This is a genomic window from Nocardia sp. SSK8, from assembly GCF_037034205.1.
GTDB lineage: Bacteria > Actinomycetota > Actinomycetes > Mycobacteriales > Mycobacteriaceae > Nocardia.
Window position 1 is genome coordinate 399,411 of sequence record NZ_JBAGKD010000002.1, and the last position, 226,227, is coordinate 625,637.

At 70.3% G+C, this 226,227-nt stretch carries 215 protein-coding genes, 1 pseudogene and 1 riboswitch (2 of these 217 running past the window's edge); of the genes and pseudogenes, 102 read left to right on the top strand and 114 right to left on the bottom strand.

The window, feature by feature from the left end:
* The 5 genes in view from WA675_RS05290 to cysD are tightly spaced (at most 11 nt apart) and all read right to left on the bottom strand, a layout consistent with a single transcriptional unit that may run on beyond the window.
* A protein-coding gene (locus WA675_RS05290) for a sulfotransferase family protein (protein WP_336082399.1) crosses the window boundary here: on the bottom strand, positions 1–519 show its 5' end (the start). 612 nt of this gene lie to the left of the window's left edge; 519 of the gene's 1,131 nt are visible here — the first part of the coding sequence; it begins with the start codon at positions 517–519; its stop codon lies beyond the left edge, outside the window.
* Between the two features lie 11 nt (positions 520–530).
* Positions 531–1,316, bottom strand: a complete 786-nt coding sequence (locus WA675_RS05295; protein ID WP_336082400.1) for an SDR family oxidoreductase — start codon at positions 1,314–1,316, stop codon at positions 531–533.
* Positions 1,313–2,530, bottom strand: a complete 1,218-nt coding sequence (locus WA675_RS05300; RefSeq protein ID WP_336082402.1) for a hypothetical protein — start codon at positions 2,528–2,530, stop codon at positions 1,313–1,315. Before WA675_RS05300 ends, WA675_RS05295 begins: the two co-directional genes overlap by 4 nt.
* Positions 2,527–4,380 (bottom strand): adenylyl-sulfate kinase, encoded by a 1,854-nt coding sequence (gene cysC, locus WA675_RS05305; RefSeq protein WP_336082403.1) that lies wholly within the window; start codon positions 4,378–4,380, stop codon positions 2,527–2,529. Before cysC ends, WA675_RS05300 begins: the two co-directional genes overlap by 4 nt.
* Positions 4,380–5,285, bottom strand: coding sequence for a sulfate adenylyltransferase subunit CysD (cysD, locus tag WA675_RS05310; RefSeq protein ID WP_336082404.1), 906 nt, complete (start codon positions 5,283–5,285; stop codon positions 4,380–4,382). The genes cysC and cysD overlap by 1 nt, the downstream gene beginning before the upstream one ends.
* A 96-nt stretch (positions 5,286–5,381) precedes the next feature.
* Here cysD and WA675_RS05315 point away from each other — a divergent pair, with 96 nt between their 5' ends.
* Both WA675_RS05315 and WA675_RS05320 read left to right on the top strand, forming a co-directional pair.
* Entirely contained in the window at positions 5,382–6,269 is an 888-nt protein-coding gene (locus WA675_RS05315) for an IclR family transcriptional regulator (RefSeq protein WP_336082405.1), read from the top strand.
* A 102-nt stretch (positions 6,270–6,371) separates the two neighbouring features.
* A complete protein-coding gene (locus WA675_RS05320) occupies positions 6,372–7,622 on the top strand; it encodes a hypothetical protein (protein WP_336082406.1) in 1,251 nt (416 codons plus the stop codon).
* Here WA675_RS05320 and WA675_RS05325 read toward each other — a convergent pair whose 3' ends face one another.
* Entirely contained in the window at positions 7,623–8,126 is a 504-nt protein-coding gene (locus tag WA675_RS05325) for a MarR family winged helix-turn-helix transcriptional regulator (protein ID WP_336082407.1), read from the bottom strand. It abuts the gene before it with no gap.
* Positions 8,127–8,204: 78 nt separating this feature from the next.
* Between WA675_RS05325 and WA675_RS05330 the strand changes: the two genes are divergently transcribed.
* Positions 8,205–10,274: an MMPL family transporter gene (locus WA675_RS05330; protein WP_336082834.1), complete on the top strand. Its 2,070-nt coding sequence runs from the start codon at positions 8,205–8,207 to the stop codon at positions 10,272–10,274.
* Positions 10,275–10,340: 66 nt separating this feature from the next.
* Here the strand turns inward: WA675_RS05330 and WA675_RS05335 are convergent, their stop codons facing one another.
* Complete coding sequence (locus tag WA675_RS05335) at positions 10,341–12,068, bottom strand: GMC family oxidoreductase (RefSeq protein ID WP_336082408.1); 1,728 nt, start codon at positions 12,066–12,068, stop codon at positions 10,341–10,343.
* A 98-nt stretch (positions 12,069–12,166) separates the two neighbouring features.
* Here WA675_RS05335 and WA675_RS05340 point away from each other — a divergent pair, with 98 nt between their 5' ends.
* The 4 genes from WA675_RS05340 (at position 12,167) to WA675_RS05355 (ending at position 15,438) form a co-directional block, all read left to right on the top strand.
* Complete coding sequence (locus WA675_RS05340; protein ID WP_336082409.1) at positions 12,167–12,889, top strand: MerR family transcriptional regulator; 723 nt, start codon at positions 12,167–12,169, stop codon at positions 12,887–12,889.
* A gap of 10 nt (positions 12,890–12,899) precedes the next feature.
* Entirely contained in the window at positions 12,900–13,658 is a 759-nt protein-coding gene (locus WA675_RS05345; protein ID WP_336082410.1) for a TetR/AcrR family transcriptional regulator, read from the top strand.
* Between the two features lie 53 nt (positions 13,659–13,711).
* Positions 13,712–14,305, top strand: a complete 594-nt coding sequence (locus tag WA675_RS05350) for a hypothetical protein (RefSeq protein ID WP_336082411.1) — start codon at positions 13,712–13,714, stop codon at positions 14,303–14,305.
* A 134-nt stretch (positions 14,306–14,439) separates the two neighbouring features.
* Complete coding sequence (locus WA675_RS05355) at positions 14,440–15,438, top strand: AurF N-oxygenase family protein (RefSeq protein WP_336082412.1); 999 nt, start codon at positions 14,440–14,442, stop codon at positions 15,436–15,438.
* A 7-nt stretch (positions 15,439–15,445) separates the two neighbouring features.
* Here the strand turns inward: WA675_RS05355 and WA675_RS05360 are convergent, their stop codons facing one another.
* Positions 15,446–16,168, bottom strand: a complete 723-nt coding sequence (locus WA675_RS05360; RefSeq protein WP_336082413.1) for a TetR/AcrR family transcriptional regulator — start codon at positions 16,166–16,168, stop codon at positions 15,446–15,448.
* 72 nt (positions 16,169–16,240) lie between these two features.
* Positions 16,241–17,563 carry a family 1 glycosylhydrolase gene (locus tag WA675_RS05365; RefSeq protein ID WP_336082414.1) on the bottom strand — a complete coding sequence of 441 codons (1,323 nt, stop codon included), beginning with the start codon at positions 17,561–17,563 and terminating at the stop codon, positions 16,241–16,243.
* A 294-nt stretch (positions 17,564–17,857) separates the two neighbouring features.
* On the opposite strand from WA675_RS05365, the gene WA675_RS05370 reads away from it, so the two are divergent.
* On the top strand, positions 17,858–18,340 hold the full coding sequence (locus tag WA675_RS05370; RefSeq protein ID WP_336082415.1) for a nitroreductase family deazaflavin-dependent oxidoreductase: 483 nt from the start codon (positions 17,858–17,860) through the stop codon (positions 18,338–18,340).
* Positions 18,341–18,349: 9 nt separating this feature from the next.
* Here the strand turns inward: WA675_RS05370 and WA675_RS05375 are convergent, their stop codons facing one another.
* The 5 genes from WA675_RS05375 to WA675_RS05395 form a co-directional block, all read right to left on the bottom strand.
* Complete coding sequence (locus tag WA675_RS05375) at positions 18,350–19,798, bottom strand: amidase (protein WP_336082417.1); 1,449 nt, start codon at positions 19,796–19,798, stop codon at positions 18,350–18,352.
* 317 nt (positions 19,799–20,115) lie between these two features.
* Positions 20,116–20,304, bottom strand: coding sequence for a dienelactone hydrolase family protein (locus WA675_RS05380; protein WP_336082419.1), 189 nt, complete (start codon positions 20,302–20,304; stop codon positions 20,116–20,118).
* On the bottom strand, positions 20,301–20,432 hold the full coding sequence (locus tag WA675_RS05385) for a hypothetical protein (protein ID WP_336082421.1): 132 nt from the start codon (positions 20,430–20,432) through the stop codon (positions 20,301–20,303). The genes WA675_RS05380 and WA675_RS05385 overlap by 4 nt, the downstream gene beginning before the upstream one ends.
* 49 nt (positions 20,433–20,481) lie before the next feature.
* Positions 20,482–21,687 (bottom strand): site-specific integrase, encoded by a 1,206-nt coding sequence (locus tag WA675_RS05390; protein WP_336082423.1) that lies wholly within the window; start codon positions 21,685–21,687, stop codon positions 20,482–20,484.
* Between the two features lie 64 nt (positions 21,688–21,751).
* The gene (locus WA675_RS05395) at positions 21,752–21,991 is read right to left on the bottom strand and encodes a hypothetical protein (protein WP_336082425.1); all 240 of its coding nucleotides are present in this window, start codon (positions 21,989–21,991) and stop codon (positions 21,752–21,754) included.
* A gap of 103 nt (positions 21,992–22,094) precedes the next feature.
* On the opposite strand from WA675_RS05395, the gene WA675_RS05400 reads away from it, so the two are divergent.
* The gene (locus tag WA675_RS05400) at positions 22,095–22,652 is read left to right on the top strand and encodes a hypothetical protein (RefSeq protein WP_336082427.1); all 558 of its coding nucleotides are present in this window, start codon (positions 22,095–22,097) and stop codon (positions 22,650–22,652) included.
* Positions 22,653–22,655: 3 nt separating this feature from the next.
* Here WA675_RS05400 and WA675_RS05405 read toward each other — a convergent pair whose 3' ends face one another.
* Positions 22,656–23,348, bottom strand: coding sequence for a winged helix-turn-helix transcriptional regulator (locus WA675_RS05405; protein WP_336082429.1), 693 nt, complete (start codon positions 23,346–23,348; stop codon positions 22,656–22,658).
* A 90-nt stretch (positions 23,349–23,438) separates the two neighbouring features.
* Between WA675_RS05405 and WA675_RS05410 the strand changes: the two genes are divergently transcribed.
* A complete protein-coding gene (locus WA675_RS05410) occupies positions 23,439–24,560 on the top strand; it encodes an acyl-CoA dehydrogenase family protein (protein WP_336082431.1) in 1,122 nt (373 codons plus the stop codon).
* Here WA675_RS05410 and WA675_RS05415 read toward each other — a convergent pair whose 3' ends face one another.
* Positions 24,561–25,511: an aminoglycoside phosphotransferase family protein gene (locus tag WA675_RS05415; RefSeq protein ID WP_336082432.1), complete on the bottom strand. Its 951-nt coding sequence runs from the start codon at positions 25,509–25,511 to the stop codon at positions 24,561–24,563.
* A gap of 177 nt (positions 25,512–25,688) precedes the next feature.
* Between WA675_RS05415 and WA675_RS05420 the strand changes: the two genes are divergently transcribed.
* Both WA675_RS05420 and WA675_RS05425 read left to right on the top strand, forming a co-directional pair.
* The gene (locus WA675_RS05420) at positions 25,689–27,668 is read left to right on the top strand and encodes a S9 family peptidase (protein WP_336082433.1); all 1,980 of its coding nucleotides are present in this window, start codon (positions 25,689–25,691) and stop codon (positions 27,666–27,668) included.
* Between the two features lie 10 nt (positions 27,669–27,678).
* Complete coding sequence (locus WA675_RS05425) at positions 27,679–28,077, top strand: squamosa promoter-binding protein 15 (RefSeq protein WP_336082434.1); 399 nt, start codon at positions 27,679–27,681, stop codon at positions 28,075–28,077.
* Here WA675_RS05425 and WA675_RS05430 read toward each other — a convergent pair.
* Positions 28,074–29,111 (bottom strand): helix-turn-helix transcriptional regulator, encoded by a 1,038-nt coding sequence (locus WA675_RS05430; RefSeq protein WP_336082436.1) that lies wholly within the window; start codon positions 29,109–29,111, stop codon positions 28,074–28,076. The two genes, WA675_RS05425 and WA675_RS05430, sit on opposite strands and share 4 nt — an antisense overlap.
* A 95-nt stretch (positions 29,112–29,206) precedes the next feature.
* Here WA675_RS05430 and WA675_RS05435 point away from each other — a divergent pair, with 95 nt between their 5' ends.
* On the top strand, positions 29,207–30,451 hold the full coding sequence (locus tag WA675_RS05435) for an FAD-dependent oxidoreductase (protein ID WP_336082438.1): 1,245 nt from the start codon (positions 29,207–29,209) through the stop codon (positions 30,449–30,451).
* 111 nt (positions 30,452–30,562) lie between these two features.
* On the opposite strand, the gene WA675_RS05440 is transcribed toward WA675_RS05435, so the two are convergent.
* From WA675_RS05440 to WA675_RS05460, 5 genes are all read right to left on the bottom strand, one after another.
* Positions 30,563–32,044: a MutS-related protein gene (locus WA675_RS05440; RefSeq protein WP_336082439.1), complete on the bottom strand. Its 1,482-nt coding sequence runs from the start codon at positions 32,042–32,044 to the stop codon at positions 30,563–30,565.
* Entirely contained in the window at positions 32,035–33,552 is a 1,518-nt protein-coding gene (locus WA675_RS05445) for a MutS-related protein (RefSeq protein ID WP_336082441.1), read from the bottom strand. The genes WA675_RS05440 and WA675_RS05445 overlap by 10 nt, the downstream gene beginning before the upstream one ends.
* 71 nt (positions 33,553–33,623) lie before the next feature.
* Positions 33,624–34,169 carry a TetR/AcrR family transcriptional regulator gene (locus WA675_RS05450; RefSeq protein WP_336082443.1) on the bottom strand — a complete coding sequence of 182 codons (546 nt, stop codon included), beginning with the start codon at positions 34,167–34,169 and terminating at the stop codon, positions 33,624–33,626.
* A 103-nt stretch (positions 34,170–34,272) separates the two neighbouring features.
* Complete coding sequence (locus tag WA675_RS05455) at positions 34,273–34,635, bottom strand: hypothetical protein (protein WP_336082444.1); 363 nt, start codon at positions 34,633–34,635, stop codon at positions 34,273–34,275.
* Positions 34,636–34,648: 13 nt separating this feature from the next.
* Positions 34,649–35,101 (bottom strand): tautomerase family protein, encoded by a 453-nt coding sequence (locus WA675_RS05460; RefSeq protein WP_336082446.1) that lies wholly within the window; start codon positions 35,099–35,101, stop codon positions 34,649–34,651.
* Positions 35,102–35,626: 525 nt separating this feature from the next.
* Here WA675_RS05460 and WA675_RS05465 point away from each other — a divergent pair.
* Both WA675_RS05465 and WA675_RS05470 read left to right on the top strand, forming a co-directional pair.
* Positions 35,627–36,559 (top strand): hypothetical protein, encoded by a 933-nt coding sequence (locus WA675_RS05465; protein WP_336082448.1) that lies wholly within the window; start codon positions 35,627–35,629, stop codon positions 36,557–36,559.
* Positions 36,560–36,608: 49 nt separating this feature from the next.
* Positions 36,609–36,794 (top strand): hypothetical protein, encoded by a 186-nt coding sequence (locus tag WA675_RS05470; protein WP_336082450.1) that lies wholly within the window; start codon positions 36,609–36,611, stop codon positions 36,792–36,794.
* Here WA675_RS05470 and WA675_RS05475 read toward each other — a convergent pair.
* Positions 36,791–38,500 (bottom strand): glycoside hydrolase domain-containing protein, encoded by a 1,710-nt coding sequence (locus WA675_RS05475; protein WP_336082452.1) that lies wholly within the window; start codon positions 38,498–38,500, stop codon positions 36,791–36,793. The genes WA675_RS05470 and WA675_RS05475 overlap by 4 nt on opposite strands.
* A 244-nt stretch (positions 38,501–38,744) precedes the next feature.
* Here WA675_RS05475 and WA675_RS05480 point away from each other — a divergent pair, with 244 nt between their 5' ends.
* The 4 genes from WA675_RS05480 (at position 38,745) to WA675_RS05495 (ending at position 44,468) form a co-directional block, all read left to right on the top strand.
* Entirely contained in the window at positions 38,745–40,205 is a 1,461-nt protein-coding gene (locus WA675_RS05480) for a S8 family peptidase (RefSeq protein WP_336082454.1), read from the top strand.
* A gap of 63 nt (positions 40,206–40,268) precedes the next feature.
* Complete coding sequence (locus WA675_RS05485) at positions 40,269–41,474, top strand: GNAT family N-acetyltransferase (RefSeq protein WP_336082456.1); 1,206 nt, start codon at positions 40,269–40,271, stop codon at positions 41,472–41,474.
* A 91-nt stretch (positions 41,475–41,565) separates the two neighbouring features.
* The gene (locus tag WA675_RS05490; RefSeq protein WP_336082458.1) at positions 41,566–43,929 is read left to right on the top strand and encodes an excinuclease ABC subunit UvrA; all 2,364 of its coding nucleotides are present in this window, start codon (positions 41,566–41,568) and stop codon (positions 43,927–43,929) included.
* Positions 43,926–44,468, top strand: a complete 543-nt coding sequence (locus WA675_RS05495) for a DUF308 domain-containing protein (RefSeq protein ID WP_336082460.1) — start codon at positions 43,926–43,928, stop codon at positions 44,466–44,468. Before WA675_RS05490 ends, WA675_RS05495 begins: the two co-directional genes overlap by 4 nt.
* Here the strand turns inward: WA675_RS05495 and WA675_RS05500 are convergent.
* Positions 44,455–46,401 (bottom strand): heavy metal translocating P-type ATPase, encoded by a 1,947-nt coding sequence (locus WA675_RS05500; RefSeq protein WP_336082461.1) that lies wholly within the window; start codon positions 46,399–46,401, stop codon positions 44,455–44,457. The two genes, WA675_RS05495 and WA675_RS05500, sit on opposite strands and share 14 nt — an antisense overlap.
* Positions 46,402–46,495: 94 nt before the next feature.
* Here WA675_RS05500 and WA675_RS05505 point away from each other — a divergent pair, with 94 nt between their 5' ends.
* The 4 genes from WA675_RS05505 (at position 46,496) to WA675_RS05520 (ending at position 49,990) form a co-directional block, all read left to right on the top strand.
* Complete coding sequence (locus tag WA675_RS05505) at positions 46,496–46,858, top strand: ArsR/SmtB family transcription factor (protein WP_336082462.1); 363 nt, start codon at positions 46,496–46,498, stop codon at positions 46,856–46,858.
* 231 nt (positions 46,859–47,089) lie between these two features.
* On the top strand, positions 47,090–48,502 hold the full coding sequence (locus WA675_RS05510; protein WP_336082464.1) for a three-helix bundle dimerization domain-containing protein: 1,413 nt from the start codon (positions 47,090–47,092) through the stop codon (positions 48,500–48,502).
* Positions 48,503–48,581: 79 nt separating this feature from the next.
* Entirely contained in the window at positions 48,582–49,409 is an 828-nt protein-coding gene (locus WA675_RS05515) for an alpha/beta fold hydrolase (RefSeq protein WP_336082466.1), read from the top strand.
* Between the two features lie 203 nt (positions 49,410–49,612).
* Positions 49,613–49,990: a hypothetical protein gene (locus WA675_RS05520; RefSeq protein WP_336082467.1), complete on the top strand. Its 378-nt coding sequence runs from the start codon at positions 49,613–49,615 to the stop codon at positions 49,988–49,990.
* Between the two features lie 84 nt (positions 49,991–50,074).
* On the opposite strand, the gene WA675_RS05525 is transcribed toward WA675_RS05520, so the two are convergent.
* Positions 50,075–53,371 carry a hypothetical protein gene (locus WA675_RS05525; protein WP_336082469.1) on the bottom strand — a complete coding sequence of 1,099 codons (3,297 nt, stop codon included), beginning with the start codon at positions 53,369–53,371 and terminating at the stop codon, positions 50,075–50,077.
* A 48-nt stretch (positions 53,372–53,419) separates the two neighbouring features.
* On the opposite strand from WA675_RS05525, the gene WA675_RS05530 reads away from it, so the two are divergent.
* Positions 53,420–53,821: a PaaI family thioesterase gene (locus WA675_RS05530; RefSeq protein ID WP_336082470.1), complete on the top strand. Its 402-nt coding sequence runs from the start codon at positions 53,420–53,422 to the stop codon at positions 53,819–53,821.
* A gap of 15 nt (positions 53,822–53,836) precedes the next feature.
* Here WA675_RS05530 and WA675_RS05535 read toward each other — a convergent pair whose 3' ends face one another.
* From WA675_RS05535 to WA675_RS05610, 16 genes are all read right to left on the bottom strand, one after another.
* Complete coding sequence (locus tag WA675_RS05535) at positions 53,837–54,463, bottom strand: class I SAM-dependent methyltransferase (protein ID WP_336082472.1); 627 nt, start codon at positions 54,461–54,463, stop codon at positions 53,837–53,839.
* The gene (gene nuoN, locus WA675_RS05540; RefSeq protein ID WP_336082836.1) at positions 54,460–56,001 is read right to left on the bottom strand and encodes an NADH-quinone oxidoreductase subunit NuoN; all 1,542 of its coding nucleotides are present in this window, start codon (positions 55,999–56,001) and stop codon (positions 54,460–54,462) included. The genes WA675_RS05535 and nuoN overlap by 4 nt, the downstream gene beginning before the upstream one ends.
* 77 nt (positions 56,002–56,078) lie before the next feature.
* Positions 56,079–57,701 carry an NADH-quinone oxidoreductase subunit M gene (locus WA675_RS05545; protein ID WP_336082474.1) on the bottom strand — a complete coding sequence of 541 codons (1,623 nt, stop codon included), beginning with the start codon at positions 57,699–57,701 and terminating at the stop codon, positions 56,079–56,081.
* On the bottom strand, positions 57,698–59,584 hold the full coding sequence (gene nuoL / locus WA675_RS05550) for an NADH-quinone oxidoreductase subunit L (RefSeq protein WP_336082475.1): 1,887 nt from the start codon (positions 59,582–59,584) through the stop codon (positions 57,698–57,700). Before nuoL ends, WA675_RS05545 begins: the two co-directional genes overlap by 4 nt.
* A 1-nt stretch (position 59,585) precedes the next feature.
* Positions 59,586–59,885 (bottom strand): NADH-quinone oxidoreductase subunit NuoK, encoded by a 300-nt coding sequence (gene nuoK / locus WA675_RS05555; RefSeq protein ID WP_336082477.1) that lies wholly within the window; start codon positions 59,883–59,885, stop codon positions 59,586–59,588.
* Positions 59,882–60,703: an NADH-quinone oxidoreductase subunit J gene (locus tag WA675_RS05560; protein WP_336082478.1), complete on the bottom strand. Its 822-nt coding sequence runs from the start codon at positions 60,701–60,703 to the stop codon at positions 59,882–59,884. The genes nuoK and WA675_RS05560 overlap by 4 nt, the downstream gene beginning before the upstream one ends.
* Positions 60,700–62,481 carry an NADH-quinone oxidoreductase subunit NuoH gene (gene nuoH / locus WA675_RS05565; protein WP_336082480.1) on the bottom strand — a complete coding sequence of 594 codons (1,782 nt, stop codon included), beginning with the start codon at positions 62,479–62,481 and terminating at the stop codon, positions 60,700–60,702. The genes WA675_RS05560 and nuoH overlap by 4 nt, the downstream gene beginning before the upstream one ends.
* A complete protein-coding gene (locus WA675_RS05570) occupies positions 62,474–64,933 on the bottom strand; it encodes an NADH-quinone oxidoreductase subunit G (protein ID WP_336082483.1) in 2,460 nt (819 codons plus the stop codon). Before WA675_RS05570 ends, nuoH begins: the two co-directional genes overlap by 8 nt.
* Complete coding sequence (gene nuoF, locus WA675_RS05575; protein WP_336082485.1) at positions 64,930–66,249, bottom strand: NADH-quinone oxidoreductase subunit NuoF; 1,320 nt, start codon at positions 66,247–66,249, stop codon at positions 64,930–64,932. The genes WA675_RS05570 and nuoF overlap by 4 nt, the downstream gene beginning before the upstream one ends.
* Before the next feature lies 1 nt (position 66,250).
* Complete coding sequence (gene nuoE, locus WA675_RS05580) at positions 66,251–66,952, bottom strand: NADH-quinone oxidoreductase subunit NuoE (protein WP_336082487.1); 702 nt, start codon at positions 66,950–66,952, stop codon at positions 66,251–66,253.
* 49 nt (positions 66,953–67,001) lie between these two features.
* Entirely contained in the window at positions 67,002–68,315 is a 1,314-nt protein-coding gene (nuoD, locus tag WA675_RS05585) for an NADH dehydrogenase (quinone) subunit D (RefSeq protein ID WP_336082489.1), read from the bottom strand.
* Positions 68,315–69,073, bottom strand: a complete 759-nt coding sequence (locus WA675_RS05590) for an NADH-quinone oxidoreductase subunit C (RefSeq protein ID WP_336082490.1) — start codon at positions 69,071–69,073, stop codon at positions 68,315–68,317. The genes nuoD and WA675_RS05590 overlap by 1 nt, the downstream gene beginning before the upstream one ends.
* Positions 69,070–69,624: a NuoB/complex I 20 kDa subunit family protein gene (locus WA675_RS05595; RefSeq protein WP_336082491.1), complete on the bottom strand. Its 555-nt coding sequence runs from the start codon at positions 69,622–69,624 to the stop codon at positions 69,070–69,072. The genes WA675_RS05590 and WA675_RS05595 overlap by 4 nt, the downstream gene beginning before the upstream one ends.
* A gap of 10 nt (positions 69,625–69,634) precedes the next feature.
* Positions 69,635–70,015, bottom strand: a complete 381-nt coding sequence (locus WA675_RS05600; RefSeq protein ID WP_336082492.1) for an NADH-quinone oxidoreductase subunit A — start codon at positions 70,013–70,015, stop codon at positions 69,635–69,637.
* Positions 70,016–70,374: 359 nt separating this feature from the next.
* Complete coding sequence (locus WA675_RS05605) at positions 70,375–70,776, bottom strand: Rv3143 family two-component system response regulator (protein ID WP_336082493.1); 402 nt, start codon at positions 70,774–70,776, stop codon at positions 70,375–70,377.
* 78 nt (positions 70,777–70,854) lie between these two features.
* Positions 70,855–71,868, bottom strand: coding sequence for a hypothetical protein (locus WA675_RS05610; protein ID WP_336082494.1), 1,014 nt, complete (start codon positions 71,866–71,868; stop codon positions 70,855–70,857).
* A 199-nt stretch (positions 71,869–72,067) separates the two neighbouring features.
* On the opposite strand from WA675_RS05610, the gene WA675_RS05615 reads away from it, so the two are divergent.
* Positions 72,068–72,493, top strand: a complete 426-nt coding sequence (locus tag WA675_RS05615) for a TIGR02452 family protein (RefSeq protein ID WP_336082495.1) — start codon at positions 72,068–72,070, stop codon at positions 72,491–72,493.
* A 10-nt stretch (positions 72,494–72,503) separates the two neighbouring features.
* Here the strand turns inward: WA675_RS05615 and WA675_RS05620 are convergent, their stop codons facing one another.
* Complete coding sequence (locus WA675_RS05620) at positions 72,504–73,358, bottom strand: LysR family transcriptional regulator (RefSeq protein ID WP_336082496.1); 855 nt, start codon at positions 73,356–73,358, stop codon at positions 72,504–72,506.
* A 147-nt stretch (positions 73,359–73,505) separates the two neighbouring features.
* Here WA675_RS05620 and WA675_RS05625 point away from each other — a divergent pair, with 147 nt between their 5' ends.
* From WA675_RS05625 to WA675_RS05645, 5 genes are read left to right on the top strand one after another with little or no spacing between them, the layout of a single operon-like run.
* Positions 73,506–74,948, top strand: a complete 1,443-nt coding sequence (locus tag WA675_RS05625; protein WP_336082497.1) for a form I ribulose bisphosphate carboxylase large subunit — start codon at positions 73,506–73,508, stop codon at positions 74,946–74,948.
* A gap of 11 nt (positions 74,949–74,959) precedes the next feature.
* Complete coding sequence (locus tag WA675_RS05630; RefSeq protein WP_336082499.1) at positions 74,960–75,382, top strand: ribulose bisphosphate carboxylase small subunit; 423 nt, start codon at positions 74,960–74,962, stop codon at positions 75,380–75,382.
* A complete protein-coding gene (locus WA675_RS05635; RefSeq protein WP_336082500.1) occupies positions 75,372–76,391 on the top strand; it encodes an AAA family ATPase in 1,020 nt (339 codons plus the stop codon). Before WA675_RS05630 ends, WA675_RS05635 begins: the two co-directional genes overlap by 11 nt.
* A complete protein-coding gene (locus tag WA675_RS05640) occupies positions 76,376–77,455 on the top strand; it encodes a class 1 fructose-bisphosphatase (protein WP_336082501.1) in 1,080 nt (359 codons plus the stop codon). Before WA675_RS05635 ends, WA675_RS05640 begins: the two co-directional genes overlap by 16 nt.
* Before the next feature lie 10 nt (positions 77,456–77,465).
* Entirely contained in the window at positions 77,466–78,344 is an 879-nt protein-coding gene (locus WA675_RS05645; protein WP_336082502.1) for a phosphoribulokinase, read from the top strand.
* Here the strand turns inward: WA675_RS05645 and WA675_RS05650 are convergent, their stop codons facing one another.
* Genes WA675_RS05650 through WA675_RS05660 form a run of 3 tightly spaced genes read right to left on the bottom strand, consistent with a single transcriptional unit; the run spans position 78,345 to position 80,798 of the window.
* Positions 78,345–78,698, bottom strand: a complete 354-nt coding sequence (locus WA675_RS05650; protein ID WP_336082504.1) for a PLD nuclease N-terminal domain-containing protein — start codon at positions 78,696–78,698, stop codon at positions 78,345–78,347.
* Between the two features lie 32 nt (positions 78,699–78,730).
* Positions 78,731–79,966 (bottom strand): DNA polymerase IV, encoded by a 1,236-nt coding sequence (gene dinB / locus WA675_RS05655; protein WP_336082506.1) that lies wholly within the window; start codon positions 79,964–79,966, stop codon positions 78,731–78,733.
* 31 nt (positions 79,967–79,997) lie between these two features.
* Positions 79,998–80,798 carry an LLM class flavin-dependent oxidoreductase gene (locus tag WA675_RS05660; RefSeq protein ID WP_336082507.1) on the bottom strand — a complete coding sequence of 267 codons (801 nt, stop codon included), beginning with the start codon at positions 80,796–80,798 and terminating at the stop codon, positions 79,998–80,000.
* A gap of 167 nt (positions 80,799–80,965) precedes the next feature.
* Here WA675_RS05660 and WA675_RS05665 point away from each other — a divergent pair, with 167 nt between their 5' ends.
* Both WA675_RS05665 and WA675_RS05670 read left to right on the top strand, forming a co-directional pair.
* Positions 80,966–82,522, top strand: a complete 1,557-nt coding sequence (locus tag WA675_RS05665) for an acyl-CoA carboxylase subunit beta (protein ID WP_336082508.1) — start codon at positions 80,966–80,968, stop codon at positions 82,520–82,522.
* 56 nt (positions 82,523–82,578) lie between these two features.
* On the top strand, positions 82,579–83,697 hold the full coding sequence (locus WA675_RS05670; RefSeq protein WP_336082510.1) for a winged helix DNA-binding domain-containing protein: 1,119 nt from the start codon (positions 82,579–82,581) through the stop codon (positions 83,695–83,697).
* 2 nt (positions 83,698–83,699) lie between these two features.
* Here the strand turns inward: WA675_RS05670 and WA675_RS05675 are convergent, their stop codons facing one another.
* Positions 83,700–85,310, bottom strand: a complete 1,611-nt coding sequence (locus tag WA675_RS05675; protein WP_336082837.1) for an FAD-binding protein — start codon at positions 85,308–85,310, stop codon at positions 83,700–83,702.
* Positions 85,311–85,708: 398 nt separating this feature from the next.
* Positions 85,709–86,086, bottom strand: a complete 378-nt coding sequence (locus tag WA675_RS05680) for a nuclear transport factor 2 family protein (RefSeq protein WP_336082512.1) — start codon at positions 86,084–86,086, stop codon at positions 85,709–85,711.
* A gap of 145 nt (positions 86,087–86,231) precedes the next feature.
* Here WA675_RS05680 and WA675_RS05685 point away from each other — a divergent pair, with 145 nt between their 5' ends.
* Together WA675_RS05685 and fdxA are read left to right on the top strand one after the other, a co-directional pair.
* Positions 86,232–87,371, top strand: coding sequence for a helix-turn-helix domain-containing protein (locus WA675_RS05685; protein ID WP_336082514.1), 1,140 nt, complete (start codon positions 86,232–86,234; stop codon positions 87,369–87,371).
* A 108-nt stretch (positions 87,372–87,479) separates the two neighbouring features.
* Positions 87,480–87,815 (top strand): ferredoxin, encoded by a 336-nt coding sequence (fdxA, locus tag WA675_RS05690; protein WP_336082515.1) that lies wholly within the window; start codon positions 87,480–87,482, stop codon positions 87,813–87,815.
* 7 nt (positions 87,816–87,822) lie between these two features.
* On the opposite strand, the gene WA675_RS05695 is transcribed toward fdxA, so the two are convergent.
* Complete coding sequence (locus WA675_RS05695; RefSeq protein ID WP_336082517.1) at positions 87,823–89,076, bottom strand: NADH:flavin oxidoreductase/NADH oxidase family protein; 1,254 nt, start codon at positions 89,074–89,076, stop codon at positions 87,823–87,825.
* Between the two features lie 61 nt (positions 89,077–89,137).
* Here WA675_RS05695 and WA675_RS05700 point away from each other — a divergent pair, with 61 nt between their 5' ends.
* The 4 genes from WA675_RS05700 to WA675_RS05715 all read left to right on the top strand — a co-directional run bounded on the left by WA675_RS05700 (position 89,138) and on the right by WA675_RS05715 (position 93,006).
* Positions 89,138–89,716, top strand: a complete 579-nt coding sequence (locus WA675_RS05700; RefSeq protein ID WP_336082519.1) for a TetR/AcrR family transcriptional regulator — start codon at positions 89,138–89,140, stop codon at positions 89,714–89,716.
* An 83-nt stretch (positions 89,717–89,799) separates the two neighbouring features.
* Positions 89,800–90,723, top strand: a complete 924-nt coding sequence (locus tag WA675_RS05705) for an acetoacetate decarboxylase family protein (RefSeq protein WP_336082521.1) — start codon at positions 89,800–89,802, stop codon at positions 90,721–90,723.
* Positions 90,720–92,291 carry a succinic semialdehyde dehydrogenase gene (locus tag WA675_RS05710; protein WP_336082523.1) on the top strand — a complete coding sequence of 524 codons (1,572 nt, stop codon included), beginning with the start codon at positions 90,720–90,722 and terminating at the stop codon, positions 92,289–92,291. The genes WA675_RS05705 and WA675_RS05710 overlap by 4 nt, the downstream gene beginning before the upstream one ends.
* A gap of 31 nt (positions 92,292–92,322) precedes the next feature.
* Positions 92,323–93,006, top strand: coding sequence for a type 1 glutamine amidotransferase domain-containing protein (locus WA675_RS05715; RefSeq protein ID WP_336082524.1), 684 nt, complete (start codon positions 92,323–92,325; stop codon positions 93,004–93,006).
* A gap of 10 nt (positions 93,007–93,016) precedes the next feature.
* Here the strand turns inward: WA675_RS05715 and WA675_RS05720 are convergent, their stop codons facing one another.
* Positions 93,017–94,810 carry an AMP-dependent synthetase/ligase gene (locus WA675_RS05720; protein ID WP_336082525.1) on the bottom strand — a complete coding sequence of 598 codons (1,794 nt, stop codon included), beginning with the start codon at positions 94,808–94,810 and terminating at the stop codon, positions 93,017–93,019.
* Positions 94,810–96,129, bottom strand: a complete 1,320-nt coding sequence (locus WA675_RS05725; RefSeq protein WP_336082526.1) for a YhgE/Pip domain-containing protein — start codon at positions 96,127–96,129, stop codon at positions 94,810–94,812. Before WA675_RS05725 ends, WA675_RS05720 begins: the two co-directional genes overlap by 1 nt.
* Before the next feature lie 77 nt (positions 96,130–96,206).
* Between WA675_RS05725 and WA675_RS05730 the strand changes: the two genes are divergently transcribed.
* On the top strand, positions 96,207–96,797 hold the full coding sequence (locus WA675_RS05730; protein WP_336082527.1) for a TetR/AcrR family transcriptional regulator: 591 nt from the start codon (positions 96,207–96,209) through the stop codon (positions 96,795–96,797).
* Positions 96,798–96,810: 13 nt separating this feature from the next.
* On the opposite strand, the gene WA675_RS05735 is transcribed toward WA675_RS05730, so the two are convergent.
* From WA675_RS05735 to WA675_RS05750, 4 genes are read right to left on the bottom strand one after another with little or no spacing between them, the layout of a single operon-like run.
* Positions 96,811–97,290 (bottom strand): universal stress protein, encoded by a 480-nt coding sequence (locus tag WA675_RS05735; protein WP_336082529.1) that lies wholly within the window; start codon positions 97,288–97,290, stop codon positions 96,811–96,813.
* Between the two features lie 9 nt (positions 97,291–97,299).
* Positions 97,300–97,665 (bottom strand): fluoride efflux transporter CrcB, encoded by a 366-nt coding sequence (gene crcB, locus WA675_RS05740; RefSeq protein WP_336082531.1) that lies wholly within the window; start codon positions 97,663–97,665, stop codon positions 97,300–97,302.
* Positions 97,662–98,090, bottom strand: coding sequence for a fluoride efflux transporter CrcB (gene crcB / locus WA675_RS05745; RefSeq protein WP_336082533.1), 429 nt, complete (start codon positions 98,088–98,090; stop codon positions 97,662–97,664). The genes crcB (WA675_RS05740) and crcB (WA675_RS05745) overlap by 4 nt, the downstream gene beginning before the upstream one ends.
* A gap of 53 nt (positions 98,091–98,143) precedes the next feature.
* Positions 98,144–99,010, bottom strand: coding sequence for a helix-turn-helix transcriptional regulator (locus WA675_RS05750; protein ID WP_442945563.1), 867 nt, complete (start codon positions 99,008–99,010; stop codon positions 98,144–98,146).
* A gap of 123 nt (positions 99,011–99,133) precedes the next feature.
* Here WA675_RS05750 and WA675_RS05755 point away from each other — a divergent pair, with 123 nt between their 5' ends.
* Entirely contained in the window at positions 99,134–99,913 is a 780-nt protein-coding gene (locus WA675_RS05755) for an NAD(P)H-dependent oxidoreductase (RefSeq protein WP_336082535.1), read from the top strand.
* 51 nt (positions 99,914–99,964) lie between these two features.
* Here the strand turns inward: WA675_RS05755 and WA675_RS05760 are convergent, their stop codons facing one another.
* From WA675_RS05760 to WA675_RS05780, 5 genes are all read right to left on the bottom strand, one after another.
* Positions 99,965–102,352: an excinuclease ABC subunit UvrA gene (locus WA675_RS05760; RefSeq protein ID WP_336082537.1), complete on the bottom strand. Its 2,388-nt coding sequence runs from the start codon at positions 102,350–102,352 to the stop codon at positions 99,965–99,967.
* Between the two features lie 54 nt (positions 102,353–102,406).
* Complete coding sequence (locus WA675_RS05765; protein WP_336082839.1) at positions 102,407–102,763, bottom strand: VOC family protein; 357 nt, start codon at positions 102,761–102,763, stop codon at positions 102,407–102,409.
* Between the two features lie 64 nt (positions 102,764–102,827).
* Positions 102,828–103,265 carry a helix-turn-helix transcriptional regulator gene (locus tag WA675_RS05770; protein WP_336082539.1) on the bottom strand — a complete coding sequence of 146 codons (438 nt, stop codon included), beginning with the start codon at positions 103,263–103,265 and terminating at the stop codon, positions 102,828–102,830.
* Entirely contained in the window at positions 103,262–104,047 is a 786-nt protein-coding gene (locus WA675_RS05775) for a DUF1460 domain-containing protein (protein WP_336082541.1), read from the bottom strand. Before WA675_RS05775 ends, WA675_RS05770 begins: the two co-directional genes overlap by 4 nt.
* 89 nt (positions 104,048–104,136) lie before the next feature.
* Complete coding sequence (locus tag WA675_RS05780) at positions 104,137–104,844, bottom strand: DsbA family oxidoreductase (RefSeq protein WP_336082542.1); 708 nt, start codon at positions 104,842–104,844, stop codon at positions 104,137–104,139.
* A 174-nt stretch (positions 104,845–105,018) separates the two neighbouring features.
* Between WA675_RS05780 and WA675_RS05785 the strand changes: the two genes are divergently transcribed.
* Both WA675_RS05785 and WA675_RS05790 read left to right on the top strand, forming a co-directional pair.
* Positions 105,019–105,741: a histidine phosphatase family protein gene (locus WA675_RS05785; RefSeq protein WP_336082544.1), complete on the top strand. Its 723-nt coding sequence runs from the start codon at positions 105,019–105,021 to the stop codon at positions 105,739–105,741.
* Between the two features lie 46 nt (positions 105,742–105,787).
* Positions 105,788–107,500 (top strand): cation:proton antiporter domain-containing protein, encoded by a 1,713-nt coding sequence (locus WA675_RS05790; protein ID WP_336082546.1) that lies wholly within the window; start codon positions 105,788–105,790, stop codon positions 107,498–107,500.
* 1 nt (position 107,501) lies between these two features.
* Here WA675_RS05790 and WA675_RS05795 read toward each other — a convergent pair whose 3' ends face one another.
* Positions 107,502–108,050, bottom strand: a complete 549-nt coding sequence (locus WA675_RS05795; RefSeq protein ID WP_336082547.1) for a TetR/AcrR family transcriptional regulator — start codon at positions 108,048–108,050, stop codon at positions 107,502–107,504.
* A gap of 215 nt (positions 108,051–108,265) precedes the next feature.
* Here WA675_RS05795 and WA675_RS05800 point away from each other — a divergent pair, with 215 nt between their 5' ends.
* Together WA675_RS05800 and WA675_RS05805 are read left to right on the top strand one after the other, a co-directional pair.
* The gene (locus WA675_RS05800) at positions 108,266–108,874 is read left to right on the top strand and encodes a TetR/AcrR family transcriptional regulator (RefSeq protein ID WP_336082548.1); all 609 of its coding nucleotides are present in this window, start codon (positions 108,266–108,268) and stop codon (positions 108,872–108,874) included.
* Positions 108,875–108,884: 10 nt separating this feature from the next.
* The gene (locus WA675_RS05805; RefSeq protein WP_336082550.1) at positions 108,885–109,541 is read left to right on the top strand and encodes an enoyl-CoA hydratase/isomerase family protein; all 657 of its coding nucleotides are present in this window, start codon (positions 108,885–108,887) and stop codon (positions 109,539–109,541) included.
* On the opposite strand, the gene WA675_RS05810 is transcribed toward WA675_RS05805, so the two are convergent.
* From WA675_RS05810 to mshC, 6 genes are all read right to left on the bottom strand, one after another.
* A complete protein-coding gene (locus WA675_RS05810) occupies positions 109,542–110,369 on the bottom strand; it encodes an Abi-alpha family protein (protein ID WP_336082552.1) in 828 nt (275 codons plus the stop codon). It abuts the gene before it with no gap.
* A 2-nt stretch (positions 110,370–110,371) separates the two neighbouring features.
* Complete coding sequence (locus tag WA675_RS05815; RefSeq protein ID WP_336082554.1) at positions 110,372–111,790, bottom strand: hypothetical protein; 1,419 nt, start codon at positions 111,788–111,790, stop codon at positions 110,372–110,374.
* Between the two features lie 104 nt (positions 111,791–111,894).
* Positions 111,895–112,692, bottom strand: coding sequence for a universal stress protein (locus tag WA675_RS05820; protein ID WP_336082556.1), 798 nt, complete (start codon positions 112,690–112,692; stop codon positions 111,895–111,897).
* Positions 112,693–112,779: 87 nt separating this feature from the next.
* On the bottom strand, positions 112,780–113,481 hold the full coding sequence (locus WA675_RS05825; RefSeq protein WP_336082557.1) for a dienelactone hydrolase family protein: 702 nt from the start codon (positions 113,479–113,481) through the stop codon (positions 112,780–112,782).
* 9 nt (positions 113,482–113,490) lie between these two features.
* Positions 113,491–116,082, bottom strand: coding sequence for a heavy metal translocating P-type ATPase (locus WA675_RS05830; RefSeq protein ID WP_336082558.1), 2,592 nt, complete (start codon positions 116,080–116,082; stop codon positions 113,491–113,493).
* A gap of 157 nt (positions 116,083–116,239) precedes the next feature.
* Entirely contained in the window at positions 116,240–117,478 is a 1,239-nt protein-coding gene (mshC, locus tag WA675_RS05835; protein ID WP_336082560.1) for a cysteine--1-D-myo-inosityl 2-amino-2-deoxy-alpha-D-glucopyranoside ligase, read from the bottom strand.
* Between the two features lie 221 nt (positions 117,479–117,699).
* On the opposite strand from mshC, the gene WA675_RS05840 reads away from it, so the two are divergent.
* Both WA675_RS05840 and WA675_RS05845 read left to right on the top strand, forming a co-directional pair.
* Positions 117,700–118,119, top strand: coding sequence for a helix-turn-helix domain-containing protein (locus tag WA675_RS05840; RefSeq protein ID WP_336082561.1), 420 nt, complete (start codon positions 117,700–117,702; stop codon positions 118,117–118,119).
* Positions 118,116–118,970 (top strand): alpha/beta fold hydrolase, encoded by an 855-nt coding sequence (locus WA675_RS05845; RefSeq protein ID WP_336082562.1) that lies wholly within the window; start codon positions 118,116–118,118, stop codon positions 118,968–118,970. Before WA675_RS05840 ends, WA675_RS05845 begins: the two co-directional genes overlap by 4 nt.
* A gap of 55 nt (positions 118,971–119,025) precedes the next feature.
* Here the strand turns inward: WA675_RS05845 and WA675_RS05850 are convergent, their stop codons facing one another.
* From WA675_RS05850 to WA675_RS05870, 5 genes are all read right to left on the bottom strand, one after another.
* Positions 119,026–119,292 (bottom strand): hypothetical protein, encoded by a 267-nt coding sequence (locus WA675_RS05850; RefSeq protein WP_336082563.1) that lies wholly within the window; start codon positions 119,290–119,292, stop codon positions 119,026–119,028.
* A 77-nt stretch (positions 119,293–119,369) separates the two neighbouring features.
* The gene (locus WA675_RS05855; protein WP_336082564.1) at positions 119,370–120,167 is read right to left on the bottom strand and encodes an SCO1664 family protein; all 798 of its coding nucleotides are present in this window, start codon (positions 120,165–120,167) and stop codon (positions 119,370–119,372) included.
* Positions 120,168–120,172: 5 nt separating this feature from the next.
* On the bottom strand, positions 120,173–120,760 hold the full coding sequence (locus WA675_RS05860; protein ID WP_336082565.1) for a DUF3090 domain-containing protein: 588 nt from the start codon (positions 120,758–120,760) through the stop codon (positions 120,173–120,175).
* A gap of 50 nt (positions 120,761–120,810) precedes the next feature.
* A complete protein-coding gene (locus WA675_RS05865; protein WP_336082566.1) occupies positions 120,811–121,527 on the bottom strand; it encodes a histidine phosphatase family protein in 717 nt (238 codons plus the stop codon).
* Between the two features lie 31 nt (positions 121,528–121,558).
* Positions 121,559–122,488 carry an undecaprenyl-diphosphate phosphatase gene (locus tag WA675_RS05870; protein ID WP_336082841.1) on the bottom strand — a complete coding sequence of 310 codons (930 nt, stop codon included), beginning with the start codon at positions 122,486–122,488 and terminating at the stop codon, positions 121,559–121,561.
* A 230-nt stretch (positions 122,489–122,718) separates the two neighbouring features.
* Here WA675_RS05870 and WA675_RS05875 point away from each other — a divergent pair, with 230 nt between their 5' ends.
* From WA675_RS05875 to WA675_RS05890, 4 genes are read left to right on the top strand one after another with little or no spacing between them, the layout of a single operon-like run.
* Entirely contained in the window at positions 122,719–123,696 is a 978-nt protein-coding gene (locus WA675_RS05875; protein WP_336082568.1) for an aldo/keto reductase, read from the top strand.
* A 17-nt stretch (positions 123,697–123,713) separates the two neighbouring features.
* On the top strand, positions 123,714–124,727 hold the full coding sequence (locus tag WA675_RS05880) for a heme/hemin ABC transporter substrate-binding protein (protein WP_336082570.1): 1,014 nt from the start codon (positions 123,714–123,716) through the stop codon (positions 124,725–124,727).
* Positions 124,724–125,842, top strand: a complete 1,119-nt coding sequence (locus WA675_RS05885; protein WP_336082572.1) for a FecCD family ABC transporter permease — start codon at positions 124,724–124,726, stop codon at positions 125,840–125,842. The genes WA675_RS05880 and WA675_RS05885 overlap by 4 nt, the downstream gene beginning before the upstream one ends.
* Complete coding sequence (locus WA675_RS05890) at positions 125,839–126,684, top strand: heme ABC transporter ATP-binding protein (protein ID WP_336082574.1); 846 nt, start codon at positions 125,839–125,841, stop codon at positions 126,682–126,684. The genes WA675_RS05885 and WA675_RS05890 overlap by 4 nt, the downstream gene beginning before the upstream one ends.
* Before the next feature lie 307 nt (positions 126,685–126,991).
* Here WA675_RS05890 and WA675_RS05895 read toward each other — a convergent pair whose 3' ends face one another.
* Genes WA675_RS05895 through WA675_RS05905 form a run of 3 tightly spaced genes read right to left on the bottom strand, consistent with a single transcriptional unit; the run spans position 126,992 to position 129,987 of the window.
* Positions 126,992–129,088 carry an MMPL family transporter gene (locus WA675_RS05895; RefSeq protein WP_336082576.1) on the bottom strand — a complete coding sequence of 699 codons (2,097 nt, stop codon included), beginning with the start codon at positions 129,086–129,088 and terminating at the stop codon, positions 126,992–126,994.
* Between the two features lie 2 nt (positions 129,089–129,090).
* Entirely contained in the window at positions 129,091–129,624 is a 534-nt protein-coding gene (locus tag WA675_RS05900) for a hypothetical protein (protein ID WP_336082577.1), read from the bottom strand.
* Between the two features lie 6 nt (positions 129,625–129,630).
* The gene (locus WA675_RS05905) at positions 129,631–129,987 is read right to left on the bottom strand and encodes a hypothetical protein (protein WP_336082579.1); all 357 of its coding nucleotides are present in this window, start codon (positions 129,985–129,987) and stop codon (positions 129,631–129,633) included.
* A 164-nt stretch (positions 129,988–130,151) separates the two neighbouring features.
* On the opposite strand from WA675_RS05905, the gene WA675_RS05910 reads away from it, so the two are divergent.
* From WA675_RS05910 to WA675_RS05920, 3 genes are read left to right on the top strand one after another with little or no spacing between them, the layout of a single operon-like run.
* Positions 130,152–131,162: a hypothetical protein gene (locus tag WA675_RS05910; protein WP_336082581.1), complete on the top strand. Its 1,011-nt coding sequence runs from the start codon at positions 130,152–130,154 to the stop codon at positions 131,160–131,162.
* Positions 131,162–131,416 carry a DUF5703 family protein gene (locus WA675_RS05915; protein ID WP_336082582.1) on the top strand — a complete coding sequence of 85 codons (255 nt, stop codon included), beginning with the start codon at positions 131,162–131,164 and terminating at the stop codon, positions 131,414–131,416. Before WA675_RS05910 ends, WA675_RS05915 begins: the two co-directional genes overlap by 1 nt.
* 8 nt (positions 131,417–131,424) lie before the next feature.
* A complete protein-coding gene (locus WA675_RS05920; protein WP_336082583.1) occupies positions 131,425–132,504 on the top strand; it encodes a quinone-dependent dihydroorotate dehydrogenase in 1,080 nt (359 codons plus the stop codon).
* A 1-nt stretch (position 132,505) separates the two neighbouring features.
* Here WA675_RS05920 and WA675_RS05925 read toward each other — a convergent pair whose 3' ends face one another.
* The gene (locus tag WA675_RS05925) at positions 132,506–132,898 is read right to left on the bottom strand and encodes a hypothetical protein (protein WP_336082584.1); all 393 of its coding nucleotides are present in this window, start codon (positions 132,896–132,898) and stop codon (positions 132,506–132,508) included.
* Between the two features lie 169 nt (positions 132,899–133,067).
* Here WA675_RS05925 and WA675_RS05930 point away from each other — a divergent pair, with 169 nt between their 5' ends.
* The 3 genes from WA675_RS05930 to WA675_RS05940 all read left to right on the top strand — a co-directional run bounded on the left by WA675_RS05930 (position 133,068) and on the right by WA675_RS05940 (position 137,360).
* Positions 133,068–134,552 carry a carbohydrate kinase family protein gene (locus WA675_RS05930; protein ID WP_336082842.1) on the top strand — a complete coding sequence of 495 codons (1,485 nt, stop codon included), beginning with the start codon at positions 133,068–133,070 and terminating at the stop codon, positions 134,550–134,552.
* Positions 134,553–134,652: 100 nt separating this feature from the next.
* On the top strand, positions 134,653–135,402 hold the full coding sequence (locus WA675_RS05935) for a GTP cyclohydrolase II (RefSeq protein ID WP_336082586.1): 750 nt from the start codon (positions 134,653–134,655) through the stop codon (positions 135,400–135,402).
* Positions 135,403–135,533: 131 nt separating this feature from the next.
* Complete coding sequence (locus WA675_RS05940; protein ID WP_336082588.1) at positions 135,534–137,360, top strand: AMP-dependent synthetase/ligase; 1,827 nt, start codon at positions 135,534–135,536, stop codon at positions 137,358–137,360.
* A 60-nt stretch (positions 137,361–137,420) separates the two neighbouring features.
* Here WA675_RS05940 and WA675_RS05945 read toward each other — a convergent pair whose 3' ends face one another.
* Positions 137,421–137,948 (bottom strand): YbhB/YbcL family Raf kinase inhibitor-like protein, encoded by a 528-nt coding sequence (locus WA675_RS05945; RefSeq protein WP_336082589.1) that lies wholly within the window; start codon positions 137,946–137,948, stop codon positions 137,421–137,423.
* A gap of 25 nt (positions 137,949–137,973) precedes the next feature.
* Positions 137,974–139,335, bottom strand: coding sequence for a M20/M25/M40 family metallo-hydrolase (locus WA675_RS05950; protein ID WP_336082590.1), 1,362 nt, complete (start codon positions 139,333–139,335; stop codon positions 137,974–137,976).
* A gap of 156 nt (positions 139,336–139,491) precedes the next feature.
* Here WA675_RS05950 and WA675_RS05955 point away from each other — a divergent pair, with 156 nt between their 5' ends.
* Positions 139,492–140,448 (top strand): endonuclease/exonuclease/phosphatase family protein, encoded by a 957-nt coding sequence (locus tag WA675_RS05955; protein WP_336082592.1) that lies wholly within the window; start codon positions 139,492–139,494, stop codon positions 140,446–140,448.
* Positions 140,449–140,477: 29 nt separating this feature from the next.
* Here WA675_RS05955 and WA675_RS05960 read toward each other — a convergent pair whose 3' ends face one another.
* The gene (locus WA675_RS05960; RefSeq protein ID WP_336082593.1) at positions 140,478–141,122 is read right to left on the bottom strand and encodes a TetR/AcrR family transcriptional regulator; all 645 of its coding nucleotides are present in this window, start codon (positions 141,120–141,122) and stop codon (positions 140,478–140,480) included.
* Positions 141,123–141,195: 73 nt separating this feature from the next.
* Between WA675_RS05960 and WA675_RS05965 the strand changes: the two genes are divergently transcribed.
* Positions 141,196–142,041, top strand: a complete 846-nt coding sequence (locus WA675_RS05965) for an alpha/beta fold hydrolase (protein ID WP_336082594.1) — start codon at positions 141,196–141,198, stop codon at positions 142,039–142,041.
* A gap of 101 nt (positions 142,042–142,142) precedes the next feature.
* Here the strand turns inward: WA675_RS05965 and WA675_RS05970 are convergent, their stop codons facing one another.
* Both WA675_RS05970 and WA675_RS05975 read right to left on the bottom strand, forming a co-directional pair.
* Complete coding sequence (locus WA675_RS05970) at positions 142,143–143,177, bottom strand: DUF6745 domain-containing protein (protein ID WP_336082595.1); 1,035 nt, start codon at positions 143,175–143,177, stop codon at positions 142,143–142,145.
* Positions 143,177–143,503: a hypothetical protein gene (locus WA675_RS05975; protein ID WP_336082596.1), complete on the bottom strand. Its 327-nt coding sequence runs from the start codon at positions 143,501–143,503 to the stop codon at positions 143,177–143,179. The genes WA675_RS05970 and WA675_RS05975 overlap by 1 nt, the downstream gene beginning before the upstream one ends.
* A 158-nt stretch (positions 143,504–143,661) precedes the next feature.
* On the opposite strand from WA675_RS05975, the gene WA675_RS05980 reads away from it, so the two are divergent.
* The 7 genes from WA675_RS05980 (at position 143,662) to WA675_RS06010 (ending at position 152,649) form a co-directional block, all read left to right on the top strand.
* On the top strand, positions 143,662–144,645 hold the full coding sequence (locus WA675_RS05980) for an STM4015 family protein (RefSeq protein WP_336082597.1): 984 nt from the start codon (positions 143,662–143,664) through the stop codon (positions 144,643–144,645).
* Between the two features lie 6 nt (positions 144,646–144,651).
* Positions 144,652–145,746 carry an STM4014 family protein gene (locus tag WA675_RS05985; RefSeq protein WP_336082598.1) on the top strand — a complete coding sequence of 365 codons (1,095 nt, stop codon included), beginning with the start codon at positions 144,652–144,654 and terminating at the stop codon, positions 145,744–145,746.
* Positions 145,743–146,579, top strand: coding sequence for an STM4013/SEN3800 family hydrolase (locus WA675_RS05990; RefSeq protein ID WP_336082599.1), 837 nt, complete (start codon positions 145,743–145,745; stop codon positions 146,577–146,579). The genes WA675_RS05985 and WA675_RS05990 overlap by 4 nt, the downstream gene beginning before the upstream one ends.
* Positions 146,576–147,913 carry an STM4012 family radical SAM protein gene (locus WA675_RS05995; protein ID WP_336082600.1) on the top strand — a complete coding sequence of 446 codons (1,338 nt, stop codon included), beginning with the start codon at positions 146,576–146,578 and terminating at the stop codon, positions 147,911–147,913. Before WA675_RS05990 ends, WA675_RS05995 begins: the two co-directional genes overlap by 4 nt.
* 2 nt (positions 147,914–147,915) lie before the next feature.
* Positions 147,916–148,767, top strand: coding sequence for an STM4011 family radical SAM protein (locus WA675_RS06000; protein WP_336082601.1), 852 nt, complete (start codon positions 147,916–147,918; stop codon positions 148,765–148,767).
* A 121-nt stretch (positions 148,768–148,888) separates the two neighbouring features.
* Positions 148,889–149,497 carry a hypothetical protein gene (locus tag WA675_RS06005; protein ID WP_336082603.1) on the top strand — a complete coding sequence of 203 codons (609 nt, stop codon included), beginning with the start codon at positions 148,889–148,891 and terminating at the stop codon, positions 149,495–149,497.
* A complete protein-coding gene (locus WA675_RS06010; RefSeq protein WP_336082604.1) occupies positions 149,494–152,649 on the top strand; it encodes an ATP-binding protein in 3,156 nt (1,051 codons plus the stop codon). Before WA675_RS06005 ends, WA675_RS06010 begins: the two co-directional genes overlap by 4 nt.
* Positions 152,650–152,655: 6 nt before the next feature.
* On the opposite strand, the gene WA675_RS06015 is transcribed toward WA675_RS06010, so the two are convergent.
* Both WA675_RS06015 and WA675_RS06020 read right to left on the bottom strand, forming a co-directional pair.
* Positions 152,656–153,732: a metallophosphoesterase gene (locus WA675_RS06015; RefSeq protein ID WP_336082844.1), complete on the bottom strand. Its 1,077-nt coding sequence runs from the start codon at positions 153,730–153,732 to the stop codon at positions 152,656–152,658.
* Between the two features lie 93 nt (positions 153,733–153,825).
* A complete protein-coding gene (locus WA675_RS06020; RefSeq protein ID WP_336082605.1) occupies positions 153,826–155,280 on the bottom strand; it encodes a sugar porter family MFS transporter in 1,455 nt (484 codons plus the stop codon).
* Between the two features lie 147 nt (positions 155,281–155,427).
* Between WA675_RS06020 and WA675_RS06025 the strand changes: the two genes are divergently transcribed.
* Positions 155,428–156,126: a hypothetical protein gene (locus WA675_RS06025; RefSeq protein WP_336082607.1), complete on the top strand. Its 699-nt coding sequence runs from the start codon at positions 155,428–155,430 to the stop codon at positions 156,124–156,126.
* A 4-nt stretch (positions 156,127–156,130) separates the two neighbouring features.
* On the opposite strand, the gene WA675_RS06030 is transcribed toward WA675_RS06025, so the two are convergent.
* The 3 genes from WA675_RS06030 to WA675_RS06040 form a co-directional block, all read right to left on the bottom strand.
* Positions 156,131–156,868 (bottom strand): SCO6745 family protein, encoded by a 738-nt coding sequence (locus WA675_RS06030; protein WP_336082609.1) that lies wholly within the window; start codon positions 156,866–156,868, stop codon positions 156,131–156,133.
* Between the two features lie 128 nt (positions 156,869–156,996).
* Positions 156,997–157,299, bottom strand: a complete 303-nt coding sequence (locus WA675_RS06035) for a hypothetical protein (RefSeq protein WP_336082611.1) — start codon at positions 157,297–157,299, stop codon at positions 156,997–156,999.
* A gap of 67 nt (positions 157,300–157,366) precedes the next feature.
* A complete protein-coding gene (locus WA675_RS06040) occupies positions 157,367–158,032 on the bottom strand; it encodes a TetR/AcrR family transcriptional regulator (RefSeq protein WP_336082613.1) in 666 nt (221 codons plus the stop codon).
* On the opposite strand from WA675_RS06040, the gene WA675_RS06045 reads away from it, so the two are divergent.
* Positions 157,924–158,943 (top strand): crotonase/enoyl-CoA hydratase family protein, encoded by a 1,020-nt coding sequence (locus WA675_RS06045; RefSeq protein ID WP_336082614.1) that lies wholly within the window; start codon positions 157,924–157,926, stop codon positions 158,941–158,943. The two genes, WA675_RS06040 and WA675_RS06045, sit on opposite strands and share 109 nt — an antisense overlap.
* A gap of 1 nt (position 158,944) precedes the next feature.
* Here the strand turns inward: WA675_RS06045 and WA675_RS06050 are convergent, their stop codons facing one another.
* From WA675_RS06050 to WA675_RS06065, 4 genes are read right to left on the bottom strand one after another with little or no spacing between them, the layout of a single operon-like run.
* Positions 158,945–159,475, bottom strand: coding sequence for a DUF4334 domain-containing protein (locus WA675_RS06050; RefSeq protein ID WP_336082616.1), 531 nt, complete (start codon positions 159,473–159,475; stop codon positions 158,945–158,947).
* A 14-nt stretch (positions 159,476–159,489) separates the two neighbouring features.
* Positions 159,490–161,154 (bottom strand): GMC family oxidoreductase, encoded by a 1,665-nt coding sequence (locus WA675_RS06055; protein WP_336082618.1) that lies wholly within the window; start codon positions 161,152–161,154, stop codon positions 159,490–159,492.
* On the bottom strand, positions 161,154–162,599 hold the full coding sequence (locus tag WA675_RS06060) for a flavin-containing monooxygenase (RefSeq protein ID WP_336082619.1): 1,446 nt from the start codon (positions 162,597–162,599) through the stop codon (positions 161,154–161,156). Before WA675_RS06060 ends, WA675_RS06055 begins: the two co-directional genes overlap by 1 nt.
* Entirely contained in the window at positions 162,596–163,390 is a 795-nt protein-coding gene (locus tag WA675_RS06065; RefSeq protein ID WP_336082621.1) for an alpha/beta fold hydrolase, read from the bottom strand. Before WA675_RS06065 ends, WA675_RS06060 begins: the two co-directional genes overlap by 4 nt.
* Before the next feature lie 139 nt (positions 163,391–163,529).
* On the opposite strand from WA675_RS06065, the gene WA675_RS06070 reads away from it, so the two are divergent.
* A complete protein-coding gene (locus tag WA675_RS06070; RefSeq protein WP_336082623.1) occupies positions 163,530–164,189 on the top strand; it encodes a TetR/AcrR family transcriptional regulator in 660 nt (219 codons plus the stop codon).
* 7 nt (positions 164,190–164,196) lie between these two features.
* On the opposite strand, the gene WA675_RS06075 is transcribed toward WA675_RS06070, so the two are convergent.
* Genes WA675_RS06075 through WA675_RS06085 form a run of 3 tightly spaced genes read right to left on the bottom strand, consistent with a single transcriptional unit; the run spans position 164,197 to position 166,410 of the window.
* The gene (locus tag WA675_RS06075) at positions 164,197–164,847 is read right to left on the bottom strand and encodes a TetR/AcrR family transcriptional regulator (protein ID WP_336082625.1); all 651 of its coding nucleotides are present in this window, start codon (positions 164,845–164,847) and stop codon (positions 164,197–164,199) included.
* A 4-nt stretch (positions 164,848–164,851) separates the two neighbouring features.
* A complete protein-coding gene (locus WA675_RS06080; protein ID WP_336082627.1) occupies positions 164,852–165,940 on the bottom strand; it encodes an NAD(P)-dependent alcohol dehydrogenase in 1,089 nt (362 codons plus the stop codon).
* The gene (locus tag WA675_RS06085; RefSeq protein WP_336082629.1) at positions 165,940–166,410 is read right to left on the bottom strand and encodes a DUF4334 domain-containing protein; all 471 of its coding nucleotides are present in this window, start codon (positions 166,408–166,410) and stop codon (positions 165,940–165,942) included. The genes WA675_RS06080 and WA675_RS06085 overlap by 1 nt, the downstream gene beginning before the upstream one ends.
* A 92-nt stretch (positions 166,411–166,502) precedes the next feature.
* Here WA675_RS06085 and WA675_RS06090 point away from each other — a divergent pair, with 92 nt between their 5' ends.
* Genes WA675_RS06090 through WA675_RS06100 form a run of 3 tightly spaced genes read left to right on the top strand, consistent with a single transcriptional unit; the run spans position 166,503 to position 168,331 of the window.
* Positions 166,503–167,066: a TetR/AcrR family transcriptional regulator gene (locus tag WA675_RS06090; RefSeq protein ID WP_336082630.1), complete on the top strand. Its 564-nt coding sequence runs from the start codon at positions 166,503–166,505 to the stop codon at positions 167,064–167,066.
* A 28-nt stretch (positions 167,067–167,094) separates the two neighbouring features.
* A complete protein-coding gene (locus tag WA675_RS06095) occupies positions 167,095–167,718 on the top strand; it encodes a VanZ family protein (protein WP_336082631.1) in 624 nt (207 codons plus the stop codon).
* A gap of 10 nt (positions 167,719–167,728) precedes the next feature.
* Positions 167,729–168,331 (top strand): GDSL-type esterase/lipase family protein, encoded by a 603-nt coding sequence (locus WA675_RS06100; protein WP_336082632.1) that lies wholly within the window; start codon positions 167,729–167,731, stop codon positions 168,329–168,331.
* 12 nt (positions 168,332–168,343) lie between these two features.
* On the opposite strand, the gene WA675_RS06105 is transcribed toward WA675_RS06100, so the two are convergent.
* Positions 168,344–168,973, bottom strand: coding sequence for a TetR family transcriptional regulator (locus WA675_RS06105; protein ID WP_336082633.1), 630 nt, complete (start codon positions 168,971–168,973; stop codon positions 168,344–168,346).
* 87 nt (positions 168,974–169,060) lie between these two features.
* Between WA675_RS06105 and WA675_RS06110 the strand changes: the two genes are divergently transcribed.
* Positions 169,061–170,005, top strand: coding sequence for an oxygenase MpaB family protein (locus WA675_RS06110; protein ID WP_336082635.1), 945 nt, complete (start codon positions 169,061–169,063; stop codon positions 170,003–170,005).
* 10 nt (positions 170,006–170,015) lie between these two features.
* Here WA675_RS06110 and WA675_RS06115 read toward each other — a convergent pair whose 3' ends face one another.
* Entirely contained in the window at positions 170,016–170,666 is a 651-nt protein-coding gene (locus WA675_RS06115; RefSeq protein WP_336082636.1) for a TetR/AcrR family transcriptional regulator, read from the bottom strand.
* Positions 170,667–170,868: 202 nt separating this feature from the next.
* Between WA675_RS06115 and WA675_RS06120 the strand changes: the two genes are divergently transcribed.
* Complete coding sequence (locus WA675_RS06120) at positions 170,869–172,287, top strand: NAD(P)/FAD-dependent oxidoreductase (RefSeq protein WP_336082637.1); 1,419 nt, start codon at positions 170,869–170,871, stop codon at positions 172,285–172,287.
* Positions 172,277–174,049, top strand: coding sequence for a hydroxysqualene dehydroxylase (locus WA675_RS06125; protein ID WP_336082639.1), 1,773 nt, complete (start codon positions 172,277–172,279; stop codon positions 174,047–174,049). The genes WA675_RS06120 and WA675_RS06125 overlap by 11 nt, the downstream gene beginning before the upstream one ends.
* 4 nt (positions 174,050–174,053) lie before the next feature.
* Here the strand turns inward: WA675_RS06125 and WA675_RS06130 are convergent, their stop codons facing one another.
* From WA675_RS06130 to WA675_RS06140, 3 genes are read right to left on the bottom strand one after another with little or no spacing between them, the layout of a single operon-like run.
* Entirely contained in the window at positions 174,054–174,518 is a 465-nt protein-coding gene (locus WA675_RS06130; RefSeq protein ID WP_336082640.1) for a nitroreductase family deazaflavin-dependent oxidoreductase, read from the bottom strand.
* 28 nt (positions 174,519–174,546) lie between these two features.
* The gene (gene car / locus WA675_RS06135) at positions 174,547–178,020 is read right to left on the bottom strand and encodes a carboxylic acid reductase (RefSeq protein WP_336082642.1); all 3,474 of its coding nucleotides are present in this window, start codon (positions 178,018–178,020) and stop codon (positions 174,547–174,549) included.
* Positions 178,017–179,534, bottom strand: a complete 1,518-nt coding sequence (locus WA675_RS06140; RefSeq protein WP_336082643.1) for a carboxylesterase/lipase family protein — start codon at positions 179,532–179,534, stop codon at positions 178,017–178,019. The genes car and WA675_RS06140 overlap by 4 nt, the downstream gene beginning before the upstream one ends.
* A 103-nt stretch (positions 179,535–179,637) precedes the next feature.
* On the opposite strand from WA675_RS06140, the gene WA675_RS06145 reads away from it, so the two are divergent.
* The 12 genes from WA675_RS06145 to WA675_RS06200 all read left to right on the top strand — a co-directional run bounded on the left by WA675_RS06145 (position 179,638) and on the right by WA675_RS06200 (position 193,185).
* Positions 179,638–180,444, top strand: a complete 807-nt coding sequence (locus WA675_RS06145) for a uracil-DNA glycosylase (protein ID WP_336082645.1) — start codon at positions 179,638–179,640, stop codon at positions 180,442–180,444.
* The gene (locus WA675_RS06150) at positions 180,441–180,821 is read left to right on the top strand and encodes a DUF488 domain-containing protein (RefSeq protein WP_336082647.1); all 381 of its coding nucleotides are present in this window, start codon (positions 180,441–180,443) and stop codon (positions 180,819–180,821) included. Before WA675_RS06145 ends, WA675_RS06150 begins: the two co-directional genes overlap by 4 nt.
* Before the next feature lie 112 nt (positions 180,822–180,933).
* A complete protein-coding gene (locus tag WA675_RS06155; protein ID WP_336082846.1) occupies positions 180,934–182,421 on the top strand; it encodes a cytochrome ubiquinol oxidase subunit I in 1,488 nt (495 codons plus the stop codon).
* A gap of 9 nt (positions 182,422–182,430) precedes the next feature.
* Positions 182,431–183,462, top strand: a complete 1,032-nt coding sequence (gene cydB, locus WA675_RS06160; RefSeq protein WP_336082649.1) for a cytochrome d ubiquinol oxidase subunit II — start codon at positions 182,431–182,433, stop codon at positions 183,460–183,462.
* A gap of 249 nt (positions 183,463–183,711) precedes the next feature.
* Entirely contained in the window at positions 183,712–184,362 is a 651-nt protein-coding gene (locus WA675_RS06165) for a hypothetical protein (RefSeq protein ID WP_336082651.1), read from the top strand.
* A 125-nt stretch (positions 184,363–184,487) separates the two neighbouring features.
* Positions 184,488–184,618: riboswitch (cobalamin riboswitch) on the top strand.
* A gap of 108 nt (positions 184,619–184,726) precedes the next feature.
* The gene (locus tag WA675_RS06170; protein ID WP_336082652.1) at positions 184,727–186,256 is read left to right on the top strand and encodes an ABC transporter substrate-binding protein; all 1,530 of its coding nucleotides are present in this window, start codon (positions 184,727–184,729) and stop codon (positions 186,254–186,256) included.
* The gene (locus WA675_RS06175; protein ID WP_336082654.1) at positions 186,253–187,014 is read left to right on the top strand and encodes a class I SAM-dependent methyltransferase; all 762 of its coding nucleotides are present in this window, start codon (positions 186,253–186,255) and stop codon (positions 187,012–187,014) included. Before WA675_RS06170 ends, WA675_RS06175 begins: the two co-directional genes overlap by 4 nt.
* 5 nt (positions 187,015–187,019) lie before the next feature.
* The gene (locus tag WA675_RS06180; RefSeq protein ID WP_336082656.1) at positions 187,020–187,991 is read left to right on the top strand and encodes an ABC transporter permease; all 972 of its coding nucleotides are present in this window, start codon (positions 187,020–187,022) and stop codon (positions 187,989–187,991) included.
* Positions 187,988–188,812 (top strand): ABC transporter permease, encoded by an 825-nt coding sequence (locus tag WA675_RS06185; RefSeq protein WP_336082657.1) that lies wholly within the window; start codon positions 187,988–187,990, stop codon positions 188,810–188,812. The genes WA675_RS06180 and WA675_RS06185 overlap by 4 nt, the downstream gene beginning before the upstream one ends.
* Positions 188,805–190,385: an ABC transporter ATP-binding protein gene (locus tag WA675_RS06190; RefSeq protein ID WP_336082658.1), complete on the top strand. Its 1,581-nt coding sequence runs from the start codon at positions 188,805–188,807 to the stop codon at positions 190,383–190,385. Before WA675_RS06185 ends, WA675_RS06190 begins: the two co-directional genes overlap by 8 nt.
* Complete coding sequence (gene pepN, locus WA675_RS06195) at positions 190,367–192,850, top strand: aminopeptidase N (protein ID WP_336082660.1); 2,484 nt, start codon at positions 190,367–190,369, stop codon at positions 192,848–192,850. The genes WA675_RS06190 and pepN overlap by 19 nt, the downstream gene beginning before the upstream one ends.
* 74 nt (positions 192,851–192,924) lie before the next feature.
* Positions 192,925–193,185, top strand: coding sequence for a hypothetical protein (locus tag WA675_RS06200; protein WP_336082661.1), 261 nt, complete (start codon positions 192,925–192,927; stop codon positions 193,183–193,185).
* 50 nt (positions 193,186–193,235) lie between these two features.
* Here WA675_RS06200 and WA675_RS06205 read toward each other — a convergent pair.
* The 5 genes and pseudogenes from WA675_RS06205 to WA675_RS06225 form a co-directional block, all read right to left on the bottom strand.
* A pseudogene (locus WA675_RS06205) lies at positions 193,236–195,029 on the bottom strand (3-hydroxyacyl-CoA dehydrogenase NAD-binding domain-containing protein).
* Between the two features lie 77 nt (positions 195,030–195,106).
* Positions 195,107–196,000, bottom strand: coding sequence for a 3-hydroxyisobutyrate dehydrogenase (gene mmsB / locus WA675_RS06210; RefSeq protein ID WP_336082662.1), 894 nt, complete (start codon positions 195,998–196,000; stop codon positions 195,107–195,109).
* Positions 195,997–197,067: an enoyl-CoA hydratase/isomerase family protein gene (locus WA675_RS06215; protein WP_336082663.1), complete on the bottom strand. Its 1,071-nt coding sequence runs from the start codon at positions 197,065–197,067 to the stop codon at positions 195,997–195,999. The genes mmsB and WA675_RS06215 overlap by 4 nt, the downstream gene beginning before the upstream one ends.
* Positions 197,064–198,203 (bottom strand): acyl-CoA dehydrogenase family protein, encoded by a 1,140-nt coding sequence (locus WA675_RS06220; RefSeq protein ID WP_336082665.1) that lies wholly within the window; start codon positions 198,201–198,203, stop codon positions 197,064–197,066. The genes WA675_RS06215 and WA675_RS06220 overlap by 4 nt, the downstream gene beginning before the upstream one ends.
* Before the next feature lie 6 nt (positions 198,204–198,209).
* The gene (locus tag WA675_RS06225; protein ID WP_336082666.1) at positions 198,210–199,709 is read right to left on the bottom strand and encodes a CoA-acylating methylmalonate-semialdehyde dehydrogenase; all 1,500 of its coding nucleotides are present in this window, start codon (positions 199,707–199,709) and stop codon (positions 198,210–198,212) included.
* A 188-nt stretch (positions 199,710–199,897) separates the two neighbouring features.
* Here WA675_RS06225 and WA675_RS06230 point away from each other — a divergent pair, with 188 nt between their 5' ends.
* Positions 199,898–201,058: an acyl-CoA dehydrogenase family protein gene (locus tag WA675_RS06230; protein ID WP_336082667.1), complete on the top strand. Its 1,161-nt coding sequence runs from the start codon at positions 199,898–199,900 to the stop codon at positions 201,056–201,058.
* A 56-nt stretch (positions 201,059–201,114) separates the two neighbouring features.
* On the opposite strand, the gene WA675_RS06235 is transcribed toward WA675_RS06230, so the two are convergent.
* The 4 genes from WA675_RS06235 to WA675_RS06250 all read right to left on the bottom strand — a co-directional run bounded on the left by WA675_RS06235 (position 201,115) and on the right by WA675_RS06250 (position 203,763).
* Entirely contained in the window at positions 201,115–201,573 is a 459-nt protein-coding gene (locus WA675_RS06235; protein ID WP_336082669.1) for a hypothetical protein, read from the bottom strand.
* 132 nt (positions 201,574–201,705) lie between these two features.
* Entirely contained in the window at positions 201,706–202,335 is a 630-nt protein-coding gene (locus WA675_RS06240) for a TetR/AcrR family transcriptional regulator (protein WP_336082671.1), read from the bottom strand.
* A gap of 44 nt (positions 202,336–202,379) precedes the next feature.
* Positions 202,380–203,003, bottom strand: coding sequence for a hypothetical protein (locus tag WA675_RS06245; protein WP_336082673.1), 624 nt, complete (start codon positions 203,001–203,003; stop codon positions 202,380–202,382).
* A gap of 148 nt (positions 203,004–203,151) precedes the next feature.
* Positions 203,152–203,763 carry a TetR/AcrR family transcriptional regulator gene (locus tag WA675_RS06250; protein WP_336082674.1) on the bottom strand — a complete coding sequence of 204 codons (612 nt, stop codon included), beginning with the start codon at positions 203,761–203,763 and terminating at the stop codon, positions 203,152–203,154.
* A 97-nt stretch (positions 203,764–203,860) separates the two neighbouring features.
* Here WA675_RS06250 and WA675_RS06255 point away from each other — a divergent pair, with 97 nt between their 5' ends.
* The 7 genes from WA675_RS06255 to fadD11 are packed head-to-tail and all read left to right on the top strand — an operon-like array spanning position 203,861 to position 210,561.
* On the top strand, positions 203,861–204,742 hold the full coding sequence (locus tag WA675_RS06255; protein ID WP_336082675.1) for a metal-dependent hydrolase: 882 nt from the start codon (positions 203,861–203,863) through the stop codon (positions 204,740–204,742).
* A gap of 11 nt (positions 204,743–204,753) precedes the next feature.
* Positions 204,754–205,770, top strand: a complete 1,017-nt coding sequence (locus WA675_RS06260; RefSeq protein WP_336082848.1) for a PDR/VanB family oxidoreductase — start codon at positions 204,754–204,756, stop codon at positions 205,768–205,770.
* Between the two features lie 22 nt (positions 205,771–205,792).
* Positions 205,793–205,945, top strand: a complete 153-nt coding sequence (locus tag WA675_RS06265; protein WP_336082677.1) for a hypothetical protein — start codon at positions 205,793–205,795, stop codon at positions 205,943–205,945.
* 3 nt (positions 205,946–205,948) lie between these two features.
* Positions 205,949–207,406, top strand: coding sequence for a flavin-containing monooxygenase (locus WA675_RS06270; RefSeq protein ID WP_336082679.1), 1,458 nt, complete (start codon positions 205,949–205,951; stop codon positions 207,404–207,406).
* Entirely contained in the window at positions 207,403–208,278 is an 876-nt protein-coding gene (locus WA675_RS06275; protein WP_336082680.1) for a short-chain dehydrogenase/reductase, read from the top strand. Before WA675_RS06270 ends, WA675_RS06275 begins: the two co-directional genes overlap by 4 nt.
* A complete protein-coding gene (locus WA675_RS06280) occupies positions 208,275–208,736 on the top strand; it encodes an alpha/beta hydrolase (protein ID WP_336082681.1) in 462 nt (153 codons plus the stop codon). Before WA675_RS06275 ends, WA675_RS06280 begins: the two co-directional genes overlap by 4 nt.
* Before the next feature lie 19 nt (positions 208,737–208,755).
* Positions 208,756–210,561 (top strand): fatty acid--CoA ligase FadD11, encoded by a 1,806-nt coding sequence (gene fadD11, locus WA675_RS06285; protein ID WP_336082682.1) that lies wholly within the window; start codon positions 208,756–208,758, stop codon positions 210,559–210,561.
* On the opposite strand, the gene WA675_RS06290 is transcribed toward fadD11, so the two are convergent.
* The gene (locus WA675_RS06290; protein ID WP_336082683.1) at positions 210,562–211,191 is read right to left on the bottom strand and encodes a LysE family translocator; all 630 of its coding nucleotides are present in this window, start codon (positions 211,189–211,191) and stop codon (positions 210,562–210,564) included.
* 60 nt (positions 211,192–211,251) lie between these two features.
* On the opposite strand from WA675_RS06290, the gene WA675_RS06295 reads away from it, so the two are divergent.
* The 4 genes from WA675_RS06295 to WA675_RS06310 all read left to right on the top strand — a co-directional run bounded on the left by WA675_RS06295 (position 211,252) and on the right by WA675_RS06310 (position 214,823).
* Positions 211,252–212,034 carry a GTP pyrophosphokinase gene (locus WA675_RS06295; RefSeq protein ID WP_336082684.1) on the top strand — a complete coding sequence of 261 codons (783 nt, stop codon included), beginning with the start codon at positions 211,252–211,254 and terminating at the stop codon, positions 212,032–212,034.
* An 83-nt stretch (positions 212,035–212,117) separates the two neighbouring features.
* Positions 212,118–213,512: a sensor histidine kinase gene (locus WA675_RS06300; RefSeq protein ID WP_336082685.1), complete on the top strand. Its 1,395-nt coding sequence runs from the start codon at positions 212,118–212,120 to the stop codon at positions 213,510–213,512.
* Between the two features lie 17 nt (positions 213,513–213,529).
* Positions 213,530–214,171 carry a response regulator transcription factor gene (locus WA675_RS06305; protein ID WP_336082850.1) on the top strand — a complete coding sequence of 214 codons (642 nt, stop codon included), beginning with the start codon at positions 213,530–213,532 and terminating at the stop codon, positions 214,169–214,171.
* A 49-nt stretch (positions 214,172–214,220) separates the two neighbouring features.
* Positions 214,221–214,823 (top strand): class I SAM-dependent methyltransferase, encoded by a 603-nt coding sequence (locus WA675_RS06310; protein ID WP_336082686.1) that lies wholly within the window; start codon positions 214,221–214,223, stop codon positions 214,821–214,823.
* A gap of 182 nt (positions 214,824–215,005) precedes the next feature.
* Here WA675_RS06310 and WA675_RS06315 read toward each other — a convergent pair whose 3' ends face one another.
* Positions 215,006–215,851 (bottom strand): class I SAM-dependent methyltransferase, encoded by an 846-nt coding sequence (locus tag WA675_RS06315; protein ID WP_336082688.1) that lies wholly within the window; start codon positions 215,849–215,851, stop codon positions 215,006–215,008.
* Between the two features lie 79 nt (positions 215,852–215,930).
* Here WA675_RS06315 and WA675_RS06320 point away from each other — a divergent pair, with 79 nt between their 5' ends.
* The gene (locus WA675_RS06320) at positions 215,931–217,079 is read left to right on the top strand and encodes an AI-2E family transporter (protein ID WP_336082689.1); all 1,149 of its coding nucleotides are present in this window, start codon (positions 215,931–215,933) and stop codon (positions 217,077–217,079) included.
* A gap of 79 nt (positions 217,080–217,158) precedes the next feature.
* Entirely contained in the window at positions 217,159–218,802 is a 1,644-nt protein-coding gene (locus WA675_RS06325; RefSeq protein ID WP_336082691.1) for an FAD-dependent monooxygenase, read from the top strand.
* Positions 218,803–218,806: 4 nt separating this feature from the next.
* Here the strand turns inward: WA675_RS06325 and WA675_RS06330 are convergent, their stop codons facing one another.
* The 6 genes from WA675_RS06330 to WA675_RS06355 form a co-directional block, all read right to left on the bottom strand.
* A complete protein-coding gene (locus WA675_RS06330; protein WP_336082693.1) occupies positions 218,807–219,778 on the bottom strand; it encodes a glycine betaine ABC transporter substrate-binding protein in 972 nt (323 codons plus the stop codon).
* Positions 219,775–220,512 (bottom strand): ABC transporter permease, encoded by a 738-nt coding sequence (locus WA675_RS06335; RefSeq protein WP_336082694.1) that lies wholly within the window; start codon positions 220,510–220,512, stop codon positions 219,775–219,777. The genes WA675_RS06330 and WA675_RS06335 overlap by 4 nt, the downstream gene beginning before the upstream one ends.
* Entirely contained in the window at positions 220,509–221,783 is a 1,275-nt protein-coding gene (locus WA675_RS06340; protein WP_336082695.1) for an ATP-binding cassette domain-containing protein, read from the bottom strand. Before WA675_RS06340 ends, WA675_RS06335 begins: the two co-directional genes overlap by 4 nt.
* Entirely contained in the window at positions 221,780–222,424 is a 645-nt protein-coding gene (locus tag WA675_RS06345) for an ABC transporter permease (protein WP_336082696.1), read from the bottom strand. The genes WA675_RS06340 and WA675_RS06345 overlap by 4 nt, the downstream gene beginning before the upstream one ends.
* A 140-nt stretch (positions 222,425–222,564) precedes the next feature.
* Positions 222,565–223,500, bottom strand: a complete 936-nt coding sequence (locus tag WA675_RS06350; RefSeq protein WP_336082697.1) for a TauD/TfdA dioxygenase family protein — start codon at positions 223,498–223,500, stop codon at positions 222,565–222,567.
* A gap of 103 nt (positions 223,501–223,603) precedes the next feature.
* The gene (locus tag WA675_RS06355) at positions 223,604–224,509 is read right to left on the bottom strand and encodes an alpha/beta fold hydrolase (RefSeq protein ID WP_336082699.1); all 906 of its coding nucleotides are present in this window, start codon (positions 224,507–224,509) and stop codon (positions 223,604–223,606) included.
* A 119-nt stretch (positions 224,510–224,628) separates the two neighbouring features.
* Here WA675_RS06355 and WA675_RS06360 point away from each other — a divergent pair, with 119 nt between their 5' ends.
* Positions 224,629–225,396: a helix-turn-helix domain-containing protein gene (locus WA675_RS06360; RefSeq protein ID WP_336082701.1), complete on the top strand. Its 768-nt coding sequence runs from the start codon at positions 224,629–224,631 to the stop codon at positions 225,394–225,396.
* A gap of 48 nt (positions 225,397–225,444) precedes the next feature.
* On the top strand, positions 225,445–226,227 hold the 5' portion of the coding sequence (locus WA675_RS06365) for an ABC transporter ATP-binding protein (protein WP_336082703.1). The gene runs 345 nt beyond the window's last position; only the first 783 of its 1,128 coding nucleotides appear in the window; the start codon lies at positions 225,445–225,447; its stop codon lies beyond the right edge, outside the window.

A 226,227-nucleotide genomic window follows, 5' to 3' on the forward strand; every position in this document is an offset into this window, starting at 1 on the left:
CAGCAGCTGCCAGCATTCCTCCACATCGGCGGCGCTCATGTAGTGCAGGCCCATGAACTCCGGGTTCTGCACCTGATGCTGCCGCAGGCCGGCATCGATCTGCTGGTAGGCGGGATTGCTGTCCCAGCTCTCGCGCGGCGGGCGGGGCTGCGGGAAATCGGTCAGCCACATCTCGAGGCCCTGGTTGGCCGGGTCGGCGGCCAGCAGGCGGTGCAGGGCGGTGGTGCCGGTGCGGGGCAGGCCGGTGACGAAGATCGGCCGGGTGACGGGGGTGTCGGCGTAGCCGGGGTTGGCCGCCCAGGCGGCTTCGCTCAACGCGCGGGCGACGAGGGCGCCGCGCAGGAAGAATCGCGACATCTTGGAGCCGAGCTCGGTGAGCCCGGCCTCCTCGCGGTACGAGTCGAGCAGCACCTGCAACGCCTCGGTGTAGTCGTCGGTCCCGAAATCGGTGAGGCCGGTGAGTTTGGTGGCGGAGGCGTGCAGGTCGGCCACGGTGCCGACATCGGTGCGCACGGTCATCGGAAGAGCTCCTAGTTGTGGTATTCGCCGCAGTTGACGTCGAGGGTCTGGCCGGTGATCGCCGAGGACCAGTCCGAGGCGAGGAACACCACGGCCCTGGCGATCTCCTCGGGCTCGGGGAGCCGCTTCAGATCCGACTTCGACGCGGTCTGCTCGTAGACCTGCTCGACGGTGATCCCGTACTTCTCGGCGACCTGCGTGAAGTACCACTTCAGCTGATCGGTCCAGATATAGCCGGGCAGCACACTGTTGACCCGCACGCCCTTGCCGCCGAGTTCGGTGGCGAGGGTCTGCGACATGGCCAGCAGCGCCGCCTTGGTGAGCTTGTAGCTGCCGTAGCGTGGCTCGGAGTGCCGCACGACCATCGAATTGATCATCACCACAGCACCTTTCGTCTCGGCCAGTGCCGGGGCGAAGGCCTGGGTCATCCGCAGCACGCCGAGCACCGTCATGTCCAGGCTCGACCGGATGTGGTCGAAATCGGTGCGATCGAGGGGTTTCATCGACGGCACCGAGAACGCGTTGTTCACCAGCGCGTCCACCCGCCCGAATGTCTCGACGGTGCGGCTCACCAGATTCGCCACGGCGGCATCCTCGGTGATGTCGGTGGGCACGCACAGCGTCGCGCCACCGGCGGCCTCGATCTCGGCCGCCACCTCGAGCAGGCGCGATTCGGTGCGCGCCGCCAGCACCACGGTGGCGCCCGCGCCCGCGGCCTCGAGGCAGATCGAGCGCCCCAGTCCCGGGCCGACACCGGAGACGACGACGACCTTCCCGTCCAGCAGAGCCCCGCTCATCCCAGCATCCTTTCGGCGAAAGCCCGCTGCCGGGCGCTGATCCGGTCGCGCCAGCCGGCGGCGTCGATCCGGTTGTGGTCGTAGTGGGGCAGGTGCGCGGCGATCTCGTCGAACGGCACGAGCGCCACCGTCGGCCCGTCGGCCTCGGTCAGAGGGCGGTCGGTGCGCTGCCAGCGGAACTGGAGGATGCCCCGGGTGCGGCCGGTGGTCTCGATCCAGTTGGCGATCCCGGGGTTCTGCCTGCTGACCACCATGCGGATGCGGCCGTCGGGATCCACCTGGGCCTGGGTGTGATTGAGGCTGGTCTGGTGGTTGACGTAGTCGAGCGAGATGTACCAGAGGCTGCCGAGCTGGAAACCCTGGTACGGCGCATCGGATTTCGGCACGGTGATCAGCAGCGCCTGATCGTCGGCGAGGTCGAAATGGCCCACCGAGGAGTACTGGGTGCTCAGCCCGCCGGGGGTGAGCCGGGGCGCGGTGAGGGTGTTCACCGGCAGGTCCAGATAGAACCACTTGGGGAAGTTGAACCAGGTGTGCACCCGGGTGAGCAGCATCTTCGCCGCGGCGCTGTAGCGCTTCCGCATCCGGGCCAGGTCGGGTTCGGCCGGGGCGGTGCCGACGGTGTCGACGCGTTCGATGCGGATCGAGCCCTTCTGCTCGGTCCAATCGCCGTAGACCTCGCGCACGGCCAGCATGGACGCGCCCTCACCGAGCGCGAAGTAGCCGGGCCCGGCATCGGCTTTGGCGGGGCCGAAGCGGATCGAGAAGCTGCCGTCCGCGGCGATCGGGATGCGCCGGTCGTCGAAGGCGTCCTCGCCACCGGGGACTTCGGTCGCGGTGTAATCGCCCTTGAGGACCTGGAAGCTGAGGTCGACGGTGCTGCCGCGCACACCGCTCACCACATACTCGGCGCCGGGTTCGATATTCGCGTGGTAGTAGAGCGTGTCCGGGTTGTCCAGGCCCATCTTGGCGTAGGGCCCGGTCGAGGACACGAAATACGGGTGGCTGGTGCCGTGCGCGCCGGACAGCCGCAGGCAGGCCGCGACACTCGCGGCCAGATAGTCGTAGCCCTCGGCGAGATCGCTCTCGCTACGGACGAATTCAGCGCTGGCGATGAGCTTTTCGGCCTCGGCCACCGCGGCGGTGAACGGCGCGGTGAGCGCTTCCGGCGGCGCGGTGCTCCCGGTGTCGGTGGCGGTACTGGAGTGGGTCAACGGTCTGCGATTCCTAGCTCTCGGAGGATAAGGGCGGCGATCTCGGCGGGGGAGCCGAGATCGGGGGTGACGACGAGATCGGCGTCGCCGGGACGTTCGTACGGCGATCCGATGCCGGTGAAGCCGGGCAGTTCGCCCGCCCTGGCCTTGGCATACAGGCCCTTGGGGTCACGCCGTTCGCATTCGGCCAGCGGAGTGTCGACGAAGACCTCGTGGAACGGCAGGTCCCGGTCGGCGTGGGTGGTGCGCGCGGCGGCCCGCTGGGCGGCGAACGGGCTGATCACCGAGACGATCGCCACCGCACCGGAATCGGCGAACAGGGCCGCCACTTCGGCGACCCGGCGCACGTTCTCGTCCCGGTCGGCCGCCGAGAACCCCAGACCGGCATTGAGGCCGTGCCGCAGATTGTCACCGTCGAGCAGATACGCGGCCCGCCCGGCCGCGACCAGCTGACGTTCCACCTCGACCGCGATCGTGGACTTGCCCGACCCCGACAGCCCGGTGAGCCAGATCGTCGCGCCCGCATGGGCCCGATCGGCCCGCCCGACCGCCGAACGATGCCAGACCACCGTCGCCGCGGCCGGATGCGCGCCGGTGTCGCGGCCGGTCACCATGCCCGCGGCGACCGTCTGATCGGTCACCGGGTCGATGAGGATGAAGCTGCCGGTGCGCCGGTTCTCCCGGTACGGGTCGAACAGCAGCGGCTGGCGGCTGCGCAACCGCACCCGGGCGATGTCGTTGAGCGAGAGCGCCTCCGGGTCTTCGCGCCGGTGCAGCGTGTTGACATCGAGCTGGTAGTCGAGGGCGGTGACCTCGGCGGGGGAGATCTGCGCCGCCGTGCGCACCAGATAGCGGGCGCCCTCGCGCAGCTGGGTGGTCTCGGAGAACCAGCACACCATCGCGTCCAGATCGGCGCCCTGCTGCGGGCGGTTGCCCGGCCGGGCCAGCAGATCGCCACGGCCGATATCGATCTCGTCGTCGAGGGTCAGCGAGATCGCCATCCCGGTGAACGCCTCGTCGACCTTGCTGCCACCGGGACCCCAGATCTCGCGGACCCGCGAGGTGTGCCCGGCAGGCAGTACCACCACCTCGTCGCCCGGCTTGAAGATGCCGCCCGCGACGGTGCCCGCGTAGCTGCGGTGGTCGAGACCCTGCTGGGCCCGGATGACGTACTGGATCGGCAGCCGCGCGTCGATGAGATTGCGGTCCGAGGCGATGTGCACGTCCTCGAGGTGGCGCAGCAGCGGCGGACCCGGATACCAGGGCATGTGCGCGGAGCCCTCGACGACATTGTCGCCCAGCAGCGCCGAGACCGGCACGAAGCTCAGATCGCCGACGGTGAGCTTGGCGGCGAAGGTAGCGAACTCGGACCGGATCTCCTCGAACCGCTCCTGCGACCAGTCGACCAGGTCCATCTTGTTCACGCACACCACCAGGTGCGGCACACCCAGCAGTGTGGCCAGGAACGCGTGCCTGCGGGTCTGCTCGGAGACCCCGGTGCGCGCGTCGACCAGGATCAGCGCCAGATCGGCGGTGGACGCGCCGGTCACCATATTGCGGGTGTACTGCACGTGCCCGGGCGTATCGGCGATGACGAACTTGCGTCGCGGCGTCGTGACGTAGCGGTAGGCCACATCGATGGTGATGCCCTGCTCGCGCTCGGCGCGCAGCCCGTCGGTGACCAGCGCGAGGTCGGCCACGTCGCCGCCGCGTTCGGTGCTGACCCGTTCGATCGCGGCGAGCTGGTCGTCGAACAGCGACTTGGAGTCGTAGAGGAGTCTGCCGATGAGGGTCGACTTGCCGTCGTCCACGCTGCCCGCGGTCGCCAGGCGTAACAGGTTGCGGCTCATCAGAAGTAGCCCTCTCGCTTACGGTCTTCCATGCCGGTCTCGGAGATCCGGTCGTCGGCGCGGGTGGCGCCGCGCTCGGTCAGCCGGGTGGCGGCGGTCTCGGCGATCACCTGTGCGGCCGTCTCGGCCGGGCTCTCGACACATCCGGTGCAGGTGGCGTCACCCACGGTCCGGAACCGCACGGTGGTCTCGAAGGGCTCTTCGCCGGGGCGCGGGGTGAGGAACCGGCCCGTCGACAGCAGCATGCCGTCGCGTTCGACCACGGTCCGCCGGTGCGCGTAGTACAGCGTGGGCAGCTCGACGGCCTCGCGATCGATGTACTCCCAGATGTCGAGTTCGGTCCAGTTCGACAGCGGGAACACCCGGATGTGCTCGCCCTGCTGGTGGCGCCCGTTGTAGAGGTTCCAGACCTCGGGCCGCTGCGCGCGCGGATCCCATTCGCCGAACCGGTTGCGGAAGCTGAATACCCGCTCCTTGGCGCGGGCCTTCTCCTCGTCGCGGCGCGCGCCGCCGAACACGGCGTCGAAGCGGTGCTCGCCGATGGCACGCAGCAGCGTGGTGGTCTGCAATGGATTGCGGGTGCCGCCGGGGCGCTCCACCACCCGGCCCGCGTCGATGTCGTCCTGGACCCGCGCCACCAGCAGTCGGGCCCCGGTCCGTTCGGCGGTGCGATCGCGGAACTCGATCACCTCGTCGAAATTGTGCCCGGTGTCCACGTGCAGCAGCGGAAACGGCAGCGGCGCGGGCCAGAAGGCGCGCCGGGCCAGATGCAGCAGCACCGCCGAGTCCTTGCCACCGGAGAACAGCAGCCCCGGTCGTTCGAAGGTGGCGGCCACCTCCCGGAAGATGTGCACCGACTCGGCCTCCAGGGCCGCCAGATGCGACAGCTCGTACCCCGTCTGCACGCGTTCACCTACTTCACTTGCAATGTCGAATATTCGACGCTATTGTTCGATATTGTGACACCGACGATAAGCCGGGCCGAGGGTGCCGGTCAAGAGGTGACGGCGGATCCGGCCGTGCCCGGCGCCGTCTCGCCGCCGACGCAGCGGGTCGTGAAGGTCATCGAGCTGCTGTCGCGGCATGCCACCGAGCGCCTGTCGCTGGCGCGGATCGTGCGCGAGGCCGGGCTGTCGCGGGCCACCGCACACGCCGTCCTCACCCAGCTGTGTGCCGACGGCTGGACGGTGCGCGACGAGGACGGCTGCTACGGCGTCGGCCTGCGCCTGCTCACCGTCGCCCGGCGGGCCGAGGCGGCGTTCCCGCTGCGCCACACCGCCGCGCCGCATCTGCGCGCGCTGGCCGAGCGGGCCGGAGTGCCGGTCTTCCTCGCCGAACGCGACGGCGCGAGCATCGTGGTCACCGAGGTCGTCGGTGACCCGTCGGCGGGCTGGATCCGGCCCGGTCGCCGGCTGCCGCTCGCGCCGCCGGTGTGCCGCGAATTCGTCGCCTGGGCACCGGAACCGGACCGGCAGTCCTGGCTGGCCCTCGCCGATCCCGCCCACCGCACCCGCCTGACCCAGGTGCTCGCCGAGATCCGCCACCGCGGCTACTCGGTGGAACGCCTCGTCGACGACTCCACCCCGATGCTGGAAGCCCTGGCGGGCCTGCGTGATTCCCCGATCACCGCGGCCCTGCGCGCCCAGCTCGGCTCGGTGATCACCGAACTCATCACCATCGACTACCTGCCCGCCGAACTCGGCGACGAGAACGCCGTGGTGACCCTGGCCGCGCCGATCCGCGACGAACGCGGCACCGTCGTCGCCTCGGTGGTCGCCTGCCCCGACACCCGCCTGTCGAGCGCGGCGCTGGCCGATCTCGGCGCCGCGACCGTCGCCGCGGCGGAGCGGATCCACACGGGCACACCGGCTGTCGCCGCGGCGAACTGAGACCGAAGCGGGTGCTCGGAGGATCCCCTCGCGTGCCGCGCCGTTAGTCTGGGAGGGACCTGGCCGGACGTGTCGTCGGCCGGGTGAGGAGGAGGACGGCTCGTGGCGGACAATGTCGATCGGTGGTGGGAAGCGCCCGGTTTCTCGGGGCAGCCGCCGGAACAGCAACCAGGAACCACCCCGCCCTCCGGCGAGCAACCCGGCGCGAACTCGACCGTCCTGTACGGTGCGGGCCAGACACCGCAACCGGCGGCACCCCCGCCCGCCGGGTCGGGCCAGTTCGCTCAGCCCGCCGTCCCACCGCCGCCCGGCGAGCAGCCGGGGGCGAATTCGACTGTGCTGTACGGGGCGGGCCAAGCACCCCAGCCGATGACGCCACCCGCGGGGCCGGGGCAGTTCGCGCAACCGGGCTTCCCGCCGCCGGATCAGTCCGGTGCCAATTCGACGATGCTGTACGGCGCGGGCCAGACGCCGCAGCCGATGGCCCCGCCGCCTGCCGGGTCGGGGCAGTTCGCCCAGCCGGTGGCTCCGCAAGGTTATCCGGGCTATCAGGGCGGGTACGGCCAGCAGCCTTTCGGTGGGCAGCCGTACGGGCAGCCCGCCTATGGTCAGCAGCCGTACGGCTATGCGCCCCAGCAGCCGCAGGGCCCGCGCAAGGGTGGCGCCGGGGTGATCGTCGCCGTGGTCGGGGTGGTCGTGGCGCTCGTCGTCGTGGTCACCATCGCTGTGGTCGTCGGTTCCAAGGACTCCGCTGAATCCACTGTCGCCGCCAGTACGACGGTCACCACCACCGCGCCCCTGACCGGAACCACCACCGCGCCGGTCACCCCGGGTTCCCAGGGCGTGCTCATCCCCAGCTACCGCGTCGCCTACGACGTGCCCGCGAGCTGGACCATCGCCTCGGCCTCGGACACGATGGACTTCTACAGCCTCAGCGGCAGCATCTCCGGGCGCGGCCGCACCTACGAGGGCGAGAACTACTGCCCGGGTTCGGCGTACCGGGGCCTGGCCGGTGTCACCACCGTCGACGAGACCGATCTGGCGGAGGCCGCGACCACGGCCGCCACCATCGCCGCCGAGGGCGGCTACTCGAGCTCCACCCACCACGGCCGGACCATCCCGACCAGCCTGACCACCGCGAGCGGCGTCACCGGGCAATTCGTCGAGGGTGGCGGACCGTGGGCGCCCTCGGCCCCCGGCTGCACCGCGAACTCCTACTCCGTCTACTCCTTCGCCTTCCGCAATGCGGCGGGCACCGTGCTGGCGCTGGCCGTACTCATCGACCGGGGGACCGACGGCGAACTCCCGCGCGAGCAGGCCAGGGCGATGCTCGACAGCCTGCGTCTGGTGTAGCTACTCGGGCGTGCTCGCGGGCAGCTCGCCGTAGAACTCGCGCAGCGCTGCGGTGACCCCGACGAAGACCCGGTGCGCGGCCGTGAGGTCGGCATCGGGCAGCTCGGCCAGCGCCGCGCGTGTGCGCGCGCTGAGCGGGCCGAAGAATCCGGCGGCCACCGTCATGCCGTGCTCGGTGTAGCCGAGGTGCACGCGCCGCCGGTCGGTGGGATCGGGGACGCGCTCGAGATGACCGGACTCGATCATCCGCTCGAGCAGATAGGTGACCGCGGGCGCGGAGACACCCATGAGCTTGCTGAGCTGACCCGCGGTGAGCGGTGTCCCTTCGGCCTGCGCGGTCGCGACGTGCGTCAGCGCGCGGAAATCGTTCGGGCGCAGCCTGTTCGAGTGCGCGAAGACGTGCCCGATCTGCTCGGAGATCGCCGAGAGCGCCCGCAGATCACGGGCGATCTCGGTTTCCAGCTCCGTCCGGTCGACGGTGGGCTCGGTATTCGCGGCGTCCACGCGCGTCTCCTCTCGGTCCGGCTGCGAGCTTAACCGGTCTTGCCGATTAGTTAAGTATCTGAAATAGTCCACCGCGTGATGCGAGTGCGCGACGGGCAAGGATGGGACCGGTTCGCCCGGCTGGTCACCGGGCGGCGATCGTGGGCGGTGCTGCTGGCGGTACTGGCCGCCGCGGTGGCGGTGATGGCGCTGGCCGGGGTCAACGACAGCGCCGGACAGGCGCCGGTCTCGCTGCCGTCCTCGGCGGAATCGGCCCGGGCCGCCACGGCCGCGGAGCGTTTCCCGGGAGCGGGGGAGTCGGCGGCGATCGTCGTCGCGACCCGCGCCGACGACGGCCCACTGACCCCGGCCGATCTCACGGCATTGGCATCCGCGCTGGAGCGGGCGGGTGCCCCCACGGGCGGACTCGTGCCCGCCCCCGACGGTCGTGCGGCCCTGGCCCAGCTCCCGGTGTCGGCCGACCTCAACGGATTCGCGCTCACCGATCGCATCGGTGAACTCCGCACCGCCGTCAGCACCGGCCTGCCGGACGACCTGCGCGTGCAGGTGACCGGCGGCCCCGCCTTCGGTGCCGACATCGCCGACTCCTTCTCCGGCGCGAACACCCTGCTCCTGCTGGTCACCGCGCTGGTGGTGATGGCGCTGCTCATCCTCACCTACCGCTCCCCGGTGCTGTGGCTGGTCCCGCTGACGGTCGTCGGCCTGGCCGACCGCGTCGCCACCAGCGTGGGTACCGCCCTGGCACAGCTCACCGGCCTGACCTTCGACGGGTCGACCGCGGGCATCACCAGCGTGCTGGTGTTCGGCGCCGGAACGAACTACGCGCTGCTGCTGGTCTCGCGCTACCGCGACGAACTGCATCGGCACACCGACCACCGGCTCGCCCTGCGGGCGGCGGTCCGGCATGCCGCGCCCGCCATCGTGGCCAGCAATGTCACCGTCGTCCTGGCCCTGCTGACCCTGCTGCTCGCCCTGCTGCCCAACACCCGCAGTCTCGGCGCCTTCGCCGCGGCCGGTCTCGTCGTGGCCCTGATCTTCGTGCTCACGGCGCTCCCGCCCGCGCTCGCCCTGTGCGGACGACGGGTCTTCTGGCCGTTCGTCCCGGTCGCGGACGGGGTGGATCCGGCCGAGCACGGCATCTGGGCGGCCGTGGCCACCCGGGTGGTCCACCGCCCGGCGGTAGTCGCTGGTGCGGCTGGCGCGGTCCTGCTGATCCTGGCGACCGGGCTGGCCGCCACCGATATCGGGCTCTCGCGCACCGAGCAGTTCCGGGTCGAGGCCGAATCCGTCGACGGTCTGCGCACCCTGGCCGCGCACTTTCCCTCCGGTGCCGCCGATCCCGCCGTGGTGATCGCGACCTCCGCCACCACCGCGGCCATCCAGACAGAACTCGATGGCGTGGACGGGATTTCCCGAGCCACCGTCACCGGCACATCCGAGGCGGGAACCACCCGCTGGTCGGTGGTGCTGGACGCCGAACCCGGTTCGGCGGCGGCGTTCGCCACCATCGAACGAATCCGCGACGCGGTGGGCACGGTGCCGGGGGCCGACGCGCTGGTGGGTGGATCGGATGCCGAGGCACTCGACATCCGCGACGCCGCGCGGCGGGACCAGGCGCTGGTCATCCCGCTCATCCTGGCTGTCGTCCTGGTGGTCCTGCTCGTGCTGTTGCGGGCGGCCCCCGCCGCGCTGCTGCTCGTCGGCGTGACGGTGCTCAGCGCGCTCGCCGCGCTCGGCGCGGGCAGCTGGGTGAGCGGCGCGGTCTTCGGCTTCCCGGCGCTGGACACCAATGTGCCGCTGTTCGGCTTCCTGTTCCTGGTCGCCCTCGGCGTGGACTACACGATCTTCCTGGTCACCAGGGCGCGCGAGGAGGCCGACACCCGCGGCACCACCCGCGGCATGGTGCGCGCGGTCGCCTCCACCGGCGCGGTGATCACCAGCGCCGGGGTGGTGCTGGCGGCGGTGTTCTGTGTGCTCGGCGTGCTGCCGCTGATCACGCTCACCCAGCTGGGCATCGTCGTGGGCATCGGCATCCTCCTGGACACCTTCGTGGTCCGCACCCTGGTGGTCCCGGCGCTGTTCGCGCTGCTCGGCGACAAGGTCTGGTGGCCGGTGAGAACAGCGGCGGCGCAACCGGTCTCCGGCTGACCCCGGAATGCCGAAAGCCCCGGAAGCCGGTATGACACCGGGTTCCGGGGCTCCCTGGACGGTGGGTCAGCCCGCCGACTTCTCCGCACTGCGGATCTCCACGATCGGCAACACCAGCGCGGCGGGCGCACCGGCGGGCACCACCGGCCGCACCGGGGCGACCGGCGCGATCCGGGAGTACCCGGCGCTCTGCTCGGGCCGGGTGTCGACCTCGCCCTTGTTGGGCCAGTAGGCGGCGGCGCGCTCGGCCTGCGCGGTGATGGTCAGCGACGGGTTCACGCCCAGGTTCGCCGACACGGCCGCACCGTCGACCACGCTCAGCGTCGGATACCCGAACACGCGGTGGTAGGCGTCGATCACGCCGTGCTCACGGTCGGCGCCGATGGCCGCGCCACCCAGGAAGTGGGCGGTGAGCGGGACATTGAACACCTCGCCCCAGGTACCACCCGCGACGCCGCCGATCTTCTCCGCCACCCGGCGGGTGACATCGTTGCCCGCGGGGATCCAGGTCGGATTCGGCTCACCATGACCCTGCTTGGAGGTCAGCTTGCGCCCGCCGAACAGGCCGCGCTTGGTGTAGGTGGTGATCGAGTTGTCCAGGTGCTGCATGACCAGCGAGATGATGGTCCGCTCGCTCCAGTTCTTCACGCTGAGGAAGCGCAGCATGAGCAGCGGGTGCAGCAGCACGATGCCCAGGAAGCGCAGCCAGCGCGGGATCTTGCCGCCACCGTCGACCATCAGGGTCTGCATCAGGCCCATCGCGTTGGAGCCCTTGCCGTAGCGCACCGGCTCCACGTGGGTGTCGGGGGTGGGGTGGATCGAGGAGGTGATCGCCACGCCCTTGGTGAAGTCCTGGCCCGGCGCCAGCGTCTTGGTGGCCGCGCCGACGATGGACTCGGAGTTGGTGCGGGTCAGCAGGCCCAGCTTGTCGGAGAGGTTCGGCAACGCGCCCTCGTCCCGCATGGCGTGCAGCAACTTCTGGGTGCCGAGCGTGCCCGCGGCCAGCACGACCTGCTTGGCCGTGTAGGTCTTGGGATCCTTGCGGACCCAGGCGCCGGTGCGCTCGGTCGCGACATCCCAGGAGCCGTCGGGCAGCGGGCGGAGCGCGGACACGGTGGTCATCGGAATCACCTGCGCGCCCGCCTGTTCGGCGAGGTACAGGTAGTTCTTCACCAGAGTGTTCTTGGCGCCGAACTTGCAGCCGACCATGCAGTCGCCGCATTCGACACAGCCGGTGCGCTGCGGGCCGACACCGCCGAAGTAGGGGTCGTCCACGGTCTTGCCGGGCTCGCCGAAGAACACGCCGACCGGGGTCTGCACGAAGGTGTCACCGACGCCCATGTCCTCGGCGACGGACTTGAAGATCTCGTCGGCGGGGGTCATGTGCGGGTTCTGGACGACACCGAGCATCTTCTTGGCGCGCTCGTAGTAGGGGGTGAGTTCCTCGCGCCAGTCGGTGATGTCGCGCCACTGGGCGTCGCGGAAGAACGGCTCCGGCGGGACGTAGAGGGTGTTGGCGTAGTTCAGCGAGCCACCGCCGACCCCGGCGCCGCCGAGAATGAGCACATCGCGCAGCGGGTGGATGCGCTGGATGCCGAAACAGCCGAGCTTGGGCGCCCAGATGAACTTGCGCAGATCCCAGCTGGTCTTGGGCAGCTCGTGGTCGGCGAAGCGGCGGCCCGCCTCGAGAATGCCGACCTTGTAGCCCTTTTCGACCAGTCGCAGCGCGGTGACACTGCCACCGAATCCTGAGCCGACGATCAGGACGTCGAAATCGGTGGTCCGCTCGGACATAGAGGAGCTCCTCGGTCGTGTCAACAGTGACGCCGGTAACGCTAACGCCGACAGTTTGGACTGTCAACGTAGGTAACCCTGCGCTCTATGCTGGTCGCGTGCCCCGATACACCCGTGCCGAACTCGCCGACGTCAGCGGCGTCGCGGCGCGCACGATCCGCTACTACCACTCGCTCGGACTGCTGCCCAAGCCCGGCCGCGCGGGCAAGGAAGTGGTGTACACCGACGACCATCTGGACCGCCTGCGCGACATCGTCGCCATGCAGGCGCGCGGGCTGCGGCTCGAGGCCATCCGCGAGGTGTTCGACGCCGACCCGCAGCCGGGTGCCACCGGCGACTGGCGCTCGCTGTTCGACCCCCGGGTCGGCCCGGCCGAGGCCCACGCGGCCGTGGTCGACGACACCGAACTGGTCACCCTGCTGGTCGACCGCGACGCCGACGTGCGCGCCGAACTGGTCGCCGCGGGCTATCTCGAGCGGCGCGGCGAGCACTGGCTCGTCCACGACCGCACCATGCTCGAGGCCGCCCTTGTGCTCTACGACGTGGGTATCGATATCGCCCTGAGCGGCGTGCTGCGCACCCTGATCCAGGACCGGATCGCCGGTCTCGCCGACGACGTGGTGCGCACGGTCCGGGAGGCCGCCGGGGCGGGCGGCTACGGCGGCGAGAGTGTGGGCGTCGACCTGGACCGCTTCCGCGACCGGCTGCTCGCCATGGCCTGGGGCGTCGCGGGCGCCACCTTCGCCGCGGAGATCCAGCGCGCCGCAGGCGAGGACGACACGGCCGAACGCCGCGATCTGTCCGGTGCCACCGGTGGGTGATGATCGGGGAATGAGCACCGACCGACCCGGGCCGCGCGCCCAGGCCCGCGCCCAGACCATCGCCGAGATCAAGCGCATCGGCCGCGAGCACCTGGCCTCGCAGGGCGCCGCGGCGCTGTCGTTACGCGCGGTGGCCCGCGACCTGGGCATGGTGTCCTCGGCGGTGTACCGGTACGTGCGCAGCCGCGACGAGCTGCTCACCTTGCTCGTGGTCGACGGCTACAACGCCCTCGGTGACGCGGTCGACGCCGCCCTGGCCCAGGCCCCGGCCGACCCGGCCACCCGCTTCCGTCTCGCCGCGCACGCCGTGCGGCGGTGGGCGCTGGCCGAACCGGCCTGGTACGGCCTGCTCTACGGTTCCCCGGTGCCCGGCTACGCCGCGCCCTCGGCCGACACCGTCGCACCCGGCATCCGGGTGATCGGGGTGCTGCTGCGCATCATCGACGACGCCCACCGCGCGGGCATGCTCACCGTCCCCACGTCCACGCCCGCGATCTCCGCGCGCACGGCCGCCGATTTCGCGAACATCCGCGAGCAGTTCGCCCTGGCCGTGCCCGACGGGCTGATGGTCTCGGTGCTGACGGTCTGGACGACGCTGTTCGGCGCGGTGAATTTCGACGTGTTCGACATGTACGGCGCCGACACGTTCGCCGACCGGACCGAGGTGTTCGACCTGCAGCTCGATCAGCTGTGTCACCTGCTCGGATTCCCGTCGGACGGCAGGAGCGGTGAGGTGATTCCGGATACAGCGGACCGATCGGTACGGTAGCGGGGAAAGGTAAGAACCGGCGATCGAGGTCGCCCCTGAACGGAAGTGCCCGAGTGAATTCTCGCGAGGAGATCTTGCGCCGCGTCCGCGACGGGCTGCTCGACCTACCCGACGACGAGCGCCGGGTGCCCATGCGGCGGTCCCGCGGCGCCGCCGCCCAGGTCGACCCCGCCGAACGCGCCGCCGTGCTGGCCCGCTTCGCCGAGCGCCTGCGCGCGCACGGCTCGCTGGTCCGCACCGTCGACCTGGCCGGTCTGCCCGCCGCCGTGGCCGACGTGCTCTACGGGATGAGCGTGACCTCGGTGCTGGCCGCGGTCGAACCGGGCCCGGCCTGGCTGGACCACTGGGCCAGCGCGCCCGGACACGAGGTCGTGCACGGCGGCGCCGCCACGGACGGCACCGGCGACGCCGTGGTCCGTGACGCGGTCGCGGGCGACGCCTCGAGCGGATCGCTCGCCCTGGACGCCGACGGCGCGCCCGCGGTGTCGGAGGTGGTGCCCCAGGTGTGCGTGGTGCGCGCCGACCACGTCTTCGGTTCCCTGCCCGACGCGCTGGACCGGCTGGATCCGCGCCGCCCCCTGGTCTGGCTCGGCGGTCCCGGTGATGCCGAAATGGCGCGTCAGCTGGTGGTTCTGCTCGTCGAATAGCGCGACATCTCGATGCGGACTCGCCGGGCGCCAGGGGTTGTCTGGGACCCGAAGTCTCAGTTATTCTCGGATCAACCGGTGTGACGGCGCTAACAGCGTGCCGCGCCCACCGGACGCGAACCGAGGAGGCACCGATGACGCTGACCGAATCGAGCCGTGGCGGACTCATCACCGAGGAGTACCGAGATGCGCTGACGACCCTGTCCCAGGGGTCGGTGGACCGGCATTTCGATCCTTACCTCGACATTGATTGGGATTCGCCCGAGCTCGCCATCGACCCGAACGACGAGCGGTGGGCACTGTCCCCCGAGGTCGATCCGCTGGGCGCCACCCAGTGGTATCGCGACCAGCCGCTCGAGCGGCAGATCGCGATCGGCAAGTGGCGCACCGCCAATGCCATCAAGGTCGGTGCCGCGTTCGAGAGCATCCTCATCCGCGGGATGATGCAGTACGCGATGAAGCTGCCCAACGGCTCGCCGGAGTTCCGGTACTGCATGCACGAGATGACCGAAGAGTGCAACCACATCCAGATGTTCCAGGAGCTGGTGAACCGGATCGGGGTGGACGTGCCGGGCATGCGCCCGCTGTTCCGGGCACTCTCGCCGTTCATCGGGGTGGCGGGCGGCTATGCCTACGCGATCCTGTTCATCGGCATCCTCGGCGGCGAGGAACCGATCGATCACTACCAGAAGGCGGTGATCCGCGAGGGCGAGCGGATGCCCCCGGTGGTGTTGCGCACCATGCAGATCCACATCGCCGAGGAGGCCCGCCACATCTCCTTCGCCGGTGAGTTCCTCGCGGTGCACGTGGCGCGGATGGGCAAGGTCAACCGTGCCGCGTGTTCGGTGGCGTTCCCGATCGCGATGCGCTGGCTGGCGGGGGAGATCATGGCACCGCCGCGGTCGTTCGGGCGGGAGTTCGATATTCCGCGCGAGGTGATCGAGCAGGCCTTCTGGAAGTCCGAGCATTCGCAGCGGATCCTGTCGGGCTACTTCGGCGACATGCGCAAGCTCGCCGACGATCTCGGCCTGATGAACCCGGTGGCCAAGCGTCTGTGGAAGGCGCTCGGCGTGGACGGTCCCATCTCGCGCTACCGCAGTGAGCCCGAACGGCACGGCCACCGCGCCGCCTGAGCGCGGGTCAGTTGTTCGACATCAGCTGGGTGAGGACGGTCGTGAGCGGCTGCTCGGCGTCGAGGGTGAGCCCGTGGCGCCGGGCGACACCGTCGACGACGTGCCACGCGTAGTCGGCGACTTCCTCGATCAGCTGCTCGCGGGTGAGCACCGGGTCCGGGTCGTTGGCCCAGCGGGTGACGGTCGCCTCGGTCATCGATACGATGGCGAAGGTCATCGTGTCGGCCGAGCCGTCGTCGGCCACGCCGACCACCCCCGCCAGGCCGGTCACCAGCGCCCGGGTCGAGGCGGCGATGGAGGCGATGAGGGCATTCATCGCGTCCACGTCGGTATCGGCCTCGGACGGGCCGGTGCGCAGGAACTCGTGCAGCCGCGGATGATCCTGGATCCAGGTGACCACGCCACCGACGGTGCGCACCAGGATCTGGTGGATCGAGCCGTCGCCGATATCGAGGGCGTCTTCGATATCGGCGGCGAAACGGTCGGCGATCTCGCTGCGGATGCGGCGGTCCAGTTCGTCGCGACCGGCGAATTGCCGGTACACCACCGATTTGGCGAGTCCGGCGTTCTCGGCGATCTGCACGATCGACACCTCGGCCCCCACGGGCGCCTGCTCGAGCAACTCGATGGCCGACAGCACGATGCGCTCACGGCGGCTGTCGTTGTGCGGCTGCCACCGGGCTTGCCTGCCACTCACGGCACCGCTCTGGCGTGACGTTGTGCTCGACATCCGCCCGAGTGTAGAGGACACCCGGGTGCCGGATTCCCGATCGACGTCGGCCGGGGTGGTTCTCGCCCTCGGCTAGCGGGGCAGCGTCACCGGGTCCGCACAGCTGCGCGGACCGTCCACCAGCGAGCACACCGCGACCGGCCGGGTGGGCCGGTAGTCCGGGGCGACGCCGTTGGCGCCGGTGATCTGCCGGTAGGCCGCGACCGCGTCGGTCGGTCTGCGGGTCAGGGTCGGGTCGGTGAGCACGTCGACGGTGTAGAGGCCGAAACGTGCCGAGTAGGAACCCCATTCGTAGTTGTCGGTGAGGCTCCAGTAGTTGTAGCCGATCACCGGGATGCCGTCGGCGACGGCCCGCTGCAGCCAGTACACCGTGTCGCGCAGCGAGTCGGCCCGGGTGTAGCCGTCGGCCCGGGGCAGGCCGTTGTCGGTGGGAATGCCGTTCTCGACGATGTAGAGCGGTTTGCCGGGGAACTTGCGCGCGTAGTGGTCGAGTGCGTAATAGATGCCTTCGGCCTGCAGCGGCATGGTCCAGAGCCGGTCGAAATCGGGGATCTGGAGGTCGGTGGGGGAGACGCCGTAGTAGTAGTCGATGCCGATGTAGTCCAGTCGCGGCGTCATCCGGTCCAGCAGCGCCCCGCTGATCGCGTCGTCGACCGCCGGGATGTAGGCGACATTGCTGGTGACCAGGGCGTCCGGCTGGACCGCGTGGATGTAGTCATAGATCTCGTTGTGCGCCTGGGCGATCCGCGCCGCCACCACCGGCAGGTCGGCCGCGCCGATGCCGCCGTGGCGCAGCTCGTTGACCAGATACATCGTGGGTTCGTTGAAACTCACCCACAGTGGGTCCGTCCCGGCGAAGCGATCCACCACGTGCCGCGCGTTGGCCAGCCAGTGCGCCACGATCTCCGGATCGCGCCAACCGCCCCGATCCGCGGCCCAGCCCGGGTAGACCCAGTGGTCGAGGGTGAGCATCGGGCGCATACCCGCGGCGGTGATCGCGCCGATCACCGCGTCGTAGAAGGCGAGGCCGTCCTCGTCCCAGACTCCGGGTTGTGGTTGGACCCGCGCCCATTCGATGCCGATGCGGTAGACGCGGACGCCGAGGTCGGCGGCGAGCGCGATATCGGAGCGGAACCGGTCGCGGAAGTCCACCGAGTTCAGATACGGGTCCTCGGTGTCGCCCGACTCGGCGTAGCGGCGCCAATTGCTGTCCGGCGCGTCGCCTTCGGCCTGGAAGCCGGAAGCGGCCACGCCCCAGAGGAATTCGGGCGGCATCGGGGCGAGGTGTGCTGGCGCGGGTGGCCGGGCGAGTGCGGGGGAGGTGCTGGTGGTGAGAAGCGCCGCGGCGGTCAGGGCGACCGTGACGAGGAGGCGGCGACCACTGGGGGAGGGCATGACACTCCTGGCAGCTCGAAGGACGGGGGAGTGCACTTCAGTGTGCGGTATCGGGCAGCGAGAGCGGGGGAAGAAACCCGGGCGCGGCGTCAGTTGGAGCAGCCATCAAAATAGCATCGCCATACGTAGATATGCGCATCTATATATGTAAGCACACCTTCCAACCCCGCAACAACAGCTTCGATCATGTCCTCACCACTACGACGCTCCCAGCAAGGAGGGGAGAGGGTGAGTTGCCTCTCAGGTATGGCTTGTGAGTGGGTGGAACGGGCTCGCTCGAGCCAGGATTCGAGGATGGTGTGGAATCCCTTGCCGGGCATTGCGCGGGTGTTCGCCGAACAGCCGTGGGTGATGCGTGGGGCCGGCGTCGTCTTGCCGACCGAGCGGTTGTTGCGCAGGCTCAGTGGCGGCAGGTGGGGCATCCTCGACCTGGCTGGCCTGCCTTCGATCGAGATCACCGTGGTCGGCCGCAAGTCGGGTCAGCCGCGCACCACCTCGCTGCTGTGTGTGCCCGACGGCGACGGCTTCTACCTGGTCGGCTCGAACTGGGGCAGGCCCGAACACCCCGCCTGGTCGGCGAACCTGCGCGCGGCCCGCACCGCCTCGGCCCGCTTCGACGGCAGCACGTCCTTCCCGGTGACGGTCACCGAGATCACCGGCGTGGAGCGCAAGCGCGTCTGGGACCTGGTCGTCGAGTTCTGGCCCGGCTACGAGATGGAGTTCCAGCGCTCCGGCGGCCGCGAATTCCGCATCTTCCGTCTCGACCGCATCCTCTGACCCGGCGCGCTACGGCGCCCGGAAGCCGCCGATCTGCTGTTCGAGGAGTTCGGCCAGTCGCAGCGGGGTGCGGTCCTCGTACCCCGGTCCGATGAGCTGGACGCCCACCGGCAGGCCCTCGGTGGACAGCCCGGTCGGGATGGCGGTGGCGGGGAGGCCGGGCATGGTGGCCATCCCGGCCCACACGAGCTGGTCGAAGTACGGGTACGCGACGCCGTCGATGTCGAGGTGCCGGTCGTCCAGTCCACCGTCGTGGTTGTGGGGGAAGGCGGGTGTCGGCGTGATGGGGCAGAGCACGACATCGAATTCGGTGAAGAGCTGCCGCCAGGAATGACGGTGGAATTCGCGGCGGTTGTTCGCCTGGACCCAGTCGCGGTGGCTGAGCACCATGCCGCGTAGGCGTGCCGCCCCGAGACTCCGGTCGCTCGGGTTCAGCGCGGCGGCGCTGGTCCGGAGTTGTTCGTAGACCTCGATGGGGAGCCCTGCGGCGGCGTTCGACAGCATGAGCTGCATGTAGAGCATCGCCGCTTCGGTCGGATCCGGGAGCAGCGGACTGTGCCGTTCGACGCGGGCGCCCTCCTCGACGAGCGCGTCGGCGACCCGATTCACCCCGGCCCGCACCGCGGCTCCGGTCGGGATGAGCGGATGATCTTCGATCACCAGCACGCGGAAGTCGGCGAGCCGGTCATGGCGTGCGGGCGGCAGGGCGAGGTCGTAGGCGATCCCGTGGGTCAGCGGGTCCGGGCCGATCATCACGTCCAGCAGCAGCGTGAGGTCGCGGGCAGTGCGCGCCATGGGACCGCCGACGGCGAGGTCGAGGTCGACCGGTAGGGCCGGGCCGGGCGGCGCGACCATGCCCCGGGTCGGTGCGAGCCCGAGTGTCGGTTTGTGGGCGTAGATCCCGCAGAAGTGCGCGGGGGTGCGCAGCGAACCGGCGAGATCGGAGCCGATCGAGAGGGCGCCGAATCCGGAGGCGAGGGCGGCCGCGGACCCACCGGACGACCCACCGGAGGTGCGCTGGTGATCCCACGGATTGCTGGTGGTGCCGTAGATGTCGTTGAAGCTCTGGATATCTCGCAGCGTCATCGGCACATTGGTCTTCCCGAGAATCACCGCCCCCGCGGCCTTCAACCGCGAAACCTGAACCGCGTCCTCGGCCGCTACGTGGTTCGCGTGCTGGGGTATGCCCCAGGTCGTGGGCAGCCCGGCGATGTCGTAGGACTCCTTGACCGTCACCGGAATCCCGAGCAGCGGCCGATCCTCTCCACGAGCCCGGGCCTGGTCGGCACGGTGCGCGGCAGCCCGCGCCCGCTCGAAATCCGGCACACAGATCGCGTTGATCACCGAGTCGTCGCGTTCGATGCGGGCGATCGCCTCGTCGGTCAGTTCCACCGAAGTCACCACGCCTGCACGCAAGGCGGCCGCGATGTCCTCGGCCGATCGAAGATTCCATTCCATGAACGCGACGCTATTTGCCCGCCGTGGTAGCCATCGAACGTCAGTTCTCACAAGTGGAGCGGCCGAAAAGAGTAATGGTCCGTGTCTGTGTGTCACCATTCCCAGGTCAACGGCTCAGCGGCTCCGAATTGACGCGCGCACGCCATGAATTGCCTTTTCGTACAACAGGAGAGTTGTCACAGACTCGTGGGGCAGCGATGTTGTGTCCGTGCGGGGGCTGGTCGCCGCCGCAACCAGCCCCCGCGCAGGAATCGCGGTCGGGGGACGACTGATTCCGGCCAGCCCGCTGTGGCTATCGCGCCGCCAGGTTTCCTGTGCTATCGGCGCAGATTGCGGTCGAACAGGGCGAGCAGTTCGCGGTGGTGCCGGGCGGCCGCTTCGGGGTCGTAGGCGGATGTGTCGGCCTGGGTGAAGCCGTGCTGGGCGCCCTCGTAGACCCCGGTGTGGTGGCGGACGTCAGCGGTTGCGAGCGCCGTGTCGAACTGCGCGATGTGCTCCGGAGTCATGTGGTCGTCGTCGCTGCGTGGGCGAAATACAGTTCGGCGGTGATGTCTCCGACGGTCAGGTGCGGACTGTCCGGGGTGTCGGTGACCAGTGGCCCGCCGTGGAATCCACCGGGCCGGACAGATGTCACTCGCTGAATCTCCCGGCTGTGCGCGAACCCGGTGATATCGGTACGTGATTCAGAGGCCGAGTTTGGTGACCGCGTTGTCGTCGAGGGGATTCGCGGTGCGGATGTAGCCGTGGACCGTGCGTGGGTTGGCCCAGCGGCCCTGGCGCATGATCTCGCGGTCGCTGGCGCCGCCGAGGGCTGCCTGGGTGGCGAACCCGGCGCGTAGGGAGTGGCCGGAGAACAGGTCGGGGTCGAGGCCGGCGCGGGCGGCGTAGCGTTTGACGAGTTCGGCGACGGCGCGGCCGGAGAGGGCGGTGGCGCCGATGGAGCCGTGCCGGTTGATGGTGGGGAGTAGCGGGCGGTCGGGGTCGGTGCTGAGTGGGGTGCCGGTGAAGCCGTGGCAGCGGTGGATCGCGGTGTCGGCGGGTGGGGTTGTGGAGGTCCAGGTGCGGGTGGCCGGGGCGCCGCCGTCGGCGTGGATCTCGAGGAGCCGGACCCAGTCGGCGTAGGCGCAGACCGGGCAGGTGCGGGGATGGGTGCCGCGGGGCAGGGCGACGCGTTGTTCGGCGGCGCCGGTGGGGTCGGTCTTGGTCGTGGGCAGGTGCACGATCAGGAGGGGTTCGCCGGTGGTGTGGTCGGTGCGTACGTGTACGTCGCTGATTCGGAGTCCGGCGAGTTCGCTGCGGCGCAGCGCGCCCGCGAAGCCGATGAGCAGGGCGAGGCGGTCGCGGCGGCGGGCGGGTTCGGTGGGCCAGCCGGGGGCGGGGAGTTCGGTGAGGAGCTGGTCGAGGGTGTGCAGCAGGACCGGTCGTTTGCGGCTCGGTGGGGTGCGGCGGGTGCGGCGGATGCCGCGCAGGGTCAGCCGGACGACGTCGGCGCGGGTCGGCGAGGGCAGGCCGTTGGCGGCGTGCACGGCGGCGACGGCGGCGGATTTGCGGTCCAGGGTGGCGGGGCTGAAGGCCCAGCTGCCGTTGTCGCGGCGCGCGTCGGCGCAGGCGGCCAGGTAGACGGCGAGGTCGAGGGGGTCGGCGGGCAGGGCCTGGCGGTGTTCGATCCGGCACCAGCCCGCCCAGGCGATCCAGTCGGTGCGGTAGGCGCGCAGGGTGTTGGCCGATTGGGAGGCTTCGAGGTAGCGGCCGAGGGCACCGGCCTGCTGGTCGTCGAAGCGTTCGCGGACGAGGCGGAGGGCGGCGGGGTCGACGAGGACGCTGCGCACTCCCCGGCGCAGTTCGGTGCGGACCTGTTCGGGTACTACGACTGCCGCGTCGCCGTCCACGCCCCTCCTGTCGTGAATCAGTGTGTCGCCGATGACGTGTCGATCCTAGTCGTCGGCGGCGTGGTCACGGCATTTCGGCGAGTTCGGCGAGCTGGGTGTGGATGTAGGCGGCGAGGCGGTGCCGGGCCGCGGTGGTGAGGAAACTGGTGTCGCCGAGTCGCGGAAATTGGTCGTCGACGGTGTCGGTGGGGGTTTCGGTGGTGTCGGTCGTGGTGCCGACGAGTTCGAGACGTGCCGGATGCTGCTGGGGGAGAGGAACATTCGGTTCGTCCGGGTCGGTGGTTGCTGCTCCGGTACGTACCATGCCTGAACCCTAACGTTTTGGTTACGGCCGTTGCCAACATGATAGCCCCCGGAGTGACGACCGCCACGTTTTCCGCGCGGCATTTCTGACCGATCATGGATCGATGCTGTTCGTCCTCGCCGATGGCGAGATCCGCTTCGCGAACTACCCTTTCGCGGGCGCTTCCGTGTATCCGGAGGGTGTGGTCACGGCGGTCGAGATCCGCGATGTGGATCCGCGCGGCTGGCCGCCGGAGATCCGCACCGTGCACGGCGAAACGCTGTTCGTTCCCCGCGTGGACGAGACCGAGCTGCGGGCCTTCTGCACCGCCAACGCGATCGCGGTGCGGACCCGCCCCGATATCTGGTCCGACCTGCTGGAACCCTTCCTGGATACGTGGTTCGATCCCGAGCACGAGCGCGCGACCGAGCAGCGTTTGCAGCGTGCGGGGTTGTCCTCGGCGCAGATCGTGGCGATCCGGCAGCGGGTCGAGCGGGCGATGATGTCCTACAACTTCGACAGCATGCTGTGGGACTGGGTGCACCTGGGTTTGTACGACCTGCTCTCGGCGGCCGCCGGGGTGCTGGCGCGGCCCGAGGCCGCCGCGACGCTGGGTGATCCGGTGCGGTTGTACGGCTGGGCGATGCGGATCGCCGAGGGGCGGGCCGACGAGCTCGGGTGAGGGTCAGGAGGCGCGGGCGGCCGGTGCCGTCGCCTCGCGAACGGCGCCCGCGATGGGGCTGAGCTGCAGGATCGTGGGCATGCGCCGGGTCAGCCCGGGCGGTCCGTGGAAGTGCACGCGGCCGGTGCGCTGGGCGTGGGTGAGCGGCATCCGGCCCAGCCAGACTTCGTAGAGCCCGGCCACGTCGGCGACGACGGTGATGTCGACGGGATAGCCGGGGTCGGTCTCGCACACCGACGGGATCCCGGCTTCGATGACGATCCAGAAGCGGCGGATGTCGTCGGTGAACCTGATGAGCAGCACCTGGCGCCTGCCCGGCAGGGCGGTGGTGTCGAGGCGCTGGTGCATCCACCAGACAAGCAGGGCGGCGTCGAGTTCGTCCTGGCGGGGCGCGCCGAAGCTCCAGCGCGCGCCCCAGGCGCCGAGGCCGAACAGGATCGGTTGGAGGTCGCGTCCGGCTTCGGTGAGCAGGTGGTCGGGGCCGATCTTGTCGAGCAACCCGGCGCGTTCGAATTGGCGCAGGCGTTTGGCCAGGAGGCTGCGGGAGAGGCCGGGCAGACCGCGGGCGAGATCGTTGAAGCGGGTGGTGCCGAGGAACAGATCGCGCAGGATGAGCAGGGACCAGCGTTCGCCGAGCACGTCGAGGGCGCGTGAGATGGGGCAGTACTGGCCATAGGCCGGGGTGGGATCTGTCATGGTCACCTCGTCGACGGGGTCTATTTCCTGGACCGGGTGGGTCCACTTTCTGGACTATCTGGTTATCGCGGCGCTTTCTACGTTCGAAACATGACTTCCACAATTTCCGGTTCCCCGTCCGTCGTCGACCGCGTGGCCCTGGCCCGCGAGATCGGTGAATCCCTGCGTCCCGAGGTCCCCGAGCGGGACCGCACCGGCGAGATCTCCGTCGCCGCGTTCGACCTGTTGCGGTCCAGTGGCTTGTCGGCGGCTCTGGTCCCCGTCGAGTTCGGGGGTGGTGGCGCGACCCATACGGAGATGGGCGCGATCCTGCGCGAGCTGGGCAGGCACGACCCGTCGACCGCGGTGGCCTTCGCTATGCATTCGCATCTGGTGGCCGCCCAGGTGTGGCGGCACAAGCACGGCGTGGACGCGTCGGCGGTGTTCGCGAAGGTGGCGGCCGGGGCGATCCTGGTCAGTACCGGCGCCTCGGATTGGGTGGATTCCACCGGTGCGGCCGAGCGGGTCGAGGGCGGCTATCGGGTGAGTGCGCGGAAGGCGCCCGCGAGTGGTTGCGAGGTCGGTGATGTGCTGGTGACCAGTGTCCGGTTCGGTGCGGAGGTGCTGCACTGCGCGATTCCGATGTCGGCGCCGGGTGTTCGGATCGAGCAGACCTGGGACGCGTTCGGCTTGCGGGCGAGTGGTTCACACACGGTGGTGCTCGAGGAGGTGTTCGTACCTGATGCGGCGGTGTCGATGATCCGTCCGGTCGGGGTGTGGCCGCCGGTGCTGAATGTGGTGATCGGCGCGGCGCTTCCGCTGGTGCTGTCGGCGTATCTGGGTGTCGCCGATGCCGCGGTGGAGGTGACGGCGCGGCTGCTCGCGGGTCGCGGCGAGGCCCACACCGCGCAGTCGGCGGGTGAGATGGTCAATGCCTACACCACGGCGGCGGATCTGATCGCGGCCATGTTCGCTGATGCGGCGGATCTGATGTTCGCGAACACCGACGAGTACGCCGCGCGCACGCTCAGCCGGAAGACGGTCGCCGCGGACGCGCTGATCACCACGGTACGGCTGGCGATCGAGACCACCGGCGGTGCGGGCTATTCCCGCGCCTGCGAACTGGAGCGGCTCTACCGTGACATCCACGGCTGCCAGTTCCATCCGCTGCCGCGCGCCAAGCAGACCCGGTTCAGCGGCCGGGTGCTGCTCGGGCACAGCCCGCTCGGGTGATCAGCCGAAGAGTCCGCCCGCGAACGGCTGGGTGCGCCACTGGTCGATCGCGGGGGCCAGGGCGTCGCCGAGCATCGGCTGTTCGGCTATGAGCGGCAGGCAGGCGATGGTGCGGGCCATCCCGATCGCTTCGACGAAGCGCAGCACCCGCTGGTCGAGGGGGCGCAGGCCGAGTCGTCCGGCGGCGGTGTCGTAGGCGGCGGCCACATCCGGGCCGAAGGCGGCGAGGTCCCATTCGACGGGGCCGAGGGTGGTCAGTTCGAAGTCGGCGTAGCGCGGGCCGGTGCGGGTGGTGACGAGGTTGTAGGCGGGGGCGTCGCCGTGGACGGGTTGCAGGTCGGTGCCGGGGAATTCGGCGTCGAAGGCGGCGCGGGAGGAAGCGAGGGGTTCGAGCAGTGCCCACTCGCGGCGGGCGCGGTCGAGGTCGGCGGGTGGCAACAGCTGCGGGGAGTCGGCGAGGACGTCGAGGGCGGCGGTGATGGTGTGGGGTTCGGCGGCCGAGAGGAACGGCAGGTCGCCCGGGTAGTCGCGCAGGGCCAGGTGCAGGTCGGCGACGAGGGCGGCATGGTGGACGTAGTCGGGTTCGGTGTCGGGGTCCACGTCGACGTACTGCCAGAAGGTCATCGAGAAGCCGTCGCGCTGAACGGGTTCGGTGGGGACGAGCGGGCTGGGCGCGATCACCGGCACCTGGTGGCCGTCGAGCCAGCTGACCACGTCGAGTTCGGTGCGCTGCCTGCGGATCAGGCCGTCGAGGTCGCTGCCCGGCGGCAAGACGGTCGGGACCCGGACCACGACCGGTGCCGGGGCGAGATGCACGACGACGGAGAAGATGTCGTGCAGGACGACGGGTTCGCGCACGGTGAGGCCGTGTTCGCGGCCCGCGGCGACGGCAGCCGCGACGGCTCGGGCGGTGCGGGCGGCGAGCTGGTCGGTGGTCATGGTGGCGGGCATGGCGGCGATCGTGTCATGCGGGCGGGTTCGGGGCCAGGGGTTTTCCGTCGAGTATGGCGGCGGCGCGGGTGTCGAACGCGCCTCGATCACCGGCCCCCGCCCGCCGACCGATTCGTCGTGTCACGCGCCCGATGACGGAGACCTGCCAAGGGCGGTGGTGACGGCTAGCCTGGCCGGGTGACGATCAGTGAGTTGCCGTTCGGGTCCTGGCCGACTTCCATCACTTCCGAGAAAGTGGTCGCCGCGGCGGTGCGCTTGGGTGAGGTGCGGGTGGACGGTGACGATGTCTACTGGGCGGAGGGGCGGCCTGCGGAAGGGGGACGGACGCAGATCGTGCGGTGTTCGGCGGCGGGGACGCGGACCGATTTGTTGCCGGTGGGGAGGGATGCGCGGACCGCGGTGCACGAGTACGGGGGTGCCGCGTGGTGGGTGCGGGACGGGGTGGTGTTCTTCGTCGACTGGGCCGATCAGCGGGTGTATCGGCTGGAGCCGGGCGGGGAGCCGGTTGCTTTGACGCCGGAGCCTGCCGCGGCGCGCGGGGATCGTTACGGGGACGGTGCGTTCGCGCCCGATGGTGCGTGGCTGGTCGCGGTCCGTGAGCAGCATCCGGTCGGTGCGGGTGGCGCGGTGGATGTGCGTAATGAGATTGTGCGGTTGTCCGCTGAGCGGCCGTCGCGGCCGGAAGTGCTGGTCAGTGGACCGGATTTCGTGGTGGCGCCGCGGGTCGATCCCACCGGGAAGTTGCTGGCCGTGGTGGCTTGGGATCATCCGTCGATGCCGTGGGACGACACCGTGCTGCGGGTGCGTGATCTCGCGAGCGGGGTCGAGACCGTCGTGGCGGGTGGGCCGGGTGAGTCGGTGCTGGAGCCGCGCTGGCAGGACGACGGTTCACTGCTGTTTCTGTCTGATCGCAACGGGTGGTGGAATCTTTACCGGTGGTCCCCGGGTGGCGAGGTCGAGCCGGTTGTCGAGATGGCGGCCGATATCGGTGTTCCCGCGTGGCAGTTGGGTTCGGCACGGTACGCGGTGCTCGGTGACGGCGGGATCGTGTTCGCCCGGTGGCGCGACGGCTACGACGGGCTCGCCCTGCGTCGCCCGGACGGGTCGGTGACCGAGCTGGATCTGCCGTTCTCGGCGATCTTCGCGGTCGTGCGCGCGGGCGAGAACGCGGTCGTCGTGACAGCGGGCACCCCCACCGCCGAACTCGGCGTCTACCGCATCACCCTCACCGACGCGGGCACCGAACTCGAAACCCTGCGCGCACCCCGTGATCTGGGCCTGCCCGCCGCCGCTGTCTCGGTCCCCGAACCGATCTCGTTCCCGTCGACCGATCGCGACGGCGCCCCGCGCACCGCCCACGCCCTGTTCTACCCGCCGACCAGCACCGGTTATCGCGCGCCCGAGGGCGAACTGCCGCCGCTGCTGGTGGTGATCCACGGCGGCCCGACCTCGCACGCGCTCCCGGTGCTCGCACCGTCGACCCAGTACTGGACGAGCCGCGGATTCGCCGTCGTCGATGTCAATTACGGCGGCTCCACCGGGTACGGCCGCGCCTACCGCGCCCTGCTCGACGAGGCCTGGGGCATCGTCGATGTCGCCGACTGCATCGCCGCGGCCCGCTGGCTGGCAGACACCGGCCGCGTCGACCCCCGCCGCCTGGCCATCCGTGGCGGCTCGGCGGGCGGCTACACCACCCTGGCCGCCCTCACCCACCCCGAAACCCCGTTCGCCGCGGGCGCCGACCACTACGGCGTGGCCGACCTCGAGGCCCTCGCCGCCGACACCCACAAATTCGAAAGCCGCTACCTCGACGGCCTGATCGGCGCCTACCCCGCCGAACGCGACCGCTACCGCGACCGTTCCCCCATCCACCACATCGACCGCTTCCGCAGCCCCCTGATCGTCCTGCAGGGCAGCGAGGACGCCGTCGTCCCGCCCAACCAGTCCGAAATGATCGTCGACGCCCTCCGCGACCGCCGAATCCCCGTCGCCTACCTCCTGTTCGAGGGCGAACAGCACGGCTTCCGCCGCGCCGAGAACATCCGCACCGCCCTGGACGCCGAACTGAGCTTCTACGCCCAGGTCTTCGGTTTCCCCCTGCCCGAGGACGAAGGAATCGACCCGGTCGAGGTCGAGAACTTCTCGAATATCATGTGAGCGAAACCGAATGAGTCACGTCGCCAACATCATGGTGTCTGTCAACCACGACGACATCCCCACCCTCGAAACCTTCAGCGAATGGCTGAGAACCGATCCGGTCATGAACACCGGTCGCCCGGTGGGCTGGCTCATGGAGATCACCGGTGAGGGCGACCGATGGGGCGGCTACAAGCGTCCGGAGTGCACCATCTGGGCGGGCGCGCTCAACCGTGCGGATCTGAACGCGATCCTCGATCGTGCCGCCATCTTGCCGTGGCAGGTCCCGCACGCGGTCCAGGTATTCCTCAAGGACCAGTACGAGGAGTACTTCCGCCTGTGGATGTTGCGTGACGGCGAACTCCGCCAGTACGCACCGATGTCCCCGCAGGAAGACGACACTGACTTCTACCCACCGGACATCGACTAGCGGTCCGATCGGGGCCGGTCGTCAAGCGGAAGCCCGGCGCGATCTGAGGTTTGGATGCTCGCGTAGCGATGCGCGAGGCGGTGGCAGGCGTGGAGGAGTTCGGGTGGGTGCAGGTCGGTGAGGTCGGTGTCGAAGGTGGCGAGGATTCCGGCGATGCCGGGCCATGACCAGGCGCCGAGGGTGAGGCGGCAGTGGTGGTCGTCGAGGTGTTCGACGACGGAGCCGCCGGGGGCCCAGCGGGCCACGATGTGAGCGGGGAGGGTGAGGCGTGCGCTGCCGGTGCACGGCCAGGTGGCGGGGGTGTCGCCGCGGTCGTGGCTGCTCATGACGAAGTGGGCGAGGTCGCCGCCGGGGAGTTCGCGCGGTGTGAAGAGTTGGGTTGTCGGCCGGGCGTGGAGCCGGTCGACGCGGTGTACTCGCCATTCGTGGTCGGCTGGGTCGTAGGCGATGAGATACCAGCGTCCCGCCCACACCACGAGGTGGTGGGGTTCGATCCGGTGCGCTGCGGCGAAGTCCGGATCGTCGGGGGCGGGGCGTGTTCCGTCGGCGCGGAGGTATTCGGCGACGAGGAGGTGGCGCAGCCGCACGGCGGTGCCGACGATGGTGAGCGCGCCGGTGTCGATCGGGGGTGCGGGGAATTCCCAATAGTTCTGCAGCCTGGTCAGGCGCAGGGATTCCATGGCGGCGCGCAGTGTGTCCGGGATGGCTTGCTGCAGGGTGGTCAGGGCTCGGGCGGTGTCGTCGTGGAGTCCGAACACGGAGCTGGGCGCGGTTTGCAGCGCGATGGCGATCGCGAGGGCTTGGTCGTGGTCGAGCAGCAGGGGCGGCAGGGTGTGTCCGGTGCCGAGGCGGTAGCCGCCGTTCGGGCCTCGCACGGTCTGGACCGGGTAGCCGAGTTCGCGCAAGGTGTCCAGGTCGCGGCGCACGGTGCGTTCGCTGACGGTGAGCCGGGTGGCGAGATCCCGGAGCTGCCAGGTCCGGCGTGAACCGAGCAGGGACAGCAGCCGCAGTGCCCGGTGTGAGGTACTGGCCATGATCCTCATCGTGCCAGCGGTAGTGGCCATCCCGTGTCCACTACCGCTGGCACTGTCTTCGTCGTGAGCATTCGACGAGCGAAGGCGGAGTGAGCATGCGTGTTGTCATTGTCGGTGGCGGAATCGGTGGACTGGCACTGGGTGCGGGATTGCGCCGCGCCGGTCACGAGGTGGCGGTGTTCGACCGTGACCGCGATGTCGCGGCGACCGGCGGCTATCACATCACCCTCGACGAGCGAGCCCAGTCGGCACTCGCGCGGCTGGTCGCGCCGGAGACCATGCGCCGCCTGCTGGCCTCGGGATCGGCCCTGCGCCTGCGCGATCGGGACATGCTCTGGGACTACCGCGGCCGCCTGCTCGGCTACGGCCCGGACCTGACGGGCAGCGCGAGCATCGACATCGACCGCATCACCCTGCGCACCCTGCTGGCGGATGCCGTCGGCGCTGACCTGCATCTCGGCAGCACCGTCTCGGAGGTCGGCATCGACGACAACGGAACGCCGCGGGTCGTGTTCGTCGAGGGGACGTCGGTGACCGCGGATCTGGTGGTCGGCGCCGACGGAACCCACTCGGTTGTCAGCCGCCACCTCGCCGCAGGCCCGACGAATCATCCGACCGGCCTCATCGGGTTCTCCGGCCGCACCCGCCGCGCCGACCTCGACCTCACCGAACAGCAACGGCTCGGCACCCGATCGACCATGGGCATCGGTCCCCGGGGCGCCGCCCTCTACGTCGGCTACCTCGACCCGATCGGCAACGCCGCCCTCGACGCCCCCGCGCTGAGCATGTCGATCACGACCGGCCCCACCTACATCTGGGGCGCGATGTTTCCCGAATCCGCTGACATCGATTCCCTGCGCGCACTCCGCGGCCGTGCCCGGCAAACCGCGCTGATCGACCGGTTCCGCCACCGCAACTGGGCCCGCCACACCCTGGAGGTGATTGCCCGCGCCGACCCCGCCAGTGTCGCCGCTTTCCGCTTCAACGCCGCCTCCACCCGCGCCACCGACCTCGCACCCTGGCCCACGGGACGCATCACCGCGCTCGGCGACGCCGTCCACGCCACACCACCGACCGCCGGAATGGGCGCGGGCGCGGCGATCCAGGACGCCGCCGACCTCGCCGCCCAGCTCGACAGCCACACCGACATCACCGCCGCGATCGGACACTACGAAACACAGCTGCGCCGACGCGGCGCGCAGGTCCTGACCGCGGCGATGAGAACCGTCCGGCTGATCCTGGCCACCGACACCACCCCCGGCGCCTTGGCCACCACCACTCTCACCCCGCTCCTGGCAGTGGCCGCCCGGCTCCGACCGAACCCGTCGGCGAGACGATGACGTCTAATCGGTATCGCCGAGGCGGTCGGCTTCCCGCACGTCGGCGACTATCCGGTCGATCTCGGCCTGCACGGGGCCAGCATACGGAATCGTCTCGGTGGAGCAGGTTTTTCACGGCTGTGGCGGGAAGACCTGGTGGTAGATCTCGTCGGCGTGGCTGGTGGGTTCGGGAGGTCCGGGGGTGAGGCGGTAGGTGCGGTGGCCGTCGGCGGTGCGGCCGGCGCGCAGGAACAGGTCGGTGGGGTGGGCGGCGGTGTGGCGGGTGTGGGCGAAGTCGTAGAGGTGGGTGACGAGGACCGGTGTGACGCCGGTGTCGACGAGGGCTTCCACGAGCGGGGTGAGGATGTGGGTGGCGTCGCGTTCGCTGGTGGAGGCGAAGGATTCGTTGGACAGCAGCAGGGCGCCGGGGGTGAGGTGGTCGACGACGGCGCGCATGCGGACGAGTTCGTCGACGAGTTTGCCGTAGGTCATGGTGCGGTCTTCGTCGGTGACGAAATGGGTGAAGATGCCGGTGCGCAGTTCGGATTCGAAGGTCTCGGCAGGCACGAACATGCCTGCCTGCAGCATGATCTGGGCGGCGCCGAGGCTGCGCAGGAAGGTGGATTTGCCGCCGTTGTTGGCGCCGGTGACGACCAGCAGGGTCCGTCCGGTCGCGTCGAGGTCGTTGCCGACGACGGCCCGGTCGGTGGCCAGGCACAGGGTGATGTCGCGCAGGCCGGTGGTGCGCAGGCGCGGCGGACCGGCGGGGTGGACGGTCGGCAGGCAGGTCGGGATCCCGGTGGCGCGCAACCGGTCGTGCAGGTTCAGGCAGCCGAGGTAGAAGGCCAGTTCGGTGCGCAGCCGCTCGAAGAAGGCGTGGATGTGGTCGGCGGCGTACGCGACCACCTCGGCGAGATCGGCCAGCGCCTTGTCGCGCAGCTGCACGACCGGGTTGAGGGTGGGGTTGGCGCGGGCCTCGGGGTCCTCGATGGGGTGGAACGCGCGGGCGGCGCGACGGTCGAACCCGAAGCGTGTCCGGCGGGCGGGCAGCGGTGCGCGCAGGACGATGTCGGCGATCTTGTTGCCGATGCCCAGCCCGGCACCGAGGTGGATGCCGTGGTCGAAATGCAAGGCGGTGAGGTGGGTGTCGACGGTGTCGAGGTAGTCCTCGTCGAAGTGTTCGGTCACGGTGTCGGCCAGTGCGCGCAGCCCTGCCGAGGTGAAGGTGTGCGCGCGGCAGTGCGCGCGCAACCGCCGCAGACAGCCGAGCAGTTCGGTGAACGGCGGCAGCGACAGCACCAGTTTGCCGCCCGCGCGCCGTCCACCCCCGGCGGGCCAACGTCGGATCCCGGTCGGTTCCACCGCGATCCGGTACAGCTCACGGACCACCTCGGGCTGGGCCAGGCAGTCGGCCAGCACCGCGTGGCGGTAGCCGATGACCTCGGGATCGGTGAGCGTGGCAGGCACCGTGGCGCGCACCACGTCGAGGATCAGCGGGTCGCCGTCGGCCATGGCCGTGAACAGCGATTCCAGACCCAGATCGGCGACGACATGCGCACCGTTGACGGCGGCACCGGGAATCCGGTCGGCGGGGTGGAGCAGGTTCACTCGCATGCGGTCATCCTGGCGGTCACGAGATCGTAGGTGAGCCCGTAGCGTTCGGCCAGGACCACCGCGTGGGCGTTGCCGTCGGCGGCACGGCGTTCGATCCGGAAGGTGCGGCGCGCGGGATCGCCGGGGGCGGTGGCCGCGACCATGCTGACCGTTTCCGGCCGGTCGGCGGCGAGTTCGTCGAAGAAGGTCACCCACACCGCGACCGAGCCCGCGGCGATGATCTTGTCGAGAATCCGGCGCCCGATCCGGACACCGTCGACCGTGCTGGTGGAACTGAAACTCTCGTTGAGGATGAGCAGGCTGTTCGCGGTGGCGTGGTCGAGGGTGTCACGGACACGGTCGAGTTCGGCCAGCAGGCGGCCGTCGGCGTCAGCGGCCTGTTCGGCACGTTCGAAATGGGTGGTCAGCCGGTCGGGCAGCGGCAGCCGGGCCGCGCGCGCCGGAACCGGGCAGCCCAGCGCGGTGAGATAGGCGAGCTGGCCGACCATGCGCGCGAAGGTGGTCTTGCCGCCCTGGTTGGGGCCGGTGACGATCAGGACGCGTTCGGGCCCGGACAGCTCGAAGTCGTTGCCCACCTCCGGTGGGCCGCCGAGTTTGGCGGCCAGCGCCAGATCGAAGGCGTCTTCGGCGCCGAGGTCGGTGGCCACCACGGTCGGCAAAGTCAGTGGCCTGCCGATCCGGGCCGCGAAGTCGAGATAGCGGAGATAGAAATGGATGTCGCGGTCGAAGGTGACGACGGCGGGATCGAGGAAGTGGGCGTGCCGGTCGGCGAAGGCGGCCAGGCGCGCGAACGGTGCGGGGAACAGGGCCGCGACCCGATCGAGGATCTGTTCCTCCATCTGGTTCATGTCCGGCCATTCCGGCTGCGGGTCCCGCGGCGGCGGGGGACCGGCGCCGAACCGGGCGAGCAATTGTGACACCGTGGCGCTGTAGTCGATCTCGCTGTCGTCGGGGCCGACCTCGATCGTGTCGGTGCCGAGCACCCGGACGCTGTAGCGCACGGTGGCCAGCGCCTGCCGGGTCGCGCGGACATCCTCGCCGAGGTGGGCTAGCCCCGGTCCCGCCACCGCCTCGGTGAGCGCGTCGCGCCAGCGAGACAGTGCTCGCGAGGTCAGGGGACGTGTGGGCAGCGCCGCGGCCATCGCGGTGAGGATATCGAGGTAGTCGGCGGCGGCGTCGAGCTGCCAGCGTTGCTGCTGGCGGGGATGCTGGAGCCGGGCCGCACCGGTCACACGGCGCCGCACCCGCCGCATGCCCGCGGCGAAATCGTCGAAGACCGCGCGGATTTCGGGATCGGCGAGGTCGGCGAAGACTTCCTGCCGGTAGCGCACGATGTCGGGATCGCGGACCGGCCTGCGCATCAGCGCGGTGAGCCCGAACTCGTCCGGCGCGCCGACGACGGCGGCGATCACCTGGTCGAGTCGCAGATCGGCGACGGTCGCGTCATCGACGATCATCGCCGCGACGGTCGAGGGATCCCCCGGCCAGATCACGCTGTCCGCGCGCATCCGCGCCCTCCTCCGCTGTGCCGACGGCGTCCGTGAGGCAGGCTAGGGAGCGGTGCCGCGCCCGTCAAGGATCAAGCGGGCAGCGCCGCGGTGAACACGACCTCGAGTTCGTCGATGACTTCGTCGAGCGCGGTCGTTGACCGGTTCACCCGGCACAGGATCACCGCGCCCTCGACCGCCGCGATCGCCATGGTGGCCAGCCGCTGCGCGCGCGGCGACGGCACCCCGTCGGTCTCGATCGCGGTGACCAGCCCCGCATGCCAGCGCCCGAGGATCGCCGCCACCGAGGGCTGCAGGTGCTCGTCCTCGGGCGAGCTGCCCACCGCCACCGACACCACCGGGCAGCCCGCCCCGAAATCGGACTGTTCGAGCAGCGCGGTCCAGAACTGCCCGAACTGCCGCAATGTCGTGACCGCGCTCTGCGCGGCGGCCTGGTCGATGATGGCGCTGATGGCATCGCCTGCCAGCGTCAGCGATTCGGTCATGATCTGCGCGCGCCCGCCGGGGAAATGGTGATAGACCGAGCCGCGTGGTGCCTCGCTGCGGGCCAGCACGGCATCGATGGTCACTCCGGCCGCACCCCGCTCGCGCAGCAGCTGGACCGCGCTGTGCAGCATTCTCTGGCGAGTGTTGGTGCGGGCTCCCACGGCGGTGACACTCCTGACAAGAGGACGGATCCGGACTTCGCTATGCTACCTCGCATAATCGGGCCGCCGGTCATCAACGCGGCCCCGGGGCGTACGGCGCGGCCTGACCGAGGACGCCCCAGACCCGGACCTCGAAGCGATACTCACCCGGCACCGGCTCGAGCAGCCCCTCGACCGCGTGCACCCCGGGCGGCGGCGCGAGCACCGGACGCAACCCGAGCGCCTGGGCCCATTGATCGACGATCCACCCCGGGTGCTGCGGAAGATGGCCACCCACCTGGCCTTCGAGGGACAGCACTGCCTCCCGCTCGTCGTCGTCGGTGACCGACGGCGCGACGAACCAGGCCAGCGGCAACAATCCTGACATCCGGCCGAGTTCGTTGAGATGGGTGGCGACCGCGTCCTCGATGGTCGCGCTCAGCTGTGTCAGGTTCATGACCGCCATCTTGCTAGGTGGTGCGCGCCTTCTCCCGCTCGGCGGCCGAGGTGGCCTTGAGTGCCTCGAACCGGACCGCGGCACCGGCGGCACCCCAGCTGCCTTCGGGGATCTCGCGGATCAGCGTCCACACGTGCAGGGCCTGGGGGCTGTGCGGGTCGAGTCCGGCGGCGGTGACGACCGCGGTGTGCACGTCGGCGATGAGTCCTTCCTTGCGGCGCGCCGAGAGCGCGCCCGCGGGCACGGTGATCTCGACGCGGAAGCGCGGACTGCCACCCGCGCGTCCACCGACGGCGAGCTGGGTGGCGTCGATCTCGTGGAAGTACACCCAGCTGATCTCGCGGAAGAACTCGGTGTCGGGGGCGCCTTCCCAGCGCAGCAGGATCGTCGCGAGCTCGTCGAGGAGCTGCGGGCGGACGGCGTCGGGGATGGATCCGCGGACGGCGGTGACATCGATCATCGGCATGGGGACTCCTCGGGGCGGTGGAACTGATTTCCTATGCAGTATTGCATAGGACCTAGGAAATGGGACAGGCCCTTCGGCAAAACGGCCGTTTCGGGACGGTCGTACTACCGTGCACAGTTTTGCCCCGGTTATGTCGCAGATACGTTGCGTCACTTCCAACCAAACGTAAACGCAAATGGTTCGAGGTACATCGAGCATGAGGGAGAAGCTGACCACCGATAATGTTCACTTATCGGAGGTTAGGCGCTGACGGTCAGGAATCGAACCGTGAAGGGGCGACACGGATTTCGTTTCGTCGGAAACGTAAGCAATTGACGAAACCAACGTTACGATTCTCCCGTGTCGAGCGTCTGCAACTATCCGGGCTGTGCCCGCCCCATCACCCGCGGCGGCGGCCCCGGCCGTCCCTCCGAATACTGCGACCACCCGGACCACACACGATGGCGGGCGTGGCGGGAAAGGCAACGGCTCCAGCAGGAGTCGGAGGCCACACCCGCTTCCGTCACTGTGACGCAACAAGGCCCGGTGACGGTGGCACGGTTGCGCGCCGACGAACTACTCGGCCAATTCCGTGGACTGGCCGAACAATTGGGCACCACCCTGAACGCCGCCGTCGCCGAACTACAGACCCTGGGTGACCCGTCGGTCGCCGAAGCGCAGGTCCAGGCGGTACAGGCCGACGCCGCCCGCCGCATCGCCGAAGCCGAAATGACCGCCGTCGCCACCGAACAGGCACGCCGCGAAGCCGATGAGGCCCGCGCACTCGCGGAATCGGTCGCCCAGGACGCGGTCACTGCCGCCGAACAGGCCGAACAGGCTGTCACCGAAGCACTCGCCGCCCGCGACGAGGTCCTCGCCTCGGTCGACCGCGTCACCAAACAGGCCGCCGAGGACGTGTTCGCCGCCCGCAGCGAGGCCGACGCCGACATCCGGGCCGCCCAGCAGAAGGCCGCCGACGATATCGCCGCCGTCGAGCGAGAGTCCGCCGAGACCATCGCTCGCGCCGAAGAACGCGCCGCCACCGAGATCGCGCACGCCCGCCGCGACGCCGAGGCCCGCATCGCCGCCGCCACCGCCGAACGCGACCTGGCCATCCAGCGCGCCGCCGACGCCGACCGCGCCACCGCCCGCGCCGAACAGGCCACCGCCGAACGGGTCGAAGCCGCCGCCGAGGCCCGCGAGGAATGGCGCAGGGCCCGCGCCGAACTCGATACCGCCCGCACCGAACTGGACCAGACCCGGCTCGAACTCGCCGAGCTGCGGCGCACCGCGAGCGCGGAGGCCGACCAGCGGCGCGCCGAAGCCGCGGCCGCGCTCGACCAGGCCAGGGCAGAGGCCGCCGAGCGAGTGGCCGCGCTCGACGAGGTCCGTCAGGAGACCCTCGCCCGGGCCGAGCGCGCCGAACGTCGTCTCGACGATCTGCTCGCCGCCACCAGAACGGCTGTGCCGCAGCCATGATCGGGGTAACGCTCGCCTGACGCGACGGGCTCGACTAGCCTGTGCGGTCATGACCGAGCAGCCCGGACCCCTGGAAACGACCCGTGAATTCGCCGCCCTCGATCTCGCGGACATGCTGAACGAGGAACCGACCTACCAGGGCCCGTCGCCGCGCACGCGGCTCATCGCGATCGTGGTGGTGGCGGCCCTGATCCTGGGTGTCGCCGCTACCACCCTCGCCCTGCTGCTCGGCTAGGCCGGGCGCGCCAGCGGCGTATCGGGGTCGCCGGAGTTGCGCAGGGCGACCACCTGCTGGGGCACCCAGTAGACCCGGCCGAACTCGAACTCCTGATACATGCCGTCGTCGTGGCCGATCTCCTCGGACATCGGCCAGCCCAGCGGGCCGTTCTCGTAACCGGAGGCGGCCCAGCGGGCGCCGATGGCCCCGTGTACCCGATAGGCCGGGCGGCCCGCGCGCCGGTAGACGATCCCGCCCTGGAAGGCCTGGGCGAGGCCGGGTCCGGTGCCGCGCGGGTCGGGCAGTTCGGTGTGCTCGGCGATCGGGTAGCCGAGCGGCCCGGCCTCCCAGCCGAGTTCGGCGTACTTGGTCATGATCGCGGTCGGGATGGCGTGGGCGTCGGTGGCCGGGTGCCAGTAGACGTAGCCGTGTTCGAACTCCGCGAAACGCCCGATTCCGTCGGGTGTGGCGATCTCGCCGTCGGTGCGGCGCTGCCCCAGCCACGGCGACACGGCGGCCCGGTCATCGATCGCGTTGGGGCTGGCACCGGCGAAATCGGCGACGTGACCGGCGAAGACATCCCAGGGGAAGTTCGGGCCGACATCGGTGTGGCTGCCGATGCCGAGGGCGCGGGTCACGTAGTTGTGGTCGGTGATGCCCTCGGCCACCCGGTAGTCGGGGGCGATCACGGCGGTGGCGTAGCCGTGGCGCAGGGCGCTGCGCACGGCGATATACGCGGCGATGCGCAGGTCGGCGTCGATGGCCAGCCACTGCTGGCGCGACCAGGCCACCCGGCTCCCCGCGAAGCACAGGTTCACCGTGAACGGGTTGGCCGACAGCACCGACCACGACGCCAGTTCCTCGGGCACCACCCGCGCCAGCACGCCGTCGCGCAGGGTGTAGTGGTAGGAGACGCCGTTGGCGGGGTTGTTGAGGTAGGCGGCCAGGGATTCGGCGGTGCCGTTGCCTTCCTGGGTGTGCAGGATGAAATTGGTGATGCGGGCGCCGTCGCGCGGCGAGTGCGAGGGGCCGAGCCGGTCGATCTCGGTGAACCGCGGGACGTTGATGGTGCGGTCCAGGGCCCACTGGCCGAAATCGGGGGCGAGGATGTCGTTGACGTCGACCGAGGTGCCGTCGATCTTCGGCCCCGGGTTGGTGGGGGTGTCGATCACCCGCTGGTACAGCACCGCGCGTGGTTCGCGTTCGGTGCCCGACCAGGCGCGGGTCTGCCACACCCAGCCGAATCCGCCGCGGCCACCGACGACCCCGTCCTCCATCGCCCACGCGCACACCCGCGAATGCCCGTAGATCCCGGTATTGGCGGTGCCGAGCACGGCGTTGACGCCGCGGAAGAACTCGACCGCGGTGCTGTTCCACTGGGTGAGCGTGATGTCCTCGTCGACGGCGAAGAAGATCGGCGCGTGCGCGGGGGCGCCCAGGCTCAGATGGGTGGCGCGGGCCTGCTCGGCCATGCGCCTGCCGCCGTCGAAGCCGGTGGTCCAGTCCGAGGGGGTGGCGTCGCCGGGTTTGCCGTACTGCCAGATGGAGACGACATCCAGGCCCGCGGCGGCCAGTGCCCGGGCATACTCCGCGGTGATGGGTTTGGCGCCGAAGTTCGCGCCCGGCCTGCTCGGCGAGACGTAGGCGAGGACCGCCGAGTGGCCTGCGGCGGCGATGGCCGCGGGATCGATGAGCCGGGCGGCGAAATCGACAGCGGTAGACATGGTTGACCCCCTGCGAGACGGCATTTTCCGATGGTCTGGTTCACGCCGGGTGACCGAGGATCTCACCCTGGGAAAAGTCTAGGTGAAAGCCGTAGGCGCGCACTATGATTCACTCACGAACAGCGACGTACCCGGCGCGACGGGCGAGCAAACCCGTCACCGGGTATCCGCGGGCGGCGTGTCGCGTCCCGCGTGTGCGGGTGAACGGTAGCGGACGCGCCCGGCGCCCGGTTCACTGATACCCATGGCCTCCACCGCTAGACCTCGCAGACACCAGCGACCGGGGGCGCCCGCCGCCGCGGTCCCGCCCGGCGAACTGGTCGTGCTCACCGCGCCGACCGGTCCCGAGATCACCGCCCGCGCGCTGCGGGAGAACCGGTCGGTGCGAGGGCACGTCGACGAGATCCTGCCCGCGACAGCGCGTCTGGAACCGATCTTCGGCCCCGGCAACCGGCTGGCCGACCGGCTCGCCGAGACACCGCAGGCACCGTCGGCCGGTGACTACCTCAGCTACTACACCGTGCGCGGCGCGGCAGGCGATCTCGATGAGCTCGCGGAGCGGCTGCGCGCGGACGACACCGTGGCCGCGGCCTACGTCAAGCCCGCGGCCGAACCGCCGCTCGCGCCGCTGGCCGCGAACACTGTCGCCGCGGAGGCCCCGGCGGTGACCCCCGATTTCCGTCCCCGCCAGGCCTATCTGGACGCGGGCCCGACCGGGATCGACGCCGTGTGGGCCCAGACCAGGCCCGGCGGGCTCGGCACCGGGGTGCGGGTGATCGACGTGGAGGGCGCGTGGCGGTTCACCCACGAGGACCTGCGCCAGAACCAGGGCGGGGTGATCGGCGGGAGCGCCGCCGACGATCTCGGCTGGCGCAACCACGGCACCGCGGTCGCCGGGGAGATCAGCGGCGACCTCAACGCCTTCGGGATCACCGGTATCGCTCCCGAGGCACACATCCGGGCTGTGTCGATCTTCGGGATCGGCTCGGCGACCGCCATCCGCTCGGCCGCCGACGCCCTGGATCCCGGTGATGTGCTGCTGATCGAACTGCACCGGCCCGGACCGCGATTCGGCTACCGCGCCACCGGGGATCAGCGCGGCTACATCGCGGTGGAGTGGTGGCCCGACGATTTCGCGGCCGTGCGGTACGCGGTCGGGCGCGGTGTCATCGTGGTCGAGGCCGCGGGCAACGGGGGTGAGAACTTCGACGACCCGGTCTATGAGACCCGTCCCGCCGATTTCCCCGCCGACTGGCGCAATCCGCTGCGGGGCAGTGCGGCCGACTCCGGTGCGATCGTGGTCGGCGCGGGCGCCCCACCGCGGGGTCTGCACGGCCGCGATCACGGTCCGGCCCGTTCCCGACTGGCGTTCTCCAACTACGGGGCACGCGTGGACACGCAGGGGTGGGGGCGGGAGGTCACCACCACCGGCTACGGCGATCTCCAGGGCGGACCCGACGAAGACCTGTGGTACACCGACGAGTTCAGCGGCACCTCCAGCGCGTCACCGATCGTGGTCGGCGCGATCGCGGCCTACCAGGGGATGCTGGCGCGGACCGGGACCCGGGCGACGCCCGAGCAGGTCCGGGCCCTGCTGCGGGCGACCGGATCCCCGCAGACCGCGGCACCCGGACGGCCGGTGACCCAGCGCATCGGCGCGCTGCCGGACCTGCGCGCGATGATGGAACACGGCGCCACGCCCTGATCACCGGGCAGGCCGCCCGGAAATTCAGGTGTGTCCAGCGGTGACGCGTGGGAGGGTACGGGGATGTCTTCGGGGAACAGCATCAGCGTGCGGGCGGCCGGTGCCAGCGATCAGGACGGCATCGCCGAACTGCTCGCCACCGCTTTCGGTCGCAGGCAGACCAGTGAGGAACTCGGTCACCGGCGCGCGTTGTTCCCGGTGGAGCGCGCCCTGGTGGCCGTGGATGCCGGACAGGTGGTGGGCCACACCGTCGACATCACGATGACGGTGACTGTCCCCGGTGACCGCACCGTCCGCGCGTGTGGTGTCTCGGCGGTAGCGGTGGCGCCGACCCACCGCCGTCGCGGCCTGCTGCGTGCCCTGTACACGGCCCAGCACGCGCGCACCGAGGCCGACGGGTTGCCGTTGACGATCTTCACCGCCAGCGAAGGCACGATCTACGGCCGCTTCGGCTACGACCCGGCCATCACGGACACCACCGTCGCCATCGATCGGCACCGGGCCGAGTTCCGGTCCACCACCCCCGATCCGGGCGGCGTCCTCATGTCCACCCTGGCCGATGCGGCCCCGCAGATCCGCGCGGTCTACGAGCGCTGGCAGCGCCGGACCGCGGGCGCGCAGCAGCGGCCGGAGGCGAAGTGGGCCTTGATGTTCGCCGACCTCGAGGGCCATCGGTCAGGGGCGTCGTCGGTGTTCGTGCTGACCCATCCCGACGGGTACGCGCTGTATCGGCGCCGTCACGAGGGGCGCGAGTCGGTGGTCACGGTGTCGGAATTGCGCGCGGTGACGCCGCACGCGCACGCGGCGCTGTGGCGGGTCCTGCTCGGCCTGGACCTGGTGGACCGGGTGGAAGCCACCCTCGCCGAGAACGATCCGCTGCCCTACCTGTTCGCCGACCCGCGCACCGTGCGGGTCACCGACCGCAGCGACGCGCTGTGGGCACGGGTCATGGACGTTCCCGCGGCATTGACCGCGCGTCGCTACAGCGGTGATCTCGATACCGTCGTCGAGGTCCACGACCCGTTCCGCACGGCGGGCGGCCGGTTCGCGCTACGGGTGCGCGACGGCGTCGCCGAGTGCGCACCCACCACCCGACCGGCCGATCTGGGCCTGGACATCAATGTCCTGGGCGCGCTCTATTTCGGCGCGCACCGGGCGGGCAGGCTGGCGGCCGCGCACCGCGTCCGCGTCGAGAACCCGGCGGCACTGACCGCGTTCGACGCCGCGTTCGCCGCCGAACGGGCACCCGAACTGGGCTGGTTCTTCTGACCCCGGCCGGAAAAGCCCAGCGTGTGCGGCATCCGGAGCGGGGTGTGACCGCGTAATCTCGGTAGCTGTGGATTCGCGCGAGGTCGATCCCATGGTTCGGGTGCGGGGCGCCCGGGTCCACAATCTGCGCGAGGTGAGCGCGGCGATGCCGCGCAACGCGCTGGTCGCGTTCACCGGTGTCTCGGGGTCGGGCAAGTCGTCGCTGGCCTTCGGCACCCTGTACGCGGAATCGCAGCGGCGGTATCTGGAATCGGTGGCGCCGTATGCCCGGCGATTGCTGCATCAGGTCGAGGCGCCCGATGTGGACGAGGTGACCGGGCTGCCGCCGACGGTGGCGCTCGCGCAACGCCGGTCGGCGCCGTCCTCGCGGTCGACCGTGGGCACGGTCACCGCGATCTCGAACACCCTGCGGATGCTGATGTCGCGCGAAGGTGACTATCCGCCCGGCCCGGCCAGAACCGGGCCCGGCCACTATCCGGAGGGCACCAACCGGCTGTACTCGGACGCGTTCTCCCCCAACACGGTCGAGGGCGCCTGTCCGCGCTGTCATGGGCAGGGCGTGGTGCACGAGGCGACCGAGGCGTCGATGGTGCCCGATCCGTCGCTGAGCATCCGCGAGGGCGCGATCGCGTCCTGGCCGGGGGCGTGGCAGGGCAAGAACCTGCGGGACGTGCTCGCCGCGCTGGGCTACGACATCGACCGTCCGTGGCGCGAACTCGCGCCCGCCGCACGCGAATGGATCCTGTTCACCGCCGACAGTCCGGTCGTCACCGTAGAACCCGAGCGGGAACCGCACCGCATCCACCGCCCCTACCAGGGCACCTACACCAGCGCCGAACGGCTGCTGCGGCGCGCGCACGCCGAGTCCAAGAGCGAGAAGACCCGCGCCAGGGCGGCGGAATTCCTGCACACCGCGGTCTGCCCGGTGTGTGCCGGGCGGCGGCTGAAACCCGAAGCGCTCGCGGTGACCTTCGCCGGTCACAACATCACCGAACTGGCCGAACTGCCGATCAGCGAGCTCGCCGAGATCCTGCGCCCGTACACCGCGGGCACCGCCGCGGTCGCCGTGCTCACCCAGGACCTCACCTCACGGCTGGATGTGCTGATCGAGCTGGGGCTCGGCTATCTCAGTGTGGATCGGGAGAGCCCGACGCTGTCGGGTGGGGAGTTGCAGCGGTTGCGGCTGGCCGGGCAGTTGCGGTCGGGATTGTTCGGTGTCGTCTACATTCTCGACGAACCCTCGGCCGGTCTGCATCCCGCCGACACCGCGGCGCTGACGACGGTGCTGGACCGGCTCAAGGACTCCGGCAACAGCGTGTTCCTGGTCGAACACGATCTCGACGTGGTGCGGCACGCGGACTGGCTGATCGATATCGGGCCCGGCGCGGGCGTGCACGGGGGACAGGTGCTCTACAGCGGGGAGGTCGCGGGCTTGCGGACGGTGACCGAATCGGTGACCCGCCCGTACCTGTTCGGCGAGATCGTTCCGCCCGCCCGCCGCGAACGCGTGCCCACGGGGACTCTGGCGGTGCGGGGGATCACCCGGCACAATCTCGTCGGTCTCGATGTCGATGTGCCGCTGGGGGTGTTCACCGCGATCACCGGAGTCTCCGGTGCGGGGAAATCGACGCTGCTGCACGCGGTGTCGAGCGCCGCCGAGGCGGATGCCGCGATCGGCCGGGTGGTCGAGGTGGATCAGGCGCCGATCGGGCGGACCCCACGCTCGAACCTGGCGACCTACACCGGCCTGTTCGACACTGTCCGCAAGCTCTTCGCCGACACCCCGCAGGCGCGGGCGCGCGGATACGGGGTGGGGCGGTTCTCGTTCAATGTCGCCGATGGCCGCTGCCCCACCTGCCAGGGCGAGGGCTACATCACGGTGGAACTGCTGTTCCTGCCCAGCACCTACAGTCCCTGCCCGGACTGTCACGGCGCCCGCTACAACCCCGAAACTCTCGAGATCACCTACCGCGACACCACCATCGCCGAAGTGCTGGATCTGACCGTGGACGCCGCGGCCGAATTCCTCGCCGACGTCCCGGCTGTGGCCCGTGCACTGCGCACTCTCGCCGAGGTCGGGCTGGGCTATCTGCGGCTGGGACAACCGGCGACCGAGCTGTCCGGCGGGGAGGCGCAACGGGTGAGACTGGCCACCGAACTACAGCGGGTACGGCGCGGCGACACCGTCTACCTGCTCGACGAACCGACCACCGGCCTGCACCCCGCCGACACCGATGTGCTGCTCGCCCAGCTCGATTCGCTCGTCGACACCGGTGCCACGGTGGTCGTGGTCGAGCACGAGATGACCGTTGTCGCGCGGGCGGACCAGGTGATCGACATGGGTCCCGGTGGCGGCGCGCAGGGTGGGCGGATCGTGGCGCACGGGACACCGCGGCAGGTCGCGGCCGATCCGGTCAGCCGGACCGCGCCGTTCCTGCGGGAGCACACCGGATGAGCGGGCGCGACGGCACCCGCCGGGCCATGCTGGTCGCGGGGAGTTGTTCGTTCCTGCTCGGGCTGGTGCTGCTGTTGTGGCCGGGCCGCAGCACCGCCACGTTGGCGTTGGTGTTCGGCACCGCGTTGCTGGTGAGCGCGGGGATGCAGGTGTATCTGGCGTTCTCGGCGCGGATGGCGATCTGGTTGCGGGGACTGGTGGTGGTCAGCGCGACCCTCACCGGCATTCTGGCCATGCTGGCCTTCAGCGGGGGCACGATCGAGCTGCTGGCGCTGTGGATCGGGATCGGGTGGGCGGTGCGCGGGACCGTGCAGGCGCTGGTCGCGGCCTGGGACGACGGGCTCGCCGGTGGCGCGCTGCACGAGGTGTGCGGGGTGGTGACCGCGGTCATCGGGATCGTGGTGATCGCCATGAAATTCGAGACCGTCACCGGATTGGCGACCCTGGCCGGGGCGGCGCTGCTGATCATCGGGGTGCTCGAGCTGCTGACCGGCGGGCTGCTGCGGTCCGCGCTGCGCGGACCGGTCACCGGCCCCTGAGCTCGACCGCATCACGCCACGCCTTCGAACGCAGCAGGCGGAGACCGTTGAGCCCGACCAGCACCGTGGACCCCTCGTGCCCGGCCACCCCCAACGGCAGCGGCAGATGCCCGACCAGATCCCACACCACCAGCACGGCGATGAACCCGCCCGCGATGACCAGATTCGCCAGCACCACCCGGTGCGCGCGGCGCGAGAGCCGCACCAGGGCGGGAATGCTGGTGAGGTCGTCGCGCACGATCACCACATCGGCGCTCTGCAAGGCCAGATCGGATCCGGCGCCACCCATCGCGATCCCGACCGGCGCGGCCGCCAGCGCGGGCGCGTCGTTGATACCGTCGCCGACCATCGCCACCCGCTCCCCGGCCGCGTGCAGGGCCCGCACCGCGCGCACCTTGTCCTCCGGCAGCAGTTCGGCCCGTACCTCGTCGATGCCGACGCGGCGGGCCAGCGAGGCGGCGGTGACCGGGTTGTCGCCGGTGAGCAGAATCGGGGCGGCACCGGTGGTTTGGGTGACCGCGGCGACGGTGGTGGCGGCATCGGGGCGGACCTGGTCGGTGATGCCGAGCACCGCGATCGGGGTGTGGTCACGGAGGACGACGACAGCGGTGTGCCCGCGGGCCTGCAGCTCGGCGACCACGGGGTGCGCGGTGGCCAGCAGGGCCGGGGAGCCCACCTGGACGACGCTGCCCTCGATCCGGGCGCGCACCCCACGTCCGGGTTGGGCGGCGAAGTCGTGCGCGAGCGGCAGGGGCAGGTCCCGTTCCCGGGCCGCGTCCACGATCGCGCTGGCCAGGGGATGTTCGCTGGAATGTTCGGCGGCCGCGGCCAGGCGCAGCGCCTCGTCCTCGCCGGTGGCCGTGTCGAGTACCGCGATCTCGCCGAGGACCGGCACGCCGCGGGTGAGGGTGCCGGTCTTGTCGAACACGACCCGGGTGGTGGTGCCGAGTTCTTCCATCACCACCGCGGACTTGACCAGCACACCGTGGCGGCCCGCGGTGGCGATGGCCGCGAGCAGCGGCGGCATGGTGGCCAGCACCACCGCGCAGGGGGAGGCGACGATCATGAACGTCATCGCGCGCAGCAGCGCGTCCTGCAGTGTCGCACCGAAACCCAGCGGCACCAGGAACACCGCGAGGGTGGCTACGACCATGCCCAGCGAATAGCGCTGCTCGATCTTCTCGATGAACAGCTGCCGCTTCGCGCTGGTCCGGCTCGCCTCCTCGACCAGTCCGGCGATGCGTGCCACCACCGAGTCCTCGGCGCGCCGCTGGACCCGCACCCGCAGCACGCCGGTGCCGTTGAGGGTGCCCGCGAACACGGTGTCGCCCGGGTGTTTGTCGACCGGCAGGGATTCGCCGGTGACGGTGGCCTGGTCGACATCGCTGGCCCCGTCGATGACGCACCCGTCCGCCGGGATCCGCGCACCCGGGCGGACCAGCACCAGCGCGCCGATCTCGAGCCCGGCGGCCGCGACCGTGTGTTCGCCGTCGTCGGTGAGCACGGTCGCGGTGTCGGGAGTGAGGTCGAGCAGGCCGCGCACGGAGTCCTCGGTGCGGGCGGTGGCCAGCGCTTCGAGCGCGCCGGAGGTGGCGAAGATGACGATGAGCAGCGCCCCGTCGAAGACCTGCCCGAGCGCGGCGGCGCCGAGCGCGGCCACCACCATCAGCAGGTCGACATCGAGGGTTTTCTCGCGCAGTGCGCGCAGGCCCGCCAGCCCGGGTTCCCAGCCGCCGGTGGCGTAGCAGGCCAGATACAGCGTCCACCACAGCCACGACGGTGTCCCGGCGAGCTGGGCGAGGCCGCCGAGGACGAACAGTCCCGTCGCCGCGGCGGCCCAGCGCATCTCGGGCAGCGCCGTCCACCGGGTGCGCCGCCCGGCGAGCACCGGGCGGGTGGCGGGGCGGACGGGCGTGGCGGTGGACGAGGCCACGGGGCACCTCCGGAAGGTCAGGGGATGGACACCGCGACAATAACAGAACAAATGAAGAGGTATTCATGTGTTGCTCGCGGGTTAGACTGCGGCCATGGGACACGGTGTCGACGGCCACGACCGGCCGATCGGACGGCTCGACGCGGACGCCGCCGCGCACGTCGCCACGACCTTGCAGGCCCTGGCCACCCCGAGCCGGCTGCTGATCCTGAGCGAACTGCGCCAGGGCCCGCGCCCGGTCACCGAGCTCGCCGACGCGGTGGGCATGGAACAGTCCGCCGTCTCCCACCAATTGCGGCTGCTGCGCAACCTCGGCCTGGTCACCGGCACCCGCGCCGGGCGCAGCATCGTCTACACCCTCTACGACAACCACGTCGCCCAGCTGCTCGACGAAGCCGTCTACCACAGCGAACACCTGCGCCTGGGCCTGGCCGAGCGCCCCGACGCCGCGAGCTGACCGCCCGTCCGGGACGCGAATCACGCACTCGCGGAGCGCTTTTCGGCCCGTGGACGAACATCCGGACAACGCCGGATGGCGGGCGGCGGAGCGGGTGTTGAACTCTGCGTGCCCGGCGGTTCACAGCTGGGGTAACTGTGCTGCCCGCCGGTAGCGTGGCCCGCGGCGTGCGCACGGGAGGGCCCGGTCGCCGCGCCGCGTCCGCAGCCGATCTGAGCCCAGGAGAATGTGGTGTCGCGCGTAACCCCCGGCATAGCAGCCGATGTCGTCCAGCGAGAAGAGCTGGCCATGCGGCGTATGACCGAGAGTCTGGTCGAAGACCTGTCCGAGAACGTGCCCGTCGACCAGGTGACCTCGGCGGTGGGTGCCGCGCATACGCGTTTCGACGGCAAACCGATCCGGGAGTACGTGCCGATCCTCGTCGAGCGGATCGTACGTCGCGAACTGGCCGACCCCGACCCGACCGTGCGGGTCCCCGCACCGGCCACGGTCCGGCTGACGAAAACCGAACCGGCGCACCGCAGCCCGGCCGGGGAACACCGGCGCGGCGTGAGCAGGCGCGCGGTGCTGCCGCTGACGATCGGCGCGGCCGGGGTGGTCGTCGCCGTCACGGCCGGGGCTGTGCTGTGGCCCGGCGGCGGGGAGGCGCCCGCGGCGGCACCGGCCGCGCTCACGGTGGTGCGCGGGGTGGTGGGCTCGGAGAAGATGGCGTTCTTCGCCGACGAGCGCGTGGTACGGGTGCTGGCCGAACACGGGGTGCGCGTGGAGGTGGAACCGGCCGGATCGCGTCAGATCGCCACCACCGTCGACCTGGACCGCTACGATTTCGCGTTCCCGTCGAGCAGCCCGGCCGCCGAGCGCATCCAGCGTCAGCGGGGGATCACCACCAAGTACACGCCGTTCTCCTCGCCGATCGCCATCGCCACCTACCGTCCGATCGCCGACCTGCTCACCGCGGCCGGGGTGATCGTGCCGGGCCCGGTCACCACCTTCGACATGAACAAATACCTGGAACTGACCGCCGGTGGCGTGCAGTGGGACGACCTGCCCGGCAACACCACCTACCCCGTGGCCAAGAACATCCTGGTCTCGACCACCGACCCGCGCAGCTCCAACTCCGCGGCCATGTACCTGTCGATCGCGAGCTACGTGGCCAACGACCACACCATCGTGCGCGGCGCCACCGCCGAAGCGCACGTGCTGCCCGCGCTGTCGAAACTGTTCCTCGCCCAGGGCTACACCGACAACAGCAGCGAGGGCCCGTTCAACCAGTACCTGGCCAACGGCATGGGCCCCACCCCGCTGGTGTGCATCTACGAGGCCCAGTTCGTCGGGGCCGCGGCCCAGGGGCGCATCACCCCGGACATGGTGCTGGCCTACCCGACCCCGACCGTGCTGTCCAACCACACCCTGGTCCCGCTGACCGGCACCGGCGACAAGATCGGCGCCCTGCTCGGCGAGAACCCGGACCTGCGCCGCCTCGCTGCCGAACACGGGTTCCGCACCGGCGACAACGCCCAGTTCAGCGCCGTCGCCGCCGAACACGCGGTGCCCGTCCCGACGGAGCTGATCGACATCGTCGACGTCCCCGCCTACGACACCCTCGAACATCTGCTCGACGGAGTCGCCGCCTCCTACAACTGATTTCCGCGCCGCCGATGAGTTCTCCCGGCACGCCCCGTCTCTATGAGTGCTACCTGTAGCCGAGATCCGGGAGAGCCTCATGACCGCCAGCTCCGCTGTCACCACCGGCACCATCGCGGTGCCCGATGCCCGCCTGTACTACGAGGTCAGGGGCTCGGGCCCGCTGATCGTGCTGGTCGGCGCGCCGATGAACGCCGCCTCGTTCGCGCCGCTGGCGCAACACCTCGCCGCCACCAACACCGTGCTGACCACCGATCCGCGCGGCCACTTCGCCAGCCCCCTCGACAACCCCGACCGGGATTCGGCGGTACTCGACCGCGCCGCGGACCTGGCCCGCCTGATCACCCACCTGGACGTGGGTCCGGCGGTGGTGTTCGGGTCCAGCGGCGGCGCGGTGAGCGCGCTGGCGCTGGCCCAGCAGCACCCCGATCTGGTCACCACCGTCGTCGCCCACGAACCGCCCCTGCGTGAACTGCTGCCCGACGCCGACGCCGAGCGTGCCCGCACCGAGGACATCATCGCCACCTACGCCACCGGCGATGTGGTCGGCGCCTGGCAGAAGTTCTTCGACCAAGCCGCTCTCGGGATCCCGCCGGAGGTGGTGGCGCAGATGTTCGGTGGCGAACGCGATGCCCAGCAGGTGGCCAGCGAACGCTACTGGTTCGCCCACGAACTGCGTCCCACCACCGCGTGGGTGCCCGATCCGCCGCTGCTGGGTTCGGTCCCGACCCGGGTGCTCATCGGCATCGGCGCCGAGTCCACCGGACAGTTCTGCGATCACACCTCCCGGCGGCTCGGCGCCGAGCTGGGGGTCGAGCCGGTCCTGTTCCCCGGCGACCACATCGGGTTCGTGGATCATCCGGCCGAGTTCGCGGCCCGGCTGCAGGAGGTGCTCGACGCATCCTGATTTCGGCAGTCGATGCAAGTTCGCAGGCACTGCGGATGTCAGCGTGTCGTCGCGGCGGAAGCCTTCCTACCTGCGAAAATGGTGACGCGCCGATACCCGTCGGCCTTCGCCTGCCAGCTGAAGGGAAGCCTGATTTGCTGCCCAGCACGGAGAGTCTCCTGCGTTTCGCACGATCGGGTCGAGGGTCCGCCGCTCTGGGTGGTGTGGCCGCGGTCTGTGCCGGGCTGGCGGTCTCGGTCGGGGTCGTGGCCTCGACCGGCCCGGCGTCGGCCGGTGAACTCCTGCGCAAGAGCCCGCACACGGTGACCAAGACCTACACCACGACCACGACGCTGAAGAGCACCCGCACGACCGTGACCCAGTCGCGGACCACCGTGCTGGTGCCGCTGCTGCGCCCGTCGGGATCGGGCGCGCCACCGACCACACTGGTCGTGGTCACGAAGACGGAGACCTCCCGCAATCAGCCCGCGACGGTGTACAAGACCGTGGTGAACGAACCGGTGTACATCGCCGAGACCGTGGCCCCACGAGTTACCGAGACGGTGACCGTGGCCAAACCGCCACCGCGTCACCCGCGCTGATCATCGCAGGGTGCCGACGGCCCCGGCCCCGACACCCTGCCTACCTGTCGCGGGTGGCCGGGCAATCGACCCGTAGAGGCGCGGCTATTCGGGCTCGGTGAACACCGTGTGCGCGGCACGGCGGACATCGAGATCGGGATGGTCGCGTAACCGGGCCAACAGGTCGATCCAGCCGTTCGACCAACCGAACTGCGGCCCGCACCTGCCGATGATCGCGACGGCGGCCAGGACCGTGGCGGGTGCCGGACTGGCGGCGAGCTCCGCACTGAGCGTGTGCAGCACCTCCGGGGCGGTGGAAGTGACGCCGTCGTGGAGGCGCTGGGAGAGGTGCTGGGCGGGCCGGGTCACCAGAGCTCCGGTGGCGTAGGGCGCGACCGCGTCGAAGAGGTCGATGACTCCGGCCGGGTCGGTCCAGCGCACGGCGGCGACTCTCAGCTGGATGAGCTCGTCGTGCCAGAGCGGGTCATCGGCCAGCAGTTCCGCCACCGGAGCGGCCAGCGGCCGGAGCTCGTCGACGGTGCGAAGCAGCGGCACGAACCCGGACAGCAGCGCCGAGAGCCGCTGGTGCGCGGGCAGATCCCGGCCGGGTGCGGTGAACCCGTCGGCGCGCAACCGGACCAGCGCGGTCGACAGCGTGGTGACATCACCGGACTCGCGCACACCCGCCAACAGCGCCTGTACGGCGTCTCGCCACACCCCGATCCGGTCGAGATCGCTGAGCTGGTCGACGATCACGCCATCGGTGCCCGGTGGCGCCCACCGCTGCCAGCCGCTCAGCGCGCCGAGGGCCGGACCGGCCAGCCGCGGATCGGACTGCGCGGCCAGATCCCGCACGAACGCCGCGAACCGCGTCCGCTGCGGCACCGGCACCAGGAACGGCCGGATATCGAGGATCGCGCTGCCCACCTCGGGATCGGTGGCGGCCCGGCCGAGCAACGTCCATGCCGCCTCCTGGTCGAGCAGGAACCGGGTGCCGAACACGGCGGCGCGGCGTACATCCCGGTGTGCGTCGGGCCGCTGGACCAGTTCGGCCATCACCGTCGTCGCGTCGGGTGCCCGCAGTGCGGCCAGCAGCCGGATGCCTTCCTTCGCCGCGGTGATCTTGCGGGAGGCGAGCAACGGGGTGACAGCGACGGACACGCGGTCCGGTGGGAGGTCCCGCGCACACGCCGCGATACTGCTGACCGCCACCCGCGCCCGGTCACCGTCGACGTGACCGGCCAGGATCTCGATGGCCCGCTCGGGTTCGTCGCTCCTGCCGAGCGCGGTGAGCGCGGCTTCGGCGGTGACCAGTTCGCCGTGCTCGGCGAACCAGTGCACCCGGGCGAGACTGCCCGGCAGCCTGCCCAGCGCACGCACCGCCGCGGCCTGCTGATACGGCTGGGTCGCGCGGCCGCGCGCGTGGTCGTCGAGCAGCCGCGCGTACCGGTCGAGGTGGTGTTCGGACCAGCGCTGGAATCCGGTGTGGAACATCGGCACGAAGATCACGTCGGCGGGCAGGAACCGGCCGGGCGTGGTCGTGTTGAGCAGGGCGTCGAGCAGATCGGTCCGGCGGGTGGCGATGTGGTGCCGCACCGATGGCAGCGTGATCAGCGAGCGATCGTGCGCCAGCAGTTCGTCCAGGTGCGCGTCGCGGGTGGCGGGAGCGGCCAGCGCCAGCGTCACCGCGTGGCGCACGGTCGCGTCGGAGGTCGACCGGGCGGCGCGCACGAGCAGCTGTTGCAGCTCGGGCAGATCGTAGGCGCGATGGGCGAGCCCTTCGGCCAGGTCCAGGCACAGGTCCCAGGCGTCGCGCTGGGCGTCGGCGGCGAGTCGATCGCGCAGCGCCGCGACCAGCTTCTGTTCGGCTCCGCGCGGCAGATTGTGGTGCAGGCCGCGCAGATTCGGCGCGCTCGTCACCTCCGCCAGCCGGGTGTGTACGCGCAGCGCGGTGTCGGTGAACGCGCGGTCGTCGCGATGACTGCCGCACAGCAGCAAGGTGCGGGCCAGGTAGGCCACGGCGGTCGTTGTCGCCCATGAGCGGTCGCGGGCCTGCAGCGCGTCGGTGGCGATCTGCTCGAGACCGGGCAGATGCTCCGCACGCCACAGCGACATCGGCACCATGCGCAAGGCCCGCAGTGCGCTGGAACGGACCGGGTCCTGTTCGTTGCGGATTCGCCCGAGCACCCCGAGCAGATCCGTGATCACCTCGGGGTCACGACTCCCCGTGGCGGCGGTGATCAGCAGCGGGTACGCCCGTGCGCGTTCCTCGGCCGTGGGTCGTCGCACCGCCTCGGTGAGCACGGGCCGCGCCTGCGCCCAGGGCAGGCGGGCGGTGAGCCGGTCGGCGACCTCGGGCACATCGGTGGCGCCCGGCCGGGCGAGCAGTTCCCGCGCCACCGCATGCCGGGCGGGACCGGGCAGCTCGTCGAGCACGGCGGTGTCGACCTCGCCGGGAGCCCGGCCGGGGCGCACGAGGTCGGCCGCGGCGATCGCGGCACGCTGGGACGGCGGGATCGTGTGCAAGAACCGGCGCCGAGTCCCCAGCGGGCAGGCCAGATACAGCTCGCGCAGGTCGTCGTCGGGCAGTGCGCGCAGCGCCCGCCACAAAGCGGGTCCACCCAGCACCCTGCCGTGCCCGCTGGGATGGCGCATGAGCTGCCGCACGGCCGCGACATCATGACGAGCGAGCACACCGGCCACCGGGTCGAGCTCGGTGAGCGGCACAGAGACCACGGCCTCGGCGGCCAGCGCCAGCAGTCCATCCGGATCGAATCCGGCGGCGGCCACCGGATTCGCCGTCAACCACGACCACAACTCCCGCCACTCCGCGCGCCCCGCACCCGCCGACCGCGACCGCACGAAGTCGAAGACCACACCGATGTGCGCCCGCCCCAGCCTGTTCCAGTTCGGGACGGCGTAGGCGAGATCGGGCAGCCACCCGGCGACCGCCGCGGCCGAGCACCCCGGCAGCACCCGCGCGGCTTCGGCATCACCGAATCGTTCCCGCAGCAGCGGAACCAGCGCGTCGGCGAGCGCGGGCCGATCGCCGCGGCCGAGCACCCGGATCACGGCATAGCGCACCCGCTGCGACATTCCCGGCAGCCGTTCCAGCACGATCCCCGGTTCGATCCCGAGCCGGATCAGGGCGGTCATGGCGGGACCGGCGACGGCCTGATCGGGTGACTCGAGTTGTGCCAGCAGGAATTCACGTGCGCCACCGACATAGGCCAGGTACCCGGCGACCCGGCTCCCCGAAGACCCCTCGGCGGCCACCTCGTCCAGCAAACGATCCAGCTCCGGCGTCCCCGCCAGTCGCCGTGCCGTCGCGGCCAGTGTCCGCATGCGTTGCGGCACCGACATTCCCGCGACCCCGCCCACCAGTTCTCTCCCCGTCTGCATGCCGCCACGGTAGTCGCCGGGTCCGACAAGAACTGGCATGCTCGGGACATGAGTGATCACGAAGGGACACAGCTGTTCCATCAGACGATGCCGTTCACCGAACGACTCGGCATCGAGGTACTCGAACACAGCCCCCAGATCGTGCGCAGCAGACTGGCCTGGGACCCGACCCTGTGCACCCTGGGCGGTGCCCTGCACGGCGGCGTCCTGATGTCACTGGCCGACGCGACCGGCGCGGTCTGCGCCTACCTGAACCTGTCGGAAGGCAAACAGGGCACCACCACCGTCGAATCGAAAACCAACTTCCTGCGCGCGATCCGCTCCGGCCACGCCACCGCCACCGCCCGCCCCCTCCACGCGGGCCGCAGCTTCATCGTCGTCGAAACCGAAATCCGCGACGACGAAGACAAACTCGCCGCCAAGATCACCCAGACCCAGGCGGTCCTGTAGCCGACTACCCCGCCACTAGCGTCGGTGGATGGTGGCCAGCCACGCCGGGCTGGCTTCGTCGAAGCGGGTGCGCAGGTGGGCGGGTTCGATGGTGGCGATCTGCCAGGCGGGGGAAGCGAAGGCTGTTGTGATGGCGGTGCGGGTGACCGGGTGAGGGCCGGGGTTCGGGCCGGTGTCGCTGAAGCACAGGAGGTAGACGGTGGCGCCGGGGGTGGTGATGGTGGTGAGGCCGGTGGCGTAGCGGGACTGTTCGGTGGAGTCGAAGGTGTGGAACAGGGCGGAGTCGAGGATCGTGTCGAAGCGGCGGTGCAGGCGGTCCAGGCGTAGAGCGTCGGCCAGGGTGAATTCGATATCTAGGCCGTGGTCGGCGGCTTTGCGGCGGGCGATGGTGAGGGCGGGTTCTGCGACGTCGATGCCCACGACCTGCAGGCCGTGGGCGGCGAGGGCGACGGTGTTGTCGCCGGTACCGCAGCCAGCGTCGAGGACCTCCCCGGTGAACGCGCCCGCCGCGATCAGCTCGGCCACCGCGGGTTGCGGCGCACCGATGTCCCAGGGTGCGGGGCCGGGGAGGTAGGAGGCCGACCACGGCCTGCCGCTGGCACGTTCGTGGCTGGTCGATGGGCGGTCCTCGGCGTCGGTCATCGGATGAACTGGGCGCAGCGTTCGGCGAGATCGAGCACCGGTTGCGGGAACACACCGAGCAGCACGGTCGCACCGGCACCGAAGGCGATGACGAGCGTGGTCGCGAACGGCGCGGTGACGGTGGGCGCGTCGGCGGGTGGGTCGGTGAAGAACATCAGCACGATCACCCGCACATAGAAGAACGCGGCGATGGCCGAGCAGATCACGCCGATGACCACCAGCGGGGTGTAGCCCGCGCCCGATGCGGCGGCGAAGACCGCGAACTTGCTGACGAAACCGCTGGTCAACGGCAGACCGGCGAACGAGAGCAGCAGCAATGCGAACGCCGAGGCCAGCCAGGGGGACCGGCGGCCGAGCCCGGCCCAATGCGACAGCGCGGTCGCTTCGTCGCCGGAGCCGTCACGCACCAGGGTGACCACCGCGAACGCGGCGACCGTGCCCAGCCCGTAGGCCAGCAGATAGAACAGCACCGCGGCCACTCCGGCGGTGTCGGCGGCGACGAGACCCACCAGCAGGAACCCGGCGTGCGCGATCGAGGAGTAGGCGAGCATGCGCTTCACATCGGTCTGGGTGATCGCCATGACCGCACCGACCACCATGGTCGCCACCGCGATGGCGGCCAGCACGGGCCGCCAATCGTCACCCAGCGTGGGAACGGCGACCATCAGCACCCGCATGGTCGCGCCGACCGCGGCGATCTTGGTGGCCGCGGCCATGAACCCGGTGATCGGTGTCGGCGCACCCTGATACACGTCGGGCACCCATGCCTGGAACGGGACGACACCGATCTTGAACAGCAACCCGACCGCGAGCATCCCGATCCCGAGCAGCGCCAGCGTCGCGTCCTCGGGCCGCTGATCCATGGCCGCGCCGATGCCTGCCAGCGACACCGTCCCGGTCTGCCCGTAGAGCAGGGCGACACCGTAGAGGAAGAACGCCGAGGAGAACGCCCCGAGCAGGAAGTACTTGAGCGCCGCCTCCTGCGACAGCAGCCTGCGGCGCCGGGCCAGCCCGCACAGCAGATACAGCGGCAGCGACAGCACTTCCAGCGCGACGAACATCGTCAGCAGATCGTTGGAGGCGGGAAACAGCAGCAGACCGCCCAGCGCCAGCATGGTCAACGGGAAGACCTCGGTGGTCGACACCCCGGCGCGTACCGCGGCCAGCTCGTCCTTACTGCCCGGCACCGCCGAGGCCTGCGGGGTGAACGCGTCCACGCCACGTTCGAGGGTGGCCGCGGCGCGGCTCCAGGTGCCCGGCCCGCTGCGTGCCCGCGGCACGGCGCCGCGTTCGGCGATCAGCAGCAGCCCGAGCAACGCGACCAGCAGGATGGTGCCCTGCAGGAACAAGGTCACCCCGTCGATGGCGACCGCGCCCACCGCCGCGGTGGCGCGCGATCCCGACAGCAGCACCACGGCCACCAGGGCGCCGATCACGCCGCCGAGGCCGAGACCGAGCTGGGTGAGATACCGCGCCGGGCGCGGCACGAAAGCCTCGACGAGCACACCGACGACACCGACCGCGAACACGATCAGCATCGGCGCGAGCAGGTGGTATTCGATGCTCGGTGCGGGCAGGGTGGCGGCGAGCTCGTTGCTGGTCACGAAGTCCGTCCTCATCGGTGTCCGCCTGCGGGCAGGGTGGCCGCGCCCGCCTCCGGGGCGGGAACCGTCGGCGCGGGATCATGCTGACCGATCGTCGAGAGCGTGTGTCCCACCGCGGGATCCACCAGGTCGAGAATCGGTTTCGGGTAGAAGCCGAGCACCAGCAGGGCCACGAGCAGCGGCACGACGACGGCCAGCTCGCGCGGCACCAGATCACGCAGGTGCTCGTTGCCCTTCTTCAGCGGGCCGGTCATCATCCGCTGGTACATCCACAGCACGTAGATCGCGGCCAGGACCAGCGCGCCCGTGGCGATCACCGCGGCCACCTTGTACTTGCTGAATGTGCCGATGAGGACCAGGAACTCGCTGACGAACGGCGCCAACCCCGGCAGGGAGAGGGTGGCGAGTCCGGCGATGAAGAACGTTCCCGCGAGTACCGGCGCGACTTTCTGCACTCCGCCGAAGTCGGCGATCATCCGGGTGCCACGCCGCGAGACGAGGAACCCGGCGATGAGGAACAGTGCCGCCGTGGACAGCCCGTGGTTGACCATGTACAGCGTGGCACCGGACTGGGCCTGGCTGGTCATCGCGAAGATGCCGAGGATGATGAACCCGAAGTGCGAGATCGAGGTGTAGGCGATCAGGCGCATCACATCGGTCTGTCCGATGGCCAGCAGCGCACCGTAGATGATGCCGATGACGGCGAGGGTGATCACCAGGGGCGCGAAGGTGGTCGAGGCGAGCGGGAACAGCAGCAGGCAGTAGCGCAGCATGCCGAAGGTGCCGACCTTGTCGACCACCGCCATCATCAGCACCGCGCTCGACGGGGTCGCCGAGACCGCCGCGTCGGGCAGCCAGGTGTGCAGCGGCCACAGCGGCGCCTTGACCGCGAAGGCGAACAGGAAACCGAGGAACAGCAGATCCAGGACCGCGGCGCTGCCGCCGAGGCTGCCGTCCTGCACCGCGGCGACGATCAGGCGCAGATCGAAGGTGCCCGCGGCGCCGGTGCCCAGTCCCGCCTGCGCGGTGAGCACGTAGAGCCCGATCACCGCGGCCAGCATGATCAGCCCGCCGAACAGGTTGTACAGCAGGAACTTCACCGCCGCGCGGGACCGCTGGGCGCGTACCGCGGCATCGTCGGTGCGCGGACCGAAGCCACCGATGAGGAAGTACATCGGGATGAGCATGGCCTCGAAGAAGATGTAGAACAGCAGCACGTCCAGCGCCAGGAACGAGATCAGCACCATCGACTCGACCAGCAGCATCAGCGCCATGTAGAGGTGGACGGTCTTGCGGCCGTCACCGGCGGCGCGGTCGTCGTGCCAGCCCGCCAGGATCAGCAAGGGCAGCAGCACCGCGGTGAGCAGCACCAGCGCGGTGGCGATGCCGTCGAGTCCCAGCGTGTAGCCGACGCCGAACGCCGGAATCCATTCGTGGGCTTCGACGAACTGGTATTGCTCGCCGCCGGGCTGGAACCGCACCGCGAGGGTGATCGCGAGCGCGAGCACACCGATCGCGACCGCGAAGGCCAGGGCGCGGGCCAGGGTCCGCCGTCCGGCGGGAACCAGCAGCACCGCGACCGCGCCGACCGCGGGGGCCAGCCAGAGCGTTGTCAGCCAGGGAAACGAGTTCACCAGAACCTCACCGCCAGCAGGGCAGCGGCCACCAGGGCCGCGCCGGTGAACATGGACAGGGCATAGGAGCGGACGAATCCGGTTTGCACCGTGCGGATCCGCGCGGACAGCCCACCGATGGCGGCGGCGGTCCCGTTGACGATCCCGTCGACACCGCGCGCGTCGAGGAATACCAGCGCCCGGGTCAGGTACTTGCCGGGGCGTTCGAACGCGGCCTCGTTGATCGCGTCACCGTAGAGATCCTTGCGGGCGGCGGTGGTCAGCACACTCACCTTCTCGGGTGCGGTCTCGGGCACGGGGCTCTCGGCGTAGGCGCGGTAGGCGACGGCCACACCGATCACCACCACGGTCAGCGCGAGCCCGGTGACCACCGCCGCCGGGATGACCGGTTCGGCGTGGTGGGTGCCGACGACCGGAGCCAGCCAGTTCACCAGCGAGGAACCCCACACGAACAGGCCGCCCGCGAAGACCGAACCGAACGCGAGCAGGATCATCGGGCCGGTCATCACCGCGGGCGCCTCGTGCGGATGGGTGTCGGGCTGCCAGCGACGCGGCCCGAAGAAGGTCATCAGCATGACGCGGGTCATGTAGAACGCGGTCAGGCCCGCGCCGACGAGAGTGACCGTGCCGAGCAGGATGCCGACGCCGCCACCGTGGTCGAACGCGGCTTCGATGATCTTGTCCTTGGAGAAGAACCCGGACAGCGGCGGCACCCCGATGATGGCCAGATAGCCCAGGCCGAAGGTGACGAAGGTGATCGGCATGAGCGTGCGCAGCCCGCCGTAGCGGCGCATGTCGGTCTCGTCGTTCATCGCGTGCATGACCGAACCGGCGCCGAGGAACAGGCCCGCCTTGAAGAAGCCGTGGGTGAGCAGGTGCATGATCGCGAAGGCGTAACCGGCGGGGCCGAGGCCGACGGCCAGGATCATGTACCCGATCTGGCTCATGGTGGAGGCGGCCAGCGCCTTCTTGATGTCGTCTTTGGCGCAGCCGATGATCGCGCCGAATAGCAACGTCACCGCGCCGACCGCGAGCACCGCCAGCCGGGCGTTCGGGGCGAGGTCGAAGATCGGGTTGGCGCGCGCGATCAGGTAGACACCGGCGGTGACCATGGTCGCGGCGTGGATGAGCGCCGAGACCGGGGTGGGACCTTCCATCGCGTCACCGAGCCAGGACTGCAGCGGCACCTGCGCGGATTTACCGCAGGCGGCCAGCAGGAGCAGCAGCCCGATCGCGGTGAGGGTGCCTTCGCTCGCGCCGGGGGTGGCCGCGAACACGGTGCGGAAGTCGAAGGAGCCGAAGGTCGCGAACATGGTCATCATGGCGATGGCCAGACCCATGTCACCGACCCGGTTGACCACGAACGCCTTCTTGGCCGCGGTGGCCGCCGAGGGCTTGTGGTACCAGAACCCGATCAGCAGGTAGGACGCCAGACCCACGCCTTCCCAGCCGAGGTAGAGCACCAGGAAGTTGTCGGCCAGGACCAGCACCAACATGGCGGCCAGGAACAGGTTGAGGTAGCCGAAGAAGCGGCGCCTGCCCTCGTCGTGGCCCATGTAGCCGATCGAGTACAGGTGGATCAGTGAGCCGACGCCGGTGATCAGCAGCGCGAAACAGATCGACAGCTGATCCAGTTGCAGGCCGAAACCGACCCGCAAGGCCCCGGCGGGCACCCATTCGAACAGCTGCAGATGGATGGCGCGGTCGGCGTCGGCCCGGCCGAGCATCTCGGCGAACGCGACGGCCGCGACCGCGAACGCGGCCAGCGCGGCGGCGGTGCCCAGGTAGTGGCCCCAGCGGTCGGCGCGGCGCCCGAGCAGCAACAGCACGATCGCGCCCGCCAGCGGCAGGGCGGGCAGCAGCCACAACGTTGCGGTACCCATGTCAGAACTTCAGCAGGTTGGCGGTGTCGACCGAGGTCGACCGGCGGGCACGGAAGATCGTCATGATGATCGCCAGGCCGACCACTACTTCGGCGGCGGCCACGACCATGGTGAAGAACGCGATCACCTGACCGTCGAGGTTGCTGTGCAGCCGGGCGAAGGTGACGAAGGCCAGGTTCACCGCGTTGAGCATCAGCTCGATGCACATGAACACCACGATCGCGTTGCGGCGCAACAGCACTCCGGCGGCGCCGATGGTGAACAGCAGCGCGGACAGGAACAGATAGTTCTGGGGGTTCACCGGGAGCCTTCCTCGTCGGCCGTCGGGGTGACGTCGCGACCCGCGCCCACCGACAGCGCGGCGGCTTCGGTGTGGGCGCGGGTGCGGCGGTGACGCAGGATCGTGCTCACCGACAGTTCCTCGAAGGAACCGTCGGGCAGCTGGGCCGGGCTGTCGACCGCGTTGTGCCGGGCGTACACGCCCGGGGTGGGCAGCGGGGTCGGGCGCTGCCCGGCGGTGCGGAACCGGTCGCGCGACATCTCCCGCTGACCGCGGCGCGGGGTGAAGTGCTCGCGATGCGCCAGCACCATGGCGCCGATGGTCGCGGTGATCAGCAGCGCGCCGGTGAGTTCGAAGGCCCACACGTAGCGCAGGAAGATCAGTTCGGCCAGCTCGGCGATGACGTCACGTCCGCCGAAACCGCGCCCGGGATAGCGGGTTCCGCTGCCGCGCAGCGCCGAGCCGATCCCGCCGATGAGCAGCAGACCGAATCCGAGCCCGACGATGGCGGCCGCGATCCGCTGCCCGCGCAGGGTTTCGCGCAGCGATTCGGCGGAGTCGACGCCGACCAGCATGAGCACGAACAGGAACAGCATCATCACCGCGCCGGTGTAGACCACGATCTGCACGACACCCAGGAACAGCGCGCCCTGCGCGATGTAGAACACGGCCAGCGCGATCATGGTGGCGGCCAGGCACAGCGCCGAGTGCACCGCCTTGGCCGCGCTCACCATGCCGAGCGCGCCGAGTACCGCGATCGGCGCCAGCACCCAGAACAGCACCGCTTCACCGGTGGAGGTGTCGGCGATCTCGGCGGCCAGCATGTGTGCGGTGGTCATCGCAGCACCTCCTCCGAAGCCGCGGGCCGCACGCGGCCCAGGTAGTAGTCGGTGTCGTCGGTGCCCGGCGCCATCGCGTGCGGCGGGGCGGCCATGCCGGGCTCGAGCGGGGCCAGCAGGCGGTCCTTCTCGTAGATGAGGTCGGCGCGGTTGTCGTCGGTGAGCTCGTATTCGTTGGTCATCGTGAGCGCACGAGTCGGGCAGGCCTCGATGCACAGGCCGCAGCCGATGCAGCGCAGATAGTTGATCTGGTAGACGCGCCCGTACCGTTCGCCGGGCGAGAAGCGTTCGTCCTCGGTGTTGTCGGCGCCCTCGACATAGATCGCGTCCGCCGGGCACGCCCACGCGCACAGTTCACAGCCGATGCACTTTTCCAGCCCGTCCGGGTACCGGTTGAGCAGGTGGCGGCCGTGATAGCGCGGCGCGGTGGGCACCTTCTGTTCCGGATACGACTCGGTGTTGGGCTTTTTGAACATGGTGGCCGCGGTGACCGCGAACCCGGCCAGCGGATCGAGCAGCCCGACCTCGGGTTCCGCGGATACCGGACGTGGCGGCATCGGCGGCACCGGGAACCCGAGGAAGACCGCCGTTTTCGCGGGTTCGGGCTGCGGCAGCGGCGGTAGTCCTCCGGCTCGCCCCGCCCGCAGGAAGACAGCGATGAGCGCCGCGGTGATCACCACGCCGACACCGACGAGGATCGCGTTCTGGCCGGGGATGCCCTCGATGTCGAGGACCCGGGCGGCGGCGACGATCATCACCCACACCAGCGAGGTCGGGATGAGCAGTTTCCAGCCCAGATTCATGAACTGGTCGTAGCGCAGGCGGGGCAGGGTGCCGCGCAGCCAGACGAACACGAACAGGAACGTCCACACCTTGATCGTGAACCACAGCAGCGGCCACCAACCGGAGTTGGCGCCCTCCCACAGGCTGATCGGGAACGGTGCCCGCCAGCCACCCAGGAACAGGGTGGTCGCCAGCGCCGAGACGGTGGCCATATTGACGTATTCGGCCAGCATGAACATGGCGAACTTCAGCGAGGAGTACTCGGTGTGGAACCCGCCGACGAGTTCGCCTTCGGCTTCGGGCAGATCGAAGGGGGCGCGGTTGGTTTCGCCGACCATGGCCACGCAGTAGATGAGGAACGAGGGCAGCAGCAGGAAGGCGTACCAGGTGCCCTCCTGGGCGGAGACGATGCCGGAGGTGGCCATAGTGCCCGAGAGCAGGAACACCGTCGCGAAGGTCAGCGCCATGGCGATCTCGTAGGAGATCACCTGCGCGGTCGAACGCAGACCACCCAGCAGCGGGTAGGTCGAGTTCGACGACCAGCCCGCCAGCACGATGCCGTACACGCCGATCGAGGTGATGGCCAGGATGTAGAGCACGCCGACGGGCATGTCGGTGAGCTGCAACGGGGTCCGGGTGCCGAAGATCGACACCTCCGGCCCGAACGGGATCACCGCGAACGCCATGAACGCCGGGATCACCGAGATGATCGGGGCCAGCACGAAGATCGGTTTGTCCACGATGGCGGGGACGATGTCTTCCTTGAGGGCCATCTTCACGCCGTCGGCGATCGACTGCAGGATGCCGCCGGGCCCGAGCCGGTTGGGACCCAACCGCATCTGCATGCGGGCCACGACGCGCCGTTCGGCGAAGACCGCGATCAGCGGCACCAGCATCAGGTACACGAACACACCGAGGGCTTTGACGATCACCAGCCACAGCGGGTCGGTGCCGAAGACCGCGTCGGCCGCGAGGTAGCGCACGGGATCACTCATGGCGGTGTTCCTTCATCCTGTCGTCGGCGCGGCGCAGGCGCACCACGGCGCCGGGCGTCACCCCGAGCTCGGCGGCGACCGTGCAGCCGGGCGAGTGCAGCGGCAGCCACACGACCCGGTCGGGCAGGTCGGTGATCATCAGCGGGACGGTGATCTCGCCGCGGTCGGTGTAGACGATGACGTGATCGGCGTCGGCCGCTTCGATCTCGGCGGCGGTGGCCGCGGACAGCCGCGCCACCGGCGGCCGCGCGACCCCGGCGAGATTCGGTTCGCCGTCCTGCAGGCGGCCCGCGTCGAGCAGCATCCGCCACCCGGCGAGCACCGCGGTGCCCGGTCCGGGCACGGGCCGGGTCTGGCTGGTGTGCTCGGGCGCGGAGACCGGGTCGCCGGTCCAGGCACCGAGGGCGTCGAGTTCGGTGCGTGCCGTGGCGGTGTCGGGCAAACCGATCGGCACCCCCATCTCGGCCGCCAGCGAATGCAGGACCCGCAGGTCCGAGAGCGGTGCGGCGACCCGGCGGGTGGTGTCGAGCGGGGCGGCGGCGAACGGGCGCGGCCTGCCTTCCCAGGTTCGGAAGGTGCCGGACTTCTCCATGGCGGTGGCCACGGGGAACACGACGTCGGCGCGTTCGGTGACGGCACTGTGGCGCATCTCGAGGCTGACGACGAACCGCGCGGCATCGATCGCGGCCAGCGCCGCGGCGGGGTCGGGCAGGTCGGCCGGATCGACGCCACCGATCACCAGCGCCCCCGCCTGCGCCGCATTGGCGAGGATGCCCGCGGTGTCGCGGCCCAGGCTGACGGGCAGTTCGTCGGACTGCCAGCGGTGCCTGACCTGCTGGCGGGCGGCGGGATCGATGACGGGACGGCCACCGGGCAGCAGGCTCGGCAGCGCTCCGGCTTCCAGCGCGCCACGTTCGCCCGCCCGCCGCGGCACCCAGGCGAGCCCGGCGCCGGTGGCGTCGGCGAGCCGGATCAGCGCCGAGAGCGCGCCCGGGCTCCCTGCGAGGCGTTCACCGGCCATGATCACCGCGCCGGGACCGCGCAGCAATGCCATGAGTTCGGCAGCGTCGGCGGAGTTCTCGGCGCCGATGGCGGCGAGCACGTCGGCTTCCCCGCAGGGCGGGGTCTGGATGAGCGCCCCGCCGAGGCGTTCCAGCCCCCGGGAGGCGAACGGGGCCAGCGACACCACCCGCACACCGTTCTTACGGGTCGCCTTGCGCAGCCGCAAGTAGACGATCGGCGATTCCTCTTCGGGCTCGAACCCGACGAGCAGCACCACCGGCGCCTGGCTCAAGGCCTGGTAGTCGACCGGCACGCCGCGTCCGGCGATCCGGGCGGCCAGGAACCGTTCCTCCTCCTCGGAGTGGACGCGGCTGCGGAAGTCGATGTCGTTGGTGGCCAGCACCATCCGCGCGAACTTGCCGTAGGCGTAGGCCTCCTCCTCGGTGACCCGCCCACCCACCAGCACACCGGCATTGCCGATGGCGGCACGCAACCCGGTCGCCGCGGCGGCGAGCGCTTCGGGCCAGGAGGCGGGGGCGAGCACGCCGTCCCAGCCGCGCACCAGCGGGGTGGTCAGCCGGTCGCGTTCGGTGGCGTAGGCGAAGGCCCACCGGCCTTTGTCGCAGTTCCATTCCTCGTTGACCCGCGGATCGTCACCGGCCAGCCGCCGCAACACCTTTCCGCGCCGGTGATCGGTGCGTTGCGCACACCCGGCGGCGCAGTGTTCGCACACGCTCGGGGTGGACACCAGATCGAACGGGCGGGCCCGGAACCGGTAGGAGGTGCCGGTGAGCGCGCCGACCGGGCAGATCTGCACCGTGTTGCCGGAGAAATAGGAATCCAGCGGTTCGGCCTGGGCGATACCGACCTGTTGCAGCGCACCACGATCCATCAATTCGATGAACGGATCACCGGCCACCTGCTGGGAGAAGCGGGTGCAGCGCGCGCACAGCACACACCGTTCCCGGTCCAGCAGCACCGCCGAGGACAGCGGAATCGGCTTCGGATAGGTGCGTTTCTCGCCCTCGAACCGGGATTCGGCGCTGCCGGTGGACATGGCCTGGTTCTGCAGCGGGCATTCGCCGCCCTTGTCACAGACCGGGCAGTCGAGCGGATGGTTGATCAGCAGCAGCTCCATCACTCCGCGCTGCGCCTTCTCCGCGACCGGCGAACTGAGCTGGGTGTGGGCGACCATGCCGTCGGTGACCGGAATCGTGCACGAGGCCACGGGTTTACGCTGCCCTTCGACCTCGACCAGGCATTGACGGCAGGCACCGACCGGTTCGAGCAGGGGGTGGTCGCAGAAGCGGGGGATCTGCACGCCGATGAGTTCGGCGGCGCGGATGAGCAGGGTGCCCGCGGGCACCTGGATGGTGGTGTCGTCGATGGTGACGCTCACCAGGTCGGCGGGGACCACGCCGCTGCTGTTCCCCGGGGCGATGGCGGTCATCGGTTGCCTCCCTGTGGGGCCCACACCGTGGCGCGGGCCGGATCGAACGGGCACCCACCCCGGCGCTGGTGTTCGAGGTATTCCTCACGGAAGTACTTCAGCGAGGAGAAGATCGGGCTGGCGGCGCCGTCGCCGAGCGCGCAGAACGATTTGCCGTTGATGTTGTCGGCGATGTCGGCGAGCTTGTCCAGATCGGCTTCGGTGCCGCCGCCCGCTTCCAGCTCGCGCAGCAGCTGCACCAGCCAGTAGGTGCCTTCGCGGCACGGCGTGCACTTGCCGCACGATTCGTGGGCGTAGAACTCGGTCCAGCGCAGCACCGCCCGCACGACGCAGGTGGTGTCGTCGAAGATCTGCAATGCCTTGGTGCCGAGCATGGACCCGGCGGCGGCGACACCTTCGTAGTCGAGCGGCACGTCGAGGTGTTCGGCGGTGAACAGCGGCGTCGAGGACCCGCCGGGGGTCCAGAACTTCAGTGTGTGCCCGGCCCGCACGCCGCCTGCGTAGCCGAGCAGTTCCCGCAGCGTGATCCCCAGCGGCGCCTCGTACTGGCCGGGGCGGGCGATGTGCCCCGACAGCGAGTACAGCGTGAACCCGGGCGATTTCTCCGAGCCCATGGACCGGAACCATTCGGTGCCGTGGCGCAGGATCGCGGGCACGCTGGCGATGGACTCGACATTGTTGACCACGGTCGGGCACGCGTACAGACCCGCCACCGCCGGAAACGGCGGCCGCAGCCGGGGCTGGCCGCGCCTGCCCTCGAGCGAATCGAGCAGCGCGGTCTCCTCCCCACAGATGTAGGCCCCGGCCCCGGCGTGCACGATCAGCTCCAGATCGACTCCGGAGCCGAGGATGTCGCGTCCGAGGAAACCGGCCGCGTACGCCTCGGCGACGGCGGCCTGCAGCCTGCGCAGCACCGGCACGACTTCCCCGCGCACGTAGATGAACGCGGTCTGTGCGCGAATGGCGTAGGCGGCGATGATCACGCCCTCGATGAGGGTGTGCGGGGTGGCCAGCATCAGCGGAATGTCTTTGCAGGTGCCGGGTTCGGATTCGTCGGCGTTGACGACGAGGTAGTGCGGCTTGGTGGTGCCGTCGGGTCCGGGGCCCTGCGGGATGAACGACCATTTCATCCCGGTCGGGAATCCGGCGCCGCCGCGGCCGCGCAGTCCCGCGTCCTTGACGGTCTGGATCACCTCGTCGGGCGCCATCCGCAGGGCAGCGCGCAGACCTTCGTAACCGCCGGTGCCGGTGTAGCTGTTCAGGGTCCACGAGCGGGGTTCGGCCCAGTGGGCGCTGAGCACGGGGGTCAGGGTCATCTCAGGCCCCCTGCCCGGTGGTGTCGTCGTCGGCCTCGGCGGCGCGCAGACCGGCCAGGGTCGCCGCGCCGGGGGCGCCGTCGAGGGCATCGGGGCGCTCGTCGGGGAATCCGGCCAGGATGCGCGCGGTTTCGCGGAAGGTGCACAGCGGCGCGCCGCGGGTGGGACGCACCTGGTGCCCGGCGCGCAGGGCGTCGGTGATGGCGACGGCCGATTCGGGGGTCTGGTTGTCGAAGAACTCCCAGTTCACCATCATGACCGGGGCGTAGTCGCAGGCGGCATTGCATTCGACGTGTTCGAGGGTGATCGCGCCGTCCTCGGTGGTCTGCCCGTGCCCGATACCCAGATGCTGTTGCAGGGTGGCGTAGATGGCGTCCCCGCCGAGGACCGCGCACAGGGTGTTGGTGCAGACCCCGACGTGGTAGTCGCCGGTGGGGGTGCGCCGGTACATCGAGTAGAAGGTGGCCACGGCGGTGACCTCGGCGCCGGTGAGGCCGAGATGGTCGGCGCAGAAATCGATCCCGGTGCCGGTGACACAGCCCTCTTCGGCTTGCACGAGGTGCAGCAGCGGCAGCAGCGCCGATCGCGGGTGCGGGTAGCGGGCGATGATCTCCTTCGCGTCGAGCTCGAGCCGCTGCCGCACGTGCGGCGGATACGGCTCGGGGCGGGTGGTGAGGTTCAGGAGGATGGGAGTGGTGGTCATCGGTCTACTCCGCGGGATGAGGGTCCGGGCACGGGCGGCGGCGCGATCTTCACCGGTCCACTCCGCCCATGACAGGGTCGATGCTGGCGACGGCGGCGATGACGTCGGCGACCATGCCGCCCTCGCACATCGCGGCCACGGCCTGCAGGTTGGTGAACGAGGGGTCGCGGTAGTGCACCCGGTAGGGGCGGGTGGTGCCGTCGCTGACCATGTGCACGCCCAGTTCGCCGCGCGGCGACTCGACCGCCGAGTACACCTGTCCGGCAGGCACTCTGATGCCCTCGGTGACGATCTTGAAGTGGTGGATCAGCGACTCCATCGAGGTGCCCATGATCTTGCCGATGTGCCGGGGCGAGTTACCGAGCCCGTCGGGACCCAGTTCCAGGTCGGCGGGCCAGGCGATCTTCTTGTCGTCGATCATCACCGGGCCGGGGCGCAGCTTGTCCAGGCACTGTTCGACGATCTTGATCGACTCGCCCATCTCGGCGATCCGGATGAGGTAACGGCCGTAGCAGTCGCAGCCGGTGGTGGTGGGGACGTCGAATTCGTAGTTCTCGTACCCGCAGTAGGGGGCGGCCTTGCGCAGGTCGTGGGGCAGGCCGGTGGCGCGCAGCACCGGACCGGTGATGCCCAGCGCCATGCAGCCGGTGAGGTCGAGGTAGCCGATGTCCTGGGTGCGCTTTTTCCAGATGGGGTTGGCGGTGAGCAGGTTCTCCATGTCGCGCAACCGGCCCGGCAGCAGGTCGAGCAGTTCGCGGACTCTGGTGACGCCGTCGTCGGGCAGGTCCTGGGCGAGGCCGCCGGGGCGGATGAACGCGTGGTTCATTCGCAGGCCGGTGATCGCTTCGAAGACGTCGAGGATGAGTTCGCGTTCCCGGAAGCCGAACAGCATGGGGGTGAGCGCGCCCAGTTCCATGCCGCCGGTGGCCAGCGCGACCAGGTGCGAGGAGATGCGGTTGAGTTCCATCAGCAGCACCCGCACCACGGTGGCGCGTTCGGGGATGTCGTCGGTGATGCCGAGCAGTTTCTCCACGCCCAGGCAGTAGGCGGTCTCGTTGAAGAACGGCGACAGGTAGTCCATCCGGGTCACGAAGGTGACGCCCTGGGTCCAGGTGCGGAATTCCAGGTTCTTCTCGATGCCGGTGTGCAGGTAGCCGATGCCGCAGCGGGCCTCGGTGACGGTTTCGCCTTCGATCTCGAGGATGAGCCGCAGCACCCCGTGGGTGGAGGGATGCTGCGGGCCCATATTGACCACGATGCGTTCTTCGCCCGCGCCTTCGATCACTTCGCTGACCTGGTCCCAGTCCTGGCCTGCGACGGTGACGACCTGGGGTTCCTCACGGCGGAAATCGGTGTCGGTCATCAGCTGTAGGTCCTCCGCTCGTCGGGCGGCGGTATCCGCGCGCCCTTGTACTCCACCGGGATCCCGCCGAGCGGGTAGTCCTTGCGCTGGGGGTGACCGCGCCAGTCGTCGGGCATCGTGATGCGGGTCAGGGAGGGGTGCCCGTCGAAGAGGATGCCGAAGAAGTCGTAGGTCTCGCGCTCGTGCCAGTCGGTGGTCGGGTACACCGCGAACAGCGAGGGGATGTGCGGATCGGCGTCGGGCGCCGACACTTCCAGCCGCACCCGCCGGTTGTGGGTGATCGACATGAGGTGATAGACCGCGTGCAGTTCGCGGCCTTGGTCGTCGGGGTAGTGCACGCCGTTGACACCCAGGCACAGTTCGAACCGCAGCGCGGAGTCGTCGCGCAGCGCGCTCGCGACGGCGACGAGGTGTTCGCGGTAGACGTGCAGGGTGATCTCGTCGCGGAAGACGACGATCTTCTCGATGACGCTGTCGAAGGCGATCACCCGCTGGGTGAGCGCGGCGCGCACGGTGCCGACGAAGGCGTCGAACCACCCGCCGTAGGGCGGTGGGGTGCCCGCGGGCAGGGTGACCGGGGTGACGAGCCCGCCGTAGCCGGAGGTGTCGCCGGTGCCGCTGACCCCGAACATGCCGTGGCGGGTGCCGATCACCTCGTCCTCGGCCGGGGTGGGCCGCGGCGGCGGGGTGGGGGTGGACTCCTGCGGAACATCCTGTCCGGCAGGGGTGTCGGCGCCTTCGGGCGAGTCGAAGGTCATCGCAGCAGGCCCTCCATCCGGATGGTGGGGGTGCTGGCCAGCGCGGCCTGCTCGGCGGCGCGGATCGCTTCCTCCCGGTTCACGCCAAGGGGCATCTCGGCGATCTTGGCGTGCAGCGCCAGGATGGCGTTGAGCAGCATCTCCGGGCGGGGCGGGCAGCCGGGCAGGTAGATGTCGACCGGGACGACGTGGTCGACGCCCTGCACGATGGCGTAGTTGTTGAACATGCCGCCCGAGGACGCGCACACGCCCATGGCGAGCACCCATTTCGGTTCGGTCATCTGGTCGTAGACCTGCCGCAGCACCGGCGCCATCTTCTGGCTGACCCGGCCCGCGACGATCATCAGATCGGCTTGGCGGGGGGAGGCGCGGAAGGCTTCCATGCCGAAGCGGGCGATGTCGAATCGTCCGGCGCCGGTGGCCATCATCTCGATCGCGCAGCACGCCAGCCCGAAGGTGGCGGGCCAGACCGAGCCCTTGCGCAGGTAGCCGGCGAAATCCTCGACGGTGCTCAGCAGGAACCCGCTGGGCAGTTTCTCTTCGAGACCCATAATTTCCCACTCATTCCCAGCTGAGGCCGCCGCGGCGCCACTCGTAGGCGTAGGCGACGGACACATTGACGATGAACAGCGCCATCGCGGCGAGACCGAACAGCCCGAGCGCGTCGAAATGTACGGCCCAGGGGTAGAGGAACACGATCTCGATGTCGAAGATGATGAACAGCATCGCCGTCAGGTAGTACTTGACCGGAAAGCGCTGTCCTGTCGCGTTTCCCGGGCCACCCGCGATGGCGTGCGGTGTCGGCTCGATGCCGCATTCGTAGGGTTCGAGTTTGGCCCGGTTGTGTCGCTTGGGGCCGACCAGCGCCGCCATGATGACGGAGAACACCGCGAACGCCGCGGCGATGGCGCCGAGTACGAGTGCGGGCACCTCGATATTCACGACTGCACTTCCCCTCCTCGCTGGAGCAGGCCGAGCCGTGTGGCCCGGCCGCGGACGGCAGCTTGGCGAGACGGGGCCGACAACGTTGTCCGCCGAACCGGGGCTCGCGCAAGGCTGTGCAGCGATGGCGGAGCGTTATACAAGAGCCCGCGCTCGTGTGAGCTAGAGCACAGCGTACCGCCGTCGCGCGGGTCCACCGACCGTTTCCGGACCCGGTTTTGATCGATATCGGTACCGCGATTCATGAGCGATACGCGGGTAATCGCTGTCGGGCATGCCGACGGGAACCACGGGTGTTACCAGTGGTGATGGGTGGAAAGGTGCGATTCGGACTATCCGACGGATCGGGACGATGCCGATCAGCGCGCGAGCAACACCCCAGCGACGGCGTTGGTCAGCTGCATCGGGTCGATCGGGTGCGAGACCGCGGCCTCGGCCCGCGACCAGTTGGCCAGCCAGGCGTCGTCGGGACGGCCGGTGAGCACGACCACCGGCGGGCACTGCTCGATCTCGTCCTTGAGCTGCTTGGCGATGCCCAGGCCGCCCGCGGGCGCGGACTCACCGTCGAGGATCGCCAGATCGATGCCACCGGCGTCCATCTGCTCGATGACGACCGGCGCGGTGGCCACCTCGAAGAAGTCGAGTTCGGGCAGATCGGCGCGCGGGCGACGGCCCAGCGCCAGGATCACCTGTTGACGGGTATCGGCATCGTTGCTGTAGACCAGCACTCGCAGCGGGGTGGAACCAGTCGATTCGGCCACTTCCGGATCGTACGTCCGCGTGGCGCCACCCCGTGGCAGGTTCGCCGGATCAGCCGGTCGCGCTGCGGCGCAAGGCCGTTACCAGCTGCCGTCCTGGACTGCCTTGTCGCCCAGGGGGATCACCGGAAGCGGCTGCTCGACAGGCGGATACGGCTGTTCGTCGGCCAGCCAGTCACCGGTCGGCTTCACCTCGGCAAGCTCCGGCGCGGCGGGTAAGTCTGTGGCGTCGGCCGCGTAGTACTCGAACCAGGGCAGGCCGCGCTGGGCGTAGGACTGGGCGGTGATCGGCGTCGACGGGGCGGGCTCGCCGGTGATCTGCTGCCACTGGGCGGCCGAGGCGAGGTGGACGAAGACCCGGCCGTCGGCCTCGGGCCGGTAGTCGGCGAGGGGGCGGGTATCGGTGTAGATCTCCTGGCGCATGGTGCCGCCCGCGCCCAGTCCCATCGTGCGAGGTGCGGCGCCGGGGGCGGGCATGGAACCGGGTGCCGCGGCCGGTGCCGCGCAGGCGACCGGCATCGGACCGCCCAGGCCTCTCGTCCGGACCGCGCCGAGCTCGGCCTGGGCACGCTGCCACGCGGCCAGGGCATCCTCGGTCAGGCCGTGGACGGCCAGCTGCACGCCGCCCCATTCCTCGACACCGGTCACCTGACCTTCCACGGTGGCGCCGAGCCCGAGTGGCACCGCGACGAACTGGCGTACGGTGCCGTCGCCGGAGTTGATCCCGTCCAGCCACGGCTGGCGCGGCAGGGCGACGTAGTTCTGCGGGTCGGTGGCGAGCGCGTCGCTCCACGGTTTCCCCGATACCGCGCACACTTTGCCGACGCCGACCTTCAGTGCGGCGGGCTTCGTCGCGGTGAAGCGCAACCACATCGCCTCGCGCTGATACACCGGCAACATGACACCCCCGCGTTCGCGCCATTCCGCCGGGACGGTGTCGGGGTAGTCGGCGACCCGGCGCAGCGGAAACGCCCCGAAGCCCGGCGGCAGGGGGTACGTCCCTGTCTCCGGTAGCCGCAGCGTGCGCAGGAAGGTCACCCGCACCCCGCCGGGCAATTCCAGCGCGTCTCCCGAGAGCTTCACCTGCATCGTCATCTCCCACCCCTTCGTCCGATCGAAACCCCGTCACCGACGGTACTCAGCGCCGCCGGGAGCGTCCACCGAGTGGCGCCACCCCCGCGGATCCGGCCGTCCAAGACATCCTGACAGAACCCACCGACAAGTCCGGCACAGTTTTTGTGATTGTGACAAAAACAAGTGGCGGTGGGCGCGCCCACTGTCTACGGTCAGCGCCATGAGCAGCAGAATGCACCACGTGGCCGTGGTGAACGAACAGATCGCCGACCAGGGCAACTACCGCACGGCGACCGGCGATGACGTGAGCATCCTCGACCAGCTGGAAGCCGCCCGCGCCGGGACCGTGTCCTACACACCCGCACACCTCGACGAACTCGTCCGCAACCCGGCGCCAGGGCCGGGCGCACCGCACCTCGAGGTCACCGCGGAGGGCAGCATCCAAGCCGCACGCCGCCTGCACTACACCCACGCCCGCGTCGGCGTCCTCAACTTCGCCTCGGCCCGCAACCCAGGCGGCGGATACCTGCGCGGCGCCCGCGCCCAGGAGGAAGACCTCTGCCGCAGCGCGCTGCTGTACACCTGCCTGACCCAGGCACCGGATTACTATGCCGCGCACCGCCGTAGTCAGGCCTTGTCGTCGTAGCGGGGGTGGTTCAGGGGCCGATGGCGGCGTGGAAGGCGTCGGTGCCGGTTTCGCGGGGGTCGATGAGGTGGGCCAGGAACAGGCGGGTGGCGGGGGTGGGGGTGGGGGTGGTGACGGCGTGCCAGGCGCGGTCGAGGGGGGTGCCTGGGACGTCGATGGTGTGCAGGGTGCCGGATTCGAGGTGTTCGCCGACGGCGTCGGAGTGGATGAGGGTGATGCCGAGGCCCTCGCGGGCGGCGGCGATGACGGCGCCGTGCGAGCCGAGGGTGAGGGTGAGGGGATCGATCTGGAGGCGGTCGAGCAGGGCCAGGGTGGCTTCGCGGGTGCCCGAGCCGGTGCCGCGCAGCAGCCAGGTGCTGTGGCGGGGGTCGGGATCGTCGGTGCCGACGACGACCAGGGTGCTGGGGCGGCGGGCCTGGATGACCAGGTTGGCGGTGTGGGGTGGGCGGCCCGCGATGACGAGATCGGTTTCGTGGTGCTGCAGTTCGAGAAACAGCACATCGCGCGGCTGGATCGACAGGCTCAGCTCCACATCGGGGTAGCGGCGCCGGAACGAGGCCAGCGGGCGCAGCACCACCGATTCGCCCGCGGTGGCCACCACGCCGATGCGCAGCCTGCCCGCGTCGGCCTGGCGGACCGCGGCGTGGGCTTCCTTCATCAACCCGAGAATCCCACGGCAGTACTCGGCGTACACGCGCCCGGCCTCGGTGAGCGCGATCCCGCGCCCGGAACGCGCGATGAGTTTCGCGCCGAGCTGCTTTTCGACATGGGCGACCGCGGCCGAGACCGCCGCCTCGGTGACGTGCAACTGGGTGGCCGCGCGCCGGATCGAGCCCAGCCGGGCCACGGCCAGAAAGGTTTCCATCCGACCCGCACTGACCCTGCCCATACCCGACGGTAGCAAACCCAACGTTTCGGTTGAGCTTTCCTGGAAATATTCAGATTGTTTGCGGCGCGACGGCCGTTCATCCTGGAAATCACTACGGACACACCGGATTCCACAGGAGGAACCATGGCGGAAGAAACCGAACGGGATCGTTGGGATCCGGGTGTACAGTCCTACGCCTCGATGGGCTATTACGCACCCGACTACATCCCCGCCGACACCGACGTGCTCGCGGTGTTCCGGGTGACCCCCCAGCCCGGCGTCGACCCGATCGAAGCCGCCGCCGCTGTCGCGGGCGAATCCTCCACTGCCACATGGACAGTCGTGTGGACCGACCGGCTCACCGCGCACTCGAAGTACCAGGCCAAATGTTACAAGGTGGTCGAGGTTCCGGGCAGAACGGGCGAGTACTTCGCCTATATCGCCTACGATCTGGACCTGTTCGAAGAAGGCTCGATCACCAACCTCACCTCCTCGATCATCGGTAATGTCTTCGGATTCAAACCGTTGCTCGCACTGCGCCTGGAAGACATGCGCATTCCGGTCGCCTATGTCAAGACCTTCCAGGGTCCCCCGCACGGTACGGTGATGGAACGCGAATACCTCAACAAATACGGCAGACCCCTGCTGGGTGCCACGGTGAAACCGAAACTCGGATTGTCGGCCCGCAATTACGGGCGGGTGATCTACGAAGCCTGCAAAGGCGGCCTGGATTTCACCAAGGACGACGAGAACATCAACTCCCAGCCGTTCATGCGCTGGCGCGATCGCTACCTGTTCGCCATCGAGGGGGTGAACCGGGCAATGGCCGAAACCGGCGAGATCAAGGGCCATTACCTCAACGTCACCGCCGCCACCATGGAGGACATGTACGAGCGGGCCGAGTTCGCCAAGGAACTGGGCAGCGTGGTGATCATGATGGACCTCACCGTCGGGTACACCGCCATGCAGTCGATGTCGAAGTGGGCGCGCCGCAACGGTGTCCTGCTGCACCTGCACCGCGCCGGACACTCGACCTTCACCCGGCAGAAGACCCACGGCGTCAGCTTCCGGGTCCTGGCCAAATGGTGCAGGCTCATCGGCGTCGACCATCTGCACGCGGGCACCGTGGTGGGCAAACTGGAAGGCGATCCGGCGACCACCCGCGGCTTCTACGACACCCTGCGCGAGAACACCGTGCCGCTCAACCCTGCCAACGGCATCTTCTTCGACCAGGAATGGGCCAGCCTGCCCGGTGTGATGCCGGTGGCCTCCGGCGGCATCCACGCAGGCCAGATGCACCAGCTGCTCGACCTGTTCGGTGACGACGTCATCCTGCAGTTCGGCGGCGGCACCATCGGCCACCCACTGGGCATCGCCGCGGGCGCCGAAGCCAACCGGGTCGCCCTGGAAGCCGTCGTCAAGGCCCGCAACGAAGGCCGCGACCTGCTCAAAGAAGGCCCCGACGTGCTGCGCACCGCCGCCACCAGCTGCCGGTCGCTCGAGGTCGCGCTGGCCACCTGGGGCGAGGTCACCTTCGACTACACCTCCACCGACGCGCCCGACGCGGTGCCCACACCGAGCCTGTAGGGGAGAACCCGATGTATCTGCGCCACGGGACGTTCTCGTATCTGCCCGAACTCACCGACCCCGAGATCGCCGCCCAGGTCCGCTACGCCCTGCTCAACGGCTGGCCGGTCTCGATCGAATACACCGACGACCCGCACCCACGCAACACCTACTGGGAGATGTGGGGGCTGCCGCTGTTCGACCTCGACGAACCCGACGGGGTGATGGCCGAGATCAACGCCTGCCGCGCCACCTTCCCCCGCCACTACGTGCGGGTCACCGCCTACGACGCGACCTACACCAAACAGACCACCGCGCTGAGTTTCCTGGTGCAACGCCCCGCCGAGGAACCCGGTTTCGAACTGGTCCGCACCGAGGCCGCCGACCGCCGCCAGAACTACAGCGTGCGGTCCTACGCCACCGATCGTCCGCAGGGACACCGGTATGGCGGCTGAGGGATCCGCGGGCGGATTCCGGTTGGTACGGCCGGGCGTCACCGACGTCCGGCCGTCGCGGCCCCCGGCCCTCGAGCAGGCCGCGACCGAGGAACCGCTGAACGAGGACGCGCTGTTGGACCTGTCCCTGGACCTGGCAGGCCACGACGTCGCCGAGACACTGGCCGCGCTCGACGCCGAACTCATCGGCCTGGCCAACGTGAAGGAACGAGTCCGCGAGATCGCCGCGCTGCTCATGATCGACCGGGCCCGGCGCCGCTTCGGCCTGGAATCCTCCCGCCCGACCATGCACATGAGCTTCACCGGCGGCCCCGGCACCGGCAAGACCACCGTGGCCATGCGGATGGCGCAGATGCTGCACGCCCTGGGCTACATCCGTAAACCCAAGGTACACACCGTCACCCGCGACGACCTGGTCGGCCAGTTCATCGGCCACACCGCGCCCAAGACCAAGGAAGCCATCGCCAAGGCCGCGGGCGGAGTGCTGTTCATCGACGAGGCCTACTACCTGTTCCGGCCCGAGAACGAACGCGACTACGGGCAGGAAGTCATCGAGATCCTGCTCCAGGAGATGGAGAACGAACGCGCGAACCTGGTCGTCATCTTCGCCGGATACCCCGACCGCATGGACCGGTTCTTCTCCGCCAACCCCGGCCTGTCCTCCCGGGTCGCCCACCACCTCGAATTCAGCGACTACACCCACGACGAACTCCTGGGCATCGCCGAACTCATGGTGGCGGGGGAGAACTTCCGCTTCGACGCCGACGCGCACGCCGCGTTCGCCGAATACCTGACCGTGCGCATGACCAAACCGCGCTTCTCCAACGCTCGCAGCGTGCGCAACGCCATCGACCGCTGCCGCCTACGGCAGGCCAAACGGCTCGTCGAAGCGGCCCGGCCACTGTCGAAAACCGACCTGATCACCCTGTGCGACCGCGACGTCTACGGCAGCAGCGTGTTCACCGACCTCGGCCAGGAGGTGAACGCCGCGCCATGCCCGACGGACTGAAAACCCTCACCCGCTACACGATCGAGGAGGAACACCGTCATCCCGGCTCCTCCGGCGAATTCTCGGCCCTGGTCAATGTGGTGGCCACCGCGACCAAGATCATCGCCAACCAGGTGACCCGCGGCGCCATCGTCGGCTCCGGCCGCGGCGAGGACCAGGAATCGGTCAGCAGCCGCCTGGACGTGCTGACCGACGAGATCATGGTCGGCCAGACCCAATGGACCGGGCACCTGTCCGGGCTGCTCTCCGAACGCCGCCCACACGCCCTGCCCATCCCCGCCACCGAACACCGCGGCAAATACCTGCTCGCCTACGACGCCCTGGACGGGTCGAGCAATATCGACGTCAACCTGCCCGTCGGCTCGATCTTCAGCATCCTGCGCGCACCCCGCGAAGTCCCCGACGGCGCCGCCGACCAGGACTTCCTGCAACCCGGCGTCCAGCAGGTGTGCGCCGGATTCACCCTCTACGGCCCGGCGACCATGCTGGTGATCACCACTGGCAGCGGCGTCGACGGGTTCACCCTCGACCGCGAGATCGGCGCGTTCGTCCTCACCCACCCGCACATGCGCATCCCCACCGACACCGCGGGCTTCGCCATCAACGCCGCCAACGAACGCTTCTGGGAACGACCCGTCCGCCGCTACGTACAGGAATGTCTGGAAGGCCTCGACGGGCCACGCGGACGCGACTTCAACATGCGCTGGGTGGCCTCGCTCGTCGCCGACACCTTCCACATCCTCACCCGCGGCGGCGTCTACCTCTACCCCCGCGACACCCGCAACCCCGCCCGCCCCGGGCGGGTTTCGCTGCTGTACGGGGCCAACCCGATCGCGTTCATCGTCGAACAGGCAGGCGGCGCCGCCACCACCGGCCACGACCGGATGATGCTCGTGCCACCCACCGACATCCACCAGCGGGTGCCGTTCATCTTCGGCTCCCGCACCGAAGTGCTGCGCATCGAGCGCTACCACCGCGCCCCCGACGAAGGGCCCAGCTTCGACAGCTCACTGTTCGGCAGCCGGTCGCTGTTCCGGCCCGCCCGCCACGACCAGCGCAAATAGGGGAGGCCCCATGTCGATCAAACATCCCGTCGTCGCGATCACCGGGTCCTCCGGCGCGGGCACCTCCAGCGTGACCCGCACCTTCGAGGAGATCTTCCGGCGCGAAGGGATCAACGCCGCCGTCGTGGAAGGCGATTCGTTCCACCGCTACGACCGCACCGAGATGAAACTGGCCATGGCCGAAGCCGAACAGCAACGCAACACCACGTTCTCGCACTTCGGCGAAGACGCCAACCTGCTCCCGGAACTGGAAACCCTGTTCCGCGAATACGGCGAGACCGGCGTCGGGCAGGTCCGCCGCTACCTCCACGACGACGAGGAAGCCAAACCCTACGGCCAGCCCGCGGGCACCTTCACCCCCTGGGAAGACCTCACCCCCGGCAGCGACCTGCTGTTCTACGAAGGCCTGCACGGCGCCGCCGTCACCGACAGCATCGACGTCGCCCGCTACACCGACCTGCTGGTCGGCGTCGTGCCCATCATCAACCTCGAATGGATCCAGAAGGTCTACCGGGACAAGACCCACCGCGGCTACTCCAGCGAAGCCGTCATCGACACCATCCTGCGGCGCATGCCCGACTACGTGAAATACATCTGCCCGCAGTTCTCCCGCACCTACGTCAACTTCCAGCGGGTGCCCACCGTCGACACCTCCAACCCGTTCATCGCCCGCAGCATCCCCACCGCCGACGAGAGCTTCGTGGTGATCCGCTTCGCCGACCCGAAAGTCATCGACTTCCCGTACCTGCTGTCGATGCTGCACGACTCGTTCATGTCCCGCACCAACTGCATCGTGGTCCCCGGCGGCAAGATGGAACTGGCCATGCAGCTCATCTTCACCCCGCTGATCCTGCGCCTGATGGACAAACGCCCCCAGCGGCTGCTCTGATCAGGCCTCGTCCTGCTCGCGCTCGGCCTGCTGACGCCGCGCCTCCCGGCGCTGCTGCTCGGCCCGCTCCCGCAACCCCCGCAGGAACGCCTCGTCGTCGTCGGGATTCGACGCGACCGCGCGACCCGGCCGGTCGTACTCCCCGAACCGGGTGTTCGACACCGGGCGCGCCTCGCCCACCGGCCGCCCCGCGAACAACCACAGCAGCGCGCCCACGGTCGGGATCAGCACCACCACGATCAGCCACCCCATCTTCGGGAGATGACGGATCCCCGCGTCGGGACTGGTGACGATATCGACCAGGCAGTACACCCACAGGGCAAGAGTCAGAAAGCCGATGACGGCATAATGCATCGCAGCATCATCGCATGCCCCGCACCGGCCGGTCAGTCCGGCAGCAACGGCACCGACAAACCCTCACCCGAGTTCAGCAACGCCGCCCGCGTCACCGCCGACGACCCGAACCGGCGACGCAGATCGTCCAGGGTGGCATCGAGAGTGTTCTCGGCGCGCGGGGCCAGCGGCAACGTCAGCTGCATGGTGTCGGCGTCGTCGAGATTGGTCAGCGACAACCCGATCAGCGTGATGCCACGCTCGGCGATCATCGGCCGCGCCGCATCCAGCAGCAGCCGCGCGGCCTGCCGGATGGTCGCCGAGGAATCGGTGGCCTCGACCAGCGTGTGCGACCGGGTGGCCCGCGAGAAATCGTCGAAACGCAACCGCAGCACCACCGTGCGGCACACCCGCTCCGCCGCCCGCAACCGGCGGCCCAGACGATCGGTCAGCCCGTCCAGAAACGCCGCGATCTCCTCGGGCTCCCGCGCCCGCCGCCCCAGCGCCCGCTGCGCGCCGATCGACCGGCGCCGCTTGCCGGTCTCCACCCGCCGGGGATCCCGCGCCCACGCCAGCGCGAACAGGTGCCGCGCCGCCGCGGGCCCCAGCAGCACCCGCAACTGCGCCTCACCCGCCTGCGCGAGCTGCCCGACCCGGGTGATCCCCTCGCCGTGCAGCGTGGCCGCCGTCACCGCACCCACACCCCATAATCGCTCCACCGGCAGCGGATGCAGGAACTCCAGCTCACGATCGGGCTCCACCAACCGCACCCCGTCCGGTTTGGCCACCGCCGAGGCCACCTTCGCCAGGAACTTCGTGCGCGCGATCCCGACCGAGATCGGCAACCCCACCTGCTCCCGGACCCTGGTCCGCAACCGCTGCGCGATCTCCACCGGCTCCCCACTGATCCGGCGCAGACCACCCACATCCAGGAACGCCTCATCGATCGAGATGCCCTCCACCACCGGCGTGGTGTCCCCGAACACCGCGAACACCGCCTTGCTGGCCTGCGCGTACGCCGACATCCGCGGCGGCACCACGATCGCGTGCGGACACAACCGCAACGCCTGACCGGCGTTCATCGGCGTCCGGACACCGAACGCCTTGGCCTCGTAACTGGCCGCCAGCACCACCCCGCCACCCACGATCACCGGCTTGCCCCGCAACCACGGCTGATCCCGCTGCTCCACCGAGGCATAGAACGAATCCAGATCGGCATGCAGGATCGACGCCTCGGCACGAGACCGGATACGCGGACGACGGGGGAGCACGGCATCGGACACGAACATATGTTCGCATCGATGTCCGACAAGTAGCCCGCTACCGACCGGCCAGCTCGGCGACCACCGGCGCGAACGCCTCGGCGACATGCGCGCCGACCACGAAATAGGAGAACCCGATCTCCTCGCGCCGCCGCCGGATCTCCTCGACCGCTGCCACCGGATCCGCCGCAAGCACCGCCAGCGAATCCACCGGCAGCGCGGCCACATCGGTCGTCGGCGGGGCCATGAACGGCGCGACCGTCCCTCCGACGATCGGCACATGCTGGGCCAGCTCCTGACCCCCGGACCGGAATTCCAGCGCCAGCCGGGCGATCTCGGCCCGCGACTCCTCCGGACGCTGCGCGAACGTCACCGTATCGGCGACCTCCGCCGCCAGCGCGCACGCCCGCGGCCCCCGCACCGCCATCACCACCGGCGTACGCCGCTCGGCGCCGTCGAGCTCGCGCAGCGCGGTGACCGTCGCACGCACCTGCGCCAGCCGCTCACCCGGCGCGACCACCGGCAAACCCAGCGCGGCGACCTCGTCCTCGATACCCGGCCTGCCGGTACCGATCCCGAACTCGAAACGACCCTCCGACAACACCGACAACGTATGCGCCTCCCACGCCGTCATCCAGGCAGGCCGCAGCGGCGAGGCATACACCCAGGTACCCACCCGCAGACCGGTCAGTGCCGCCGCCGTCGCCACCATCGGCCCCGGCGCCGGTTGCAGGCGTGGCACATCCGGTATCAGCACCGTCGAATAGCCGAGATCGGCGAGGCGGCACACCTGATCACGCCACGCCGGAATCTCCGATCTCAACGGCGCGACCACCCCGAAACGAAACGGCTTCACCATAGGGATAACGACGACGCCACCACCGCGAACTCATCACCATGTCGTAAACCTGACAGGACGGCACCGCCGACTGTGACCTGTCCAAGATCTCCCGCACCACACCCCACCACCCGGCCGCACGCTCTAACGTCAGCCACGCAGACAGCACGGTTGGAAAGGTTGACGGCGTGGTCAGTAGTACCCAGGACAAACTCGAAGAACTCACCAAGATCCTGGAGGTGGCCGCCGAACCCGCCGGGGAATCCGCCGTCGCCAAACGTGCCAAGAAGAACATCCCCAGCGTTCGCTCGCGCGTCACGACCCTGCTCGATCCCGGCACCTTCTTCGAAATCGGCGCCCTGGCCAAACAACCCGGCAAAACCGACGCCATGTACGGCGACGGCGTCGTCACCGGACACGGCCTCATCGAAGGACGACCCGTCGTCGTCATCGCCCACGACCAAACCGTCTACGGCGGATCCGTCGGCGAGATGTTCGGCCGCAAACTCACCAAAGCACTCCAGTTCGCCTTCGAGAAGGCCTGCCCCGTCGTCACCATCAACGACTCCGGCGGCGCCCGCATCCAGGACGCCGTCGCCTCCATCGCCTGGTTCGGGCATATGAGCCGCGTGCAGGCCAAACTCTCCGGCTACGTCCCCCAGGTCTCGATCATGCTCGGCAAATGCGCCGCGGGCGCGGTCTACGGGCCTATCAATACCGACGTCCTCGTCGGCACCACCAACGCCTACATGTTCGTCACCGGACCCGACGTCATCAAAGCCGTCACCGGCGAAGACGTCAGCGCCGAAGACCTCGGCGGCGCCGACGTACAAGCCCGCCGCGGCGTCATCCACCACGTCACCGACACCGAACAGCAAGCCTTCGACTGGGCCCGCACCTACCTCGGCTACCTGCCCTCGAGCTGCCTGGAACAACCACCCCTGGTCAACCCCGGCCTCGAACCCGAGATCACCGCCAGCGACCGCGAACTCGACCGCATCATCCCCGACTCCGACCGCAGCGGCTACGACATGCACGAGATCCTGCTGCGCATCTTCGACGACGGCGAATTCCACGAGATCCGCGCCGCCTTCGCCCCCAACCTCATCACCGGCTTCGCCCGCGTCGACGGCCGCACCGTCGGCGTCGTCGCCAACCAGCCCCTGGTCCTCGGCGGCTCCATCGACGCCGCCTGCTCCGACAAATCCACCTACTTCATCCGGCTCTGCGACGCCTTCAACATCCCCCTCGTCTTCGTCGCCGACACCCCCGGCGTGCTACCCGGCGTCGAGGAGGAGAACAACGGCGTGATCATCCGCGGCGGCCGCGTCCCCCGCGCGATCATCGAAGCCACCGTGCCGATCATCAACCTCGTCGTGCGCAAGTCCTACGGCGGTGCCTACGGCATGATGGCCTGCAAACAGCTCGGCGCCGACATCAGCTTCGCCTGGCCCACCGCCCGCATCGCCGTTATCGGCGCCGAGAGCGCCGTCGACCTCATCGGCAAACGCCAACTGCTGGCCGTCCCCGAAGAACACCGCGCCGCCGCCCGCGACTTCATGATCAACCAGTACAACGAAACCGTCGCCACCCCCTGGGTCGCCGCCGAACGCGGTTACATCGACGCCGTCATCGAACCCTCCCGCACCCGCCTCGAGATCCGGCACGCCCTGCGCCTGCTGCGCGACAAACACCCCATCTCCCAGGAGTTCAACCCGCGCAAACACAGCCTCTACTCGATGTGAGCACCCGGTAAGGTGACACCGGTCTGCCGCGGTGGCGGACAACGGAAACCAGGGGAGTGGGCGTGCTCGAGGTCGGCTGGGACCAGGTCTTCGCCTGGCGGGCACACAGGCAATTCCTCACCGCCCCCACCGCGGCGGGACCGGTCGCGATCGCCGAGCGGCTCGCGGGCCTGCAAGCCCAGGTCGCCTCCGCCGCCGAAACCGCCGCCGCCGTGCGCGGCAGCGACCCCCAGCCCGAGGCCGTCACCGCCGCGCTCACCAGCGGCACCCTGGTCAAGACCTGGGCCATGCGCGGCACCCTGCACGCCATGACACCCGAGCACGCCGCCGCCGCACTGTCCCTGATCGGTTCGGCGCGCACCTGGGAGAAACCGTCCTGGCAGAAGACCTTCGGCGCGACCCCCGACCAGATCAGCGCGCTCGTGACCGCCGTCTCCGAGATCCTCGCCGAGCAGGTCCTCACCCGCGACGAACTCGTCGACGCCGTCCTGGCCGAACCCGGATTCGCCCACCTCGGTGCGCAATTGCGTTCCGGCTGGGGCGCGGTCCTCAAACCCCTGGCCTGGCAGGGCGCCCTGTGCCACGGCCCCGCCCGCGGCACCAAGATCACCTTCACCGCCCCCGCCAACCAGATCCCCGGCTGGACCGGCCTGCCCGACCCCGACACCGCCGCACCCACCCTGATCGCCGCCTACCTCGGCGCCTACGGACCCGCGAAACCCGATACCTTCGACGCCTGGCTCAGCCGCAACAACCTGCGAAAGACCGTGGTGCGCCGCTGGTTCGCCGACCTCGGCGACACCCTCACCGAAGTCTCCGTCGACGGCACCACCGGCTGGATCCGCGCCGAACACGCCGACGACCTCGCCGCCGCCACCCTCGACGGAGCCATCCACCTGCTCGGCCCGTTCGACCAGTACGTGCTGGGCCCCGGCACCGGCGACACCGCACTGCTACCCACCGAACACCGCGCGAAAGTCAGCCGCGCCGCCGGTTGGATCTCGCCGCTGGTCCTCGTCGACGGACGCATCGCGGGCACCTGGGAACAGGTCGACACCGAGATCGTCGTCTCGACCTTCGACGCGCGTCCGCTGCCGAAACGCGCCCTGGCCGCCGCCGTGGAACGGCTGGCTGTCGCGACCGGGGCCCCCGGGCTCACCGGTCGCCTCGCCTGAACTCAGCGACGCTGAGCCTCCCGGACACTGTGCGCGCCCGCACGACGACCGGAGAACACGCAATCGGCCAGCGACAGCCCGCTGACATAGCCGTTCGAGCAGACGCCCACCGCCGCGCGTCCCGCCGCGTACAGACCGGGAACGACCCCGCCCACCTCGGCCCGGACCGCGCCGGTGTCCTCGTCGACCAGCAGGCCACCGAGCGTGAGCATCGGCATCGGGTAGGTGAGACGCGCGGTGAACGAGATATCCAGCAGGGTGAACGGGCCCGTACGGACCGGGCGACGGAGATCGTCCGGCTTACCCAGCGGATCGGGGGAGTCGCGCTCGATGGCGTGATTGTGCGCGTCGACCGTCGCGCGCAGACCGGCGGGATCGACCCCGGCACGCGTGGCGACCTCCTCGATCGTGCGGCCCCGCACGCTGCCGAGGCGCAGCAGACGCTCGGTCTGCATGCGCTGGAACCACACCGACTGTCCACCGAGTTGCGCGCGCGCTTCGGCGCCCAGTTCCGCGTCGACCAGCAGCCACGCGCGGTGGCCGGGAGCCGCGGCGATGGCAGCGCCCAGTGCCGCACCGTAGCGCGACTCGTCGATCATGCGGTCGCCCTCGGCGGTCACCGCGAGCGCCCCGAAGAACGCGCTGGGCGGGGCGATGAACCGCCACGTCGACATCGCGTCCATCTTGCCGCTGACCGCGCCGATGTCCAGGGCCATGGTGATGCCGCTGCCGTCGTCGGCGGCCGTGCCGAGGGGGAGTCCCCGCGACCACGGGTAGGCAGGGGAGTGCTGGGCGACCATCGCCCCGTTGGCGATGAATCCGCCGGTCGTCAGCACGACACCGGAGCGGGCCTTGATCCGGATCGGGACACCGTGCGCGCGTTCGATCCGGTCCAGCAGCGCCTGCACCGCGCGGCGCAGACCCTGGTGGTAGACACCGGGTTTCGACGAGATCCGGGCCAGCGCGGCGAAGCGCTTGCGCACCCATGCGGGCGCTCCGTCGAGCGTCACCGCCTCGATGCCGGTCACCTGGCCGCCCTCGAGCACGAGCCGGGTCGTCCTGGTCCCGGTCCGCACCCGGACCCCGTGCGCGGCCGCCGATTTCGCCAGCGGCCCGAACAGCGCCTTGCCGGAGACGCCACGACCGTGCGCGCGATGTCCCCGCTGGCGCGGCGCCGCGATCTCGCGGTAACCACCGGAGTTCTCGCTGCCCGAGTAGTAGAGGTAGTAGTCGTCGGTGGGGTAGGAGGTCTTATACGGGCATACCGATGCCTCGAACGGCACACCGTGTTCGGTCAGCCAGTCGATCATGGCAGGGGACTGCTCGCAGAACCGCCGCAGCGTCGCCGGGCTCACCGCGTCGCCTACCTCGGCCTGGAGGTAGGCGAACATGTTCTCGATATCGTCGTCGATCCCGGCCGCGCGCTGCACCCAGGTCCCGCCACCGGCATACACGATCCCGCCCGACAGCACAGTGGCCCCGCCGCCCAGATACCGATCCACCGCGAGGACATCCGCGCCGCTCTCACGCGCGGCCAGCGCCGCCGAAACTCCCGCCCCGCCGTATCCGACCACCACGACATCGGCTTCATCGTCCCAGGCCCGCACTCGCACCACCTTCCACACGGAAGCCCCGTTGCCACCGCTTATCCGACTATAACGTGTTCTAGAAATATCGTCGGCGGTAGCGCTTCGGGGGATGACCCTACGGCGCTTAGTTGACATAATGTGCATTATCGGCGTTCTAGCCGAGGCGTCTGGTCGGGGGTGTTCCGATCATGTGCGCACTCCAATTCGAGGAGTGTGGATTCAGTCATGGATGGCGGCCCCCAGATGCTGCGCGGGATGGGAACTCCCTCGGGGCGGTATTGGGATCGGCTGACGCCCCTCGTCTTACTCCCCCTCTATGACGGCCATTAACGTCACGTGATGAAATCACGCATAGCCAATCCGCACGACGACGGTCCGGGTTGTTGCCGACCCGGACCGCGTGCTCGTGAGCCGCGTCGCCGTCAGCTCATGGCGGCCTGCATCGCGACTCCGTCGACATAGGAGTGCTTTTCCTTGACTGCGCCGTTCTCGGTCAGGACGTAGTCCGCCAGGTCGACGAGGACGGCGTTGCCGGTGACCGCGGTGCCGGTGAGCTGCCACTGCACGACCCAGAAGTCGTCACCGACACGCAGGGAGATCTGGTGGAAGGTCAAGTCCGGGACGAGGGCAAGGAGCTGGGCGGCGGCCTGGCGGATCGCGTCGCGGCCGCGGGCCGGTTCCTGGCCGGAGTGCAGGTGGAACAGGGAGTCGACGGTGTGGAGTTCGACGATACGGTCCGGGTCGCGGGCGGCCCAGCAGGCGTGGTAGCGCTCGAACAGGTCCCGGGTGGCGGTGGTCATGAGGGCGGACTCCGATCGTTGGCCGGTCTCCGGTGACCGGGGAAACCCAGTGTCGCCGAGGTGATCCCGCGGTGGCGAGGGGCGGGTGCCGCGAGTTCGGTGAACGCCGTTGGGCACCGGCACAACGACTGCTACCTTGGGGCCGGTGACCCAGGACACCCGGATCGCCGGTCCACGCCTGTTGCGGGCCTTGCGGTCGGATCTGGCGGCGGTCTCGGAGTTGGTGACCGCCCGGATCAATCACGATGACGCCGACTACGGTGCCGCGGCATTGACCCGCGACGAGCTGGCCGAACTGGTCGCCGATAGCCTCGCGGCCCTGGTCGATGCCCTCGCGGGTGTGCCGTATTCGCTCGAGCCCGCTCGCCGCGCCGGGCGCCTCAAGGCCGAGCGTGACATTCCGCTCGACAGTTTGCTGCACGCGTTTCGGGTGGCGGGCATGGCGTTCTGGGAGGTCATCGTCGACCGGGCCGATGCCGACGACCAGTCGACCCTTGCCCGGCTGTCCACGCGGGTGTGGGCGACGATCGACGAGTATTCGGTGCGGGCCGCCGAGGAGTACCGGCGGGTGGTCGTCGTCGGGAACGAGCAGCCGGTACAGCGGTTGCTACGAGCACTGCTCGATCCTGCGCTGCCCGCGGCGCAGCGCGCGACCGTGGGCGCCCGGATGCGCCTGCCCGCGCGCGCCACGTTCGTGGTCGTGTTCGGCGAGGTTCGGCTGACGGTGCCCGGTGTGCGTTCCATCGCTACCCTGCTCACCGACGGGCCGGTGACCCTCGTCGCGGCGGACTCCCCCACCCTGCTCGATCGCGCGCTCGCTGCCGTCGCGGAGCGGGGCGGTGCCAGTAGGCCCTTCACCGATCTCGCCGCCGCAGCGGCCGCGCTCACGCAGGCTCGCCTGGCGTTCGGCTGCCTCGGCCCGGCGGACGGGGGAATCCACCGGTACGGGACGTCCTCGGTGCGGGTGCTGATCGCGGCGAACCCGGAGCTGGCCGCGGATGTCTTCGCGGACGCGCTGGCCGCGTTCGGCGAGCTTCCGGCCGCGGACGCGGCAGCGCTCGCGCAGACGGCCCTGGCCTGGTTCGAGCTCGGCGGTTCGACCTCGGCGGTCGGGGCCCGCCTGCACCTGCACCGGAACACGGTGTTGCACCGGCTCAAACGGATCGAGCGGCTCACCGGGTGGGCGTTCGCGGTCCCGGCGGAGGCGGCCACGCTGTATCTGGCGCTGCAGGTGTGGTTGCTCCGGCCGCCGATCCCCGGACCTTCGCGACGGTGGCATCCATAAGGCGCGCTGATGGGGTGATACGTGGTGGACCTCTACCCGGCAGGGCTGGCGCGCAGGAGGATCGGGAGTGAACCCGGTTGCCGGGGCGGAATGTCGGAGGAGGCCGTTGTGACGTTCGTGATCGGTGCCGCGTGTGTGGACGTGCTGGATCGGGCCTGTGTCGACGAGTGCCCGATCGACTGCATCTTCGAAGGCAACCGGATGGCCTACATCCAGCCCGACGAGTGCATCGACTGCGGTGCGTGCGAGCCGGTGTGCCCGGTGGAGGCGATCTACTACGAGGACGACCTGCCCGCCGGGCAGGAACAGTTCATCGCGGAGAACGCGCGGTTCTTCGCCGAGCCGCTGCCGGGGCGCGCGACCGCGCTCGGGCAGCCGGGGAGCGCGGCGTCCGTGGGGGTGGTCGGGGTCGACACGGAGTACGTGCAGCGGTATCAGCCGTGAGACCGGTTCAGCGGGCTTCCAGCCAGGTTCGATAGCGGCGCCGGGCCAGGGATTGGAGGGCCGTCTCGATCGCGAGGGCGAGTTTGGGCTCGAGGTTGGGGCGGGTGCGGCGGCCTGCGCCGAGGCGGCGGAGTTGGCGGCGGATGCGGGCCATGCTCGCGGCGGAGGCGATGGCTTTGTCGGCGATGTTCACGGGGGTCAGGGTGACTTTCGCGGTGGCGTTGTGGCGCCACTGGTTCGGGAGGTCGGGGTCGACGGCCAGGGCGCTGCCCATGCCGACGAGATCGATGCCGCCCGCCAGGACCTCTTCGGCGACGGGGCGGCGGGTGACGCCGCCGGTGAGCATCAGGGGCAGTGGGCTGTTGGCGGCCAGATCCTCGGCGAGGGTGAGGAAGTAGGCTTCGCGGGCCCGGGAGCGTTCGTCACCGGCCTGGCCGGTCATGGCGGGGGCCTCGTAGCTGCCGCCGGAGAGTTCGACGACGTCGACACCGAGCGGGGCGAGTAGCGCGATGACGTGGGCCGCGTCGTCGGCGTCGAAGCCGCCGCGCTGGAAGTCGGCCGAGTTGATCTTGACCGCGACGGCGAAGGTCGGGGCGACCGTGGCGCGGACGGCGCGGACGATGTCGAGCAGCAGGCGGGCCCGGTTGTCCAGGGAGCCGCCCCAGCGGTCGGTGCGCTGGTTGGTGAGTGGCGAGAGGAACTGGGAGAGCAGGTAGCCGTGGGCGGCGTGGATCTCGACGCCGTCGAATCCGGCTTCTTCGGCGCGGCGGGCTGTGACGGCGAATCGGTCGACGGTCTGCTCGATCTGCTCGGCGGTCATCGCGACCGGTTCGGCGAATCGTTTGCTGTTCTTGCCGAGGTCGACCCGGATCGCCGAGGGGCCCCAGGTGACGCCGGGCATGTCCGCGCGGACCTGGCGGCCGGGGTGGTTGATCTGCATCCAGACCCGGGCGCCTCCGCTCTTGGCGGCGCGTGCCCACTCCTGGAACGGTGCCAGCGGGGAGTGTGCGTCCAGGACGATGCCGCCCGGCCCGGTGAGTGCCTCGGCGTGGACCATGACGTTGCCGGTGACGATCAGGCCGACGCCGCCCTCGCTCCAGCGGCGGTAGAGCCGGAGCAGGGACGTGCCGGGGAGTTGCCCGGTGGCGGCCATGTTCTCCTCCATGGCGGCTTTGGCGAGCCGGTTGGGGAGCTCGGCGCCGTTGGGGAGGGTGAACGGCTGGAAGATCGGTGAGGTGGTGACGGGCACGGCGGATGGCATCGCGGCTCCTGAATGCGGTATGTTTACGTTGCTCACATAAGCCTAGAAAGGGATGTTAGCGGTGTCAACTTCGGGGAAGAGTGGTTACCATCACGGCGATCTGCGAGCCTCGCTCCTGGCGACGGCGATGCGCATGCTCGAAGCTGGGGAACCGTTCTCCTTGCGCGCCATCGCCCGGGAGGCCGGGGTCTCCCCCACCGCGCCCTACCGACACTTCGCCGATCGCGACGCGCTGGAGTCGGCCCTGGCCGCGCAGGGCCTGCGGGACCTGAAGGCCGACCTCCTCGACGGACGCGAGCTGCCGTCGTCGGCGGCCGATCTCGGCGATTTCGCGGTCGCCTACGTCGAATTCGCGCTGCACCGCCCGGCGCTGTTCCGCCTGATGTTCGGTAACCCGTGCGATGAGGGCGACGAGGACCGGGTCCGGGCGGCGGCCGATATCCACGACCTGCTGCGATTCGCGATGGGGCAGGTCTTCCCGGGCATCGATACCGAGGCGCTGGCGTCGGCGGGGTGGGCGCTGGCGCATGGGCTGGCGTTCCTGCATCTGGACGGCAAGCTGGCCGCGGATTCGGATGCGGAGGTGGCGGATCGGGTGCGGGCCGCCTTCGCCGCGATCCTCTCGGTGGGGGCGCAGTAGGGAATTCCCATCGAGTGTTGACAGTGCTTACATCGGGACTTAACCTGACCGATGTAAGCACTGTCAACACCGAGGAGTTCTGCATGGCGCCGACCACCCCCACCGAGGTCACCGTCGAGCTGGGCGGCCGTTCGGTCGCGGTCCCGAAAGGCGGCCTCTACGACCGGTACCGGATGGATCCCGATCTCGACGCGATCGCCCGCGACCCCCGCGTCAGCAGCGTCGACTTCTTCCGGCAGCTGCCCAAGGCGCGGGTCGACTCCCCCATCGGGTCGACACTCACCCCGAACTTCTACTACCGCATCTCGACCGCCCGGCTGACGATGCTGGCTCCCCTGCGGGCCATCCGCGCCCGGCTGCCCCGCGAGCTGGCGCCGCTCGAGCCCGCACCCGGCCTCGGCCTGGTCTCGGTGATGTTCTTCCGGTACGACGTCTGCGATATCGACTTCTATACCGAGGCCGCGGTCGGTATCGCGGTGCGCCCCGCGCGGCATGGTGGACGCGGCGTGGTCGACCTGCTCGCCGGACTGGGCAACGACCATCTGCACTCCTATGTGCTGTCGCTGCCGGTCAGCACCGATATCGCGCAGGTTCGCGGGCACGACGGCTACGGCTTCCCGAAGTGGGTGACCACGCTGGATGTCGATATCGACACCGAGTGCGTCTCGGCACACGTCGCCGACGCCGACGGGGGCACCGATGTGGCGTTGTCCGCGCGCACGCCGCGTCAGCGGGTGCACGCCACCGGTGAGCGGGTCTCGAGTCTCACCTCGTACACGACGATCGGCGGCGCCTGGCATTCGACGCTGAGCCAGACCAATATCCTGTCCGCCGGGACGACGCGTCTGCCGCGCGGAGTGGATCTGACGCTGGGCGCGGGCCGGGTCGCCGAGGACATCCGGTCGCTGCGCCCGATGCGGGTGGTGCAGTTCGATGTGATGACCGAGGGCCAGAACGCCCTGCACATGCCGGTCCCGACCTCGATGCCGAGCGGGGTGCGCGCATGACCCGCACCGCTACTCCCCTGCCCGCCACCCTCACCCCGGCGCTGCTGGATCGCTTGACGGCGGCCGTCGTGGCCGCGCCGGACGCGCCGCGCACGGTCACCACCGCGCCGTATACGGGTGAGCCGCTGGCCGAGCTGCCGGTGTCCACGCCCGCCGATGTCGAGGAGGCGTTCGCGCGGGCCCGGGCGGCGCAGGCGCGCTGGGCCGCGGTGCCGGTGCGGGAGCGGGCACGGATTCTGTTGCGTTTCCACGACCTGGTGCTGGCCCGGCAGGACGAGGCGCTGGATCTGATGCAGGCCGAGAACGGCAAGACCCGCCGCGACGCGTTTCTCGAGGTCACCGATATCGCTGTCACCGCACGCTATTACGCACGCGCTGTCGTCGGTCTGCTCGCGCCGAAGCGGCGCCGGGGCGCGATTCCGGTGTTGACCCACACCACGGAGTTGCGGCATCCCAAGGGTGTGGTCACGGTGATCTCGCCGTGGAACTATCCGCTGAGCATGGCGGCCGGTGACGCGATTCCGGCGTTGCTGGCGGGTAATGCGGTGGTGCAGAAGCCGGATACGCAGACGGCGCTGACGGCGTTGTGGGCGCTGGATCTGATGCTTGAGGCGGGGTTGCCCGCCGAGGTGTGGCAGATGGTGGTCGGTCGTGGGAGTTCGATCGGTGACGGGTTGCTGGCGGGGGCGGACTATGTGATGTTCACCGGGTCCACGGCGAGTGGTCGCCGGATCGCGCGCGCGGCCGGGGAGCGGTTGATCGGGGCGAGCTTGGAGCTCGGCGGGAAGAACGCGATGGTGGTGCTGCCCGATGCCGATATCGCGAAGGCGGCCGAGGGCGCGGTGGCGGCGTGCTTCCCGTCGGCGGGGCAGTTGTGTGTGTCGATCGAGCGGTTGTATGTGGCCGAGGAGATCCGGGCGGAGTTCGTCGCGGCGTTCGTGGCGCGCACGCGGGCATTGCGGGTGGGGGCGGCGTTCGATTTCTCGGTGGATGTGGGGTCGTTGACCACGCCCGCGCAGCTCGAGACGGTGACCGCGCATCTCGCCGACGCGGTGAGCAAGGGGGCGACCGTGCTGGCGGGTGGGGTGGCGCGGCCGGATCTGGGCCCGTTGTTCCACGAGCCGACGATTCTGGCCGATGTCACACCGGACATGGCGGTGTTCGCGCAGGAGACGTTCGGTCCGGTGGTGTCGATCTACCCCTATCGCGAGGTGGCGGAGGCGATCGCGATGGCCAATGCCACGCCGTACGGTCTCAATGCCAGTGTGTGGTCGCGCAGTGGTGCGCGGGGGCGGGCGGTGGCGGCGCGCTTGCATGCGGGGACGGTGAATGTGAACGAGGCGTTCGCGGCCGCGTGGGGCAGTGTGGACGCGCCGATGGGCGGGATGGGCGATTCGGGGGTGGGTCGCCGTCATGGTGCCGAGGGGATACTGAAGTACACCGAGGTGCAGACCGTCGCCCACCAGCGGCTGCGGGGGTTCGGCCCGCCGTCCGGGATGAGCCATGCTCGGTGGTCGCGGATTCTGACCGTGGCGCTGAGGACGCTGCGGGTGGTGGGTGCTCGATGAGGTTCCGTCCCGACAACGAGGAGTCGCAGCAATGACCAAGCGTGTGCTGAATGTCGTGACCAATGTCGGTCATTACGACGATCCGTCGCATCCGACCGGGTTGTGGTTGTCGGAGCTGACCCATGCGTGGGAGGTGTTCGCGGAGCACGGTTTCGAGCAGACACTGGTCAGTCCGGCCGGTGGCCGGTCTCCGCTGGAGCCGCGGTCGCTGAAGTTCCCGTCCTATGACAAGACGGCGAAGGCGTGGCGGGCCGATCCGGCGCGGATGGCGTTGCTGGAGTCGACGGCCGCGCCCGACGCTATCGATGCGGCGGATTTCGACGCGATCTATTTCACCGGTGGTCATGCGGTGATGTACGACTTTCCCGACAGTGTCGGGTTGCAGCGGATCACGCGGGAGATCTTCGAGCGCGGCGGGATCGTGTCCTCGGTGTGCCACGGGTATTGCGGTCTGCTGAATACGACGTTGTCGGATGGGTCGTATCTGGTGGCGGGGCGCCGGATGACCGGGTTCGCGTGGCAGGAGGAGAAGCTGGCCCGGGTGGACAAGCTGGTGCCGTACAACGCCGAGGCCGAGGTGAAGGCGCGTGGCGCGCTGTACGAGAAGGCGAAGGTGCCGTTCGTGTCGTATGCGGTGGTCGACGGGAATCTGGTGACGGGCCAGAATCCCGGCTCGGCCAAGGAGACGGCGAAGAAGGTCGCCGCGCTCCTGTGACCGGCCGGGTTCAGCGGTAGAGGGCGTCGACGTCGTCGGCGAACTTCCGCAGGACGGTCGCGCGTTTGAGTGACTGTTTCGGGGTGAGTTCGCCGGTGGCCTCGGTCCAGTCGACGGGCAGGACGCGGGTCTTCTTGATGCCTTCGGCGTGGGAGACCAGTGTGTTGGTGTCGGCGACGGCGGCGTCGATCTCGGCGGTGAGGCGCGGGTCGGCCAGGAGGGTGTCGATGGGGGTGTCGGCGGGCAGGCCGTTGGCGCGGGCCCAGTCCGGCAGGGCCTCGGGGTCGAGGGTGAGCAGGGCCGCGACGAAGGGTTTGCCGTCGCCGACGACCATCGCCTGGCTGATCAGTGGGTGTGCGCGCAGGGCGTCTTCGAGGGGGCCCGGGGAGACGTTCTTGCCGCCCGCGGTCACGATGATCTCTTTCTTGCGGCCGGTGATGGTGAGATAGCCGTCGCGGTCGATGCGGCCGAGGTCGCCGGTCCGGAACCAGCCGTCGGCGAGGGCGTCCGCGGTGGCTTCGGGGTTGTGCCAGTAGCCGTCGAAGACGACCGAGCCGCGCAGCAGCAGTTCGCCGTCGTCGGCGATCTTGATCGCGTTGCCTTCGATCGGGCGCCCGACGGTGCCGACGCGGACGGCGTCGGGGGTGTTGACGGTGATGGCGGCGGTGGTTTCGGTGAGGCCGTAGCCCTCGTAGATGGTGACACCGATCCCGCGGAAGAAGTGGGCGAGTTCGGCGCTGAGCGGGCCGCCGCCGGAGACGGCGGCGGTGCAGCGTCCGCCGAGGGCGGCGCGCAGGGTGCCGTAGACGAGCCGATCGAAGACCGCGTGCTTGGCGCGCAGCAGCAGGCCGGGGCCGCCGGTGTCCTGGGCGATGCTCCAGGCGATGGCGGTATCGGTGGCCAGGTCGAAGATCTTGCCCTTGCCGCTCGCGTGGGCTTTCTTCTTGGCGCCCTGGAACACCTTCTCGAACACGCGTGGCACGGCGAGGATGAAATGCGGCCGGTAGCTGCCGAATTGGTCGACGAGAGTGGACCAGTCGGAGCTGAACGCGACGATGACCTTGGCGTCGAGCGCGGCGAGGGTGACCGCGCGCGCGAACACGTGTGCCAGCGGCAGGAACATCAGCGTCTTGTTGTCGGCGGTGACGAACTCGTGCAGGGCGATCCGATCGGACTTGGATTCGGCGTAGAGGTTGGCGTGGGTGAGCTGCACGCCCTTGGGGCGCCCGGTGGTGCCGGAGGTGTAGATCAGGGTGGCGGGGGTGGTGGCGGTGACCTGGGCGCGGCGGGTGTGTATGGCCTGGTCGTCGAGATCGGCGCCGCGGGCGGTGAGTTCGGCGAGGGCGCCCTGGTCGATCTGGAGGACTTCGCGCAGGGCGGGCAGGGCGGCGGTGTCGATTTCGTCGATGACGCGGCGGTGTTTGTCGCTGTCGACGATCAGCAGCTCGGTGCCGGAGTCCTGCAGGATCCACTTGGCCTGTTCGGCGGCGGAGCTGTCGTAGATGGCGACCGTGCAGCCGCCGCAGGCCCAGATGGCGTGGTCGAGCACGATCCACTCGTAGCGGGTGGGGGCCATGATGGCGATCCGGTCACCGGGTTCGAGCCCGGAGGCGAGCAGGCCCTTGGCGACGGCGGTGACGGTGGCCGCGAATTCGGCGGCGGTGACATCGCGGTAGGCGCCGCGGTCGTCGCGGACGTTGAACAGCACGAGGTCCGGGGTGTGCTCGGCGTACCGGAACACGCTGTCGGAGTTGTTGGCGTGCTCGGGGATCGTGTAGGAAGCCGGGCTTTCGAACTGTCGCATCAGTGCCCTTCCACGGGGGTGGTCAGTCGGTGGTCGATGCCGAGGCGGTACAGGCCGCGCCGATCATAGATGTGGGTGGCGACGGCGCCGAGGAACACGCCGACGGCGAGACCGGCGAGGGTCATTGCCAGGCCGCGGCCGAGTCCGGCTTCGGTGTGGCCGTCGAAGAACAGGATGGCGCGCACGGCCAGATAGATCTGATGCATGGGTTCGACGGCGGCCATGTCGGCGATCCAGCGGGGGGTGGCTTCGAGCGGGATGGTGCCCGAGGAGGACGGGATGCCCAGCACGACGAACACGACGAGGTTGATCATCAGGCCCGCGGTGCCGAAGGCGGCCATGACCGACAGGCCGGTGACCGCGATGGCGGTGATGGCCAGGGTGCCGTAGAGGAACAGCAGCAGCGGCCGTTCCAGGGACATGTCGAGCAGGGCGCCGACGCCGAGAAACACGGCGGAGGCCAGGGGTGCGCTGATCGCGGCGATGCCCCACTTGATGAGCAGGGTGTGCCAGCGGCTGATCGGGGCGCGGGCGGTGTTCTTGTGCCAGGGGCCGTATTCGGCGGGGACGAAGCCGAGCGAGGCGTCGACGAGGGAGTTGATCATCATGGCGCCGCTGAAGCCGACGATGAGCAGGACCAGGGTGTAGAAAAAGGCGGCCAGGCCCTGCCCGGTGCCGTCGGGCAGGGGGTGGTGGGCGGTGACGACGATGTCGATCGGGGTGGCGAGCTGGCGTTGCGCGGCGCCGCTGATCGGGGTGTCGCCGAGGGCGGCGCGGACCTGGTCGGTGAGCTGGGTGCCGACGGTGGCGTTGACCTGGGTCATGGCCTGGTCGGCGACGGTCTGCATGATCTGGGCGGCGAGGGTGCCTGCGCGCGGGTTGGTGAGCACGGAGATGATCGGCTGTTCGACTTCGCCGGGGACGACTGCGGCGGCGCCGAGGATGGCGACGCGTTTGGTGAAGTCGCCGGGGATGACGAGGGCGCCGTAGACCTCGCCGTTGCGCAGCTGGCGCTGGGCTTCGTTCATGCCGACGGGGCGCAGGTCGATCTTGTCGGCGGGGATGTTCGCGCGCAGGGCGGCGTCGATCTGGTCGCCGAGGTTGGTGGGCGCGCCGGCGATGGTGTCGCCGACGTCCTGGTTGACCAGCGCGATCGGGAAGTCGTGCAGGTGTTTCTCGGGGTCGGCGGTGTAGCCGAGGTACATGGTGCCCAGCAGGGCCGCGAGCACGGTGACCAGGGTGATCGGGGCGAGCCATTCGCGCAGCGGCATGGTGCGCCTGCGGTGGGATGGCTGCGGGGGCGCGGTGTGGTCTGTCATGGCACCGGTCAATGTAGTCAGCGACAACAAAGTAGTCAATGCAAACATTGTGGGTGGTCGGATATCCTGCTCTCACCATGGCCCTGCACACCCCGTACCACCACGGCGACCTGCGCGCCGCCCTGCTGGCGCAGGCCGAGTCCGCCCTGCGCGAGGTGGGCGTCGACGGCCTGTCGCTGCGTCAGCTCGCCCGCGACACCGGGGTCAGTCACGCCGCGCCCAGCCGCCACTTCCGTGACAAGCAGGCACTGCTGGACGCGCTGGCGGTCACCGGACTGCACCGCCTGGGCGCCTGTTTCGAACAGGCCCCCACCGACGGCCCGATCACCGCCCGCCTGCAGACCGTCGCGCGCACCTACCTGCGTTTCGCCGTCGACAATCCCGAACTGCTGCCGCTGATGTTCGCCCGCAGGCACACCTCCACCGGCACCGAGATCCAGCCCGCCGTCGACCGCGCCTTCGCCATCCCCATCGCCCTGATCGCCGAGGGCCAAGCCGCGGGCGAGATCGTCCCCGGCGACCCGAAACGCCTCGGCGTCACCGCCCTGGCCGCCCTACAGGGCCTGGCCACCTTCATCGGCTCCGGCTACACCGCCGACTACGCCCCCGAGCAACTCGTCGACGACCTGGTCACCCACCTCACCGAGGGCCTGCTCCCCCGCCGCTGACCTCGGCGCCGCGTCAGGGGGCCGGGACGAGGACGACCGGGCGGTGGGCGTGGTGGATCATGCGGGCGGCGACGGATTCGCCCATGAGGCGTTCCAGCAGCGACATCATGCCGTGGCGGGGAGCGCCGAGGAGGATCATTTCCACGCTGTGGGTCTCGGCCAGTGACAGCAGCAGGTCGGTGGGGTCGCCGGGGGCGCCGTGATAGGTCCAGTTGCCGGGGAGCGCCGCGAGGACCGCGCAGGCCTGGTCGCGTTCCTCGGCGAGAGTGGCGCGGACACGGTCTTCGAAGTCGGGGCTGTCGGGGTCGATCGGGAGGTCGTCGATGTCGATGGCGTGGGCGGCGTGCACGTAGGCGTGCAGGCGGCGGCCCAGGTCGACGGCATAGGCGAGGGCGGCCTGCCCGGCGGGGTGCCGGTCGAAACCGACGAGCAGGTGGGTGGCGGGCGCCGGAGCGGTGGTGGGGCCGTCGACGCGGATCGGGTCGGTGTGCACGTGTCCTCCTCAGAGTCGGGCCAGCAGCAGGCCGAGACCGGCCGCGGCGACGGTGACGGCCAGGGTGCCCAGGGCGTTGGTGGTGGCGGCCCGGTAGCGGCCGCGTTGCAGCAGCCGCACGGTTTCCACGCTGGCGGTGCTGAAGGTGGTGTAGCCGCCACAGAAGCCGGTGCCCGCGATCTGGGTGAGACTGCCGGGCGCGCTGTGGAACAGCACCAGCCCGGTCAGGAAGCCCAGCAGCAGCGACCCGGACACATTGACGAGCACGGTCGCCCACGGGAATTCGGTGGCGCGCCGCGACCGGATGGCGCCGTCGAGCACGAACCGGCACACCGCCCCCGCACTGCCCGCGAGGGTGATCCACAGCAGCGTCATCGGGCCTCGACCTCCGGGCGGGGCCGCACGAGCGCGGCGACGGCGATCCCGGCCATGGTGGTGAGCAGCCCGATGACCACGGTGGCCAGGCTGTAGGCGAGCGCGAGGCCGGGCTGGTCGGCGCGCACCAGCAGGGTGGTGTCCACGGCGAGGGTGCTGTAGGTGGTGAACGAGCCGAGCAGTCCGGTGCCCAGACACAGGCGCAGCCGCTGTCGTGTCCCGGTGTCGGGGCCGAGCCGGGTCAGGGCCTCGAGCAGCAGTCCGAGCGTGAACGCGCCGAGAATGTTGACCGCGAAGGTCGCCGTCGGCCAGGTTCCGGTGGTGTGTGGGAACCAGACACCGAACAGGTAGCGCAGCGGGGTGCCGAGCAGGCCGCCGACGGCCACGGCCGCGATCGCGGACAGGCGGCTGTGCAGGGGGGCCACGGACAGACTCCTTCCCTCGAGGAAAAGGAGCCATCAGCCTCGGGTGAGGCGGTTCAGACATCCTCGGATGTCTCGGCGGAGATCCATCGCCGTGGACGAGCATAGCGCACCGACCGGTCGTCCTCGAGCCCTGCCAACAGGCGTAGCCCGTCGGCGCTGGGCGTACCGGGCGTCGCGGCGAGCACGATCAGTTCCAGCCCGGATTCATCGGGCAGGGCGAAATTCTCCTGATGCAGTTCGAGCGGCCCGACCAGTGGGTGACGGTAGGTTTTGCGGCCGTGGGTGCGGGCGCGCACGTCGGCGCGGGCCCATAGCCGCCGGAATCGGTCGCTGCCCATGGCGAGTTCGCCGATGAGCGCGGCCAGGCGCGGATCGTCGGGGTATTTGCCCGCGGCCAGGCGCAGGTGGCCGACAGCGTCGAGGGTGCAGGTCTCCCAGTCGGCGTAGAGGCCGCGGTCGGCCTCCTCGAGGAACAGGTGGCGGGCGGTGTTGAGGCCGGGGATGGGAGTGCCGTAGAGCAGGTGCGCGAGGCGGTTGCCCGCGAGCACGTCGAGACGGTGGTTCATGATCAGCGCGGGGGTCTCACCGACCAGGTCCAGTACGCGCAGCAGTTCGGGACGCAGCCGTGCGGCCGGGGCGGTGGTGCGGCGGCGGGGCTGGTGGGCGAGGCGGTGCAGGTGGTCGCGTTCGGTCTCGTCGAGGGCGAGCACGCGGGCCAGCGCGTCGAGGACCTGCTCGGAGGGCTGGGTGGCGCGTCCCTGTTCCAGGCGCACGTAGTAGTCGGCGCTGACCCCGGACAGGTGGGCGATCTCCTCGCGGCGCAGCCCGGCGACGCGGCGGCGGCGGTCGACGGGGATGCCGACGGTGGCGGGGTCCACCCGGGAGCGCCGGGTGCGCAGGAAGTTCGCGAGATCGTCCATGTCCCCCAGTATGGCCATCGGTGGCGCGGCGAGGGTGGTCCTGCTGGTCCCAGGAAGTGCGGTCCCTGAACGGCGGCGTTGGCCGCGTCCAGGATCGAGGGCAGTCGTTCCGAAGGAGATGTGATGAGAACCCTGATCGTGCACGCCCACCCCGAACCGGACTCGCTCAACGGCTCGCTCACCGACGTGGCGGTGTCGGCCTTGACCGCCGCGGGGCACGAGGTGCGGGTCAGTGACCTGTACGCGATGAATTGGAAAGCGGTGGTCGATGCCGGTGATTACGGCCCGCACGCCTCGCATCCGCTGCGGGTGGTGGGTGATTCGGCGCGGGCCTTCGACGCCGGGACGTTGAGCGCGGATGTGGCGGCCGAGCAGGAGAAGCTGGCGTGGGCGCAACTGATCGTGTTCCAGTTCCCGCTGTGGTGGTATTCGATGCCCGCCATTCTCAAGGGCTGGGTGGATCGGGTGTTCACCGCGCATTTCGCCTACGGTGTCGGCGAGCACAGCGCCACCCGCTACGGCGAACGCTACGGCGAGGGCACCCTGGCCGGGCGCAAAGCCTTGCTGTCGGTGACGATCGGCGGCCCGCGTGACCATTACACCGCGCGCGGGATCAACGGGCCGATCGAGGATCTGCTGTTCCCGATCCAGCACGGCATCCTGTATTACCCGGGGATCGAGTCGCTGCCGCCGTTCGTCACCTACGGCGCCGACCGGATGACCCCCGACCGCCACGCCGAGGTGGTCGCGGCGTGGCGGGAACGGCTGCGCACGGTGGACTCGACCGCGCCGATCCCGTTCCGGCGGCAGAACTTCGGCGACTACGCGATTCCGTCGCTCCAGCTGAAACCCGGACTCGAACCCGAGGGCCGCACCGGTTTCGGGCTGCATGTGCGGGCGTGAACGGTGCGGGTGTCCGCTCCCCCGGCCCGGGACAGGACACCCGCTGGCGGTTCAGGCGCCCACGTAGTCGGCGAGGTGTTCGCCGGTGAGGGTGGAGCGGGCCGCGACCAGGTCGGCGGGGGTGCCTTCGAAGACGATGCTGCCGCCGTCGTGACCCGCGCCGGGACCCAGGTCGATGATCCAGTCGGCGTGGGCCATCACGGCCTGATGGTGTTCGACCACGATGACGGACTTGCCCGCGTCCACGAGCCGGTCCAGCAACCCGAGCAGCTGTTCCACATCGGCCAGGTGCAGGCCGGTGGTCGGCTCGTCGAGAATGTAGACCCCGCCCTTGTCGGACATGTGGGTGGCCAGCTTGAGCCGCTGACGTTCACCGCCGGACAGCGTGGTCAGCGGCTGGCCGATGGTCAGATAGCCCAGGCCGACCTCGGTGAGATGGGTGAGGATCTTGTGCGCGGCCGGCGTGCGCGCCTCCCCCGCGCCGAAGAACTCGCGGGCCTCGTCGACCGGCATGGCCAGCACCTCGCTGATGTTCTTGCCCGCGAAGGTCAGCTCGAGCACCTCGGCCTGGAAACGCTTGCCCTCACACACCTCACACACCGTCGAGACCCCGGCCATCATCGCCAGGTCGGTGTAGACCACGCCCGCGCCGTTGCAATTGGGGCAGGCGCCTTCGGAATTGGCGCTGAACAGGGCGGGTTTGGCGCCGGTGGCCTTGGCGAAGGCCTTGCGGATGTGGTCGAGCAGGCCGGTGTAGGTCGCCGGGTTGCTGCGCCGCGACCCCTTGATGGGCGCCTGGTCGATGGAGATGACGCCCTCGTCGACCGGGATGGAACCGTGCACCAGCGAGCTCTTGCCCGAACCGGCGACGCCGGTGATGGCGACGAGTACCCCGAGCGGGATGTCGACGTCGACCTCGCGCAGGTTGTTGGCGGTGGCGCCACGCACCCGCAGGGCACCCGTCGAGGCGCGCACCGAGTCCTTGACCGCGGCCCGGTCGTCGAAGTGGCGGCCGGTGACGGTGTCGCTGGCCCGCAACCCGTCGACGGTGCCTTCGAAGCAGATGGTGCCGCCCTTGGACCCGGCCGCGGGCCCGAGATCGACGATGTGGTCGGCGATCACGATGGTCTCGGGCTTGTGTTCCACGACCAGGACGGTGTTGCCCTTGTCGCGCAACCGCAGCAGGAGATCGTTCATGCGCTGGATGTCGTGCGGGTGCAGACCGGCGGTGGGTTCGTCGAAGACGTAGGTGACATCGGTGAGCGAGGAACCCAGGTGGCGGATCATCTTGACGCGCTGGGCCTCACCACCGGACAGGGTGCCCGAGGGACGCGACAGCGACAGATAGCCGAGGCCGATCTCGACGAACGAATCCAGGGTCTGGCGCAGCGATTCCAGCAGCGGCGCGACCGAGGGATCCTCCACGCCCTTGACCCATTCGGCCAGATCGGTGATCTGCATGGCGCAGGCGTCGGCGATGCTGATGCCGTCGATCTTCGACGAGCGCGCTTCGGCGCTGAGACGGGTGCCGCCGCAGTCGGGGCAGGTGCCGAAGGTGACCGCGCGTTCGACGAAGGCACGCACGTGCGGCTGCAGCGCCTCGACGTCCTTGGACAGCATGGATTTACGGATCTTGGGGATCAGGCCCTCGTAGGTGAGGTTGATCCCTTCGACCTTGATCTTGGTCGGTTCCTTGTAGAGCAGATCGGCCAGCTGCTTCTTGGTGTATTTCTTGATCGGTTTGGCCGGGTCGAAGAAGCCGCTGCCCTTGTAGATGCGGCCCATCCAGCCGTCCATGCTGTAGCCGGGGATGGTGAACGGGCCCTCGTCGAGGGACTTGTTCTCGTCGTAGAGCTGGGTGAGATCGATGTCGTTGACGGTGCCCTTGCCCTCACAGGTGGGACACATGCCGCCGGTGATGGAGAAGCTGCGCCGTTCCTTCACGGTGACCCCGTGCTTCTCCACCGCGACCGCGCCGGAACCGCTGATGGAGGCGACATTGAAGGAGAAGGCCTGCGAGGAGCCGATGTGTGGGTCGCCGAGGCGGCTGAACAGGATGCGCAGCATGGCGTTGGCGTCGGTGACGGTGCCGACGGTGGAGCGCGGGTCGGCACCCAGCCGGGACTGGTCGACCAGGATCGCGGTGGTGAGCCCGTCGAGGACATCCACGTCGGGCCGGGACTGGCTGGGCATGAAGCCCTGCACGAACGCGCTGTAGGTCTCGTTGATCAGCCGCTGCGACTCCGCCGCGATGGTGCCGAACACCAGCGAGCTCTTGCCGGAGCCGGACACGCCGGTGAACACGGTGAGCCTGCGCTTGGGAATCTCGACGCTGATGTCGCGCAGATTGTTCACGCGGGCGCCGTGCACACGGATCAGGTCGTGACTGTCGGCGGGTTCCACGGTGGGCGTCGTGCGCTGCTCGGTGGCCGTGCTCATGGGTCTCCTCGGGGTGGTCGGCGTCGCTGCTCGATCGTATCGACGGGGTCCGACCTATCCGAGCTGCTGGATGCGGATCAGGTTGCCCGCCGGGTCACGAAAGGCACAGTCGCGGATACCGTACGGTTGGTCGGTGGGTTCCTGCACGACCTCGATATCACCGGCTTGCAGCGTGGCGAACAACCCGTCGAGGTCCTCGGTGGCCAGGTTGACCCCGGCATAGGTGCCCTTGGCCATCATCTCGGCGATCACCCGGCGCTCCTCGTCGGTGATGCCGGGATCGGCGGCGGGCGGGGTCAGCACGATCGAGGTGTCGGGCTGACCGGCCGGGCCGACGGTGATCCAGCGCAGGCCGTTGTAGCCGACATCGTTGCGGACCTCGAAGCCGAGCTTGTCGCGGTAGAAGGCCAGGGCGGCCTAGGCGTCGTCGTGGGGCAGGTAGCTCTGGTGAATGGTGATGGTCATGGCGACCACGCTAATGATCGGTCGATGCGGGTGCTTCTCGATTCCTGATCGGTCTGGTCACCTTCTTGACCACGCACGACGGCATCCCCTCGGTGGCCGCGGCCTGCTGCTGGTAGACGCTGGGCGGCACGCCGACCAGTTCGGTGAACCGGGTACTGAAGGTGCCCAGCGACGACGATCCGACCTCGAAACACACCTCGGTGACACTCAGATCACCGCGCCGCAGCAGCGCCATCGCCCGTTCGATGCGGCGGGTCATCAGATACGAGTAGGGCGATTCGCCGTAGGCGGCGCGGAACCGTCTGCTCAGGTGCCCGGCCGACATATGCACCCCGCGCGCGAGCGCTTCGACATCGAGCGGCTGGGCGTATTCGCGGTCGATGCGGTCGCGCACGCGCCGCAGCGAGGCGAGTTCACGCAGGTAGGGGGCGCGCTCGGCGGGGCTCATAGCGGGCGCAGGACCACGATGCCAGGGACGCTGCGCACATAGTCGGTCAACGGCGTGTCGACGACCTGGTATTCGGCCAGCGAGGACGCGTTGCGGAACATCGGCCCGTTCGCGGTCTGCACGACGATCCCGACATGGGTGACGTCGAGTCCGGCCTCGGGGGTGTAGGCGCCGAGGAAATCGCCGGTGCGCAGCCCCGCCACGACATCCCGGTCGACGGCCACGGCGGGAAGGTGGGTGACGGCGCGATCGACCACCGGCAGGCCGGGCAGGTAGGTGGTGCCGTCGGCCTTGGCGTTGAGGTGCTTGGTGACGGTCACCGCGGCCGGGCTCAGGCTCGCGGTGATATCGGTGGCCAACGGCGCGGCGGTGGCGGCCCAGTCGGTGAAGAAGTGCTTGCGCTGGGCGAAGTCGACGCGGCTGTCGACATAGCGGGTGGCGATGAGGTTGGTGGTGAACTGGTCGCGGTCGGCCGAGCGGGAGGCGGCTTCGACGTAGTCGAGGAAGGTGAAGCAGTCCACCCGGCGCAGGTCGACGACGAGCTGTTCGGGCTCGGTGGCCGAGCCGATCAGCATGTTCGCCCCGTAGGGGGTGCCCAGCAGGCGTTCGGAGAGCCGGGCCAGCAACTCCGGCCTGCTCAGCGCACCGGACTCGGCGCGCACGGCCAGCAATTCGTCGATCTTGCGGGCGGTGGTGTCGTCGACCGGGGGCGTGGCCAGCGCGGGCGCGGCGGCGCACAGCAGGGCGGCCAGCACGAGCAGGATCCGGACGATGTTGCGCAAGACGCCTCCAGCGGGCCACGGTCGATCGGTGCGAGCGTGCTCCACCGTATCCGACGACCGCGGCCGCGCCCGCCGATCACACGCCTGGGTCAGACCGCGCAGCCGTCGGGTCCGCAGGTGGTGTCGTCGGCGGCGAGCACGACCGGGGCGGGACGGTCGTTCCAGGCCGTGGTCAGCGCCTGGGTGAACACCTCGGTGGGCTGGGCGCCCGACACCGCGTATTTGCCGTCGAAGACGAAGAACGGCACGCCGGTCGCGCCGAGCTGGGCGGCTTCGCGTTCGTCCTGGCGTACCGCCTCGGCGTAGGCGTGCGGGTCGGCCAGGACCGCGCGCACGGCGGTCTCGTCGAATCCGGCGCCGGTCGCGACGGCGACGAGGCGTTCGGTGTCGGCGAACGCGGGTGCCTCCTCGGCGAAGTTGGCGGCGTAGAGGGCGTCGAGCAGCGCGTCCTGGCGGCCCTGGTCGAGGGCGAAGTGCAGCAGGCGGTGCATGTCGAAGCTGTTGCCGTAGTCGCGGCCGCTGGTGCGGTAGGGCAGGCCGAGGGCGTGGGCCTGGGCGCCGATGGCGCGTTCGTTGGCGGCGGCCTGCTCGACGTCGATGCCGTACTTGGCGGCGATGTGCGGGATGACCGGGCCGGATTCCGTGGCGGGCAGGGCGGGGTCGAGTTCGAAGGAGCGATGCACGACCTCGATGTCGTCGCGGTGCTCGAAACCGGACAGGGCCTGTTCGAAGCGGGCTTTGCCCAGGTAGCAGAACGGGCAGTTGATGTCGGTCCAGATCTCTACTCTGGTGGTCAAGCGGGCCTCCTGACGGCATGTCGGTCGGCGGGGTCCGCCGAACACATCTGGACAAGCGTTCAAATAGTGGGTGAAACATCGGCGACGACGCCGGTATTCCCAGCGCGTCCGGGCACGACAGGACAGCAGCGAGGACAACCGATGACCGTCGACCGCCGCCGGGGGTGGGTACAGATGCCCGAAGGACTGATCGCGCCACGCGCCCTCGCCGGACTGTGGGCGATCCGCCACGCCCAGAGCCGCGCCAACGCCTGGTTCGCCGACCCGGCCACCGAAACCCGCCCCATGCGCGGCACCGACGCCACCGTGGAACTGACCGGCTACGGCGAATGGCAGGCGGGCTGCCTGGGCGACTGGCTGGCCGGACTGGCCTCGATCCAGCGCCCCACCCTGGTCGTCTGCTCCCCCTACCTGCGCACCCGGCTCACCTGGGCGCTCATGGCCGAGGCCGCCGTCACCCGCAACCGGCACCTGCGCCCGATCCGCACCCTGGTCGACGAACGCCTGCGCGACCGCGAGATGGGCATCTTCGAACTGCACCCCTACCGCGCCATCCGCCGCCGCTCCCCCGAGGAAGCCGCCCGGCGCGAACAGGTCGGCAACTGGGTCTACCGGCCACCCGGCGGGGAATCACTGGCCGACGTCGCCCTGCGCGTGCGCGGCTTCCTCGACGAACTCGACACCGTCGCCCCTGGCGAACAGGTCCTGCTGATCACCCACGACGCGGTGGTCCTCGCGCTGCGCTACGTCCTCGACGGACTCGGCGCCCCGGTCCCCTACCAGCTCGAACCGGTCCCCAACGCGTCGGTCTCGCAATGGCGTCGCGAGGGACCGCGCCTGGCGCTGCGGGTGTGGGGCGCGGTCGAACACCTCGCCGAGACCGAACAGACCGGCTGATCCGCCGTCCCCGGACCGCGCGGTCGCCGGGTGCGAGAATGCCCGGGTGGATATCGCGATCGGGTTGGTGGTTCTGATCGGTTCAGCGACCGCGCTGGCAGCGCTGGCCCGCCGCTTCGGGGTGTCCGAACCCTTGGTGCTGACCCTGGCCGGGGTCGCGGCCTCCTACCTGCCGATGGTGCCGGTGGTGCACCTGGAACCGGAGGTGGTGCTGCTCGGGTTGCTGCCGCCGCTGCTCTACACCGCCGCGCTGCGCACCTCCCTGGTCGATTTCAAGGACAACGTGCGCGGCATCGCCTACCTCTCGGTGGGACTGGTGCTGTTCAGCACGTTCGTGGTGGCGCTGGTGGTGTGGCTGCTGCTGCCGGTGCCCTTCGCCGCGGCGGTCGCGCTGGGCGCGGTGGTCGCGCCGCCGGATGCGGTGGCCGCCACCGCGATCGCGCGCCGCACCGGGATGCCGCGCAGCATCGTCACGGTGCTCGAGGACGAGTCGCTGTTCAACGACGCCACCGCGCTGGTCGCGCTGCGCAGCGCCATCGCCGCCATGGCCGGGGTGGTGACGGTGTGGCAGATCGGCGGCGATTTCCTGCTCGCCGCGGTCGGCGGCGCGGTCGTGGGCGCGGCGGTCGCGGCACTGCTGGTGGTGGTGCGCAGGCGCATCCACGACCCGGTGCTCGACACCTCCGCCTCGCTGCTGGCCCCGTTCGTGGCCTACCTGCCCGCCGAACACTTCCACGCCTCCGGCGTGATCGCCGTGGTGACCTGCGGGATGATCCTGGGCCACGGCGCCCAGCGCTGGCAGGGCGCGGCCTCGCGGGTGGCCGAGACCACCAATTGGCGCACCGTGCAGTTCATTCTGGAGAGCACGGTGTTCCTGATCATCGGGCTGCAGGTGCGCTGGATCGTCGAGGAGGCCTGGCACAGCGGCCTGGACCGGCACCTCCTGATCATCACGGCGGTGGCGGTGCTGGCCGCGGTGATGCTGGCCCGGCCGGTGTGGGTGTGCACGCCGGTGCTGGTGGCGCGGCTGGTCGGACGCGACACCGAGCCGTTGAGTCATGCCGCGGTGGTGTCGTGGGCGGGTATGCGCGGCGTGGTGACCCTGGCGGCGGTGCTGCTGCTACCGGCTTCCACCCCGCAGCTGCCGGTCCTGAAACTGCTGGCGCTGGTGGTGGTCGGCGGCACCCTGCTGGTGCAGGGCACCTCGCTGCCGTGGCTGGTACGGCTGCTGAAACTGCGCGGACCCACCCGCGCCGAGGACGCGCTGGTCAAAGCCGAACTGCTGCAACAGGCCGCGACCGCTGGCCTGGCCGAACTCGACCGCCGCGTCGGCCCCGACACACCCGCCCCGGTGGTGGAGTCGCTGCGCCAGCGCCTGATCTGGCGCACCAACGCCGCCTGGGAACGGCTGGGCCGCCTGGATCTCGAGGAATCGATGATCGACCGGTTCGACGAGGCCGACGACGACCAGCGCGCCGAACCGCTGGGCATGCCGGGCGCGGCCGGGTGCGCGCATCTGGAACAGGCGCCGCTGCTGCGGGAACCGGACGGGGAGCTGGTCTGCGCGGAATGTGTCGCGGCGGGACTGACCTGGGTGCATCTGCGCCTGTGCACGGCCTGCGGCAATATCGGCTGCTGCGAGTCCTCACCCGGGAATCACGCCAGTGCCCACTACCGGGCCAGCGAGCATCCGGTGATGCGCAGCGTCGAACCGGGCGAGGTCTGGCGCTGGTGCTACGTCGACGAGCTGCTGGGCTGACTCAGGCCGGACGGTGCGAGTAGATCAGGCGCGCGTACTCGGCGAGCAGGTCGTCGAGGGCGGTCGGCTCGCCGGTGGCGGCCAGCTGCTGGTAGCCGATCAGCATCGCCATACCGACCTCGGTGACCACGGTCGCGGTCGCCGGGTCCCCGACGACACCGTCGATGACGCGGAAGACGGTGCGGCGCCGCGATTCGTCGACCCGTTTGACGGTGACGTGCACCGACTCGTCGTTGGCGGCCCAGGCGCGCAGTGCCGCCTCGGCGCCGTGTTCGAGTCCGCCCGCCAGTGCCGACATGGCGCGCACGTCGGCGTCGGGATCGCCCTGGCCGACATCGAGGGTGCGTAGCTCGACCATCTGCCGGTTCTCCCAGTGCTCGAGCAGGGTGTCGACGAAGCCCTGCCAGGAACCGAAGTGGTGGTAGAACGAGCCGCTGGTGACCCCGAGGCGACGGCACAGCACACCGATGTTGAGTCCTTTGAAGCCGAACTCGGCGAGCACCGCCACGGCGGTGTCGAAGTACTGCTCCTTGGTGACCACTCGGGACATCGCGATGCCGTTCTGTTCGTTGCGGGCAGGGCTGAAGAATGCGAACAGTACCGCATCGTCACGTGGCCTCGCGCGAACGTAACGAAGTCTATTCTGTGGGCCCCACGGCCGAGCGAGCTACGAAATAGCAAGCGCGCGAACATAATCCGTGCACACAGCGGTGCGAAGTGGATCCGGATGGAATAACAGAGCAGATGCTCTGTAAACTTTTGTTCATGCCGAGACCGCGCACCCACGACCCGCAGACCGTCCTGGACGCCGCCGAAACCCTCGCGGCCCGTTCCGGACCGGCCGCGGTGACCGTGCGCGCGGTCGCCGCCGCCACCGGCATGTCCAACGGCGCGCTCTACCACAGCTTCGGTTCCCGCCGGGATGTGCTGGCACGCACCTGGTTACGCGCCGCGCACCGCTTCCTGGACCTGCAATCGGCCGCCGTCACCACCGCCCTGGCCGCCACCGACCCCGAGACCCGCATCGCCGCGGTCATCGAGGCCGCCGAGACCCCGGCCCGGCTGGCCGAACACCACCCCGATTCCGCGCGTCTGCTGCTGGTGGTCGACCGCGCCGAACTGCTCGACGGCGAACTCCCCCCGGAGCTGGCCGCGCAGATCGCCGCCACCGACACCGCGCTGCTGTCGGTCCTGACCCGGCTCGCGCGCGCCCTGTGGGGCCGCGCCGACCGGCGCGGCGTCGCCACCGTCACCACCTGCCTGGTCGACCTGCCCACCGCGCTGCTGCTGCGCCGCGACCGGCTCACCGATCCCCTGGCCCGCAAACACCTGCGCGCCGCTGTCCGTGCCGTGCTCGAACTCGGCCCCCGCTGAAAGGAACCCCATGCCCACTCTGCGTCACCACGACACGATCGCCGTGCTCGACCTCGGCGACGGCGAGAACCGCTTCTCCCCCGACTTCATCACCGAGGTCCACACCCACCTCGACACCGCCGTCGCCGCGGGCGCCGCGGCCCTGGTCACCACCGCGACCGGCAAGTTCTACTCCAACGGCCTGGACCTGGACTGGCTCTCGGCCAACGGTGACCGCGCCACCGAATACGTCGAAGCCGTGCACGCCCTGTTCGGCCGCGTCCTGACCCTGCCCATGCCGACCGCGGCCGCGCTCAACGGCCACGCCTTCGGAGCGGGCGCCATGCTCGCCATCGCCCACGACTACCGCGTGATGCGCACCGAACGCGGCTATTTCTGCTTCCCCGAAGCCGATATCCGCATCCCGTTCACCAACGGCATGGCCGCGCTCATCCAGGCCAAGGTGCCGCCCAAGACCGCCGTGGCCGCCATGACCACCGGCCGCCGCTTCGACGCGGGCGCCGCCCTGACCGTGGACCTGGTCGACGCCACCGCCCCCGAGACCGAGGTCCTCGACACCGCCCTGGCACTGCTCACCCCGATCGGTGTCAAGGACCAGCCGACGATGACCGCGATCAAGTCGGTGATGTACGCCGAGGTGCTCGACGCGTTGCGCGGCAAGGACTGATCACGGCAGCCGGGGGCCCTTGCCCAGGTAGATGTCGCCGCGATCATCGCCTGCCCAACCGCCCCCGGTGTAGTCGTCGAGCACGAAACACGCCTCACAGAACTGTTTGCCGAACACCGACAAATAGATGCTGCGATAGGAGCTGATCGCGCGCATCTTCACCGACTTGTAGGCGGCCTGGGCGGCCGGTTGCGCCTCCAGGAAGGCGTAGCGGCGGAAATCGGCGACCGGCTCGGTGGAGAACCGCACCAGCCCCAGCCTGCTCAGATTGCCCAGATAGTGGTGGTCGCGTTCGGGAATCGCGCACCCGGCCATATAGGCGATCATGGTGATGCCGTCGGCCAGGCGCTGCGAACCGATCCCGAACGGCGCCTTGGTCCGGATATCGATGGCCGGTTGCGGGCCCGCCACCGCCAGGAACCGCAGAATCCGCGCCTCGTCGGGGGTCAGGTCGTGCAGGATCGGCACGAACGAGGGATGCAGATCGCGGGGCTGCTGCGCGGAATCCCAGCCCTCGGTGATCATCGCGTCCCCCATCGCCTTGAGATCCTCGGCGACCGGTTCGGGCGGGCCGTAGATCCCGGTGGCCGTGCTGGTCAGCCCGAGCGCGCTCAAGGCCGCGCGGCGCAGCAACTCCACGCGTTCGTCGATGATCTGCGACATCGGTTCCCCGGCACGGATGTCCTCGGCCAGATCCAGCGCCGAGTGCAGGGCGCCGGTGGTGAGCGCGCCGACGATGTGGCGCACCGACAGTCCGGCCAGCCGCGTCAGCCCGACCAGATCGGTCGGGATCGGTTCCTGGGGCTTGTCGGGCAGGTTGTCGTCCATGATCACACTCCGAAGACCAGCAGATGCAGCGCGCCCACCGCCACCCCGAGCGCGCCGCCGTGCGCGTACAGCAGCCAGGCGTCCTGTTCGATGGCGGTGTAGAGCATTTCGACGAACTCCTCCGGCGGCAGCTCCCGCAGTTTCTCCGTCGCCAGCCGGTCCACACTGGCCGCGGTGGTCTGGGAGAACTCGACGTCCTCGACCAGCCACGGCTTCATCTCGGTGGCCAGGTTCGCCCCCGCGGTGGCCTGGATGGCGTCGAACTGCTTGGGCCCCACCGCCAGTCGCGTCACCGACCGCAACGGGCCCAGCACCCGGTCGATCTCGGCCTTGAGGAAGTGCGCGATCACCGCGCGGGTCTTGTCGCCGCTGGGACCTTCGAGCAGCTGCTCGGTGACCACATCCAGGGTGACGATCTGATACCCGATGGCGTGCCCCAGATCGGCGGCCGCCTGATGCTGCCGTTTGGCGAATTTCGCGACCCGCCACGGATACTTGTAGCGCGGCTGCGGCACCGCCGGTTCGAACACCACCTTGATGGCGATGATGTTGACCAGCACGCCCACCGCCGACGCGCCCACCAGCACCCACATCCAGGCGGGCAGGAAATGCAGGATGCCCGACAGCCAGCCCGGCAGCGAGATCAGCGCCGGAGTGTCCCCGTGCGGAGTGCTGTAGTGCAGCAGCGACAACCACAACGCCACCACCACCCCGAACGGAAACCCCAGCACCCCGCTGCGGGTCATGAACCGCAACTCCGGGGCACCGAGCCCATAGATCACGTCCTTGAGCAGTTCCGGGCGCCGCCGCAGATACCCGACCACCATCAGCTTCACATCCAGCAGCTGATCGATATTGGCGCCGATGAAATCGAAGGCGCGGTCGGTGATAGCGGGCAGTTCGGCCTCCACCCGCGTGTACACCGCCTCGCGGGCCCGCGGCGGCATATCGGCCCACAGTTTCGGATGCTCGGTGACCATGATCTGATCCACCATCGACCGCACATTCGGCAACGCCACCCGCGCCACCTGCGCGGAGATCTTGCGCGGATCCATCTGATCGAAGAAGTCCTTGGCGGTGCCGATCTTGGCGACGGCATTGTCGACCATCAGGCTGGCCATCTTCTCCGCCCGCGCCGGAATGAAGCCCTGGAACCCGAGAATGCCGCCGGGCGCGAAGGTCGGCAGGATCTGTACCTTGCGCGGCAGCAGCGGGAACAGTGTCTTGAGCCCCGGCACATAGAACCCGGTGAACCGCACCGGCGCGAACAACATGATCACCCCGGTCCAGTTGGTGATCAGACCGGCCATCGCGCTGAAGATCGGGATACTGATCATGTCGACCCAGAACTTCGACAGCCCGGTCGTCTGCTCCCAGTCCAGCCGGCCGAAGAACCCCGCCGCTTCGATCCCAGCATTCATCCGGCGTCCACTCCGTCGTGTTCCGAACAACGCGCGTGCAGGCCATCATAAGTGACCGATCAGGCCGGAACGGGCAAGTTGTCCGGTTACCGGCTAAAGCGGGGCTAACTCGCGACCGCGTGGGTGGTGTTCACCAGCAGCAGATTGGTGTCGATATCGTGGGTGACCTTGTTCGCCACCGACCCCAGCAACCGCGCCGGACCGCTCATCCCCCGGTTACCGATCACGACCAGATCGTATTTCCAGGCCGCGTTGCAGATCGCCTCCGCCGCCGGTACCCCGGTCAGCACGTCCCGGCCGAACAGGTCCGGATCCTCGACCGGTAACCGGCCCTCGACCGCCAGCAACGTGTCCGCGCCGTCCTCGTCGGTCTTGGCCGAGGTCACCAGGAACGGGCGCGCGCCCAGCGCCGCCGCCACCTCACAGCCGCGGAGCACCGCCGTCAGCGAACTGTCCGAACCGTCGGTGGTCAGCCCCACCGTCGTCCAGCGTTTCGGGATCTTGTGGGTGAACACCACATCGGTGTCACTGTGATGGGACACGTGATTGGCGGTGGAACCGAGCAGCCGCGCCTTGGAACTACCCAGCCCGCCACCACCGACCACCAGCAGCGTGCCGGGCTCGCGGGCGGCCTCCTCGAGCAGGACCGCGCCCGCGGTGCCGTCGCGTTCGACCCGCTCCACCTCGCTCACCCCGGCGGCGATCAGGGCCGCGGCGGCGTCGGCGGTGACCTGCGCGGCCCAGACCGCGTCGGTACCGGCCTTGAGCGTGGCCTCCTTCCACACCGCGACCACACACACCCCGACCTCGAGCCGGGTGGCCAGCTCCCCGGCCACCGTCACCGCCATCTGCCCGGTCTCCGAGCCGTTGGTTCCCACCACGATGCGCCGATAGCACCCCATGTGTCGCTCTCCGATCGACGGCAGGTCAGCTGCGCTGTGGCCCACAGTATAGATCCGGCACACCCCCGGCAATCGCCGCGCGCGCGGTCAGTCGCCCGCGCGCAGATGCCGGTCGAAGAAGGCGAACACCCGTCGCCAGGCATCGTCGGCGGCCTCGGCGTCGTAGCCGAGCCCGACCCGCTCCAGCACCGGATTACCGGGGAAGACATTGGCGAAGCCGTGGGTGACGTGCGGATAGGTCTTGATGTCGTGGTCGACCCCGCCCGCCGTCAGCGCCGCCGCCAGCTTCGCCGGGGCGCCGATCAGCGCCGGATCGCGGTGACCGTAGCTGGCAACCACTGGGCACGCGCCGTCCAGCAGTGCCCGGTAGTCGCCGTAGAGGCTGCCGTAGAACGGGGCCGCCGCGTGGAAGCCCTGCGGCGCGGTCAGCAACGCGAAACCGCCACCCATACAGAACCCGAGCACCCCGACCCGGCCCGTGCAGGCGGGGTCGTCGGCGAGATGGTCACGCGCGGCCAGGATCTCGGCCACCGCGGGACCGGTCCCGGTGAAGATGATCGCCCGGAACGCCTGCTGGATACAGCGCGCCCGCCCCCGGCTGTACAGGTTCGGGGCGATCACCAGATACCCGGCGGCGGTGACGATCCCGATCTGGCGGCGCAGATCGTCGGTCATCCCCAGCGCGTCGTGCAACACCACCACACCGGGCCACGGCCCGTCCCCCTCCGGCCGGGCGACCAGTGCTTCGAGCCTCGTGCCCGCCGGCGTCTCGATCTCGATCGTGTCCATCTCCTGAATCTAGAACCTCACCCGCGCACGCGGAGGCGACTCGACCGGATGCGCGGGCGGTTCGGGCAGCGCGAGCCGTTTGAGGTGCAGGGCGTTGAGCGCCACGATCAGACTCGACCCCGACATGGCCATGGCCGCGATCTCCGGGCGCATCGTCAATCCCCACGGCACGAACACCCCCGCCGCGATCGGCAACGCGATCCCGTTGTAACCCACCGCCCAGGCCAGGTTCTGGCGTTCCTTGCGCACCGTGCCACGCCCGATCCGCAGCGCCGTGGACACCGTGAACGGATCCGAGCGCATCAGCACCACATCCGCGGTCTGGATCGCCACATCGGTGCCCGCCCCGATCGCGATCCCCAGGTCGGCGCGGGCCAGCGCGGGCGCGTCGTTGACCCCGTCCCCGACCATCGCCACCTTCTTGCCCGAGCCCTGCAATTCCGCGACCCGGTCGGCCTTGTCACCGGGCAGCACATCGGCGATCACGGTGTCGATGCCCAGATCGGCGGCGATGCGTTCGGCGGTGGCCCGATTGTCGCCGGTCAGCATGACCACGCCGACACCGAGCTCGTGCAGGGCGGCCACCGCGGCCGCCGAACTCGGGCGCGGCGCGTCGGCCAGCGCGATCACCGCGGCCGCGGTGCCGTCGACGGCGACCAGGACCGCGGTGTGCCCGGCCGCGGCCAGCTCCTCCCGCCGTTGGGCGAGGTCGCCCAGGGTGATGTGTTCGTCCTCCAGCAGCGCGGGGTTGCCGATCAGCACCCGGTGCCCGTCGACGGTGGCCGTCGCACCGCGGCCCGGCACAGTGCGGAAGCCGGTCGCCGACAGTTCCGCCGCGCCCTGCTCTTTCGCGTACCCGACGACCGCCTCGGCGAGAGGATGCTCGGACTCGCGTTCGACGGCGGCGGCCAGCGCCAGCACCTCGGCGGTGTCGGAGCCCGGTGCGGTGACCAGTGCCGTCACCTCCGGCATGCCCCGGGTGAGCGTGCCGGTCTTGTCCATCACGACCACATCGATGCGGGCCGCGGATTCGAGCGCGGTCGCGTTCTTGAACAGCACACCACGTTTCGCGCCCAGCCCGGTCCCGACCATGATCGCCGTCGGCGTGGCCAACCCCAGCGCGTCCGGGCAGGTCACCACGACCACGGTGATCGCGAACAGCACCGCCTCGCTCAACGACGCCCCCAGCAGCAGCCACACCCCCAGCGTCGCCAGGCTGCCCAGCAACGCCACCAGGGTCAGCCAGAACGCGGCCCGGTCGGCCAGCCGCTGACCGGGCGCCTTCGAATTCTGCGCCTGCTGCACCAACTCCACGATCTGCGCCAGCGCGGTATCGGCGCCGACCTTGGTCGCGCGCACCCGCAGACTGCCGGTGGTGTTGATGGTCGCGCCGATCACCGTCGACCCCGGCTGCTTGGGCACCGGCAAGCTCTCCCCGGTGACCATCGACTCGTCGACATCACCGGACCCCGCCAGCACCGTCCCGTCGACCGGGACCCGCGCACCGGGCCGCACCACCAGCACATCCCCGACAGCCACCTCGGCGGTAGGGATCTCCACCTCGGCGCCGTCGCGCACCACCACCGCGCGCGGCGGCGACAGATCCAGCAGGCTGCTCACCGCGTCCCCGGCGCCGCTGCGCGCCCGCATCTCGAACCAGTGCCCCAGCAGCACGAACGTGGCCAGCATGGTGGCGGCCTCATAGAACACCTCACCGCCACCGGTCAGCGTCACCGCCAGCGAGTACAGCCAGCCGGTCCCGATACCGACCGAGACCAGCACCATCATGTCCAGGGTGTGCGCCCGCAGAGCCTGGATCGCGCCGGTGAAGAAGATCGTCGACGAGTAGCCGATCACCGGCAGACTCAGCAGCAGCATCCAGACATCGGCGCGCAGCCCGAACGGGACCGGCAGATGCAGACCGAGCATGTGGGTGGCCATCGGCGACCACAGCATCACCAGAGTGGAGAACACGAGGGCGACCAGGAAACGGTTACGCATGTCGCGGGCCATGCTGTCCATCGACATCGAGGCGTGCCCGTGGGACATGGCGTCGTGCTCGGTGTGGGCGTCGTCGGGGTCAGGGGACTTCGCGTCGCCCACCTGCGCCCCCGGCGTGGACGCGGCGCCGGAGTGTGCTGGTGCGCCGTCTGGCTCGTGTCGCACAGCGCCGGGGTGTGCTGGTGAGCTGTCAGGCGAGTGGTGCAGGGAGCCTGGGTGCGCTGCTGTCGGTTGGGGCGTGGCCGGGTCAGTGGTGTCACCGCTGTCCGGCGGCCCGGCAGCAGTGGTGTGGTGTCGGAGGTGCGGGCTTCCGGCGGCCGGGGTGTGCCCGGACGGTTCGCTCAGGGGGTCACACAGGTGGGTCGGGACCGAGCGGCCCGCGCAGTGGTAGCCGCAGTCACGGACCCAGGTGCGCAATTCGGCGACCGAGGTGCGGGACGGGTCGTAGGTGACCGTGGCGGTCTGGGCGACCGGGTTGGCCTCGACCGCGAGGACACCGGGGCGATGCCGGAGCCCGGCGGTCAGCACACCATGGGAGCTGGGCCGCAGCTGGCCGCCGACGTGCAGCACCGTGGTTGCCGATGTGTCCCGTTCGCCCATCGCGCCGCTCCCATCGCCGGTGGGGCGCGCGGCAGCGCCGGGCGCCTCTCGCGAGGGTACCGGGCGATGATCTCGGATTCGCGCTGGTCACGGACGTGCCGAACGCGGACCGGTCACCCGGCCTGCCGGTAGCCGGGTACCGCTTCCGTGGACCGGGTCAGAGAGCGATGCCGAGCAGCGCGTCGACCGCGGTGCGGACCAGCGCCGGAGCCTCGGTGTCGGTGCCGCCGTAGGCGATGGCCTGCTCGGCCCAGTTGTCGATCGCGTCCAGCGCCTTCGGGGTGTCCAGGTCGTCGGCCAGGTGCTGACGCAGCCGGGCCAGCGTGTCCGCGGCGGAGGGACCCGCGGTGAGCGAGACGGCCTCGCGCCAGCGGTCCAGGCGCGCCTGGGCGGTGCCGAGCACCTCGTCGGTCCACATGCGGTCCTGCCGGTAGTGCCCGGCGAACAGGCCAGCCCGGATCGCGGCCGGGTCCACCCCGGAGCGGCGCAGCTTCGACACCAGCACCAGATTGCCCTTGGACTTCGACATCTTCTCGCCGTCGAGCCCGATCAGCCCGGCGTGCACGTAGTGGCGGGCGAAGCGGCGCGCGCCGGTGATGGCCTCGGCGTGCGCGGCCGAGTACTCGTGGTGCGGGTAGATCAGGTCCGAGCCGCCGCCCTGCACGTCGAACTCGGTCCCGATGCGGTTGAGCGCGATCGCGGCACACTCGATGTGCCAGCCGGGCCGCCCGGCACCGAACGGCGCGGGCCACGACGGTTCGCCCGGACGCTCCGCCCGCCACAGCAGGGCGTCGAGGGTGTCGCGCTTGCCGGGGCGGTCGGGGTCGCCGCCGCGCTCGGCGAACAGGGTGTCCATGGTGGCGCGGTCGTAGCCGGACTCGTAGCCGAACTGCTCGGTGGCGTCGGTGCGGAAGTAGATGTCGGGGAACTCGGCGTCGTCGACGGTGTAGGCGGCACCGGCGGTGAGCAGCTTCTGTACCAGCTCGACCACCTCGTCGACGGACTCGATCGCGCCGATGTAGTGCCGCGGCGGCAGCACCTGCAGGGCGGTCATGTCCTCGCGGAACAGGTCGATCTCGGAGCTGCCCAGATCACGCCAGTCCACCCCGTCGCGGGCGGCGCGCTCGAAGAGCGGGTCGTCGACATCGGTGACGTTCTGCACGTAGTGCACGTCGTGCCCGGCGTCGCGCCACAGGCGGTTGACCAGGTCGAAGGTCAGATAGGTGGCGGCGTGACCGAGGTGGGTGGCGTCGTAGGGGGTGATGCCACAGACATACATTTTCGCGGTCGCGCCGGGGGTGACCGGGCGGACCTGGCGATCGGCGGTGTCGTACAACCGCAACGGCGGCCCTGTTCCGGGGACGGTCGGTAGGGCGATATCGGACCAGGACTGCATGATTCGAGGGTAGAGCCCCGGCTGTGGTGCCCGACCCGCGGGCCGGGTCATGCGGTTGCTCGCGGGGTCACGGCGCGGCCCGCTACCTGCACACAAACGTGTTCGGGCGGACCCGTCAAGGGTTGCGTTCACGCAGAACCGCTCGTCACGACACCCGACGAGCGGGAATTACGCAAACATCCCTATTGATACGTATTCATACATTCCTTTAGGGTAGTTTCATGACTGATCGTCTCTACTCGGTGGAACAGGTCGCCGAACTCCTCGGCCTGCACGTGCGCACCGTGCGCAGCTACGTCCGCGACGGCAAACTGCCCGCCGCCCGCATCGGCAAGCAGTACCGCATCACCCAGGACGACCTCGAGACCTTCACCGGGTTACCGATCAGCACACCCCCGCAGGCAGCCCCCACCGGCCGCCACGCCGAGACCACCTGCGTCGTGGAGATCGACGGCCTCGACCGCACCACCGCCGACCGGATCAGCACCCTGCTCACCGCCACCGCGGCCACCCGCGGCCCCGCCCTGCGCGTGGAAACCGCCTACGACCCCCAGCGGGCCCGCATGAAAGTCATCGTGCTCGGCGCCCTGGCCGACACCGCCCGCCTGCTCGACTACATCGACGGAGTCCTCAGCTCATGACCACCATCTACACCTCCGACACCGGCCGCCACGCCATCGAAGCGCGCTACCGCGCCCACCTCGACGCCTGGCCCGTCCCGCACGACGAACTCCGCGTCCCCACCGGCGCCGGGGAGACCTTCGTGCTGGCCTGCGGACCCACCGACGCCCCACCCCTGGTCCTGCTCCACGGCTCCGGCGCCAACACCAGCGCCTGGCGCGGCGACATCACCGACTGGTCGACCCGATACCGCGTCTACGCCGTCGACCTGCCCGGCGAACCCGGATTCAGCGCCCCCATCCGGCTCCCGCTCGACAGCGACGCCCCCGCCCGCTGGCTCACCGACGTCCTCGACGGCCTCGGCCTGGACACCGTCGACCTCGTGGGCATGTCCCTGGGCGGCTGGAGCGCCCTGGACTTCGCCGTGCGCCGCCCGGGCCGCGTCGGCAACCTCGTACTGCTGTGCCCCGGCGGACTGGGCAAACACCGCTACGGCTGGCTACTCAAAGGACTCGCCCTGCGGCTGCTCGGCCGGTACAACGTGCGCGAAGCCGCCCGGGTGGGCCTGGGCCTCGGTGACGATCCGGCGGTGGAAGCGATCCTCGACGACGTGGAGCTGACCTTCAGCCACTTCTCCCCGCGCACCGGACGACTCCCCCGATTTCATCCCGAGCAACTCTCGACGGTGGACATCCCGGTCCTGATAATCGTCGGCGAGAACGACGTACTCTTCGACTCCGCGCGCACCGCCGACCTGGCCCGCGCGCACCTCCCGCACGCCGAGATCCAGCTCCTGCCCGGCGTCGGGCACGCCATCCTCGGCCAGACCACGACTATCCGGAACTTCCTGCGGGACAACAACCCCCACTGACAACGAGGTGTCGCCGCGCGTCGGGAGCGGCGACACCTCGCTCAGCGTCAACCGATTACGGCTGCTCGTAGCACTGCACGTTGGCGCCGTCGACATCCGGGCCGAACTGCGGCAGCGCGTAGAACGAGGCACCGACCTGATCGGCCGCCTCCACCGTGACATCCGGCAGCGGCGCGCCACTGAGATCGGTCGCGGTGCACACGAAGGTCTTCTCCGACCACCAGCCGGCCGGGAACGCCTGCGCGGGCGCGGCCACCGCGGCGACCGCTCCGGTGAGCAGCAGCGCCGCCGCGGACGTGGTGACAATCGAACGAGTCGACATGTAATTTCCTCTGATCTTGCGTGGGTGACGAAAGTGCTTGGAGCACACTAGCACCGGCCCTGACCAGCGAACAGACCTCAGAACGCGGGCCAGGGAATCGGGCGCGCCGAATTCGGCACCGGCATCACCGGATGCTCGAGCAGCGCCTTGGTCCGCTCGGTCAACGCGCTGATCTCGGCATCGGTGATATGCGGCGCCAGCGAATCGGCCACCGCACCCGGCAGATTCGCCGCGAACGCGGTGATATCGGCGACCAGCGACGCGTGCACCGGCGACCCCGCCCACCCCCACAACACCGTGCGCAACTTCGGCTCGGCGTGCAGGCAGATCCCGTGATCGACCCCGTACACCTGCCCGTCCACCCCCTCCAGCGCGTGCCCGCCCTTGCGATCGGCGTTGTTGAGCAACAGATCCAGCACCGCCATCCGCTGCAACCGCGGATCATCGGCATGGATCAGCGACACCTCGTTGCCCTCCCCGTCCAGCGCGCGCAACACCTCACAGAACCCCGCGGGCACCGTCCCCGGCGCGCACAGATCCACCAGATCCGGGCGCGGCGCCGCCCCACCGCGATGATCCACCGACGTCACCCACCGCTGCACCATCCCCGGCCCGAACGGCCCCTCCCGCAACACCGTCTCCGGAATGACACCCCAGCCCAGCTGCTCGGAGATCAGATACGACGCCACCTCCCGCCCCGCCAGCGTGCCGTCCGGGAAATCCCACAGCGGCCGCTCCCCGCGCACCGGCTTGTACACCACCCGCAACGGCGCGCCATCGGGCTCGGGCGCCGCGATCTCACACACCAGCGTCAGATTGCTGGCCACGCCGACCCGCCCGACGATCTCGAGCTCACCCTCGGTCAGTGGCCCCACCTCGATCACTCCTCGTCGAGCTCGGCCGCGCCGAAGATCTCGCCCCGCTTGTACCCGTTGGTCCGCACACACATGTGCCCGCGCGCCGACAACGGCTCCCCACACAGCGGACACGGTGGACGGCCCGCCGCGATCACCCGCGCCGACCGCAACGCGAACTCCCGCGCCTGGATCGGCGTCAGGAACACCCGTACCGCGTCCGGACCCTCCTCGGTGTCGTCGAGCACCACCGACTCGTCCACCTCGGTCTCGGTGATCGCCAGCAACTCCACCACCACCGCGTTCGCGTCGGCATCCCAGCCCAGACCCATGGTGCCCACCCGGAACTCGGTATCGATCGGTGTCACCAACGGCGCCACATCGCGCACATCGTCGCCCTCGGGCGGCACCTCGGCACCGAAACGCCGCGCCACCTCATCGAGCAACAAACCCATCCGGTCGGCGAGCACCTTCACCTGCTGCTTCTCCAGCAGCACGCTGACCACGCGCGGTTCCTGCACAGCCTGCAGGTAGAACGAACGATCGCCCGGTTCACCGACAGTCCCGGCGACGAAACGATCGGGGGTGCGAAAGACATGGATTGCGCGTGACACCTGCACCTCCTGATACGTGACCCTGTTCGACACTCACGAACACCCTCCCTCTAAGGAGAATCGCGGTGCCCCGCATTCCCATTATCCGCGCCCGCCGCCACCGAGACCTCGCCACCGGGCGCCAACGGCGCGGGCGCCACCCCCGCCAGCGCCGACAGATCCGCGCCGGTGTCGTTGAACTTCCACACCGACGGACCCATCGGCCCGTACCGCACCACACTGATCGAGGCGGGCTCCACCGCGATCCGCTGGAAACCGTCCAGATGCAGACCCAGCGCGTCGGCCAGGATCGACTTGATGACGTCGCCGTGCGCGCACGCCAGCCACAACACATCCCGCCCGGCACGCTCGGCCAACGTGCGCTCGATGTCACGAATCGCGGCCACCGCCCGCTGCTGCACCTGCGCGAGCCCCTCCCCACCCGGGAACACCGCCCCCGAGGCGTGCGCCTGCACGACCTTCCACAGCGGCTCGGTCAGCAACTCCCCGATCGGGCGACCCGTCCACTCGCCGTAGTCGACCTCGATCAGCCGCTCGTCGCAGTCCGGCTCCAGCCCCAGCTTCTCCGCCAGCGGCGCCACCGTGCGCTGACAGCGCAACAGCGGCGAACTCGCGATGTGTTCGATCGGCAGCGTCGCCAGCCGGTCGGCCACCGCGGCGGCCTGCTCGGCGCCGCGCTCGGTGAGCTCGACACCGGGACTCCGGCCCGCCAGGGTCCGCCCGACATTCGACGTGGACACTCCGTGCCGGAGCAGGATCACCGTCATGAGACCAGCCTAGCGATCAGCACGGCCCGGCTCAGGTCGCCGAGACCACGCCCGCGGCGAGCAGGCCCATCACCACCAGGCCCAGGATGATCCGGTACCCCACGAACCAGTAGAACGAGTGCTTGCTGACGAACTTCAGCAGCCACGCCACCGACGCGTACCCCACCACGAACGCCAGGATCGTCGCCACCAGCAGCTGCGGACCACTCGCGTTCAACCCCTCACCGGCGGGCTCGAACGCGTCCGGCAGGCTGAACAGGCCCGACGCCGTCACCGCCGGAATCGCCAGCAGGAAAGAGAACCGCACCGCAGCCTCCCGCTCCAGACCGAGGAACAGACCCGCCGTCGACGTCGCGCCCGACCGCGAGACACCCGGAATCAGCGCCAGGCACTGCGCCAGACCCATCACCAGACCGTCCCGGGTGGTCAGCTTCTCGATCGGACGTTCCTTCCTGCCGAAATGCTCACCCGCGGCGATCACCAGCGCGAACGCGATCAACATGAACGACACCAGCCACAGATTCCGAGCACCGGTGCGGATCTCGTCCTTGAACAGGAAACCCAGCACACCGATCGGGATGGTGGCGATGATCACGTACCAGCCGATCCGGTAGTCCAGCTCCCGCTGCGCGTCCCGCTCGTGCGCCTCGCGCGCGCTGCGATCCATCACCGGCAGCTTCGTGGTCACCCGGTCACCGACCGGCACCGCCTCCTGCGAACGCTCCCGCAGCCGCATACCCAGCGTGGTGAACCAGGCGATCACGATCCGCTTGATGTCCTTGGCGAAATACACCAGCACCGCCAGCTCGGTCCCGAGCTGGGTCACCGCGGTGAACGACGCGCCCGCGTCCGAACCGAAGAACACGGCCGAGACGATGCGCAGATGCCCCGACGAGGACACCGGTAGGAACTCCGTGAGCCCCTGCACCAGCCCGAGTATCAATGCCTGAATCCAGGTCATCGACTCGCCCACCACGTCCTCCTGCTGCCTCACGCCCGAAAGACCGCGTCCTCCTGGGCTTTTGCTTGCTCCTGCGGCACCGACGGCCGCGACCTCGCAGCGACCCTACCCGCCGCCGGGTCCCGTCGCCGCCCGCCCACCTAGGGATCTGCTGAGAGTGCGGGTCGTCCGCGGGTGACACCGCGGTGTGCGCTTAGTCTGGTCGCCGTGACGAAAGCGCGGGCGCGGTGATGGAACAGCGAACGGTGGGACGCAGCGGACTTCGGGTGTCGCGGTTCGGGTTGGCGACACATACCTGGGGCACACATACCGACGCCGACGAGGCAGCGGTGCAGTTGGCGGCGTTCACCGAGGCCGGTGGCACGCTCGTCGACACCTCCCCGATCTACGGTGACGGCGCGGCCCAGCAGATCCTCGCCGACCTGCTCGGCGACCTGGTCTCCCGGGACGACCTGGTGCTCAGCGGCTGCGCGGGCGTGGTCCTGCACCCGCCCGGCAGGGGCGTCGGCGACACCGTGCCCGCCCCCGCGGCGGTCGGCCCGGTCATCGACACCTCCCGCCGCACCCTGCTCGAGCAACTCGACCGCACCCTCCTCGAACTGGGCACCGACCATCTCGACATCTGGAGCATCGCCGCCTGGGACCCCTACACCCCCCTCGACGAGGTCGCGGCCACCATCGACACCGCCGTACGCACCGGACGCACCCGCTACGCCGGGGTGCGCGGCTTCGCGGCCTGGCAGCTGGCCAGCCTCGCCGCCATCGCGCCGATCACCGCGGCCCAGACGCCGTACTCGCTGCTGGCGCGCAGCACCGAGACCGATGTGATTCCCGCCGCCCGCCACCACGGCGTGGGCACCATCGCCTCCGCGCCGCTGGCCGGGGGCGTCCTCACCGGTAAGTACCGTGACGGGGTGCCCGCCGACTCCCGGGGCGCCGACGAGTCCACCGCGGCCGAGATCCGGCGCAGGCTCGACGACGAACGGGCCGTGCGGGTGGTCGACGCCCTGGTCACCGCCGCCGACGGCCTCGGCACCTCCCCGCTGGCGGTGGCGCTGGCCTGGATCCGGGACCGGCCCGGCATCACCAGCATGATCGTCGGCGCGCGCGATATCGGTCAGCTCACCGGCGTGCTGGCCGCCGAGACCCTGGAACTGCCGCGCGCGATCGCCGCGGCCCTGGACGATGTGAGCGCCCGTTCCGAATGATGGCTAGCCTTACCTGCATGAAACTGCGTGGTCTGCTGACAGCGATGCTCGCGGCGACGGTGCTCACCGGCGCCGTCGCCTGCACCGGGAGCAATTCTGCATCGACTGCCATTTCCGGTGGCCCGGCCACCGCCCAGCTCGCCGACCTCGACCCGGTCCCCGTCGGCGGCACCCCCACCCCGCAGCTCCCCGTCACGGTGAAGTCCTACGACGGCAGCGACGTCACCGTCACCGACGCCTCCCGCATCATCGCCGTCGACCGCTACGGCACCCTCGCCCAGACCGTCTACGCCCTCGGCCTGGGCGACCACCTCGTCGGCCGCAGCACCTCGGCGTCCTTCCCCGCCGTCGCCCACGTCACCAACGTGGCGGGCGGCAACGGCAGCCTCAGCGTCGAAGCCGTCCTCGCCCTGCGCCCCTCGGTATTCCTCACCGACACCACCAGCGCCGCACCCGCCGTCCGCGAACAACTGCGCGCCGCGGGCGTCACCGTCGTCTACTTCGACCCCGACCGCAGCATGGACGGCGTCGTCCCGCAGATCCAGGCCGTCGCCGACGCCCTCGGCGTCCCCGACGCCGGTGCCCGACTCGGCCAGCGCACCCGCGACGAGATCGCCACCGCCACCGCCGCCGTCCCGCACCAGGACCCGCCACCCAAGATCGCGTTCCTGTACCTGCGCAGCACCGCGATCACCATGATCGCCGGACGCGGCTCCGGCGCCGACTCGCTCATCACCGCCCTCGGCGGCATCGACGCGGGCACCGCCGCCGGGGTGGACGAACCCTTCGTCACCATCACCAGCGAAGCCATGATCGCCGCCGCCCCCGACGTCCTGCTCGTCATGTCCGACGGCCTGAAATCCGTCGGCGGCGTCGACGGACTCGAGCAGGTCCCCGGCATCGCGCAAACCCCCGCCGGACGCAACCGCCGCGTCGTCGACATGTCCGACGCGGTCATCCTCAGCTTCGGCCCCAACACCGGCCGCGTCATCACCGCACTGTCCGACGCGGTCTACGGCAAACCCGCATGAACGAAGCCGACCTGAGCAAACCCTCGGACGCCCCGCGCATCACCGACGCGACGCCCGACCCACTGCCCTCCCCCCGGCTCCGGGCCACCCGCGTCACCGTCGTCTTCGCGCTCGCACTGCTCGCCCTGGTCATCCTGGCCCTCGTCTCGTCCGTCCTCGGCCAGGTCCCCACCACCGCCGCCGAAGTCCTCGGCAGCGTCGCGCACCGCCTCGGCCTCGATCTCGGCCCGATGCCCGCCCACCCCGCGGGCGAGGTCACGCTCTGGGAAGTCCGGTTCCCCCGCGTCGCCCTGGCCGTCCTGGTCGGTGCCGCGCTGGCGACCGCGGGCGCGCTGCTGCAGGGTGTCTTCGCCAACCCGCTCGCCGAACCCGGCGTCATCGGGGTTTCCGCGGGCGCGGCAGTCGGCGCGGGCACCGTCATCGTGATCGGCGGCGCGTTCGTCGCCGCCTGGTCGGTCGCCGCCGCCGCGTTCCTGGCCGGATTGCTGACCACCGCCCTGGTGTATCTGCTGTCGAGATCCGGCGGCCGTACCGAAGTGGTGACGCTGATCCTCACCGGCGTCGCCATCAACGCCTTCGCCGGTGGACTCATCGCGCTACTGCTGTTCGTCGCCTCGCCCGCCGCCCGCGACCAGATCGTCTTCTGGCAGCTCGGCAGCCTCAACGGCGCCACCTGGCCCGCCGTCGGCATCGTCGCCACCCTCGCCACCACCGGCGTCCTGGCCGCCGTCCTCGTCGCCCCGAAGCTGGACCTGCTCGCCCTCGGCGATTCGGCCGCCCGGCACCTCGGCGTCGACGTGGAACGGCTGCGCAGGCAGGTCATCGTGATCGTCGCCGTGCTCACCGCCGCCGGTGTCGCCTTCAGCGGCATCATCCTGTTCGTCGGGCTCATCGTGCCGCACCTGGTCCGGATGATGGTCGGGCCGGGACACCGTGTGCTCGTGCCGCTCAGCGCCATCCTGGGCGCCGTAGTGCTGCTCGGTGCCGACGTGCTCGCCCGCACCCTGGTCCACAACGCCGACCTCCCGCTGGGCATGCTCACCTCACTCATCGGCGGCCCGTTCTTCTTCTGGCTGCTGCGCCGCACCCGGGCCAGGGCAGGAGGCTGGGGATGACCGACACCTCCTGGCGCTCCCTGTTCGCCCGCACCCCGGACGTCCCCGCCCGACCCGAACCCGGGACCATCACGCTGCGCGCCACCGGGCTCACCGTGCGGCGTGGCCACCGCACCGTGCTCGACGATGTCGACTTCCAGGTCGCCGCGGGCGAGATCGTCGCCCTCGTCGGCCCCAACGGGGCGGGAAAGTCCAGTCTGCTCGCCGCCCTCGCCGGGGAACTCGAACCGAGCACCGGCACGGTGAAACTCGAAGGCCACGCGCTCACCCACTGGTCGCACGCCGACATGGCCCGCCGCCGCGCCGTGCTGCCCCAGTCCCACGCCGTCGGCTTCCCGTTCACCGCGCGCGAGGTCGTCGCCATGGGCCGCTCCCCCTGGCTGCACACCGCCGCCGCCGGCCGCGACGACGCCCTCATCGCGGCCGCGCTCGCGGCCACCGATGTCACCCACCTGGCCACCCGCCCGTTCCCGTCGTTGTCCGGCGGCGAACGCGCCCGCGTCGCCCTGGCCCGCGTCCTCGCCCAGGACACCGCCACCGTCCTGCTCGACGAACCCACCGCCGCCCTCGACATCGGCCACCAGGAAGCCGTCCTGCGCCTGGCCGCCGACCGCGCCACCGCGGGATCCGCCGTCGTGGTGGTGGTCCACGACCTCGGCGTGGCCGCCGCCTACGCCGACCGCGTCACCGTCCTCGACGCCGGACGTGTGGCCGCCGACGGCCCACCCCGCACGGTCCTCACCCACGAACTCCTCACCGCCGTGTACCGCCACCCGGTCGATGTCTTCGACCACCCCGACACCGGCGCCCAGCTCGTCCTCCCCGAGCGCCGTCGCGACTGACACGCACCAGCGTCCCCACCACGGCTTCGACGGCGGGACGGCCCCCCGCCGTCCAAGCTGTTTTTGTGGCTTGTAGGTGCTCGTTCAGTGTGGAGCAGGAGATCGGTTTTATATACTTAGATGCGCATATCTACGTAGCATGATGTTGGATTTGGTTCTTCCAACCCGAACACGACCGATATGACTCTGGCAGATGATGGTTTCTCGCCTATTTCCTGACGGAGTTGGGTGGCGTACCAACCACACTCCCCTACCCCAACCGCGGTGGTGGAGAACCGCTTGGTCCGGTCCCCCACCACCGCCGGGATCAGCGCCAGATGATCTTCAGCAGCGCGGGCGTCAGCACCATGCGGATGACGGTCGCGTCGATGATGAGCGCGACGATCATGCCGTAGGCGATGTACTTCATCAGGACCAGATCGGAGAAGCCGAACGCGCCCGTGACGACGATGAGAATGGCCGCGGCGGAGGTGATCACGCCACCGGTGTGCGCGACGCCGTAGCGGATGGACTCGGTCGCATCGGCCCCGGAGGCGCGTTTCTCGGCGATCCTGGACAGCAGGAACACCTCGTAGTCGGTGGACAGGCCGAAGATCACCGTGACGATCAGCGCCACCACCGCGAACATCAGCGGTCCCGGCGTGAAGTCGAAGGCGTCGGAACCGTGGCCCTCCACGAAGATCCAGGTCAGCACGCCCAGCGTCGACATCAGACTGAGCACGCTCATCGCGACCGCCTTGACCGCCAGGATCACTGACCGGAAGGCGATCATCATCAAGGCCAGGGCGGCGGCCATCAGGATCGCCAGCAGCAGCGGTAGCCCGTCGATCAGGCCGTTGATGCTGTCACGTTCCAGCGCGGGGATTCCCGCGACCATCACCTCCACCCCCGGCGGTGTGGGCAGGGCGCGGAGCGCATCGATCACCCGGTCGGCATCGCGCTTGTCCCCCAGCCCGGCCGAGAGCACGTTGACGTCGTTCTTGGTCGGTGCGGCGGGCTCGAACCTGCCGGTGAGGCCCGGAATCTGATTGGCCTCGAACCGGATATCGCTCAGTTCCTGCGGCGACGCCCCCACGACGACCAGCTTCAGCGGCTCGGTACGGAATCCGGGGAACAGCCGGTCGAAATCCTGCTGCGCCACCCGGGCGGGATTGTCGGCGGCCAGGTACTTCTCGCTGATCCCACCGAACTCGATGTGGCGCATCGGGATGCTCAGCGCCAGCAGCGCCAGCACGATCGGCACCACCACCGCCCACGGCCGCCGCATCGCCCACTGCGCCAGCCGGGAGAAGAACCCGGCATCGATCTCGGCCTCGGTCTTGCTGCGGGTGAACCGCTTCCAGCCCAGCCAGTCGATCCGCGTGCCGACGATGCTCAGAGCCGCGGGCAGCGCGGTCACCGACAGCAGCGCCGCCAGCATGACCGCCGAGATACCGCCGTAGGGCACCGACCGCAGCACGCCGTTGGGGAAGATGAACAGCGCGCCCAGGCTCACCGCGATGATCGCGGCGGAGAACAGCACCGTGCGCCCGGCGGTCGCGACGGTGCGCGCGGTCGCCTCCTCCACATCGCGTCCCGCCGCCAGCTCCTCGCGGAATCTCGTGACGGTGAACAGTCCGTAGTCGATCGCCAGCCCGAGACTGACCAGCGTCATGACCGCGCTCGCGAAGACGTTCACCTCGATGTGCGCGGTGAGCAGGCGCAGGATGCCCGACGTGCCGAGAATGGTGAGCCCGCCGATCATCACCGGCAGCAGCGCGCCGATCACGCCGCCGAACACGAAGTACAGCAGCACCGCCACGATCGGCAGCGCGATGATCTCCGCGCGCTTGATGTCGTGCTGCATCCCGATATTGATGCCCTCGACGACCGGCTGCAGCCCGGCCAGCTGGACGGTGGTGCCGCCCGGTCCCCCACCGGGCACGTCCGCGTTCAGATGCGGTTTCAGGGCCAGATAGTTGTTGACGGTGGCCGTGCCGCCGCCGCCCGCCAGGCCGATGCTGGCGAAGGCGTGCTGTTTGGTCGGGTCCGAGGCGTTCGCCGAGAACGGGCTGTCCCAGTAGCTGTCGATCTTGTGGATGCGCTCGCCGTACTGTTCGCGCAGGTCGGCGAGGGCGGCCGTCACCGGGCCGCGCACCGACGGATCGTCGACCGTGGTGCCCGGCGGGGCCGTGTAGATGACGATCAGGTCGCCGTCGGTATCGCGGCCGAAGGTGTCGTCGGCCAGTTTCGAGGCCGCCACCGACTGGCTCGACTCGTCGAACCAGCCCTCCTGGGTGTAGCGGCCCGCCAGGTCCCGGCCGAACCAGCCGGAGATCAGCACCGTCAGGACGAACAACCCGAGCACGAGGTAGCGGTGGCGGTGGACGAACCGGCCCCACCGCATCGAACGCGATTCCCGCATGCTCAGCCGCAGGCGGCGGTGCGGTAGTCGGCCGAGCGCAGGATGCCGCACAGATCGGTGCGCGAGATCTTCCACTTACCGTCGAGCAGCACGAAATGCACGATGGTGGTGCGGACATTGGTGCCCGAACCGTCCTTGTCCAGGCGCATGGTGGCGGTGAGGGTGCCGTCGCGGTTGTCGAACACCGGGTCGACCACGCCGTAGACGGCGTGCGGATTGTCGCGCAGCGCCTTGTACATGTCGGGGATCGCGTCCTTGAACGCGGCACCGTCCTCGATCAGGTCGGTGCGCTCGACATCGGGCAGGTCCGGGTCCAGCGCGCGCTTGATCTGCGCGTCGAGCTCGGCGGCGGTCGGCAGCGGCGCGTTGGCCTTGCTGGAGGAGATCGCGATCGACGACGCGAGGGAGGCGTTGGCCGAGGAACGCGCGGCGTCGACCGAGGCCTCGTCGGTGGTCCCCGAGCACGCGGTGAGCGCGACGAGGGCCGAGAGGCAGGCGGTGGCCGCGGCGGTCCTGGCGAAAAGTGTGGAAGACATCACCATCTACATACCATCAATCGCGGCGCTGATCCGGCCCAGGATGCCGCGCACGAGGGTGGTGTCCCGGCCGACGGCCCCCGCGACCGGCGTGGCGTGGTGCAGCAGATCGCGGACGAAGGCACTCACGCTGCGTTCGTCGCCGAGGTCGATATCGGTCACCTGGGCGTGCGCGGTGGCCACCACGTCCTCGGGCTGGGGCACGGTCTCGCCCAGGTCGGCGCGGTAGATCTCGATGGTCAGGGTGGCACCGCGGGTGCGGAAGACGAACGGGCGGCCGTCCTCGGTGGTGCCGAAGCCGTGGGCGAACGGGCCGACCGAGATGTCATCGATGCCGAAACCCGCTGGTGTCCGGTCGGTCATCGTGGCGATCTCCTGCCGTTGCTCGGCTATCAATTGTCGACGCGTCAACAGTAACCCGCGTCACCGACAGCCCCGACGGGCCCACCCGGTCGGAGCTACTGGTGAGTCATCATGGTCAGATGGTGATCAGCGGTCACCTCGTGCGGAATAAAGGAGTTCGGTGCATGCGCCCTCGCGGCTCGGTCGCCTCAGCGTTTTTCGGCGCGGCGGCACTGGTGGTGCTGACGGGATGTGCCGGTGACGACGGCGGCCCCGATGTGCCGACCAGGGAACCGGCCACCGCGGCGGTCTCCCCCGCCACCACCGCCACCCCCGCGGGCCGGGTGCTGCCCGCCCCCGCCACCTCGGCCCTGCTGGCCGAACGCGCGACCGGCCGTGTCGCGGCCCTCGACACCGCGGGCACCACACTCACCCTGATCGACCCCGCGGCACCTGCCGCCCCGCGCTCGGTCACGCTGCCCGCCACGGGCGCCGGGCTCGCCCAAGGTGTGCCCGGCGAGATCCTGGTAGCCGCCCCGAACCGCGTGCTGCGCGTGGACGCGGCCACCGGCACGCTCACCGAGACCCCTGTCGACGGTGACGTGCGCAGCGTGCAAACTCGCAGCGACGGCACGCTCGTGGTCGGCACGGCCGACGGCACGGTGCGGGTTCTCGGCGCCGACGGGACGGTGACGCGCACGGTCACCGGTCTGGTCTCGGCCGACGCGATCGCCGTCACCGGCGAGGACATCACCGTCCTGGACCGCAGGCAGACCGCCGTGGTCAGTGTCCGCGAGGACGCGCTCGGGCTCATGCTGCGCGCAGGCGACGGCGCCGCGAACCTGGTCGCCGACCCCCAGGGCCGGATCATCGTCACCGACACCGCGGGCGGCGAACTGCTGGTCTACTCGGCCGGTCCGCTCGTGCTGCGACAGCGTTTCCCGGTACCATCATCGCCTTACGCGCTCGCCTACGATCCGCGTTCCGACACGGTCTGGGTGAGCTGCACGCAGAGCAACGAGGTCGTCGGCTACGACCTGTCGACGGGGATCGGTGTCGAGGTGGGACGCTTCCCGACGCTGCGCCAGCCCGACGCGGTGACCGTCGACGAACGCACCGGCGACCTCTATGTGGCCTCGGCCGCGGGCGACGGTCTCCAGCGGATCGGCGCGGACGAGCGGAAGAGAGGGCAGTGATGGCCGCCAAGCCTCGCGGATCCCGCTCGGCGATCCCGCCGAGCTGGGAGACCAGCAACGACGACTACGAGTACGTGCCGCTGCGGCTGCCGCCCGACGTCACCCGGGTCACCGCCTCCATGCGGCTGGCCATCCAGGCCGAATTCGGTGGCTGGGAACTGTCGCGGGTGCGCGCCTACACCGACGGCAGCCGCCGGGTGTTGTTGCGCCGCCGCAAGAACGCCGTCCTCCCCGTGCCCGAACCCGGATTGTGAGCCGACCCATGTACGCCCTGTTGTTACGCCTGATGTTCCTGATCCCGCCGGAGCGAGTGCACCACCTGGTCTTCGCCTCGCTGCGCTTCGCGACCTGGTTCCCGCCCACCCGCTGGCTGGTGCGCAAGCTGACCGTCGTCGAGGATCCGATCCTGGCGACCACCGCCTTCGGCGTCGATTTCGCCGCCCCGCTCGGCCTGGCCGCCGGTTTCGACAAGAACGCCGACGGCGCGAACACCTGGGGTTCGCTCGGTTTCGGTTTCGCCGAGATCGGTACCGTCACCGCGCACGCGCAGCCGGGTAACCCGGCGCCGCGCCTGTTCCGGCTGCCCGCCGACCACGGCCTGATCAACCGCATGGGCTTCAACAACCACGGTGCCGCCGCGGCCGCCGCCCGGCTGCACGGCGCGCACCCCACCGTCCCGATCGGCGCCAATATCGGCAAGACCAAGGTGGTCGAACCCGAGGCCGCCGCCGCCGATTACGCCACCAGCGCACGGCTGCTCGGCCCGCTGGCCGACTTCGTCGTGGTCAATGTGTCCTCGCCGAACACCCCGGGTCTGCGGGATCTGCAGGCCGTCGAGTCGCTGCGCCCGATCCTGCAGGCGGTGCTCGACTGCGTCTCGGTGCCGGTGCTGGTGAAGATCGCGCCCGACCTGTCCGACGAGGATGTCGACGCGGTGGCCGATCTCGCGGTCGAGCTCGGCCTGGCCGGGATCGTCGCCACCAACACCACCATCCGCCGCGACGGCCTGCGCACCCCTGCCGCCGAGGTCGAGGCCATGGGTGCCGGTGGGCTGTCCGGAGCGCCGGTCGCCGATCGTTCGCTCGAGGTGCTGCGCCGTCTCTACGCGCGGGTGGGTGACAAGGTGGTGCTGATCTCGGTCGGTGGTATCGAAACCGCCGAGCAGGCCTGGCAGCGGATTCTGGCGGGCGCCACGCTGCTACAGGGCTACACCGGTTTCATCTACGGCGGTCTGTTCTGGACCACCCGCATCCATCGCGGCATCGCCGCCAACCTGCGCGCGGGGGGCTTCCGGTCCCTGGCCGAGGCGGTCGGCGCCGAGCACCGCGCGCACTCGGCCTGAGTCAGCCGAAGTAGATCCGGCGTGCCGCGTCGCCGTGCCCGAACAGCTGGGGCGCGGTGCGCGGGCCCGACGGGGCAGGCCGGAGTGCCGCGCCGTCGGGGTCGCCGTCGAAGCGTTCCAGCATCCGCTTGTAGAGCCGGATGATCGCCTGCTCCCAGACGATGCCGATGGTGTCGGCGTAGGCACTGATCTGCGCGTGCGCCATCCGGTCGTGGGTGGCGGTGACGTCGCTGAGCAGTTCGTCGAGCTGCATGCCCGCGAAAGCCTGCTCGCGGGTGAGTTTCCGGTCGGGCAGCCAGCTCAGCAGCCAGACTTCCGGGTCGGCGCCCACGCGTTCGGCGTATTCGGGGCTGCGGGTACTGCGCATGTCGTCCGGGGTGAGGTGGATGGTCATCGGACACCTCCGATTTTCCCTGAGGGGAGCGAGGCTCCCGGGTGAATGCCCACATCCAGTGTGGCATTTGCCCTTCACTGCGGTCAATTGCCGTTGTAAGTTGGTAATTGCCCGAAAAGCGGGTCGGTAAACCCCGTCGTGTCGACTTCTGGAGGCCGATCGCGTGCCGATGGTTCCGCAGGACCCCCGCACGGACGTGGTGCGTGCCATCCTCGCGCGCCTCGGTAAGTTCTCCGGCGTCAGCGCGGATCGCCTGCGCCACACCGAGATCGGGGCCGCCCCGATTCTCGAGCTACCGGTGGTCGGCCGGTACGCGCGCCGGGCCGGGATCACCAGGGAAGACGCTGTCCTGCCCGTGCTGCGCGAGGCGGCCCGGCAATTGCCGCCCAGCGCCCGGCTCATCGCCGACGCGACCCTGGTGCTCGGGCTGCTGCGCGACCCGGAGATCGAGGGCGTCGATCCGGGCGAGCTGTACGCGGTCAACCTCGGGGCGCGCCGGGTTCACCTGGCGCAGCACTGGATCCGGCTACACGCCGCGATCGGCGCGGAGACCGTGCCGGACGCGCCGACGGTCAAGCGGCTCAGGTCCAGCGCGGAACGCGAGGCGCTCACCGCCCTCGCGGCCCTGCTCACCCAGCCGTCACCGGGGGATCACACCGAATCCGCCGATGCCGTGACGCTGTCGGCCGGGGTGGTCACCGTGGTCGGCGACGCGGTGATCGATCACCTGTATCGGGTCGACACCTTCCCGGGCGAGAACTCCCCCGTCGGGGGCACTTTCGCCGGTGCGCCCGGCGGCAAGGGGCTCAATCGCGCGGTCGCCGCGGCCCGGCTGGGCCTGGACGTCCGGCTGCTGGCCGCCATCGGCGCCGACGACAACGGGCGCCACATCCGGGAGCTGCTGGCCCGGCACCACATCAGCGAGTCGCTGGTCAAGGTCGTTCCGCACGCGGCCACCCTGGTGACCGCCGTCATCATGACACCCAGCGGCGAGGTGCGGCTGATCGGCTGCCGGGATGCCCACGTGCAGCTGCAGTCCGAGGATCTCGACACCGACGCGGTGCGGGCGAGCCTGGCCGGGTCGGCCGTGGTGGTGCTGACCTTCGAGCAGCCCGGCGAGATCGTCGAGGGGATTCTCGATCACCTGCGTGAGCTGCCCGAGCGTCCCCAGGTGATCGTCTGTGCCACACCGAGTCTCGCCGCGCCCCAAGGGCTGTACCGGTACCTGGATGTCGTGGACTATCTCGTCGGCTCGTCGAGCGAGCTCGACGCGTTGCTGCCCGAGGTGCACACCGCCTCCCCCGCCGACACCGCGCGCCGGTTGCGCGGGCTCGGCGTGTCGACGGTGTGCGCGGTGGACGGTTTCCACTGCCGCGTCTACTCCGATGACGACGACATCGTGGTCGACCACTTCCCCCAGGTGCTCAAGGCCGCGGTCGGCGCCGCGGCCGCCTTCGCCGCGGCGCTGGCCGCGCGGGTGGTGAAATCCGAAGACGCGCTCGGCGTTCCGGACTATGTGTGGTGCACCGCGGCGATGCTGCCGACCCAGAAGCTCGGGATGGTCTCCACCGTGTTCCCCGATGTGGCCGAGGTGGACCGGGTCGTGCATGTCTACGCCCGCGAGGCCGTTCACCCGGATGTGACACCCGGTTGACGGATCGGCGCGCGCGGCGGGAGTAGAGTCGCGCCGTTGCCTTGCCCGTACCGTCCACGCGCCGGGTCGCCCGGTGCCGGAACAGCCCTCGGAGGAGCGCTTGACGATCATCGAGTCCGCCCCGGACTTGCCGGACACGGCGCCGGGACGCGACGCTGAGGATCTGCGGCCGGATCATCAGTTCAGCCGCAACGGCACCCAGCTGCGCGTGCGGGTGCACGCGCTCGACGACAACACCGACGGCGGCCACCTCCTGGTTTTCGGTGAGCCCGGGGAGAAGCCCCTGGTTCGCGTGCACTCGCGCTGCCTCTACGGTGACGCGCTCGGTTCCGACGACTGCGACTGCGGGCCCGAGCTGGCGCTGTCGATGGATCTCATCCAGGCCGAGGGCGGTGGTGTGCTGGTCTATCTCGAGCAGGAGGGACGCGGCGCGGGCCTGCTGTGGAAGGCCATCGGCTACCGCACCAGCGAGCAGCTCGGCATCGACACCTTCGACTCCTACGAGCGGCTCGGACTCGACCCCGACATCCGGCGTTACGAGCACGTCGCCAAGGCCCTGCTCGATCTCGGGATCCATCAGGCGCGGCTGCTCACCAACAATCCGGAGAAGGTGCGGGCGCTGTCGGAGGCGGGGGTGGCGGTGGAGGTGATCCCGCTGGCCATCCAGCTCCGCACCGAGCGCGGCCGCCGCTACCTCGAGGCCAAGGTCCGGCGGCGCAAGCACATGATTCCGCGGGATTTCGCGCCGTGGGCGCCGCACTATACGGCGCCTACCGAGGTCGCGGCCGCGCCCGGGGAGTCCGGGCGGCCCCGCCGATGGCGACGTTTCCGCTTCGGCGGTCGTGGGTAACCCCCGCCACAATCCCGTATGTCCGGTTACGATGAGTGAGCCGCGCCACTGTTGACGCCCATCGCTCGAGACGATGAGACAGATCCACTCGCATTGGCTCGGTGTCCGCACGGCCTATCGGGAACAGGGATATGACAGACATCGGTTTCGCGCACGCTTCCGGCGTCACGGTGCACACCGTGCCCGCCGCCTTCCAGCAGACCGCCGCAGTGCGGCCCGACCAGATCGCGCTGCGAACGGTCGGCGGTACCCAGGAGATCACCTGGGCCGAGTACGCCACCCGGGTGCGCGCGCTCGCGGCCGGTCTGGCGAAACTCGGTGTGGGCCACGGGGACGCGGTCGGGATCATGCTCACCAACCGCCCCGAGTTCAACCTCATCGACACCGCCGCCCTGCACCTGGGCGCGACCCCGTTCTCGGTGTACAACACCAGCTCCGCCGAGCAGATCGCGCACGTGTTCGCCAACGCGGGCAACAAGGTGGTCGTCACCGAGCAGGCGTTCCTGGACGTCATCCGCGAGGCCGACGGCGATATCACGCACACCGTGCTCGTCGACGGCACCGCCGCGGGCACCATCACGCTGGCCGAGCTGGAGTCCGACCCGGCCCCCGATTTCGATTTCGACGCCGCCTGGCAGGCCGTGCGGCCGGGCGATCTGGCCACGCTGATCTACACCTCGGGCACCACCGGCCCGTCCAAGGGCGTCGAGCTCACCCAGAGCAATGTGATCGCCCAGGTCGTCGGCCTGGTCTCGGGTCCGCTGCCGGTCGGTTTCGACGATCGCGCGGTGTCCTACCTGCCCGCCGCGCACGTCGCCGACCGTATCTCCGCGCACGCGATGAGCCTGCTCACCGGCATCCAGATCACCACGGTGCCGGATCCGCGCGAGATCGCGGCCGCGCTGCCCGACGCTCGTCCCACGGTGTTCTTCGGTGTGCCGCGGGTGTGGCAGAAGATCAAGGCGGGCATCGAGAACAAGCTCGCGGTGGAGCCGAGCCCGGTCAAGAAGGCGCTGGCCAACTGGTCGATCGGGGTCGGTGTCGCGCAGGCCAAGGCGAAGCTGGCCGGTGAGGGTGGTTCGGTGCTGCTGGGTGTGCAGCACAAGATCGCCGACACGCTGGTGCTGTCCAAGCTGCGCGAGGCGCTCGGGTTCGCGGAGCTGAAGGTCGCCGCGTCCGGCGCGGCCCCGGTGCCGCCGGAGACCCTCGAGTACTTCCTCGGCCTCGGTTTCGCGGTCAGCGAGGTGTGGGGCATGTCCGAGACCACCGGTGTGGGCACCTACACCGAGATCGACAAGCCGCGCCCCGGGTCGGTCGGCCGGGTGATGGAGGGTTGCGAGCTGCGGCTGGACTCCGACGGTGAGGTACTGCTGCGCGGCCCGATCGTCACCCCGGGCTATCGCAACATGCCCGACAAGACCGCCGAGGCCATCGACGACGCGGGCTGGCTGCACACCGGCGATATCGGCACCCTCGACGCCGACGGCTACCTGCGCATCGTGGACCGCAAGAAGGAACTGATCATCAGCGAGGCGGGCAAGAACATCGCCCCGTCCAATATCGAGAACGCCATGAAGGCGGCCTCCTCGATGATCGGGCAGGCCGTGGCCATCGGCGAGGCCCGGCCCTACATCACCGCGCTGATCATGCTCGATCCCGATGTCGCCGCGCTGCGCGCCAAGGAGTTCGGCGCCACCGACGCCACACACGCGGAGCTGGCCCGGCGCAAGGAGATCGTCGACGAGGTGCGCGAGGCCGTGCTCGCGGGCAACCGCAAGCTCTCGCGGGTGGAGCAGATCAAGCGCTTCGTCGTGGTGGAGACGCTGTGGGAACCGGGCGGCGACGAGCTCACCCCGAAGATGTCGCTCAAGCGCACGCCGATCGCGAACAAGTACGCCGAGACGATCGAGGCGCTCTACGCGGCGACGCCGCCGGAGCATGTCGTCAATGTGAAGTAGCACCCCGCGCACGGCAGTGGCCCCGGAAGGATGGACTTCCGGGGCCACTGCCGTTGTGGTTCAGCGCTCTTCGTAGGTGCCGATCAGGGTGGCCCTGGCCAGGGTGTGGAAGAACAGGTTGAAGCCCAGGTAGGCCGGGGTCGCCTCCGGCCCGACCTCGAGCTCGGGGATGTCGACCGCGTGCACCACCACGTAGTAGCGGTGCGGGCCGTGGCCCTTGGGCGGGGCGGCGCCGACGAAGCCGGGGAAGCCACCGTCGTTGCGCAGCGTCACCGCACCGGCGGGCAGGCTGCCGCCCTCGCTGCCCGCGCCGGTGTCCAGGGAGGTCACCGAGGCCGGGATGTTCGCGACGGCCCAGTGCCAGAAGCCCGAGGCGGTGGGGGCGTCCGGATCGAAGACGGTCACCGCGAAACTCTGGGTGTCCTCGGGGAATCCGGACCAGCTCAGCTGCGGCGAGATGTCCTTGCCGCCGGAGCCGAACACGCCCGACACCTGGTCGTTGGCCAACGGCTGCCCGTGGGTGACATCGGCGGAGGTGAGGGTGAACGAGGGCACCTGGGGCAGTGCGTCATAGGGGTTGTAGCTCATGAAGACCTCTCGGAGTGGTGGTCGATCAGCTGTGCAGAAGGAAATGTTCCAGGACCCGGGTGCCGAATTCCAGTGACTGCACCGGCACCCGTTCGTCCACCCCGTGGAACAGGGCGGTGAAGTCCAGTTCCGGCGGCAGCTGCAGCGGCGCGAAGCCGAAGCAGCGGATGCCCAAGCGCGCGAAGGCTTTCGCGTCGGTACCGCCGGAGAGCATGTAGGGCACGGTGCGGCCCTGCGGGTCGTTGGCGAGCACCGCGTCGTTCATGGCGTCGACGAGGTGGCCGTCGAAGGTGGTCTCGTAGGAGTCGAGTTTGGTGATCCACTCGCGCTCGACATCGGGGCCGATCAGCTCGTCGACCTCGCGTTCGAAGGCAGCCTGTCTGCCCGGGACCACCCGGCAGTCGACTACCGCCTCCGCGGTCTGCGGGATCACATTGGCCTTGTACCCGGCCTGCAGCATGGTCGGGTTGGCCGTATCGCGCAGGGTGGCGCCGATGATGCGGGAGATGGTGCCCAGTTTGGCGAGCTGACCCTCGATATCGGGACTGTGCGGGTCGAATTCGAGGCCCGACTCCTCGCTCACCGCGGCGAGGAACTCCGCAACCGAGTCCGAGAGCACCAGCGGGAAGGTGTGTTTGCCGAGCCGGGCCACGGCCTCGGCCAGGATGGTGACCGCGTTGTCCTCGTGCAGGAACGAGCCGTGCCCGGCACGGGCCTTCGCGCGCAGGCGCATCCAGCCCAGGCCCTTCTCGGCGGTCTCCACCAGGTAGAGCCTGCGTTCGGTGCCGTCGGGGCGCGGCACGGTGAGCGAGAACCCGCCGACCTCGCCGACCGCTTCGGTGATGCCCTCGAACAGTTCGGGCCGGTTGTCCACCAGCCACTGCGAACCCCAGCGGCCGCCGTTCTCCTCGTCGGCCAGGAAGGCGAACACGAGATCACGCGGGGGCACGGTGCCTTCGGCTTTGAACTGGCGGGCCAGCGCCAGGGTCATGCCGACCATGTCCTTCATGTCGATCGCGCCGCGACCCCACACGTAGCCGTCGCGCACCGCGCCCGAGAAGGGGTGCACGCTCCAGTCCGCGGCCTCGGCGGGCACCACGTCGAGGTGGCCGTGGATCATCAGCGCGCCGCGGCTGGAATCCGCGCCCTTCAGCCGGGCGAACACATTGCCGCGGCCGGGCGCGCCGGATTCGACGTACTCCGTCTCGTAGCCGACTTCCGCGAGCTGCTGGGCCACCCATTCGGCGCATTCGCGCTCACCCTTGGTGGTGGCCAGCTCGCCGGTGTTGGAGGTGTCGAACCGGATCAGCGCGCTGACCAGGTCCACCACCTCGGCTTCCGCGCGGGACCGGCCGGGGGACACAGGGTTCTCGTCAGATGCCGACACGTCCCCTTTCCTACCACCACCGGCGCCTCGCCCGCGCCGGGTCCCCTGACCCCGGCCGATTCCGCCGCTGCTCACCCCGAGGGCGAGGGTCCGGCTCGCGCTGAGCCGAATTCACCGCACTGGCCGCAGGCCGGGGCCGCGTGATTGGCTGAGGCCATGCGTGCGCGGGTGATTCGGGTCGGGACCCTCCTGCTGGCGACGGCGGGAACGCTCGCCGCGGGCGCGGGACTGGCGTTGCACTACACCGGGATTCCGGTCGAGCCGCTCGTGCTGGCGGCGTCGGGGGCGCCGTATCTCATGGGCGGTGCCGTGCTCGGGGTCGCCGGGTTCGCGGCGGTACGGCACTGGGTGGGGGCCGGGGCGGCGGCGGTGGTCGCCGTGGTCGCGGTGGTTTCCCAGGCGCCGCTGTTTATCGCCGACGGCAGCGGTGGGGACGGTCTGCCGGTGACGGTCATGCAGGCCAATCTGCTGTTCGACGGTGCTGATCCGGCGGCGTTCGTGGAGCTGGTGCGGGCGCGGGAGGTCGCGGTGCTCACCGTCAACGAGCTGACCCGCGCCGCCGTCACCGAGCTGGGGCGCGCCGGGCTCGACGAGCTGCTGCCACACCGCTACCTGGCCCCCGGGCAGACCGCGAGCGGGACCGGGATCTGGAGCCGGTATCCGCTGTCGGAGACGATCGAATACGACGGGTTCGTGCTGAACCAGATCTCGGCGACCGCGACGGTGCCCGAGGTGGGCGCGGTGTCGGTGTACGCGATCCATCCGGTGCCGCCGATCTACGACACCGGGGTGTGGGCCGACGAGCTGGCGCGGTTGACGGCGATCATCGACCGCGCGCCGGACGGGCGGCCCGTGGTGGTGGGTGGGGATTTCAACGCGACCCACGATCACACCCGGTTCCGGGCGATGACGGCGGGACGTTATGCCGACGCCGGTGCGCAGGCCGGTGCGGGCAGGTTGGTGACCTACCCGACCGACAAGCGCATTCCGCCGGTGGTCGGGATCGATCACGTGCTGCTGGCCGGGGCGCACGCCACCGCGGTCCAGACCGTGGATCTGCCGGGGGCGGATCATCGAGCGCTCGTCGCACGCATCGTGCTGCATCTTCCGTAGGTAGACGGACGCGGCGTGATCCGACCGGATCAGGGTGCCGCTGATCCAGTCCGTCGAGCGCGCTGGGCGCCGGGAGATATCGGGGGTGTCCTTACCGGGTCCTGGATGTCGTTCAGCAGCGCGTCGATGCGTGCGGCCATGGCCCGGCCCGCCGCGTGCAGGGGCTCGGAGGACCGCAGGGTGCGGCCGAGGATGAAGGCGCCTTCCAGCGCGGTCAGGATGGCCAGGATCAGGTCGCGGGCCGCTGGCTCCGGCAGGCCGCGGGCGTGGAAGTAGGCCGTGCCCTGGTCGATCCAGTCCCGGATGACATCGGCGGTGACCTCGCGCAGGGACGGTTCGCTGTCGGCGATCTCCCCGGCCACGGTGCCGACCGGGCACATGTTCATCCAGCCCGACTCCTCGAGCGTGCGCGCGGCCTCGGTGAAGGCGGCGGGCACGGCGACGCGCAGGTCCTCGTGCGGGTCCATGAGCAGGGGCAGCAGCTGGATATAGGCCGCGCCGGAGGTGCGCAGCGCTTCGGCGGCGACCTGGACCTTGCCGTGCGGGAAGTGGTGATAGAGCGAGCCCATCGGGGCCCGCGCCGCCGCGGTGATCTGTTTGACGGTGACGGCGCTGTAGCCGTGCACCCGCAGCAATTCGGCGACCGCGACGACCAGCCGATCGCGGGTACTCATTGACATCTCCTCGCTCACCGTTCCAGACTAGAGCACACGCACTAGAGCAAACGCTCTAATCGAGGAGGGTATCGTGCCGACAGCCGACATTCCCGCAGGCCGCATCCACTATCGCGAACACGGCGAGGGACCGCCGGTGGTCCTGCTGCACGGATTGCTGATGAACCACACGGTGTGGGATCAGGTGATCGGCCTGCTGCCGGACGGGTTCCGCTATGTCCTGCCCGATCTGCCGCTCGGCGCGCATCCCGAGCCGATGCGGCCCGGCACCGATCTGAGCATGCGCGGCCTCAACCAGCTCGTCGCCGACTTCCTGGCGGCCCTCGATCTGCGCGAGGTCACCCTCGTGCATTCCGATTGGGGCGGCGCCCTGTTCCTCACCGCCTACGGCCTCGACGAGCGCGTGGGCCGGGTGATCGTGTTCCCGTGCGAGGCGTTCGACAATTTCCCGCCCGGTCTGCCGGGGAAGACCGCGATCCTGGCCGCGTATCTGCCCGGCGGGGTCGGCCTGGCCCTGCGTCAGTTGCGGGTGTCCTGGCTCCGCCGGTCGCCGCTGCTGTTCGGCTGGATGGCGAAGTCGTCGATCCCCGATGATCTCGTGCACGCCTGGACCGAACCCGGTTTGCGGCAGCCCGGTGTCCGCGCCGATGTGCTCGCGTACATGCGCTCGGATTTCCGTTCGCTGGACCTCGTGGCCGACACCGAAGCCCTCCGGCGCTTCTCGGGTGCGGCCCTCATCCTGTGGTCGAGTGCGGGCAAGGTCATGCCCCGTGAGCACGGCCGCCGGTTGGCGGACCTGCTCCCCCACTCCCGCCTGGTCGAGATCGACGACGCCTATGTCCTGTCCATGCTCGACCGGCCCGCCGCCGTGGCCGCCGCCATGACGGAATTCCTCACCACCACCGACGCCCGCCGCTGACCGGGTCCCCCCACGCCGTTTCGCCCGGAGCCGTGGCACGGGTGCGCCGTAGGTGAGGGCGGGCGAGGTGCGTGCACGACGCGCACGACAACGGTGATCGGTCAGGTCTGCTGGAGGGGTTCGTAGGCATCGGCGCCGAGGCCGAAGGTCCAGGCGACCCCTTCGCGGGCGGTGCGGGTGGTGGGTGGGACGCGTAACCAGTAGGTGCGGTGGGTGCCGTCGGGTTCCGGGGTGGAGTTGACGACCTCGACCATCACCACGTCCTCGTCGCCGACGAGGGCGATCCGCCACAGGATGCCGGTCTCGTCGCGATGCACCGGGCGGGCCTCGGATTCGGTGAGATACCGGTCGTAGCCGTAGTACTCGAGCATCACCCGGCGCAGTTCGGCGTTCTCCTCGTCGCGGATACGCTGCGGGGTCAAGGTGCGCAGCACGTCGAGGAATTCGGCCGGGACGGGCATCCCGCGCCAGGCGTGCAGGGCGAAGCCGTCGGCGTAGGCGAGGGCCGGTCCGTCGCCGCGGTCGAGCCGTCCGGCTTCGTCGCGGTGCAGTTCGAGTGGCCGTTCGGTGAGCACGGCGATCTTCTCGTAGGGCCACCACCAGCCCGCCTGGGCCGCCACCGCGGCGATCCCGTCGAGCGGGCGGCCGGGCGCGGTGTCGTAGGCGCTGAGCCAGGCGGCCTCGTGCTGGCCGAGCACGGCATCGAGCAACAGCACGCGAATCCGCTGTTCGCGCTGTCGATCACCGGCCGCCGCCGCCTCGATCACCCCGGCCCTGATCCGTTCGACCACCGAGCTCGTCGCCTCCCACAGGTCGGCGCCGGTCGCCCGCCAGTGCGCGCTGTACCCGTCGGCACCGAGCGTGGTGTGCAAGCGTTCGCGTTCGGCCGCCCACGGCCCGTTGCGCACCGCTTCCCGGACGGACGCGCCGGTCGTCTGGTGTGCGATGAGCATGCGCACGGCGGCCAGCGGCGACTGTGCCCAGTGGATCTGTTCCGGTTCGGGCAGTCCGGCCCGGGTGTAGGCGAGCCGCACCCCGGTTTCGGCGGCCGCGCGGTCACCGCCGCCGGTCGCGGCGGCCACCGCACGCCAGTCCCTCGGCGTCGATGCCGTTGGCTGCGCAGGATTTCCCGTCATCAGTCGGCCACCACCCGCACCGAGCCGGGCAGGTACTCGCGCTGCCGGATCACCCGGTACCACCCCGTGGGTAACAGGATCGGCGCGTGCTCCTCGTGCACGACCTTCCCGCCGGTCGGCAGGTGCAGCAGCAGTGGGCCGAACACGCTCGCCTCGCGCACGAGGGTGCCCGGGCCGGGAATCGCGTGCGCGTGGCCGGTCACCTCGCCCAGTGCCAGCACCAGTCGTCCTCTGCTGTCGCGGGATTCGCCGCGCGCGGTGCGCGCGCTGTCCGGCACCGCGTGCTCGGCCAGCGGCACGATGAGCACATCGCCCTGTCGATACATCTCGTCCTCCCCGTTCTGGCCCTCGTTGGCCTGTGGTGAGCACCGACCGTAGCGGCGGTCACCGACAAGTCGGCCCGGCCGCGAAAGCTGTCGGTACCGCTTGGTAGAAACGCTGCTGTCACCACCGGGGCGGCACGTCGACAAAGGGGCGGGAGTTCATGACCACAGGAACGCATCTCAGCGCATGGGGCGGTCTGCCCACCTATCGTTTCCCCGTCCTCGACGAGGAGACCGACGACGCCGCACGCGCCACCGCGATGCGCGCCCTGCCCGCGCCCGACGCGGTGGCGTGGCGCATCACGGTGGATTGCGACGATGCGGAGGAAACCTGGACCGAGGCGTTCGCGCGGTTCCTCGACGCGGTCGACCCCGGCCGGGTCCGGGCCCTCGTCATCGGGTGCTGGCCCGAGGCGTTCGACAGCGGGCCCGAGGAGATCTTCGAAGCGGTCGCGGCCGCGCGCTCCCGGCTGACCGCCCTGCGCGCGCTGTTCGTCGGCGACATCACCTCCGAGGAATGCGAGATCTCCTGGATCAATCAGGGCACCGTCACCACCCTCCTCGACGCCTTCCCCGCGCTCGAGGAGCTCGGTGTGCGCGGCGGGCAGAACCTCGCCTTCCCCGCCGTCCGGCACGAGAACCTGCGCGCCCTCACCATCCAGGCGGGCGGACTCCCCGCCGAGGTGGTGCGTGGGGTGGCGGCCAGCGACTTCCCGTCGCTGCGCGAGCTCGAATTGTGGCTCGGGACCTCCGATTACGGCGGCGACAGCGAGATCGACGACCTCGCCCCGATCCTGGCGGGCGACCGGCTGCCCAGCCTCACCCGTCTGGCCCTGCGCAACAGCGAAGCCCAGGACGCCGTGTGCGCCGCGGTCGCCGCGGCGCCGGTGGTGGCCCGGCTCCAGGAGCTGGATCTGTCGATGGGGGTGCTCACCGACGACGGCATCGTCGCCCTGCTCGGTGGACAGCCGCTCAGCCACCTGAAATCACTGGACCTGCACCACAATTACGTCAGCGCCGAGATCGGCGCGCACCTGACCGACACGCTCACCGCCGCGGGCGTGACGGTGAACATCGATGCCGACGATGCCGACAGTTACGAAGACGGTGACACCGTCTGGCGCTACGTCTCCGTCGCCGAGTGAGATCTCGTGCGCTGGGTGGTGGTCGGCAATGCCGAGAATCGGCGGGTCGCGCTGTTCGCCGACGCGGCCCGCGCCGCCGGGCATCCGGCACCGCGCGTCGTCACGTGGCGGCAGGTGCTGGCCGACGGCGGGCACGAGTTCGCCGATGACGACCTCGTACGGCTCGAATCGCCCGGTGAGAACCCGGCGGTGGACATGCTGCTCCGCGGGGTGAGCGAGCCGACCCGGGTGGAGGGTTCGGCACGCTGGTACGCCAACTTCCGCGCCGCCGTGGCCTCGTTGCGCGGCGGTGCGCGTCTCGACGCCCCGGACGAGCTGGCCGTCCTGTTCGACAAGCGCCGGTGCCATGCCCGCCTGGCCGCCGCCGGGGTGCCGGTTCCGCCGTCGCCGGTGACCGGGCCGGTGCGGGACTGGTCCGACGTGAAGGCGTTCCTGCGGGCGGCCGCGATGCGGCGGGTCTTCGTCAAGCTCGCCCACGGTTCGTCGGCCTCGGGAGTACTGGCCGTCGAGTCCACGGCCTCCGGGCGCTGGCAGGCGACCACCTCGGTGGAGATCGGTCCGGGTGGCGCCCTGCACAATTCACTGCGGGTCCGGCGGTATCGCGACGAACGGGTGATCGCCGAGATCGTCGACCGGCTCGCGCCCGACGGTCTGCACCTCGAGCGCTGGATTCCCAAAGCGACCCTCGGCGGCCGCACCGCTGACCTGCGTGTCGTCGTCATCGGTGGCCGGGCCACCCATGTCGTGGTCCGGACGAGCCGGGCACCGCTGACCAACCTGCATCTCGGCGGCACGCGCGGCGATCTCGGCGCGGCCAGGGCCGCCGCCGGTGACCGCTGGGCGGAGGCACTCGCCGTCTGCGAGCGCGCCGCCGCCTGCTTTCCCGCGACGCTCTGCGTCGGCGTCGATCTGCTGCCCGGTCTCGACTGGCGCCGGTTCACCGTCGGCGAGGTCAACGCCTTCGGTGACCTGCTCCCCGGCCTCACCGGGCTGCCGGGCACCCCCGCCGAGGGCCTCGACACCTATGCCGCCCAGGTCGCCGCCGCGGCCCACTTCCCCACCGCGACACCGCGACCGGCCACGATCGGACCCCTGTCATGAGCGAACCCCACCTACCGCACCCGGATATGGCCGAGGTCGTCGGCCGTGACGATCTGCTGCTGCTCACCCTCGACACCCTGCGGTACGACGTTGCGGTCGAGCTGGCCGCCGCGGGACGGCTGCCCACGCTGGCGGCCCACCTCCCGGAGGGCCGGTGGCAACGCAGGCACGCGCCCGGCAGTTTCACCTATGCCTCCCATCAGGCCATCTTCGCCGGATTCCTGCCCACGCCTGCCGCGCCGGGGCCGCATCCACGGCTGTTCGCCGCGCGGTTCGCGGGCAGCGAGACGACCGCCGACGGAACCTTCGTGTTCGACGAACCCGATCTGGTCACCGCGCTGGGCGCCCGCGGCTATCACACCGTGTGTATCGGCGGAGTCGGCTTCTTCAACAAGCAGGGCGCGCTGGGCAGCGTGCTGCCGGACCTGTTCGCCGAGAGTCACTGGGAGCCGGAGTTCTCCGTCGCCTCGCCGACCTCGTTCGAAGCCCAGGTGGCGCGGGCCGAGCAGGTGATCGCCGCGGTCCCGGACGAGCAGCGGGTGTTCCTGTTCCTCAATGCCTCGGCCCTGCACCAGCCGAACTGGTTCCATCTGCCCGGTGCCACGCGTACGGCCGGGGACAGCCGCGAGACCCACGCGGCCGCACTCGAATACATCGACGCGCACGTCGGGCGGTTGTTCGCGGCCCTGCGGTCGCGGCGCCGGTGCTTCGCCATCGTGTGTTCCGACCACGGCACCACCTACGGCGAGGACGGCTACACCGGGCACCGGCTCGGTCACGAGAGCGTGTGGACGGTGCCCTACAGCCACTTCTTCCTGGAGCCGACCGCATGATCGACACCGCACTGCCCCGGCCGTATCAGAACTACGTCTACGCCTACCCGCACAAGACCGCCTACCGCCCGCTGCCGGACCGGCCCGCGCTCAGCCAGGTGTGGGCGGGCGAATCCCGGTCCGCGCTCTCGCTGTACCTGCACATCCCGTTCTGCGAGGTGCGGTGCGGTTTCTGCAATCTGTTCACCCGGGTCGGCGCGCCCGCCGATCTCACCGGGCGCTACCTCGACGCCCTCGCCCGGCAGGCCAGCGCGGTGCGGGCGGCCCTCGGCGACGCCGAATCGCCCCGCTTCGCCACCGCGGCCTTCGGTGGTGGCACCCCGACCTTTCTCGACGCGGCCGAGCTGACCCGGCTCTGTGATATCGCCGAACACGGCATGGGCGCCGACCTGCGCGCGATCCCGCTCTCGGTGGAGGCGTCCCCGTCGACCTGCACCGCCGATCGGCTGCGCGTGCTCGCCGAACGCGGCGCCACCCGGCTGAGTCTGGGGGTGCAGAGCTTCGTCGACGAGGAGGCCCGGGCGGCGGTGCGGCCGCAGCGGCGCGCCGAGGTCGAGGCGGCGCTGGGCCGGGTTCGCGCAGCGGGCATTCCGGTGCTCAATATCGACCTGATCTACGGCATCGACGGCCAGACCGCGACCAGCTGGCGGTATTCCCTGGACGCGGCGCTGGCCTGGCGGCCGGAGGAGATCTACCTCTACCCGCTCTATGTCCGTCCGCTGACCGGGCTGGCCCGGCACGCCGATCCCGAAGTGGCCGAACAGGACTGGGATCGCGACCGGCTCGCCCGGTACGCACAGGGCCGCGACCATCTGCTCGCCGCCGGTTACGAGCAGGTGTCGATGCGGATGTTCCGGCGCCGGGACGCGCCGCCGCAGGGTCCCGACGACTACGCCTGCCAGACCGACGGCATGATCGGCCTCGGTTGCGGTGCCCGTTCCTACACCAGCCGCCTGCACTACTCCTTCGATTACGCCGTGGACATGCGCGAGGTGCGCGGCATCATCGACAGCTACGTCGCCACCACCGATTTCGGTGCCGCCGTGCACGGCCGCGCCGTCGACGGCGACGAAGCCGCCCGCCGCCACCTGCTCCAGTCGCTGCTGCAGGCCGAGGGCCTGCCCGTCGACGACTACCGGCGCCGTTTCGGCCGCGACCCCTGGGACGACTTCGGCCCGGAACTGCGCACCCTGGCCGACCGCGGCTGGCTCGCCGACACCGGCGCCGACCTGCTGCGTTTGTCCGCCGCGGGCCTGGCCTACTCCGACGCCATCGGCCCCGGTTTCTTCTCCCCCGGCGTCCGCGCCGCCATGGCCGCCTACGAACTGCGCTGAGCATGGACCTGACCATCCTCTATCGCGGCCCGCTGGCCTCCTGCGACTACGACTGCCCCTACTGCCCGTTCGCCAAACGCCGCGACAGTACCGACCAGCTGCGCGCCGATCGCACCGCCCTGCACCGGTTCACCGACTGGGCCCGGGCACAGACCGGAGACCGGCTCTCGCTGCTGTTCACGCCGTGGGGAGAGGGTCTCGTCCGGTCCTGGTACCGGCGGACGCTCGTCGAACTGTCGCATCAGCCGCACATCGACAGGGTCGCCATCCAGACCAATCTGAGCGGCCGGATCGACTGGATCGCCGAGGCCGACCCCGGCACACTCGCCCTCTGGTGCACGTACCACCCGGGCCAGACGCCCTACCGCCGATTCCTCGACAAGGCCGAACGCCTGGCCGCGGCCGGTACCCGGTTCAGCGTCGGGATCGTCGGCCTGCCCGAGCATCTCGAGCACGCCCGCCGCCTGCGCGCCGACCTGCCCGACCATGTCTACCTCTGGGTGAACGCCGCCGAAGGCCACACCTACACCGACGACCAGGCCGCCGACTGGACCGCCCTCGACGAGCTGTTTCCCTTCAGCCGCCACCCACACCGCTCGGCCGGGTTACCGTGCCGCACCGGCAGTTCGGTCATCTCCGTCGATGGCGAGGGCACCGTCCGCCGCTGCCACTTCGTCCCCGCTCCCCTGGGCAATCTGTACGACGGCTCCTACCGCGCGGCCCTCGAACCCCGCGGGTGTCCGCTCGCGGTCTGCGACTGCCACATCGGCTACGTCCATCTCGAGACACTGCCGCTCTACGACGTGTTCGCCGGTGGCGTCCTCGAACGGATTCCGCACAGCGTCCGGATGTAGCGGAAACGCCAACTGCCGCACAGGTATTGACTACGGTGTCATGGTCATACGGGGCGACACGCTGCTCGTAGGCGGATTCGGTGCTCGACACATGCACCCACCAGGAGAAACGGGGACATCCATGTCCGAGGACCGGTTGACGCTGACCGAGCGCTGCGTGCTGCTCGTCTTGCTGGCCGAGGCGCGCGAACTCACCAATGCCGAACTGCACGCCCTGTCCGGGCTCAAGCTCGACGGCCGGTACCGCCGCAACCTCAATGACCTCGGCCTGGTCACCAGCACCCTGGTCCATCGCGCCTACGTGCACGAACTCACCGATCGGGGCGCGGTGCGCTGCGCCGCCGAGCTCGGTGCCCAGCGGCCCGCCCGGTCCGGTGCGGCCGGGGGTGCGCTGTACGCGGTGCTGGCCGGATTGGGGCGCTACCTCACCGATTCCGGGCACGCGCTCGCCGACCTCTTCCCGCCCGATGTCGCCGGTCAAGTGGAAGCCGCCTACAGCCACGTCAGCGAGGGCAGCGGCGCGCCGGTGCGGCTGGCCGTGCTGCGCGAACGGCTCGACGGCCTGCCGCGTGGCGAGTTCGACCGGGCGCTGGCGGTGCTCGCGCGCCGCGAGGGTGTCCACGTGCGGTCCGAGGCCGATCAGAAAACGCTCACCGCCGCCGATCTCGACGCGGCCGTCGTGCTGGGCGGCACGCCACGACATCTGCTCACCATCGAGGCGGCCCGGTGAACGAGGAAGACCACCTCGCTCTCGCCTCGATCCAGTTCAGCAGCGCGCTCGGTCCCGACGAGATCTGGAGCCCGCTGAGCCACCACGTCGACGGACTGCACCCGCGCGCCGCCGGGGAGATCACCCGGGCCGTACGCGCGGCCGTCAACCGGCCACGCAGCGTCCCGACCGGGCTGGTGCTCAGCGGGGAACGCGGCGTCGGCAAGACGCACATGCTCGGCTGGTTGCGCCAGCATGTACAGGACAGCGGCGGCGCGTTCTTCATGCCGAAACTCATCGACGGCAAGTCGTTCTGGGCGGGCGCGGTGCACGGGGTGGTCAGTCAGCTGCTCGGCGCCGACGGCGGGCAGCTCGGCCGCATGCTCGGGGTGCTCGCCGAACGCAGCGGATGCGGGGGCGAACTGCGGATGCGGCTGCGCGGCACCCTGCCGGTGACCCGCGAGGACCTCGACGCGTTCGTCGCGCGGGTCGAGGACCTCGATGTCCAGGCGATCCAGCAGTGTCAGGACACGCTGCGCGCGCTGGTGCTCTATCAGGCGAAGGGCGCGCTGCGCGAGATCGGGCACAGCTACCTGGTTCTGGCCGACGGGATGGAGGAGGCCGAGCGGGTCGCCTGGGGTTTCCGGGAACGGCACTGTGTGCCGCAGCTGATCTTCCAGCACCTCTCGCGGCTGTTCGCGCTCACCGGACCCGTCGTGCTGGCCATCGACCAGATCGACAGTGTGATCGCCCAGTCCGATCAGATCGACGAGGACTCGCTGGCGAACCGGCTCGCCGACGGGCTGATGTCGATGCGCGAGGAGACCACCCGCACCATCATCGTGGCGGCCTGCATCCCGAAATCGTGGGAGCTGCTGAAGACCCGCGCGGTGAACTCGGCGGCCGACCGCTTCACCGTGCTGGAGCTGTCCACCAAGCTGCCCGGCGCCGAGGTGGCCGCGGCCATCGTCGAAGGGCATCTGGGCGGGCTGTACGGCGAGATCGGGTTCACGCCACCGTATCCGACCTGGCCGGTGCTGCCGGTCGCGTTCGAGGACACCGACCTGGCGAACTACACGCCCCGGCGGCTGCTGCAACGCGTCGAGGAGCACGTTCGCGACTGCCTGGCCGCCGACGAGGTCACCGAACTCACCGACTTCCGGACCGCCGTCACCGACCGCGCGGTCACCGTCCTCCCCGCGGACCGCGAACTGTCCGCCCTCGACGAGGAATTCGCCTGTCTGCGCGCGGCCGCCGACACCGCGTCCCCGTTCGATCCGCGGTACGAGGACGACGAGATGTGCGCGCTGCTCAATGCCGCGCTCACCGTCTACGCGCTCGAACGGCGGGTCGACGGCCTGGATTTCACCGTCGACCGGGCCACTCTCGTGCGCCCCGCCCTGCACGCCCGGCTGCGCCGCACCCTCGACGAGGCCAGCGAGGCCGAGGAGCACTGGAGTTTCCGTGCCATCGGCCACCCGCACCACCGCGCGGTGCTGACCCGGTTGCGGTCGGCGAGCCTCGAGGCGGGACTGCACGAGCAGGCACCGAAACGGCACCTGATCGTCCTGCGGAACGAGCCCTACTCCACCGGTCCGGTCACGAAGGCCACGCTGGCCGAACTCGACGCGGCACACGGGCGAACCGTGCCCGTGTGCGAGGACGACATCCGCACGTTCTGCGCCTTGGCCGCGATGGCGGCCGCCGCGGCACCGGGCTTCCTGAGCTGGGTGGCCGTCCGCCGCCCGGCCGGACGGTCGCGGTTGCTGACCGAGGTGCTGGGCTCATCGGCTGTCACCGAGCCGACCGATGCCGCACAGCGGCTTCCGCGCGAGGACGGTAGCGCCGCGGATCGCGTGCCGACGCCGACCCTCGTGAAGCCGACGGATATCGAGTCACCGCGGGACCTCGTCGCGCCCGAATCGCCCCAGCCCGCCGAGCCCGCCGACACCGCCGCCGCGGTGCTGCTCGGGCACCGCGTCGGCACCGGCGCACCGTTCACCGTCCCCCTGGTGCTGCTGCGCAAGCACACCGCGGTGTTCGCGGGCAGCGGCTCGGGCAAGACCGTGCTGCTGCGCAGGCTGGTCGAGGAAGCCGCGCTGCACGGCGTGTCCTCGATCCTCATCGACAGCAACAACGATCTCGCGCGGCTCGGCGACCCGTGGCCCGCGCCGCCGACCGGCTGGAGCCCCGGCGACGCGGCCCGCGCCGAGCGGTACCTCGCGGGCACCGACGTGGTGGTCTGGACCCCGCGCCGGGAAGCGGGCAGGCCGCTCGCGCTGAACCCGCTGCCGGACTTCGCCGGTGTCCTCGACGACCCGGACGAGTTCCGCACCTCGATCGACGCGTCGGTGGCGGGCCTGGTCCCGCGCGCCGGGCTCACCGCCCGCCGGATCGCCACCGGCACGGCCGTTCTCACCGAGGCGCTCACCCATTTCGCCCGCCGCGGCGGTAGCGATCTGGGCGACTTCGTCGCGCTGCTCGACGATCTGCCCGAGGGCATCAGCAGCATTCGCGACGCGCACCGCCTCGCCGAGGGCATGGCCGAGGAGCTCAAGGCGGCGATGATCAACGATCCGGTGTTCGGCGGCGCGGGCGTGCGGCTCGATCCCGGCATGCTGCTCACCCCGGCCGCGGGTAAGCGCGCCCGGGTCTCGGTGATCAGCTGTCTCGGGCTGCCGACCGACGAGCAGCGCCAGACCTTCGTCAATCAGCTGCAATTGGCGCTGTTCGCGTGGATCAAGCGGCATCCGGCCGGGGACCGGCCGCTGGGCGGGCTGCTGGTGCTGGACGAGGCGCAGACTTTCGTGCCCTCGCGCGGTAGTACGGCCTCCACCGAGAGCACGCTGAAGCTGGCGACCCAGGCCCGCAAGTACGGGCTCGGCATGGTGTACGCCACGCAGGCGCCGAAAGCGTTGCACAACTTGGTCACCGGCAATGCCGCGACCCAGTTCTTCGGCCTGCTCAACGCGCCGGTGCAGATCCAGGCCGCCGCCGAACTGGCCAGGGCCAAGGGCGGACGCGTCGACGATATCGCGCGGTTGCCCGCGGGCAGCTTCTACGGCGCCACCGAGGGCGCGGGCCTGGGCAAACTCGTCACGCCGATGTGCCTGAGCCACCATCCCGCCAGCGCCCTCACCGAGGACGAGGTCCTGCACCGCGCGCGGAGCTGAAGCGGATCAGCCCAGACGGCGGTCGAACACCTCGGTGCCGGTCCCGGTGGCCACGTCGACGGTCACCACCCGCAGACGCACCGCGTCCGCGGTCAGGTCGAGGACCATGAAGCCCAGCTCGTTCTGCGCGTCGAACAGCGCGGGATGGGCCGCCCCGCCCGCGGATCCGTGACCGCTGCCGGTCTTGGCCGAGGCCCCGGAGACGATCTGGCGGGTGCCCTTGGACGCCGGGGTCGGCTCGAGGACCTGCAGGGTGTGGTCGTGGCCGGACAGCAGCAGCGACACCTTGCCCAGCACGTGGTCCTCGAAGAAGCGCTTGGCGTGCACGCCGTTGAGCGGTTCGATGGGCAGGCCCTCGTAGTTGCCCGCGTCGCCGTGCGGGCCGTTGCTGAGGTAGGGCTGGTGGGTGCAGGCGATCTTCCACGGCGCGGTCGACGCGGCCAGGGCACCGTCGAGCCAGGCGCGCTGCTCGTTCATGTAGGGACCGTCGACCGCCCAGTACGGGTCGAGCAGCGGCGGGATGTAGGCGGCGAGCGGGTTGATGTCGAGCACGAAGAACTCGACCACCGGGTTCTCCTCGGGGACCCGCACCGAGTAGTAGCGGCTGGGCATCCACCAGCGCGCCGACTTCGCGTGATAGGCGACCTCGTGGTTGCCGCGGGCCAGCCAGCCGCCGTCACCGGGGAACACCGCGCTGGTGTCGTGATTGCCGAGCACCATGGCCCAGGGGAAGTCCAGGCCGGTGTTGGGGTCCTCGAATTTCGTGGCGAACTGGCTGTCGTCGGGGCCGTCGGGGCCGGATTCGTAGATGTTGTCACCCAGGCCGACGGCCAGGGCGAACGGTTCGCGGGCGTGGAAGGCGCGGGCGGCGTCGGCGACCGCCCACTGGGTGCGGGTGCCGGTGCCCGCGTCTCCGGTGACCAGCACCCGCACGTGCCGGTCGGCCGGTGCGGTGAACTTGGGGACCTGCGCGGGGACCGCGGCCGCGGGGGTCAGGCCGAGAAGGCCGAGACCGGCGACGGCACCGGCCGCGCCCGCCAGGACTTCGCGACGGCCGATGCCGGTCGGGAACTGCTCGTGCATGCTCACCTTCTGGGTGGAGGACCAGTTGGACAACCGACCTGATAGAAGCACAGGTGCCCGGCCGACGCATCCCGGCCCGGTCGCTGCGCCGTCTCAGGCCCGCGCGGTGGGGTGTTCGTAGCCGGTCGCGGCGTCCATGTCCTCGAGGGTCATCCCCTTGGTCTCGGGGACGAAACGCGCCACGAACCCCAGCGAGAGCAGGGCGAAGGCCGCGTACATGCCGTAGGCGAAACCGAGGGAGAAGGTCTTCAGGCTCGGGAAGGTGACCGTGATCGCCCAGTTCGCCGCCCACTGCCCGGCCGCGGCCAGCGACAGCGCCGCACCCCGGATCCGGTTGGGGAACATCTCCCCCAGCAGCACCCACACGACCGGGCCCCAGCTCATGCCGAAGAAGATGACGAACAGATTGGCCGCGACCAGCGCGATCGGCCCGAGCGCGCCGCTGAGCTGCGGTTCGAGCACGCCCTCGGCGTCGGGGACCTGGTCGGCCGCACCGAAGCAGATGGCCATGGTGGCCAGGGTGACCGTCATGCCGATCGAGCCGATCAGCAGCAGCGGCCTGCGCCCGATCTTGTCGACGAGCAGGATCGCCACGATCGTGGTGGCGATATTGACCACCGAGGTGAACACGCTGATCTGGAACGACTGCGACTCCTCGAAGCCGACGGCCTCCCAGAGGATGTTCGAGTAGTAGAAGATCACATTGATGCCGACGGCCTGCTGGAACACCGAGAGCATCAAGCCGATCCAGACCACGGGGTAGATCCGGCCGCCGGGCTTGCGCAGATCGCGCCAGGACGGTTTCGTGTCGCTTTCCAGGCTGTGCTGGATCCGGCCGATGGTGAGCTCGAGGTTCTTCTCGCCGAACAGCAGCGTCAGCACCCGGCGCGCCTCGGGAATCCGCTGGGTGGCCACCAGGTAGCGCGGCGACTCGGGGATGGTGGTGGCCAGCACGCCGTAGAACACGGCCGGGACCGCCATCGACAGGAACATCCAGCGCCACGCCTCGAGCCCCAGCCACAGCATCTCGGCGGCGCCGCCAGCAATGTGGGCGAGCAGGAAGTCCACCAGCAGGGCCAGGAAGATGCCGAGCACGATGGCCAGCTGCTGCAGCGACCCGAGCCTGCCGCGAATCCGCGCGGGCGCGGTCTCGGCGATATAGGCCGGGGCGATGACCGACGCGACACCGACACCCAGACCGCCGATGACCCGGCCCAGCACCAGAATCCACACATCGGGTGCCAGTGAGGTGACCACCGCGCTGACGAAGAACAGCGCCGCGGCGATCCGCATCACCTTGAGCCTGCCGATCCGGTCGGCGATACGGCCCGCGGTCATCGCGCCCGCGGCCGCGCCGAGCAGGGCCGAGGCGACCGCGAAGCCGAGAACCGCGTCGGCGACGCCGAATTCGTCCTGAATGGCGGCGACCGCGCCGTTGATGACCGCGCTGTCGTAGCCGAACAACAGTCCGCCCAGCGCCGCGACCGCGGCGATCCGGACGACGCGATTGTTCGAAGCGCCCTCGGCTCCGGTGTCCGGATCGGTCATGGCGTCGTCCTCTCCACCGCCGCGCGGCGCCGCCGCGCGGGTTGCTCGTGAACCAGAACACAGTGTGCGGCACGCGAGCCCGGTCGTCGGCCAGCGCCACACCGTGCGTTCATCTGCCCGACACGCCCGCCCGCTACCGTCCGCCGGATGACCGATGTCGACCTACGCCCGATCCCCCGCGACCTGAGCGAGATCGCCGATCTCGCCACGGCCGTGGATCTCACCGACACCGCCGCGTTCACCGTCGACGACACCGACGACGACGATCCGCGGGGCACGCGGGTGGTCGCGCTGGAGAAGCCCTCGGCGCGCGAGGCCACCCAGTGGTATTTCCAGCGCTATGTCGAGCATCTGCCCGCGGCGGGTGAACTCGTGCTGTTCGACCGGTCCTGGTACAACCGGGCCGGGGTGGAGCGGGTGATGGGATTCTGCACGCCGCAACAGCATCGGCGGTTCCTGGCGCAGGTGCCGCTGTTCGAGCGGATGCTCGTCGATGACGGCATCGATCTGGTGAAATTCTGGTTCTCGGTGTCTCCGCTCGAGCAGCGCACCCGCTTCGCCATCCGCCAGGTCGACCCGGTGCGGCACTGGAAGCTCTCCCCGATGGACCTGGCCTCCCTGGACAAGTGGGATCAGTACACCGCGGCCAAGGAGGAGAACTTCGAGCACACCGACACCGACCACGCGCCGTGGATCGTGGTGAAGAGCAACGACAAGAAGCGCGCCCGGCTCAACGCGATGCGCTATGTGCTGGGCGGTTTCGACTACGCGGACAAGGATTCCGAGGTCGTCGGCACCGCTGACCCGCTGATCGTGGGCCGCGGGCGCGACGTGCTCGGCTCCTGAACGGTCAGCGGGTCAGCGCGACCCGGTGCGCCTCGGTCATCAGTGTCACCAGTTCGGCGCGTTCGGCCTCGTCGAGGACCTCGAAGCAGGGTTCGATGAGCTCGTCGGTGAGCTTCTCCGCGGCCGCCCAGCGGGTCCGGTGCTCCTCGGTGATCGGCTCGAACGGTTCCAGCCAGCCCAGCCGCTGGGCCTGGGTGGGGCCGTCGGCGGCGGGCGAGCCCGCGATCAGGATCGCCTGCAGCGGGGTCAGGCCCTCGGCCAGCACCGCCATCAGGTGCAGGCCGCCGCGCAGTTCGCGCAGTACGTGGGTCAGCTGCAGCACCGCGGCGCGGGGGTCGGTGGGCAGCGGCATGGCCCGCCATCCGGCGAACAGCGACAGTCCCGGGGTGGGCGCCGCCGCGACGACGCGGCCCAGCAGCTCGGCCAGCCGCTCGGACTGGTCGAATCCGGCCAGTCTGCGCCTGCCGAAGTCGTGACACGCGCCCAGATAGCCCGCGGCGGCCTCGGCGGCGGGCATGGCCACCGATTCCCAGGCTGGCCGGACGCAGTCGGGGGCGAAGAAGCCGAAGGCCGCGGTGACGACATCGGCGTCGACCTCGCCGAGCACGCCGCCGCGTCCGCGGGTGTAGCCCGGGTAGAACCCGGGCAGACCGGTCGTCTCGCCGAAGGCCCGCGCCTCGCGCGACATCATGAACGCTCCGCCGAGCTCGAGCACCTGCTGTTTGACCGCTGTCGCCGTCATCGTCTGCCACCTTCCACTGTCGACTCTCGACGTAGCAGACTTTAACTGACAATAGTCAGAGAGGGAAGGGGATCCGGACACGACTCATCGGCACCCGGCGACCGGGGGTGCGTCCGGACGATCGTCGATCAGTGCCCGCACGGGTCGGTGAGGTGCAGTCCTTCGTGAACCTTGATCCGACGGTGCTCGGCGAGCACGATCGCGATCCCGGCCAGCATGCACACGCCACACAGCACTCCGGCCAGGACGGTCCAGCCGACGAAGCCGTACCCGGCGGCGGTCAGCGTCGCCGCGAGCAGCACGATCCCGACGCCGATGAGCAGCAGTCCGGGCCAGTTGAGCGAGTCCTGGATGGACTCACCGGCGTGCGAGCGGGTGGTGCGTTCGGTATCGGGAAATTTGTGTTGATGGGGAAGGCTCGTGGCGTCCATGGCCTACTCCCCCTTTCCGGTGGTCAGCGGTCCATACCTCAGGTGTACCCCCATTCCGGCGGTTTCGTCAGGATCGATCCAGCAACGACCGCGCTACCTGGGCCCATTGCGCCAGAATCGCCGCCTCGGCCCGGGCCGAGGTGCGCAGCGGCCGCGAGGCGGCGAGCCCGCGCAGCACGGTGACGGTGAGATCCCGGACCGCCGGATAGTGCGGATGGGCCACGATCTCGGCGCCGAAGAGCCCGTCGACGACCCGGAACAGATCCCGGCCCGCGTGCCGTTCGGCCGCCCGCAGCGCCTGGGCCAGCTCCGGATCGGTGCGCGCGGCGGCCCACAGTTCCTGTTCGGCCAGCGCGGGCGGCTGCGCGAAGGTCTCCGACAGCACGCTCAGCGTGGCGTCGACGGGGTCGGTGCCGGGTGCCACCCGCGCGGCGGCCGCGCGGGTGCCCTCCTCGTTGCGTTCGACCAGATACGCCACCAGTTCGGTGGTCAGCGCCTTCGTCGTCGGGAAGTGGTGCAGCAGCGCGCCGCGACTCAATCCGGCCGCGGACTGCACCGCGACGGTACTCAGCCCGGCCCAGCCCTGCTCGACCAGCAACCGGGTGGCGGCCGCACAGTGGACCCATGTCCGAGCACACTTCCCACTCCGGTCAGCGACCGGCCGCCTGGTACGAGAACTGGACCGAGGCGCCCGACTCGCCCTGGCAGCACCGGCCCGCCCCGGCCGACACACACGACTACCCCACCCTCACCTACGAGCGCGACGGCCGCATCGCCCGCATCACCTTCAACCGGCCCGACAAGGGCAATGCCATCACCGCCGACACCCCGCTGGATCTGGCGCACGCGGTGGAACGCGCCGATCTGGACCCGCGCGTGCACGTCATCCTGGTCTCCGGCCGCGGCAAGGGCTTCTGCGGCGGCTACGACCTGGACATCTTCGCCGAATCCGGGCTCGAACCGCACGACGGCCGCGAGGACCTCACCGGCACCGCGGTCGACCCGATCGCCCAGGCGATCAACCACAATCCGTGGGGCACCTGGGACCCCATGCTCGACTACGCCATGATGAGCCGCTTCAACCGCGGCTTCGCCAGCCTGCTGCACGCCAACAAGCCGACCGTGGCCAAACTGCACGGCTTCGCGGTCGCGGGCGGCACCGATATCGCGCTGTTCTGCGATCAGATCATCTGCGCCGACGACACCAAGATCGGCTACCCGCCCACCCGCGTCTGGGGTATTCCCGCAGCGGGCATGTGGGCGCACCGGCTCGGCGACCAGCGCGCCAAGCGGCTGCTGTTCACCGGTGACTGCATCAGCGGCGCCCAGGCCGCCGAATGGGGGCTGGCGGTGGAATCGTGTCCGGCCGAGGAACTCGACGCGCGCACCGAGGAATTCGTGGCCCGGATCGCGCGCATGCCGGTCAACCAGCTGATGATGGCCAAGCTGGCCCTCAACTCGGCGCTCAACGCCCAGGGCGTGGCGAACTCGGGCATGATCAGCACGGTCTTCGACGGCATCTCCCGGCACACGCGCGAGGGCTACGCCTTCCAGTTACGGTCCGCCACGGCCGGATTCCGCGAGGCGGTCCGGGAACGCGACGAACCGTTCGGCGAACACAAACGGAGTCAGTTCGAGCGTTGACTCAGTCCCGTTCGAGGACGAAGAAATACGGCTCCGGCTTGTCCCGGAAGTCCATCAGCCCCAGCACGGTGTTCGCGTCGACCCGGCGGAAGACATCGATGATCGGCAGGTGGTCGTAGACCATCGCGGTGGTCACCACCCCGCGATGCTCGACCTCGCGCAGCCGGGCCCGGTAGTCGCGGGTGCGCAGGGCCGGTTTCAGCACCCGCAGCAGCCCCCGGCCGCGCGCCACCAGCCCGGTCGGCACGGTGCCGACCAAGCCGAGCGGCACCCGGCGCGGGTCGACGGCGAAGATCTCGCCGCTGCCGTCCCGGAACAGCAGCGGATGCACCCGCTCGGCGCCGTCGAACTGCTTGCCGTACCAGCCCGACGCGTCCAGCGCGCCGTCCATGGGGTGACCGGTGCCCAGCTCGCGGCCGTGCCAGCGGCCGGTTAGCTCGTCGGCACGCACCGGCGGCAGGCTGTCGAACAGCTCCAGTGCCTGCGCGCGGGTGCAGGTGGGCTCGAGCGCGGTCAAACTGTCGAGGCTCATGACTTCCTTCCTGGTCAGGCGGGCAGGCGCAGCGCGCCGGGCGCCGAGGCGGGCACCGCGGGGTGCGCGGGGACGACGGGGCTGATCCGCTGGTAGGCGGAGCCCAGCTCCGGTCGCGGGTCCGGCTCGCCCTTGTTGGGCCAGAACGCCATCGCCCGCTCGGCCTGCGCGGTGATGGTCAGCGACGGGTTGACGCCCAGATTGGCGGTGATGGCGCTGCCGTCGGCGATGTGCAGGCCGGGGTGCCCGTAGACGCGCTGGTAGGGGTCGATCACACCGGTCTCGCGCGAGTCGCCGATGGTGCAGCCGCCGATGTAGTGCGCGGTCGCCGGGATATTGAAGATATCGGTGGCGATATTGCCGGTGATGGCGTCGGATTCGGCGGCGTAGCGGCGGGCGATGTCGTGGGCCAGCGGGATCCAGGACGGATTCGGTTCGCCGCCACCCTGTTTGGTCACCAGGCGCCTGCCCTTGAGGTACGAGGTCAGCGAATTGTCCAGCGACTGCATGACCAGCAGGATCACCGAGCGTTCCGAGGCGCCGTGCGCGTTCTGCGAGCGCAGGAACTGCACCGGGTGCAGCAGCATGGTCAGCAGCAGCCGCAGGAAGCGGAACGCGCCGCCGTCGACCATCGGCACGGTCTGCAGGAACAGCGCGTTCTGGCCCTTGCCGTAGGTGCACACCTCTACATGTGTCTGCGGTTCCGGATGGATCGAAGACGTGATGGCCACCCCCTGGGCGAAGTCGCGACGCGACTTGCTGGTGACGCCGATGATCGCTTCGGAATTGGACCGGGTCAGCTCACCCACCCGTGGGGACAGCTGAGGCAGCGTCCCGTCCTTGCGCAGCGCGTGCAGCAGCTTCTGGGTGCCCAGCGCGGCGGCGGCGAACACCACCTGCTGGGCGGTGAAGGTGCGGCGCTGCTTGCGGATCCAGCCGTTGGACTGTTTCGTCTCCACCCGGTATCCGCCCTGCCCGTCGGGCACGACCGCGGTGACCGTGGTCAGCGGATGCACCTGGGCGCCCTTGCTCTCGGCCAGGTGCAGGTAGTTCAGCGTGGTGGTGTTCTTGGCATTGTGCTTGCAGCCGGTGAAGCACTCCGAGCAGTGGATGCAGCCCGCGCGGCGGGGACCGGCACCACCGAAGTAGGGATCGTCGACCTCCATACCCTCCTCGCCCTCGTTGAAGAACACCCCCACGTGGGTGCGGTGGAAGGTGTCGGCGACCTTCAGATCGCGCGCCACCTGCAGCAGCACTTCGTCTTTGGGCCCGATGCGCGGGTTCTCCACCACGCCCAGCATGCGTTTGGCCTGGTCGTAGTAGGGGGCGAGTTCACTCTTCCAGTCGGTGATGTGCGCCCAGGCGCGGTCGCCGTAGAACTCCGGCAGCGGTTCGTAGAGGGTGTTGCCGTAGATCAGCGACCCGCCGCCGACACCGGCGCCGCTGAAGACCAGGCACTTGCCGAGCGCGCTGATCCGTTGCGGGCCGGTCAGTCCCAGCCGCGGCGCCCAGATGGCCTTGGGGATGTTCCAGTTGGTCTTCGGGTAGTCCTCGGCGTTCCAGCGGCGGCCGGATTCGAGCACACCGACCCGGTAGCCCTTCTCGGTCAGCCGGAGGGCGGCCACACTGCCGCCGAAACCGGATCCGACGACGATCACGTCGTAGTCGTAGTCGCTCATCACGCCATCACCTCGTAGTCGGCAGGGTCGAAGGTCGCCTGCTGCTTGTACTGAATGCCCAGCAGCGGCCAGTTGGTGGTGATCCGGCCGTCGGCCTGGCGGTACCACGAGGAGCATTTGCTCCACACACTGTCGCCGAGCTCGGCCTGGATGCGGTCGTCGTAGGCCTGTTCCACCTCGGGCCGCACCGTCAGCGGCTTGCCGGTCGCCGCCAGATGGGCGACGTAGCGGCCCAGGTATTTCGCCTGCGCCTCGAGGAAGTAGATGATCGAGCCGCCACCGGTATTGGTGTTGGGGCCGTACATGATGCACAGGTTCGGGAAGCGCGGCACGGTGATCCCGTAGTAGGCGTGGGCGCCGTCGCGCCATTCCTGCTCGAGCGGGTGGCCCTGCGCGCCGGTGATGGTCATCGGGGCCAGGAATTCGGTGGTGGTGAAGCCGGTGCCCCAGATGATCACGTCGACCTCGTGGTCCACCCCGTCGGCGGTGCGGACTCCGGTCGGGGTGATCGCGGCGATCCGGTCGGTGACCACATCGACATTGGGCTGGGCCAGCGCGGGCAGATAGCTGTCGGAGAACAGGATCCGCTTGCAGCCGATCGGATAGTCCGGCCACACCTTCTCGAACAGGCCGGGCACGGCGGCGGTCTGCCTGCGCATATGCCAGCGGGAGATCGCCCGGATCGCGGCGGCCAGCGGCTTGGCGTACACCCAGGCCAGGCTCAGGCCCTCGACCACGCCGTACCAGGTGCCGCGCTCGGCGAGCTCGGTGACCGGCAGCTTCTCGAACACCCGGTGGTGCCGCGGACCGAACTCGCGGTCCGGGCGCGGGATGATGTACGGCGCGCTGCGCTGGAACACCGTGAGCCGCCCGGCCAGCGGCTGGATCTCGGGGACGAACTGGATGGCGCTGGCGCCGGTGCCGATCACGGCCACCCGCTTACCGGTCAGGTCCACGTCGTGGTCCCATTCGGCCGAGTGGAAGCTGGTGCCCGCGAAGCTGTCCCGGCCCTCGATGGCGGGCAGCGCGGGCCGCGACAGCTGGCCGACCGCGGAGACGAGCACGTCGACCACCACGGTCTCCCCGCCGACCAGCTCGACCTTCCACCGGCCGGTCTCGTCGTCGAAGGCGGCGCCGGTGACCTCGGTGCCGAACCGGATGTGGCGGCGCACATCGTATTTCTCGGCGACATCGCGGATGTAGTCCAGGATCGCCGGTTGCCGCGAGAAGCGGTGCGGCCAGCGCGGATTCGGTTCGAACGAGTAGGAGTAGAACGGCGAGGGCACATCGCAGGCGGCGCCGGGGTAGGTGTTCTCCCGCCACACGCCACCGACCTCGTCGGCCTTCTCGAACACGACGATGTCGTCGAAGCCGAGCTTCTTCAGCTCGATCACGGCGGCCAGGCCACCGAACCCGGTTCCGATGACGGCGATGGACGGTTTCATAGAGCTCCCTCGGTGATGACCCGGACGCAGCGCTCCGGGTCGTCGCTGAACGGCAGATGCCCGCAGCCGGGCAGGTCCACGTGGTGGGCGAACGGCAGCACGGCGCGAGCGCGCGCGCTCTGGGTGCGGTGGGTGAGCACCACATCGCGGGTGCCCCAGGCGATGGTCACCGGGATCTCGGTCAGGGCTCCGGGATCGTCGCCGGGGCGCAGCATGTAGTTGCCGAAGTCGTCGCGCGCGGCCGCGAAGGACGACGCACCCGCCAATCCGGCCAGATCGGTGCGGGCGGCTCCGGGGGTCACCTGGGATGGATGACCGAACAGCGACGCTAGCAGCGCGACCCGGGCGGCCGGATGCTCCACAGCCCGGTTCAGCACCGGGGCGCCGACCTGCGCGGCACCCCGCAGAACAGTGAGCATTCCCTGTACCCAGCGCAGGCCGGGGGTGCCGTAGCAGCCGACCGGCGCGAATGCCGTCACCGCGCGGGCCACCCCGGCCCGGCCCAGTTCCAGGGCGATACCGCCGCCCATGGAACTGCCGACCACGTGCGGGTCGCGCAGGTCGTGCTCGGCCAGCCAGCCGGTCAGCCACTCGGCGTAGCCGCGCGGGCCGGGGCGCACGTCGGCGCGGGCGGGTGAGTCACCGAAACCCGGCAGGTCCAGCGCGATCACCTCGTGCTGTGTGGCGAGCCGGTCCAGAATCGGTTCGAAGACCTGCCAGCGGCTGCCCAGCCCGTGCACCAGCACGATCGGCGCGCCGCTGCCCCGGCGACTGTAGGAGATCTGCGTCATCGCAGCCCTTCATCCAGAAAACAGTTACAGCGTACGGTTTCTTGATTGCATCAGGTCCAGTCTCCCGCGTCAATAGCTGACAGCGTGCCAATATCGGCAAAGTTCCCGAAACTTATCGGCGAGGCGTACGATTTCTTGGATGACCGTGCAACAACCTCGCCGCACCCAGGAACAGCGCCGCACCGCCACCCGCGAGCGCATCCTCGCGTGCACGGCCGAATGCCTGCTCGAAAGCGGCTACGCGGCAACCACCGTCAGCGCGGTGCAGGAACGCGCGGGCCTGGCCCGCGGCACGGTGCAGCACCACTTCCCCACCCGCGCCGAACTGCTCATCGCCGCCACCAGCCGGGTGGTGGATCTGCGGCTGGACAAGTTCCGCCGCGAGGCCGAACTGCTCGCCCCCGGCCGCGACCGGCTGCAATCGGTGGTCGATCTGGCCTGGCGCGATCTCAACAGCCCCGCGTTCTTCACCGCGCTGGATCTGTGGGTCGCCGCCCGCACCGACGCCGAACTGCGCGATCGCCTCGTGCACGAGGAACGCCGGGTGTTCACCGAGATGCGGCAGCTCTACGCCGCGGTGCTCGGCGAGGCGTATGCCGCCGATCCGCGCGCGGAGGTGCTGATCGAATTCACCATCGACCTGCTCACCGGCCTGTCGATGACGGCCATGCTCACCGGCACCCTCGGTGAGCGCGAGGCGGTCCTGCGGCGCTGGAAGCGCGCGCTGGCCGTACTGACCGGGCAGCTGCCCGCCGAGCATCTGCTCGACGGCAGCCCGCTGCCGCTGCCCGCGGGCTGAGCGGCGCTCAGCGCTTGGTCGTGCCCGACAGGCCGTTCCAGCACAGGGCGACGGCCACGTCCACGGCCTCGCTCTTGGGAATCGGGCGGCCCGCGTCGAGCCAGTGCCGCGCGGCCGAATGGCTCGCGCCGACCAGGCCGAACGCGCACGCGTAGGCCCGGATGCCGTCCATGCCCGCCGCGCGCAGCTCCGCGCTCACCAGCACCGCGCACTCGCCCATCGCGTTGCGCACCCGCCAGCGCACGCACGGTTCGCTCGGCACCGCCGATTCGAAGACCAGCGTGTGCCCGCCCGCGTCCTCGTCGACGAAGTCGAAGTAGGCCAGGACCGCGCGGCGCACCTTCTGCTCGTGGCTGGCCGTCACCGCGAGCGCGTCGCGGATGCCGTCCACCATCCGGTCCAGATACACCTGCAGCACCGCCAGATACAGATCCAGTTTGCTGGCGTAGTGGGTGTACAGCACGGGCTTGCTCATGCCCGCCCTGGTGCTGATCTCCTCCATGCTCGCGCCGTGGTAGCCGTGCGCGACGAAGACATCGCGGGCGGCGTAGAGCGCGGTGAGCCGCCGCTGGGTGCGGGCGGTGCCGAGGTCGGCCGTCGGGTCGATCTCGTCGGCCGGGGTCGCCGCGCCGAGGAAATCGGTATCGAGAACAGTCATGTGATCACCAGGTCAGGACCGGCTTGACCACGCGCCCGGCGCGTTGATCGGCCAGCGCGGTAGCGATGTCGGTATGCGGATAGCGGGTGACGAGTCGTTCGGCCGGGAAGCGGCCCTCGGCCTGCAACGCGAGCAGCCGCGGGATGAAGGTGGCCGGGACACTGTCGCCCTCGAGGCAACCACGCACCGATTTGCCGTGCAGCACCAGGTCGCCGATGTCGATCGGCGGGGTGCCCCGGCCCAGGCCGACCGCCACCGCGGTGCCCCCGACGGTCAGCGCGGTGACGGCGTCCCCGAGCACCTCGGCGCGGCCGGTGGTGTCCAGCGTGTGGGTGGCACCGCCGTCGGTGGCCGCGCGGACCGCCGCCGCGGTCGGCGCGTCCGCCGGATCGATCGCGGCCTCGGCGCCGAGGTCCAGCGCGAGATCGCGGCGCTCGGCGGAGGTTTCGACGACCACCACCCGCACGCCGTCGATCGTGCGGGCGGCCAGCAGCGCGGCCATGCCGACGGCTCCGGCGCCGTAGACCACCAACCGGTCCCCCGCGCCGGGGCGCAGCAGGTTCAGCACCGCGCCCGCGCCGGTCTGGAAGCCGCAGCCGAACGGCGCCGCCAGCGCGAGGTCGATCGCCGCGTCGATGACGACGGTGTTGTCCTCGGTGGTCAGGGCGTATCCGGCGAAGCTGGACTGCCCGAAGAAGCCGTCCAGCACCGGGTTTCCGTCCAGGCGCACCCGGGGGCCGTCGTGGGCGCGGCGGCCGAACTGGTTGAGCGCGGTCGCGCGCACACAGTAGGCGGGCCTGCCCGCCGCGCAATTGGCGCACGCGCCGCAGTGGCGGAAGGTGAGGACCACGTGGTCGCCGGGACGCACCGTCACCACGTCCGGCCCGACCGCGGCGACCACGCCCGCGCCCTCGTGCCCGAGCAGGATCGGCCGGTCGGCGGCCCCGGCCCGCCTGCTCACCAGATCGGTGTGGCAGATCCCGGCCGCCGCCACCCGCACCAGGATCTCCCCGGCCCGTGGCTCGTCGATCTCGACCGGCTCGACCGAGAACCCGGCCGCCGGATCACGCGAGAGCACCGCGGTGGTGCGCATCAGGACACCCGTTCCAGCAGGAAGTAGAAGTGCTCGCCACGGGAGAGGACCAGTTCGGGCCTGCCGTTCATGATGCCCATCAGGGTGGTGTCGTCGAGCCACTTGAAGTGGTCGAAGACCGCGCGGCCGTCGTAGACCATGGTCGCGGTGACCTCGCCGCGGAACTCGATGTTCCACAGCGTCGCCTCGCCCTGCCCCAATTCCACATTGGAGAACAGCGAGCCGTCCTCGGCCCGGCAGATCAGCGGCTTGGCGTCGTCGAGAGCCAGGAAGTTCTTGCCGTACCAGCGGCTGGCGGGCAGAGCCCGGCACAGCGGGTGGCCGGTCTGGAACGCGTCCCCGCGCCATTCGCCCAGGATCTCCTCGGCGCGCGCCGGGCGCAGCCGGGTCCAGAGCTGGTCCAGTTCGCCGGTCGTAACGCCGTCGGCCTGCTCGCGAAGCTGTTGCCAGCGGGGTGTGTCCGCGCTCATGATGTCCTCGTCTCGCGATTCCAGAACCATCTGGTTCTGGAAAGGACCATAGTTCCGAACCAGATGGTTCGGCAAGGGGTACGATGCGGTCCATGCGAGCAGCGGGTGAGGCGACCAGGGAGCGAATTCTGGTCGCGGCGAAGAGCGAGTTCGCGCGCTACGGGGTGGCCGGGGCCAGAATCAACCGGATCGCCGCGGCCGCCAGCGCCAGCAAGGACCGGCTCTACGCGTATTTTCCCGGCAAGAGCGAGCTCTACGCCGCGGTCACCGAGCTGTGGGCCGAGCAGACCACCGACGACACCGACTTCACCGCCGACGACATCCCCGCCTATATCGGCCGCCTGTTCGACCACTTCGTCGCCCATCCCGAGGACGCGCAGCTCCAAGCCTGGGCCGAGCTCGAGCCCTCCGGCCCCGACATCACCCAGATCCTGAGCCGCACCGTCGACGCCAAGCTCGCCGAGATGCGCCGCGGCCAGCGCGAAGGGCTGGTCACCCCCGCGATTCCCGCGGCCCTGCTGTTGCGCATGCTCACCGACCTCGCCCGCACGGCCGCCACCCACGCCCGCCAGGACACCAGTCACGCCGACGACCGGCACGTGGCCACCCGCCGCGCCGCCACGGTCCTCGCGGCCCAGCGCATCGTCGCACCCTAGGAACCGGCGACGGGCTATCGTGGCGCCCGTGGGGAGAGTGTGGGAATCCTGGGGGCCGGTCGTGCTCGTCTGGGCGCTGCTGGTGCCCGCGGGACTGATCGTCATCGGGGCGCTGGTGCGGTGGCGGATCGGGAACGCGATGCCACGGCGCGAGGCGCTGCGACGCTCGATCGCCGAGGTCGGCGCGGCGCTCGGCACCCTGCCGTGGGTGTGGATGATCCTGACACCGACCGGCGGTGAACGGGCGGTCAGCCTGGTGCCGTTGCGCGATCTCGTGGATACCCTCGGCGCAGCGCCGTCCACGATTCTGGTGCAGGTCGGGGCGAATGTAGCGGTCTTCGTCCCCTTGGGTTTCCTGCTGCCGCTGCGGTTTCCGCGCTGGTCGTCGGTCGCGCGGATGACCCTGGTCGGCGCGGGAACCTCGGCCACGCTCGAACTCGCGCAGTACGTGCTCGATCTCGGGCGGGTGTCCTCGATCGACGATGTCCTCATGAACGCCGCGGGCGCGGGACTGGGTGCCCTGCTCGCCGCATGGCATCAGCGTCGCCGGGCGGCGGGCCTTTCTCACAGTGATCGGCTGCTGACCCGCTACGGCTGGGCCGTCCGACGATCTCCGGACTCCGCGCCGGATCGCGAATCCGGTTGTCCCTAGACTGATCCGGGTGAGTGGTGATCTGCGTATCTGTTTCCTGGGTGATTCTTTCGTGCAGGGCATCGGCGATCCCACCTACCGAGGCTGGGTCGGCCGGGTCCTGGCCGCCACCGCGCCCGAGATCACCGCGTTCAATCTCGGCATCCGCCGCAACACCTCCGACGATATCGCCGCCCGCTGCTGGGGCGAAGTCACCGCGCGCACGGTGCCCGGGGCCGACAACCGGCTCGTGCTGTCCTTCGGCAGCAACGACATGGTCGAAGAAGACGGCCGGGTGCGGGTCGACCCGGCGCGGACCCTCGCGAATCTGGCCGGTCTGCTCGCCGAGAGCCGAGAGCGGGGCATGTCCACGCTGGTCGTGGGCCCGCCGCCGGTCATCGACGCGGGTGAACCGCATCTGAGCCGCACCACGCGGCTGACCGCGGAGATGGCCGCGCTGTGCCGGGCGCAGGAGGTGCCGTTCGTCGCCGTCACCGCGGCGCTCGCCGCGGACCCGGTCTGGGTCGCGGAGGTTCGCGACGGCGACGGCGCCCACCCGGGCAGCCACGGCTACGACCGGCTCGCCGACCTGATCCTCGACGGCGGCTGGCGCGCGTGGATCACCGGATCCTGAACCGCCACCCCGTCATCGGGCCGGATCGGTGACCGGGGCCAGCAGGAGCTGGCGGGCGATATGGCCGGTCAGCTGTTCGCGGCTGGTGCCGAATTCCCCGCGCAGCCAGGCGGCGACCAGTTCCAGCGTGCCGCTGACCAGGGTGTAGGCCGCCAGCGCCGCCTCCTCCGGGTCACCGGTCTGCTCGGGGCGCAGCTCGCGATTCACCGCGGTGGCCGCGGTGGCGATGGCGTGCTGGGTGGCGACGCGGGCGGTGTAGAGCGCCGCGGTGCTGTGGGCATTGAGCAACAGCGCCTGGCGGCGCGGGTCGGCGAGCAGGAAACCGAGAGCAGCGTCGGCCGCGGCGTGGACCTGGCTGTGCAGATCGGGTGGTGCGGCGTGGGTCGCGGCGATCACGGCGGCGATGCCCTGGTTGGTGAGCTCTTCCGACAGGGCCGTGAGCAGGGCGTCGCGATCGGTGAACTGTTCGTAGAAATAGCGGTCGTTGAGCTGGGCGCGATGACAGACCGCCCGTTTGGTGACCGCCTGCGCGCCCTCCTCGGCCAGCAGGTCCAGGGCGGCGTCCAGCAGCGCGGCGCGGCGCCGGGCGCGGCGCTCCTCGGCCGCGACACCCCCGTAGGCGCGCGGAGTCGTCTTGACCATCCCCCCATTCTGGTGCACCCTGGCATCACACGCACTTCTGGTGTCGCACGGCACCAGAAGTGGTGAGTGGAACAAAGGAGTTCAACGATGACCTGTCCCGTGCCGCACCAGGAGTCGCGCGCCGCCGATGCCGCCCCCGTGACGGGCCGATCCCGCGCCGTCACCCGCTTCGAGGAGGTCGGCGGTTCGGTCCTGTTCGGGCTGTTCGGCGTCGCCCTGTTCGATCAGCCGATGCTGCCGCCGGTCTCGGCCGCGCTCGAGGCGACCGGCCGGTCCCGCTACGAGCCGTGGGCTCGCGCCGTCCGCACCGCGGCGGCCGATCAGCTGATCTACCACGGCGAGGACGCCGATCGCGCCGCCGAGTCCGAGCGGCTCATGCTGTTGCACCGCGACGTCAAGGGCGTCGGCCCGGACGGCGAACGCTATTCGGCACTGAACCCGCGGTCCTGGAACTGGATCCTGTACTCCACCTTCTTCGTGCAGCGCGGCGCCTACCTCGCGCTCACCGGCGACCAGCCCTCCCCCGCCGACGACCAGGCGATCTGGGAGCACTATCTGGTCAAGACCCGGGGCCTGCACCTGTCCGGCAGTTCGCGCCCGATCGCCGACTACACCGAGCTGGTCAGGCATTACGAGCACATGATCGCCGACCTGCGGGCAACCTCGGCCCTGGACGCCGCCACCAGCACCGTCCGGCGCGCGCCCCGCCCGTACTTCCTGCCCGCGATCACGCAACCCCTGTGGCGACTCGGCGCACCGGCGTTCGGTCATATCGCGATGATCCTCGGCTGCGGCATCATGCATCCCGAGGTCCGCGCGAAGATGCCGATCCGCTGGGGCCGCCGACAGGACCGCGAGTTCCGGGCGCTCACCACCGTGCTGCGGGTGGCGTACCAGCGCCTTCCCGCCGCCGTGACGGATTCGCCGATGGCCCGGAATCGGCGCGAGTACGAGCGGCTCGTCGGCGGCTATCGCGAGGTCGGGCTGACCTCGTTCGCCCCGGCACCCGGATTCCGGTCCGCGGCACGCTGATCCGGCGCGCTCACCGCGCGGCAGGCCCGGCGTCGCCGTAGACGACGAGCCAGATCGCGCGGCCGAGCGCCTCGGCCAGGGCCTCGTCCGCGATGCCGGTGTCGGCCGAGAAGGCCGTCGCGATGGTGCGTTCCACCATCGAGGTGAGGACCAGGGCCGTGGCCGCCGAGTCGAGCCCGGCGGCCACCCGGCCCGCCGCGCGCTCGGCGTCGAGCCGGGCCCGCACCAATGCGGCGAACGTGGCGACCCTGGTCCGCCAGTACTCGGCTACCGCGCGGTCGTAGCCCGCCACCTCGCTCAGCGCGAGCAGCAGATAGCGGTGGGCGCGGAACCCGCCGATCATCGCGCGCATCGCCGCCGCGACCCCGGCCTGCTCCTCGGTGTGCTCAGCGCGCCACCATAATTCGGCGGCGGCGAACAGATCCGCGGTGGCCAGCTCGGCCATCCGGATCAGCAGACTGCTCTTGTCCGGGAAATAGCGGTAAAAGGTGGAGCGAGCGGCGCCGGACGCGGCGGCGATCTTCTGCACGGCGAGCTCGGTGAACGGCGTGCCGTCGGCGAGCAGGTCTTCGACCGCGCGCAGCACGCGGCGCTCGAACTCCACGCGCCGGTCGCCGGAGGGTTTGCGCGCCGATCGCGGGACGCGCGTCAGCGAGGGCATCGGTGGCCGGGCACCTGTGCGGCGGCGCCGTCGTGTGCTGGGGACATGCCCCCATTGTGCCCGCCGGGCCCGCGCGGCGATCCCCGGCGGTGCGCCCCGCGCGGCAATCCCGTTGTCCCGGTGTGGTATTGACTCCACCCTTCGCGCCCCTCATCATCGAATCGGACACACTGTCCGAGACTCGATGACCGAGGCGGTTCGCATGACTGATTCCCCCGTCCCCAGCACCGTCGAGTCGGCCGACGTGGTCGTGGTCGGCGCCCGCTGCGCCGGATCGGCGACGGCCATGACGCTGGCCGGGGCGGGCCGCCGGGTGGTCGTGCTGGATGCGGCCGCGCTGCCGTCGGAGACGCTGTCGACGCATCTGCTCTGGCCCGCCGGGGTAGCCGAACTCCAGCGGCTCGGCGTGCTCGCCGAGGTCACCGCGCTCGGTGCCCCGCCACTGACCCGCGCCTATGCCGAGGGCGCCGGTTTCGGGATCGGTTCGCCGTTTCCGGCGGTGGACGGGATCGATTACGCGCTGTGTGTCCGGCGCGCCGGGCTCGACGGCGTGCTCGCCCGGGCCGCCGTCGCCGCGGGCGCCGAGGTGCGCACGCGCTGCCGGGTGGAATCGGTGGTGTTCGACGGAAACCGCTGTGCCGGAGTGCGCTACACCGATCGCGCCGGAACGGTCACCGAGATCCGGGCCGCGCTGGTGGTCGGCGCGGACGGGCGGCGCAGCACGGTGGCCCGCGCGGTGGGCGCCGACCAGCCGTTCCTCAGTGTGCCCAGCGGCCGGGACTGCTATTTCGCGTACTGGCGCGACAGCGCCGACGCGCCCCGCCGGACCGCCGCCCAGTGGCGGGTCGGCGCCGATCTGGGCACCGCCTTCCCCTGCGACAACGGCCTCGTGCTGAGCCTGGTGCAGCCGCCGCGCACGACGGACCGGCTCGGCCCGGGCGAGGCCGAGCGGCGCTATACCGAAGCCGTGGCACGGATCCCGGCGCTCGCCGAGCGGCTGCGCGGCTGCGAGCGGGTCGGCCGGGTGCGGTCGGCGGTGGGCATCGAATCCTATTTCCGGCGGTCGGCGGGCCCCGGCTGGGCGCTGCCCGGCGACGCGGGCCACTTCAAGGACCCCGTCACCGCGCAGGGCATTCGCGACGCCCTGCACTACGGCCGCCTGCTGGCCGAGTCCGTGGCCGAGGTCTTGGACGACCCGGCCGCCCTCGACGCGGCCCTCGCGGCGTGGGAACGCCGCCGCGTCGTCGAATGCCGCGAGATCTTCCACTGGACCAACCGCCTCGCCCGCGGCGAGGCCATGCGCCCCTTGGAGATCGAGCTCTATCGCCGGGCGGCCGTCGATCCCGAACTCGCCGAGATCACCACCGGCATCTTCTCCCGGACCCGCAGGCCCGCCGAACTCACCAGCCCGGCGCGGGCCGCGCGGCTGGCCGGGAGCGCGCTGCGCCACCAGCGCGACCGGCTACCCGCCGTCCTGGCCGATATTGCCCGCGAGCTGCGCGGCGCGCTGGCCGAGCGGCGGATCACCCGAACCACCCTGCGTGGCACCCCTTCCCGGGTGGCGCCGCCGACGCACACACTGCTCACCACTGTGGCACCTGGAGCACAGCATGTCCGATAAGCCGCTCACCGTCACCCGCCGCACCGCCCTGCGAGCCGGTCTGGCCGCAGGCGCCCTCGCCGTCACCGGGCCCACGGCCGCCGCCACCCCCGGACCCCGCTCCCCCCTGCTACGGTCCGGCGGCAAGTCGGTCGCGATCTTCGGCGGCGGGATGGCCGGGCTCAGCGCGGCCCACGAACTGGCCGAGCGCGGCTACCAGGTGACCGTCTACGAACCGGCCTACCTCGGCGGCAAGGCCCGCAGTCTCGGTGTACCAGGGACGGGCGGCCCCGGCAGACAGGAGTTGCCCGGCGAGCACGGGTTCCGGTTCTTCCCCGGCTGCTACCGCAATGTCCCCGACACGATGAGCCGGATCCCGTTCCCCGGCAACCCGAACGGCGTGCTCAACAATCTGGTGCGAGTCGAGGGCACGATCGCCGGTTTCGAGAACTCCGCGCCGATCTTCCTGCCGGTGGAGGCGGGCGGTCTGAGCCAGCTCACGCCGCAGGTGCTGCAGAACACTATCGTCGGCGCGATGCGGTTCATCCCGGAGCTGCCCGCGCACGAACTGGCCTTCTTCGCCAAGCAGATGACCATGTGGTTCACCTCGAGCACCGAACGCCGCTTCGGGCAGTGGGAATACGTGACGTGGGAACAGATCATGCGGGCCGAGGGCAAATCGCCCGCCTATCGCCGGTATCTGGTGAACGCGCTGACCCGCATCACCGTGGCGGCCAAACCGCAGACCAGTTCCGCGCGCACCATCGGCACCATCGGCGAGGCCCTGGTGCTGGCCGGGTCCGGGCTGATCCCGGAGTTCTCCGGCGGGGTCGACCGGATCCTGAACCGGCCCACCAATGCCGCCTGGATCGAACCGTGGGTCGCCCATCTGCGTGGCCTCGGTGTGCGGTTCGTGCTCGGCCAGGGCGCGCGGGCCCTGCACCTGGCCGGGGGACGGATCGCGTCGGCGACGGTGAGCGGCACGGCGGGCACGAACACGGTCACCGCGGACCACTACGTCTGCGCCATGCCGGTCGACCGTGCCGTCGACCTGCTGAGTCCCGCGCTGCTCGACGCCGATCCGCGGCTGGCGGGGATGCGGGAACTGGTCACCGACTGGATGGTCGGTATCCAGTACTTCCTGCGCCGCCCCACCGACATCCCCGAGGGCCATATCGCGGCGCTCGGTTCCCCGTGGGCGATCACGGCCCTGCGCCAGGCACCCATGTGGGTGGGCGATTTCGCCGCCACCTACGGCGACGGGTCGGTCGTCGAGTGTCTCTCGGTCGACATCTCCGACTGGGACACCCCCGGCATCCGCTACGGCCGCACCGCCAAGGAATGCGGCGCGGCCGAGATCGCCGCCGAGGTGTGGGCACAGCTGAAGACCTGGCTCAATACCGGCACCGGCTGGCTGCGTGACGAGGACATCCACTCCTGGCATCTGGACCCCGGCATCACCTGGTCCGGGGGCGGTATCCACAATGCGACACCGCTGCTGGTCAATACCGTCGGCTCCTACGACCACCGGCCCGACGCGTCCTGCGCGATCCCGAATCTCTACTTCGGGGGCGACCACGTCCGCAGCCACATCGATCTGGCCACCATGGAGGGCGCCAACGAATCCGGGCGCGCGGTCGCCAATGCCGTCCTCGACACCGCCGACGACCCCGCCCCGCGCGCCACCTGTTTCCCGCTGGTGGACCTGCCCGCCTTCGCCGCCGCCAAGGCCCTCGACGCCGACCGCTACCGGGCCGGGCTGCCCCACCTCCTCGATCTGTGACGCCTCAGCGCACCCGCAGCCGCACCATCGGCAGGGTGTCCACCGGGGCGCCGGTGGCCTGTTCGATGGTGGCGCGCAACTGTTTCCACGCGCGCGGGTGCCGTTCGGCGTAGTCCGCGAGTGCCCGGGCCGAGTCCGCCTCGGTCATGGGCGTCGCGGTGGCGGGCACCCCGCGCCGGAAGCCGGTCGAGATCCGCACGGCCGGGTTCGCGACGATATTGCGGTACCACTGCGCCTTGACGCCAAAACCGGAGACGATGACGTACTCGTCGACGGCAGGCTGGTCGACCACCTCGAGCACGACGTAGCGGCGTTGCCCGCTGCTGCGCCCGAGGTGTTCGAGCATCAGCAACCGACGACCGAACAGGAACCCGAATCCCGCGCGGTACAGCAGGATCGGGGCGCGCACCAGCCAGCGGGTGCGCAGTGCCTTGGCGCCGAGATCGGCACCCAGCGACGAACGGCCCATCCGATGTTCCTTTCTCGCGGCCCCCAGCCTACGACGCTCCGTCCGCGAGCAGGCCGAGGCCGACCAGATCGCGCACGTACTTGGCGATCAGCGCCGCGTCCAGGTGCGGGATATCGGGCATGTCCGCGATCCCGGCGGCGCGCACGGCCGCGCGGAACCCGTCCGCCGGGAGTGCCGATCCGGCCAGCGGCGTCCCGGGCCGCCGGTAGGCGTGCAGCAGCGGCAGGACCGTATGTTTGCGCTGGGATTCGGGCAGGGCGCGCAGGGCGGTCTCGAAGCGGGTGAGCCACGCGTCGTAGTCCGGGATGCGGGCGATGGGGTGGCCCGCCGCGATCAGCCAGTCGACGAAGGTGTCCAGGGAGATGTCGTCGTCGTGTGGGTTGAGCACGTCGTAGGTGCGGTAGCCGCTGGTGGCGGCCGCGCCCAGTGCGGTGACCGCCGCGGCGACGAAATCGGCGGGCAACCCGTCGTAGTGCGCCCTGCGGCGCGCTGCCCCGGAGCCGTTGCGGTAGAACGACTCCGGCGCGATCCCGGTGACCAGCACACTCAGCAGCAGACGGGTGAACACGTCCGGCACATTGAGCTGCCCGGCGTAGGTGCGGTGGGCCAGGATCATGTCCGAGCGGAACACCGCCACCGGCAGCCCGAACCGGTCGGAAGCCTCCCGCAGCAGGACCTCCCCCGCCCACTTGCTGTTGCCGTAGCCGTTGGCGTACCCCGTGTCGAGCCGCCGGACCGGGCTCATCACGCGCACGTCCCCGTCCTCGGCGAAGGACTCCCCCTGCGCCGCGACCGCCACCGTCGACAGGTAACTCACTGGCTTGCGCTGGGTGGTGAGCGCCAGGCGGATCACCTCGGCGGTCCCGACGACATTCGGGCCGAACAGCTGGCTGTAGGGCAGCACGTGGTTCACCAGCGCGGCCGAGTGCACGATCAGGTCGACCTTCCCGGCCAGCCGTTCCCAGACTGCCTGGGGCAGACCGAGATCCGGCTCGCCGATATCACCGGGGACCACCTCGAGCGCGTCCTGGGCGAGGGCACGGTAGTGCGCGCGCAGCGTCGCGTCACCGGTGTCGAAGGCGGCATCGAGACGGGCCCGCGCGGACTCGGCGTCACCACCGCGCACCACGCACACCACCCGGCCACCCCGCGGGGCCAGGCGTTCCAGCCAGGTCAGCAGCAGGAACCGGCCCAGATAGCCGTTGGCGCCGGTGAGCAGGACCGTGTCGATCCCGGTGGCGGACGGGAGATCGGCGGCCCGTTCCAGGGTGGGCGCGTCGAGGAACTTGGCCAAGGTCAGGTCGGTGGCGCGGATCTCGGTGGCGCCGGGTCCGTGCACCGTGTCGACGTCGAGCCCGCGGGCACCGCGCTCGATGTGGCGGGTGAGTGCGGCCAGGTCGCTGTCGGGGGCGAGCACGAGGTTCACCGGCACCTCCACGCCCAGGAGTTCGCGCAGCAGCGTCGAATACGACAGTGCCGCCAGCGAATCCCCGCCCAGATCGGCGAAGCGGGTCTCGGGCCGCACGTCGGCGACCGGGCAGCCGAGGACCGCGGCCGCCGCCCGCGCGACCGTCTCGGCGACCGGCAGTCCGGGCGCGTCACAATGCAGTCGCGCGAGCTGATCCTCCTGCTCGCGCGCCACCTCGTCGTAAAGCTGTTCCAGGCGCGCGCCGTAGCGCTGTTTCAGCTTGGGCCGCAACAGTTTCGCGACACCGGAGAGCAGGCCGTTGGCCACCGAGAAGGGTTCGGGTTCGAGCAGGAAGTCCCGGGGGATCTCGTAGGGCTCGAGCCCGGCCTCGACCGCGGCGCGCTGGAGCGAGGCGCCGACCGCGGCCCGCAGCTCCTCGGCCGGACCGGCGAGCGCGGCCTCGGTCGGCACCACGACGGCCACCAGATAGGCGCGTTCGCTGCTGCCGTAGACGTAGATCTGGCGCACCAGATCGGCCCCGGCGAAGACCGCCTCGAGCTTCGACACGGTGACGAACTCGCCCTGGGACAGCTTGAGCACATTGTTGCGCCGGTCCACATAAGCCAGCCGGTCGGGCGCGAGCTCGGCCACCACATCACCGGTGCGGCAGAAACCGTCGGCGTCGAACACCTCGGCGGTGACCTCGGGGCGCTTGTAGTACCCGGCGATCATGGTGGTGGTCTTGAGCAGCAGTTCGCCACGCGGATAGGGCTGGTCGGTGGTGAAATACCCCAGCTCGGGCACGTCGACGAGCTTGTAGTCCAGCACCGGCGGCCGCATGACCTTGGTGTCGAAGATGACGCCGCCGCCGGTCTCGGTGGAGCCGTACCCGTCGTGCAGGCGCATCTGCAACACCGATTCCACGAAAGCGCGCAGCTCGGGTGCGATCGGCGCGCTGCCGCACAGCACCGACATCAGCCGCCCGCCCAGGAACTCTTCGCGCAGCAGGGTTTTCACCTCGTCGCAGCCGGTGCCGCCGCGCCGGTCGAGCTCGCCCCGGTAGCGCTGCCAGAGCATGTCGCACACGCGCGGCACCACGAAGATCTCGGTGGGCCGCACCAGCGCGATGTCCTCGAACAGGGTCGACATGTCCGGCGCGGCGGCGAAATACGCGGTGCCACCGCGGGCGAGCACGCTGGTCAGGGTCAGGCGCGCCGCGATGTGGCTCAGCGGCAAGAAGTTCAGGGTGATCGCGGCCAGCGGGCGGGGCGGCTGCCAGCTCACCGCGACGAGCCGCTGGGTGTACATCGCGCCCTTGGGCGTGCCGGTGCTGCCGGAGGTGTAGATCAGCAGGGCCAGGGGATCTTCGCCGGGCGCGGGGACGAACAGTGGGGCGGCGGGCAGGACCCGGCCTCGGTCGACGGTCTCGGCGAGGGTGCGCACCGTGATCGGGGAACCCGCGGACCGCAACCGGTCCCGGGCGGCGGTGAGGGCGTCGCGGTGGTCGTCGTCGTCCGGGTGGTGGTCGAAGACGAGCAGGGTGCGCGGGGTCGCGCCCGCCAGCACGGCGTCGACCGCGACACCCAGGTGCGCGGTGTCCACCGCGAACAGCCGGGGCTCGGTCTCGGCGAGGATCGAGCGCAGCTGGTCGAGCCCGGCGCCGCCCTGGAGCGGGACCGCGACCGCGCCGAGGTGGATTCCGGCCAGATCGAGGACGGTGTAGTCGACGCTGGTGAACCCCAGCATCGCGACGAAATCCCCCGCCGCGAATCCGTCGGCGTGCCAGGCCGCGGCCAGACCCCGTGCGCGCTCCCAGATTTCGCCATAGGTGAGCGACGCGAACTCCGGCAGCAGGCGCCGGGTGGTGCGCCCGGTCGCCGGATCGCCGACGAGCTCGGTGCGCCGGAACCCGACCGCGGGCCGCTCGGCGTACCCGGTCATGGCGGTCTCGACGATGCGCGCCAGCGGGGTGCCGGGCGCGATCACCTCGGCATGCACCGCCTCGACGGGCTTGGCGGCCCTGATCTGCGGGTCCTCGGCGTAGAGCGTGCGGATCCGGTCGGCCAGCAGCGTCGCGTCCAGCTCGACCGTCATGCCTCGTTCCGATCCGCCGCGTCCGCGACCGAGACACCCTGCCAGGCTTGCCGTTTCGCCGAATCCGGGTCGATCAGCATGCGCGGCGGCGCGTCGATGACGCAGGTGGCCCGCCGCTCGGCGGTATAGGGCGTCCAGCTGGGCAGCGGCGTGCCGGTGCGCGCGAAGTGCACCCAGTTGTCCTGCATGAAGTCCTGCACCGCGCGGAAGGCGCGGCGCCCGCCCGCCGCGGTCATCATCCGGCCGACCGGACCGTCCACCCAGCCGAACACCGGGACCAGGTCCAGGGCGTGAGTGGCGCCGAAGCCCGCCGCGCGCAGGGCTCGGGGCGCGTAGTCGAAGCGGTAGGCGTAGGTCGGGGCGTAGCGGCTGTGGCCCTCCAGCACCGCCAGGGTCGGGCGCAGGAACATGAAGTCACCGCCCATCCGCACCGCGGTGCGGGCGGCCGGATATCCGGGATAGGCGCGCACGACCCGCTGTTCGGTGCCGGGCGCGCAGCGCGCGAACACCGCGGCCAGCTGGGCGGGCGTGTGCGGGACCGACTTGCCGAAACGCTGGAACAGCGTGGCCTCGTCCAGATTGGTGCCGATGATCAGCGGCACGGGATGCGCGCGCCCGGCCGCGATGGCGGCCAGCGGCGCCTCAGGGAGGAAATCACCATCGGCCACCGGGGCGTACGGGAACCCGCCCGGTTCCTCGCGCAGGGCCCGGCCCAGCGCGCGGTCGGCCGCGCGGCTCAGCTCCGCGGCGGGCACCGTGCGCAGCGCCTGCCCCGCCTCGGCGGGATCGATGCCGAGCCGGTCGAGCACGCGGCGCGCGAACCGGCGGGCCTGCGCGGGCTCGGCGGACCAGTCCGCGGGGGCGCTCTGCGCGATCGCCCGGTGGAACAGCCCACCCGCCGACGGGGTGGCCAGCAGGGCGACCACCGCGTGCGCGCCCGCCGACTCCCCGAAGATCGTCACCCGGTCCGGGTCGCCACCGAAGGCGGCGATATTGCGCCGCACCCATTCCAGGGCCGCGACCTGGTCGCGCAGACCGAGATTCGACTCGATCGGCCGCTCGGGCGTCGAGAACTCGGTGAAGTCGACATAACCGAGCGCGCCGAGCCGGTAGTTCACCGACACGACGATCACGTCGCCGCGCACGGCCAGCCGCGCCCCGGAGTACATGCTCGAGGTGCCGAAGATGTAGCCGCCGCCGTGCAGGAACACCAGCACCGGACGTGGCTGCGCCGACGGCGTGACGGGCGCGGTCACATTCAGCGTCAGGCAGTCCTCGCCGACGGCCTGCCAGGCGCGGGGCCCGGTTCTCGCGCCGTTGGGATGCTGGACGGCCGCGCTCCCGAACTCCGTGGCGGAACGCACCCCCGTCCACGCTGGTACGGGCTGGGGGGCACGCAGGCGCAGGTCGCCGACCGGCGCTGCCGCATAGGGAACAGAACGCCAGCTGACAACGCGACGGCCCGCTCGACCGCGCACGACTCCGTCGGCGGTCACGATCTCGGTGGACACCATTCGTACACCGTACGTGGTACCGCCGGTACCGTGCACGAAGTTCGCTCGGCTAACCGCCTTCGGCTCCCGAACCTGTCCGGGCAAGGCCACTAGACTGTCGCCCATGGTCGGCGACGTGAGTTGCGAACCCACCGAGATCAACCACCACGGCCCCGAACAGGCGCCGCTGGCCGCCGGTGCCGCCACCACCCTCGCCGAGCTCGACTGCCTGGTCTCCTCCTGTTTCGCCTGCCCCCGGCTGGTCGCCTGGCGCGAGGAGGTCGCGCGGGTGAAACGGGCCGCGTTCCGCGATCAGGAGTACTGGGGCAGGCCCGTGCCGGGATTCGGGCCCGCCGACGCGTCGATCCTCGTGGTCGGACTCGCCCCCGCGGCCAACGGCGGCAATCGCACCGGCCGGATGTTCACCGGCGACCAGAGCGGTGACGTGCTCTTCGCCGCGCTGCACGCCGTCGGCCTGTCCACCGGCGCGCACCCGGTCTCCGCCGACGACGGCATCACCCTGCTCGGCACCCGGCTCACCGCGCCCGTGCACTGCGCCCCGCCGGAGAACAAACCCACCCCCGCCGAACGGCACACCTGCGCGCCGTACCTGCGCCGCGAGCTCGAACTGCTCGCCGGGTCACTGGCGGTCATCGTGGTGCTCGGCGCGTTCGGCTGGCAGGCCCTGTTCGCCGTGCTGGCCGAGGGCGGCTGGCAGGTGCCGCGCCCGCGTCCGCGCTTCGCCCACGGAGCCCAGGTGCGGCTCACCCATCCCGACGGCCGCACGGTCACGATCCTCGGCTGCTATCACGTCAGCCAGCACAACACCTTCACCGGCCGCCTGACCCCCGCCATGCTCGAAGACATCCTGCGGACCGCGCAGTCCCTGGCCGGATCCGCCCATCCCGACGACGAAACGAGGACGCGATGACACAGCGACCGCACGTCCGGGTCCGCCGGATCTACGAAGACCCCGAGCCCAGCGATGGTCAGCGCGTCCTGGTGGACCGGCTCTGGCCGCGCGGGGTGAGCAAGGAACGCGCCGACCTCACCACCTGGTGCAAGGATGTCGCGCCCTCCACCGAACTGCGGCAGTGGTATCACCACGTTCCCGAGAAATTCGACGAATTCGCCCGCCGCTACCGCGCCGAACTCGCCCGACCCGACCGCGCCGACGCCCTGGCGGAATTGCGGACAATGGCCGCGAAGGGACCGCTCACCCTGCTCACCGCGTCCCGCCGCGCCGATATCAGCGAGGCGACCGTGCTGGCGGGAATTCTCGACAACCATGCGTCATCGGATGGGTAAACATGTGATCTCGACGGCGGCCGCCCGCGAACGCACCGGCAACAATCACCTGGAGTAGATGCTCGGCGAGACGATCACTGCGATGGCAGGAGTACCGATGAGCACGCTGGCGATGAGTACCCTCGACGTCTCCCGATGGCAATTCGGTATCACCACCGTCTACCACTTCATCTTCGTCCCGCTCACCATCGGCCTGGCCCCGATCGTGGCGGGCATGCAGACCGCCTGGGTGGTCACCGGCAACGAACGCTGGTACCGGCTCACGAAATTCTTCGGCAAGCTGTTCCTGATCAACTTCGCCATCGGCGTGGCCACCGGCATCGTGCAGGAATTCCAGTTCGGCATGAACTGGAGCGAATACTCCCGCTTCATCGGCGACATCTTCGGCGCTCCGCTGGCGCTGGAAGCCCTCATCGCGTTCTTCATGGAGTCGACCTTCATCGGCCTGTGGATCTTCGGCTGGACCCGGCTGCCCAAATTGGTGCACCTGGCCACGATCTGGATCGTGGCCATCGGCGTGAACGCCTCGGCCTATTTCATCATCGCCGCGAATTCGTTCATGCAGCATCCGGTCGGCGCCCGCTACAACCCGGAAACCGGTCGCGCCGAACTCGATTCCATCTTCTCGCTGCTCACCAACAACACCACCGTGGCGGCCTTCCCGCACGTGGTCGCGGGCGCTTTCCTCACCGCGGGCACCTTCGTGGCGGGCATCGCGGGCTGGTACATGGTGCGTCATGCCCGCAGCGGCGACCCCGACCGGCTCGAGGAAGCGCGCACGCTCTGGCGCCCCGCCGCGCGCGCCGCACTGTGGGTCGTCGCGGCCTCGGTCGTGGTGGTCGGGGTGACCGGTGACATCCAGGGCAAGATCATGTTCCAGCAGCAGCCGATGAAGATGGCCTCGGCGGAATCGCTGTGCCACACCGAGACCGACCCCGACTTCTCGATCCTCACCGTCGGCACACACAACAACTGCGACAGCGTCACCCACGTGCTGAAGGTGCCCTATGTGCTGTCCTACCTGGCCGAGGGGTCCTTCACCGGGGTCACCCTGCAGGGCGTGGAGGATCTGCAACGGTCCTATGTCGAGCAGTACGGGCCCGGCGACTACCGGCCCAATCTGTTCGTCACCTACTGGTCGTTCCGCGCGATGGTCGGCCTGCTGGCCGGTTCGGTGCTGCTGCTCATCGCCGGGTTCTGGCTGACCCGCGGTGGCCGGGTGCCGGACAAACGCTGGTTCGCCTGGCTGAGTCTGCTGGCCATCCCGACCCCGTTCCTGGCCAACAGCGCGGGCTGGGTGTTCACCGAGATGGGCCGTCAGCCCTGGGTGGTGGTGCCGAACCTGACCGGCGACCGCACCATCCGGATGACGGTGGCGCAGGGCGTCTCCGACCACGCCCCCGGCACGGTGGTGTTCTCCCTGATCGTGTTCACGCTGCTCTACGGCGCGCTGGCGGTCGTCTGGTACTACCTCATGCACCGCTATATCGTCGCCGGGCCGGACCCGATGCCCGCCGAGCACGACGAACCCGACGACGGTGGCGGTGGTGGTGGGCGACATCGCGCCGAACCCGTCGAGCCCCTGTCGTTCGCGTACTAGGAGCCCGGAATGAGCCTGCAACAGTTCTGGTTCGTGCTCGTCGGTGTCCTGTTCACCGGCTACTTCGTGCTCGAGGGCTTCGACTTCGGTGTCGGCATGCTGATGCCGATCCTGGGCAAGGGCTCCGATATCCGGCGGCGGGTCGTGCTCAACACCATCGGCCCGGTCTGGGACGGCAACGAGGTCTGGCTGATCACCGCGGGTGGTGCGTTGTTCGCGGCGTTCCCGGAGTGGTACGCGAGCATGTTCTCCGGCTTCTATCTGGCGCTGCTGCTGTTGCTGGTGGCGCTGATCCTGCGGGTATGCGCGATCGAGTACCGCGCCAAGATCAACGATCCGACCTGGCGGGCCTGGTGCGATATCGGCATCGGCATCGGGTCCTGGATCCCGGCACTGGCCTGGGGCTGGGTCTTCGCCAATCTGGTGCGCGGGGTGCCGCTCGACGCCGACCGCCAGATCGTCGGCTCGGTGTGGGATCTACTCAGTCCCTACGCGCTGCTCGGCGGCGTGACCACCGCGATCCTGTTCGCCCTGCACGGCGCGATCTTCCTGACCCTCAAGACCGGCGGCGAGGTCCGCGCCGACGCCAGGAAGACCGTCCGCGTGCTGTTCGGCCCGGCGGTGGTGATCGTCGGCGCGTTCGGGTTGTGGACCCAGCTCGCCTACGGCTCCGGCTGGACCTGGGCGGCGCTGGGCGTGGCGGTGGCCGGGCTCGTGCTGGCCGGGGCCGCCACGGCGGCGAGCCGCGACGGCTGGGCCTTCGTCGGCACCACGCTCACCGTCATGTCGGCGACCGTGCTGCTGGTCGGCTCGCTGTACCCGAACGTCATGCCCTCCACCCTCAGCCCGCTCTACGACCTCACCATCGACAACGCCTCGTCGAGCCACTACACCCTGCAGGTGATGAGCTGGGCGGCCGTGCTGGCGACGCCGGTGGTGCTGGTGTACCAGGGCTGGACCTACTGGGTGTTCCGCAAGCGGCTGACCGTCGAGCACATTCCGGCGCCGACCGGTCTGCCACTGTCCGAACCCCCGCGCTGAGCGCGCCGCGACATTCGCCCGGCAATTCGCCGAGCACCCGCCGAAAAACTGGGTGGCAAATATTTGGCGACTATCCATGCGTGGTCATAGCCGAACGCGCAATCGTGCCGATAGAGTCGGATCGAAATCAGCTTCGGCGCAATTGAGCGAAAGGTGAAACCCGGCTCCGCACAACAATCACCGGTTGACGGCCGAATTCCCCGCCGACGGGATCCCGCGGCCGCGCAGCACGATGAAGGGATGCGCGCAATGACCCGATCACATCGCGACGAGCACGACGAACGATCCCGCACGCGCGCGATCGACCTGCACGTGTGGCGGGAGGTGACGAGAATCCGGACCGAATGGCTGATCGACCACCACCTGACCCCCGCGCAACGGCACGCGAGTATCGACGAGGAATCCGTCGAATTGACCGCCCGCATCACCACCTTCGAATCCGTCGTGCTCGACGATCTCGTCGACCGCTGGAAAGCCGCCTACGGCTGGGCTATCCCCGGCGATGCCATGCCATTGGGCAAGCTCACCGCGTTGGCCAGGGCCGACGCCCGCTCGGCGGTGCTGTGCGACAACCTCTACGCCCATATTCCCCCGGCGCTCATCGCCGAACGGCACGCCGCCACCGCCGCGGAGGCGACCCGGAAACGCCGCCGCAGCGCGCCCGCGCCGCAACGCTGGCGCAGCCGTTCGGTGACCATCGCCCCCGCCACCGAAATGGTGGTGATGCGCACCTGGGGCATCGTCCGTTCCTGTGATTTCACCGAACTCGCCTGCGCGCTGATCCAGGTCCAGTCCGACGACGGGATGCCCATTCCGGTGTCACCGCTGGATCCGCTGGCCGAGCAGATGGCGGCGGTCATCCACGATCAACTCGTCGAGGAGGGATTGCCGCCTATTTGATATTCAGCTATTCCTCCGCAATTCGATACCCGCGACGGCGCGAACAATTACCGGGCCTGGGGAAGGACACCGGGACAGCGCGGCGGCGGCGAATGGCACAGGGCCGCAGCGGGGATCGGCGCACACCGTCCGGCGACGGCGTATGCGTAGGATGTCGGCTGTCCGCAGGGAAGACCGGTGCGAGTCCGGGGCTGTCCCGCAACTGTGAGGCTCGTCCGAGCCGAAGCCAGATACCTGCGGACGCAGAAGTGACCAACGGTCGTGATCACGTGGGTATTGATCGACGCGCCGGATCGAGCCACCTCCGGGGGCCTGTTTCCGCATGTCCTCATCGCGTGAGAGCAACACGCGATAGGAGCCGCACATGCCGTCCTCGACGCTGCGTCGCAGGACCTTCCTGCTCGGTGGCGCGCTCGCCGCGGGCGCCGCCCTGACCGGGTGCACCCGGTCCTCGGCCGACGGCGAGGGTGCGGTCGACACCTTCACCGCGGCCTTCCAGGGTTCGGGCGCGGGCGAGGGCATCGATCCGGGGGTGAACACGCTGTTCATCGACGAGGCCCGGATGAAGTCCGTCTACGACGGGCTCTTCGAGATCGACGAGACGATGACCCCGATCCCCCGCCTGGCCGTCGACGCCGAACCGAATGCCGACGGCACCCGGTGGCGGATCGCGCTGCGCGACGCGCGCTGGCACGACGGGCAGGCGTTCACCGCCGAGGATGTGCTCTACACGTTCTCGCGGGTGCTCGGCCCGCCGCAGCGCCGCCCGTTCATCGCCGCGTCCGCGCTGGCGAACCTCGATCTGCGACAGAGCCGCGCCGTCGACGCCCACACCGTCGAGCTGGCCCTCACCGAGCCGTCGTTCGAGTTCCTGATCGCCCTGTCGGCGTACGGGACCAAGATCGTGCAGAACGGCGCCACCGATTTCGACCGGCCGGTGGGCACCGGCCCGTTCGTCTTCGAATCCTTCGAGGCCGGAAAGCAGTTCGTCGCCACCGCCAACGAGCACTACTGGGACGGTGCCCCGGCGATCCGCCGGTTGCGGATCGTGAGCGCCGAGTCCGACGCGCGCCTGTCGGCGGTGCAGAGCGGCGAGATCGACTACGCCGACAATCTCACCCCCGCTGCCGCCCGGACCTTGCAGGGCAGGCGCGGCCTGTCCCTCGCGGCGACCCCGAACAGCGGGATCTACTTCTTCGCCATGAAGACCGATCGCGCGCCGTTCGACAATCCCGATGTGCGCCGGGCCGTCATGCGGATGCTCGACCGCGACGAGCTGGTCAAGGTCGCCCTGGAGGGTCAGGGCGAGGTGTCCAACGATGTGTTCGGCAAGGGGTTCCAGTACTACGCGGATCTGCCGCAGCACACCTACGACCCCGACGAGGTGGGCAGGCTGTTGCGGCGCGCCGGGGTGCGCGACCTGTCGTTCGACCTGTTCACCGCGCCGGTCGCGCACGGATTCGTCGAAGCCGCGCGGCTTTTCGCCGAGCACGCGGGTCGCTGCGGCGTGCGGGTGAATGTGGTGCTCGGGTCGAAGGACACCTACTACACCGACGCGCTGTCGACCGGGCAGCTCACCATGGGCCAGTCCGGTCCGCTGGCGATCCCGAACCACTTCGCCTCGCGCCTGCTCAGCGACTCGCCGCAGAACCGCACCAAGTGGTCGGACCGGGAGTTCGACGCCCTCTACGCCAAGGCGCAGGCCACGCCGGGCGAGCAGGACCGGGCCGCGATCTACCGGACGATGCACGAGATCCTGCACGACCGGGGCGGATTCGTGTTCTTCGGCACCACGCCGTGGAACAGCGCCGCGCGTGACCGCTTCGCGCAGCTGCCCGCGGCCGTGCCGAACTCGCACGGCTGGGCCCGCTTCGACCGGGTGAGCCCCCGATGACCGGCCTGGACGCGGCGCGGGCGCGGTACTGGATCGAGCGCTGGGATCGTCAGCAGGAGCACTACATGCCCGATCGCGAGCAGCGTTTCGAGGTGATCGGCGATGTGCTCGACGAGCTGCGCGACCGCGACGACCTGCTGATCGTCGACCTCGGCGTGGGCCCGGGCACGCTGGCCCAGCGCCTGCTGGACCGGTTCCCCGCCGCCCGGGTGGTCGGAGTCGACGCCGACCCGCTGCTGCTGGGCCTGGCCGACCTCGCGCTGGGCTCGTCCCGGTTCCGCACGGTCGCCGCCGATCTGCGCGCGGACGGCTGGCTGGAGGCCCTCGACCTGGACCGCGAACCCGACGCGTTCGTCAGCACCACGGCGCTGCATTGGATGAACCGGGAACCGTTGCGCCAGCTCATCCGGACCTGTGCGGCGGCCCTCGAGCCGGGCGGGCTGTTCATCGACGGCGATCACCTCTACGAAGGCCGGGACGGGACGCGGCTGGACGCACTGGGCAAGGCCATGACCGTCCGGCGGGCCCGGCGGCAGGGCACGGCCGAGGCCGAGGACTGGGCCCAGTGGTGGGACGCGGTCGCGCAGGCTCCCGAGCTGGCCGAGCTGGTGCGGGTGCGCGACGGCGGATTCGAGCACACGGTGCACGACAAGCCGACCGTGCACGATTACGTCGGCTTCGCCAGGGCGGCAGGCTTCGCCGAGGCCGGAACGGTGTGGCAGTACGGCGACGACCGTGTCGTGGTCGGTATCCGGTAGCGCCGGTGCGCGAGTCGAGCCCGTTCGCCCGGTTCCTGCTGCGCCGCACGGTCATCGGGGCCGGGCAGCTCGGCGTCCTGGTGGTGCTGGTGTTCGCGCTGTCGCTGCTGCTGCCCGGTGACGCGGCCGATGTGCAGAGCAACGATGTGCTGGGTGCCGATCAGCGGGCGGCGGCGCGCGAGCTGATGGGCTTGGACGTGGCCCCGGTCGAGCGCTTCGTCGACTGGCTCGGTGGCGCGCTCACCGGCGATTTCGGCGTCTCGTACGCGAACGGGCACAGCGTCGTCAGCGTGATCGCCGATCCGTTCCGCACCACCGCGCTGCTGGCCGGGCTGGCGGTGCTGCTGCTGGTCCCGGTCGCCGTCACCGCCGGGTTCGCGGCCGGGCTGCGGCCCGGGTCCTGGTGCGACCGGATCATCACCACGGTCGGGATCGCCCTGGACTCCATCCCCGATTTCGTGCTGGCGGTGCTGCTGGTCAGCTATGTCGCGCTCGAGCTGGATCTGCTGCCCGCCACCTTCCTCGGCACCGATCTCGACGACCTGCTGGACCGGCCGGAGTATCTCGTCCTGCCGCTGGTGGTGATGGTCGCCCGGGTCGCCGCCCCGCTGGCCCGGCTGGTGCGGGCCGGGGTGATCGATGTGCACGACCAGCCCTATATCGCGCAGGCCCGCCGCCTCGGTGTCGGCCGGATCTCGCTGCTGGCCCGGCATGTGGCACCCAATGCCCTCGCACCCGCCATGCAGGAACTCGGCCGCACCGGCGACGGTCTGCTCTCGGGCGTGCTGATCGTGGAGGCGGTGTTCGTGGTGCCCGGTATCGCCTCGGCGCTCATCGGCGCCATCGGCAATCGCGACGACCCGGTGATCCTGGCCATCGTCGCGATCACCGGCGTGCTCGCCATCGCCATCAATACCGTGATCGACCTGCTCGGGCAGCGCATGGTGCCCCGCTCGGCCGAGGGAGCCCGGCGATGACCCCGCGCCGCGTCGTCTACGCGAGCTTCGTGCTGGTCCCGCTGCTGGTGGCCTTCGTCGGCCCGGTCGTCGCCCGGTGGGCGCCCGCGCACCGGCAGGCGCCGTTCGGGCCGTCGGAGTGGTCGCCGTTCGGCACCGACCGGCTCGGGCGCGACGTCCTGGCGGCGGCCCTCACCGGTGGCCGGACTTTCCTGCTGGTCGCCGCGGTGACCGTGCTGGTCGCCTATCTGGTCGGGTCGGTGATCGGGATCGCCGCGGCGGCGACCCCGCGCGCCTGGGTCGACGAACTGCTCATGCGGCCGATGGATGTGCTGCTGTGCCTGCCGTCGCTGCTCATCATCATGGTGGCCGCGCTGCGCACCCGCGGGTCGGCGGTGGCGATCGCCTGCGCGATCGGCCTCGCGTTGCTCGCCCCGATCGCCCGTTTCGTACGGATGGCCGCGCGCGGCACCGTGCGCAGCCCCGTCATGGACGCCCTGCGGATGCAGGGCGAGTCGCGCGCGTTCCGCTACGGCAACTACGCCGCGGGCACGCTGGCCCGCCCGATCGCCGCCGATCTCGCCCTGCGTTTCACCGCCGCGGTCTACTTCCTGGCCTCGGCCAATTTCCTGGGGCTCGGCTTCGACACCACCTCCACCGACTGGGCCGTGTCCGTGGCGGCCAACAAGGACGCGCTGACCATCGCGCCGTGGTCGGTGGCGCTGCCCGCCGGGCTGATCGTGCTGCTGATCGTGGGCATCAACCTGCTCTGCGACGATCTGCTCGCCGACCCGCGCACCCTGTCCGCGCGCCGCCTCGCCGCGACGGGCCGCCATGTCTGAGCCCGAACCGCTGCTGCGGGTGCGCGGTCTGCGGGTCAGCGCCGGGACGTCCGTCCTCGTCGACGAGATCGACCTCGATCTCCACGCCGGGCAGATCGTGACCCTGTTCGGCCCGTCGGGCGCGGGCAAGACCACCATCGCCACCGCCCTGGCAAACAGCACCGCCGCCGGAATCACCGTGTCCGGACGGATCGACCACCGCGACGACCTCCGGATCGGCTACCTCCCCCAGGACGCCGCCGCGACCTTGAATCCGGCCCGCCGCATCGGCACCGCGCTGCGCGAACTGCACCGATTGCGCGCTCGCAGAAGCGGTCTCGCGCGCCCCGGCCGCGCGGACCGGCGCCGCCACCTCGCCGCCACCCTGACCGCGGCCGCCTTCCCGGTCACCCCGGACACCCTGGGCCCACTCCTGCGCAAATACCCCTTCGAATTCTCCGGCGGCGAACGCGCCCGCCTCGCACTGGCCCAGGTGCTCACCTTCGACCCGGACGTGCTCGTGGTCGACGAACCCACCGTCGGCCTGGACCCGATCGCCCGCGCCGACCTCCTGGCCGGGCTCGCCGCACTGGCACAATCGGGCACCGCGATCGTGCTCGTCACCCACGATGCCGCCGCCGTCGAGATGCTCAGTGACCGCACCCTTTTCATACAGGCAGGCCGCCTCCACTCCACCGGCGAGCTACCCACTCACACAGCCCCGGTCGACCACACACCGACCGCACCGGCCGTACGTACGCGAGAATGCACCGCGGGCCCGGCCGACCACACACGGCCGCCGATCACACCGGTCCTTCGGGTACGGGAAGTCTCGGTCTACCAACGGAGTTCGTCCATTCTGGACGCGATCGATCTCGACGTGCACGACGGCGAACTGCTCGGACTGATCGGGATGTCGGGGGCGGGGAAGTCCACGCTCGGCCGCGTCATCGCCGGGCTCGCCCGGCCTGATCGCGGCGAGATCCGGCTCGGCGCGCACCTCTTGCCCTCGTTGCACCGGCGTTCACGGGAGCAGATCGGTGCGGTGCAGTACGTCTGGCAGGAGTCGGCGGCCTCCCTCGATCCGCGCCGGACCGTCCTCGATCAGGTTGCCGCCACCGCGGTCCGGCTGCGCGGGCTGAGCAAGACCGAGGCGCGGGTCGAGGCCCTGGCACTTCTGGACGAGCTCGGCGTCGACGGTGACCAGGCCCGCCGCTACCCGGCCGGGCTGTCGGGCGGCCAGCTCCAGCGTGCCGCCCTGGCCCGGGCACTCGGCGCGCACCCACGCGTGCTCGTCTGCGACGAGATCACCACCGCGCTGGATCTCCCGCTGGCCCAGCGGATTCTGGACCACCTCGATACCTACCAGCGGCGCACCGGAGCCGCGATCCTGCTCATCAGCCACGATCTGCCCGCCCTGTTCGCCCGCGCCGACCGCGTCGCCGTCCTGGATGCCGGGCGGATCACCGAGATCGGCACCCCGACCCAGGTGCTGGCGCCGCCGGTGGCCCCCATCCTGGCCGGAGTGCACCCGGTCGGGGACCGCGCGCCCGCCCCGGCTGGCAGGATCGAGGCGTGGATACCGCGAACCTGACCCGCTCCGAGACCGCCGCGCGTTCGGCCGCGGTCACCGTCCGCGACTACCGGGTCGAACTCGACCTCTCCGGCGCCCCGGACCAGGACCGTCCGGGCTTCCCCACCACCACGACCGTGCGTTTCGACGCCACCACCGCGCGGACCTGGCTCGATTTCCTCGGCCCGTCCGTCGACGCGGTGACCCTCAACGGCCGCGAGCTCGCCGTCGACTATGACGGCGCGCGCCTGACCCTCGACGGCCTGGCCGCCACCAACGAGGTCGTCGTACGGGCCACCGCCGCCTACAGCCGCTCCGGCGAGGGCCTGCACCGGTTCCTGGACCCCGTCGACGGCGCCACCTACCTCTACACCCAGTACGAGCCCGCCGACGCCCGCCGCGTGTTCGCCTGCTTCGAACAGCCGGATATGAAGGCGCCCTTCACCTTCGTGGTCACCGCGCCCACCGGGTGGGAGGTGCTGTCGAACCGACCCGCGGCCACCGTCGAACCCCTGGGCGCGACCCAGCGCGCCGAGTTCTCCCCCACCCTGCCGATCTCGACCTACCTCACCGCCATCGCCGCCGGACCGTACCACCGCGTCGAATCCGTCTGGACGCGTGAGGATCTCACCGTCGACCTCGGTGTGCTGTGCCGTGCGTCGCTGGCCCGGCACCTCGACGCGGACACGATCCTCACCGTCACGAAGCAGGGCCTCGATTTCTTCGCCGAGCACTTCGCCTACCCGTACCCGTGGGGCAAATACGACCAGGTGTTCGTGCCCGAATACAACCTCGGCGCCATGGAGAACCCCGGCCTGGTCACCTTCACCGAGGCCTACGTCTTCCGGGGCGCGGCCACCGCCGCCCAGTACGAGGCCCGGGCCAACACCATCCTGCACGAGATGGCGCACATGTGGTTCGGCGATCTGGTGACCATGGTCTGGTGGGACGACCTGTGGCTCAAGGAATCCTTCGCCGACTACATGGGCGCGCTGGCCAGTGCCGAGGCCACGGAATGGTCCGACGCCTGGGTCGCGTTCGCCAATCGGCGCAAGGCGTGGGCGTATTCGCAGGACCAGCTCCCCACCACGCACCCCATCGTCGCCGACATCACCGATCTCGAGGCCGCCAAACTCAACTTCGACGGCATCACCTACGCCAAGGGCGCCAGCGTGCTCAAGCAGCTGGTCGCCTATGTCGGGCGGGACGCGTTCTTCGCCGGGGCGCGCCGCTACTTCCGCACCCATGCCTTCGGCAATACGACCCTGGCCGACCTGCTCACCGAACTGTCGGCCGAATCGGGCCGCGACCTGACCGGCTGGGCCGCCGCGTGGCTGCAGACCACCGGTATGTCCACCCTCACCCTCGACGGCGACGCCATCGTGCAGACCGACCCGCGCCCGCACCGCCTGGCCGTCGGGCTCTACGACTACGACGACGCGGGCGATCTGGTGCGCCGCGAACGGATCGAACTCGACCTCGCCGCCGAGCGCACCCCGATCGCGCTCACCCCGGCTCCCCTGCGCCTGCTCAACGACGGCGACCTCACCTACGCCAAGGTCCGCCTCGACCCGGTATCCCTCGACACCGTCGAACGCTCCCTCGACCGGATCACCGATCCGCTGGCCCGCGGCCTGATCTGGTCGGCGCTGTGGAACGCTACCCGCGACGCGGAACTGCCCGTCGACCGCTATCTGCGGATGGCCCGCCGATTCGCCTCCACCGAACCGAATATCGCCCTGCTGTCGGCGGTCCTGGCCAATGCCGCCTTCGCCATCGCCCACTACCTGCCCGCCGAAGCACAACGGCGGTGGCACGCCGACTGGCTCGAATCCTGCTGGACCACCCTGCATTCCGCCGCACCCGGATCCGGCGCGCAACTGGCCTGGGCACGCGCGACGGCCACCGCCGCCACCGCCGACGCGAGCCACGCCACCGACATCCGGGCCCTGCTGCTCGGCGAACGCCCCGCCCCCGAAGGACTCGCGCTGGACCCGGACCTGCGCTGGGCTCTGTGGACGGCCCTGGCGGCCACCGGCCACGCGACCGCGGCCGACCTCGACGCCGAGCTGCGCGACGACGACACCGCCTCGGGCCGCACCGCGCACCGCCGCGCCCTGGCCGCCCGCCCGGAAGCACCGGTCAAGGCCGCCGCCTGGGAATCGGCACTGCGCGACACCGATCTCACCAACGACCAGCTCGACGCCGTCATCGCCGGTTTCCGGGCCGCCGACCGCCGTGACCTGATCGCCACCTACGACCCCCGGTACTTCGCGGCACTGCGCGAGGTGTGGGAGGGGCGCAGTATCGAGATCGCCCGCCGCCTCGTGCTCGGCCTGTTCCCGGCCGCCGACACCCTCGCCGACGTGGACGCCTGGCTCGCCGCGCACACCGACGCACCGGGCGCGCTGCGCCGCTTGCTGATCGAACAGCGCGACCACCTGGCCCGGGCGCTGCGGGTGCGCGGCCAGGAGGCGGGCCGGTAGCCGCGCGTATGCTGAACGCGATGACTCCGGCTACCCCCGGCTCGAACGATCGCCACGACGAAAGTGACCCGATCATGACCGAGAATCACGCAGGGCAAGCGACCATCACCAGCGCCCTCCTGCATCGCCTGCTCAATACCACCGCCGCCGACGCGCGCCTGGTCCTCACCGAGGGCCATGTCGAGGTCAGGACCGGCCCCGATATCGGGGACGGCGGCCTGGTGGTGGTCACCCGCGCCGATCTGGTCGGTCAGGTGGGCGATCCGCCCGACGACCGGGCCCTGGCCGAACAGGCCGCCCTGCTCGACAGCAATATCGGCCTGATGGGCGCCTGAACCGGCGCGGCCCCGGCACCCCAGTGGGGGTTGCCGGGGCCGCGGCCGGGTCAGCCGAGCGTTTCGCCCGCTGCGGCCTTCGCCCGCAGCGAGTCGGGTACCTCGAACCGGTCACCGTAGGCGGCCCGCAGTTCGTCGGCCCTGGCCACGAAACCGGACAGACCGCCCTCGTACTGGTTGATGTACTGGATCACGCCACCGGTCCACGCCGGGAAACCGATACCGAAGATCGAGCCGATGTTCGCATCCGGCACCGTGCGCAGCACGCCCTCGTCGAAACACCGCACGGTATCGAGGGATTCGGCGAACAGCATCCGTTCCTGCATGTCGCGGAACGGGATCCCGTGGTCGCGGGTGTACCGCTCGACCAGGCCCGGCCACAGGCCGAGCTTCTTGCCGTCGGCGTCGTAGTCGTAGAAGCCGCGGCCCTCGGCCCGGCCGGGCCGGTCGAAGTCGTCGACCATCGCATCGACCAGCGGATACGCCTTCGAGTCGACCCAGCGCTTGCCCTCGGCGAGCAGGTTCTCCCGCAGGCTGCGCGGACCTTCTGCGCCAGCTTCATATTGATCTCGTCAGCCAGCGCCAGCGCGCCCACCGGATACCCGGCCTGCGTGGCGGCCTGTTCCACCGAGGCGGGGTGCACGCCCTCGGCGACCAGCGCGATGGCCTCGTCCATGAAAGTGCAGGCCGATGAAGTCCGGCTGCCGGGTCACCCCGCGGGCGAGCTCGGTGATCGGCAGGGTCGAGGTGTTGGAGCCGAGCAGCGCGTCCGGATTCACCAGCTCCTCGATCTCGCCGAACACCTTCTGCTTGAGGCCCGGGTCCTCGAAGACCGCCTCGACCACGAAATCACAGCCCGCGGCGTCGGCGGGATCGGCGGTGGGATGGATGCGGTCCAGGATCTCGTCGTACTTCTCCTGGGTGATCGCGCCCTTGCGCAGGGCCTTGTCCAGCAGCTTGCGCGAATAGTCCTTGCCGCGCTCGGCCGCCTCGAGCGTGACGTCCTTCAGCACGACCCGCATGCCTGCGCGGGCCTGCACATAGGCGATGCCCGCGCCTATCATGCCCGCGCCGAGCACGAGGACCTTCTCCGGCGTGCGCGCCGGGAAGCCGTCGGGGCGGCTGCCGCCCTTGTTGATCGTGCCGAGATCGAAGAACAGCGACTTGATCATGTTGGTCGAGACCTGACCGCAGATCAGGTTGGTGCAGTAGCGGGTCTCGATCGCGAACGCGGTGTCGATATCGACCTGCGCGCCCTCGACGGCGGTGGCCAGCACCGCGATCGGCGCGGGCATCGGCGCGCCCTTGAGCTGCTTGCGCACGTTGGCCGGGAAGGCGGGCAGGTTGGCCGCCACCGCCGGGCTCGACGGCGTGCCGCCGGGGATCTTGTAGCCCTTGACATCCCACGGCTGCGCGGCCTGCCGGTGGGCCGCGATCCAGGCGGCCGCCTTGTAGGTGTCGAGGCCGAGCGCGATGTCGGGGGCGGTCTCGGGGGTGGCGTTCATGAGCAGGTTCAGGTCGCCACCGGCGAAGAAGGTGTCCTTGCCCGAGGTGAGGATGACGCCGTCGCAGAACCGGTTGAGCTGCACGCCCGCCACCGTGTCGGGCAGACCGGCCGCCAGCGCGGCGGTCTTGGCGAGGTTGGCGCCCTGGTCACCCACCGGCGACACCGCGCCGAGCACGATGTCGTCGATGGTGTGCGGGTCCAGTCCGGGATACCGGGACTTCAGCTCCTCGATGAGGCCGACCACCAGGTCGAGCGGTTTGACGCCGTGCCGGGCGCCGGTCTTCTTGCCGCGACCGCGCGGAGTGCGGATCGCGCCGTAGATGAAGGCCTCGGTTATGGCTCCTCGAAACCGGTATCGGCCGCTGACAGGTCAGCGGTGGGTGAACTGGGCGGTACGCGTGCCGACGAACTCGCTTACGCGCCCGCCTCGCCGGAGCGGTCGCGGATGTCGGTGACGATGGCCGAGAAGTCCCGGCGCGCGTCGGTCTGGTTGAACCGCTCGTAGATGGCGGCGGCCAGTTCGCCGAGCTGTCCGTCGATCCCGTTGGCGCGCAGGGCGTTCGCGGCCAGGGTGAGGTCCTTCGACATCAGGGCGGTGGCGAAACCGGGCTGATAGTCGTTGTTGGCCGGGCTGGCGGGCACCGGTCCCGGGACCGGGCAGTAGCTGGTCAGCGCCCAGCTCTGGCCCGACGCGGTGGACACCACATCGAAGAACGACTGGTGGCTCAAACCCAGCCGCTCCCCCAGTACCAGCGCCTCGGACAGCCCGATCATGGAGATGCCCAGCAGCATGTTGTTGCAGATCTTCGCGGCCTGGCCGACCCCCGCGTCACCGCAGTGCACCACCTTACCGCCCATCACCTCGAGCACGGGCAGCCCGTCGGCGAAATCGGCGGCCGCGCCACCCACCATGAAGGTGAGGGTGCCCGCGGTCGCCCCGGCGACCCCGCCGGAGACGGGCGCGTCCAGCGGGCGGTGACCCGCCGCGACCGCCAGTTCCGCGGCGGCTTTCGCGTCGGCGACATCGATGGTGGAGCAGTCGATGAACAGCGTGCCCGGGCGGGCGGCCGGGAGCAGTTCGGCGTAGACGTCGAGCACCAGTTTGCCGTTGGGCAGCATGGTGATCACGACATCGCGGTCCCGCGCCGCCTCGGCGGCGGTGGCGACCACGGTGGCGCCGTCGGCGCGGGCCTGCTCCTGAGCGGCGGGGACCGGGTCGAAGGCGAGCACGTCGTGGCCCGCCCGCACCAGGTTGGCGGCCATCGGCGCGCCCATGTGGCCGAGCCCGAGGAAACCGATCGTCGTCATGCCCGCACCTCCGGGGTCGTCACATCCAGTTCGGCCGGGCCCAGGGCGGCGAAGTACGCCGCGACCCGGTTGTCGGAGACCTCGGCCAGGGTCGCGGGTCGCCACTGCGGCGTGCGGTCCTTGTCGATCACCTGGGCGCGGATGCCCTCCACGAGATCGTGGGAGCCCAGCGAGGCGATCGAGACGCGGTACTCCTGGCGCAGCGTCGCCTCGAGGCTGTCGAGTTCGCGCGCGGCACGCAGCGCACGCAGCGTGACCTTCAGTGCCACCGGCGATTTCGCGAGGATGTCGGTGGCCGCGGCCGCCGCCTCGGGCGACCCGTCGGCCTGCAGCGCGGCCACGATCTCCTCGACCGTGTCCGCGCGGTAGCAGGAGTCGATCCAGCCGCGCTGCGCCGCCAGGGCCGAGGACGGTGCCGCCTCGGCGAACTTGGCGATCGCGGCCTCGACGGTCTCGGTCCGCAGCGTGTCCAGCAGCTCCGGAATCGACTCCGAGGGCACGTAGTGGTCGGCGAATCCGGCGGCGATGGCGTCACCGGCGTGCATCCGGGCGGTGGTCAGGCCCACGTGGGTGCCGATCTCGCCCGGGGCGTGCGCGAGCAGGTGGGTGCCGCCGACATCGGGCACGAAACCGATACCGACCTCGGGCATGCCGATGCGGGAGCGTTCGGTGACGATGCGGTGGCTGCCGTGCGCCGACAGGCCGACGCCGCCGCCCATCACCAGCCCGTCCATGATCACCACATACGGCTTGGGGTAGCGGCCGATCAGCGCGTTGAGGATGTACTCGTCGCGCCAGAACTTCCCGGTCGGCGAGCTCGCCCCGGCCGTGCCGGTCTTGGCGTCGGCGTGGATGGCGACGATGTCGCCGCCCGCGCACAGCCCGCGCTCCCCCGCGCCGGTCACCACGACCGCGCGCACCGCGTCGTCGGTGGCCCAGGACCGCAGCGCGTCCAGGATCGCCAGGGCCATCGGGTGATTCAGGGCGTTGATGGCCCGGGGACGGTTGAGGGTGATCAGGCCGAGCCCGTCGGCGACGGTGATCAGCACTTCGGGTTCGTCGGTCATGCCGCTCCTGTCAGCGAGCGGGCCACGACCACTCGCATGATTTCGTTGGTGCCCTCGAGGATCTGGTGGACCCGCAGGTCACGCACGATCTTCTCCAGGCCGTATTCGTGCAGGTAGCCGTAGCCGCCGTGCAGCTGCAAGGCCTTGTTGGCCACCTCGAAGCCCGCATCGGTGGCGAAACGCTTGGCCATCGCGCACAGCTCCACCTTGTCAGGCGCATCGGCGTCGAGCGCGGCGGCCGCCCGCCACAGCAACGTCCGCGCCGCCTCCAGCTCGGTGCGCATATCGGCGAGCTCGAACTGCAGGGCCTCGTTGCGGGCCAGCGGCTTGCCGAAGGCGTGCCGTTCGGCCAGGTAGCCGATGGTCTTGTCCAGCGCGGCCTGGGCCCCGCCGAGCGAGCAGGCGGCGATATTGAGCCTGCCGCCGTTGAGCCCGTTCATGGCGATCGAGAAGCCCTCGCCCTCCGCGCCGAGCAGATTGGCCACCGGCACCCGGGCCTCGTCGAGCACGACCTGCCGGGTGGGCTGGGCGTTCCAGCCCATCTTGCGTTCGTTCGGGCCCACGGTCAGGCCGGGGGTGTCGGCGGGCACGATCAGCGCCGAGATGCCGCGCGGCCCGTCCCCGCCGGTGCGCACCATCATCACGTACACATCGTTGGCGCCCGCGCCGGAGATGAACTGCTTGGCGCCGGTGAGCACGTACTCGTCCCCGTCGCGTACGGCCTTGGTGCTCAGGGCCGCCGCGTCGGAGCCGACACCCGGTTCGGTGAGCGCGTAGCTGCCCAGCAGTTCCATCGAGGCCATGCCGGGCACCCAGCGATGACGCTGCTGTTCGGTGCCGTAGGCGTCGATCATCCAGGCGGCCATATTGTGGATGGAGATGTAGGCCGCCACGGCCGGGCAGCCGGTGGAGAGCTGTTCGAAGATCCGGACGGCGTCGAGCCTGCGCAGCGCCGAACCGCCGACGTCCTCGCGGGCATAGATCCCGCCGAATCCGACCGGGCCCGCCTTGCGCAGGACATCGACCGGAAAGTGCTTGTGCTCATCCCATTCCAGCGCGTTGGGCGCGAGGAATTCGTCGGCGAACTGACGCGCGGTGTCCCCGATCGCGCGCTCGTCGGCATCGAGAGTGAACATGGCGGGTCAGTCCATCGTCGGGATGACGAAGGCGTTGGACTCCTTGAGCCCCGCGGGCCAGCGCTGGGTCACCGTCTTGGTCTTGGTGTAGAAGCGGATCGAGTCCGGACCGTGCTGGTTGAGATCACCGAAGCCCGAACCCTTCCAGCCACCGAAGGTGAAGTAGGCGATCGGCACCGGGATCGGCACATTCACCCCGACCATGCCCACCTGCACCCGCGAGGAGAAATCACGCGCGGTGTCCCCGTCGCGGGTGAAGATGGCCACGCCGTTGCCGTACTGGTGCTCGTCGACGAGGCGCAGCGCCTGCTCGTAGTCCCCGGCACGCACCACCGTCAGCACGGGACCGAAGATCTCCTCCTGGTAGATCCGCATCTCGGCGGTGACCTTGTCGAACAGGCTCGCGCCGACGAAGAACCCGTTCTCCGCGCCGTCCACGGTCAGCCCGCGCCCGTCCACGACCAGCTCGGCGCCCTCGTCGATCCCGATCTGCACATACCCGTTGACCCGGTCCACACCGTCGGCCCCGACCAGCGGCCCGAAATCGGCGCCGGAGTCGTCGGAGCGGCCCACATTGAGCTTGCGGACCTTCTCGGTCAGCTTCTCCACCAACCGGTCCGCGGTCTCCTCGCCCACCGGGACCGCCACCGACAGCGCCATGCAACGCTCACCGGCCGAGCCGTATGCCGCGCCCACCAGCTGATCGGCGACATCGTCGAGATCGGCGTCGGGCATCACGATCGCGTGGTTCTTGGCGCCACCGAAGCACTGGGCGCGCTTGCCGTTGGCGGTCGCGGTCTCGTAGATGTACTGCGCGATCGGGGTCGAGCCGACGAAACCCACCGCCTTGATCCGCGGATCGCGCAGGATCGTGTCCACGGCCTCCTTACCGCCGTTGATCACGTTGAACACCCCCGGCGGCAGACCCGCCTCCACGAACAGCTCGGCCAGCCGCAACGGCACCGACGGATCACGCTCGGACGGCTTGAGCACGAAGGCATTACCGCAGGCCAGCGCCGGACCGGCCTTCCACAGCGGGATCATGGCCGGGAAGTTGAACGGGGTGATCCCCGCGACGACCCCGAGCGGCTGACGCATCGAGTACACATCGATGCCGGTGCCCGCGCTCTCGGTGTACTCACCCTTGAGCAGATGCGGGATGCCCACGGCGAACTCGATCACCTCGAGGCCGCGCTGGATGTCGCCCTTCGCGTCGGCGAGGGTCTTGCCGTGCTCGGAGGACAGCAGCGCGGCCAGGCTGTCGATCTCGTCGTTGACCAGGGTCAGGAACTTCATCAGCACCCTGGCCCGCTTCTGCGGGTTGAACGCCGCCCACACCGGCTGCGCCGCCGCCGCGTCGGCGATCGCCGCCTCGACCTCGGCCGCGTTCGCCAGCGGGACCCGGGCCTGCACCTGCCCGAGATTCGGGTCGAACACGTCGCCGAACGCGCCGGAGGTGCCGGCGACGGGGGCGCCACCGAGGAAGTGAGTCAGTTCGCGAACCATAAAAGTCCTGTTCATCGAGGGTGCGCGGTGCGCACAGAGTTGGAGGTGGTCCGATAGTTGGATGTCCAATCAATTGATACCATGGCGGACTGCTGACAGCTTGTCAACTGCCCGATCCGGCTATTGACAGAATGCCAACAGCATGGCCACTCTGGTGCCACGTCCATCGACAACGAGGAGAGATCTCGATGAGCACCGTCGACACCGAGCGCGGCACCGACGCCGACTCGGAGCTGCAGGGCCTGGCCGAGCTGGCCCGCAATTTCTTCGCCGACACCGTCGCGCCGCATCGCGAGGAATTCGCCGCCCAGGGCTTCCCGAGCCGGGAGGTCTACCGCCGGGCCGGTGAGCTGGGCCTGCTGTGCATGTCGGTGCCCGAGGAGTACGGCGGCGGGGGCGGCACCTTCGCGCACGAGGCCGTGCTGTTCACCGAGCAGGTCCGCGGCGGCGATTCGTCGATGCAGCTCGGCGTGCACACCGGCATCGTGCCGCACTACCTGCTGGCCTACGCCGCGGAGGAGAACAAGAAGCGCTGGCTGCCCAAGCTGGCCTCCGGCGAGTGGATCGGCGCCATCGCCATGACCGAGCCCGGCACCGGCTCGGACCTGCAGAACATCGCCACCAAGGCGGTCAAGGACGGCGACGACTACCTGATCACCGGCGCCAAGACCTTCATCTCCAACGGCCGCAACTGCGATCTGCTCATCATCGCGGTCAAGACCGATCCGTCGCTGGGCGCCAAGGGCGTGTCGCTGGTGGTGGCCGAGGTAGCCGACGACACCCCGGGCTTCGAACGCGGACGGCTGCTGAAGAAGATCGGCCAGAAGGGCCAGGACACCACCGAGCTGTTCTTCGACGGGCTGCGCGTGCCGCAGGCCAACCTGCTCGGCACCGCCGAGGGCCAGGGCTTCGTCCAGCTCATGCAGCAGCTGCCGCAGGAGCGGCTGATCTGCGGTGTCGCCGCGGCGGCCGCGATCGAGACCGCGGTGGCCGAGACGCTGGACTACGTCAAGCAGCGCCAGGCCTTCGGCAAGCCACTGTTCGCCATGCAGAACACCCGCTTCGAGTTGGCCGAGTGCGCGACCGTCGCCGAGGTGGTCCGCACCTTCGTGGACGCGGCCGTCGACAAGCATCTGCGCGGCGTGCTGGATGTGAAGACCGCCGCCATGGTCAAGTACTGGACCACCGAGCAGCAGACCCAGGTGATCGATCGCTGCGTGCAGCTGCACGGCGGGTACGGCTACATGGAGGAGTACCCGATCGCCCGGATGTGGGCCGACGGGCGCATCTCGCGGATCTACGCGGGTGCCAACGAGGTCATGAAGGACCTCATCGCCCGCTTCCTCTGACCCGGAACACGCAGGGCGCCACCGGAATCCCGGTGGCGCCCGGCGCTCGTCCGCGCTCAGGCCCGCGCGGCGCGGCCCTCGTTCAGCGCGGTCACCACGGCCACCGTCACGGCCGACAGCGCCGCGATCACCGAGCCACCGAGCACGACCGCCGCACCCGCGACGGTGAACTCGGCCCAGCCCACCATCAGCGCGGCCACGCCGAGCACCACGAGGACCGCGTCCACCGCGACCGAGGCCAGCACGGCGCGATCGTCCCGCAGCAAGCGGGGCGCGGCGACGGCGGTGGCCAGTCCCTGCAGGACCGTCGCCACCCCGGCCACCGCGAGCACGGGCGCGGCCATCCCGGTTCCCGCGCCGAATCCCGCGATCAGCGCACCGATCGCGACGAGGCCGAACAGGACGCGCAGCGCGCCCAGTCCGCGCAGTGTCGCCGCGGGCACCTCGACGGGTGCTCCCCCGGCGGAAGGCCGCGTCGCGTACGCCATCCGAACATCTGCCACCTGGCTGGTCATCTCGCACTCCTTCGCCGTTTTCACACCTACGTGCAATTGCACTCTGCTGTGAAAGTTACGCCGTTTGCACACTGCCGTGCAAGAGAATGCGGGGGTTTCGTGAAGGGACTCACATCCCGCGCCCAGCAGGGGCTATCGTGCGGCTTTCGCGGCGGCGGCCCGCGCGATCGCGGCCGAGCCCGGACGATCGACACCCGCGGCGATCAGGCAGGCACGCGCCGCGTCCCGCGCCGGATCGGCACTGTCCCATTCGCCGTCGTTGCGCATGTTGAGCAGCTCGAGCACGAGCGCGGTGAGCACGCGCGCCACCGCGACCGGCGGCAGGTGATCGGCGAAGATCCCGTCGGCCTGACCGTCCTCGACCAGGGTGACCACCAGGGCGCGCACCGGGGCGAGCCGGTCGGCCGCGCGGACGCGGGACTCGGTCTCATCCAGGCGCAGCAGCAGGCAGAATTCGTCGCCGACCGCCCACAGCGCGATCGCCAGATCGGCCACCACGACAGCGGGCGGCTGGGCGGTGTCGATGCCGTCCAGCGCCCGGCCGACCTCCTCGAAGGCCTCGTCGAGCATGCCGTCGATGAGCGCCTCACGGGTCGGGAAGTGCCCGTAGAGCGTGCGGCGCACCATGCCCGCGGCCGCGGCGATGTCCTCCATGCTGGCCGAGGGGTTGCGCCGCAACTCCTCCCCGGCCACGGCGACGATGCGGCGCCGGTTCGCCAGGGCGCGCGGGCCGAGGGTCGCGGTGGTCGGGGGTGTCGTCACCCTCCCACTGTTGCACACGGGTGGGCAAACCCCGGCGCACGACCTCAGCTGCCGGGGATGATCACCGATCCGAAGTCGACCGAACCCCAGTCGCTCGATCCGCCGCCCTTGCCCGCACAGCCGGTCACGACCAGCTCCTGCGGGGTGGGCAGGCGGTCCGCGGTGACCGGGCCGCTCTTCACCCGGAAGTAGATGGTCATGGTGCCGTCGGCCGAGGGTTCGGGGGCGTTCTCGGCCGCGCGCAGATCGATCAACCCGGCCGTCACGAACCCCTCGGGCTGGGCATTGGTGTCGTACCGCGCGCCGGGGAAGGTCGGGATGCCCTCCGCGACCCCGGAGTGCAGGGCCGGGTCACCGACCCACCGTGCCATCGGCCACGGGATGCCCGAGACCGCCCGCCACGGGAACGGCATGGTGTCCGGCAGCGTCGTGGCGTCGACCATGGCCGGGTCGTTCTCCTCGGCGAACCACCAATCGGGCTGGTAGAACGTCGAATTGGTGTGATTGGTCAGCGTGATCGTCACGGTGCAGTCGCCGTGCGCCTCGCCGACGAGCCGGATCCCGCCGGTCTGCGCGGCCGCCTGACCCGCACCGGTCATGGTCGCCGCCGAGACGGCGACGATCGCCAGGGCCGTCGCGGCCCCGGCTCGGTAACGCTCGGTGTCCATCCGGTCCACCTTCCGCCGTGGCGGCCAGCGCGACCGTCGCACCTGCCACCCCGTGCGCCGCCGGTTGCCGAATCTACCGAGGCGCTCCAGGGCCACCAAGGACAAACCGGACGCGCGGCGGCGTCGTTTCCCAACCGTGACGACGAGGTCAGTGGGTCAGGATCGGCACGATGTAGGTGCGGGCGTAGTCGGCGAGCGCCTCGGGGGACGCGGTGTCGAGGCTGCCGACCGGTTGCAGGATCAGCGAGTGGACCACCCGGCAGACCACCTCCACGCGGGCGGTGAGGTCGGGAATGTCGGGAAAGCGGTTGTCCTCCAGGACTTTCCCCAGGATCTCGGTGGAGGCCGAGACCGAGAGCAGGAAGAAGGTCGCGCCGTCGACGGTGAGCTGGGGCAGCAGGCGGTCGGCCTCGAGGGTGAGCAGGCGTTCGACCAGCGCGTGCGAGCGCCAGCGGGTGATCACGGTGGCGAACACGTCGACCACGATGTCGTCGAAACTGTCGTGCCGGGCCGGGATCTCGCGCAGATCGGCGAGCAGTCTGCGGACCTCCCGGCCGAAGGCCGCGCGCACGACATCGTCACGGGAGCCGATCCGGCGGTAGACGGTGGCGCGGTCGACGTCGGCGGCCCTGGCGATGTCCTCGATGGTCGTCTTGCGCACCCCGACCCGCTCGAACTGGATGAGCGCGGCATCGAGAATGCGTTCTTCGACGGAGTCGGCGGTGGGCGAATCACCCGAGGTGGCGGCGGTGGACAGCACCCTTCGACCGTAGCAGGCAGCGCGCGACCGGACGGTCACGGCAAACGATTTCTCCTGCAACATTGCGATCGTTTTTGTTGCACTGTACCGTCGGGGAATGGCTGATAACAGCGCAACGGCGCGCTCCTATCAGGAAGAAGCGCACGCGATTCAGGCGCGGGATGTGCATTTCGACTTCTCGTCGGTGCCCCTGCACTACATCCCCGGGGAAGTGCTGGCCACGCACGTCACCAATGTGATGCATCTGGTCCTGCCCGAAGGGGAACGCGCGATGGCCGCCTGTCTGGCCGAAGCCCTGCCCTATATCGACGACGAGCGGTTGCGGGAGGAGGTCACCGGCTTCGTCGGGCAGGAGTCCATGCACGCCAGCAGTCACGAGGGCGCGCGCAGGCACCTGCAGTCGATCGGGCTCGATGTCGAGTCCTATGTGTCGGCGGTGGCCTGGCTGGTCGACCGCGTCCTGGGCGACCAGGGACTGTCCGGGCGGGCCAAGGAGCAGTGGCTCAAGGAACGGCTCGGCCTGTTCGCGGGCATGGAGCACTTCACCGCCGTGATCGGCGAGTGGCTGCTGGAATCGGAGGTGCTGGCCGAGCTCGGGATGGACCCGACGATGCTGGATCTGGTGCGCTGGCACGGCGCCGAGGAGGTCGAGCACCGCAGCGTGGTCTTCGACGCGTACATGCACGTCGACGGCGGGTACGCGCGCCGGGTGCGCACCGGGCTGCTGGCCAGTGGCACCCTGCTGCCGCTGTTCGTCATCTCGACGGCCTACCTCTATCGCAAGGATCCGAGCCTGGACAAGGGCCGGTCCTGGGCGCGGCAGTTCGTGAGCGCCACCGTGCGCGGGGTCATCCCGAGTTTCACCACCTTCATCACCGAGATGCCGCGGTATCTGCGCCCGGGTTTCCATCCCTCCCAGCTGGGTTCGATGGACAACGCGCTGCGCTATCTGGCGCACTCCCCGGCGGCTCGCGCGTGAGCGGCACGACGATGGTCGCGCCGCGCGGCCTGCGCGCCCTCGGTGTCGCGGTGGACGCCTACAAGAAGGTGTTCACCCAGCCCGCGATCTCGCCGCCGCATCCGGTGCGGCGCAGCGGTTTCGACATCGACACGGTGGTCGACGCGGTCCGGGTCGAGGCCGAGGACGTGGTGAGCCTGCGGTTGCGCCGGGCCGGGGGCGGCGCACTGCCTGCCTGGCGGCCCGGTTCGCATCTCGACGTGTTCCTGCCCTCGGGCCGTCAGCGGCAGTACTCGCTGTGCGGCGATCCCGCCGACCGGTACCGCTACCGCATCGCGGTACGCCGGATCGCCGACGGCGACGGCGGGTCGGCGGAGATGCACGCGCTGCGGGCAGGCGATCCGCTGCGTATTCGCGGGCCGCGCAATGCCTTCGCCTTCGTCGAATCCGCGCCGTCGTATCTGTTCGTGGCCGGGGGCATCGGCATCACGCCGATCCTGCCGATGGCCCGTGCGGCCGGATCACGCGGGCGGCTGGTGTATCTGGGCCGTTCGCGGGGATCGATGCCGTTCCTCGACGAGATCCCCGCGAGCGCCGACATCCGGCCCGACGACGAGGCGGGCACGCCCGATCTCGCCGCCCTGCTCGCCACCGCGGCGCCGGGTGCCGCGGTCTACGTGTGCGGTCCTCCCCCGGTGCTCGAGCTCGCCCAGCGCACGCTGTTCACGCTGAATCCGACCGCCTCGCTGCACACCGAACTGTTCTCCGCGCGGCCGGTGACCGACGGCCGCGAGTTCGATCTCACCCTGGCCCGCAGTGGCCGGACCATCCGGGTGGGCAGCACCGAGACCGCGCTCGACGCGATCCGGCGGGTGCGCCCCGATGTCGTCTACTCGTGCCGTCAGGGCTTCTGCGGCACCTGCAAGACGCGCGTGCTCGACGGCGCCATCGACCATCGCGACCGGCTGCTCGTCCCGGGGGAACGGGCCGATCAGCTGCTCACCTGTGTGTCCCGGGCCGCCGGTGACGCGCTCACGCTGGATCTCTGACCCGCGAAAGGCACGGTCTGTGATGACCTCCCTCGTTTCCGCACCGCCCGGCACCTACCCGGTCCACGACGACGCGCACGTCGACGTGGGTGCCCTGACCATATTCACCCGCGGCACCGCGGTCGACACCGTCGTCGACCGGCTGATCTCGGTGCCGCACGGAAGGATCGGCTGACCCATGCCCACAGAACACAGGCACATCGTCGTGCTCGGCGCCGGTTTCGGCGGCATCGGGCTGACGATCAAACTGCGCGAGGCGGGCTTCGACGACATCGTCGTGCTCGACCGCGCCGACGAGCTCGGCGGCACCTGGCAGGCCAACACCTACCCCGGCTGCGCCTGCGACGTGCCCTCCCAGCTCTACAGCTATTCCTTCGCGCCCAACCCGGAATGGTCGCGCACCTACGGCAAGCAGCCGGAGATCCTGGGCTACCTGCGCGGCGTCGCCGAACGCCACGATGTCGTGCGGCACCTGCGCCTGGGCACCGAACTGCTCGCCGCGCGCTGGGACGACGAGCGCGCGATCTGGCACATCGAGACCTCGCGCGGCACCCTCACCGCCGACTACTTCCTCGCCGCCGCGGGCATCTTCGCCGAGGCCAAGTACCCGTCGCTGCCGGGCCTGGAGACCTTCGCGGGCAAGGCCTTCCACTCGCTGCACTGGGATCACGACCACGACCTCACCGGCGAGCGCGTCGCGGTGATCGGGACCGGGGCCTCGGCGGTGCAGTTCGTGCCGGAGATCCAGCCGAAGGTCGGTGCGCTGACGGTGTTCCAGCGGTCGGCGCCGTGGATCGTGCCGCGCATGGACCGCCGGACCCTCGGGCTGGAACGGCTGCTGCTGCGGCGGCTGCCCTTGGCGCAGAAGGCGGTACGCGGCACCTGGTACACCCTGATCGAGGGGTTCGGCCTGGTCGGGTTCGTGGACAACCGCTTCCGCCATCCCTACGAACTGCTCGGCCGCCTCCAGCTGCGCCGCCAGATCAGCGACGCGCGCCTGCGCGCCGCCGTCACCCCGGACTACATGATCGGCTGCAAGCGCGCGATCTTCTCCGACGCGTACCTGCCCGCCCTCGACCAGGACAATGTCGAGGTGGTCACCGACGGCATCGCCGAGGTGCGCCCGCACTCGATCGTGACCCGCGCCGGGGTGGAGGTCCCGGTCGACACCATCATCTACGGCACCGGATTCACCTCCCTGCCCACGGCTTTCGAGCGCATCACCGGCCGCGACGGCCGCTCGATCGCCGAGCTGTACACCGAACGCCCGCAGACCTATCTCGGTGCCGCCATCGCCGGATTCCCCAACTTCTTCTGCACCCTCGGCCCGTTCGGCGCCGCCGGGAACCAGTCGGCGATCTACATGATCGAATCCCAGATCGCCTACATCGTCGACGCGCTGAGCACCCTGCGCGCCACCGGACAGCATCGGGTCGAGGTGCGGGAGCAGGTCCAGGACGACTTCGTCGCGGAGATGCGGGACCGTAGCGCCGACACCGTCTGGCTCACCGGCGGCTGCGAGAGCTACTACACCACCGCGGAAGGCGGCAATGCCGGGCTCTACCCGAACTGGAGTTTCGAATACCGCCGCCGCACCCGGCGATTCGACACCGCGAACTACGAGGTGTCCGCATGAGGGGCCGGTCGCTGCCCGACCCGTTGGGCTGGTTCTCCCCCACCTACGACGTGACCGGCAAGGTCGTGCTGGTGACCGGCGCGGGCCAGGGCATCGGCCGGGAACTCGCCCGCGTCCTGTCCGCCCGGGGTGCCCGGCTCGCCCTGGTCGACATCGACGCGGTGGCGGCCGAGCGCGCCGCCCGTGAACTCGGCGACACCGCCCACGGGATCGGCGCCGATGTGGCCGATCGCGCGCAGATGCGGGCCGCGGTCGCGACCGTGATCGACCGGTTCGGGCGGCTGGACGTGGTGGTCGCCAACGCGGGCGTGACGCCGGTGCCCGCGACCGTGCGCACCATGGACCCCGCCGATTTCGACCGGGTGGTGGCCATCAATCTCACCGGGGTGTTCAACACCGTGCAGCCCGCCCTTGACCACATCGTGCGTCGGCGCGGACATGTGGTGGTGGTGTCCTCGTGCGCGGCGTTCGCGCCCGGCATGGGCGGGTCGCCGTACATGCTCACCAAGGCGGCCGTCGAGCAGCTCGGGCGCGCGCTGCGTGTCGAGCTGGCCGCGCACGGCGCCAGCGCGGGCGTGGCCTACTTCGGCATCGTCGACACCGCCATGACCCACGACATGCTCGACGCCGACGACCTCGGCCGCGACCTCGACAACCTGCTGCCCTGGCCCCTCGACGTGCGGATCAGCGCCGCCGACGCCGCCCGCACCATCGCCGACGGCATCGCCCGACGCGCACCCCGCACCATCGCGCCACGCGGCTGGGAGCCCTACGCGCTGCTGCGCGGGGCGATCAATGTGGTCCTCGACAGCAAGCTCGCGGCCGATTCCCGGGTGCACGAGCTGGTGCGCGCGATCGAGAGCCGGGGATGACCGGCGAACGCGGGTCGGTGGCGGGGTATCGGGGTGTCGCGTCCCGATTGTCCACCGCGACACGGCTTCCGGTGTTCACCCTGGACTACCGGCTCGCCCCCGAACACCCGTTTCCGGCCGCGCCGTGCGATGTCGGCGCCGCCTTCCGGTGGCTGGTCGCGCTCGGGCACCGGCCCGGACGGATCGTGGTCGCCGGGGATTCCGCGGGCGGGTTCCTGGCCGCGCACCTGGCCGTCGAACGGGCCCGCGCGGGACTGGCGAGCCCAGGCGCGCTGGTGCTGTTCTCCCCCATGACCGATCTCAGCCTGGCGCTCACCGCCGACCACCCGGGGGCGGACCTCGACGGGCTGATGTCGCACCGGATCGCCCACCGGGCCATCGCCCACTTCACCGACGCGCCGTTCGCGCTGCGGCCCGTTTCGTCACCGATCATCTCGGCCCCGCCCCCGCGGGCATGAACCAGAAAGTCGTCGCTTCGTGAGTCTTCCCCCATTCGGCACCCTGCCCGCCGCCTTCCAGCACACCGCGGCCGTCGATCCCGCCGCCGTCGCCCTGCGCACCCCGGGCGACACCCGGACCCTGACCTGGGCCGACTACGCCGCCCAGGTACGCGCGGTGGCCGCGGGCCTGGCCGGGCTCGGCGTGCGCCGCGGCGACACCGTCGCGCTCATGATGAGCAACCGGGTGGAGTTCTATCCGCTCGACGTCGGCGCCCAGCATCTCGGCGCCACCTCGTTCTCGGTCTACAACACCCTCTCCCCCGACCAGCTCGCGCACGTCCTCACCGATGCCGGTGCGCGCGTGGTGATCTGCGAACCGCAGTACGCGAAAGCCGTGGCCGCGGTGGGCGCGGGGGTCGAGCACATAGTCTGCGTCGACGACGCCCCCGAGGGCACGCTGTCGGTGCCCGACCTGCTCGCCGCCGCCCCCGCGGACTTCGATTTCGACGGCGCCTGGCAGGCCGTACAACCCGACGACGTGGCCACCCTGATCTACACCTCCGGCACGACCGGCGCGCCCAAGGGCGTCGAGACCACCCACGCCGCCCTGCTGTTCCAGGTCCACGGCATCGCCGGGGTGCTCGGCATCGAATTCGGTGACACCATCACCTCCTTCATGCCCACCGCCCATATCGCCGACCGCCTCACCGCGCTCTATGTGCAGGAGGTGCTGGGCACCCAGGTGACCAGCGTGGGCGACGCCAAGCAGATCGCGGCCGCCCTCGTGGACCTGCGCCCGACCGTGTGGGGCGCGGTGCCTCGGGTCTGGGAGAAGCTCGAGGCCGCCATCGAATTCAAGGTCGCGGGCGAACCCGACGAGAACCGCCGCAAGGCCCTCGAGTGGGCGCTGTCCGTGGCGGCGCGCCGCAGTGAACTCCAGCTGGCCGGTGAACCCGTGCCCGCCGAGCTGGCCGCCGAGTGGGCCACCGCCGACGAGCTCGTCCTGAGCAAGCTCCGCGCCGCCCTCGGCCTGGACCGGGTGCGCTGGGCGCTGTCGGGCGCGGCCCCGATCCCGCCGCGGACCCTGGGCTTCTTCGCGGGCCTCGGCATCCCGATCGCCGAGATCTGGGGGATGTCGGAGCTGGCGTGCATCTGCAGTGTCAGCCATCCGCGCGACGCGGTGCTGGGCACCGTCGGACGGCTGCTGCCCGGCATGGCGGCCCGGGTGGCCGACGACGGCGAACTGCATGTGCGCGGGCCGCTGGTGATGAAGGGCTACCGCGGCAGGCCGGAACAGACCGCGGAGACCGTCGACGCCGAGGGCTGGCTGCGCACCGGCGACATCGTCAGCATCGACGACGCCGGGTTCCTGCGGGTGGTCGACCGCAAGAAGGAGATGATCATCAACGCGGCGGGCAAGAACATGTCGCCGACCAATATCGAGAACGCGATCAAGGCCGCCACCCCGCTCATCGGCACCATGGCCGTGCTCGGCGACGGCAGACCCTACAACACCGCGCTGATCGTGCTCGACGCCGAATCCGCCGAACCGTACGCCCGCGCGCACGGGCTGGCCGACGCCTCCGCCGCCGCCCTGGCCGCCGACCCGGGCGTGCGCGCCGCCCTCGAGGCCGGGGTACGCGCGGGCAATGCCGCGCTCTCGCGGGTGGAGCAGGTCAAACGATTCCGCGTCCTGCCCGACTTCTGGGAGGCGGGCGGCGACGAGGTGACGCTCACCCTCAAGCTCAAGCGCCGGGTGATCGCCGAGAAGTACGCGGCAGAAATCGACGAACTCTACGCCGAGACCCCCGGCGCGCGGATCGTGAGCCTCGGGCAGTCCTGATCAGGACTCGGTGGCCAGCCGCAGCCCGAAACCGACCAGCACCATGCCGGTGACGGCGTCGATCCGGCGGCGGATTCGCGCGGTCCGCATCCACCCCGAGATCGAGCCCGCGGCCAGTACCAGCGCGGCGCAGTACAGCGCGGTAAGCGCGATGTAGAGAGCGCCGAAGCCCAGCGTCGTCCAGACCGGCGAGTACCCCGCCGGGACGAAGCCGGGCAGGAAACTCACGAACAGCACCCCGATCTTCGGATTCAGGATGTCGGTGAGGAATCCGGCGCCGAAACTACCCGCCCGGTCCAGCGGCATCGGGGCGGCCGAGAGTTCCTCGGCCGCCTCGCTGACCGGGCGGCGCAGCGCCCGCAGCGACTGCACGCCGATCCACACCAGGTAGCAGGCGCCGACCATCTTCAGGACCTCGTAACCGATCTCGCTGGCGCGCAGCAGCGCCGAGAGCCCGAGCACCGCCGCGACCACCCACACCGCCAGGCCACTGAGCACGCCCGCGGCCGTGCGGATTCCCGCCGCGCGCCCACCCCGGACGAGGCCGCGCACCACGACCAGGGTGTCGGGTCCCGGCAGCAGCACCAGCACGACCGAGGCGAGGGTGAACGAGAGGACCGCGGCAAACATCCCACCATTTTAGGATGCCGTCGGGCGACCACTGGCACGGACCAGGCACAATGGACATCGATGAAGCCCTGGCAACTGGACCACACGCCCGACGACGGCCTGCTCGGCCACCGTGAGCAGGTCGCCGTCGACGACCTCCGGGAACTCCGCGCGCAGTTCGTCGATTTCATGCTCGGCTACAAGTTCGCCATCGACGAGGTGACGACCAAGATCAATATCCTGCGCGAGGACTTCAACAACACCCACGAGTACAACCCGATCGAGCACGTGGGCTCGCGGCTCAAGTCGCCGGAGAGCGTGCTGGAGAAGGTCCGGCGCAAGAACTACGCGATGAACCTGGCCGCCATCCGGGAGAACGTGCTCGACATCGCCGGGGTGCGGGTGGTGTGCAGCTTCATCTCCGATATCGGCGTCATCAAGGACATGCTGGCCGGTCAGCAGGACATCACCGTGCTCGAGGAACGCGATTACATCACCCATCGCAAGCCCAACGGCTATCAGAGCCTGCACCTGATCGTGTCGATCCCGGTGTTCCGTTCCGACCGCACCGAGCAGATCCCGGTCGAGATCCAGATCCGCACCATCGCGATGGACTTCTGGGCCAGCCTCGAGCACAAGATCTACTACAAGTACCGCGGCGAGGTGCCGCCGAACCTGCGCAGCGATCTGGCCCAGGCCGCCGAGGTCGCCACCCAGCTCGACGAGACCATGGAGGCCCTGCACCGCCAGGTCGACCGCGGCGCGCACGCCCGCAAGGACGCCGCCGACTCGATCGACCTCAGCATCCTCTATCAGGATCTGCTCGCCGACCAGTCCGGCCGCCGCCGCGACCTGCGCCGGTGAGCCCGCTGGTGTAGCTGGCCACACCGGGGATTCGGTGGACAGCTCGATCGAATACCCGACCCGCGCCGACAACCATGGATGGCATGACCGACACACCCGCCGAGCCGACCCTGGTCCTCGACCCCACCGGCGAACCGACCGTTGTGATCCCCGCCCCCGAACCCCAGGGCGGGGCCCGTGCCGCGCTCACCGCGGTGCTGCGCGCCCCGATCGAGGCCAGGACGTGGAAAGAGCTCGCCTACCTGATCGTGGTCTTCGCGCTCGGCTGCGCGGCCGTGTGCTACCTGTTCTTCGGCTTCGGTGGCGGGCTCTACGCCTCGATCTTCCTGATCGGCATCCCGCTGCTGGCGCTGGTCCTGCTCGGTGGCCGGATGTGGGGCCGGGTCTATCGCGTGCTGGGCCGGACGCTGCTCGACACGCCGGTCGACGCGCCGCCGGACTTCGCGCCGCGGCGGGGGTTCTTCGGGTTCCTGCAGAGCGCGTTCACCGACCGGGCGAGCTGGCGGGTGGTGCTGTTCCTGATCGCGCAATCCGTGCTCGGAGTGGGTGTCGGCTACGTGCTGCTGACCGTGATCGCCATGGTCGTCTTCACGGCGATCTCGCCGATCCCGTGGGCGCTGGTGCACCCGGTGCAGGTCGACGCGAACGGCGTCGAGCACCACAGCCTGGTCCAGTTCGGCTCGTTCTATGTCGACACCTGGCCGCGGGCGCTGGCCATGTCGGCGATCGGCATCCTGGGCTGTTTCGCGCTGCCGTGGCTGATCCGCAGCGTGTGCTGGCTGCACCGGCTGCTCACCGTGCATCTGCTGGCCGCGACCCCGCGTGATCACCAGCTCGCCGAGCTGCGCGCCAGCAGGCGGGCCGCGGTGGACGACGCGGTGGCCACGCTGCGCCGGGTGGAACGCGATCTGCACGACGGCACCCAGGCGCGCCTGGTCACCATCGCGATGGCGCTGGGCCGGGCCGAGGAACGGATGGCCGCCGGGGGTGACGCGCGCGATCTCGTCGCCGACGCGCACGCCTCGTCCAAGGAGGCACTCACCGAACTGCGCGAGCTGGTGCGCGGCATCCATCCGCCCGCGCTCGAGCTCGGCCTCGGCCCCGCCCTGGAGACGCTCACCGCGCGCTGCGCCGTCCCGGTCGCGCTGCGCGTGCACCTGCCGAAACGGCCGAGCCCGGCCATCGAGGCCATCGCCTACTTCTCCGTCGCCGAGCTGCTCACCAATGTGGTCAAGCACGCCGGGGCGAGCCGCGCGGAGGTCTCGGTGCTGCCCGACAGCATCCGCACCCTCGCGATCACCGTGCGCGACAACGGGATCGGCGGCGCGCCCGACCCCGGCACCGCGACCTCCGAAGGCAGCGGGCTGGCCGGGCTGGCCGCGCGGGCCAGGGCCGTCGACGGGTCGCTGACCGTGCACAGCCCCGCGGGCGGCCCCACCGTCGTCACCCTGCTGCTGCCGACGGCGGGCCCGCAGTGACCGCGCCGCACCGCCCGCTGCGCGTGGTGATCGCCGAGGACAGCGCCATCCTGCGCGACGGGCTGGCCGGGCTGCTCACCGAACGCGGTCACGAGGTGGTGGCCATGGTGGGCGACGCGACGACGCTGCACGAGGTGGTCGCCACGCACGCCCCCGATGTCGCGGTGGTGGACGTGCGGATGCCGCCGAGTTTCACCGACGAGGGCCTGCTCGCCGCCATCCAGCTGCGCCGCGCCTTCCCGGGCACCGGAGTCCTCGTCTTCTCGCAGTGGATCGAAACCCGGTACGCGACCGAACTCCTCGCCGCCGGGGCCGGGGGTGTCGGCTATCTGCTCAAGGACCGGGTCGCCGATGTCCGCGACTTCGTCGACGCCCTCCAGCGCGTCGCCACCGGCGGCACCGCCCTCGATCCGGAGGTGGTGAGTCAGCTGATGGGCGCCTCCCGGCAACAGGATTCGCTCGCGCGGCTCACCCCACGCGAGCGCGAGGTCCTGGAGGTGATGGCCCAGGGGCTCACCAACAGCGCCATCGCAGAAGCCCTTTCGGTCACCGAACGCGCGGTGGAGAAGCACATCGGCAATATCTTCACCAAGCTCGACCTGCCGCCCTCCGACACCCACCACCGCCGGGTCCTGGCGGTGCTGCGGCTGCGCGGCTGACCCGGACCTAGGGTGGGGACGACAGTGTCGAACGGCGGAGGAGACGAGCATGGGCGAGCGCACACCGAGCGGCTGGGAGGAACTCACCGCCGCCGACCCGAACCATTCCACCTGGTACGTGGAGCGGTTCCGGGCGCTGGCCGCGCAGGGCGAGGACATCGTCGGTGAGGCGCGGCTGATCGACGCCATGCTCGGTCGCGGCAGCCGGGTGCTCGATGCCGGATGTGGTCCGGGCCGGGTCGGCGGCTATCTGCACGAGGCCGGGCACGAGGTGGTCGGGGTGGATGTCGATCCGGTGCTGATCGAGGCGGCGCGCACCGATTATCCAGGACCCACCTGGCTGGTCGGCGACCTGGCCGACATGGACCTACCCGGCCCGGGATTCGACATCATCGTGTGCGCGGGCAATGTCCTCACCTTCGTCGCCCCGTCCACCCGCGCGGCGGTCCTGTCCGGCTTCGCCCGCCACCTCGCACCGGGCGGACGCGTGGTCACCGGCTTCGGCGCCGACCGCGGCTACCCCTTCCCCGAATTCCTCACCGACGCCACCATCGCGGGCCTCCATCCCGACATCCTCCTGTCCACCTGGGACCTGCGCACGTTCACCGACGACGCGGACTTCCTCGTCGCGGTCTTCTCCCGCGCCGACTGACCCGGCGCCGCTCGGAACAACCCCGCCGTGGGCCGGGCGCGCGGCGGCGTGCCCCGCCTCGACCAGCCGGACCAGCACCCGATCGTCGGTGGTTTGCGACGCCTCGCGCAACAGCACGGCGTGGAACCGCTCGGGCCCGTCGCCGAACCCGCCAGACCGGATGGTGGCCTGCCGCGGTCAGGTCAGCGGCGGGCGCGGATGAGGTGGGGGCCGGGGAAGGTGACGTCGAGGAGGGAGGTGTAGGTGGTGATGAGGTTTTGGGCGGGGTGGTCGTCGATGTGGGTGAAGCCGAAGTGGCGGAGTTTGGTGGCGATGTCGGCGGGGGTGAAAGAGGTGAGCCAGGGTTCGCCGAGGGCGGCTACGCGGGCGGCGCGGGCGCGTAGGGCGGTGTGGTCGGCGGGGGTGGCGGGTGGGGTGCCGTAGTCGAAGACGAGGTCGGTGGGGGTGGCCTGGGCGGCGATGTAGGCGAGGGTGGTGTCGATGGCGGTGGGGGTGAGGTAGACGACGACACCGAGCCAGACGAAGATCGCCGGGGCCGTGCGGTCGAAGCCCGCGGCGGCCAAACCGGTTGCCAGGGTTTCGGTTTCGAAGTCGACGGGGGCGAAGGTGAGGGTGTCCGGTGCGGTGATGCCCGCGGTGGCGAGGCGTTCGCGCTTCCAGTTCTGGGTGTCGGGGTGGTCGACTTCGAAGACACGCAGGTCGGGGTAGGGGTTGCGGCAGGCGAAGGTGTCCAGGCCCGCGCCGAGGATGACCGCCTGGCGCACGCCGGTGGCGACGGCGTCGCGGACGGCGTCCTCGGCGAAGCGGGCCCGGGCGGCGATGAACAGGCGGCGCGGGCGGTGACTGGCGCCCGCGTGTCCGGGGTGGTCGGGGCCCGCGGTATGTAGGGCGGTCAGTTCGGCGTCGGTGACGCCGAGGATACGCCCGGCGAGCAGATCGGTGAAGACGCGCGGTTCGTTCGCGACCTGGTGGTAGGCCCGGGCGTAGGCCGTGGCCAGTGCGGTGCGGCTGGGTCCGGCGAGTTCCATGCCCGTGAATCTACCCAGCCGGGCGCCGGGGCCGCGTCGATGCCGGGTCGCGGGCCCGCGCGGGGTGACACTGGGACCCGTGGACACCGATTCCCCGGATACCCCACCTCCGGCGCGCCCCTCGCCCAGGATGCCGCCGTGGCTGCCGCGGGCGATGGCGCTGGGCCTGGTGTTCTTCGGGCTGTTCCTGCTGGCCGACTGGGCCTTCCACCGGCTGCTCGGCATCCTGATCATCCTGGTGGTGGCGTTGTTCGTCGCGCTGGCGATGGAACCGGCGGTCGCGGTGCTGGTGCGGCGCGGGGTGCCGCGGGGACTGGCCACCGGGCTGGTCTTCGTCGGCACCTTCGCCTGTGTGCTGGGGTTTCTCGCCGCGCTGGTGACGCTGCTGGTGGAGACCACGACGAATCTCGCGCACGAGTCGCCCCGGTTGCTCGACGACGGCCTGCGCTGGGTCAATCGCACCTTCGACCAGCAGTTCACCCTGCACGACCTGAGTCAGCGGCTGCTGCGCGAATCCGATCTCATCGAGGGGTACGCGCGTACCGCCGCCGACAACGCGTGGGGTGTCTCGACGACGGTGCTGGGCGGGCTGGCCCAGCTGCTGACCATCGCGCTGTTCAGCATCTATCTCACCGCGGGCGGGCCCCGCGTGCGGCGCACCGTCTGTTCGCTGCTGCCGCCCACCCGGCAACAGACTTTCCTGCACGCCTGGGACCTGGCCATCGACAAGACCGGCGGCTACCTGTATTCGCGGGTGCTGCTGGCCATCGTCTCCTCGATCGCGCACGGCATATTCCTGGCGATCCTGCACCTGCCCAATCCCATCGCTCTGGGCGTGTGGTTCGGGGTGGTGTCGGCCTTCATCCCGACGTTCGGCACCTATATCGCGGCGATCCTGCCGGTATTCGTCGCCTTGACGGTGGATCCGCTCGACGCGCTGTGGGTGATCGTGTTCGCGGTGGTGTACCAGTGGGTCCAGGACTATCTGCTGCAGCCGCGCATCACCGCGCGCACCGTCGATGTGAACGCCGCGATCGCGCTGCTGGCGGTGCTGGCGGGCGGGGCACTGCTCGGCGCGGTCGGCGCGCTGCTGGCGATTCCGGCCACCGCCACGGTGCAGGCGTTCGTCTCGGAGTACGTCAAACACTATGCGGTGACCGAGGATCCGCGCATCGACCAGACCACCGCCCGGCGCACCCGCACCCCGAAGCCGCCCTCGGCGAAGTGACGGTGTCCAGGCTCGTGCGCGTGGGCGTACGATCGGCGGACAGCATGAGACGGGGGCTTCCATCGTGAGGTGATGTCGCATGTTCGATACCGATGTGCTGATCGTCGGGGCCGGGCCGGTGGGATCGGCGGCGGCCGCGGAGCTGGTTCGGCGGGGTGTGCGGTGCCGGATCGTCGACGCCCTGGTCAGTCCCCCGCGCTATGCCAAGGCGGTCGGAATCCAGCCCAGGACGCTGGAACTGTTCGAGGCCATGGGGGTGCTGCGCGAGATCCTCGACGCCTCGATCCAGCTGCGGGGTCAGCTCGTCTACGTCAACGGGGTGGCAGCGGAGCGCATCGAACTGCGCCTGCCGCCCGAGGTGCCGTTCGGTTTCGTCGGGCTCCCCCAGTACGAGACCGAGCGCATTCTCTGGGAGCATCTGGCCGCGCGGGACACGCGGGTCGAGCGCGGGATCGCCCTCGTCGGCTTCACCCAGGACGAGGACAGCGTGCACGCCGTCCTCGCGGGCCCCGACGGGCAGCACACGATCCGGACGCGATATCTGGTGGGATGCGACGGCGCGCACAGCACCGTCCGCAAGACGCTCGGCCTGAGCTTCGAGGGCGCGGCGTTCGAGGAGCAGTACATGCTCGGCGATATCGAACTGGACTGGTCGCAGCCGCGCGGATACGCGGTGCGGGCCATGCACCACACCGACGGCGCCACCGACGACGTGCTGGTCTGCGTCCCGCTCCCCGGCAGGCACCGCTACCGCGTGTCGATGCGGGTGCCGCCGGAACTCGAGACCTCGGTGGCGACCGGGGGTGACCGGGTGGAACACGGCTTCGGCACCGGCCCCGCGCCCGATCTGGCCGCCATCCAAGCGGTTATCGACCGGCTGGCACCCGAACCGGCGACCGCCTCGCACCTGCGCTGGTCGTCGGTGTTCCGGATCAGCCATCGCATTGTCGACACCTATGCGCGCGGCCGGGTGTTCGTGGCGGGCGACGCCGCCCACATCCATCCGCCGACCGGGGCGCAGGGCATGAACACCGGCATCCAGGACGCCCACAATCTCGCGTGGAAACTCGCGCTGGCCGTCGCGGAGGCCGCGAGCCCCACTCTGCTGGCCAGTTACGACGCCGAGCGCAGGCCGGTCGGCGAGGACGTGGTCGGGCGCACGGTGCGCGATGCCCGCGAGGGTATCGGCGCCGGGGAGACCGATCCGGAGTACGTGCTGCTGCGCGAGGCCCAGCTGCTCATCGACTACCGCGACAGCCCGATCGTGCCCGCCACGGACGCTCCAGCACCCGCGCCGGGCGCCCTCGCCCCGGACGCGACCGGGCTGACCCGCGACGCGGTGACCGCGCCCCTGCGCCTGCTCCCCCTGCTGGCCGGACCCGACCACACCGTGCTCTGGTATGTCGAAGGTGCCTGCGAGGGAACCGAACTCGATACGATCGAACGCCACGTCGAGCTGATCCGCACTCTCACCGAGGGCCGGATGGACACCTATCTCGTGGCCGCGCCGGGCACCACTGTCGGACCGACCGCCCTGCCGATCGTCTCCGACACCGACGGCGAGTTCGCCCGGCAGTATCAGGCCCGTCCCGGCGCCGTCTTCGTCGTGCGCCCCGACGGGTATCTCGGCTACACCGCCTGTCCCCCGTCGACGGCCGGGCTCACCGGATACTTCGGCGCGATCTTCGCGCCGGTCCCCGAGAGCGTGCTGGGCACGGCGTGAGCGGCTACTCGATCAGGTTCTCGCCGCGCAGCCAGTCGTAGGCGACATCGGCGGGGTCCTCGCCGTCGATGTCGACGCGGCCGTTGAGTTCCTGCATCAGGTCGTCGGTGAGGCGTTCGGAGATGGTGCCGAGCAGCTCGCGCAGTTCGGGGTGCTCGTCGATGACCACACCGCGCACCACGGCCGTGCCGCTGTAGGGCAGGAAGAACTTCCGGTCGTCCTCGAGCACGGTGAGATCCAGGTTCTTCACCCGGCCGTCGGTGGTGTACACCATGCCGAAATTGCACGGTTCGCTGTTGGCGGTGGCGGTGTAGACGACCCCGGCGTCCATCCGGGTGACGTTCGCGGTGGGCACACCGTCGGGGGTGTTGTACGGGATGCCGTACTTCTCCAGCATGGGGAGGAAACCGTCGGAGCGGCTGAAGAATTCGTCGTCGACGCAGAAGGTGCGCTCGGCGACCGGCAGGGCGGCCGCCTCGGTCAGCGTGCGCACGCCGAGCCGTTCGGCGGTCGGGGTGGCGGCGGCGAAGGCGTAGGTGTCGTTGAAGTTGGCCGGGGGCAGCCATTCCAGGTCGTAGTCGGCCTTTTCGATATCGTGCACGCGCTGCCACAGTTCCCGCGGGTCGGCGATGGTCTCGGTCTCGTTGTGGTAGTTGACCCAGCCGGTGCCGGTGTACTCCCAGAGCACGTCGGCGTCGCCGTTGAGCTGGGCCTGCCGCGAGGACGCCGAGCCCGGCGCGCCGGTCAGGTCGGTGACCGAGGCGCCCGCCGCGGCCAGGTAGGTCGCGGTGATCTTGCCCAGCAGCACGCCCTCGGTGAAGCTCTTGGAGGTGACGACCAGCGACGCGCCCTCCAGCGGCCGCGCGCCGCCGGGCAGGCGCGCGTCGTGGAAGGTGCCCGAGGAGCTCACCAGCCCGCAGCCGGTGAGCAGCGCCAGCGTGGCGATCAGCGCGGTGCCGAACCGTACCCGCCTCATGAGACACCTCGCGGGGTCGCGGCCAGCTCCACGAGGCGGCCGAGCCAGTCGATGATCAGCGCCAGCAGGCCCACCAGGACGGCGCCGGAGATGAGCAGTTTGGGCAGGAACAGGGTGACGCCGGTGGTGATCAATGTGCCCAGGCTGGTGGCACCGATGAAGGTGCTCAGGGTGGCGGTGCCGACCAGGATGACCAGCGCGGTGCGCACGCCGTTGAGGATCACCGGCACCGCCAGCGGCAGCTCGACCTGGACCAGGGTGCGCACCGCCGAGAAGCCGATGCCGCGCGCGGCCTCGATGGTGCGCTGATCCACCTGCCGCAGTCCGACGATGGTGTTCTGCAGGATCGGCAGCACCGCGTAGACCACCAGACCCACGATCGCCGTGCGGAATCCGGTACCGAGCCAGAAGGTGAACAGCACCAGCAGACCCACCGCGGGCGCGGCCTGACCGATATTGGCGATATTCACCGCGATCGGCTCGAACCGCCGCAATGCCGGGCGGGTCAGCGCGATCCCGAGCGGGATGGCCACCGCCACCACGATCACGGTGGCGACGACGGTCAGCCGGATGTGCTCGACGATGGTGTTCTGCAGATTGGCCCAGCCCAGCGAAGCCTGTTCGGTCGCGGTGAAACTCGTCGAGCGATACCAGAACAGGTAGCCCAGGCCGATCACCACGATGATGATCGGTTCGAACCACACGTCGATCGGCAGGCGGCGCCACCGGTTCATGACGGTTCGGCCGTTCCGGGGGTGTCCTCGGCCGCGACGACCGGGGTCGGGGTCGGGTCGGAGCCGTCGACGTAGGTCTCGTAGGAGGGTTCGCGCTCGGCGGCGTGCCCTTCGGCGAGTTTGGTCTGGATCACGTCGGTCACCGACCCGATGCTCAGCGAGCCGACCACCGCGCCGCGCCCGTCGGTGACCAGGGTGGCGCCCTGGCTGGCCGCGAGCATGGCGTCGAGTGCGTCGTTGAGCGTGGAGGATTGGGCGACCACCGGCAGCCGCCGGTCCAGATAGTCGGAGACCTCGGGTTTGCTGGCTACCTCGGTCAGCGACGGCCACGAGCGCGGGCGCCCGGCCGCGTCGACCACCACCACCCAGGTGTGCCCGGCCGCCTTCGCGCGCTCGATCACCACGGGCGCCGATTCGCCGATCCGGGCGGTGGTGACCGGGTCGTAGTCGACATCGCGCACCCGGGACACGGTGAGATAGGCCAGTTTCGCGCCGGAGCCGACGAATTCCTCGACGAACGGGGTGGCCGGGTCGGTGAGGATCTCGTCCGGGCGCGCGTACTGCTCGACGTGCCCGCCCTCGGACAGGATGAGCACCTTGTCGCCGAGCTTGGTGGCCTCCTCGAAATCGTGGGTGACGATGACGATGGTCTTGCCGAGTTCGTGCTGGATGGCGATCAGGCTGTCCTGCAGGCGAACCCGGGTGATCGGGTCGACCGCGCCGAACGGTTCGTCCATCAGCAGCACCGGCGGATCGGCGGCCAGCGCGCGAGCCACGCCCACGCGCTGCTGCTGGCCGCCGGACATGTCCTTGGGCAGCCGGTCGGCGAAGGTGGCCGGGTCGAGGCCGACCAGATCCAGCAGGTACTCGGTGCGTTCGGCGATGCGCTTCTTGTCCCAGCCGAGCACCCGCGGAATCGCGCCGATGTTCTTGGCCACCGACCAGTGCGGGAACAGGCCGCCGGACTGGATGACATAGCCGATGGACTGGCGTAGCTTGTCCGGGTCCTCGCGGGTGACATCGCGGCCGTCGATGAGGATCCGGCCCTCGGTGGGCTCGATGAGCCGGTTGATCATCTTGAGCGTGGTGGTCTTGCCGCAGCCGGAGGGGCCGACGAAGGCGACGATGTGCCCGGCGTCGATCTCCAGGTCCAGGCGCTGCACCGCAGGCTTGTCCTGGCCCTTGTAGCGTTTGACGACACCGTCGAGGGTGATCGAGGCCCCGGTGACATTGCGCTCCGAAGGGGCAGGCCGGTGGGTCACATCGGTCATGACAGTCCTTTGGCGATCGTGAGGCGTCCGAGCAGGACGAGGAGCGCGTCGAACACCAACGCGATCACGACGATGAGAATGGTGCCGGTCAGCGCCATTTCGAGGGCGTTGGCGCCGCCGAGGCGCGAGAGTCCGTTGAAGATGAGCGAACCGAGGCCGGGGCCGAGCACATAGGCCACGATGGCCGCCACGCCCACGATCATCTGGGTGGAGACCCGGATGCCGGTGAGGATCACCGGCCAGGCGATCGGGAACTCGACGGTGAGCAGGATCCGCCAGCGCGACAACCCGATTCCGCGCGCGGACTCAATCACCGAGGCGGGCACCGAGCGCAGGCCGACGATGGCATTGCCGATCACCGGCAGCGCGGCGAAGAACGCCAGCATGATGAACGAGGGCACCACACCCAGGCCGAACGGCACCAGCAGCAGGGCCAGCAGTGCCAGCGACGGGATGGTCAGCGCGACCCGGCTCGAGGTGAGGGTCAGCGCCGAGGCCAGCGGCAGCCGGTAGACCGCGACGGCGATAAGCAGGGCGACCACCGTGCCGACCAGCACCGTCTGGAAGGCCAGGGAGGCGTGCTGGTAGGTCAGGAACGTCAGCACCTCCCCCCGCCCCCGGATATAGCTCCACAAATTCACGGGAATCCCATCGTCGGGCCGGACCGGTGGGGACCTGATCGCGCGTGATCACCGGACGTACGTGTCGTCGAAGGGTAATCCATGCGGTGCGTTCGGCCGGGGACCCACGGCGCCGGAAGTGTTGGGGTGGCGGTCAATTCCTAGGCCGCGCGCGGCAGGGGCGCCCGGACATAGGATTCCGCGTCACCGGCGAGCACGGTGCTCGGGGTGCCGTCGACCCCGACCGGGACCGGTCCGGCCAGGGTGATGCGGGTGAGCCTGCGGTGCTCGGCGCCGTCGTAGTCGTCCACCGCGTAGTGCTGGGTGGCGCGGTTGTCCCAGACGGCGACGTCACCGAGTTCCCAGTTCCAGCGGGTGGTGTGCTCGAGGCGGGTGATCCGGTCCTGGAACAGGCGGAACAGCGCCCGGGATTCGGTGCCGGACAGACCGGCGATCTCCTTGACGAAGCAGCCGAGCAGCAGGGCGCGCTCCCCGGTCTCGGGGTGCACCTCCACCACGGGGTGTTCGGTCTCGAAGTAGGTGGATTCGAATTCGTCGCGGTAGGCGCGGTCGCGCTCGCCGGGGTGGTCCTCGATGTCGGCGGCGTAGTCGTAGCGGTTGGTGTGGCGGGCGCGCAGGGACTCGGCCAGCAGCTTGAGCGGGGCGGGCAGGGCCGCGTAGGCGGCGACGGTGGAGGCCCAGGTGGTGGATCCGCCGTAGCTGGGCAGGGCGACCGCGCGCAGGATCGAGGCGCTGGGCACCCGGTCGACGAAGGTGACATCGGTGTGCCAGACATTCGACCGGGTCTGGTGCGAGTCGATGGCCAGGCTCTTGGCGCCCGCGGAGGTGACGGTGGGGTGTGGGGTGGTCGGGGTGCCGAGCAGCTGGGCGAACTCGTATTGGCCGTCCTCGGTGAGGTGGTGCTGGCCGCGGAAGAAGATCACCTTGTGCTCGTGCAGCGCGGCGCGGACGGTGGCGACGGTGGCCGGGTCGAGGTCACCGCCGAGCCGGACGCCGTCGATCCGCGCACCGAGGTGCGCGCCCAGCCGGACCACCCGCGCGGCGGTGCCGGGAACAGTGCTGTCGTCGACGGACATGCGGGGCCTTTCGCTCGGACCAGGACGATCTGGTCCCCAGCGAACCATCCGGCACCGCCCGCGAACACCCTTTGATTCACGCCGAGCGGAACACCCCCGCCGGTCAGCCCGCCTGGTCGAGGAACTCGCGGACGAGCTGGGCCAGCGCCTCCGGTTGGTCTTCGCCGATCCAGGTGCGCGAGTCCGGGATCACCGCGAGGCGCGCGTTCGGGAAGTCGGCGGCGAGCTGTCGCGCGTGACGCAGCGGGAAGACCTGGTCGTCGCCTGCCCAGGCGATCAGGACCGGCAGGGTGACGGCCGGGAAGCGGGTGGCCGCGTCGAGGGTGTAGCGATTGTCGACGGCGCGCAGGAAGGTGAGGGTGTCGCGCAGGATGGCGGGGTCGTGGGCGATGCCGTGCAGGTAGTGGTCGGCCACCGCCGGGTCCAGTGGGCTGGTGGTGAGGGCGCCGAAGCCGAGCCGGGAGCGGGCGCAGACGGTGCGGACGGCGGACAGGCGCAGGGCGCGGGCGGCCAGTGCCGCCACGGCGGGGACGCGTGCCAGCAGGCACAGGTAGTCGTACAGGGGTGGCGGGAAGTTCTCGTAGGCGTCGCAGGAGGTCAGGACGACCCGGCCGAGGCGCTCGGCCCGGCGGGTGACGACCAGCTGGGTGAGCAGGCCGCCGCCGTCGTTGCCGATCAGGGTGGTGTCGCGCAGGTCGAGGTGGTCGATGACCTCGGCGACGATGTCGGCCAGGCCGGTGGGGGTGAGATCCGCGTCCGGCGCCATGGGCAGGCGGTGGGCGCCGAAGGGCCAGTCGGCGGTGACGCACCGGTAGGACCCGGCCAGCAGCGGAACGACCTTGCGCCAGGCGGTGGCGTCGGCGAGGAGCCCCTGGACGAAGACCAGGGGTGCGCCGGTGCCGCGCTCGTAGATCCGGACCGGCCCGGCCGTCGTCTCGATGACGCGGGAATCGCCCAGGGCCGCGGCCGGATCGGCCGGGGTCTCGGGGGTGGTGTGCTCGACGTGCATGGCGGTCCGCCTTCCGGTGCGCTGGTGGTCGTGCAAGCATGGCGAGCGTGGACGGTCCGGCACTTCCAGAAACACGCTGTCCCGCACCGGCGACGGTGTGGTTGTGGCCGGGGCATGCCGTGTACCGGGGGCCGTCGCTGCGGCTGGACGCGCACCGCGGCACGGTGCACTGCCTGGCCGTGGGTGTCGACGCGCCGTTCACGCTCGTCGCCGATGGGCGCGAGCACACGGTGCGCTCGGCGCTGATTCCGCCGCTGACGACGCATCGGGTCGTCGCGCACGGCACCTCGATGCTGTTCTGCTACCTCGATCCCGGCTCGCCCCGGGCACCGCGCTGCCGGGAGCGGATGACGGCGCACGCGGGCGCGGGTATCGGCGTCGCGCACGCCGCCGAGGAGCGGCTGATCGCGCTCGCAGCACAGCCGCTGTTCGACCCCGTCGCGGCGGTCGAGCTGGCCTGCGGCTCCCCCGCGCCCACGGTCGATCCGCGGATCTCGGCCGCCATGGCGACGATGCTGGCGGATCCGGCCGACCCGCACGCGGCCGCGGAGCTTGCCCGCGCGGCGCACCTGTCGGCCTCACGATTCCTGCGCCTGTTCAACGCGCAGTCGGGCACGACGTTCCGCCGCTACCGGTTGTGGGCGCGCATGCTCGGTGTCGGCCGGGCGGTGGCCGCGGGCGCCGATCTGACCACCGCGGCCGCCGACGCCGGGTTCGCCAGCCCATCGCATTTCAGCGACACCTTCCACGCCATGTGTGGGCTCACCGCGGGCAGTCTGCTCGCGGCGGGCACCCGGCTCGTCGTGCTCGACCCGGCGCGGGCCGGTGGTGCGCCCGCGCCGATCCGTCGATCGAGATCGCCTATCGCCGCGTCCGGGAGGTCGTGACGCCACCGACACTGGCCGCAGTGCATCCACGGCGGCCGGAAGAGAGACGTGGCACGACTGCAGATCGAGGCGGTGTCCAAGCGGTTCGGTGCGCACCACGCGGTGCGCGAGGTGAGCCTCGACGTCGCCGACGGTGAGTTCCTGGTCCTGCTCGGGCCCAGCGGCTGTGGCAAGTCCACGCTGCTGCGGATGATCGCGGGGCTGACCGAGCCGAGCGCGGGCCGGATTCTGGTGGACGGCGCCGATGTCACCGGGGTGGCGCCGCAGCGGCGGGATCTGGCCATGGTGTTCCAGAGTTACGCGCTGTACCCGCATCTGTCGGTGGCCGGGAACATCGGGTTCCCGCTGCGGGCCCGGCGGGTGCGGCGGGCCGAGATCGCGCGGCGGGTCGCCGGGGTGGCGGCCACGCTGGAGCTCTCGGAGCTGCTCGAACGCAAGCCCGCGGCGCTCTCGGGCGGGCAGCGTCAGCGGGTGGCGCTGGCCCGGGCCATGGTGCGTGATCCCGGGGCGTTCCTGATGGACGAGCCGCTGTCGAATCTGGATGCCAAGCTGCGCGGCGCGACCCGGGCCGAGCTGGTCGCACTGCATCGGCGGCTGGGCGCGACCTTCCTCTACGTCACCCACGACCAGGTCGAGGCGATGACGATGGCCTCGCGGATCGCGCTGCTCGACGCGGGCCGGATCGCCCAGTGCGGCACTCCCGCCGAGCTCTACGACCGGCCGCGCTCCACCTTCGTCGCGGGATTCCTCGGCTCGCCGCCGATGAACCTGTTCCCCGCCGTCGTGCGCGCGCGGGCGGGCGACCTGTGGTTGACCGCCGACGGCGTCGAC

What these genes read in the sequence shown, in the direction of transcription:
- WA675_RS05620 (WP_336082496.1), bottom strand. Translation starts at nt 73,358, where the DNA reads ATGGAAACCTTTCTGGCCGTGGCCCGGCTGGGCTCGATCCGGCGCGCG.
- WA675_RS05360 (WP_336082413.1), bottom strand. Translation starts at nt 16,168, where the DNA reads ATGTCGAGCACAACGTCACGCCAGAGCGGTGCCGTGAGTGGCAGGCAA.
- WA675_RS05415 (WP_336082432.1), bottom strand. Translation starts at nt 25,511, where the DNA reads ATGCCCGCCACCATGACCACCGACCAGCTCGCCGCCCGCACCGCCCGA.
- WA675_RS05955 (WP_336082592.1), top strand. Translation starts at nt 139,492, where the DNA reads ATGCGTGCGCGGGTGATTCGGGTCGGGACCCTCCTGCTGGCGACGGCG.
- WA675_RS05710 (WP_336082523.1), top strand. Translation starts at nt 90,720, where the DNA reads ATGACCCGCACCGCTACTCCCCTGCCCGCCACCCTCACCCCGGCGCTG.
- WA675_RS05595 (WP_336082491.1), bottom strand. Translation starts at nt 69,624, where the DNA reads ATGGGTCTCGAAGAGAAACTGCCCAGCGGGTTCCTGCTGAGCACCGTC.
- WA675_RS05330 (WP_336082834.1), top strand. Translation starts at nt 8,205, where the DNA reads ATGCGAGTGCGCGACGGGCAAGGATGGGACCGGTTCGCCCGGCTGGTC.
- WA675_RS05785 (WP_336082544.1), top strand. Translation starts at nt 105,019, where the DNA reads ATGCCCGAAGGACTGATCGCGCCACGCGCCCTCGCCGGACTGTGGGCG.
- WA675_RS05365 (WP_336082414.1), bottom strand. Translation starts at nt 17,563, where the DNA reads ATGCCCTCCCCCAGTGGTCGCCGCCTCCTCGTCACGGTCGCCCTGACC.
- WA675_RS05885 (WP_336082572.1), top strand. Translation starts at nt 124,724, where the DNA reads ATGAACGAAGCCGACCTGAGCAAACCCTCGGACGCCCCGCGCATCACC.
- WA675_RS05995 (WP_336082600.1), top strand. Translation starts at nt 146,576, where the DNA reads ATGATCGACACCGCACTGCCCCGGCCGTATCAGAACTACGTCTACGCC.
- WA675_RS05910 (WP_336082581.1), top strand. Translation starts at nt 130,152, where the DNA reads ATGCGCCCTCGCGGCTCGGTCGCCTCAGCGTTTTTCGGCGCGGCGGCA.
- WA675_RS05715 (WP_336082524.1), top strand. Translation starts at nt 92,323, where the DNA reads ATGACCAAGCGTGTGCTGAATGTCGTGACCAATGTCGGTCATTACGAC.
- WA675_RS05695 (WP_336082517.1), bottom strand. Translation starts at nt 89,076, where the DNA reads ATGCCATCCGCCGTGCCCGTCACCACCTCACCGATCTTCCAGCCGTTC.
- WA675_RS06270 (WP_336082679.1), top strand. Translation starts at nt 205,949, where the DNA reads ATGCCCACAGAACACAGGCACATCGTCGTGCTCGGCGCCGGTTTCGGC.
- WA675_RS05755 (WP_336082535.1), top strand. Translation starts at nt 99,134, where the DNA reads ATGAGAACCCTGATCGTGCACGCCCACCCCGAACCGGACTCGCTCAAC.
- WA675_RS06190 (WP_336082658.1), top strand. Translation starts at nt 188,805, where the DNA reads ATGTCTGAGCCCGAACCGCTGCTGCGGGTGCGCGGTCTGCGGGTCAGC.
- WA675_RS05720 (WP_336082525.1), bottom strand. Translation starts at nt 94,810, where the DNA reads ATGCGACAGTTCGAAAGCCCGGCTTCCTACACGATCCCCGAGCACGCC.
- WA675_RS06335 (WP_336082694.1), bottom strand. Translation starts at nt 220,512, where the DNA reads ATGAACCGGTGGCGCCGCCTGCCGATCGACGTGTGGTTCGAACCGATC.
- WA675_RS05960 (WP_336082593.1), bottom strand. Translation starts at nt 141,122, where the DNA reads ATGAGTACCCGCGATCGGCTGGTCGTCGCGGTCGCCGAATTGCTGCGG.
- WA675_RS06275 (WP_336082680.1), top strand. Translation starts at nt 207,403, where the DNA reads ATGAGGGGCCGGTCGCTGCCCGACCCGTTGGGCTGGTTCTCCCCCACC.
- WA675_RS05805 (WP_336082550.1), top strand. Translation starts at nt 108,885, where the DNA reads ATGCCCACTCTGCGTCACCACGACACGATCGCCGTGCTCGACCTCGGC.
- WA675_RS06005 (WP_336082603.1), top strand. Translation starts at nt 148,889, where the DNA reads ATGTCCGAGGACCGGTTGACGCTGACCGAGCGCTGCGTGCTGCTCGTC.
- WA675_RS06060 (WP_336082619.1), bottom strand. Translation starts at nt 162,599, where the DNA reads ATGAAACCGTCCATCGCCGTCATCGGAACCGGGTTCGGTGGCCTGGCC.
- WA675_RS06325 (WP_336082691.1), top strand. Translation starts at nt 217,159, where the DNA reads ATGTTCGATACCGATGTGCTGATCGTCGGGGCCGGGCCGGTGGGATCG.
- WA675_RS06175 (WP_336082654.1), top strand. Translation starts at nt 186,253, where the DNA reads ATGACCGGCCTGGACGCGGCGCGGGCGCGGTACTGGATCGAGCGCTGG.
- WA675_RS05750 (WP_442945563.1), bottom strand. Translation starts at nt 99,010, where the DNA reads ATGGACGATCTCGCGAACTTCCTGCGCACCCGGCGCTCCCGGGTGGAC.
- WA675_RS06215 (WP_336082663.1), bottom strand. Translation starts at nt 197,067, where the DNA reads ATGACCGACGAACCCGAAGTGCTGATCACCGTCGCCGACGGGCTCGGC.
- WA675_RS05375 (WP_336082417.1), bottom strand. Translation starts at nt 19,798, where the DNA reads ATGGAATGGAATCTTCGATCGGCCGAGGACATCGCGGCCGCCTTGCGT.
- WA675_RS06080 (WP_336082627.1), bottom strand. Translation starts at nt 165,940, where the DNA reads ATGCGCACCACCGCGGTGCTCTCGCGTGATCCGGCGGCCGGGTTCTCG.
- mshC (WP_336082560.1), bottom strand. Translation starts at nt 117,478, where the DNA reads ATGCAGTCCTGGTCCGATATCGCCCTACCGACCGTCCCCGGAACAGGG.
- WA675_RS05615 (WP_336082495.1), top strand. Translation starts at nt 72,068, where the DNA reads ATGAGCAGCAGAATGCACCACGTGGCCGTGGTGAACGAACAGATCGCC.
- WA675_RS05680 (WP_336082512.1), bottom strand. Translation starts at nt 86,086, where the DNA reads ATGACCACCGCCACCCGGGACCTGTTCGAGCGCTACCACGCCTGCTGG.
- mmsB (WP_336082662.1), bottom strand. Translation starts at nt 196,000, where the DNA reads ATGACGACGATCGGTTTCCTCGGGCTCGGCCACATGGGCGCGCCGATG.
- WA675_RS05660 (WP_336082507.1), bottom strand. Translation starts at nt 80,798, where the DNA reads ATGGTGAAGCCGTTTCGTTTCGGGGTGGTCGCGCCGTTGAGATCGGAG.
- WA675_RS05495 (WP_336082460.1), top strand. Translation starts at nt 43,926, where the DNA reads ATGAGCGGGCGCGACGGCACCCGCCGGGCCATGCTGGTCGCGGGGAGT.
- WA675_RS05610 (WP_336082494.1), bottom strand. Translation starts at nt 71,868, where the DNA reads ATGACGATGCAGGTGAAGCTCTCGGGAGACGCGCTGGAATTGCCCGGC.
- WA675_RS06070 (WP_336082623.1), top strand. Translation starts at nt 163,530, where the DNA reads ATGACCGTGCAACAACCTCGCCGCACCCAGGAACAGCGCCGCACCGCC.
- WA675_RS05725 (WP_336082526.1), bottom strand. Translation starts at nt 96,129, where the DNA reads ATGACAGACCACACCGCGCCCCCGCAGCCATCCCACCGCAGGCGCACC.
- WA675_RS06235 (WP_336082669.1), bottom strand. Translation starts at nt 201,573, where the DNA reads ATGACCAGCCAGGTGGCAGATGTTCGGATGGCGTACGCGACGCGGCCT.
- WA675_RS05470 (WP_336082450.1), top strand. Translation starts at nt 36,609, where the DNA reads ATGACCGAGCAGCCCGGACCCCTGGAAACGACCCGTGAATTCGCCGCC.
- nuoF (WP_336082485.1), bottom strand. Translation starts at nt 66,249, where the DNA reads ATGACCCTGACCCCCGTGCTCAGCGCCCACTGGGCCGAACCCCGCTCG.
- WA675_RS05490 (WP_336082458.1), top strand. Translation starts at nt 41,566, where the DNA reads ATGGTTCGGGTGCGGGGCGCCCGGGTCCACAATCTGCGCGAGGTGAGC.
- WA675_RS05825 (WP_336082557.1), bottom strand. Translation starts at nt 113,481, where the DNA reads ATGGACACGATCGAGATCGAGACGCCGGCGGGCACGAGGCTCGAAGCA.
- WA675_RS05370 (WP_336082415.1), top strand. Translation starts at nt 17,858, where the DNA reads ATGGTGTGGAATCCCTTGCCGGGCATTGCGCGGGTGTTCGCCGAACAG.
- WA675_RS05455 (WP_336082444.1), bottom strand. Translation starts at nt 34,635, where the DNA reads ATGAACCTGACACAGCTGAGCGCGACCATCGAGGACGCGGTCGCCACC.
- WA675_RS06330 (WP_336082693.1), bottom strand. Translation starts at nt 219,778, where the DNA reads ATGAGGCGGGTACGGTTCGGCACCGCGCTGATCGCCACGCTGGCGCTG.
- WA675_RS06035 (WP_336082611.1), bottom strand. Translation starts at nt 157,299, where the DNA reads ATGGACGCCACGAGCCTTCCCCATCAACACAAATTTCCCGATACCGAA.
- WA675_RS05905 (WP_336082579.1), bottom strand. Translation starts at nt 129,987, where the DNA reads ATGACCGACCGGACACCAGCGGGTTTCGGCATCGATGACATCTCGGTC.
- WA675_RS05425 (WP_336082434.1), top strand. Translation starts at nt 27,679, where the DNA reads ATGAGTCACGTCGCCAACATCATGGTGTCTGTCAACCACGACGACATC.
- cydB (WP_336082649.1), top strand. Translation starts at nt 182,431, where the DNA reads ATGAGCCTGCAACAGTTCTGGTTCGTGCTCGTCGGTGTCCTGTTCACC.
- WA675_RS05345 (WP_336082410.1), top strand. Translation starts at nt 12,900, where the DNA reads ATGAGCACCGACCGACCCGGGCCGCGCGCCCAGGCCCGCGCCCAGACC.
- WA675_RS06255 (WP_336082675.1), top strand. Translation starts at nt 203,861, where the DNA reads ATGGCTGATAACAGCGCAACGGCGCGCTCCTATCAGGAAGAAGCGCAC.
- WA675_RS06310 (WP_336082686.1), top strand. Translation starts at nt 214,221, where the DNA reads ATGGGCGAGCGCACACCGAGCGGCTGGGAGGAACTCACCGCCGCCGAC.
- WA675_RS06075 (WP_336082625.1), bottom strand. Translation starts at nt 164,847, where the DNA reads ATGACTGTTCTCGATACCGATTTCCTCGGCGCGGCGACCCCGGCCGAC.
- nuoN (WP_336082836.1), bottom strand. Translation starts at nt 56,001, where the DNA reads ATGCTGATCGTGTTCGCGGTCGGTGTCGTCGGTGTGCTCGTCGAGGCT.
- WA675_RS06260 (WP_336082848.1), top strand. Translation starts at nt 204,754, where the DNA reads ATGGTCGCGCCGCGCGGCCTGCGCGCCCTCGGTGTCGCGGTGGACGCC.
- WA675_RS05875 (WP_336082568.1), top strand. Translation starts at nt 122,719, where the DNA reads ATGGAACAGCGAACGGTGGGACGCAGCGGACTTCGGGTGTCGCGGTTC.
- WA675_RS05635 (WP_336082500.1), top strand. Translation starts at nt 75,372, where the DNA reads ATGGCGGCTGAGGGATCCGCGGGCGGATTCCGGTTGGTACGGCCGGGC.
- WA675_RS05940 (WP_336082588.1), top strand. Translation starts at nt 135,534, where the DNA reads ATGACAGACATCGGTTTCGCGCACGCTTCCGGCGTCACGGTGCACACC.
- WA675_RS06020 (WP_336082605.1), bottom strand. Translation starts at nt 155,280, where the DNA reads ATGACCGATCCGGACACCGGAGCCGAGGGCGCTTCGAACAATCGCGTC.
- nuoE (WP_336082487.1), bottom strand. Translation starts at nt 66,952, where the DNA reads ATGACCACCACTCCCATCCTCCTGAACCTCACCACCCGCCCCGAGCCG.
- WA675_RS05810 (WP_336082552.1), bottom strand. Translation starts at nt 110,369, where the DNA reads ATGGACGACAACCTGCCCGACAAGCCCCAGGAACCGATCCCGACCGAT.
- WA675_RS06130 (WP_336082640.1), bottom strand. Translation starts at nt 174,518, where the DNA reads ATGGGCCGTTCGTCGCTGGGTGCCGATCTCGGCGCCAAGGCACTGCGC.
- WA675_RS06155 (WP_336082846.1), top strand. Translation starts at nt 180,934, where the DNA reads ATGAGTACCCTCGACGTCTCCCGATGGCAATTCGGTATCACCACCGTC.
- WA675_RS05380 (WP_336082419.1), bottom strand. Translation starts at nt 20,304, where the DNA reads ATGACTCCGGAGCACATCGCGCAGTTCGACACGGCGCTCGCAACCGCT.
- crcB (WP_336082531.1), bottom strand. Translation starts at nt 97,665, where the DNA reads ATGACGCTGCTGTGGATCACCCTCGCGGGCAGTGCGGGGGCGGTGTGC.
- nuoL (WP_336082475.1), bottom strand. Translation starts at nt 59,584, where the DNA reads ATGGGTACCGCAACGTTGTGGCTGCTGCCCGCCCTGCCGCTGGCGGGC.
- WA675_RS06000 (WP_336082601.1), top strand. Translation starts at nt 147,916, where the DNA reads ATGGACCTGACCATCCTCTATCGCGGCCCGCTGGCCTCCTGCGACTAC.
- WA675_RS06015 (WP_336082844.1), bottom strand. Translation starts at nt 153,732, where the DNA reads ATGCACGAGCAGTTCCCGACCGGCATCGGCCGTCGCGAAGTCCTGGCG.
- cysC (WP_336082403.1), bottom strand. Translation starts at nt 4,380, where the DNA reads ATGAGCCGCAACCTGTTACGCCTGGCGACCGCGGGCAGCGTGGACGAC.
- WA675_RS06185 (WP_336082657.1), top strand. Translation starts at nt 187,988, where the DNA reads ATGACCCCGCGCCGCGTCGTCTACGCGAGCTTCGTGCTGGTCCCGCTG.
- WA675_RS05730 (WP_336082527.1), top strand. Translation starts at nt 96,207, where the DNA reads ATGGCCCTGCACACCCCGTACCACCACGGCGACCTGCGCGCCGCCCTG.
- WA675_RS05815 (WP_336082554.1), bottom strand. Translation starts at nt 111,790, where the DNA reads ATGAATGCTGGGATCGAAGCGGCGGGGTTCTTCGGCCGGCTGGACTGG.
- WA675_RS06110 (WP_336082635.1), top strand. Translation starts at nt 169,061, where the DNA reads ATGACCTGTCCCGTGCCGCACCAGGAGTCGCGCGCCGCCGATGCCGCC.
- WA675_RS06125 (WP_336082639.1), top strand. Translation starts at nt 172,277, where the DNA reads ATGTCCGATAAGCCGCTCACCGTCACCCGCCGCACCGCCCTGCGAGCC.
- WA675_RS05990 (WP_336082599.1), top strand. Translation starts at nt 145,743, where the DNA reads ATGAGCGAACCCCACCTACCGCACCCGGATATGGCCGAGGTCGTCGGC.
- WA675_RS05770 (WP_336082539.1), bottom strand. Translation starts at nt 103,265, where the DNA reads ATGAGCCCCGCCGAGCGCGCCCCCTACCTGCGTGAACTCGCCTCGCTG.
- WA675_RS06200 (WP_336082661.1), top strand. Translation starts at nt 192,925, where the DNA reads ATGACCGAGAATCACGCAGGGCAAGCGACCATCACCAGCGCCCTCCTG.
- WA675_RS06170 (WP_336082652.1), top strand. Translation starts at nt 184,727, where the DNA reads ATGCCGTCCTCGACGCTGCGTCGCAGGACCTTCCTGCTCGGTGGCGCG.
- WA675_RS06225 (WP_336082666.1), bottom strand. Translation starts at nt 199,709, where the DNA reads ATGGTTCGCGAACTGACTCACTTCCTCGGTGGCGCCCCCGTCGCCGGC.
- WA675_RS06025 (WP_336082607.1), top strand. Translation starts at nt 155,428, where the DNA reads ATGACCGATGTCGACCTACGCCCGATCCCCCGCGACCTGAGCGAGATC.
- nuoD (WP_336082489.1), bottom strand. Translation starts at nt 68,315, where the DNA reads ATGACCGACACCGATTTCCGCCGTGAGGAACCCCAGGTCGTCACCGTC.
- WA675_RS06055 (WP_336082618.1), bottom strand. Translation starts at nt 161,154, where the DNA reads ATGAGCGACTACGACTACGACGTGATCGTCGTCGGATCCGGTTTCGGC.
- WA675_RS06145 (WP_336082645.1), top strand. Translation starts at nt 179,638, where the DNA reads ATGGTCGGCGACGTGAGTTGCGAACCCACCGAGATCAACCACCACGGC.
- WA675_RS05475 (WP_336082452.1), bottom strand. Translation starts at nt 38,500, where the DNA reads ATGTCTACCGCTGTCGATTTCGCCGCCCGGCTCATCGATCCCGCGGCC.
- WA675_RS05760 (WP_336082537.1), bottom strand. Translation starts at nt 102,352, where the DNA reads ATGAGCACGGCCACCGAGCAGCGCACGACGCCCACCGTGGAACCCGCC.
- WA675_RS05535 (WP_336082472.1), bottom strand. Translation starts at nt 54,463, where the DNA reads ATGACCGACGCCGAGGACCGCCCATCGACCAGCCACGAACGTGCCAGC.
- WA675_RS06030 (WP_336082609.1), bottom strand. Translation starts at nt 156,868, where the DNA reads ATGACGGCGACAGCGGTCAAACAGCAGGTGCTCGAGCTCGGCGGAGCG.
- WA675_RS05530 (WP_336082470.1), top strand. Translation starts at nt 53,420, where the DNA reads ATGAGTGATCACGAAGGGACACAGCTGTTCCATCAGACGATGCCGTTC.
- WA675_RS05890 (WP_336082574.1), top strand. Translation starts at nt 125,839, where the DNA reads ATGACCGACACCTCCTGGCGCTCCCTGTTCGCCCGCACCCCGGACGTC.
- WA675_RS05895 (WP_336082576.1), bottom strand. Translation starts at nt 129,088, where the DNA reads ATGCGGGAATCGCGTTCGATGCGGTGGGGCCGGTTCGTCCACCGCCAC.
- WA675_RS05400 (WP_336082427.1), top strand. Translation starts at nt 22,095, where the DNA reads ATGCTGTTCGTCCTCGCCGATGGCGAGATCCGCTTCGCGAACTACCCT.
- WA675_RS06265 (WP_336082677.1), top strand. Translation starts at nt 205,793, where the DNA reads ATGACCTCCCTCGTTTCCGCACCGCCCGGCACCTACCCGGTCCACGAC.
- WA675_RS05460 (WP_336082446.1), bottom strand. Translation starts at nt 35,101, where the DNA reads ATGCCGATGATCGATGTCACCGCCGTCCGCGGATCCATCCCCGACGCC.
- WA675_RS06150 (WP_336082647.1), top strand. Translation starts at nt 180,441, where the DNA reads ATGACACAGCGACCGCACGTCCGGGTCCGCCGGATCTACGAAGACCCC.
- WA675_RS06280 (WP_336082681.1), top strand. Translation starts at nt 208,275, where the DNA reads ATGACCGGCGAACGCGGGTCGGTGGCGGGGTATCGGGGTGTCGCGTCC.
- WA675_RS06085 (WP_336082629.1), bottom strand. Translation starts at nt 166,410, where the DNA reads ATGAGCGCGGACACACCCCGCTGGCAACAGCTTCGCGAGCAGGCCGAC.
- WA675_RS05480 (WP_336082454.1), top strand. Translation starts at nt 38,745, where the DNA reads ATGGCCTCCACCGCTAGACCTCGCAGACACCAGCGACCGGGGGCGCCC.
- WA675_RS05970 (WP_336082595.1), bottom strand. Translation starts at nt 143,177, where the DNA reads ATGACGGGAAATCCTGCGCAGCCAACGGCATCGACGCCGAGGGACTGG.
- WA675_RS05560 (WP_336082478.1), bottom strand. Translation starts at nt 60,703, where the DNA reads ATGACCACCGCACACATGCTGGCCGCCGAGATCGCCGACACCTCCACC.
- WA675_RS05570 (WP_336082483.1), bottom strand. Translation starts at nt 64,933, where the DNA reads ATGACCGCCATCGCCCCGGGGAACAGCAGCGGCGTGGTCCCCGCCGAC.
- WA675_RS05800 (WP_336082548.1), top strand. Translation starts at nt 108,266, where the DNA reads ATGCCGAGACCGCGCACCCACGACCCGCAGACCGTCCTGGACGCCGCC.
- WA675_RS05920 (WP_336082583.1), top strand. Translation starts at nt 131,425, where the DNA reads ATGTACGCCCTGTTGTTACGCCTGATGTTCCTGATCCCGCCGGAGCGA.
- WA675_RS06245 (WP_336082673.1), bottom strand. Translation starts at nt 203,003, where the DNA reads ATGGACACCGAGCGTTACCGAGCCGGGGCCGCGACGGCCCTGGCGATC.
- WA675_RS05485 (WP_336082456.1), top strand. Translation starts at nt 40,269, where the DNA reads ATGTCTTCGGGGAACAGCATCAGCGTGCGGGCGGCCGGTGCCAGCGAT.
- WA675_RS05450 (WP_336082443.1), bottom strand. Translation starts at nt 34,169, where the DNA reads ATGCTGCACAGCGCGGTCCAGCTGCTGCGCGAGCGGGGTGCGGCCGGA.
- WA675_RS06050 (WP_336082616.1), bottom strand. Translation starts at nt 159,475, where the DNA reads ATGAGCCTCGACAGTTTGACCGCGCTCGAGCCCACCTGCACCCGCGCG.
- WA675_RS06220 (WP_336082665.1), bottom strand. Translation starts at nt 198,203, where the DNA reads ATGTTCACTCTCGATGCCGACGAGCGCGCGATCGGGGACACCGCGCGT.
- WA675_RS05845 (WP_336082562.1), top strand. Translation starts at nt 118,116, where the DNA reads ATGACCACCATCTACACCTCCGACACCGGCCGCCACGCCATCGAAGCG.
- car (WP_336082642.1), bottom strand. Translation starts at nt 178,020, where the DNA reads ATGACGGTCGAGCTGGACGCGACGCTGCTGGCCGACCGGATCCGCACG.
- WA675_RS05705 (WP_336082521.1), top strand. Translation starts at nt 89,800, where the DNA reads ATGGCGCCGACCACCCCCACCGAGGTCACCGTCGAGCTGGGCGGCCGT.
- WA675_RS05515 (WP_336082466.1), top strand. Translation starts at nt 48,582, where the DNA reads ATGACCGCCAGCTCCGCTGTCACCACCGGCACCATCGCGGTGCCCGAT.
- WA675_RS05640 (WP_336082501.1), top strand. Translation starts at nt 76,376, where the DNA reads ATGCCCGACGGACTGAAAACCCTCACCCGCTACACGATCGAGGAGGAA.
- WA675_RS05395 (WP_336082425.1), bottom strand. Translation starts at nt 21,991, where the DNA reads ATGGTACGTACCGGAGCAGCAACCACCGACCCGGACGAACCGAATGTT.
- WA675_RS06300 (WP_336082685.1), top strand. Translation starts at nt 212,118, where the DNA reads ATGACCGACACACCCGCCGAGCCGACCCTGGTCCTCGACCCCACCGGC.
- WA675_RS05405 (WP_336082429.1), bottom strand. Translation starts at nt 23,348, where the DNA reads ATGACAGATCCCACCCCGGCCTATGGCCAGTACTGCCCCATCTCACGC.
- WA675_RS05355 (WP_336082412.1), top strand. Translation starts at nt 14,440, where the DNA reads ATGACGCTGACCGAATCGAGCCGTGGCGGACTCATCACCGAGGAGTAC.
- WA675_RS06290 (WP_336082683.1), bottom strand. Translation starts at nt 211,191, where the DNA reads ATGTTTGCCGCGGTCCTCTCGTTCACCCTCGCCTCGGTCGTGCTGGTG.
- WA675_RS06350 (WP_336082697.1), bottom strand. Translation starts at nt 223,500, where the DNA reads ATGTCCGTCGACGACAGCACTGTTCCCGGCACCGCCGCGCGGGTGGTC.
- WA675_RS05880 (WP_336082570.1), top strand. Translation starts at nt 123,714, where the DNA reads ATGAAACTGCGTGGTCTGCTGACAGCGATGCTCGCGGCGACGGTGCTC.
- WA675_RS05830 (WP_336082558.1), bottom strand. Translation starts at nt 116,082, where the DNA reads ATGGGCGAACGGGACACATCGGCAACCACGGTGCTGCACGTCGGCGGC.
- WA675_RS05900 (WP_336082577.1), bottom strand. Translation starts at nt 129,624, where the DNA reads ATGTCTTCCACACTTTTCGCCAGGACCGCCGCGGCCACCGCCTGCCTC.
- WA675_RS05850 (WP_336082563.1), bottom strand. Translation starts at nt 119,292, where the DNA reads ATGTCGACTCGTTCGATTGTCACCACGTCCGCGGCGGCGCTGCTGCTC.
- WA675_RS05525 (WP_336082469.1), bottom strand. Translation starts at nt 53,371, where the DNA reads ATGCAGACGGGGAGAGAACTGGTGGGCGGGGTCGCGGGAATGTCGGTG.
- WA675_RS05630 (WP_336082499.1), top strand. Translation starts at nt 74,960, where the DNA reads ATGTATCTGCGCCACGGGACGTTCTCGTATCTGCCCGAACTCACCGAC.
- WA675_RS05645 (WP_336082502.1), top strand. Translation starts at nt 77,466, where the DNA reads ATGTCGATCAAACATCCCGTCGTCGCGATCACCGGGTCCTCCGGCGCG.
- WA675_RS06120 (WP_336082637.1), top strand. Translation starts at nt 170,869, where the DNA reads ATGACTGATTCCCCCGTCCCCAGCACCGTCGAGTCGGCCGACGTGGTC.
- WA675_RS05925 (WP_336082584.1), bottom strand. Translation starts at nt 132,898, where the DNA reads ATGACCATCCACCTCACCCCGGACGACATGCGCAGTACCCGCAGCCCC.
- WA675_RS05930 (WP_336082842.1), top strand. Translation starts at nt 133,068, where the DNA reads ATGGTTCCGCAGGACCCCCGCACGGACGTGGTGCGTGCCATCCTCGCG.
- nuoH (WP_336082480.1), bottom strand. Translation starts at nt 62,481, where the DNA reads ATGAGTGATCCCGTGCGCTACCTCGCGGCCGACGCGGTCTTCGGCACC.
- WA675_RS06115 (WP_336082636.1), bottom strand. Translation starts at nt 170,666, where the DNA reads ATGCCCTCGCTGACGCGCGTCCCGCGATCGGCGCGCAAACCCTCCGGC.
- WA675_RS06340 (WP_336082695.1), bottom strand. Translation starts at nt 221,783, where the DNA reads ATGACCGATGTGACCCACCGGCCTGCCCCTTCGGAGCGCAATGTCACC.
- dinB (WP_336082506.1), bottom strand. Translation starts at nt 79,966, where the DNA reads ATGTTCGTGTCCGATGCCGTGCTCCCCCGTCGTCCGCGTATCCGGTCT.
- WA675_RS05335 (WP_336082408.1), bottom strand. Translation starts at nt 12,068, where the DNA reads ATGTCCGAGCGGACCACCGATTTCGACGTCCTGATCGTCGGCTCAGGA.
- WA675_RS06065 (WP_336082621.1), bottom strand. Translation starts at nt 163,390, where the DNA reads ATGACGCAGATCTCCTACAGTCGCCGGGGCAGCGGCGCGCCGATCGTG.
- WA675_RS06090 (WP_336082630.1), top strand. Translation starts at nt 166,503, where the DNA reads ATGCGAGCAGCGGGTGAGGCGACCAGGGAGCGAATTCTGGTCGCGGCG.
- WA675_RS05445 (WP_336082441.1), bottom strand. Translation starts at nt 33,552, where the DNA reads ATGCGCGCGGACAGCGTGATCTGGCCGGGGGATCCCTCGACCGTCGCG.
- WA675_RS06315 (WP_336082688.1), bottom strand. Translation starts at nt 215,851, where the DNA reads ATGGAACTCGCCGGACCCAGCCGCACCGCACTGGCCACGGCCTACGCC.
- WA675_RS05505 (WP_336082462.1), top strand. Translation starts at nt 46,496, where the DNA reads ATGGGACACGGTGTCGACGGCCACGACCGGCCGATCGGACGGCTCGAC.
- WA675_RS05435 (WP_336082438.1), top strand. Translation starts at nt 29,207, where the DNA reads ATGCGTGTTGTCATTGTCGGTGGCGGAATCGGTGGACTGGCACTGGGT.
- WA675_RS05625 (WP_336082497.1), top strand. Translation starts at nt 73,506, where the DNA reads ATGGCGGAAGAAACCGAACGGGATCGTTGGGATCCGGGTGTACAGTCC.
- WA675_RS06045 (WP_336082614.1), top strand. Translation starts at nt 157,924, where the DNA reads ATGTCCGAGCACACTTCCCACTCCGGTCAGCGACCGGCCGCCTGGTAC.
- WA675_RS06295 (WP_336082684.1), top strand. Translation starts at nt 211,252, where the DNA reads ATGAAGCCCTGGCAACTGGACCACACGCCCGACGACGGCCTGCTCGGC.
- WA675_RS05945 (WP_336082589.1), bottom strand. Translation starts at nt 137,948, where the DNA reads ATGAGCTACAACCCCTATGACGCACTGCCCCAGGTGCCCTCGTTCACC.
- WA675_RS06230 (WP_336082667.1), top strand. Translation starts at nt 199,898, where the DNA reads ATGAGCACCGTCGACACCGAGCGCGGCACCGACGCCGACTCGGAGCTG.
- WA675_RS06355 (WP_336082699.1), bottom strand. Translation starts at nt 224,509, where the DNA reads ATGCACGTCGAGCACACCACCCCCGAGACCCCGGCCGATCCGGCCGCG.
- WA675_RS05295 (WP_336082400.1), bottom strand. Translation starts at nt 1,316, where the DNA reads ATGAGCGGGGCTCTGCTGGACGGGAAGGTCGTCGTCGTCTCCGGTGTC.
- WA675_RS06105 (WP_336082633.1), bottom strand. Translation starts at nt 168,973, where the DNA reads ATGGTCAAGACGACTCCGCGCGCCTACGGGGGTGTCGCGGCCGAGGAG.
- WA675_RS05980 (WP_336082597.1), top strand. Translation starts at nt 143,662, where the DNA reads ATGACCACAGGAACGCATCTCAGCGCATGGGGCGGTCTGCCCACCTAT.
- WA675_RS05840 (WP_336082561.1), top strand. Translation starts at nt 117,700, where the DNA reads ATGACTGATCGTCTCTACTCGGTGGAACAGGTCGCCGAACTCCTCGGC.
- WA675_RS05440 (WP_336082439.1), bottom strand. Translation starts at nt 32,044, where the DNA reads ATGCGAGTGAACCTGCTCCACCCCGCCGACCGGATTCCCGGTGCCGCC.
- WA675_RS05795 (WP_336082547.1), bottom strand. Translation starts at nt 108,050, where the DNA reads ATGTCCCGAGTGGTCACCAAGGAGCAGTACTTCGACACCGCCGTGGCG.
- WA675_RS05590 (WP_336082490.1), bottom strand. Translation starts at nt 69,073, where the DNA reads ATGACCTTCGACTCGCCCGAAGGCGCCGACACCCCTGCCGGACAGGAT.
- WA675_RS06140 (WP_336082643.1), bottom strand. Translation starts at nt 179,534, where the DNA reads ATGGTGTCCACCGAGATCGTGACCGCCGACGGAGTCGTGCGCGGTCGA.
- WA675_RS05975 (WP_336082596.1), bottom strand. Translation starts at nt 143,503, where the DNA reads ATGTATCGACAGGGCGATGTGCTCATCGTGCCGCTGGCCGAGCACGCG.
- WA675_RS06165 (WP_336082651.1), top strand. Translation starts at nt 183,712, where the DNA reads ATGACCCGATCACATCGCGACGAGCACGACGAACGATCCCGCACGCGC.
- WA675_RS05915 (WP_336082582.1), top strand. Translation starts at nt 131,162, where the DNA reads ATGGCCGCCAAGCCTCGCGGATCCCGCTCGGCGATCCCGCCGAGCTGG.
- WA675_RS05410 (WP_336082431.1), top strand. Translation starts at nt 23,439, where the DNA reads ATGACTTCCACAATTTCCGGTTCCCCGTCCGTCGTCGACCGCGTGGCC.
- WA675_RS05820 (WP_336082556.1), bottom strand. Translation starts at nt 112,692, where the DNA reads ATGGGGTGCTATCGGCGCATCGTGGTGGGAACCAACGGCTCGGAGACC.
- WA675_RS05865 (WP_336082566.1), bottom strand. Translation starts at nt 121,527, where the DNA reads ATGACGGTGATCCTGCTCCGGCACGGAGTGTCCACGTCGAATGTCGGG.
- WA675_RS05870 (WP_336082841.1), bottom strand. Translation starts at nt 122,488, where the DNA reads ATGACCTGGATTCAGGCATTGATACTCGGGCTGGTGCAGGGGCTCACG.
- WA675_RS05650 (WP_336082504.1), bottom strand. Translation starts at nt 78,698, where the DNA reads ATGCATTATGCCGTCATCGGCTTTCTGACTCTTGCCCTGTGGGTGTAC.
- WA675_RS05430 (WP_336082436.1), bottom strand. Translation starts at nt 29,111, where the DNA reads ATGGCCAGTACCTCACACCGGGCACTGCGGCTGCTGTCCCTGCTCGGT.